Below are 223,259 nucleotides of genomic sequence, written 5' to 3'. Positions count from 1 at the left end.
ACTCGGCGGTCGACGACGTCGCCAGCGACCGGTCGGACGCCTCGCAGGCCACCGCCGCCTCGGACGACACGGACGACTCGGGAGACTCCGACGGATCGGGCGACGACGGTGCGGGGGAGCGGTCGGGATCGGCCGGAGCCGAGCCCGAGCACGCGGAGCCCGAGCAGCTCGCGGAGTCCGTACGCCGCTTCCGTGCCGCTCAGCGCCGGCTCGCCGCACGCGTCTCCCGGCAGGTCGAGGAGGTCGAGCGACGCACCCAGCCGTTCGAGTTCCAGGTCGCCTCCTACAACGTCCTCGGCGACTCGCACACGGGGCCGGGGGGCAACAAGAACGGCTACCCCGACGGCGGCCCACGCATGGACATGTCCATCGCCGCGCTGCGCAACAACGGCATCGACGTCGTGGGGTTCCAGGAGTTCGAGCAGAGCCAGTACGGCATGTTCACCTCGCGCGCGGGGGAGTACTCCCTCTATCCGGGGATGTCGCTGGGCAACAAGTCCGTGCGCTTCAACATCGCCTGGCGCTCCGACGTGTTCCAGCTGGTGGAGGCCCACACGCTCTCCATCCCCTACGCCGGCGGCAGCCGCATCGCGATGCCGGTCGTCCTGCTGGAGTCGATCAGCACCGGTCGCCGGGCGTGGTTCGCCAACTTCCACAACCCCGCCGACACGCCCAACCTCGGCAACAACGCTCGCTGGCGGGCCGAGGCGGCCGCCATCGAGGTCGCCCACCTCACCGAGCTGCACCAGGCCGACGGCACCCCGGTGATCGCGACCGGTGACTACAACGAGCGTGCCGAGATCTTCTGCCGCTTCACCGCCGGCGGCGTCTTCACGGCCGCAGCGGGAGGCAGCTCGGCCGGCGGCTGCTCGCCGCCACCGAGCATGCAGGTCGACTGGGTCTTCGGCTCCACCGGCGTCGCCTTCACCGGCTACTCCGTCACCGGCACGGGCCAGGCCTCCGACCACAGCATGGTGCACAGCACGGCGACGCTGACCGGGGACGACGGCGAGACCGAGGTCCAGCCCGACGCCGACAGCGACGGCGGCGACGAGTAGGCGCTGAAGTCCGGCGGCGGCCGCTCGGTATAGTCCGCCGCGTGAGGTCCCTGAGCCAGCTGAGGCGTCCCGCCGCGCTCGAGGTCCTCCGGATCGACGCCGCGGGGCTGCTGGTCGTCGGCACCCGCGAACAGCTCGTCGACGTCGCCTTCGACGGCCGCCGCATCTGGTCCTTCTGGCTGCTGCGCGACGGTGAGCGGGGCGACGACGGCGTCACCCTCACCTGGCCGAAGCCGCTGCGCCCGTTCCTCGACGGCGTCACCGAGGTGACGCTGAGCGACCCCGGCACCGACACCGTGCTGTTCTCGCGCACGGTGCAGTTCGGGGAGCGTCCGGACCGCATCGAGGTCGTCAACCCCGCGGGCCGTCCGCTGAGCCTCGACAAGTCCCTCAAGCTCGTCGAGACCTTCGACACGCGCGACGCCGCACAGGTCGAGCCGCTGCTCGACGCGATCGAGGAGGTGCTCGGCGCGCTGCGGCAGGTCGGGCTCGACGCCTTCCTCGCCTACGGCACGGCCCTCGGCGCGATCCGCGACGGCGGCCTCATCGGCCACGACAGCGACGCCGACCTGGGCTACGTCAGCACCCACGACCACCCGGTCGACGTGATCCGGGAATCGTTCCGGATCCAGCGCGCGCTCACCGACATGGGCTACCGCGTCACGCGCTACAGCGCCATCGCGCTGAAGGTCCACGTCCTCGAGAGCGACGGTCTCGACCGCGGCCTCGACGTCTTCGGCGGGTTCATGCGCGACGGCATCCTCTACCTCATGGGCGAGATCGCCGTCCCCTTCGAGCGCGAGTGGGTCTACCCGCTCGGGACGGCGTCGCTGGAGGGTCGGGAGCTCCCGGTCCCCGCCGACACCGACAAGTTCCTCACCGCCACCTACGGCCCCCACTGGCGCGTGCCCGACCCGGCCTACAAGTTCACCACCCCCGCGAGCACCATCGAGCTCTTCAACGGCTGGTTCCGCGGGATGCGCACCGGCCGCGCCGGGTGGCACGCCTACCACAAGCGCACCGCGCACCACTCCGCGTCGGTCTCGGCCGTCGCCGAGGCGGTCGCCGAGCGCCACCCGGACCTCGTGACGTACGTCGACATCGGCTGCGGGCGCGGCACCGACGTCGCGTGGTTCGCCGACCGCGGCGTCACCGCGATCGGCCTCGACTTCCAGCCCTACGCCTACGACGCGGAGGCGGAGCGCCGCGCCGACGACCCGCGCGTGACGTTCCAGCTCTTCAACCTCCTCGAGCTGCGTCATGTCCTCGCCGTCCCCGCGTGGATCGCCCGGATGCCCGGCCCGCGCGCCGTCGGCTGCGTGCACGTCGTCGAGCGCCTCGGGCGCCGTGGCCGGCTCAACATGCTGCGCTCGGCCCGCATGGTCCTGGCCGGGACGACCGGCACCCTGCACCTGCAGTTCCTCAGCGAGAAGGGCCGCGACGGCTACGCTCGCCGCACCGGTGCCCGCAAGCCCCTCGACCCGGCGATCGTCGCGGCCGAGGTCGAGGAGTCGGGAGGCCGGATCCTCGAGCAGGTCCGCGAGCACGTCTCGGACGCCCCGGGCAGCTCGCAGGTGTGCCGCATGATCATCGACTGGAACGCGTGAGGTGGGAGCAGACATGTTCGGACTGGGCAATCGGAAGGGGCACCGCTCCGGCCCCGAGGTCGACGGCAACCTCGAGAAGCGCGTCGCCGCGCTCGAGGAGGCCGTCCAGGAGAACCGCGCCCTCAACGTGCGGCTGGCCGAGCTCACCGACGTCGTGACCGAGCTGCTGCTGCCGGTGGCCGCGCGCGACGAGGAGAAGCTGGAGGAGCTGCTCGGGAAGTACCGCGGGGACTTCTCTTGAGCCCTGGCTCACGCGACCGCGGCGGCCCACGCCGGGTCTTCCTGCACGTGGGGCTGCCCAAGACCGGTACGACGTACCTCCAGCAGGTCGTGTGGGCCAACCGCGACCGCCTGCGGTCGGCGGGGGTGTTCCTGCCCGGTTTCGGCCACCGCGAGCACCTCTGGGCGGCCCTCGACCTGCAGGAGCGGCCCAGGCTCGCGCGGCGCCACGCGGACGCCCCCGGGGCGTGGCGGCGGCTCGTCGACGAGGCGTCAGCGCAGACCGGTGACGTGCTGATCACCCACGAGTTCCTCTGCGGCGCGAGCGCCGAGCAGGCATCCAGGGCGATCGCCGACTTCCCGGACGCCGAGGTGCACCTCGTCGTCACGGCCCGCGACGCCGCCAGCGTCGTCTCGGCCGGGTGGCAGGAGTCGGTGAAGAACGGCAGCACCGTCGACCTCGACGCCGTCATGGCCGGCAAGGCCGCGGGCGGGCCCGAGTTCAGCATGCTCACCTGGGACCTGGCCGGTGTCCTCGAGCGGTGGACCCCCGATCTGCCGGCCGAACGCGTGCACGTCCTGGTGATGCCCGGGGCCGGCGAGCCGCGCGACCTGCACTGGCGGCACTTCGCCGAGGTACTCGGCATCGACCCCGACGCCTACGAGGCCCCCACCGACGCGGTCAACCCCGCCCTCGGGATCGTCCAGATCGAGACCCTCCGGCTGGTCAACACGCACCTGCCGCCCTACTCCGCGCAGGAGCGCGGCGTGTGGATCCGCGGCTACCTCGCCGAGGACCTGCTGGCCCGGCAGCCGCGCGAGCGTGGTGGTCTGCCGGAGCGGCACCGCGCGCGGTTCGCCGAGCTCGACCGGGCTGCCACCACGCTGATCGCCGACCGGGGCTTCCACGTGCTGGGGGACCTGTCGGCGCTCACGGCGGACGCCGGCGGCCCCCCGGGCCGCGAGCCCGACACCGTCACCACCGACGAACTTCTCGAATCGGCGTCCCGACTCGTCGCTGATATCGTGGCCGACGTCCGCGCGAGCACAGGTGATGTGCCGCCACGTCGGGGGAATCTCTGATCCGGGCGCCTCTGGTGCCACGTAGGAGTCTTTGTGCGTTCCAAGTTCGTTGCTCTGTTTGCTGCCTGCGGCCTGATGGCCTCGCTGGTCGCGCCCATCTCCAGTGCCGCCTCCGCCGCGTCGGCGCCCACGTCGAGCCCGGCCGCCGCGGCCCCTGTGACGTCGGCTGCACCGGCCGCGCGCAAGCCCGGCAAGCCGAACAAGAAGTGGAAGGTCCCCACCGGGGCGAAGTTCAACAACCCGATGATCCCGAGCAAGCGGTTCGTCATCGAGCGCCACGTGCTGCGGGCGATCCGCAACACGCCCAAGGGCGAGAAGATCACCATCTCTGCCTACTCGCTGGACCGCCAGGTCTTCGCCGACGAGCTGATCCGCGCGAAGAAGCGTGGAGTGAAGGTGCGGGTGCTGCTCAACGACCACCTCGTGCCCGGCGCGCAGGTCCGCATCCAGCGCGTGCTCGGTCACAACACCAAGAAGAAGAACTTCCTCAAGCGGTGCACGTCCGGCTGCCGGGCCGACGAGAACGAGTACAACAACCTGCACAGCAAGTTCTACCTGTTCAGCCGCACCGGCAAGAACCGCGACGTCGTCATGCTCGGCTCCTACAACATGACGCTCAACGCCGTGCGCTGGCAGTGGAACGACCTGTGGACGACGGTCGGCAAGTCGACCCTCTACGACCAGTACATCGCCCTGTTCAACGACATGCGGCCCGACTGGGACAAGCGTCGGGCGACCTACGCGTTCTGCGAGGCGGGCCTCAACTGCCCCTCGGGCGACCAGCACAAGTACTACAACATCGTCTTCCCCCGCTACACGACGCCGTCCAACGACGCCGTCCTCGACATCCTGAACAACATCCAGTGCGTCTACACCGACGCGGCAGGTGCGCAGCGTCGCACCCAGCTCGCGCTGTCGATGCACTCGATGCGCGGCGGGCGCGGCAACTACATCGCCGACAAGCTGCGTGACCTCTACGCGCAGGGCTGCAACCTGCGCGTCAACTACGGCCTGATGGGCTTCCACACCAAGCAGCACATCGGTGCCCCGACCGCGCGTGGGCGCGTGCCGCTGCGGTCCACCGGGTTCAACCTCAAGGAGGACGTGCCGACCGGTGACTCCGAGATCGACAACATGCCGGAGAACATCGAGCGCTACACGCACCACAAGTACTTCGTGCTGAAGGGCTCCTACAAGGGAAACGTCGACAGCCACATGGTGTGGACCGGCTCGACCAACTGGTCCAGCCTCGGCACCCCGCAGGACGAGATCCTGTTCAGCATGCACGGACGCGGCAACGTGCGCGACTACATGGCCAACTTCAACCTCATGTGGCAGAAGCCCTTCAGCCGCGACGCCTACACCACGACGTACTCGTCGTGGAAGACCGTCAACGGCCGCCGCGTCGGCGTGGGCCCGATGGTCACCGTCGAGCCCGACCGCCTCAAGGCCGGCGGCCCGACCTGGGAGAACGACTGACCTGAGGTCAGCCCTCCTGCTCGCCGGCCTCGTCGGCGGGCAGGAGCGACTCGGCGAGGCCGCGGACGGTCTCGAGGTCGGGGCCCTGCAGCACCACCGTGCTGCCCTTCAGGTCGTGGGCCAGCACGATGGCACCGTCGTGGTCCCATGCCGACCACGCGCCGGTGCCCCATGCCGAGAGGTCGACGTCGTCGGTGGCGGTGAGGCCCGGCTGGTCGGCCAGCACGTCGTCGCTGGTGCCGGGCATCTGGTCGAGGACCACGTCACCCGTCGGTGCCGTGAACTCCATCCGCCACCACTGCGGGTCGGGCTGGTAGCCGCCGCCCACCGTCGTCCACCCCTCGGGCAGCGTCGAGGGGATCATGGTGATGAGGTCGTCGCTCGTCGCGCGCAGGGCCGCCTTCTTGTACTTCGGGGCCACGGCGGGCTCGGTGCCGAAGTCGACGGGCTCCACCGGCGTGGCGCTGGGGGTCTCGCTGGGCGTCTCGGTCGACGTCTCCGAGGGCGAGCTCTCCGACGACGGGTCGACGCCGGTGTCGGGTGTGTCCTCCCCGCACGCTGCGAGGAGCAGGACGAGGGAGGCTCCGAGGGCTGGTCCGATCGCACGGGTGGCTCGCATGCACTGAAGTCTCTCACGTGGGCCCCGCCGCTCTGCGGTGTGACGACTGTCTCGGCGCGGGACCCTGCCCAGGGTGAATGATCGATAACTAGACTCCGAGCGATCCAGCCGCGAGCGCCCAGGAGCCACCACATGCCCCGCCTCTGCCAGACCGATGGCCTCTCCGAGGACCAGTCCGAGATCGTGAAGGCCGTCCGGCAGTTCGTGGACGAGCAGATCATCCCGGTGGCCCAGGAGCTCGAGCACGCCGACGAGTACCCGACGGAGATCGTCGAGGGGTTGAAGGAGCTCGGGGTGTTCGGGCTGACGATCCCCGAGGAGTTCGGCGGGCTGGGCGAGTCGCTGTTGACGTACGCGCTGGTGGTCGAGGAGATCGCGCGGGGGTGGATGAGCGTGTCGGGGGTGATCAACACCCACTTCATCGTCGCCTACATGCTGATCCAGCACGGCACCGACGAGCAGAAGGCCACGTACCTGCCGCGGATGGCGACCGGTGAGGTGCGGGGCGCGTTCAGCATGTCCGAGCCCGGGCTGGGCTCCGACGTGTCCGCGGTCTCGACCAAGGCCACCAAGAATGAGGACGGGTCGTACTCGATCACGGGGCAGAAGATGTGGCTGACCAACGGCGCCACCTCCACCCTCGTCGCGGTGCTGACGAAGACCGACGAGGGCAACGAGTCGGTGTACAAGAACATGACGACGTTCCTGGTGGAGAAGGAGGCCGGGTTCGGCCAGACCGCGCAGGGGATCACGGTGCCGGGCAAGATCGACAAGATGGGCTACAAGGGCGTCGAGACCACCGAGCTGATCCTCGAAGGACATGTGATCGCCGCCGAGCAGGTCCTCGGCGGGGAGACCGGCAAGGGGTTCTTCCAGATGATGGACGGCGTCGAGGTCGGCCGCGTGAACGTCGCCGCCCGGGCGTGCGGTCTGGCGTGGCGCGGGTTCGAGCTCGCCATCGCCTATGCCCAGCAGCGCAAGACCTTCGGGAAGGCGATCGCGGAGCACCAGGCGGTGCTGTTCCGGCTCGCGGAGATGGCCACCAAGATCGAGGTCGCGCACACGATGATGGTCAAGGCCGCGCGGTTGAAGGACACCGGTCAGCGGATGGACGTCGAGGCCGGGATGGCGAAGATGGTCGCGTCCGAGTACGCCAACGAGGTCGTCGAGGACGCGTTCCGCATCCACGGCGGCTACGGCTACTCCAAGGAGTACGAGATCGAACGCCTCATGCGCGAGGTCAAGTTCATGCTCATCGGAGAAGGCACCTCCGACATCCAGAAGATGATCATCGGCCGCAGCCTGCTCAAGGACTACCAGCTGCGCTGATCCAATCAGGGCCGGTCAGCGACCGCCGGCCGCCTCGGCCGCGGCGTCGGCGGCTGCCAGCGCCTCGCTGGCCGCCTCGACGGCGTCGGGGGAGAGGACGTGCTCGATCGCGAGCGCCGAGGCCCCCAGCACCGCCGCCTCACCGCCGGCGCGCGACGTGACGATGCGCAGGTGCTCGGTCGCCAATGGCAGCGACCGGTGGTAGACCGACTCGCGGATCCCGGCCAACAGGTGCTCTCCGGCGCCGGCGACCTGGCCGCCAATGACGACCACCGACGGGTTGATCAGGTTGACCATGGTGGCGACGACCTCGCCGATGTCGCGCCCGGCCTGGCGCACGACGCCCATCGCGACCCGGCTGCCCGACCGCACGAGCTCGACCACGTCGCCGCCGGTCTCGGCCTGCTCGCCCTGGGCACGCACGGCGGCCGCGAGGGCGGGACCGGCTGCGACGGCCTCGAGGCAACCTGAGTTGCCGCAGCGGCACGGCACGTCGTCCGCGCCGGGCACCCGGACGTGCCCGAGGTCGCCGGCCGTGCCCTGGGCGCCACGCTGCAGGATGCCGCCCGACACGATGCCGGCGCCGATGCCGGTCGCGACCTTGATGAGGACGAGGTCGTCCACGTCGCGCAGGTGCCGGCGGCGCTCGCCCAGCGCCATGATGTTGACGTCGTTGTCGACGAGCACCGGCACGGGGTACTTCTCCTGCAGGTAGGCCGGCACGTCGAAGCGGTCCCAGCCGGGCATGATCGGCGGGTTGATGGGGCGTCCGGTGGAGTGCTCCACCGGGCCGGGGAGGCCGATGCCGATGGCGGCGAGGTCCTCGACGGGGCGCTCGCTGGCCTCCAGGAGGTCGCGCACGGACTCCACGACCCAGGACAGGACCGCCTCGGGACCGTCGGCGACCGCGATCTGCGCATCGACCTCGCCGAGGATCGAGCCGTTCAGGTCGGTGAGGGCCGCGCTGGCGTGGGTCGCGCCCACGTCCACACCGACCACGAGCTTGGCGGTGGGGTTGAGGGCGAAGAGGGCCGGGGGACGACCGCCGGTGGACCGGGCCCCGCCGAAGGGAGCAACGAGGCCGAGGCGCATGAGGGTGTCGATGCGGGCGGTGATCGTCGATCGGGCCAGGCCGGTCGCCTCGGCCAGCTGGGCTCGTGTCCAGGGCCTTCCGTCACGGAGGAGATCGAAAAGCTCACCGGTTCGCACGGGCGGAGTCAAGCACATGCATGACTTTGCACGCTAGAGGTAACACTTTTGACAGGTACTCGACAGAAGCCCGTGACGCGTGCCACAGTGTCGCCCGTGCCCCCGATCACACCCGAGAACAACCCCGTCGAGAACGCCCTCGTCGCGACCGGGATGACGAAGAGCTTCTTCGGCAACACCGTGCTGGACGGTCTAGACCTGACCCTGCGTGCCGGTGAGGTCCACGGCCTCGTCGGCGAGAACGGCGCCGGCAAGTCGACGCTCATGAAGATGCTCGCCGGCGTCTACACCCCCGACAGCGGCACGATCGTCGTCGGCGGCGACGAGGTGTCGTTCAGCCACCCGGTCCAGGCGCAGCGCGCCGGCGTGTCCACCGTGTTCCAGGAGTTCAACCTGCTCCTCGAGCGGACGATCGCCGAGAACATCTGGCTCGGTCGCGAGCCACGGCGCTTCGGCCGCTTCGGCCCGGTCGACACCGGCCGCATGCGCCGCGACACCGAGGAGCTGCTCACCGGCCTGGGTGTCTCCGGCCTGAAGGCCGGGACCCTCGTCCGCAGCCTCTCGGTCGCCGAGCAGCAGATCGTCGAGATCGCCAAGGCCGTCAGCTTCGACGCCAAGGTGATCCAGATGGACGAGCCGACGGCCGCGCTCGCCGACCACGAGGTCGAGCTCCTCTACTCCATCATCCGCCGCCTCACCGACCGCGGCGTGGCGATCGTCTACGTCTCGCACCGGCTGAAGGAGATCTTCGAGCTCTGCTCGACGATCACCATCCTCAAGGACGGCCAGCACGTGGCCACCCGGCCGGCCACCGAGCTGTCCGAGGGCGAGCTCGTGCGCCTGATGGTCGGCCGACCCCTGACGACGTACTTCCCGGACAAGCCCGTCGACGTCACCGTCGGTGACGTGCGGCTGGCGCTCGCCGGTGTCGGCAACGGCTACGTCGACGGCGTGACCCTCGAGGTCAGGGCCGGCGAGATCGTCGGCATCGCCGGGCTGCAGGGCTCGGGACGCACCGAGCTCCTCGAGACCGTCTTCGGCGTCCACCCCGTGTCGCGCGGCTCGATCACCCTCGACGGTTCGCCGCTCAAGGTCAGCAGCCCCCGCCAGGGCGTGCGCGCCCGCCTCGCCTTCATCACCGAGGACCGCAAGGCCAAGGGCCTCGCCCTCAACCAGTCGATCCTCGACAACGCGCTCGGGGTGGTGCGCTCGGTCTTCCCGCGACGCACCGCTGCCGCCCGGCGCGAGATGCCGGGGGTGCTGTCCAACCTCGACGTCGCGGCCCACAGCCTGGCCCAGGAGGTCCAGTTCCTGTCCGGCGGCAACCAGCAGAAGGTGGTGCTCGCCCGCTGGCTGAGCATCGACCCGCTGGTGGTGCTCATGGACGAGCCCACCCGCGGCATCGACGTCGGTGCCAAGCACCGCGTCTACGAGCTGATGCGCGAGCTGACCCGCAAGGGCGTCGCCGTGCTGATGGTCTCCAGCGAGCTCCCCGAGGTGATCGGCATGTCCGACCGGATCCTCGTGATGCGCGACGGGACCCTCGCCGGTGAGCTCCCGGCGGGTGCGAGCGAGGAAGCCGTGCTGGCGATGGCCACCGGTGCAGCGAGCGAGGAAGCAGCATGAGCGCCACCACAGACAGGACGCCGGATCCGGCGAACACCCCCGACCCGGCCGCCAACGTGGAGAGCCGCGAGTCCGTACGCCGTCGGCGCGCCGCGCGACCGCGCGGGGCCAAGCAGCTCGACTCGACCGCACTGATCTACCTCGTGCTGGTCGGCGTGGTCGTGGTCTCGGCCGTGCTCACCGCCGCCGAGGGCCGCAACTTCTTCAGCCAGGGCAACATCTGGGCCGTCCTCACCGCGATGAGCGTGCTCGGTCTGATCTCGATCGGCCAGACCCTCGTCATCCTCGTCGGCAGCCTGGACCTCTCGGTTCCCTACGTGGTGAGCCTCGCGACGGTGATCGCGGCCGGCGGCATGAAGGGCCTCGACTCCAACCTGTACGCCGCGGTGTTCAACACGTTGATCCTGTGCGCGATCGTCGGGCTGTCGATGGGCGTGCTCGTCAGCGTGTTCGACGTGCACGGATTCATCGCCAGCCTCGGCGTGGGCCTGATCGTCAGCGGCTACCTCGCCACCAACTACCAGGGCAGCCACGGCGACGCGTCGCCGGCACTGGAGCTGTTCGGGCGCAGCGGCATCGCCGCGGTGATCCCGACCGCCTTCATCCTCCTGCTCGTGGCGGCGCTGCTGGTCACGCTGATGCTGCGCTACACACGGCTCGGCCACCACATCTACGCCATCGGCGGCAACCGCGACGTGGCCCGCATGTCGGGCGTCCGCACGTCCGTCCCGGTCATCGCCGCGCACGTCCTGTGCTCGGTGCTCGCCGGCATCGCCGGGCTGCTGCTGCTCTCCCGCACGGGTGTCGGCCTGCCGACCATCGGCTCGCAGGGACGCTACGACCTGTTGTCGATCGCAGCGGTCGTCCTCGGCGGCACCCTGCTGGCCGGCGGCAAGGGAAGCGTGGTCGGCACGATCGGCGGCGTCGCGATCTTCGCGGTCATCGACAACGTCATGGGCGTCATGCAGGTCAACCCGTTCCTCAAGGACTTCGTCCGCGGCCTCGTCATCGTGCTCGCCGTCGCCGTCTACGCCCGCCGCAGCGTCGTACGCCGTCCGCCCCGCTTCGCGGGCAACAGGCCCTCGCTGCCCACCCCCGGCTCGAACACGAAGGAGGAGACCGCATGAGCACCGCGACCTCCAGCCCCGAGGCCTCCGCGGCCGGCCGTACGCTCCCGCTCACCGAGGGCTCGGTCCTGCAGCGGCTCGTCCGCGGCGCGCTGACCCCGGGTGGAGCGGTCTTCATCCTGCTTGCGGTGCTCTTCATCGCCGTCGTCTGGGTCAACCCCTCCTTCGGCGAGCCGCCGCAGCTGATTCGCTTCATCGGCCGCACCGCGCCGATCGCGATCGCGGCGATGGGCCAGTACTACGTCATCGTCTCCGGCGAGTTCGACCTCTCGATGGGCGCCGTCATCGCGACCCAGGTCGTGATCGCCGGCAACTACATCGGTGACGACGAGGGACGCGTGCTCCCGGCCATCGCGCTGATGCTGGTCATCGGTGTGCTCGTCGGCGTGGTCAACGGGCTCGGCACCACGATCCTGCGAGTGCCGAGCTTCATCGTCACGCTCGGCACCATGCTCGCCCTCGGCGGCCTGGTGAAGTACCTGACCGGCGGCGCGGCGACCGGCAACCCGGTCGACACGTTCCGCGAGATCGGGCGCGGCGGCGTCCAGGACGTGCCCGTCCTCGACGTGCTGCCCTACTCGGTCATCATCCTCGTCGTCGTCACCGTCGGCAGCGTCTGGCTGATGCGCTCGCCGTTCGGCCGCACGCTGATCGCGACCGGTGACAACCCGGACGCCGCCGGCCTCGCCGGCGCGAAGGTCTGGTGGGTCAAGACCCGGGCGTTCATCCTGTCCTCGCTCTCGGCCACCATCGCCGGCATCCTCCTCGTCGGCTACGCAGGAGTGCACCCCTCGGTCGGCGCCGGCTACGAGTTCCAGGCCATCACGGCCGTGGTCCTCGGCGGCGTCGTGCTGGGCGGCGGACGCGGCTGGGTGCTCTCGGCCGCCGCCGGCGCCTTCGCGCTGGAGCTGCTCTTCTCGTTCCTCAACTTCCAGGAGGTCGAGTCCACCTGGAGGAACTCGGTCCAGGGCGTGATCATCATCCTCGCCGTCGCCGCCTCGGCGCGGGCGTGGTCCCTGGGTCGTCGTCCCCCCTCTCGGTCAGCTGCACCTGCACCATCACCCACCACTGCCCGCCCGGGCACTGAAACAGGAGAAAACTGATGCGCCACAAGATCCACCGCGCGCCGATGGCAGTGGCCTCGGCCCTGCTGCTCGGGGTGTTCGCCACCTCGTGCAGCACCGAGGACCCGACGGACTCCACGTCGGGCACCGACGAGAGCTCGGAGACGTCCGAGTCCCCGGAGGCCTCGGAGGAGAGCCCCGAAGGGGAGCAGGAATGGTTCGACCAGGCCGTCTACGACGAGCAGTACGAGCAGCGGTCGGCGACCTTCGAGGGAGACCCCGAGACGCCGTACCTGCAGTACATCGACGGCGAGATGACCGACACGGCCGACTTCAAGGCCAACGGTGCCCAGAAGGCGTGCTTCGCCAACGCCTCGATCTCCAACCCGTGGCGCCAGACCGGCTGGATCACCATGAACCAGCAGCTCAAGGACCTGCAGGACAAGGGTGTCATCTCCGAGATGGAGACCCGCGACGCCGGTGACGACGACAACACCCAGATCGCCGACATCGACTACTTCATCTCCGAGGGCGACTGCGACGCCTTCATCATCTCGCCCAACTCCACCGCGGCCATGACCGACGCGGTCGAGCGTGCGTGCGAGACCGGCAAGCCCGTCGTGGTGTTCGACCGCGGCGTGCAGACCGACTGCGCCACCAGCTTCATCCACCCGATCGGTGGCTTCGCGTGGGGCATCGACACCGCCGAGTTCCTCATCGACAACCTCGAGGAGGGCGACAAGGTCGTCGCGCTGCGCATCCTGCCCGGCGTCGACGTGCTCGAGCAGCGCTGGGCGGCTGCCGAGAAGCTCTTCGAGGAGAACGGGATCGAGGCGGTCGACTACTTCACCGGTGCCGACCCGACCGAGATCAAGAAGATCATCACGGACGAGCTCGGCAAGGGCGACGTCCAGGGCATCTGGATGGACGCTGGTGACGGCGCCGTCGCCGCCATCGAGTCCTTCGAGGACTTCGGTGCCGACTACCCGGTCATGACCGGTGAGGACGAGATGAGCTTCCTGCGCAAGTGGGAGGACACCGGGCTGACCGGCCTGGCGCCCGTCTACTCCAACTTCCAGTGGCGCACCCCGCTCCTCGCGCTCGAGAAGATCTTCGCTGGCGAGGAGGTCCCGAAGGAGTGGGTGCTCCCGCAGACCCCGATCACCGAGGACGAGCGCGCCGACTACCTCGAGGCCAACGACGGCATGCCCGACGGCCACTACGCCAAGTTCGGTGGCGAGGACCTCGTCGGTTACCCCGAGGTCTGGCAGGACCGCCAGATCCCCTGATCCGGCCCTGAACCGGATCTCGTCGTGATCTGATCCACCCGTCGGTGGGCCGGGCTCGCCCCGGCCCACCGACACCTGTCCCCGCACCACCCCCAGCACGCACCCCACGCACACACACCGCCCCAGGAAGGACCGCCCCATGCGAGAGATCGGCGTCAACACGTGGGTCTGGACCTCGCCGCTCACCGACGCGGGCGCGCCCGACCTGCTGCGACGGATCGCCGGCATGGGCTTCGACGCCGTCGAGCTCCCGCTGGAGAACGCCGGCGACCTCACCGTCCCCGTCGTGTCCGACGTGCTCGCCGAGACCGGCCTGACGCCGTGCGTCGTGGGAGCGATGGCTCCGGGACGCGACCTCGTCGACGCGTCGTGCGTCGCCGACACCCAGGACTACCTCCGCGCCTGCATCGACTTCGCCGCCGGCATCGGCGCGCGGTCGGTGTGCGGCCCGTTCTACGCCTCGACCGGCCGTGTCTGGCGGATGGACGCCGACCAGCGGCAGGCGGCGTACGACGTCCTCCGCACGCACCTCGCCCCTGTGGTCGACCACGCAGTCGCGCAGGGCGTCCGGCTCGGGATCGAGCCGCTCAACCGCTACGAGACCTCCCTGGTCAACACCGTCGACCAGGCCCTGACCGCGCTCGAGCCGCTGCTCGGCGAGGGACTCGGCCTGGCCCTGGACAGCTACCACCTCAACATCGAGGAGCGGTCCAGCGCGGACGCGATCCGAGCCGCCGGTCAGCACCTGGCGCACGTCCAGGTCTGCGGCAGCGACCGTGGCGCGCCCGGCGGCGACCAGACAGACTGGAAGGCCTTGGTGTCCGCGCTCGACGACGTCGGCTACGACGGCCCCCTCGTCATCGAGAGCTTCACCGCCGACAACGCCTCCATCGCCACGGCTGCCTCCATCTGGCGTCCGCTGGCACCCACCCAGGACGAGCTCGCCCGAGACGGCTTGTCCTTCCTCCGGTCCCTCGCCTGAGCGACCGTCCCCCGCAAGTCAGGAGAAGCACGTGACCAGCACACCCAGCGCATCGGGCGCCGCCGGGTCCCCGGGAGTCGCCGTCATCGGATACGCCTTCATGGGCAAGGCGCACTCCCACGCGTGGCGCAACGTCGCGGCCCTGCGCCCCGGCGCTCCCGGTGTACGCCAGCAGGTGCTGGTCGGTCGTGACGCGGACGCCGTGGCGGCCGCGGCCGGGCAGTACGGCTGGGCCGAGTCGGCCACGGACTGGCGTGAGGTCCTGGAGCGCGACGACATCGACATCGTCGACGTGTGCGTCCCCGGGCACCTGCACGCCGAGGTGGCGATCGCCGCCCTCGAGGCGGGCAAGCACGTCATCGCCGAGAAGCCGCTGGCCAACACCATGGCCGAGGCGGAGAAGATGGTCGCGACCGCGAAGGCCGCCCGCGAGCGCGGCGTGCACTCGATGGTCGGCTTCAACTACCGGCGCGTGCCGGCGCTCGCCCTGGCCCAGCGCCACATCGCCGAGGGCCGTCTCGGCGACGTGCGACAGGTGCGCGTCTCCTACCTGCAGGACTGGCTCGCCGACGACGCCGCCCCGATGACCTGGCGGCTGCGCCGCGAGCTCGCCGGCTCCGGCGCGCTGGGCGACCTGGCCTCCCACGCCGTCGACCAGGTGCGCTTCCTGCTCGGCCAGGAGGTGACCGCGGTCAACGCGATCACCCACACCTTCGTCCCGGAGCGCACCGGTGCCGACGGCACCGAGGAGGTCACCGTCGACGACGCCGCGTGGGGCACCCTGCGCACCGACGGCGGTGCCGTGGTCAGCCTCGAGGTGACCCGCATGGCGACCGCCCGCAAGAACGCCCTCGGCATCGAGGTCTACGGCAGCAACGGCGCGCTGCGTTTCGACCTCGAGTCGCTCAACCACCTCGACGTCTGCCTCGACGGCGCCGACAGCTTCAGCCGGGAGCTCGTCACCGAGCAGGACGACCCCTACATCGACGGCTGGTGGCCGCCCGGGCACGTCCTCGGCTGGGACGCCACCTTCACCAACCAGGCCTCCGACTTCCTCTCCGCGCTCGCCGCGGGCCGGGAGCCCACGCCGTCGTTCGAGGACGGGATCGCCGTCCAGCGCGTCCTGGCCGCGATCGAGGCCAGTTCCGCCCGCGGTGGGAGCTGCGTCGAGGTCGACGGGGGTCTCTGATGGGTCGCCCGTTCACCCTCTTCACCGGCCAGTGGGTCGACCTGCCGCTCGAGGAGGTGGCCCGGCTCGCCGCCGAGTGGGGCTACGACGGCCTCGAGGTGGCCGTCTCCGGTGAGCACCTCGACGCCTGGCGCTGGGACGACGACGACTACGTCGCCGAGCGGCTCGGCATCCTGGAGAAGCACGGCCTCCAGCTGCACGCCATCTCCAACCACCTCACCGGCCAGGCGATCTGCGACGACCCGATCGACTTCCGGCACCAGGCCATCGTCCGCGACCACGTGTGGGGCGACGGCGACCCGGAGGGTGTGCGCCAGCGCGCCGCCGAGGAGATGAAGCTGACCGCCCGGCTCGCGCAGAAGCTCGGCGTGAAGACCGTCGTCGGCTTCACCGGGTCCTCCATCTGGCAGTACGTCGCGATGTTCCCTCCTGTGCCCGCGGAGCGGATCGAGGCCGGCTACCAGGACTTCGCCGACCGGTGGAACCCGATCCTCGACGTCTTCGACGAGTGCGGCGTGCGCTTCGCCCACGAGGTGCACCCCTCGGAGATCGCCTACGACTACTGGACCACCCGGCGCGCGCTCGACGCGATCGACAACCGGCCGGCGTTCGGCATCAACTGGGACCCCAGCCACATGATGTGGCAGGGCATCGACCCGGTCGCGTTCATCTCCGACTTCGCCGACCGGATCTACCACGTCGACTGCAAGGACACCCGGATGCGGATGGGTGGGGGCCGCAACGGCATCCTCTCCTCGCACCTGCCGTGGGACGACCAGCGGCGCGGCTGGACCTTCGTGTCCACCGGCCACGGCGACATCCCGTGGGAGGACTGCTTCCGCGCCCTCACCGCGATCGGCTACGACGGCCCCATCTCGGTCGAGTGGGAGGACGCCGGGATGGACCGCCTGCGCGGAGCCCCCGAGGCTCTCGAGCGCCTGCGGGCGCTCGACTTCGAGCCGCCGGCGCAGTCCTTCGACGCCGCCTTCAGCAAGCAGTCGGAGTCCTAGACTCCTCGCCGCCGGTCAGGTCGTCCGGGCCCACCCCTTCATGGTGCCTGCGTGACGCATCGCACCCGCCCAGCTCCGCCGGGAGCCCGGCGCCTGCGGCACGATGTGCGACATGAGTTCTGCGGCCAAGACCAACGCCGGCAACTTCTTCGAGGACTTCTCCGTCGGGCAGGTCATCGAGCACGCCACCCCACGCACGGTCACCGAGGGCGACCGGGCGCTCTACGGCGCGATCTACCCGACGCGCTTCGCGGTCCCGTCGTCGGCGGAGTTCGCGGCGTCCGTCGGGCTGTCTGCCCACCCGGTCGAGGAGCTGATCGGCTTCCACGTCGCCTTCGGCAAGACGGTGCCCGACGTCTCGATCAACGCCGTGGCCAACCTCGGCTACGCGGAGTGCCGCTTCCACGTGCCGGTCGTGCCCGGTGACACCCTCCGCACCAGCTCGGAGGTGATCGGCCTCAAGCAGAACTCCAACGGCCGCACCGGGGTGGTCTGGGTGCGGTCGACCGCCACCAACCAGCGAGGCGAGGTCGCGATCGACTGGGCCCGCTGGGTGATGGTGCACAAGCGGTCGGCGGACTCGCCGGCCCCCGAGACCGTCGTCCCGTCGCTCGCGGACGTCGTCGCGCCCGAGGACCTGGTGGTGCCCGCCGGCCTCGACTTCTCGTCGTACGACGACGTGGCCGCCGGGGAGCCGCACCGGCTCGGCGACTACGAGGTGGGGGAGCGGATCGACCACGTCGACGGCGTGACGCTGACCGACGCCGAGCACATGATGGCCACCCGGCTGTGGCAGAACACCGCCAAGGTGCACTTCAACACCGACGCGCGCCCCGACGGCCGGCGGCTCGTCTACGGCGGCCACGTCATCTCGCTCGCGCGGGCACTGTCCTTCAACGGCCTGGCCAACGCCCAGCTCGTCGCCGCGATCAACGCCGGCGCCCACGTCGCGCCGGCGTTCGCCGGCGACACCGTCCACGCCTGGTCCGAGGTGCTCGACACCGTGACCCTCGACGCGCCCGGCGTCGGGGCACTGCGGCTGCGTCTGGTCGCCACCCGGGGCCGGGACGAGTCGATGACGCTGCGCGGCGACGACGGGACGTACGCCGACGGGGTCCTGCTCGACCTCGACCTCTGGGCGCTCGTCCCGCGCTGAGCCGCGCGCCGGGCGGTGTGTGAGCCACCTTCGCGAGGCTCGCGACGTGGCTGGCTCACCGCTGTTCGGTGAGCCGTCGCAGAACACGCCCGAGGGCGGTGCCTGAGCCACCTTCGGGAGCCTCGGAAGGTGGCTGGGACTCCGCTCGGTCGGGCGCCACCGGCGACACGCGGCCGAGCAGGTCGTCGGCGATCAGGCCGACGGCCTCCTCGAGCGACGCCGGCTCGGAGTCGGAGCCGAGGCGGAGCAGGACCGTGCGGGCTGCTGCGAGCAGCTCCTCGTCGGTCGCGTCGTCGGGGGTGCGGCCGTCGCGGAGCGGCGCCGGCAGCAGGTCGTCGAGGTCGCCCACGACGTCGTAGGAGCTGGCGCGGAGGTCGGCGACGATGGCCGCCGAGCGCTCGTGCACCCAGCCGTGGTGCCGGGCGGGCAGGACGAAGGACTCACGCGCCGCCGAGCCGACGAGCGCCTCGGGGACGAACGTCCCCTTCACGTGGCGGGTCAGCTCGGGGGACCGCTCCGACCGTGGCAGCCGCTCGTTGATCCGTCGCAGGAGCTCCGCCTCGACCAGGCCGAGCGAGGCGTTGGGGCGATCGGCCTCGGTGTCGAGACCGGACACGTCGACGCCGAGGACCGAGGCGGTCCGCAGCCACAGCTCCTCGCGCGGCGCGCCGGGAGGAGGTACGACGACGAGGTGGGCGCGCTCGTCGGGGAGGCCGGAGGACCAGAGCTCGAGGATCGCGGGCACGTCCTGGTAGCGCCAGAACTTCTGGTCGTCCTCGTCGCGGCGCACCGTGGCGAGGAAGCGGCGGTAGGCCTGCCGGGCGCCCATCTTGACCCGCTGCTGCCACGCCGAGGGCAGCACCCGTCCGAGGTCGCGGGCCGTGACGACCACGTGGACCTCGTCCGCGGCGCCCGCGAGGTCGTCGAGGGCGGCTCTCGCCGCCTCGGCGGGGGAGTCGGCGAAGTGCTCGTTGGTGAGCAGCACGTCGCCCGGCCAGTGCCGCGCCTCCTCCACGAGGCGCCGCCAGGCGTCGCGCTCGCGGTCGACGAGCGTCTCGACGACTCCGCTCATGCCCTTGACGACGGCGGCTGCGGCGAAGTGGTCGCGGCGCACGCCGGGCAGCAGCAGCCCGCGGCCGCGCAGCTCGTCGCGGTGTCGCCACCAGAGGTCCTGAAGGAAGGAGGTCCCCGACTTCGCCGTGCCGACGTGGAGGAACACGCGGCGTGCCATGCGGGTGACCCTACTTGGTGGCGTCAGACTCGGACCGTGGCCTGGGATCGCACGTTCTTCTACGACACCTACCCGCGGCTGGAGGCGGCCTTCTCGGCACGCCTCGACGAGAGCCTCGCGCCGCGGGACCCGTCGGTGCTGCTGCAGGTGGTGCGCGAGCTCGACCTGCGCCCCGACAGCCGCGTGGTCGACGTCGGGTGCGGCGAGGGCGCCCACGCCGTCCGGCTCGCGACCCACTTCGGCTTCCGCGTCCTGGGCATCGACCCGGTGCAGCGCCACCTCGACCTCGCCCGAGCCGCCCGTCGCGACCTCGTGCCCGACATCTCCTCCCGGCTCGCGTTCGAGCGCGGCACGGCCACGCACCTTCCGGTGGCCGATGCCACGCTCGACCTGGTGTGGTGTCGCGACGTGATGGTCCACGTCGAGCATCCCGACGACGCCTTCGCGGAGTTCGCCCGCGTGCTGCGGCCGGGCGGCCACGTCGTGGCGTTCCAGGCCGTCGCGACCGACCTGCTCGGTGACGAGGAGGCCGACTGGCTCTTCGACGTCATGGGCGTGGTGCCCGCCTCCGCCGACCCGCGGGTCGTCGACGACGCGATCGCCCGGTCGGGGCTGCACGTGGTCGACACCATCGACGCGTCCACCGAGTGGGGCGAGTGGTCGCAGGAGCAGGACGGCAGCGGGGGCCGCGCCCTCCTGCACCTGGCGCGGTTGCTGCGCGAGCCCGAGCGCTACCGGGCCGAGTTCGGGGACGCGGCGTACGACGCGATGCTGGGCGACTGCCGCTGGCAGGTCTACCGGACGATGGGCAAGCTCGGCGCGCGGATCGACGTGCTGCGCAAGGGTTAACCGCTCGACCCGGCTTGCCGGGTTTGACAGGGTGGGGGTTCCGACCGTTCATCGATCCAGGAGGACCTCATGGCCGATCAGGACCCGAACGCCGACATCAAGGCGAAGATGCGGGAGGCCCTCGATCGCAAGAAGGGCCACGACCACCCGGACGACAGTGCGGGCTCACGGGAGAAGGCGCACGGCTCCGAGGTCAACGACAAGAACGTCGCCAAGCCGATGCACCGACGCAAGGCCGGTGGCGGCGGCGTCTGAGCCGCCGGGCTGAGCCCTAGCGCGCGCCGGCGGGCACCTCGTCCGCCGGCGCGAACGCCTTCGCCAGCCAGAACAGGGCAACCACCAGCACGAGCGGCACGGCGAAGCCGATCCTCAGCGAGCTCGAGCCCACGGCCCCCGTCATGACGGCGCCGAGCAGCGCACCGGCGTAGTTGAACTGGTTGAAGCGCGCCACCACGGCGTCGACCCGGGCCCGTCGGGTCGCCGGGTCGGCGTCCCGGCCGGCCAGCGCCGCGGCGGCGGAGAAGCTCAGCGGCGCCACGACCGCCACCCCGCAGCCGAGCAGCGTGAACCCGACCACCGCGACCGGCCACGACGGTGCCGCGACCACCACGGTGAGCGCGACGAGGGCGATCGCAGCCCCGACCCGCACCAGGCGGACCGCGCCCATCTGCTCGGTCAGGCGGTCCCCGGCGAGACGCACCACGCCGCTCGCCACGAGGTAGGGGAGCGTGGCCAGGGCGACCAGGTCCTCGGGGGCGTCGAAGACGTCGTCGAGGTAGACCGGTCCCCAGGTCGCCGCGGCGGTGTCGACGGTGTAGAAGACGACGAGCGCCAGCCCGACCATCACGATCGCCCGCCACGGCACGTCCGTCTCCGTGGTGGTGGCGGGACCGCCGTGGTCGCGACGGAGGTACGGCGCCATCGTGGCCGCGAGCGGGAGCGCGGCGACCAGCGCGACCGCCGACCACGGGACGTCCCCGGTGGCCAGGGTGACGACGGCGCCGACGATGCCCCCCATCGTCCACGCCCCGTGGCACGACGGCAGCACGACCCGGCCCCACCGGTGCTCGAGGGCCACCGCCTGCATGTTGCCCGTGGCGTCGACGAGCCCGAGCCCCACGCCGTACGCCGCGAGGCCGACGACGAAGACCGGTCGGGTGGGGGCGAGGACGGTCACCGCGACCGACACCGCGACGACCAGCAGACCGGCGCGGAGGACCACAGCACTGTCCAGGCGCGGGGCCAGCCGCTCGGCGACCAGCGACCCCGCCCCGGCGAGGAGCACCATCATCAGCAGGACGCCCGAGAGCGCGAGCTCACCGAGGTCCCAGCGATCCTGGAACCGGGGCAGCCGCGTGGTCAGGCTGATGAACACCAGGCCCTGCACGGCGAACGCCGCGGCGATCGCCCGTCGCGCCCGGCGGAGGTCGGCGGTCGTCATGCCGAGCATCGTGGCAGCCCCGCCCGGCGCCCGTGGCAGACTCGCGGACATGACCTCCGGTGGCGCGAACTCCGATGGCCCCGAGCTCTGGGTGGTCCGGCACGGTGAGACGGAGTGGAGCCGCGACGGTCGGCACACCTCGGTGACCGACCTGCCGCTCACCGAGAACGGTGAGGAGGGCGCGACGGCGCTGGCGTCCCGGCTGGCCGGGGTCGAGTTCGACCTCGTCCTGACGAGCCCGCGGCAACGCGCGCGTCGTACGGCCGAGCTGGCCGGCTTCCCCGACGCCGCGGTCGACGACGACCTCGTCGAGTGGGCCTACGGCGACTACGAGGGCGTGACCACCGCGGAGATCCGCGAGGACGTGCCCGGCTGGACGATCTGGACGCACCCCACGCCGGGCGGTGAGACGGCCGACGAGGTCTCCGCCCGCCTGGACCGCGTCGTGGCGCGCGCGCGGGAGCACGACCGCACCCTCGTCTTCGCCCACGGCCACTCGCTGCGCGTGCTGACCGCGCGCTGGGTCGAGCAGCCGGCCGACGAGGGCCGGTTCTTCAAGCTCGACACGTCGACGGTGTCGGTGCTGGGCTTCGAGCGCGAGCACCCGGCGCTGCTGAAGTGGAACAGCTGACGTGCGGATCGACCTCCACACGCACTCCTCGGCAAGCGACGGCACCGACACCCCCGGAGACCTGGTGCGCGAGGCCGCAGCCGCCGGTCTCGACGTCGTCGCACTGACCGACCACGACGCCATGTCCGGCTGGGCGGAGGCGGGCGAGGTGGCCGACGAGGTCGGCATCACGCTCGTGCCGGGCCTCGAGATCAGCACGCGCTTCGGCCACCGGGGCGTGCACCTCCTGGGCTACCTGCCCGACCCGACGGACCCGGCGCTGGTGCTCGAGCTGGACCGGATCCTCGAGGGGCGCACCACGCGGACGCCGGCCATCGTCGCGGCCCTCCGCGCGCACGGCGTCGACATCACCGAGGACGACGTACGCCGTGAGTCCGGGGGTTCGGTCGCGGCGGGACGCCCGCACGTGGCCGACGCGCTCGCCCGGCTCGGCGTGGTCCGGGACCGCACCGAGGCGTTCGCGACGCTGCTGAGCCCGGGGCAGCCCGGCTACGTCAACCGCTACGCGTCCGCGCTCGAGGAGATGATCCCGATCATCACCGGCGCCGGCGGCGTACCCGTGATCGCGCACCCGTGGGGGAGGCGCGGCGGCACCGTGCTCGACGAGTCCGCGCTCGCCATGCTGAAGGACCTCGGCCTCGCCGGGATCGAGGTCGACCACCAGGACCACTCCCCGGAGCTGCGCGAGCGGCTGCGCGGCATCGCCGCCGACCTCGACCTCGTCGCCACCGGGAGCAGCGACCACCACGGCCTCGGCAAGGTCGACCACGACCTGGGCGTCAACACGACCGACCCCGAGCAGTACGAGCGGCTGCTCTCGCTGGCCGGCAACCCGCTCGGCGGCTGACCTGCCTGGGCAGTTCTTCGCAGGACCGAGGCGATCGCGGAGGTTCCGAGTCACCGGGTGACTCAGAACCTCCACGATCGTCCTGCCGCCGCGTCGCGGTGTCAGCCCGGGAGCGGTCAGACCGGGGTCGAGCTGCGCACCATCCGCCGCTCGAGCCCGACGTCCTCGGGCTTGGTCGCGCCGTCGAACGCGAAGCCGTGGCGCTCGTAGAAGCCGATCGCCCGGACGTTGCCGTCGAGGACCCAGAGGTAGGTGGGGGAGTCGCCGATCGCCGCCTCGAGGAGGGCGTGCCCCACCCCGGTGCCGTACGACGACGCCCGCACGTAGAGCCCCATCAGCTCGAGCGATGGGAGGCCCTCGTCGGGGTCGCGGCCACCGCCGGTGCTGGAGAAGCCGAGCAGCCGGCCGTCGGGCGACCGGGCGAGCAGGTTGTCGCTCGACCCGGCCGCGATGATGCCGCTCCAGCTCGCGACCCGCTCGTCGCGGCGCGAGCGCCGCTCGGTGAACACCGACGCGGGCATGAGGTCGGCATACGCCTCCTCCCAGACGTCGAGGTGGAGGTCGGCCAGCTGCTCCGCGTCGCCGACGAGAGCGGGTGCGATGCGCACCGTCACCGGCGGCCCATGCTCTGGGTGAGCCGGAGGACGCGGTTCGGGATGGCGGTCGTCAGCACCCGGATCGTCTTGTACTGCGCGCCGGGGATCGAGTAGGCGCGGCCCTTCTCGAAGTCCTCGAGCGACTTGCGGACCAGGAAGTCGGCCTCGAGCCACATGAAGCCCTCGCCGCGCTTGACCTCCATCCGCTGGTGGAACTCGGTCTTGGTGAAGCCCGGGCACAGGGCCATCACCTTCACGCCGCGCGACTTGTACTCCAGGTGCGCCCACTCGCTGAAGCTGTTGACCCACGCCTTCGACGCGGAGTAGGTGCCGCGGGGGAGGAAGGCCGCGACGCTGGAGACGTTGATGATGCCGCCGTGGCCACGCTCGGCCATCGCCCCGAGAGCGGCGTGGCTCAGCCGCAGCACCGCGGTGACGAGGACCTCCAGCATCGCGGTCTCGTCGTCGGCGGTGTTGTCGAGGAAGCGCTTCTTCAGCCCGAAGCCGGCGTTGTTGACCAGCAGGTCCACCGGTCGGTCGTGGTCGGCGAGCCGGGCCTCGACCGTGGCGAGCTGCTCCCGGTCGGTGAGGTCGGCGACCAGCACCTCGACCCGGACCTGGTGGGCGCGCCGCAGCTCCTCGGCCACCTCCTCGAGACGGGCGGAGTCGCGCGCCACGAGGACGAGGTCGTCGCCGCGGGCGGCGAGCTGGACGGCGTACTCGTGGCCGATGCCGGCGGTCGCGCCGGTGATCAGTGAAACACTCATGGACGTACTCGCTTCGCTCCGTGCGCCCATGAGGCACGTGCGGGATGGTGCTGGATGATTCGCTCGCTTCGCTTGCTCATACGGCCAGCATTTCAGGACCGCCCCACCGTCCGCGAACCCGTCCGGCACAATTGCGCGCAATGAGCACCAAGAGCCGGGGAGCGGCCCCCGTCACGCTGGCCGTCGCCAACCAGAAGGGCGGCGTCGCCAAGACCACGTCCGTCGCCTCGATCGGCGCCGCGCTGGCCGAGCTCGGGCACCGTGTGCTGCTGGTCGACCTCGACCCGCAGGCCTGCCTGACGTTCTCCCTCGGCATCGACCCCGAGGACCTCGAAACGTCGGTCCACCACGTCCTGACCCAGGGTGTCGACCCGATCGAGGTCATCATCGAGACCGAGGAGGGCGTCGACGTCCTTCCGGCCACCATCGAGCTCGCCCGCGCCGAGGCCGACCTCCTCACCCGCACCGGGCGCGAGCACGTCATCAAGGGCGCGCTCGAGCAGCTGGCCGAGGACCTCGAGGACTCGGAGGTGGGGGCGTACGACTGGGTGCTGCTCGACTGCCCGCCCTCCCTCGGCGTGCTGACGGTCGCCGCGCTGACCGCGGCGGACGGCGTGCTCATCCCCCTGCAGTGCGAGACGCTGTCGCACCGCGGGGTGGGGCAGCTGCTCGACACCGTCCACGACGTACGCCGCTTCACCAACCGCGGCCTCGAGGTGTGGGGCGTGCTGCCGACGCTCTACGACGGCCGCACCAACCACGCCCGCACGGTGCTGGAGACGATCAGCGAGACCTACGACCTCGAGGTCGTCGAGCCGCCGATCCCCAAGACGATCAAGTTCGCCGAGGCCCCGGCCGCCGGCCGGTCCATCCTCGCCACGAGTCGCAGCAGCAAGGGCGCCAACGCCTACCGCGAGGTCGCCCAGAACCTCGTCGAGCGGGCCTCCCGCCCCAAGAAGAAGGTGGCGAAGAAGCCCGCTCGCGCGAAGCAGTGACCCGAGGGGCCGGAGGTCAGGCCTTGGGGGCCTCGACCGACTCGCCACCGCGGGTGCGACGGCGGTTGCGGTTGCGGCGGCGGGGTGCGTCGCCGGACTTCTCCGAGGACGGGGCGTCCGAGCCGCTGCGGCCCGAGCCCGAACCGGAGCCGGAACGACGCTCGCGCGGCGCGCGCTCCTTCTTCTCGACCGGGGCGGGGTCAACGATGCGGCCCTTGGTGCCGGCCGGGATGCCCTGGTCGTGGAAGAGGTGCTCGGAGGTCGAGTAGGTCTCCTGCGGCTGGTCGAACGGCAGGTCGAGCGTCTTGTTGATCATCTTCCAGCGGTGCAGGTCGGCCCAGTCGACGAAGGTGATCGCGGTGCCGGTCGCGCCGGCGCGACCGGTGCGACCGATGCGGTGCACGTAGGTCTTGTCGTCCTCGGGGCAGGTGTAGTTGATGACGTGCGAGACGCCGCGGACGTCGATGCCGCGGGCCGCGACGTCGGTCGCGACCAGGACGCGGATCTTGTCCTCGCGGAACTTGGCGAGCGCCTTCTCGCGCGCGACCTGGGCCATGTCCCCGTGGAGCGGGGAGGCCAGGAACCCGCGCTCGGCGAGGTCGTCCGCAACGCGCTGCGCCTGACGCTTGGTGCGGGTGAAGACGATGATCTTCTCGGCGTCATCGGCCTGCAGCACGCGGCCGATGATCTCCGGCTTGTCGAGGTCGTGGGCCTGGTAGATGAACTGCGCGGTGGCCGGGACCATCGTGGTGTCGTACGACGACTCGGCGCGGATGTTCATCGGGTGCCGCATGTGGATGCGGGCCAGCGAGACGATGGCGGCGGGCATGGTCGCCGAGAACAGCATCGTCTGCCGGGTCTCGGGCGTCTTCGAGATCAGCGTGATGACGTCGGGCAGGAAGCCCAGGTCGAGCATCTCGTCGGCCTCGTCGAGCACCAGCGCGTGCACGTGCGAGAGGTCGAGCGAGCGACGGTTGGCCAGGTCGATGAGCCGGCCCGGGGTGCCGACGACGATGTCGACACCGGACTCGAGCGCCTCGAGCTGGGCGTCGTAGCCGACGCCGCCGTAGACGGTGAGGACGCGGAGGCCGAGGTCCTTGCTGGCCAGGTGCAGGTCGTTGGAGACCTGCAGGGCCAGCTCGCGGGTCGGCGCGACGATCAGGGCCTGCGGCTTGCCCTGCGGCATGTCGGCGTAGGCCGGGTCCTTGGGGGCGACGCTGCGCTGCAGGACCGGGATGCCGAAGGCGAGGGTCTTGCCGGTGCCCGTGCGGGCCTGGCCGATGAGGTCGGTGCCCATCAGGGCGACCGAGAGGGTCATCTCCTGGATGGCGAAGGGGGTGGTGATGCCGGCGCGGTCGAGCGCGTCGCAGATGTCGGGCAGCACGCCCAGTTCACGGAAGGTGGTCACGAGATGGTGTCTCTCTGCTGAGTCGGATGTCCCACGTATGCGGTCAGCCCACTCGAGAGGCCCTTGATGGGCGAGTGCCGACCGCGCACATACAGGCGGCCACCGGCAGATACGTCGGCGGCTCGGTCACCATGATGCTATCGCTAGGCTGCGAACATGACGGAATCGCCCGATGAGGACTACCGACGCGCCGCAGTCGACCTCCTCGGAGCCATCGCCTACGGCGAGCTGTCGGCCTTCGAGCGCCTCGTCGAGGACGGCAAGATGGCGCCCGGGATCGGCGACAAGATCGCCATCGGAGCCATGGCCACCGCCGAGTTCGGGCACCTGCAGAAGCTCGTCGAGCGGCTCGAGCAGCTCGGTGCCGACCCGGCCGAGGCGATGCAGGCCTTCCGGCCGAGCTTCGACAGCTTCCACGCGCACACCGCGCCCTCCGACTACTACGAGGGACTGATCAAGGCCTACGTCGGCGACGGGCTCGCCGCCGACTTCTACCGCGAGATCGCGGCCTACCTCGACGCGGAGACCCGCGAGGTCATCATCAGCTCGTTGCAGGACACGGGACAGACGGCGTTCATCGTCGAGCGGGTCCGCGCCGGCATCGCCGAGGACCACCGGCTCGGCGGCCGGCTGGCCCTGTGGGGGCGACGACTGATGGGCGAGGCCCTCACCCAGGCGCAGCGCGTCGCCGGCGACCGTGACTCCCTCACCGCGCTGCTGGCCGGGGGGGTGGACCGCCCGGGTCTCGACCTGGCCGCGCTGGGCCGGATGTTCACCCGGCTGACCGAGCTGCACACCGACCGGATGGCCCAGCTCGGCCTGGAGGCCTGAGCCCACCGCAGACGCGACGAGGCCCCGCATCCGACGGATGCGGGGCCTCGTGCGGTGGTGCGTGCGGGTCAGACGCGCGTGCGGGACCCGGTGTTGCGGCCGGTGACCGTCGAGGCGATCACGACCAGGACGGCCGCGGTCAGGATGGCGACGATCCAGCGGACCCAGTCGATGCCGCGGGAGCCGTCGCCACCGAACAGGGAGTAGATCCAGTAACCGAGCAGCACACCGCCGATGCCGCACAGGATCGTGAGCCAGATCGGGATGTTGTCCTTGTCGCCCGGGGCGACGAGCTTGCCGAGCAGTCCGATGATCGCGCCGATGATGATGAGGACGATGAGATCTACGACCATGGTGGGCCACCTTTCTTTGTCACGAGCTCGTGACGGGAGTGCCGACAGTGTGTGCCGGCTTCCTCATCATGTTCCCCGAAGGGGTCCGGATCAATCACCACGCCGCCCGGAAGGATGGGGTGTCTCACCCCCTCCGGTGAGGCGTCAGCGGAAGCCGACGGTGCTCGCGCTCGGTGACCCGAGCTCGATGTAGGCGATCTTGTCGGCCGGCACGACGACCGAGCGGCCCTTGGTGTCGGCCAGCCGCAGCACGCCGTTGGCGGAAAGCGCCTCCGTCAGCCGCGCCTCGATGTCCTCGGGCGTGCTGTCGGTGTCGAGCACCAGCTCGCGCTGCGCGTGCTGCACGCCGATCTTGACCTCCACGATGTTGCTCCTCAGCTCAGGGGTGTTGGGTGACGTCTCGATGATGCCGGGTCGGTGGTCGGGTCAGTGGTCGTCGGTCATCGGGTAGCCCCGGATGCCGCGCCAGGCCAGCCCGGCGATCAGGGCAGCCGCGTCGTCCTGGGTGATCTGGCCACCGCCCGCGAGCCAGAACCGCGCGGACACCTGCGCCATTCCCACCAGCGACACCGCGAGGAGCTCCGAGGCCTCGTCGGGCAGGCCCGTGTCGGTGCGGATCACGTCGGCGATCATCGACGCGCACTCGGTCGTGACCCGGTCCACGCGCTCGCGCACGTCGGGCTCGCTCGTCAGGTCGGACTCGAAGACCAGCCGGAACGCGCCCTCCTCGGACGCGACGTAGCTGTAGAACACCTTCATCGTCGCCGCGACGCGGTCCCTGTTGTCGTTGGTGGAGGCCAGCGCCTCACGGCAGTTGTCGATGATCAGGTCGCACGAGGTGTCGAGCAGCGCGAGGTAGAGGTCGAGCTTGCCGGGGAAGTGCTGGTAGAGCACCGGCTTGGACACCCCGGCCCGGTCGGCGATGTCGTCCATCGCGGCAGCGTGGTAGCCCTGCGCCACGAAGACCTCGAGCGCGGACTCGAGCAGCTGCACGCGACGCTCGCGCCGCGGCATCCGGCCGCCGCGCGGTCGGGGGTTGACGCCGTCGGACGTGGTGTCGGTGCTGCCTGCGGTCACGTCGTACTCCTGCTTGCCGGGGGTGTCGCCGAGTGGTGATGGGCCGTACAGCAGGAAGGTACTGCCGGGTAGGCCATGGCGAGCCTATCGGCAGCCGGACGTGCGAGGAGGGACCCCGGGTGTGCCGGAGTCCCTCCCCGCGTGTCGGGGTGTCGCCTCAGTAGGTGACGTCCACGAGCATGTTGCGGGTGGTGCCGTCGACGCTCTTGACGGTGGCCTTGACGCCCTCCCCGGCGACCTTCACCGAGTTCTGCGGGTTGGCGGCCGCGTCGTAGTAGGTCGAGACCAGCGTGTCGTCGAAGGTCGCCTGCTGCGGGACGCCGCCCGAGCAGGTCTCCAGCGTGCTGTCGGCCGCCACCTGCTTGTGCAGGCACGTCCGGTCGATGACGTCGAGCCCGAAGGTGGCGTCGAACGGCTCACGCCGGTTGGTCGGGCTCGTGCCGTCGCTGTAGGTGAACGAGTTCGGCGTCGCGTCGACCGGCAGGGCGTACCCGGAACCCGGGTGCACCGAGGTGTTGTTGTCGGCCGCGGTCGGGTCGACGAGCCAGACGAGCATGCCGTCCTGGAACTTGAAGAACTCCACCCAGTTGGGTCGGCTGACCGCCTCGGAGAAGTTGTACGGGCCCTGCGCCAGCGTGGCGTCGTAGCCGACGTACTGCCGGTTCTCGATGAGGTAGTAACGGTTGTCCGACACCGTCTCGGCGCCCGTCGAGCGCTTCCAGCCCTTGACCGCCCATCCGGCGGCCTCGGTCTCGACGTCGTCGGTGAAGGTGGTCCGGTCGGCCTTGATCGCGATGTTGTCGAGGAACGCGCCGGTCTGGTTCACGCCGCCGTCCGTGGCGTAGCGGAACCGGAACTTCGTGGCCTTGCCGGCCGCCTTGTAGCTGAAGCGGAGGCCGCCCCACCGGGTCTTGGTGCCGGTCAGGCCGCGGCCGATCGTGGTCCAGGTGCTGCCGCCGTCGGCGGAGTACTGGGCGTAGAGGAAGTCGTAGCCCTGCTCGATGTCGTACCACGCGTCGGCCGTGACGGTGACGGTGTCGGCCGCCGGAACGTCACGGGTCAGCGTGTTGCGCAGGTCGTCGCCGCGACCGGACCACCACGCGTAGTCGCCGCCGGGGATGTCGACCTGGGCCTGCGTCGTGGTCGCCTCGGGCAGGTTGACCTTGACGGCCTGGTAGGCGCCGTCGACCTGCTTCTCCGACGGGCTGAGGGTGACGCTGCGGGTGCCGGCGCCCTTGTCGACCTCGGTGTACTTGAGCCAGCCGAGGAAGAGCTTCTCCTCCGGGCCGAAGCTGCCGGGGTGGGTGCCGATGCCCTCGTCGGCGCCGCCGTGGCCGAGCCACGAGCCGGACGACATGGTGGTCCAGAACGACGTGCCGTTGTCGCCGCCGTTGGTGTCGTAGAAGTCGGGCAGGCCGAGGTCGTGGCCGTACTCGTGCGCGAAGACGCCGAGGCCGCCGTTCTCGGGCTCGACGGTGTAGTCGCCGATGAAGTAGTTCGTGTCACCGATCCGGACGCCGCCGTTGAGGTTCGGCGTGCCACCGACGGACGGGCCCTCGGAGCCGGCGGTCGTCGGGTAGGCGTACCAGCGGTGCGACCAGATGGCGTCGGGGTCGGCGCCGGCCTCCTCGCCCTCGCCGGCGTGGACGGCCTGGAAGTGGTCGATGTAGCCGTCGGCCTCGTCGAAGTTGCCGTCCTCGTCGAAGTCGTAGCGGTCCCACACGTCGAACTGGGCGAGGTAGGCGTTGAGCTCGGCGGTCGACCTGCCCGACGAGGTCGCCCACGCGTCGGCCGTGTCGTTGATGAAGGACCACGAGCCGCCGTCGTCCTCGACGGCGTTGTCGCCGTACGTCGACGCGTTGCCGGGCACGGTGACCCAGTCCTCGGTGGTCACGTCGACGCTGTAGGCGCCGTTGGACTGGGCGGTGTAGAAGTTCGCCATCGACTCGCCGGGGCCGTTGAACAGGTCGTCGAAGTAGGCCTTGTCGTAGGACGGCTCCCAGGTCGTGGAGTTGTCCTTCGTGCGGTCGGGCCTCGGGATCGTGTCGTGCAGCGGGCCGGGGGTGAGGCCGAGCTTCTTCGAGCCCTGGGTGCCGAACTCCGACAGGATCGTCCAGATCTTGTCGGTGCCGGTCTCGCCGAGCTCGACGAACTCGCCGTCGGCGACCTCGACGACCTGGCTGCCGTCAGCCAGGGAGCGGGCCTTCGCGGAGCCGTTCTCGACCATCGCGCGGGCCTTGGCCTTGAGCCGCGCCTGCTTCCTGATCTGCGGGGACGTGCGGTTGTCGGGCTTGGCGCGGACCTGCTCCGACGACGCCGGGGCGCCGTCGGAGGGGACTGCTGCTGCGGGGAGGGCGGCGAGGCCGAGGGCCAGGCACGCCGTTCCGGCCATCAGGCCGGAGAGGGACTTCTTCTTCACAGGGAGTTCTCCGTGTTCCGAGAGGTGGGGGGATGGTGGTGCATGACCCGTTCGGGCCACCCGAAGGTGGTCACCACGAGTCACCAGCGGGTCACTCCACCCCAAGGGTGGGCCCGGTGGCAAGGAAAATCTTCGGAATACACCCCGGAGGCCGAAGATGCTGCGGCGTCGGCATCCAGCGGCCCGCGTCCGCATCGCGGGACCGGTGAAGGGCCTGTGGGGGCCGCGGGGAACATGGGAGTCGTCGGTGCTGTTGCACCCACACCCGAGTCGAGGAGAAGACGTGTCGTTCCCTGCACTTGTCGAGCCCGCAGCCGAGCTCAGCACCGACGAGGTGCGCCGCTACAGCCGCCACCTGATCATCCCCGACGTGGGGATGGCCGGGCAGAAGAGGTTGAAGAACGCCAAGGTGCTCGTCATCGGCGCCGGCGGGCTGGGCTCGCCCGCCCTTCTCTACCTGGCCGCGGCCGGCGTCGGCACGCTCGGCATCGCGGAGTTCGACGAGGTCGACGAGTCCAACCTCCAGCGCCAGATCATCCACGGCATGTCCGACATCGGCCGCCCCAAGGCCGAGTCCGCCAAGGAGTCGATCGCCGAGGTCAACCCCTACGTCGAGGTCATCGTGCACAACGAGCGCCTCGACAACGACAACGTGCTGCAGGTCTTCGAGGGCTACGACCTCATCGTCGACGGCACCGACAACTTCGCGACCCGCTACATGGTCAACGACGCCGCTTACTTCCTGAAGATCCCCTACGTCTGGGGCTCGATCTACCGCTTCGACGGCCAGGCGTCCGTCTTCGCGCCGACCCTGGCCGACGACGCCCCCTGCTACCGCTGCCTCTACCCCGAGCCGCCGCCGCCGGGCATGGTCCCCAGCTGCGCCGAGGGCGGCGTGCTCGGCGTCCTGTGCGCCAGCATCGGCTCGATCCAGGTCAACGAGGCGATCAAGCTGATCACCGGCATCGGTGACCCGGCCATCGGCAAGCTCGTCATCTACGACGCCCTCGAGCTCGAGTGGCGCAAGCTCAAGGTCCGCAAGGACCCGAGCTGCGCGCTCTGCGGCGAGAACGCGACGGTCACCGGTCTCATCGACTACGACGCCTTCTGCGGCGCCGTCTCCGACGAGGCCGCCGAGGCCGCCGCCGGCTCGACCATCTCGGTCACCCAGCTCGAGACGATGCTCAAGGAGCGCGAGGAGGGCACCCGCGACTTCGAGCTCATCGACGTCCGCGAGCCCAACGAGTTCGAGATCAACCGCATCCCGGGCGCCAAGCTGATCCCGAAGGGCGAGTTCCTCAACGGCAACGCCCTCGGTGACCTGCCCAGCGACAAGCCGATCGTCCTGCACTGCAAGTCGGGCGTCCGGTCCGCCGAGGTGCTCGCGATCGTCAAGGGCGCCGGCTACGCCGACGCCGTGCACGTGGGCGGCGGCGTCGTGGCGTGGGTCAGCCAGGTCGACCCGAGCCAGCCGGCCTACTGACGCGTAACCCCTCCCGGCGGACCTCGTTGGGAGGGGCATGCGTACTCCCACGAAGCTCCTGACCCTCACCGCGGTAGGTCTCGTGGCCGCGGCCGCGACGAGCGCCCCCGCGACCGCTGCCCCGAAGAAGCAGGCCCGCGCCGACTGGGCGCCTGCCGCCTCGGCCGCCATCCACCCGGGCGTGCAGATGTACACCGAGGGCGCCCAGTGCACCGCCAACTTCGTCTACACCGACACCGCCGGCACGACGTACGTCGGCTACGCGGCGCACTGCGCCGGCACCGGCGAGGCCACCGACACCAACGGTTGCGACGCGGGCTCGCTCCCGCTCGGCACGAAGGTCGACTTCGTCGAGGGCGGCTCGCTGGTCTCCGAGGGCACCCGCGTCGGGGGCGGCACGCTCGTCTACTCCTCGTGGCTGGCGATGCAGCGCAACGGCGAGACCGACGAGAACGCCTGCGCCTACAACGACCTCGCCCTGGTGAAGGTGGACGCCGCGGACGCGGGCACGGTCAACCCGTCCGTGCCGTTCTGGGGCGGGCCCGTGGCGGTCAACACCACCGGCACCGCGGCCGGTGACACCGTCCACTCCTACGGCAACTCCAGCCTCCGCGCCGGCATCGAGCTGCTCTCGCCCAAGCAGGGCACGAGCCTCGGCACCGAGGGTGAGGGGTGGTCGCACCCCGTCTACACGGTGACGCCCGGCGTCCCCGGCGACTCGGGCTCGGCGTTCCTCGACGCCGAGGGCAACGCGCTCGGCACGCTGTCGACCCTGGCGCTGGCGCCGCTGGCCGGGTCCAACGGGGTCGGCGACCTCGCCCACGAGCTGGCCTACGCCCAGGCCTCGAGCGGGATCGCCGGCCTCCGGCTGGTGCCCGGGACGGAGCCCTTCAGCCCGATCCTCTGACCTCACCCGAGGCGCCTGCCCCCACCGGGCGCCCTCGCATGGCGCGACCCCGTCACCTAGGGTCGCGCCATGCGTGCGTTCGGGGAGTGGCCGCCGGGCCTGCGCGCCGTCGTGGCCGTCGCCGCCACGACCCTGTTCATGGTGCTGGTCGCCTGGGCCACACTGCTCGGCCCGGACGAGGTGTTCACCGGTCCGGGGCCGGCGCCGGCCACGACCACCACGGCGGAGACGTGCATCCCGCTGCCCGTGACCACGGCCGAGGACGGCTCGACCACCGTCGAGCTCCCGGACGACTTCACCGAGCGCAACTACTGCGAGGGCCCGGCCGGCTTCGGCGGCGACGGGCCGGGCGGGGCCGTCGAGCAGGCGCCGCCGCTGTGGGTGGGGGTGCTCACCGGCCTCCTTCTCGCCGCGGCAGCAGCGGGTGGCCTCGCGGTCCTGGCGTGGCTCGCTGCCCTCGTCCTGCGGGAGGTCCGGGCGCGCCGCCTGCGCGAGGAGGAGCGGACCGCGGTCGGGTTCACCGTGCCGGACGAGCCGGCCCGGGTGGCGCAGCAGGTGGCCGCCGACGCCGGGGAGCAGGAGACATTGCTGCGCGAGGGAGACCCGCGCAACGCCATCGTCGCCGCGTGGCACCACTTCGAGGTCCAGGGCGAGCGAGCGGGGGTGGCCCGGCGGGCCTCGGAGACGTCGTCGGAGTACGGCCTGCGCATCCTCGACCTCGCCGCGGCCGACAACGGCTCGGTCAACCGACTCGCCGAGCTCTACCGGGAGGCCCGGTTCTCCGACCACCCGGTCACCGAGGAGCACCGCGAGCGCGCGCTCGTGGCCCTCGCCGACGTCCGGCGCAGCCTGGGGGTGGGGGCATGATCCGCGTCCCCGACCGCTGGCGCGGGCGTGCGGGGGGCGGCGTCGTCCTCGCCGGTGCCGGTTTCGCCGTCGCGACGTGGTTGGACATGGAGCCCCAGCCCCTGCCGTACGTCGTGTGGTCGGTGGTCGTGCTGACGACGGCGTACCTCCTCATCGACATCGCCGACGCCCCCCCAGCGGAGTGGCGACAGGGGCCGCCGCCGACGGACCGGGTCGACGAGGCCTCCTCCGACCTCCGGGTGCTCTCCAGCCACGTGCAGTCCGACCAGCCGTCCGACGCCGTGGCCCACCGGCTCGTGGCGCTCGCCCGCGCTCGCGATCCCGACCTCGGCGAGACCATCCGGCGCGAGCTCGCCGACACCCGCCGGCTCGCGCCGGCCGACATCGACCGCATCCTGACCCGAATCGAGGACGTCCCGTGAGCGACGCCGACCACCGCAGCACCGAGCACCAAGACCCCGCAGCGTCCGCAGAGTCCTTGGAGCCCGCGCAGGTCGCCGGGTTCGCCGAGCGCGTCCTCGACGAGGTGGGCCGCGCCGTCGTGGGGAAGCGCGAGGTGCTGTCGCTGGTGCTGGCCGGCATCCTGGCGAAGGGGCACGTGCTGCTCGAGGACTTCCCGGGCCTGGGCAAGACGCTGGCGGCGCGCTCCTTCGCGGGTGCCCTGGGCCTGGAGTTCTCCCGCGCGCAGTTCACCCCGGACCTGCTGCCGGCCGACCTCACGGGTTCCTACGTTTACGACCAGCGCCGGGCGGAGTTCGACTTCCGTCCGGGGCCGGTGTTCGCCGGGCTGCTGCTCGCCGACGAGGTCAACCGGACCCCGCCGAAGACGCAGGCAGCGCTCCTCGAGGCGATGCAGGAGGGCCAGGTCACGGTCGAGGGGAAGACCCACCCGCTGCCGAGCCCGTTCCACGTCCTGGCCACGGCCAACCCCGTCGAGTACGAGGGCACCTACCCGCTGCCCGAGGCGCAGCTGGACCGCTTCCTGCTGCGCGTCGCCTTCGGGTACCCCTCCGCCGGCGAGGAGCACGACGTCCTCCGGCGCCGCCTCGACCGGCAGCGCGAGGAGGTCGACATCGCCCAGGTCACCGATGCCGCCGGGCTGGCCGCCGCGCAGGCCGCGGTCGAGCGGGTGGTCGTGGACGAGTCCGTGGCGCGCTACTGCGTGGACCTCGTCGCTGCGACGCGTTCCCACCCCGACGTCCTCACCGGCGCCTCGCCGCGCGGCAGCCTCGGCCTGGTGCTGACCGCACGGGCGTGGGCGGCGATCCGCGGCCGTGACTTCGTCGTCCCCGAGGACGTCAAGGTCGTCTCCCGCGCAGTGCTGGCGCACCGGATCACGGTCAAGCCGGACCTCTGGATGACAGAGGCGTCCGGCTCGCGGGTCGTCGACTCCGTCCTGGCCTCGGTCGAGACGCCGCGCACGCTGGAAGCGCACAGGGGCGGCCGCCTGTGACCTCCTGGCGGCCGACTACAGCGCTCGTGCGCGCCTGCCTGCTCGGGCTCGGCGGCGTGAGCCTCGGGATCGTGCTCGGCCAGGAGGTGCTGGCGGTGCTGTGCGCGCCGTTCGTGGTCCTCGCCGCGACCGGGCTCGTCGGCCGCCCGCGCCGGAACCCGCAGGTCGCCACCCGGCTCGACCACCGCCGCCTGCACGAGGGGCAGGGCGCGACGTCCCGCCTCGACGTCGACGACCTCGCCGGGGTCGAGCACGTCACCCGGGTCGCCGCCCGCGCGGCCCATGTCGCCACCTCGCCGACGTACGGCACGGTCGGCTCCCTCGTCGACGAGGGACTGCCGACCATCGGCTTCAGCCCGCGTCGTTGGGGTCGCCGCGCCGTGGGCGCCGAGCGAGTCGCGCTCACCAGCACGTGGGCCGGCTGGCGGTGGGGTCCGGTGCACCTCCCCGAGAGCGGCCTTGTCGTGCTGCCCAGGAGGGCGCCGTACGACACCCGGGCCGAGGTGCCGCAGCCCGACGGCCTCGTCGGCCGGCACCGCTCGCGGCGGGTGGGCAGCGGCACGGAGTTCGAGGGCATCCGGCCCTTCGCCACCGGCGACCGCCTGAAGCGGATCAACTGGCCGGTCTCGTTGCGGACCGGGGAGCTGCACGTCGTCACCACGCGCGCCGAGCAGGACGCCGGGGTCTGGCTCCTCGTCGACGCCTTGCGCGACATCGGCGTCTCGGGCGGGATCGACGGCCGCGCCAGCACGCTCGACCTCACCGTGCGCGCGGCCGCGGCCCTGGCCGAGCACCACGTCCGCACCGGTGACCGGGTCGGGCTGCTCGTGGTCGCCGCCAACGGCGCGCGGGTGCCGCTCGGATCGGGGCCGCGCCACCTGCAGCGGCTGCTCGGCACGCTCGCCCGGATCCGCACCGATGCGCGCAGCACCCCACCGGAGCGCCTCGACCTCGGCACGCAGTCCGGGAGCGTGGTTCACGTCCTGTCGCCGATGCTGTTCACGCCGCTGGTCACCGCGACGGCCAGCCTCCAGCGCGGCGGGACGTCGGTCGTCGTCGTCGACACCCTCGGGGACGCCCTGACCGAGCCTGAGGGCGCGGACCGGCTCGCCCTGCCGAGCCTCGCCATGCGGATGCAGAAGATCGAGCGCGACGACCGGCTACGACGCCTGGCCGCCCTCGGTGCCCCCGTGGTGCCGTGGCGCGGACCGGGCACCCTCGACACCGTCCTCCACCAGCTGTCGCGTCGCGCGCAGGTGCCGCGGGTGCGTGCGTGATGCCCCTCCTGCGTCCCGGTGTGACCCCACCGGTCGTCGTGCTGCGCGCGATGCTCCTCGTGCTGCCGTGCGCCGCACTGGCGCTCGCGCTGCCACAGGTGCCGCACGGCCTGGTGGTCGCCGGGGTCGTGCTCTCGGCGGCGTCCTGGGCGTGGCTGCCCGACCACGCCGTCGGCGTGGTGCCGCTCGCCCTCGTCGCCGGCTGGTGGGCGGTCCACGACGTCGTCGACTGGCGGCTGCTCGTCGTCGGCGTGCTGCTCGCCGCTGCGCACGTCGCCGCCACCCTGGCGTCGTACGGCCCCGCGACGCTCCCGATCGACCCGCGCCTGGCGCGGCTGTGGCTCGCTCGTGGCGGGCTGGCGCTGGTCCCGCTCCCGGTCACCTGGCTGGCCGTCCGTGGCCTCGACCCGCGACTCGCCCCGTCGTGGCTGTGGCTCCTCGCCGGGGTGACAGCAGTCGGCCTGCTGGTCGTCACCGCTCGCCTGATCCGGCCGGAGGAGCGATGACGACCGAGGAGGAGCGCGAGCTCTACGCCGAGCTGGTGCTGCAGTGCGCCGAGTCGGTCCCGCGCGGTCGCGCGACGACGTACGGCGCCATCGCCGACGTCGTCGGTGAGCGGCTCGGGCGGGGCGGTCCGCGGCTGGTCGGGTCGGTGCTGGCCGCCCACGGAGGCGGCGTGCCGTGGTGGCGGGTGGTCCGCGCGGACGGCTCCCTGCCGCCCTCGCACGGCGAGGAGGCGCGGCAGGCCTACCTCGAGGAGGCCACCCCGTTGCGGCCGAGCGGGGCCGTGGATCTGACACGGGCGTTCTGGTCGCCGCGGCTCGGGGCAGAATGACTGCCATGCTCTACACGGTCGCGCACGGAGTCATCCCCCCGCTCGCCCGTGCCGTGTGGCGCCCCGTGGTCGAGGGGCTGCACCACGTGCCCGCCACCGGACCCGTCATCGTGGCGAGCAACCACCTGTCCTTCTTCGACAGCGTCGTCATCCCGGTCGTGGTCCCGCGCAAGGTCGTCTTCCTCGCCAAGTCCGACTACTTCACCGGCACCGGGGTGAAGGGCACGCTGGTCCGCGCGTGGTTCGAGGGACTCGGCATGCTGCCGGTCGACCGGGACGACACCAAGGCGGCGATCGCCAGCCTCGACACCGCGCTCGAGGTGCTGCGGCGCGGGGAGGCGTTCGGCATCTACCCCGAGGGCACCCGCTCGCGCGACGGTCGGCTCTACCGCGGTCGTACGGGCGTGGCGCACCTCGCCCTCACCGCCGGCTGCCCCGTCCTGCCGGTCGGGCTGGTGGGGACCGAGGAGATCCAGCCGGTCGGCGCCAACCGCCCGCGGCTGGGCAAGGTCGACGTCACCGTGCGGGTCGGCGAGCCGATCACCGTCGCGGACGAGTACGACGGCGTGCCGAGCGGCCGGGCGCGTCGCGACCTGACAGACCGGATCATGGGCGCCATCGGCGGCCTCACCGGGCAGGAGCCGGCCGGCGTCTACAACGAGCGGCCCGCGTCCCCGGCCTGATCCACCGGGTCGCCCTCGTGGGCGGTGTGCCAGCCACATTCGTGTGCCGTGGAAGGTGGCTCAGGCACCGCTCCAGGGCGTGTCGTCCGTCGGCACGCCGGTGGGCGGTGTGCCAGCCACGTTCCTGTGCCGCGGAAGGTGGCTCAGGCACCGCTCAGGCGGAGGGGACCCGCGCAGCGAGCGCGGCGAGCGCCTTCGGGAAGATCTCCGCGGGCGGGGTGACGAGCCCGGCGCCCACCTGGCCCACGCCGGCGACCTTGCCGGCCATGCCGGTGTTGATCTGCGGCAGGATCGCGGTGCGGCACACCTTGGAGACGTCGATGCCGGTGGGCGTGCCCATGAACTCCAGGACGGGCACCGACCAGCGGGGGTTCTCCGCGAGCGTGATCTCGTGCATCCGTCGGGTGGTGGCCAGCGCGTCGGGCACGGTGCCGCCGACCAGGCGGACGATCGCCGGGGCGGTCGCCATCGCGAAGCCCCCGATGCCGGCGGTCTCGGTGATCGCGGAGTCGCCGATGTCGGCGTTGGCGTCGTCGGGGCCGTAGTCGCCGAGGAAGAGGCCTTCGGCCACCTGGGCCGGACCGGTGAACCACTCGTCGCCGGTGCCGGAGACCTGGACGCCGAAGTCGGTGCCGTTGCGCGCCATGGCCACGACCATGGTCGAGCCCGGCACGTCGCGGCCGGCGTCGAGCGCGAGCTTGCACGCGGGCATCGCGAGGTTGAGGAAGAAGTGGTCGTTGCCGCCGACGAAGCGCAGCACGTCCGCGACGTCCTTGCTGTCGAACCCGGCGTCGGACCCGCTGCTGACCATTGCGGGGGAGAGGTCGCGCAGCAGCATCAGCGTGCCGGCGCGGTTGCGGTTGTGCGCCTCGTCGCCCATCTGCAGCATCTGGGTGAGGATGCCGGTGACGTCGGTCGCCTCCTCGGTGCCGCGGACGGCGGCCTGCAGCAGGGGGCCGAGCACGTCGCCCATCCAGCGCAGCCGGGTGAGCACCTCGGACGAGTAGGCGCCGTAGCGCAGCACCTTGCCGAGCCCCTCGTTGAGGGAGCAGTACGTCCGGCGCCCGGTCGCGCGGTCCTCGAGGACCCACATCCACATGGACGGCGTCACGACGCCGGCCATCGGGCCGACGGCGCTGCGGTGGTGGCACGGCTCGAGACTGACCGAGCTGCCGGACTCGAAGAGCGCGACGGCGTCCTCGGGGTCGTCGACGAGGCCCTCGAGGGCGGCGCCGCCCATCAGCGCGCCGCGCAGGGGGCCGGACGTCCGTGCCCACTCGATCGGCGGGCCCGCGTGGAGGAACTGGCCCTTCTCGAGGCCGAGCACCTCGGAGGCGGGCGCGACGTCGACGAGGTGGGCCGTCACGCCGAGCATCGCCTCGACGGCACGACGGTTGGCGTCGGGGCGGCGGGGATCAGTGGCGACCGCGGCGAGGTCGGCCTCGGTGCCCGGCATCGGCGGACGCCAGTCGACGCGCTCGACGTCGACGGCCTGACCCGCCACGGAGTCGGCGAACATGTCCGCCCCGACGGTGACGACGGTGGGCTGGCTCATCGGGCCGCTCCTTCGATCAGCTGGATGGCGCGGCGGGTGGCGCTCGCGTTGGAGAGGTGGACCTCGGCGCCGGCGGCGACGAGGGCGTCGCGCTGGGCGTCGAGGCCCTGCGGGTCCAGGTCGGTGCCGACCAGGCTGACGACCACCGGGACCTGACGGTCCCGGCGGGCCGCCGCGATCGCCGGGGCGAGGAGGGCGGCCGGGTCGGGCTCGGCGCCGTGGCCGAGGACGAGGTCGAGCAGGATGACGCCGGTCGCGGGGTCGGCGGCGGCCCTGGCCAGCTGCTCGTTGCGCAGGGTGGGGTCGATCATGGGGTGCGCGCGTCCCTGGGTGAGCTCGTCGTCACCGAAGTCGACCATCGTGTGGTCGTCGACGAGCAGGTCGTCCCCCAGCGCGAGGTCGTCGGAGAGCGGGATGTTGCTGCGGACCGGGCCGAGGGCCGCGGACGCCATCAGCATCGACTCGTCGCAGAGCGTGCCGCCGACGAACAGTCCGCGCAGCAGCGGCCCGGTCGCGGGCCCGGTGTTGTCGGCGCCGTGGACCGGCCACTCCGGCGGGGTGTGGCCGAGCCGCTCCAGCACGGCCTCGGCGACCGCGGTGAGGTCGCGCTGGCCGCGGCCGAGCAGGCCCAGCTCCACGGGCGTGCCCAGCGCGCCGGTCTCCTTCGTGAGTGCCTCCGCGACCTCCGGCGCCGGGGGCTTGGACACCACCACGACGAGGTCGACGTCCGGGTCGGCGTCGAGCCGGCGCAGGGCCTCCCGGGTGGCGAGCCCGCCGACGGCCGACGACAGGTCGCGACCGCCGACGCCGAGCGCGTGGCGCACCCCGACCCCCTCGGCGGTCTCGCCGGCGTGGTGGAGGAGGGCGAGCAGCTGCTGGCAGCCGGTGCCGGAGGCGGCGACGATGCCGATCCGTCCGGGACGGACCGCGTTGGCGAAGCCGAGCCCGACGCCGTCGACGACGGCGGTGCCGCAGTCCGGTCCCATGACCAGCCTGCCGCGCGAGGCGGCGTACCGCTTGAGGGCGACCTCCTCGGACACCGGCACGTTGTCGCTGAAGACCATCACGTCGCGGCCCGCCTCGAGCGCGTCCATCGCCTCGACGGTGGCGCTGGCGCCGGGCACCGAGACGAGTGTGATCGCGTCGGGAGCCGAGCGCCGCAGCGCGCTCCCGGTGGTGCGCGGCGGGGCGATCGTGGTGTCGCCGCCCGTCGGGCGGGTGGGCGTGAGCGCCGCGTCGACCGCGGCGAGGGCCGCGGGCACGTCGGCGTCGGCGTCGAGGCGGAGGGCGACGACCATGTCGTTGGGGGAGGAGCCGGGGATGTCGAAGCCCATCCCCTCGAGCACCTCGAGGTTGAGGCCGGTCGCCATCGCGACCTGCGCGGCCACGACGCCGGGGGTGGCCTGCACGGCCCGGCTCACCTGCAGCAGCGTCACCGAGTCGGCGTACGCACCGCTGCGGAGCTCGACGTGGTCCTTGGTCGGCGTGGTCATGCAACCCTCCGGGATGTGGTGTGGTCCTCGATCGATGCCAGGGCGAGCCCGGCGCCGGCGAGGAGGCCGGCGCCCGAGGTGGCGCCGACGGCCAGCAGCGCGTCGGCCGTCGGGTCAGTGGGGTCGGCGAGCCAGTCGGCGAACTGGGGCAGCGCCTCGCCGCGGATCGCGCAGTCGAGCAGCGTGGCGGACAGCAGCGTCGTGGTGTGGAGGCGATCTCGTACGGCCGCGGCCAGCACGTCGTCGGGCCGGCCCAGGGCGGCGCGGGCGGTGAACCACCCGGCCAGCACGTCGTCGCCGAGCGGCGTCAGGCCCGGCCCGCGGCCGACGAGGCGGTCGAGGTGGGTCGAGGTGAGGTGGCCGTCGGCGGGGAGGTCGAGGCCGTCGAGCGCGGACGTCATGGCGTCCGGTCGTCGAGGCGACCACTCCTCATGACGTCCCACGCGGGGGGCGCGCGGGTCGACGAGGCGGGTGATCCGGACCGGCCGGTCACCGACCACCAGCAGGCCGTCGCGCACCTGGGCGACCGGGTGGAGGACGGCGAGGTCGGGCAGCGTCGACCAGAGCGCGCACGGCACACGGGTCGCCCTCGCCGACACGAGGCCGAGGCACCAGCCGTCGAGGTCGACGTACAGGGCGGTGCTGCTCGCGTGGACGACCCGGCGAGGGCCGTCGGAGGCTCCTCGGAGCCGATCGTGCACCCGCAGCGGTGCCGCGACGGGGATCGGTCCGGACATCACTCCCCAGACGCTAACGGCTCGTGCGACACTCGCGAATGTGAGAACTTGTCGGACCAAGGGGTGAATGTGCACCAAGACTTGATAAGCGACCCGGAGGCCGTCGCCGCGCTGGAGCGTGCCGACGCACTCCACACCGCCCTCACCCACATCGTGCTGGAGGGCGGCGACCTGGCCGCGATCGCGGAGGCGGTCGGCAACGCGTTGGGCTGCGGCGTCGTCTTCACCTCCACCGACGGCCGCGAGCGCGCCGCGCACCTCGACGATGTGCAGCGGGCCGCGCTGGCGGACGCCGAGCTGCTCGACCCGACCGGTCGCGTACGCGTCGAGCGGATCGATCCCGAGGGCACGGCCGCGGGCAAGGGGGAGGCGTTGGTACGCCGCGTGGTCGCGGCCGGCGTCGACCTCGCGCGGCTGGTGGCGCTCCGCCCCGACGGCAAGATCCACTCCTCCGACGTGCAGGCGCTCGAGCGGGCCGCGATCGTGGCGGCGCTGCTGGTGACGCGCGTGGAGGCGATCACGGCGGTGGAGAACAAGTACCGCGGCGACTTCCTGCGCGACGTGTTCCTCGACCGGGCCGGCGAGGACGAGTACGTCGCCGAGCACGCGCAGGCGTTCGGCTGGCACCTCGACCGCCCGGTGATGGTCGTGGTCGCGGTGCTCGACCCCGACGCGATCGCCTCCCTCGCTCCCGACCCGGAGGACCGGCGGGCCTGGCAGGACCGCTTCGCCCACGCGTGGCGGCAGGTCTCGGCGACGGTCGACCCCACGATCGCGTCGGTCGCGTTCAGCCGCGAGGTGGTGACCCTGGTGCCCGTCGACCCGGCCGACCCCACCGACGCGCACGTCGTCGTGGACCGGATCATCGCCGCCGTGCGTGGTGACCGCGGCGGCGGCCGGATCGCCTTCTCGGCCGGCGTCAGCCGCGTCTCCCACGGGCTCGGCGAGCTGCCCGAGGCGTTCCGCCAGGCGCAGCGCGCCGTCGAGATCGGTCGCCGGGTGCACGGCGGGGGATCGGTGACCCGCTTCGACCAGCTCGGCCTCCACCGGCTGCTCGCCCTCGTCCCCGACAGCGCCGAGCTGACGTCGTTCGCCGCCGACGTCCTCGGCCCGCTCGCCGAGCGCACGCCCGAGGCCGCGGACCTCCGCGAGACGCTCCAGGTGCTGCTCGACACCAACTTCAACGTGGCCGAGGCGGCCCGCGCCCAGTTCTTCCACTACAACACGATGCGCTACCGCGTCGGCAAGCTGCAGCGGATCCTCGGTCCCGTCGCCACCGACCCCCACCTGCGTCTCGACGTCGCCGTGGCGCTCCGGGCGCTGGAGATCGTGGGCTAGGCGGGTTCAGAGCACCTTCTCGTAGAACACCCGGACGAAGCCCTCGTCGCCCCCCCGGTGCGTCTCGACGTATCCGATGCGCTCGTAGAGTGCCTGGTTCTCGACCATCGTCACGTGGGTGAAGAGCCGGATCCGGGAGTGGCCCGACTCGACGGCACGCGACTCGGCGAGCTCGAGCAGGGCGCGCCCGACGCCTCGCCCGTGGTGCGAGGGGAGGACGCCGACGTTCTCGAGCAGCATGGCGTCGGCCTCGTCGACCAGCACCAGGAAGCCGACGACGGACGAGTCGTCGAGGGCCACCCACGACTCCGCCTCAGCGACGGCAGCGTCGTAGTCCATGTCCATCGGGTAGGGGCGACGGCCCATCCGCGGCACGTAGCCGGCGTACGCCGCCTGCGCGATGGCATGCATCGTCGTGGCGTCTGACCGCGTGGCGCGGCGCAGCGACGTCATCGGCGTACGCCGAACCACTGCTCGGCGCAGAACTCCTCGAACCGCGCGAGCTCGGTGAACCCGAGCCGGTCCGCCAGCACCCGCGACCTCGTGTTGCCGACCTGGGTGCACAGCACGACGGGCTCGCCGAGACGCTCGTCGGACGTCTGGAGGAGCGCCGCGCACGCCTCGGTGGCGTACCCGTGCCCCCACGCGTGCACCGGGAGGACGTAGCTGAGCTCCAGGACGCCTTCGGGACCAAGACCGTCGACGGACGACCCGCCCGGGCGGTCCGACTCGCGCCGGCTGAGCCCGATCCAGCCGAGGAACCGGCCGTCGCGCTCCATCACGTACTGCGCGGGCCGGGCCGCCGGCACCGCGGGGAGGGTGGCCTCGAGCGTCGCGCGGTCCTGGCCACCGCCGAGGTGGAGGTTGACGACGGGGTCCGAGCCGAGGTCGAGGAACTCCTGGCGGTCGCGGACCTCGGGCGCGCGCAGGAGCAGCCGCTCGGTGCGGACCGATCCGGCCGGCCAGGCGTCGACGGTGAGAGGCAGGCCCATGCACGAAGGGTAGACAGCCGGCCGACCCGCCCGAGAACTTGTCAGCGACTCCGGCGTTCCTTCGGCAGATGTCGCCAGTGAGGGTGTGAGATGGACCGCACTAGTTTGTGGCTTCTCGGGTAACCACCCCGTCGAATCTGGAGGCCTGCACATGTCGATGTTCAAGTGGGAAGTAGTCGATCCCGCACCGGGGCAAGCCGTGCTGCCGATGCAGCGCCTGCCGTGGGGCAAGACGATCGGTCTCGGTGCCCAGCACGTGGTCGCCATGTTCGGCGCCACCTTCGTCTTCCCCCTGGTCATGGGGCTCGACGCCAACCTCGCCATCATGTTCTCGGGCATCTGCACCATCCTGTTCCTGCTGATCGTGCAGAACCGGGTGCCCAGCTACCTCGGCACCAGCGCGTCGTTCGTGGCCTCGGTCGCGGCGATCCGCGCGCTCGACGAGGGCAACGACTCGTCGTACGTCACCGGCGCGATCCTGGTCGGCGGCCTCGTCCTCGCCGCCGTCGGTGTGCTCGTGCACTTCGCCGGCGCCCAGCTGATCCACCGGATCCTGCCGCCGGCGGTCACCGGTGCGGTCGTCATGCTGATCGGCTTCAACCTCGCTCCCGTCGTCGCCGGGATCTACTGGCCCCAGGACCAGTGGATCGCCCTGCTGACGGCGGCCTTCATGGTCTTCGCGGCCGTGGTGCTCCCCGGCTTCTGGTCGCGCATCGCGGTCCTCCTCGCCCTGATCTTCGGCTACCTGCTGTCCTGGCTCGCCGACCTCGTCCTCGGTCCCATCACCTCCGTCCTCGGCGGCGCCACCGAGGCGACCGAGCACGACCGCGTCTCGTGGGCGGCGGTCGAGGCCGCCAACTGGATCGGCCTGCCGAGCGGCACCCTCGCCGACGGCGTCTCGGTCGTCCACGGTCCGTCGTTCTCGCTCACCGCGATCCTGCTCGTCCTGCCCGGCGTCATCGCGCTCGTCGCGGAGAACACCGGCCATGTCAAGGCCGTCGCCGAGATGACCGGCGAGGACCTCGACCCCTACATGGGCCGTGCGATCGGTGCCGACGGCATCGCGACCGCCCTCTCCAGCGCGTTCGGTGGCTCCCCGACCACGACGTACGCCGAGAACATCGGCGTCATGGGCGCGACCCGGGTCTACTCCTCGGCCGCCTACTACGTCGCCGCGCTCGTCGCCATCCTGCTCGGCCTGTGCCCGAAGTTCGGCGCGGTCGTCAACGCGACGCCCGGCGGCGTCCTGGGCGGCATCACGGTTGTCCTGTACGGGATGATCGGACTGGTGGGGGCGAAGATCTGGGTCGAGAACAGGATCGACTTCGGCAACCCCGTCAACATGGTCGGCCTCGCCGCGGGCATCATCGCCGGCATCGGCGGCGTGACGCTCACCTTCGGCGACGACTTCGAGCTCGGCGGCATCGCCCTCGGCACGATCCTGGTCATCGTCTTCTTCCACATGGTCAAGGGCCGCGGCAGCGACAGCTCCGGCGCCGTCACCCGCAACCTCAGCCACCCCGACTACGACGAGGGCGTCGACGACGCGGCCTCCGGAGGCACGCACAAGCGATGAAGCCCGCACCCTTCGCCTACCTGCGACCCGCCACCCTCGAGGAAGCCCTCGCGGCGCTCGCGGGGGAGCAGGGGGCGAAGGTGCTGGCCGGCGGTCAGTCGCTCGTCCCGCTGCTCAACATGCGGCTGGCCGCTCCGTCGATGCTCATCGACATCAACGCCCTGCCCGACCTCGGCCACGTCCGCGTGGCCGAGGACGGGGTCAGGGTGGGGGCCCTGGCCCGGCACGCCGAGGTGCTCGGCTCGGCCGAGGCCGAGCAGGCCCAGCCGCTGCTGGCCATGGCGCTGCGCCACGTCGCCCACCCGACGATCCGCAACCGCGGCACCACCGTCGGCTCGATCGTGCACGCCGACGCCGCGGCCGAGGTGCCCATGGTGCTGCGGCTGCTGGAGGGATCGGTGGACGTCGCGTCGGTGCGCGGTCGTCGTACGATCCCGGCAGCGGAGCTGTTCGCCGGCCCGCTCGAGTCGACCCTCGCCCACGACGAGATCGCGGTCGAGGCGTTCTTCCCGGCCCTCGCGCCCGGTGCCGGCGTCGCCTTCCAGGAGATCGCCCGGCGCCACGGCGACTACGCCCTCGTCGGCGTCGCCGCGCACGTCGAGACGGACGGCGAGGCCGTCACCCGCGCCCGGGTGGGCTTCGTGTCGGTGAGCGACGTCCCCGTCGTCGTCGACGTCACCGACGCGGTCCAGGACCCGGCGGGCGACCCCGCCGCCACGGCCCTGGCCGAGCTCGACCCCGCCGAGGACATCCATGCCACCGCCGCCTACCGGACCCACCTCGTGAAGGTGCTGGCGCCGCGCGTCCTGGCGGCCGCGACCGACCACGCCCGCTCGCGGGCAGGAGAGGCGATCCACCCGTGACCACCGAACAGCTCCACGACGTACGCCTGCACGTCAACGGATCAGTCCACGAGGTGCAGGTGCCGGCCCGGCGGCTGCTGTCCGACGCGCTGCGCCACGACTGCGGGCTGACCGGCACGCACGTCGGATGCGAGCACGGCGTGTGCGGCGCCTGCACGGTGCTGGTCGACGGCACTCCGATGCGCTCGTGCCTGATGCTCGCCGTCTCCGCCGTCGACGCCGAGATCACCACGGTCGAGGGACTGACCGAGGACGACGGGACCGCCCAGGGTCGGTTGAGCCCGGTGCAGCAGGCGTTCTCCGACTGCCACGGCCTGCAGTGCGGCTTCTGCACGCCGGGCTTCCTCACCACCATCACGGCCGGCCTGCGCGAGACGCCCGACCCGACCGAGGACGAGGCCCGGGAGATGATCGCCGGCAACCTCTGCCGCTGCACCGGCTACCAGAACATCGTGAAGTCGGTGCTCCGCGCCAGCGAGATCGTGGCCGAGCGCGAGCGGGGTGAGGCATGACCACCAAGATGTTCGGCGCCAAGGTGGCGCGCGTCGAGGACCAGCGCTTCCTGCGCGGGCAGGGCCGCTACGTCGACGACCTGCTCACCGACGACCCGCGCCTGCTGCACTCCGCGGTGCTGCGCTCGCCGCACGCCCACGCGCGGATCGTCGACATCGACGTCTCCGACGTGCTCGACCTCGAGGGCGTCATCGCCGTCTGGACGTGGGACGACCTCACCGGTCCGATGGCCGAACCGCTGCCGCTGCTCATCCCGCACCCGACCCTGACCCACGGCCGCACCCAGTACGCGCTGGCCAGGGACGAGGTCAACTACGTCGGCGAGGCGATCGCCTTCGTCGTCGCCGTCGACCGCTACGTCGCCGAGGACGCCGTGTCCCGGATCCGCGTCGACTACGAGTTCCTCAAGCCCGTCGTCGGCATCGCGGCTGCCCGCGCGGCGGCGAACGCCGTGCACGACGACGTGCCCGACAACGTCGGCGCCCGGATGGAGCAGGAGAACGGCGACGCCCGTGCGGCCATCGCCACGGCGCCCCACACGCTGACCCTCGACCTCGACGTCGAGCGCTCCGCCTGTACGCCGATGGAGGGGCGCGGCACGGTGGCCCGGTGGGACCCCGACACGTCCCGCCTGACGGTGTGGTCCTCGACCCAGACGTCGACCGGCGTGCGCGGCTGCGTGGCCGCCAAGCTCGGCCTCGACCTCGCCAAGGTCGACGTGGTCACCCCCGACGTCGGCGGCGGCTTCGGCGTGAAGATCAACCACCCGTGGCCCGAGGAGCTCCTCGTCCCGCTGGCGGCCATGACGCTCGGGCGGCCCGTGAAGTTCACCGAGGACCGGCGCGAGCACTTCATCTCCTCGGCGCACGAGCGCGCCCAGCAGCACCACGTCGAGGTCGGCTTCGACGACGACGGCCGGGTGCTGGGGCTCAACGTCGAGTTCTGGCACGACCACGGCGCCTACACGCCCTACGGCCTCATCGTCCCGATCATCACCTCGACCCAGCTGCTCGGCCCCTACAAGCCGGCCAACTACCGCGTGGTCTTCGAGTCGCTCTACACCAACACCGTCATCGTCACGCCCTACCGCGGTGCCGGCCGGCCACAGGGCTGCTTCGTCATGGAGCGCACGATGGACGCGATCTCGGCCTACCTCGGCAAGGACCGCACCGAGGTGCGGGCGACCAACTTCATCCAGCCCGACGAGTTCCCCTACGAGCACGGCCTGGTCTTCCAGGACGGTCGCGAGCTGACCTACGACTCGGGCGACTACCCGGCCTCGCTGGTCAAGCTCAAGGAGCTCGTGGGCTGGGACGAGTTCGAGGACTTCCGCGCCGAGATGGCCGCCCAGGGACGCAAGGTCGGCATCGGCCTCGCCTGCTACGTCGAGGGCACCGGCGTCGGCCCCTACGAGGGCGCCCACGTGCACATCGAGACTTCCGGCAAGGTCAAGGTCGCGACCGGCCTCACCACGCAGGGCCAGGGCCACCAGACGGCGTTCGCCCAGATCGTCGCCGACACCCTCGGGGTGCGGTTCGAGGATGTCGAGATCACGACCGGCGACACCCGCAAGATGCCCTACGCGGTGGGCACGTTCGCCTCTCGGGCGGCCGTGATGAGCGGCTCGGCCATCCACCTCGCCGCGCTGCGCGCGAAGGAGAAGGCGCTGCGGATCGCAGCGGAGGCGCTGGAGGCGTCCGAGGACGACCTCGAGATCGCCGACGGGGTCGTGTCGGTGCGCGGCACCGACGCGTCTGCTGGGACTCGGATCGACCTCGGCACCGTCGCGGTCCTGTCCAACCCGCTGCGCTACGCCTTCGACGAGGCGTCCAAGGCCGCCACCCAGTTCTCCGTCGGCGACCCCGGCAAGCCGCCGGTGGCCGAGGACGACGAACCGGGCCTGGAGGGCAAGGACTTCTACTCCCCGCCGCGCTCGACCTTCGCCAACGGCATGCACGCCGTGATCGTGGAGACCGACCCCGACACCGCGGAGATCAAGATCCTCAAGTACGCCGTCGTGCACGACTGCGGCAACCTCATCAACCCGATGATCGTGGAGGGCCAGATCCACGGCGGGGTCGCGCAGGGCGTCGGCGGCGCGCTCTACGAGCGGATGGCGTACGACGAGTCGGGCCAGCTGCTCAACGCCTCGTTCATGGACTTCCTGATGCCCTACGCCACCGAGGTCCCGACGAGCATCGACATCGACCACCTCGAGACGCCGTCGCCGCTCAACCCGCTCGGCATCAAGGGCGCGGGCGAGGCGGGCGTCATCCCGTCGGCCGCCGTCTTCGCCGCCGCCATCGAGGACGCCGAGGGGTTCCCGATCATGTCGATGCCCATCTCGCCGTCCGAGCTCTTCGAGCTGCGCCTCGCGCACGCCGACGAACCCCACCCCCTGACTGAGGAGTCCGCATGAAGATCGCCGGAGAGGCCACCCTGGTCGCCCCCGTGGAGCAGGTGTGGGACGCGCTGCTCGACCCCACCGTGCTGGTCCGCACCATCCCCGGCTGCGAGCGGCTCGAGGAGACCGCGGACAACACCTACGACATGACCGTCACCGCCGGGGTCGCGAGCATCCGCGGCACCTACGCCGGCACGTGCAAGCTCAGCGACCTGACACCGCACAAGTCGCTGAAGATGAACCTGCAGGGTGCCGGCGCCCCCGGCACCGTCGGAGCCGACGTGGCCGTCCGCTTCGAGGGCAACCCCGACGGCACCACCACGCTCTTCTACGACGCCGACGCGGTCGTCGGCGGCATGGTCGGCGGCGTCGGCCAGCGGATGCTGACCTCGGTCTCGCGACGGATGGCCGCGGAGTTCTTCGGCAACGTCGAGAAGGCGATCGCGGGCGGACCGGCCGAGGCGGGTCTCGTGACAGGCGCGAGCGTGCCTTCCTCGACCAGCGGTGCTGACGCACCGGCCGGTGGTGGGCAGGTCTTCACCGCTCCTGCCAAGCCGTCGTCCCTCGCAGGTGCCGGCTCCCAGCAGGACTTCCTCCTCGGTGTGGCCGTCGGCGCGGGCCTCGTCGCGCTCGGCGTGCTCCTGGGACGTCGCCGGTGACCGGTCTGACGGTCGACTCCACCGCACGCGCCCAGGCCGCCGCCGTACGGTCCGGGGAGATCTCGGCGACCGAGCTCCTCGAGCTGCACCTCGACCGGATCGAGGAGCGCAACCCCGAGCTCAACGCGATCGTCTCCCTCGACGCCGAGCGCGCCCGTGCCTGGGCGGCCGTCGCCGACCAGGCGCAGGCCTCGGGCGAGGAGGTGGGTCCGCTGCACGGGCTGCCCTTCGCGGTGAAGGACACCCACGCGCTGAAGGGGTGGCGCACGACCTACGGCTCGCCGATCTTCGCCGACGCCGTCGCCGACCACGACGACCTTCTCGTCGAGCGGGTCCGCAGCGCGGGCGCGGTGTTCGTCGGCAAGACCAACGTGCCGGAGTTCGCGGCCGGGTCCCACACGTTCAACACCGTCTTCGGCGTCACCCGCAACCCGGTCGACCCGTCGCGATCCGCGGGCGGGTCGAGCGGGGGAGCGGCGTGCGCGCTCGCGTCCGGGATGGTGCCGCTGGCCGACGGCTCCGACATGGGCGGCTCCCTGCGCAACCCGGCGTCGTTCTGCGGCGTCGTGGGCATGCGGCCCTCGCTCGGCCGGGTGCCGGAGTGGCCGCTCTACAACCAGTGGGAGAGCACGTCCGTCGGCGGTCCGATGGCCCGCAACGTCGGCGACCTCGCCCTGCTGCTGTCGGTGCTCGCCGGTCCCGACCCACGGGCGCCGCTCGCGCTGGGTGATCCCGGTGCGTCGTTCGCCCCGCCGCTCGCGTCCGCACGCCTTGCCGGGCTGCGGGTGGCGTGCTCGGTGGACCTCGGCGGCTCTCTGGTGGTGGACCACGAGGTCGCGGACGTCGTACGTGCGACCGCGGCGCGGCTCTCCGACGCGGGAGCGTCGGTGGCCGAGGCCCACCCCGACCTGTCCCTGGCCGACGACACCTTCCGCACGCTGCGCGCCTGGCACTTCCAGGCCAAGCTCGGGCGGCTGCTCGCCGAGCACCCCACCTCGTTCAAGGCGTCGCTGGAGGCCAACATCCGCGCCGGGGAGCCGCTGACCGGCGCCGACGTGGCCCGCGCCTACACGCAGCGCACCTCGCTGTCGGAGACCATGCGGATCTTCTTCGGCGGGCACGACGTGCTGCTGCTGCCGACCTCGCAGGTGCCGCCGTTCCCGGTCGAGCAGGAGTTCCCCGAGACGATCAACGGGCAGCAGATGCCCGACTACCTCGCTTGGATGCGCTCGGCCTACTTCATCACCGTCACCGGCTGCCCGGCGATCTCCGTGCCCGCCGGGCGCACCGCCGACGGCCTTCCCGTCGGCGTCCAGCTGGTCGCCCGGCACGGAGCCGACCGTCAGCTGCTCGAGGTCGCCGCTGCGGTCGAGGAGCTGCTCGCCGACTGACCCGCGAGGGCCAGCACGGCGCGCTGGTTGACCAGCGACCGTGACGGGGCCGGACGGAGCTCGCCGCGGCCCTCGAGCAGGCCGTCGGACAGGAAGAGCTCGATGCCGACGCGAGCCAGCACGGCCTCCGACGCGAGGTTGCCGGACTCGACGCTCGCCTCGATCCACGTGATGCCGCGGGACCGGGCGACCGTCGTGACGGCGTCGACCAGCGCGGAGGCGATGCCCCGGCCCTGCTGGGCGTCGACCACCTCGAAGGCCAGCTCCGCGGCGTCGGGGGCCGTCGTCACGTAGCGGCAGATGCCCACAGGCACCCCGTCGACGAGCGCCACCCAGGCGACGTGCCGCTGGCCGTCGACGTCGGCGAGGGCGCGGCGGTGACCGCTCGGGAGCCGCGGCATCGGGACGAGGAACCGCTGTCTGCGCGACCGCGTGGACAACCCCTCGAACACCGTCTCCAGGACGGCGACCTCACCGCCGACGAGCGGGCGGAGCAGGACGGACCCGCCGTCACGGAGCCGGACGTGGACGTGGACGTGGACCGGGTGGACCGCCCGCCCGCCCGCTGCGCCGGTGGTGGGCGCCGCGGTGGGCGTGGCGGTGCGGGGGGCGGCCATGGTGGTGCTGCAGGTCATGAGGTGTCTCCTTCAGGAACGGGTGGTGTGGAGCGAGCGGAGCGTGCGACGGCTCGTCGGCGGGTGCGCCTGGAGCTCGAGCACGCGTGCCATCAGGCGGTCGGGGCGGCGTACGACGGTGCGCAGCTCCTGTTCGCGTGAGGTGGCGAGGACGGTGGTGAGCGAGTGGTGCATGAGCGGCTCCTTGGTCGGTGTGGACTGAGTGGTCCGAGGTTGGTCCGACGTCCTTCCGGCGCCCTTCCGCAGCCCGTTCCGGCCCGGGGAAGGAATCCGGAAGGCCGGGGGAAGGTCCACCGACCAACCTCGGCGCCATGACCAGCAACCAGGTCGGCGCCTCAGCCCGACGCACCAGGGCCGTCACCCGTCGTGACATCGAGCTCTTCACCGCGATCAGCGGTGACCGCAACCCCGTCCACTACGACGAGGACCTCGCCGCGCGCTCCCGCTTCGGCGGCATCGTCGTGCAGGGCGGGGTGACCTCCGGGCTGCTCAACGCGCTCGTCGCCGAGCAGCTGCCCGGCCCGGGGAGCGTGTTCCTCGAGGTCTCGTGGCGCTTCCTCGCGCCCGTCCGGCCCGGCGACGTCCTCACGGCGACGGCGGTCGTCACCGCGGTCCGCGACGACAAGCCGGTCACCACGCTCGCGACGAGCATCACGAACCAGGACGACGTGCTCGTCCTCGACGGCACCGCCGTCGTCTGGCGCGACCCCGTGGTCGGCGCCGCCACCTCACCCATCACCCACCCACACGCCGGGTCCCCGGCACCGACACAGGAGAAGATCGCATGAGCACCACCACCGAGAAGGCGCCCCTCAACGGGGTCGACGTCCCGACGCTCTTCGGCACGCGTGACGCCGTGAAGCAGACGAACGAGATCGCGGAGTTCCAGTTCCGGGCCACCAACACCTGGGTGTCCGGGACCCACAGCCGCTCGACGTTCGCCGGCTTCTACGGCGCCATGCAGGAGATGCGGCACGCGCAGGACACCGTGGTCGAGTCCGACCACCCGGCCGTGCTCGTCGGCACGGACGTCGGTCCGACGCCGATCGAGTACCTGCTGCACGCCATCGCGGCCTGCCTGACCTCCGGCATCGCCAACATCGCGGCGGCCCGCGGGGTCCGGCTCACGCACGTCTCGTCGTCCGTCACGGGCGACATCGACCTGCTCGGGATCCTCGGGCTCTCGGGCGGCGCCGTCCGCAACGGCTACGAGCAGATCAAGGTCACGTTCCGCATCGAGGGCGACGCCGACGAGGCCACCCTGCGCGACATCGTCGACCAGTCCCGCCGTCGCTCGGCCGTCTACGACGCCCTGACCAACCCGACGCCCGTCCACATCGACGTGGTGACGGGCTGAGCCCGTCAGGCGTGCGAGCGGTCGGCCGGACCACCGGCCGGCCGCTCGCACGCAGAACACCTGAAAGGAACCTTGGATGACCACCATCGACACCGTCGTCATCGGGGCCGGACATGCCGGCCTCGCAGTGAGCAAGCTGCTCACGGACGCCGGACGCGAGCACGTCGTGCTCGACCGCGGCCGGATCGGCCACCGCTGGCGCACCGAGCGCTGGGACTCCCTCCACCTGCTCACGCCGAGCTGGATGACCCGGCTCCCCGGCTGGAGCTACCGCGGGCCACGCCCCGACGGCTACCTCAGCGTCGGCTCCTTCATCGGCTACCTCGAGGCGTACGCCGCCTCGTTCGGCGCGCCCGTCGTCGACGGAACCACCGTGCACGAGGTCGCCGCCACACCCGGCGGCCGCCCGGCACGTCGCTACCGCGTCGTCACCAGTCGCGGCACCTGGCACGCCCGTCACGTCGTCATCGCGACCGGGCCGCACGGGACTCCCCACGTGCCGGCCGGCCTCGCCGGGCTCGACACCTCCGGGATCGACCTGGTGACCTCGAACAACTACCGCAACCCCGGCCGGCTCGGGACGGGCGGCGTGCTCGTCGTGGGCGCGTCGGCGTCCGGCATGCAGATCGCCGACGAGCTCAACCGGGCCGGTCGCGAGGTCACCCTCGCGGTCGGGCGGCACACCCGGATGCCCAGGCGGCACCGCGGCCTCGACATCTTCTGGTGGCTCGAGAACACCGGCCGCCTGGCCCGGACCATCGACGAGGTGGCCGACCCGGTGGCCGCGCGCGGTGAGACCTCGCTGCAGCTCGTGGGCCGCGACGACCCCGAGCGGTCCACCGAGGACCTCGACCTCGGCCGCCTCCAGGAGCACGGTGTCCGCCTCGTCGGACGGCTCGACACGGTCGACGGCCGTACGGCTCACTTCCGCGACGACCTCGCCGCGACCGTCGGTGCCGCCGACGCGAACCTGGACCGGCTCATCGACAGCCTCGACCACTTCGTCGAGCGGATCGGCCTGGGCGGCCAGCTGTGGGACAGCCCGCGGCCCCGTCCCGTGGCGATCGGGTCCCCGCGGCGCCGGGTCGACCTGCGCGCCGAGGGCATCGGCACGGTGCTGGTGGCATCGGGCTACCGCCCCCACCACCCCTGGCTGCGGCTGCCGATCACCGACCCCGACGGGGCCGTCCGCCAGCACCGGGGCGTGACCCCCGCCGAGGGTGTGTACGTCGTCGGGCAGCGCTTCCAGCACCGGCGCGACTCCGGCCAGATCGACGGGGCGCGGCACGACGCCGGGTCGGTGGTGGCCCACCTGCTCGCCGCGAGCGGGGCACGGGTGCCGGCCACCGACGGCTCCGGCACCGGCCGACAGGAGCCGGCAGCATGAGAGACAGTGTCGACGTCGTCGTGGTGGGCGGCCGGGTCGCCGGCGCCTCCACGGCGCTGCTCCTGGCCCGGGCCGGCCTGTCGGTCGCCCTGGTCGACCGGGGGCGGCGCGGCAGCGACACCCTCTCCACGCACGCACTCATGCGTGGCGGAGTCCTGCAGCTGTCCCGCTGGGGCGTGCTGGCCGACGTCGTGGCCGCCGGGACACCGGCCGTCCAACGCACCGTCTTCGGCTACGCGGACGGGGAGGTCGCCGACGTCGCCATCCGACCCCGGTCCGGGGTGGACGCGCTCTACGCACCCCGCAGGCACCTGCTGGACCGGCTCCTCGTCGACGCCGCCGAGCAGGCCGGAGCGCGGGTGCTGCACGAGACGGCCGTGACGTCCCTGCGCCGCGACGGCTCGGGCCGCGTGGCCGGCGTCGTCGGCCGTACCCGCAGCGGCGTCCGCGTCGAGCTCGCGGCCGGGCTCACCATCGGTGCCGACGGGATCCGTTCCCGCGTCGCAGAAGAGGTCGGCGCGCGGACCACGTGGCAGGGGTGGACGTCGAGCGCGGTGCTCTACCGCTACGTCGAGGACCCGCTGGGCGACGGCTTCGAGTGGACGTACGGCGACGGCGCGGGGTCGGGCGTCATCCCGACCAACGACGGGGCCTCGTGCGTGTTCGTGGGCACCACCCCCGCGCGGATGCGCGGCCTGCGCCGCCTCGGCGTCGAGCAGGCCTTCGCCGGACTGCTCGACGCCGCGGGTCCTGCCGCTGCGGAGCGGGCGCGCGGGCTCCGGCCGGTCACCCCGCTCCGCGGCTGGGCCGGCCTGCCCGGCTTCGCGCGCGAGTCCTCCGGACCCGGGTGGGCGCTCGTGGGGGACGCGGGCTACTTCAAGGACCCGATCACCTCCCACGGCATCACCGACGCGCTGCGGGACGCCGAGCTGCTGGCCGGACAGGTGCTCGCCTCCCACGCCGGCGCCGTCCCGGAGCACGTGGCGCTGGGGCGCTACCAGGAGACCCGCGACCGGCTCTCGCGTGACGTCTTCGAGGTGACCGAGCGCGTGGCGGCGTACGACTGGGACGCTCCCGGCATCCGGTCGCTGCTCCGCCGGTTCAGCGCGGCGATGGGTGACGAGGTCGAGCACCTCGAGCAGCTCGACCGGGCTGACGTCGCGGGCTGAGCGCCGTACGTCCGGACGGCCCCGGGAAATGGCGTCGATCCGGGCGCCCTGACGGGCGTAGAGTCGCATCGCTCGCGGCTGGGAGGGTGCGATGCACGTCGACATCAGTCTCCTCGGAGGGTTCGCGGTCGTCGTCGACGGCCGCGCCGTCGCCGCGCACGCCTGGACCCGCCGCAGTGCCGCCACGCTGGTGAAGGTGCTCGCGCTCAGGCCCGGCCGGCAGCTGCCCCGTGAGCAGCTGGTGGACCTCCTCTGGCCCGACCTGCTCCTGGAGCAGGCGGCGCCCCGGCTGCACAAGGCCGCGCACTACGCACGTGCGGCCGTCGGGGTCCCGTCCGCGGTCGTCCTGGCCGGCGACGTGGTCTCGCTGTGGCCCGACGCGGAGGTGGCGGTCGACGTCGAGCGCTTCGACCGTGCGGCAGGCGACCCGTCGTCGGTGGGGGAGGCGATCGACCTCTACCGCGGCGACCTGCTGCCCGAGGACCTCTACGAGCCATGGGCCGACGCCGAGCGCGAGCGCCTCCGCGTCTCCTACCTGGAGCTGCTCCGCTCAGCCGGGCGGTGGGCCGACCTGGTGGCCGCGGAGCCGCTCGACGAGGAGGCACACCTCCGGCTGGTCCAGCAGCACGTGGAGAGCGGTAGCCGGAGCCAGGCGCTGCGCCAGCTCGAGGCGATGGCCCGGACGTGGCGCGACGAGCTCGGCGCCGAGCCCGGCCCCGCTGCCCGTGCCCTGCACGCACGGGCCCAGGCGATGCCGCCGGTCGAGCCGGCGTCGGCCGCACCGGGTGCGAGCACGACCCGGGTGCCGCGACCCGCGACCCGGACGGTGGGACGTGAAGCCGACGTCGACGCGGTCCTCTCCCTGCTCGAGGAGCACCGGCTGGTGACCCTGCTCGGCATCGGTGGGGTCGGCAAGACCCGACTCGCGGCGGAGGTCGCGCACGTCTGGGGCGAGGCCACCCGCCAGCGCACGTGCTACGTCGACCTGACCAAGGTCGCCGAACCCGGTCTGGTCGCCGAGCTGACCGTGAGCGAGCTCGGCATCCGGTCGGGGGACAACTCCAACGTGGTCCAGATGCTCGAGGAGGCGCTCCAGCGCCAGAGCCTGCTGCTGGTCCTCGACAACTTCGAGCACGTCGTGGAGGCCGCCGACCTCGTGGGGGACATGCTGCAGTGGTCCACCGACCTCCGGGTGCTGGTGACCAGCCGGGCGCGGCTGCGCGTCGCGGGTGAGCACGTCCACGAGGTGCACCCCCTGACCCTCGAGGGCGGGCACGGGACCGACGGCCTCGCCGACGCCATCGTCCTGTTCGACCAGGTCGCGACCGCGGTCGACCCCCACTTCGAGCTGGTCGACCACGTCGACGACGTCGCCGCGATCTGCCGTGCGGTGGACGGGCTGCCCCTGGCGATCGAGATCGCCGGCGGCCATCTGCGCACGCTGTCCCCTGCCCTGCTTCGAGAGCGCCTGACGGGCCGCCTCCTGTCGACCGCGGCGGCCGGACGAGACCTCCCGGACCGCCATCAGACGATCCCGTCGACGATCGACTGGAGCCTCCAGCTGCTGGGCCCCGCGGAGCAGCGCCTGTTCGGGCTGTTCTCGGTCTTCCACGGCGACGTGCCGCTGGAGGCCGTCGAGGCGGTGTGGGCCGACGGCGACGTGGTCGACCCGCTCACCGTCCTGGTGGACCACAGCTTGGTGCGACGGACGACCGGCTACCGCAACGAGCCGCGCTTCGGGATGCTCGCACTCGTGCGGGAGCACGCCGCCCGGCTGGCCGACGCGGACCGCGAGGCCGCCCGGGCCGGCCACGCGGCGTACTTCTCGTCCTGGCTCGACGACCTCTACGAGCGCCGGTGGACCGACGCGACCTACCGCTGGCTCGACGACATCAGCGAGATGCTGCAGGAGGTGCGGGCGGCACACGCATGGGCGGCCCGCACCGGCGACCTGCCCCTGACCGCGCGCATCACCGCGGCGCTGGGCGCCTACTGGTTCCTCGAGGGCAACCACGCCGAGGGACTGCGCTGGATCGACGAGATGCTCGCCGTCGAGGACCGGCTCGACCCCTACATCTCGGCGCGGATCCACCTGGCGGCCGGGTTCATGGCGTTCCCCTCCAACCGGCCCGAGGCACGCACCCACTGGGAGCGCGCGACCGTCCTGTTCCGCGAGCTGGGGGAGACCCGGCTCGTGGCGTACGGGCTCGCCGTCACCTCGGCGACGTACATCGCGGACGTCGAGCAGACCGGGCTTGCCATGCGGACCAACGACGAGGCGCTCGCGCTCGGGCGCGGGGTCGGCAGTCCCGCGCTCGTCGCCCAGGTGCTCAACATCCGCGGCGAGCTGACGCGGGTCGCCGGGCGCGACGAGGAGGCCCGCGAGGCCTACGAGGAGGGCCTGCAGATCTCCGGCGACCTGGGTGACGAGATGTACGTCAGCGTGTTCCTCTCCAACCTCAGCTACCTGGCCGACCACCGCGGCGACCACGAGGAGGCCCGGCGGCTCACCCACCAGGCGCTGCGCATCTGCTGGTCCCAGGGCCGGAGGCTGATGGCGGCGTGGACCGTCTCCCAGCTGGCCGGGCCCGAGCACGCGCTGGGTCGCCCGGAGCTGGGGGCGGTGCTCGTCGGTGCGGGCGACGAGGCACTGCGCGTCCTCGGCGCCCGGCGCCACCCCGGAGACGTGCCCGAGCACGACCGAGTCGTGGCCGCGCTCCGCAGCGCCCTGGGGGACGAACGGTTCGAGGAGCTGCGCGTCGAGGGCGCGCAGCTGACCCTCGACCAGGTGCTCGCCCGCGTCCTCGACGGCGACGTCGGTGTGGAGGAAGCTGTGCACGAACGTGTGGAGAAGTGCTGACACCTGGGGACGGTGAGGGCCTTGCTGTGCACGACGCGCCGGAACCCGGAGTATGTGGAAAAAGCTTCGCCGAAGGCCTTGCGGACGGTGTGACGCAGGGCATAGAACTCTCCCTACGCAGCCCCGCAAGGGGAGGCGGGATGGCTCTGGACGACGAGTCCGCACGACGGGAACCGGTACGCCGGGGAACGTCGCAGGCACCGGGTGATGAGGTGGCTGGGACGAGACGGAGAGAGCGATCGACCGGGAACATCACCACGACCGGTCAACCCGAGGAGCTGGACGCCACGGCGACCTGAGCCTCACCAGAAGGGCCCTTGGCGCTCATACCGCCGAGGGCCCTTCGCCTTTGTCCCCTGACGTCCTCGCGTCACGCGTCACCCGGCAGGTCTTGCCGAGGAAGTGGCGATCCGTCGGCAAACTCTGCCGTGGTCACCAGGGCGGCCGGATCTGTTGAATCGTCCCCATGAGCGCGCGGCGGATCAGGATCGGCATCGACACCGGGGGCACGTTCACCGACGTGGTCGCCTTCGACGAGGACTCGGGTGAGCTGGTCACCACGAAGACCCCCAGCACGCCGGGCAACCCGGCCGACGGCTTCATCGCCGGCATCGAGAAGATCCTCGGCATCGTCGGTGCCGGGGGCAGCGACATCACGGCCGTGTCGCACGGCACGACGGTGGCGACCAACAAGCTGCTCGAGGGCAAGGTCGAGGCGCTCGGCTTCATCACCACCGAGGGCTACGAGTTCATGCTCGAGATCGCCCGCCAGTCGGTGCCCGACGGCTACGGCAACTCCTACTTCTGGGTCAAGCCGGACCGCATCGTCCCGGCGGACCGCGTGCGCACGGTGGGGGGTCGCCTCGACTTCACCGGCGCCGAGATCCGCCCCTTCGACGAGGAGGCGGCCGTCGCGGCGGCCCGCTGGTTCAAGGACCAGGGCATCACCACCATCGGCGTCTGCCTGATCCACGCCTACGCCAACGACGCCCACGAGCTGCGGATGCGCGACATCCTGCGCCGCGAGCACCCCGACGCGATCGTCTCGATCTCGAGCGAGGTGCTCCGCGAGTACCGCGAGTACGAGCGCTCGATGACCACGCTCGTCGACGCGGCAGTGAAGCCCAACGTCAGCCGCTACGTCACCAACATCTCCGACCGGCTGCTCGGGTTCACCGGCAACGAGATCCCGTTCTACGTGATGAAGTCCAACGGCGGCGTGCTGTCGGCCGACGAGGTCGTCCACCAGCCGATCACCACCGTGCTGTCGGGCCCCGCGGCCGGCGCGCTGGGTGCGGCACTGATCGCCAAGGTCGCCGGCTTCCCCAAGATCCTCACCTGCGACGGCGGCGGCACGTCGACCGACGTCTCCGTCGTCCTCGACGGCGAGCCGACCCTCACCACCGAGGGCACGGTCGGTGCCTACCCGAGCAAGATCCCGATGATCGACGTCGTCACCGTCGGCGCCGGCGGCGGCTCGATCGCCTGGCTGTCGCCCGAGGGCACCCTCAAGGTCGGTCCGCACTCGGCCGGCGCCGACCCGGGCCCGCTCTGCTACGCCAAGGGCGGCACCCAGCCGACCATCACCGACGCCCACGTCACCCTCGGCCGGATCCCTCCCCACCTGCTCGGCGGCGAGATCCCGCTCGACGTGGAGGCCGCCCGGACGGGCATCGCCGACCTCGCCGGCCAGCTCGGCCTCGACTTCGAGCGCTGCGCCACCGGCATCCTGGAGATCTCGGCATGGAACCAGGCCAACGCCCTGCGGCAGGTCAGCGTCAAGCGCGGTCTCGACGTCCGCGACTTCATGCTGACGACCTTCGGCGGCTCCGGATCGCTGCTGGCCTGTCGGCTCGTGGACATCCTCGACCTCGCCGGCGTCGTCGTCCCCCCCAACCCGGGCAACGTGAGCGCCTTCGGCCTGCTGACCGTCGACGTGAAGAACGACTACGTCCAGACCCACGTCGCCAAGGAGTCCGCGCTCGACCACGCGGCCGTCCAGTCGATCCTCGACGACCTCACCGACCGGGCCCGGGCGGCGCTCGCCAAGGAGGGCTTCACCGCCGACCAGCACCGCTTCCAGCGCACCATCGACGTGCGCTACGTCGGGCAGGCCTACGAGGTCCGCGTCGCCGCCCCCGAGGGCGTCGTCGACGCGGCGTACGTCGAGCAGGTCGCGGACGCCTTCCACGCCGACCACCGCCAGCTCTACGGCTACGACTTCCGCGGTGACCGCGACCAGCAGGTGGAGTGGGTCAACCTCCGCGTCACCGGCATCGGCCCGATCACCCGGCCCGAGATCCCCACCCTCGACAAGGCCGAGGGCGACGTCCTCGAGCGCGCCGTCCGCAGCCGGCGCGAGGTCTGCTTCGACGCCGAGCAGGGCTACATCGACACCCCGGTCGTCTGGCGCGCCGACCTGGGCGCCGGCGACACCTTCAGCGGGCCGGCCATCGTCGAGGAGTTCGGCTCGACCATCCCCGTCCACCCCGGCTTCGAGGTCGTGGTCGACGACTGGGCCAACCTCGTGATCCGGAAGGAGTCGGCCCGATGACCGACGTCAGCACCCGCGCAGTGGACCCGTCGTACGTCACCGCCAAGCCGGTGAACCCGGCCGGCCTGCCGACCGCCTACGAGCACGGCGGCCGCCTGACGGCCGAGGGGTCGAGCGTCGACCCGATCCTGGTCGAGATCGTCCAGGGCACGCTCGCCAGCGTCGAGATGGAGGTCGAGACCGCGATCGGTCGCACCAGCCGCTCGCCGATGATCCGCGACGCCCACGACTTCCGCGCGGGCATCCACGACCGACAGCTGCGCAAGCTGACCGGCCGCTCCTACAGCGCGCTCGTGCACCCGATCGTGCGCGACTACCCGATCGACGAGATGCGCGAGGGCGACGTCTTCTTCCACAACGACGTCTACGAGTCCGAAGGCGGCATCGGCCACCTGCCCGACCTGTGCGTCACCGTGCCGGTCTTCCACGAGGGTGAGGTCGTCGCCTTCGTGCAAGCGTTCGGCCACCACGACGACATCGGCGGCGCCGTCCCGGGCTCGATGCCCAGCAACGCGACCACCGTCTACGAGGAGGGGCTGGCCGTCCCGCCGATCAAGCTGTGGGACGCCGGCGTGCCCAACAAGTCGGCGCTGCGGATCATGACCCGCAACTCGCGGATGCCCGACAGCCTCGCCGCCGACCTCGACGCCGAGTGCTCCGCCTGCCTGATGGGGGCGCGCAGGCTCGGCGAGCTGTTCGAGCGCTACGGCCGCGAGGCGATCGAGACGGCGTTCGACGCGATCCTCGACACCACGACCGAGACCTACCGGCGCGAGATCCTCTCCAAGATCCCCGACGGCACCTACGTCTGGGAGGACTACGCCGAGCACGACGGCGTCGACGAGCCGCAGCTGCACACGCAGCGGATCACGTTGACCAAGGTGAGCGACGCCCCGGCCGACCCCGAGATGGGGCGTCCCGCCGGGCCGCGGCTGATCATCGACTTCACCGGCACCAGCGCGCAGGCGAAGGGGCCGATCAACCACTGTGGTGACTACGTCGGCGGCAACTTCCTGAAGAAGTGGCTCGCGCCGATCCTGCGCAACCTCGCCGACACCCCCGAGCGGATGGCCGAGCTCGACGTCAACGAGGGCATCGTGCCGCTGATCGAGATGCGCTTCCCCGAGAAGGGCACCCTGCTCACGCCGATCCACCCGGGCCCGACCAACGCCCGCACGTTCGTGATCCTGCGGCTGCTCGGCGTGCTGGCCGGCGTCGTCGCCAAGGCCGTCGACGGCAAGATGCCCGCCGACCAGGAGACGATCCGCTACACCGGCGTCTACGGCAAGGACCTCGACGACAACGACTACCTCATGCGCGAGGTGCTCGGCGGCGGCTCCGGCGGTCGCTACTACGCCGACGGCGAGGACACCATCCACGTCGTGCCCGACTCCCGCAACCTGCCGACGGAGTTCACCGAGTCGCGCTTCCCGTTCATCGTCGAGCGCCTCGGCCTGGCCCAGGACTCCGGCGGCGCGGGGGAGTTCCGCGGCGGCCTCGGCTACGAGAAGCACATCCGGATGCTCAAGGACGCGCACTTCATGTCGATCGCCGACCGCTCGATCCTGGCCTGCTGGGGCGTGCGCGGCGGCAAGGCCGGCATGCCGTTCCAGGTCGTCATCGACCCCGGCGGCCCCGACGAGCGCGAGGTCGACGCCCTCGCCGACGCCGAGGAGATCAAGGCCGGCCAGCTCGTCCGGATCCGTACGACGGGTGGCGGCGGCTGGGGCGACCCGCTCGCTCGCGACCCGGAGTCCGTGGTCCGCGACGTGGTCTGGCGCAAGGTGTCGGCCGAGGCTGCGCTGCGCGACTACGGCGTGGTGCTGACCGGCTCCGCGGACGACGGGACCCTGGGCTTCGACGACGCGGCCACCTCTGCCGAGCGCGCGGGTCGTGCCGCCTGGAGCAAGGACGACGACGCGTTCTTCGACCGCGGCCCTGGCTACGCCTCGCTGGCCGACGGCGCGGCGTTCGCCGAGGTCGACCGGGTCTGATGATCGCCGTCCTCGGCGGGCACGGGAAGACCGGTCGCGCGGTCTGCTCGGCGCTGGCCGACCGGGGCGTCGACGCCCGGCCGCTGGGGCGGGCCGACTGGCCGGACCTCGCGTCGGAGGTGGCCGGCTGCGAGGCGGCGTACGTCATCGCGCCCAACCTGCACCCCGACGAGCCGGCGTACGTCGCCTCCGCACTGGCCGCGCTCGGCAGTGCCGGGGTCGAGCGGGTCGTCTACCACTCCGTCGCCTCGCCCTACGCGCCCGCGATGCCGCACCACCTCGGCAAGGCGGTCAGCGAGGACCTGGTCCGGCGCAGCGGGCTCGGGTGGACGATCCTGCAGCCCGGCGCCTACCTCCAGAACCTCGACCTCACCGGTCCGCTCGACCTGCCCTACTCGCCGGACGTCCGGTTCGGCTTCCTCGACCTCGCCGACCTCGGTCGCGCCGCGGCCGTCGTCCTGACCGAGCCCGGCCACGGGGGAGCGACGTACGAGCTCGCGACGCGCGTCGCGACCGTGCGTGAGCTGGCCGACGAGGCGGGCGTCCCGGTGCGTCGGGTCGCCGACCCCGGCACCCATCCCTGGCTGTCGGCGATGTTCGCCTACTACGACGACCACGGGCTGCCCGTGGGCACGCGCGTGCTGGACGCGATGGTGCAGCGGCGCTGACCTGCCGCGCGGAAATTGCAGGTGCGGCCGTGCGTCCCGTGCGGTGGAATGCCTGCATGGGTGGAGTGGACGAGCCGGGGCTGCCGACGCTGTACGAGTGGGCGGGCGGCCTCGACCCGCTGCGGCGGATGATCGACTCCTTCTACGACCGCGTCCAGGCCGACGACATCCTGGCCGGCTTCTTCCCCGGTGGGGTGTCGCAAGGGCACCGGGAGCACGTCACCGACTGGTGGGCCGAGGTGCTCGGCGGGCCGACGACCTACACCGATCGGCACGGCGGCTACGAGTCGATGCTCCGCCACCACGTGGGGCTCGACATCACCCCTGAGCAGCGGCACCGCTTCGCCGCCACGATGAGTCTCGCCGCCGACGACGCGGACCTCCCGGCCGACCCGGAGTTCCGCGCTGCGATCATCGGCTACCTCGAGTGGGGCACCCGGCTGGCGATGGAGAACTCCCGGCCGGGAGCGCAGGTCGTCGAGCACGCGCCCACCCCGCGGTGGGGCTGGGGCGTCGCGCCGCCCTACCAGGGATGAACGGGAGGAACGCCGGATGACCTCGCACGACACGTACGCCGACCTCGGTGAGGCGGCCTGGCGCTGGGTGCTCGACCAGGTGCGGTGGGACGACGGGCCGTGGATCCCGGTGTCCGTCCCGCACGACGGCATGCCGCCGGAGGACGAGCGCGACGGCTTGCACAGCGGCATCGGCGGCCTGGCGCACGTGCTGGCCGAGGTCCGCGGGACGCGGGGGTGGACCGACGAGGAGCAGCGGCTCGCCGACGGCATCGTCGACCGGGTCCGGGGCAAGCTGGCCACCACCACGACGTACTCCTACTTCGACGGCCTGGTCAGCGACCTCGGGGTCCTGTCGGCACTGCAGGCTGACGGGTCCGTGGAGGCGGTCGCCCGGCTGGCCGAGCTCGCGACCGACGACGGCTGGGAGCAACCGTGGATGGAGTCCCCGCCGTACGCACCGCACACCCGGATCAACGACGCCACCCTCGGCACGGCCGGCAACCTGCTCGGCGCGGTCTGGGCGCACCGGCACGGAGTCCCCGGCGCGGAGGCGCTGGCCACGAGGACGGCGGGCATCCTCCTGGCCGAGGGCGAGCCGACGGATGCGGGCACCAACTGGGTCTTCGTCCCGCGACGCTTCGCCGTCGACCTGCCCCCCGAGCGCCGCGACCGCCAGATGCCCAACTGGTCGCACGGGCTGTCCGGGATCGCCGCTGCGCTCGCCGTGGCCGGTTCCGAGCTCGACCGGGCCGACCTCGTCGAGGCCGCTCGAAGCGGCGCCGAGCACCTCGTGACGCTGGGTGACACGAGTGACGGTGGTCTGGTCGTGCCGCACGTGATCCCGAACCAGCCCGACATGGACGAGGTCACCTACAGCTGGTGCCACGGTCCGACCGGCACCTCCCTGCTCTTCACCGCCCTCGAGCACGCGGGCGTCGCTGCGGTCGCGGGGGAGACGCCGGCGCAGTGGCACCGCCGTTGCCTGCACAGCATCCGCACGTCCGGGATCCCCGAGCGCCTGCGACCCGGCTTCTGGGACAACGACGGCCGCTGCTGCGGCACCGCCGGGGTGGGCGAGGTCTTCCTCGATGCCTGGCAGCGGCTCGGGGTGGACGACGACCTCGTCTTCGCGCAGGTCCTCGGCGACGCGCTCGTCGAGCGGGCCCTGGTCGATCGAGGAGCAGGCGAAGGTGACCGCGCACATTGGCGCTTCACCGAGCACCGCAACGACGACCCGCTGCTCCCGCCCGGCGTCGGCTGGATGCAGGGTGCGGCCGGCATCGCGGCGTACCTCATGCGCCTCGCGCGCGTCCTGCGCGAGGGACGTACGACGCCCGCGCTCGCGCGCCTCGACACCTGGTGGAACCTGCCGTGACCTCGCGTGCGCTGTCCTTCGGATCCGTGGCGGCGGCCTACGAGCGCTTCCGACCCGGCTACCCGGGAGCGCTGGTCGACGCCGTGCTGGCCTACGCCGGTGGGCCCGTCGCGACGGCCCTCGAGATCGGCGCGGGCACGGGCAAGGCGACGCGGGTGTTTGCGGCGCGCGGGCTTGCGGTCACCGCGACCGAGCCGGACGCCGCGATGCTCGCCGAGCTCGAACGGCACGTCCCCGACTCGGTGCGCACGGTGCGGGCCACGTTCGAGGAGCTGCCGCTGACCTCGACCTACGACCTCGTGTACGCCGCGGCGGCCCTGCACTGGACCAGGGCCGAGGGTCGGTGGGAGCGCGCCGCCAAGCTGCTCGAGCCCGGGGGCGTCCTGGCGTCGTTCGGCGGTCCGCTGGACCTCGCCGACCCCGGGCTGGAGGACGCGGTGCGCTGCGCGCGCGCCCCCTGGCTCGCCGACGACGACGTACCGTCGCCGGACGGCACGCCCGACAGCGCCGCCATGCAGTGGCCAGGCACCGAGCTGTCCAGGTCCGAGCTGTTCACCGACGTCAGGCAGGTCGAGCTGGACCGTCGTACGACGGTGTCGGCGCTCGACTACGTCGGGCTCCTGTCGACCGTCTCCGCCTACCTCGAGCTCCCGCCCATCGACAGGGAGGCCGCGTTCGGCAGGATCCTGGCCGTGCTGCCGCCGCAGGTGGACGTGGTCGGCGACATCACCCTGCACCTCGCTCGGCTCGCCAGCGACGGGTGAGATCGACGCACGTGCGGCGGTTCTGGCCCTCGAACGGCCGTTCCAGGGGCCACAACCGCCGCACGTGCGGCCGGGCAGGCCCCTACGGCTCGATCAGGCCGGCCCGGATCGCGTAGCGGGTCAGCTCGACGCGGTCGCGCATCCCGAGCTTGCCGAGGATGTTGGCGCGGTGCCCCTCGACGGTCTTGAGCGCGATGTGCAGGTCCTTGGCGATCTCGCGCGAGGAGCGACCCTCGGCGATCAGCTTGATCACCTGGTCCTCGCGCGCGGTGAGCACCGACGTCGGCACCCGCTCACCCCGACGCATCCGGTCGAGCCAGTCGCGCACGAGCGTGCTCTCGGCGCCGGGGTAGAGGAACGTCTCGCCGCGCATCGCCGCCCGGCAGGCGCTGACGAGGTCCTCGTCGGCGACGGACTTGAGGACGTACCCGCTCGCACCGGCCTTGAGGGCGCCGAAGAAGTACTGCTCGTTGTCGTGCATCGACAGCATCAGGATCTTGGGCGGGTTGCGGCGCTGGGCGATCTCGGCGGCCGCCTGCAGCCCGGTCATCCGAGGCATCGCGATGTCGAGCACGACGAGGTCGACCTCGGTGTCGCGCACTCGCTCGACGGCCTCGGCGCCGTCGGCGGCCTCGGCGACGACGGACAGGTCGGGCTCCTGCTCGAGGATGAGGCGTACGCCGCGGCGCACCAGCGTGTGGTCGTCGGCCAGCAGGATCCGGATCACGCGCTCGCCTCCGCAGTCGTGTCGACGGGCACCTTGAGCCGCACCGTGGTGCCGTGGCGCGGCTGGCTGATCACCGACAGCTCGGCGCGGACCAGCGCGGCGCGCTCACGCATCCCCATCAGCCCCGACCCCTCGGTGAGGCCGGTGAAGCCGCGGCCGTCGTCGCGCACCTCCAGCACGACGTGGGCGCCGAGCCGTTGCAGCGAGAGCTCGACCGAGCGGGCGTCGGCATGCCGGGCGGCGTTGGTGAGCGCCTCCTGGGCCACCCGGTAGACCACCACCTCGGCCTCCGGGCTCAGTGCCGGCAGGCCGGGCGCGAACGAGCGGCGCACCGACGCGGAGCTGTGGTCGGCGAACTCGGTCGCCAGCGCGGCCAGCGCGCTCGCCAGGCCGAGGTCCTCCAGGACTCCCGGACGCAGCCGCCGCGCCACCCGGCGTACGTCGTCGAGGCCGGCACGGGCGCTCTCGCGGACCGCCGCCAGCTCGGGCACCAGTGCGGGCGGCGACTGCGACTCCAGCTGCTTGAGGCCCAGCAGGACGACCGTCAGGCTCTGCCCGACCTCGTCGTGCAGCTCCTGGGCGATGCGGTGCCGCTCAGCCTCCTGCGCGGCAAGCGCTCGCGCGTCCCCGGTGCGGCGCTCCTCGGCGAGGCGGGCGAGGAGCCCGTTGACGCTCCGCGCAATGCCGAGGACCGGGCCGGACCCCTCCTCGGGAAGCTCGGTCGGCTCGAGGTGCTCGATGTCCTCGAGTCGCGCGATGAGGCGGTGCAGCGGCGCGAGCGCCCAGCGGATGAGGAGCGCGTTGGTCAGGATCATCACCACCAGCCCGACGCCGATCACGACGATCTCCGACGGCACGGCGTCGGCCGAGACGCGGGCGGGGGAGAAGAGCAGCAGCAGCGCCGCGACCACGAGCACGACGCCGTTGATCAGGCAGATCGTCCAGAACAGCGGGAGGTGGCCGGGCAGACGCATGTCGCCAACCCTCCCATCCCCGGCCCAGTCCCAGCCCAATGCAGATGGGGTCAGGCACCCATGGTCGCGACCACCCGGTCCGCGAAGACTTCGTGGCATGCCGCCACCGGACGAGAACACCGCCGTCGACCCGACCGGGGCGGCGTGGGTGGTGTGGCTGGTGATCGTCGGGCCGGGCCTGCTGTTCGCCACTCTGATGTGCGTACGTCGCGTGGGCCCCGGCGAGCTCGTCCTCGTGGTCCGGAGGGGCGAGGTCGTGCGCGTCCGGCGCAACGGCTTCGTCGCCCGCTGGCCGGGTCTCGAGCGGTTCGAGCCCGTGACGACAGACCCGCGCGTGGTGCCGCTGGTGATTCGCTCGCGGACCAGCGACGGCGTCGACGTCGTCGCCCTCGCCGACCTGACGGTGCAGGTGCGCGACGTCGAGCCGGGCGCGGCGTACGTCCCGCCGGCGCAGGCCGCGCGGCTCGCCGAGGACACCGTGGCCCGGGCCGTCGAGCAGCTCGAGGTGGAGTCGCTCGTCGACGACCTCGAGGCCCTCGAGACGCAGTGGCCCCGCCAGCTCACCCGACAGCTGCCGGTCGGCACCGCGGCCACCGCGCTGGCGGTCACCGAGGTCGAGGCCCGCCTGACAGGGAACCCCGGATGAGCGACACGCCCTACCTGCTCGAGGTGGCGGTCTCCGTCGCCCTCATCGCCTCCGCGATCGGCTTCGCCGTCGGGCTCGCGATCGGGCGTGGACGCCAGCCCCGCTGGCAGGAGAAGGGCAGCTTCGTGCACAAGGTGTCGATCGGGTTCGCCACCCTCGACCGGCTCGACGCGGTCCTGCTGCGCTTCGAGGTCGAGCCCGCCTCGCGGCTGTCCGGCGTCGAGGTCGGCGAGCTGCGGCTGCCGAACGGGTCGGGGGTCGCCATCCTCGCGCGCGGGAAGGAGGTGCTCGTCCCCGACGCCCGCACCGGCCTGCGCGCCGGCGACCAGGTCCTCGTCGTCGCCGCCCTGGGCCAGGTCGCGCAGGTGGAGGAGCGGCTGCGGTCGGTCAGCCGCTACGGCCGGCTCGCCACCTGGGCCGAGGACACGGACGACCCGGCGCGTTCAGCCCGCGCCTTCGGCGTGCCCAGGCGGGTCGCGTGATCCTCACCTCCGCCGCCCTGGCGGTCTTCATCGTCGCCTATGCCCTCATCGCGACCGAGCGCGTCCACCGCGTCGCCGCGGCCCTCGGCGGCGTGGCCGGCATGGTCGTCATCGGCCTCGTCGACGCCGAGACCGCCTTCTTCGAGGAGCACACGGGCGTCGACTGGAACGTCATCTTCCTGCTCTTCGGGATGATGATCATCGTCGGCGTGCTCAAGCAGACCGGGCTCTTCGAGTTCCTGGCGCTGTGGGCGGCGCAGCGCTCCGGCGGAGAGCCCTACAAGCTGCTCGTGCTGCTCGTGCTGATCACGGCTGCCGTCTCGCCGATCCTCGACAACGTGACGTGCGTGCTGCTGGTCGCTCCGGTCACGCTGTCGGTCTGCCGGAGGCTCGGTCTGCCGCCCGCGCCGTACCTCATCTCGCTGATCCTGGCCTCCAACATCGGCGGCATGTCCACCCTGATCGGCGACCCGCCCAACATCATCATCGGCAGCCGGGCCGGGCTGAGCTTCGTCGACTTCCTCGTGCACTCGCTGCCTCTGACGATCATCCTGCTGGCGCTCTTCGTCGTGATGGCGCGCTGGCTCTTCCGCAAGGACCTCGACCACGAGGTCGACGTGCACGGGCTCGACGACCTCCGCCCGGCCGAGGCGATCACCAACCTCCGGATGCTGCGCCGGTGCCTGGTGGTGCTGTTCCTGGTGATGATCGCGTTCGGCCTGCACACCGTGCTCCACCTCGACCCGTCGGTCGTGGCGATGATGGGCGCCGGCGCGATGGTGCTGGTCTCGCGGACCGAGCCCGAGGAGTTCCTCGAGGAGGTCGAGTGGGACACCCTCGCCTTCTTCATGGCGCTGTTCGTGCTGGTCGGCGCGCTGGTGCAGGTCGGCGTCATCGGCGCGGTCGGCGAGTGGGCCGCGGAGGCGATGGGCGACCGGGAGCTGCTCGGCGCGACGGCCCTGCTCTTCGGCTCCGGCGTGATCGGCGCCTTCGTCGACAACATCCCCTACACGACCGCCACGGTGCCGATCGTCGAGGACATGGTCGCCACGACGACGACGTCCGGTGCGGACAGCCCGCTGTGGTGGGCCTTCGTCTTCGGAGCGGACCTCGGCGGCAACGCCACCGCGGTCGCGGCCGGCGCCAACGTCGTCGTGCTCGGCATCGCCGCCAAGGCGGGGGAGCCGATCAGCTTCTGGGGCTTCACCAAGTACGGCGTCGTGGTGACCGTCGCGACGCTGCTGGTCGCCTGGGTCTACGTCTACCTCCGCTACTTCGCCTGGGCGTAGTGGCTCAGGCGGGCGGGAGGCCGGCCCTGCGGAGGATCTCGTCGACGACCTCAGTGACCGTCCGGGTCGCGTCGACGGGGGTGCCGGCCGGGACGTCCTCCTGGGTCCGGTGGAGTCGCAGGACCAGCTCGCGCTCCTCCGGGAGTGCGCCGTACTCGTCCGGGGGACGCTCGTCGAGGCGGGCGGTGAGCGTCGCACGGTCCACCTCGAGCACGAACACCTCGTCGAAGAGGTCCACGAACACGCCGATGTTGCGCGAGCCGCCGCAGAAGAACGTCGCGGGCGCCGCGCGATCGGCGACGATGTCGCGAACGCGGTCGACGTCCCAGACGTGGTGCTCGTGCTGTGCACCCGGCAGGGGCTCGCCGGTGACCGGGTCGCCCTGGTAGGCCAGCTCGCGGTCGCCGTGCACCACGTGGTGGCCGCGGCGTTCGAGCTCGGTCGCCACGCTGGTCTTGCCGGTGCACGAGACACCTTCGACGAGGTAGTTCCGGACGCCCACCGGGCCAGTATCGACGACCGTCTCCGCCACACGTGTCCGAGATGGCGCCCCCGACGATCCGATCGATGGGCAACATCGCGGACACGTGTGGCCCGGGCGCCACCCGCGGCCACGCCTCAGTCCGGCCGATGGGCAACACCTGACCGTCTCCCGGCGTCACGCTGACAACAGTTGCCGATGGGGAGGCGTGGTCCGGATCACTACGGTTGCCGCATGAGGGTCCTGCTCGCACTCGGTGGCAACGCCATGACGAACGCCGACGGCCGGGCGCGCCCCGAGGACCAGATCGAGGCGGCGCAGGTCGCGATGGCCGCGGTCGCCGGTCTGCTCGAGCACGACCACGACGTCGTGATCACCCACGGCAACGGCCCCCAGGTCGGCAACCTGCTCGTCAAGAACGAGCTCGCAGCGAGCGTCGTACCCCCGGTCCCGCTGGACTGGTGCGGTGCGCAGACGCAGGCCACGCTCGGCTTCGTCCTGATGGATGCGCTGGACCACGAGCTCGCCGCCCGGGGGATCGACCGGCGCAGCGCCGCCCTCGTCACCCGCACGCTGGTGGACGCCGACGACGAGGGCTTCACGCGTCCGACCAAGCCGATCGGGCGCCACCTGCCCGAGGCCGAGGCCAGGGTGCTCGTCGACCACGGCGAGACCTGGGAGGACCGCGGCGAGAAGGGGTGGCGCCGCGTCGTCGCGTCGCCCGAGCCGCAGGAGATCCTCGACGCCCCGGCCGCGGTCGCCCTCATCGAGGCCGGCTACGTCGTCGTCGCCAACGGCGGTGGCGGCATCCCGCACGTACGCCGTCCCGACGGCTCGCTCGTCGGCGTCGAGGCCGTCATCGACAAGGACCTCGGCGCCGCCCTGCTCGCCCGCACCACCGGCGCCGACGTGCTCGTCATCGCCACCGACGTGCCCAACGCCGTGATCCGCTGGGGCGAACCCGACGCCGAGCCCCTGGGCCGGATCACCGTCGAGCAGCTGCGCGCCCACGCCGCCGACGGCCACTTCGCGTCCGGCTCGATGGGGCCCAAGGTCGATGCGGTCTGCCGCTTCGTCGAGACCACCGGCGGCACCGGCGTCATCACCAGCCTCGACCAGATCACCGCGGCCGTCGGCGGCGACGCCGGCACCGTCGTCGTACCCGCCTGAACCATCCTGCACTCCGCTCGAAAGGAACCCCATGCCCAGCGCCATCGAAGTCCGCAAGGTCCCCATCCACTCCGTGGCCGACGCCTCCGAGCTGACGAAGCTCGTCGACGACGGCGTCATCGCCGCCGACCGGGTCTTCGCGATCATCGGCAAGACCGAGGGCAACGGCGGCGTCAACGACTACACCCGGATCATCGCCGACCGCGCGTTCCGTGAGGCGCTGGTCGCCAAGGGCGCCGACCCGGAGCAGGTCAAGGGCATCCCGATCGTCTGGTCCGGCGGCACCGACGGTGTCATCAGCCCGCACGCCACGATCTTCGCCACGACCGACGTCCCCGAGGACGACCCGTCGCGCGAGGAGATGCGGCTGACCGCGGGCTTCGCGATGAGCGAGGCGATCCTGCCCGAGGAGATCGGCTACACCGCGATGATCGAGAAGGTCGCGGCGGGCGTGAAGGTCGCCATGGAGCGCGCCGGGATCACCGACCCCGCCGACGTGCACTACGTGCAGACCAAGACCCCGCTGCTGACCATCCACACCATCCGCGACGCCAAGGCGCGCGGCAAGAAGGTCTGGACCGAGCACACCCACGAGTCGATGGACCTCTCCAACGGCGTCACCGGCCTCGGCATCGCCGTCGCACTCGGCGAGATCGAGATGCCCACCGACGCCGACGTCATGCACAGCCGTGAGCTCTACTCCTCGGTCGCCTCCTGCTCCTCGGGCGTCGAGCTCGACCAGGCGCAGATCGTCGTCGTCGGCAACGCGAAGGGGGTCGGCGGCCGCTACCGCATCGGCCACTCGGTGATGGAGGACGCCCTCGACGCGGACGGCATCTGGGAGGCGATCCGGTCCGCCGGCCTCGACCTGCCCGAGCGTCCGCGCACCAGCGACCTCGACGGCAAGCTGGTCAACGTCTTCCTCAAGTGCGAGGCCAGCCAGGACGGCATGGTCCGCGGGCGCCGCAACGCGATGCTCGACGACTCCGACGTGCACTGGCACCGCCAGATCAAGTCGTGCGTCGGCGGCGTCACCGCCGCCGTCACCGGCGACCCGGCGGTCTTCGTGTCGGTCTCCGCCGCCCACCAGGGCCCCGAGGGTGGCGGCCCGGTCGCCGCGATCGTCGACCTGGGCTGAGGTTTCGTCCACACCCTCCGCGGGGTCGGCAGGACACTGTCGGTCCCGCGTGATGGGGTGTCCTTGTGAACACCCCGACCACCCGCTACCGGCTCGTCCGGCCCGACCGCGAGGTCGTGGTGCCCGAGCTCGACGAGCACCAGCAGCGCGTGGTCGACCACGAGGGTGGCCCGCTCCTGGTCCTCGCCGGTCCCGGCACCGGCAAGACCACGACGCTCGTCGAGGCGATCGTCGACCGGATCGAGCACCGAGGTGCCACACCCGACTCCGTCCTCGCCCTGACCTTCTCCCGCAAGGCCGCCGAGCAGCTGCGGGACCGGGTCACCGCTCGCGTGGCACGGACGACGTCGGCCGCCGCGTGCTCGACGTTCCACTCCTTCGCCTACGCCCTGGTCCGTAAGTACGCTCCGGCCGAGCTCTACGAGGGTGCCATCCGGCTGCTGTCGGCTCCCGAGGCCGACGTGGTCCTGCGCGAACTGCTCCGCGACAACCCCGAGTCGGTGGTCTGGCCCGAGCAGCTGCGCCGGGCGGCCGGCACCCGCGGCTTCGTGCGCGAGGTCCAGGCCGTGCTCGCCCGGGCGCGGGAGAAGGGGCTCGACCCCGCCGGCCTGCGCGCGCTCGGCATCGAGCACGACCTGCCCGAGCTGATCGCGGCCGGGCTGTTCCTCGAGCAGTACCTGACGGTGCTCGACAACCTCGGTGCCACCGACTACGCCGACCTCATCCGGCGCGCGGTCATCGAGGCGGAGGCACACCGCGACGAGCTGCGGGCGCGCTACGCGCACGTCTTCGTGGATGAGTACCAGGACACCGACCCCGGCCAGGTCGCGCTGCTGCGCGCGATCGCCGGTGACGGTCGCAACCTCACCGTGGTGGGGGACCCGCACCAGTCGATCTACGGCTTCCGCGGCGCCGACGTGCGCGGCATCCTCGACTTCCCGGGCAGCTTCCCGACCGCAGGCGGCTCGCCCGCCCCGGTCGTCGTGCTCCGGCGCACCCGCCGGTTCGGGCCGCGCATCATGCTCGGCGCCGGCCGGGTGGCCGGCCGGTTGACCCTGACCGGCAGCATCTCCGCCGAGGCGCGCGAGGCGTTCCTGTCGCCCGAGGCCGTGCCGGGGCCGCAGGGCGACGGCCGGGTCGAGGTCGTCACCTACGACACCGAGCGGGCCGAGGCCGAGCGGCTGGCCGACCTCCTGCGCCGGGCGCACCTCGAGGACGGCATCGCGTGGGACCGGATGGCGGTGCTGGTCCGCTCCGGCCGCACCAGCATCCCGCCGCTGCGGCGTGCGCTGGCCGGTGCCGGCGTGCCCGTCGAGGTGGCCTCCGACGACCTGCCGCTCGTCCACGACCCGGCCGTCGTGCCGCTCCTCGGCGCGCTGCGCGCGGTGGTCAACCTCGACAACGACGACCCCGACTCGCCCGACTTCCTCGACCCGGGGCGCATCGAGTCGCTCCTCCTGTCGCCGCTCGGCGGGCTCGACGCCTCCGACCTCCGCGCGCTCGTCCGCCGGCTCCGCACCCGCGAGAAGGAGCTGCCCGACGCCACGGCCCGTCGCACGAGCCGCGAGCTCCTGCGGCTCGCCGTCGTCGAGGAGGGCTTCCTCGAGGGCCTCGAGGGTCCCGACGTCGAGCGCGCCGCCTCCCTGGCCGCGCTGCTGCACGCGGGGGCCCGGATGCTCGCCGACAGGTCGAGCGTCGAGGACGTGCTGTGGCACTTCTGGTCGGAGACGTCCTGGCCGCAGCGGTTGCGTCGCCAGGTCGACCTCGGAGGTGCGGGTGCCCGCCGGGCGCACCGCGACCTCGACGCGATCGTCGCGCTCTTCGAGCTCGCCTCGCGCGTGGTCGACCAGCGGGAGCACATCGGCGTCAAGGCGTTCTTCGCCAACCTGGTCGAGCAGCAGCTGCCCGCCGACACGCTCGCCGAGCAGGGCGCCCGAGGCAAGGCGGTCCGGCTGCTCACCGCCCACCGCTCCAAGGGCCTCGAGTGGGACCTGGTCGTCGTCGCCCACGTCCAGCAGGAGGGCTGGCCCGACCTGCGCCGCCGCACCACGCTGCTCGGCGCCGACCGGATCGGCGTCGACGCGTCCGGCCACCCCGACCTCGTCCCCCCGGTCACCGCACGCGCGCTCCTGATGGAGGAGCGCCGCCTGTTCTACGTCGCGTGCACCCGAGCCCGCCGACGACTGGTGGTGAGCGCGGTGAAGTCGCCCGACGACGACGGCGAGCAGCCCTCGCGCTTCCTGGAGGAGCTCGGCGTGACCATCGAGCACCACGACGGGCGGCCGGCGCGTCCGTTGTCGCTCGGCGGGCTCGTGGCCGAGCTGCGTCGCCACGCCGCCGACCCCTCCGTGTCGCCCGCGCTCCGCGAGGCCGCCGCCCGCCGGCTGGCGGCGCTCGCGGCCGAGGAGGTCGACGGTCGCCAGCTCGTGCCGACCGCCGACCCGTCGACCTGGTGGGGCACCCGCAGCGCGACCCGCTCGATCGAGCCGATCCGCGACCCCGAGCGACCGGTCCCGGTCTCCGCCAGCATGCTCGACTCGATCCTGCTCTGCCCTGCGCAGTGGTTCTTCGAGCGCGAGGCCGGCGGCGTCTCGGCCGTGCACCAATCGGCCAACCTCGGCCAGATCCTGCACGCCCTCGCCGAGCGCGTGGCCGTCGGCGAGCTGCCGGCCGAGGTCGACCCGATGATGGCCGAGGTCGAGGCCGTCTGGGACCGGCTCGCCTTCCGCACGCCGTGGTCGCGCCAGCGCGAGCTCGCCCGGATCCGCAAGGCCGTGGGCCGCTTCGTCCAGTGGCACCTCGACAACCCCCGCGAGGTCCTCGGCGCCGAGCAGCGCTTCCAGAGCGTCGTCGACGTCGACGGCCGCCCCGTCATGCTCACGGGGTTCGCCGACCGGCTCGAGATCGACGACTCCGGCCGCGTGGTCGTCGTCGACTTCAAGAGCGCCCGGGCCGCGCCGTCCGGGCCGTCCGTCGCAGGCAACCTCCAGCTCGCGCTCTACCAGTACGCCGTCGACGCGGGCGCCCTCGACGAGGCGGCCGGTCGCGCCATGGCGTCCGGGGGCGCCGAGCTCGTGCAGCTCGGCATCGACGACGACTCCCCGAGCGCCAAGGTCCAGGGCCAGCCGGCCCACGACCCGGACGGTGCCGAGCGCACGACCCTCCGCGAGGGGCTCGCCCGCGCGGCCGCCCTGGTGCGTGCGGAGAACTTCCCCGCGACGGCCGGCCCGCACTGCCGCGACTGCCCCTTCGTCGCCATCTGCCCGGCCAAGGGCGCAGGGAGCGTGACCGTCCAGTGAGCGAGCAGACGCAGAGCGAGCCGGCGTTCACGCCGATCCGACTCGACACCGCCGAGGACCTCCGGGTCCTGATGAAGGCCGAGCACGCTGCGAGCGACGAGCAGTGGGCCGCGATCACCGCCCCGCTGCGACCGACCGTCGTCGTCGCGGGTGCCGGCAGCGGCAAGACCACCCTCATGGCGCAGCGCGTGGTGTGGCTGGTCGCGACCGGCAAGGTCCGTCCCGAGGAGGTGCTCGGCCTGACCTTCACCACCAAGGCCGCCGCCGAGCTGCGCCAGCGGGTCACCGCTGCCCTCGGCGCCGCGGGGCTCCTCGACCGGTCGGTCGTCGCCGAGGGGGAGGACGTCCTCGAGCCGACCGTCGCGACCTACCACGCCTACGCCGCCAACCTCCTCACCGACCACGGCCTCCGCATCGGTCACGAGCCCGACACCCGGGTCGTCTCCGACGCCTCGCGCTACCAGCTCGGCGCCCGCGTCATCGAGCGGTTCACGGGCCACATCGAGCTGCTGACCGACCATCCCGCGACCGCCATCCAGAACCTCCTCGCCCTCGACGGCGCGATGAGCGAGCACCTCGTCGACGAGGACGACGTACGCCGCACGGACGAGGAGGCCCGCCGCGGCTTCGAGCGGGCGATCGCGGAGGAGCAGGCGGGCAAGGCCCGCAAGACCTACCTCGAGCCGCCCGCCAAGGCGGTCAACGCCATCGACCGGCGAGCCGAGCTGCTCCAGCTCGTCCGCGGCTACCGCACGCTCAAGGCCGACCTCGGCCTGATGGACTTCGGTGACCAGATCGCCCTCGCCGCACGACTGGTCGACGACCAGCCCGAGGTGGGCGAGCTCGAGCGTGCGCGGTTCAAGGTGGTGCTGCTCGATGAATACCAGGACACCTCCGTCGCGCAGGCCACGATGCTGGCCCGACTGTTCTCGGGCCCCGACGACGACCACGGGCTCGGCCACCCGGTCATGGCCGTCGGCGACCCCAACCAGGCGATCTACGGCTGGCGCGGCGCCTCGGTGTCCAACATCCTCAACTTCGCCGAGACCTTCCCCGCCACCGACGGCGAGCCCGGCCGGCTCCCACTGACCGTCAACCGTCGCTCCGACCGGAGGATCCTCGAGGTCGCCAACCGGCTCGCCGCGCCGCTGCTCGAGGCCTACGGCGACAAGGTCGCCCGGCTGCGCGCGTCCGCGATCGCGGGGGAGGGACTCGTCGAGACCCACGTCCACGAGCGGGCGCTCGACGAGCTCGACTGGCTGGCCGGCGCCGTCAAGGATGCCCACGGCACCGGGAAGGCCTGGTCCGACATCGGAGTGCTCAGCCGCGACAACGCCCAGGCCGAGGAGGTCTACGACACCCTCACCTCCGCGGGCATCCCGGTCGAGATCGTCGGCCTCTCGGGCCTGGTCCGGCTGCCGGAGGTCGCCGAGGTCGTCGCCACGCTGACCCTGCTGCACGACGTCACCGCCAACACGTCGATGCTCACCCTGCTCACCGGTCCGCGCTGGGCGATCGGCCCGCGCGACCTGCGTCTGCTCGCCCTGCGGGCCGCGGAGATCGCCGGCGTCCGCGGTCGCAAGGAGGCGGCCACGGTCGCCGACCAGCTGCTCCAGATCGCCGACGGCATCGACGCCTCCGAGCTGCCCGCGCTCAGCGACGCCGTCGAGGCGCCCGGCGAGGCGTCGTACTCGTCCGAGGCGCTCGACCGGTTCGCGCTGCTCGCCACCGAGCTGCGCCGGCTGCGCGCCCACGTCGGCGACCCGCTGCTCGACGTGGTGCGGCGCATCATCGACACGACCGGCGTCGACGTCGAGCTCGCCTCGGCCACCTCGCCCGCGGCCGCCGCGCGCCGCGACAACCTCGACCTCTTCGTGAAGGCCGTGGCCGAGTTCCAGTCCGTCGACGGCGACGTGACCCTGCCGGCCCTGCTGGCCTACCTCACCGCGGAGGACGACCAGGGCAACGGCCTCGACGTCGCCACGCCCACAGCGGCCGACTCGGTCAAGCTGCTGACGGTCCACCGCGCCAAGGGCCTCGAGTGGTCGTCGGTCTTCTGCGTCGGGGTGGGGGAGACCCGCTTCCCGAGCAACCGTTCGCGCACCCTCTGGACGTCCTCTCCTGCCGTGCTCCCCGCGCCGCTGCGGGGCGACCGCGCCGACCAGCCGCAGCTCGTCGGGCACGACAAGGCAGCGCTCGACGCCTACCGCGCGGCGACCAAGGCCCACGACGCCGAGGAGGAGCTGCGCCTGGGCTACGTCGCCTACACCCGCGCGGCCCACCACCTCGCCGTCACGTCCTACGTCTGGGGCCAGCGCGCGACGCCCTTCGGGCCCTCGGACTACCAGCGCGTGGTCCGCGACCAGCTCGAGGAGTGGGGCGAGCCCGTCGAGCACTGGATCGAGAAGCCCGCCCCCAAGTCGCCCAACCCCAACGACGACGTCGACCCGTCCAGGCCCTGGCCGGTGCCGGGCCCGGGGGAGGAGGCAGCCCGCCGGATCGCGGCCGCCGAGCTGGTCCGCACGATCGATCGCACCGCGCCCGACGAGGGCCTCGACATGGTCGAGGCCGCGCGGGTCGCCGAGTGGGACGACGACCTCGTCCAGCTGATCAGGGAGGCCCGCGCGGAGCGGTCGACGTCGATCGACCTGCCGCTGCCGAGCAGCCTGTCCGCCACCTCGATGGTGCGGCTGCGCGACGACCCCGAGACGTTCGCCCGGGAGCTCGCCCGACCGATGCCGCGACCGCCGGCGCCCGCTGCGCGCTTCGGCACCGCCTTCCACGCCTGGGTCGAGGACCGGTTCGGCCAGCAGGCCCTCATCGAGCCCGACGAGCTGCCCGGCCGTGCCGACGCGGGCATCGACGACGAGGCCGACCTCGGCGAGGTGGTCATGCGCTTCGAGGACGGTCCCTTCGGCGACCGCGCCCCGCACGCCGTCGAGGCGCCGTTCGCCCTCGTCCTCGCAGGGCAGGTGGTTCGCGGCCGTATCGACGCGGTCTACGCCGAGCCCTCAGGCTCAGCCGCCGACTTCCTCGTCGTGGACTGGAAGACCAACCGCAACGAGACCGCCGACCCGCTCCAGCTCGCCCTCTACCGCCTCGCCTGGTCCGAGCTCACCGGCGTCCCGCTCGAACGGGTGCGCGCGGTCTTCCACTACGTCCGCTCCGGCCGCACCGTCGAGCCGACCGACCTCCCCGACCGGGCCGCTCTCGAGAAGCTGCTCGCCGAGGTCTGACCCGCCCGAGCGGTGAGTGAGGCAGGTTCTGGCGCCCCAGAACCTGCCTCACTCACCGCCGCCCGGCGCGTCGTACACCGACACGCGAACCAGCGGTGGCCAGGGAGGGTTTCCCGCGCCGAGAACCCCCCTCCTGCACCGCCAGCGGTGGCCCACCCACATTCCAGGGCGCCGGAAGGTGGTTCACGCACCGCCGCCCGGCGCGTCGTACGCCGACACGCGGACCAGCGGTGGCCAGGGAGGGTTTCCCGCGCCGAGAACCCCCATCCTGCACCGCCGGCGGTGGCCCACCCACGTTCCAAGCCGCCGGAAGGTGGCTCACGCACCGCCGCCCGGCGCGTCGTACGCCGACACGCGGACCAGCGGTGGCCAGGGAGGGTTTCCCGCGCCGAGAACCCCCTCCTGCACCGCCGGCGGTGGGCCACCCACGTTCCAGGCCGCCGGAAGGTGGCTCACGCACCGCCCAGCAGGTCAGCCGAGCGCGGCGGTCAGCGCGATCTCGACCATCTCGCCGAAGGTCTGCTCGCGCTCCTGGGAGGTGGTCTCCTCGCCGGTGACGATGTGGTCGGAGACGGTGCAGATCGCAAGCGCACGCCGGCCGTGCTTCGCCGCGAGGGTGTAGAGCGCGCTCGCCTCCATCTCGACCCCGAGCACGCCGTACTTCACCATCTCGCCGAGCAGCTCCGGCCGTGCCGGGTAGAAGGAGTCGCTCGAGAAGATCAGGCCCACGTGGAAGGGCGAGCCGCCCTCGCGCGCCTCAGCGGCCTCGACAGCACCGCGCAGCAGCCCGAAGTCGGCCACCGGGGCGTAGTCGATGCCGTGGAAGGCGATCCGGTTCATCGAGGAGTCGGTGCAGGCGCCGGACGCGATGATCACGTCCCGCACGCCCACGTCGTCGGTAACCGCACCGCACGAGCCCACCCGGATGATCGAGGCGACGTCGTACTCCTTGAAGAGCTCGTTGACGTAGATGGCCATCGACGGCTGGCCCATGCCGGACCCCTGCACGGAGACGGGGTGGCCGTTCCAGCTGCCGGTGAAGCCGTACATCCCGCGCACCTCGCTGTAGCAGCGCGCGTCGTCGAGGAACGTCTCGGCGATCCACTTGGCCCGCAGGGGGTCGCCGGGCAGGAGGACGGTGGGGGCGATGTCGCCGGGCTGGGCGCCGATGTGGGTGCTCACGGCGCCCAGCCTAGGGAGTCCCGAGGACAAGGGCTGTGCGACTCAGCCGGCGTTGGCGACGATCTCGTTGGGCGTGTGCGGCAGGTCGAGGCTCGACGTGACCCGGCCGCGGTCGAGGTCGACGACGTGCACGCGGTCGTGGACCGGGTCGGTGACGTACGCCGTCGCGTCGACGACGTGCAGCGACGGACGGGGCTGCTGCCAGTCGAGCGGCTCACGCCAGCGTCCGACCACGTCGATCGCGTCCACCCGGTCGCCGGTCTCGGGGTCGATGACGTGGATAGCACCGTCGGTCCCGAGGACGAGCGCCTCACCGTCCGGGCCGCGACCGAGCGAGCGGAAGCTGTAGCTCGTGCCGAGGTCCACCAGGCGCAGCGAGGCGTCGCGGGTGTCGACGAGCGCGACCCGCGTAGGGCGCTCCAGCTCGGCGTCGGGGTCGGTCTTGTAGTCGCCGAGCAGCACGGGGGACACCTCCGAGCCCGCCTGGTTGCCGATGCGCCCGTACGCGTCCGGGCTGGGCACCTTGGTCATCTGGCGACCGTCCACCACGACCGCGCCGTCCTCGCACCCGAAGACGGCGACGTCCTCGGCGAAGGCCTCTCCGTGCACGCCGGGGCACTCGTCGGTCTCGGTGAGCACCGCGCCGGACGGGCTCACCAGCCGTACGCCCGACCGTGACTCCTCGTCGCCGACGGTCAGCAGGAGGTTGCGGTCCACGAGGCGTACGGCGACGCCGTGGTGGGCCTCGTCCGCGGCGGCCGTCGACACCTGTGGCGCCTCGTCGGCCAGGTCGTCGGGATCGAGCACGGTGATCGTGCCGGTGCCGTCGTCGAAGAGCGTGGTGATGCCGTCGTGGGCGACGACGTGCCCGGCCTCCGCGGCCTCGAGCAGCACGCCGGTCAGGCCCGGGTCGCTGGTGTAGTGGTGCGCGTGGTCGCCGTGCTCGTGCCCCCACGACCCGAGGTCGAGGACGTGCCAGCCCAGGTTGCCGCTCACGAGCGCGTGGCGGCCGTCGCCGGCCGGCGACACGCGGACGAAGCCCTCCATCGCCTCGTCGGCGACGACCTCACCGCTGGCGACGTCGACGACCATCACACCGCGGTCGTGGGTGAGGGCCAGGCGCGGCGTCGCGGCGGCGACCTCGGTGCCCGTCGGCTCCCGCGCGGAGTCGGTGGCGGGTTCGGTGTCGGTGGACGCGCCGGGCTCGCTCGCGGTGCCGCAGGCCGTGGCTCCCGTCACGACGAGGGTGGCGAGCAGGACATGGAGACGGGTCGGCTTCATGAGAATGATTCTCAACACAAATGAGAACCATTGTCAAAGAGGTACGGCGCTAGCCTGACGCAGTGAGCCCCGAACGCCTTCTCCCGCACGTCGCCCTCTCCGCCCACGCGCACAACCGGATGGGGCTCCGGCGGACCGACGACGCCTGGCTCGCCGAGCAGATGGCCGACCCCGCCACCCGCGTCCTCGTCGTGGCGGGCAACCGGCTCCGCCCGGTCGACGGTGCCGTCGGGTGGGTCGGTCCGGACGAGGCCCCCGAGGGCACCCTCGTGCTGCTCGGCGACAGCGACGGCGTGGTGCACCTGGCCGTCATCGTGCCGCCGGACGAGGCGCCCGGCGGGGCCGAGGAGTGGGTGCCGCTCCGCTCGGTGCTGACCCTGCTTGCAGAGGGCAGCCCGCAGCATGCGCCGCTCGTCATGCACGCCATCGGCCTGGCCGAGTGGCACCACGCCACCCGGTTCTGCCCGCGCTGCGGCGGCACCCTGGCCAGTCGTTCGGCCGGTCACGAGCTGCGGTGCACGCAGTGCGACCGTGCCCAGTTCCCGCGCACCGACCCGGCCGTGATCATGGCCATCACGCACGGCGACGGGGAGGACGAGGCGATCCTGCTGGGTCGCAACACCGCCTGGCCGGCCGGTCGCTGGTCCACCCTCGCGGGCTTCTGCGAGCCGGGGGAGACCCTCGAGGACGCCGTGCGCCGCGAGGTGATGGAGGAGGTCGGCGTGCAGGTCGGCAGGGTCGCCTACTTCGGCAGCCAGCCCTGGCCGCTGCCCGCGAGCCTGATGCTCGGCTTCACCGGACGCGCCGTGACCACCGACATCGACGTCGACGGCGCGGAGATCGAGGAGGCGCGCTGGTGGACACGCGCCGACTTCGAGGCCGCCGGCCGGTCGGGCGAGCTCGTGGTGCCCCGCGGCATCTCGATATCGTCCTCGCTCATCGAGAGCTGGTTCGGTCGCCCGCTCGACGGCCCCGGCTGGGACTGAGGTCGACGCCGGTCAGGCGCAGTTGTCACAGATGCCCGTGGCGGGCAGCGCGAGGAAGCAGGTCGGGCACAACTTGTCGACCCGGTCGCTGGCGGCGACACGCGGGCGCGAGGTCGTCGCACGCGTGGTGGTCGCCCGCGGCGCACGGGGCGTGGACGAGCGTGTGCCCGGCACCCGCTGGGGAGCCGGCGGCGAGTCGTCGCGGATGTCGAAGCCGAGCCGCACGAGGTGCTTGCTCGCCCCGGCCCCGCCACCCGGGATGTCGGCGGGGGTGAGGGTGCGCCCGGTCGCGAGGCCGTGCGCGATGCCGGCGATCGCCGCGGCGTCGTACTCCCTGCCGTGGTGCATCAGCACGTGCGTCGAGACGCCGCCGCGCACCAGCATGTAGTTGGCCCCACCTGCGGCATCCCAGGTCTCCATCGCGGTGAGGACGTGGTCGCGGTCGATCGAGTTCAGCAGTGACACGACGTCAGGCTAACCCCGGCGCGGTGCGGGCTCCACGCCGCCGTCACGAGATCGCGGCCAGCTTCTCCTTGACCTGCGCCACGGACGGGTTCGTCAGCGTGCTGCCGTCGGAGAAGAGCAGGGTCGGCACCGTCTGGTTGCCACCGTTGGCCTGCTCGACGGTGAACGCGCCCTCGGGCTGCTGCTCGATGTCGACCATCGAGAACTCGATGCCCTCGCGGTCGAGCTGGCTCTTGAGGCGATGGCAGTAGCCGCACCACGGGGTGCTGAACATCGTGAAGGTCATGGATCGAGTGTCCCCTCCGGCGTCTAGGGTTGAGGAGGAGGGTGGTCGACACCCTCCATGAGCCCCAACCACGACGTCGCAGGAGTTGTTCCGTTGCTCGAAGCGCTCGACCCCGAGCAGCGACAGGTCGCCGAGGCGCTGCGCGGGCCCGTGCGGGTCCTGGCCGGCGCCGGCACCGGCAAGACCCGCGCGGTCACCCACCGCATCGCGCACGGCGTCGCCCAGGGGGTCTACGCGCCCACCGAGGTGCTGGCGCTGTCGTTCACGACCCGCGCGGCGGGTGAGATGCGTGAGCGGCTGCGTGCCCTCGGGGCGCCGGGGGTGCAGGCGCGGACCTTCCACTCCGCCGCGCTGCGCCAGCTGCGGTTCTTCTGGCCGCGGGTCCACCAGCGCGAGCTGCCCGAGCTCGTCCAGTCCAAGCTGGCGATGCTCGCGCTCGCCGCGCGACGACAGCGGCTCGGCGTCGACCAGGCCACGCTGCGCGACCTCGCCAGCGAGATCGAGTGGGCCAAGGTCTCCAACGTCGGCCCCGACCGCTACGCCGCGATCGCCCGCACCCGCGGCCGAGCGGTGTCCAACCTGGACCCCGAGGTCGTGGCCCGCGCCTTCGACGCCTACGAGGAGGTCAAGCGCGGCCAGGGCCGGATGGACATGGAGGACGTGCTGCTGTTCGGCGCCGGGCTCCTCGCCGACAACGAGGCCGTGGCCGCGCAGGTCCGCCGCCAGTACAAGTGGTTCGTCGTCGACGAGTTCCAGGACGTCTCGCCCCTCCAGCACGCCCTGCTCGACCTGTGGCTCGGCGGGCGCGACGAGCTGTGCGTCGTGGGCGACCCCGCCCAGACGATCTACTCCTTCGCCGGCGCCGACGCCCGCTACCTGCGTGAGTTCACCCAGCGCTTCCCCTCCGCCACGAGCGTCGACCTGGTCCGCAACTACCGCTCGACCCCCGAGGTGGTCGCCGCGGCCAACCGGCTGCTCGCCGGCACGCCCAGCAAGGGTGTCGACCTCGTCGCCCAGCGTCCCGCCGGCGCCCGCATCACCTGGCGCGAGGCCACCGACGAGGTCGCCGAGGCCGAGGCCGTCGCCGACCGGGTGACCGCCCTGCGAGCCTCCGGCACCCCGGCCAGCCGGATGGCCGTGCTGCTGCGCATCAACGCCCAGTCCGAGCGCTTCGAGGAGGCCCTGGCGGCTCGCGGGATCCCCTACGTCGTACGCGGCGCTGCGCGGTTCTTCGACCGTCCCGAGGTGCGGCAGGCGATCACCCTCGTCCGGGGTGCGGCCCGCTCGGGCGAGGCGTCCGGCCCGGTGTCCGAGGCGGTCGTGGCCGTGCTCTCGCAGATGGGCCACTCCACCGAGCCGCCCGAGGGCAGGGGAGAGGTCCGCAACCGGTGGGAGTCCCTGCAGGCGCTCGTCGACCTGTCGGCCGACTTCGGACGCGAGCGTCCCGAGGCGAGCGTGGGCGACTTCGTCGACGACCTCGACCGTCGCGCCAGCGAGCAGCACGCGCCGGTGGCGGACGCCGTCACCCTCGCGACGATCCACTCGGCCAAGGGCCTGGAGTGGGACGCCGTCTTCGTGGCCGGCATGCACGAGAAGATGATGCCGATCTCGCAGGCGCAGACGCCCGCGGAGGTCGAGGAGGAACGTCGACTCCTCTACGTCGCGATGACCCGCGCCCGCGACGAGCTCACCGTGTCGTGGGCGACGGCCCGGGAGCCGGGCGGCCGCTCGACGCGCGGCAGCTCGCCGTTCCTCGCGCCCCTGCTCGACGGCGTGCCCGGCGTGTCCGCGCAGCGGCGGGAGCGCACCAAGCGCAACCGCGCCGCGATGCACTGCCGCGAGTGCGGCAAGGCACTGTCGACGTCGGTGGAGAAGAAGATCGGCCGCTGCGCCGACTGCCCCGCGTCCTACGACGAGGCGCTCTTCGAGCGGCTCCGCGAGTGGCGCCTGGCACGGTCCGCGGAGGACAGCGTGCCGGCGTTCGTGGTGTTCACCGACGCGACCCTGCAGCTGATCGCCGAGCACGTCCCCACCGACGAGGCGGGCCTGCGCAAGATCAGCGGCGTCGGCCCGGGCAAGATCGCCAAGTACGGCGACGAGGTGCTCGCGCTGGTCGCCGGAGCCGGCAGCTGAGTGGCCTGCGGACGGGCGTCGGAGGGCGATCCGGAAAGAATTCTCGGTAATACCCATTAAATGGTTTGCCCCTGACGATGTGAGGGGTCTAACGTTCCCTTCACAACAACCCGCGCATGGGATCGCTGACGACGATCCGCGCCTGATGCCCCGAAGGAGGTGGCCCCCATGGAGAACTACACGATGACGATGACGGCTTGGACGCCGTCCTTCGGCATGCCCACTGCAGGCCACCGCTGCGCCACTGATGTGCGCGTCCTCGGTGTCGATCTTGCAGCTGCGCTCCAGGGGACCGCTGTGTCCATCGAGCGCGTCAAGGGCGTCTTCCCGGGTACTCCAGCCTGGAGTCCGTCGACTTAGGTCACACACCTACATCGGCAGCCTCCAGGCCGCGGAACCCGAAACCCGGGATCCGCGGCCTTTCTGTTTGTCCCAAGTGAGTCACAAACCGCGATCAGGTCAACGAGGAGGAGGTGAAAACATGACCATCAGCGTTCTCGACCGCAATCGAGCTGCCGACAAGACCGAGGTGGAGCCCCAGGCCCCGCTCGGAGCCCTGCACGACGCAGCTGCCGGAGTGAATGAGGAGCTGCTGCCCTGCCGCGTCAACGACGCAGAGCTGTGGTTTGCCGAGTCCCCCGCGGACGTGGAGCACGCCAAGGCCCTCTGCATCGACTGCCCGGTGCGTGCACTGTGCCTCGACGGAGCCCTCGAGCGGCGTGAGCCGTGGGGCGTCTGGGGAGGCGAGCTCTTCCTCCAGGGCGTGGTGATCCCGCGCAAGCGGCCGCGAGGCCGGCCCCGCAAGTCCGAGCAGGTCGTCGCTCAGACCGGCCAGAACCAGAAGGACGGGGCCGCCGCGTAGGCGCCACGCTCCACCACCTCCGAAGAAGTGCAAGGAACACATCTCTCATGAAGACCTACCGAAATGGACGAAACGACATGAATCTCATGCATGAAGAACTCGCACGCGCGCAAATGACCGCGCGCCTGGGAGAGGCGCACGAACTGCGGCGCGGCCACCAGCTGGCCCTGGCCCGTCGTATGAGCCGCAAGGCCGAGCAGGCCGCGCAGCAGGCGCGTCTCGCCCTCGCTCGCGCGATCTGACGTGTTCCGAGGCCGACCTGGCCTCGGGACGGCTCTCGCCCTGATCGCGGGTGAGCACACACAGCGAGCCGGTACGTCGTCACCGTGACGACGTACCGGCTCGCTGCCATTTCCAGGATCATCGACCCCGCCGCGCCGGGGTAGCCTCGAGGCGTGAGCGACCTCGTGACGTGCGACTTCTGCGGCACCCGGGCCCCCGAGGGGGAGACCCTCACGTGGACGACCTCGGTCGAGAACGGCCGGCGCCGCGCCTACTGCGACACCTGCTCGCGCACCCACCTGAGGGCGATGGAGAGCAAGCTCGACAGCGAGTGGTGGTGACACACCCCGATCAGCCGGCCGATCAGCCGGCGTCGAACCCCTCGTCGAACCAGGCGCAGCCGCAGTAGGGGTGGCGCTGCCAGCGTCGTGCGGCGGGCACCGGCTCGTGGTCGACGCGCCACGACGTGAGCCACGTGTGCGGCAGCTCGCTCCGCGACCACGCGGCGAGGTCGCGGGCGACCGCTCCGGCGGCGAGCGCGAGCAACGGCCTCGGGACCGCTCCCGGTGCGGCGCGATCGCCCTCGTCGAGCACCGCGGCGGCCACGCACCGCGCGCACGGTCCGACGCCGGGGGCGACCCACGGGCCGACGTCGATTGCGTAGGGCTGCACGCCCACCAGCACGTGCGGCAGTGAGTCGACGCTCCACGCGTCGACCGTGGCCGAGACCAGGCGTGCGGGGGTCACCGCGATCCCGACGGGCGCGCTGGGGTCGAGGACGACCCCGGCCGCGGAGAGCGCGGCGACGACGGCCCCGGTCCAGGCGTCAGGGCAGTCGAGCTGCGCGCGCGTGCCGCCGACGTACGACGAGGGGGCGGGTCGGGCGGGCACCCTCCGACGGTGCCACGACGGCGACGGGTCCAGGCCGTCGTCCACAGGTGACCCGGAGCGCATCAGCACCAGATGCAGCAGCGGCGCCACCCGAGGGGTGACGCCGCCGCAATGAGCTCAAGAGCTGAGGCTCACGCCTTGCCGAGGATGCGGTTCAAGTTGGTGCCGCAGACCGGGCAGACGCCCTTGGCCATCTTGGTGCCCTTGTCGTTGACCTTGATCTCGCCCTCCGCCTCGCGCTTCTCCTTGCACTTGACGCAGTAGAACTCACCGCTCCAGGTCTCCGCCATGACGGCCTCCTTGCTTGTTTTTCTTGGTCGTCGCGACGGGGAGTCTCTCGGGGAAGCCCGCCGGGGAGGGCCGACGGTTGCCAGCGCTCCGCCGACGACCCTACGCCACGCGTGGGCCACGCTCACGCACCACACGCGCTGAGCGTGAAACCGAGTCATTTCACGCTCAGCCGGGTCAGTACCCTCGGGCCATGCCAGAGACCTCTCCCGACCTCGCCCACCTCCGCCTCGAGCGCCCCTCCGAGGGGGTCGTCCTGCTGACCCTCGACAACCCCGGGATGCGCAACGCGATGAGCGACGAGATGACCTCGTCCTGGGTCGCGGCCATCGAGCAGATCGCCGCCGACACGTCCGTGCGCGCGGTCGTGGTGACGGGGGAGGGGAGCGCCTTCTGCTCCGGTGGCAACACCTCGTGGATCGCCAGCGAGCCCGACGCGAGCGTGGACCGGCTGCGGTCGCGGATGCTGCCGTTCTACCGGGCGTGGCTGTCGATCCGGCGTCTCGAGGTGCCCACCATCGCTGCCGTCAACGGCGCCGCCATCGGGGCTGGCCTGTGCCTCGCCCTCGCCTGCGACATCCGCTACGCCGCGGACGGCGCCAAGCTCGGCGTGCCCTTCAACAAGCTCGGCATGCACGCGGGCATGGCCGGCACCTGGCTGCTGCCGAACGTGGTCGGCCCCGCCCACGCGCGGGACCTGCTCCTCACCGGCCGCGTCGTGGAGGCCGAGGAGGCGCTGCGGCTCGGGCTGGTCTCGCGCGTCATCGACTCCGGATCCTTCCTCGACGAGGTGCTCGAGACCGCGGCCGGCATCGCGGCGACCGCACCGATCGCGGCGCGCCTGACCAAGGTCGCGCTCGCCGACGGTGGTCACGCCGACTTCGAGTCCGCGCTCCAGTGGGAGGCGCTCGCCCAGCCGATGACGCTCGCGACCGCCGACCTGCAGGAGGGCATCGCGGCGGCGAAGGAGAAGCGGTCGCCGGAGTTCCGCGGACGCTGACCCGCGCGAGGCCACGGCAGGGCCGAACGAAGAAGGGGCCCCGCAGCCTCCGACGCCTGCCTTCCCCAGCTGGCGTCGAGGAGCCGTGGGGCCCTTCTGGGCGCAAACCTAGGGGCGGACGCCCGCGCGGTCAACGAGCTGGTGTCCACCCCTGTGGACAGGCCTGTGGAGAGTGTGTGCACGGACGCCCCTCGGGGGTGGACGAAGCCGCCGGGCGTGGGGAGGACCCTGTGCGCGACACGCCCGGCGCGCGCGCCGTACTGTGCGGGTGACCAGCGGTTTCACCCGCGACGGGGCTGTGGAGGAGAAGAAGTTGGGCGAGGAGTCGACGGCGGGCACCGCCCGCGGTCCCGTGGCGACCCTGCGACGCATCGCGTTCCTGATGGAGCGCCAGCGCGAGGAGACCCGCCGGATCGAGGCCTTCCGCAAGGCCGCGCGCACGATCCTGCCGCTGCCCGAGGAGGAGGTACGTCGACGCGCGGCCGACGGCACGCTCACCGAGCTGACGGGCATCGGTCCCAGCACCGCGGCCGCCATCACCGACGCGTGCAACGGGGTCGTCCCCGAGCGCCTCGTGAAGCTCGAGGCGACCGCCGGGCCGTTGGCGCGTGGCGGGGAGGAGCTGCGTGCCAGGCTGCGGGGCGACCTGCACTCCCACTCCGACTGGTCCGACGGCGGCTCGCCGCTGGAGGAGATGGCGATGACCGCCATGGAGCTGGGTCACGACTACCTCGTGCTCACCGACCACAGCCCACGGCTGCGGGTGGCCAACGGGCTGAGTGCCGAGCGGCTGGCGCGCCAGCTCGGGGTCGTGGACGCCGTCAACGAGCACCTCGGCGGGTCGTTCACGCTGCTGAAGGGGATCGAGGTGGACATCCTCGACGACGGGTCGCTCGACCAGACCGCGGAGATGCTGGGCCGGCTCGACGTCCGCGTCGCCTCGGTGCACTCCAAGCTCAAGATGGACGCCGCCCCGATGACGAGGCGGATGGTCGCCGCTGTCCGCAACCCGCACACCAACGTCCTCGGCCACTGCACCGGTCGTCTGGTGACCGGCAACCGGGGTGTGCGACCGCAGAGCCAGTTCGACGCGAAGGCGGTGTTCACCGCGTGCGCGGAGGAGGGCGTGGCCGTGGAGATCAACTCGCGGCCCGAGCGCCGCGACCCGCCCACGAGGCTGCTCGAGCTCGCTCGAGACCTCGGGTGCCTGTTCTCGATCGACTCCGACGCCCACGCGCCCGGCCAGCTCGACATGCTCGACTACGGCGCCGCCCGCGCCACCGAGGCCGGGATCGACCCCGACCGGATCGTCACCACCTGGGAGCGCGACCGGCTCCTCGACTGGGCCGCGGCCCGGCTCTGAGCGTGGCCCCGCTCCAGCGAGTCCACCCTCGAGTGTGGGTGGCGGGGGTTAGGTTCGGCACATGAGCACCCCGGCCGGCCCGCCCGACGTGGAGGTGCGCCGCTCGCGCCGCCGCCGCCGGACGGTCTCGGCCTACCGCGACGGCGACCGCATCGTCGTGCTCATCCCCGCCGCCATGAGCAAGCGCGACGAGGCGACGTGGGTCGCCGACATGGTCGCGCGCATCGAGCGGCAGGAGAAGCGCCGCCTGCGCTCCGACGACGACCTCGTCGCCCGCGCCGCCAAGCTCAACGACCTCTACCTCGGGGGCCTCGCAGTCCCCGCCTCGGTGCGGTGGGTGACCAACCAGAACGCCCGCTGGGGCTCGTGCACCCCGGGCGACCGCACCATCCGGCTCAGCGACCGGCTGCAGAAGGTGCCCGGCTGGGTCGTGGACTACGTGCTCGTCCACGAGCTGGCCCACCTGCTCGAGTCGGGCCACACGCCGGCGTTCTGGGCGTGGGTCGACCGCTACCCCCCGCGCGGACAAGGCGAAGGGCTACCTCGAGGGCTACTCCGCGGCCGCCCGGCTCGAGCCGCCCCCGGGCGTCGACGAGGACTGAGCCGACGACGGCCCCGCCCGCACCCGCGCGACCGCGGCCTCGATGAGGACGTACATGTCGTCGAACGTCGCCGGCAACGCGTCGACCGGCCACCAGCGCACGTCGAGCGACTCCTCGCTCGTGGCGTGGGCGGCGTCCGGCTCGGCGGTGGCCAGGAAGCGTACGTCGAGGTGGTGGACGGTGCCGCGGTCGGAGCAGAACTCCACCGCGTGCTCGTCGAGCGACAGCGGCTCCTCGTCGAAGTCGAACGACGTCAGCCCGGACTCCTCGACCAGCTCGCGTCGGGCGCCGCCGGCCAACGACGCGTCGCCGGGCTCGAGGTGGCCGCCGAAGGCCAGCCACGCGTCGGCCTTGCGGTGGTGGTTGAGGAGAACCGCGCCGGCGTCGGGGGAGACGACGATCGCGCCGGCCGTGAGGTGGTCGGGGAAGCACGCCTTGGCCAGGCCGTCGGGATGCGCGGCCAGGTGGGCGAGGTAGCGGTCGCGGAGTGCGCCCTGCGCGGGCGTCGGCGCGACCCACGCCGCCAGCGTGGCGACGGCGCTCGCGTGGAGGGTCACTCGGCGGGGCGGGTGCCGCTGTCGCCGCCGTCGAGCAGGTCGCGCAGGCCGGCGTCGAACTCCTCCTCCGACAGCTCGCCGGGCGTCACCGAGTCCTCCCGGAAGCCCAGCGGGTCGTCGAGGTCGGCGGCGGTGGGCAGCAGGTGCGGCGACATCCAGACGCCGTCGCGGGCCTCGGCGCCCTGGCGGGTGCGCAGCGAGCCCCAGAGGACCGACGCGTCCCGGAGCCTGCGGGGCCGCAGCTCGAGGCCGACGAGGGTGGCGAAGGTCTGCTCGGCCGGTCCGCCCGCGGCGCGCCGACGGCGTACGGTCTCCTGCAGCTTGGCCGCGGCAGGCATCCGCTCGGCCGTGGCCTGGCTGACGACCTCGTCGACCCAGCCCTCCACGAGTGCGAGGGTCACCTCGAGCTTCTCCAGCGCGGCCTTCTGGGCGGCCGACGGCTCGGGGTCGAAGAGCCCACCCGCGAGGGCGTCCTGCATGGCCTCGGGGTTGGTCATGTCGACCTCGCGCAGCTTGGTCTCCATCCCGGAGGTGTCGAAGTCCATGCCGGCGCCGTACTCCGAGACCGCCCCGATGAGGTGGTCGCGCAGCCACGGCACGCCGGCGAACAGCCGCTGGTGGGCCGCCTCGCGCAGCGCGAGGTAGAGCAGCACGTCGTCGGCGGAGACGTCGGGCAGCTCCTCGGCGAACGCCGCGACGTTGGTGGGCAGCAGCGCGGCCTTGCCGATCGGGCCGAGGGGCAGGCCGATGTCGGAGGCGCTGAGCACGTCAGCGGCGAGCGCACCCAGGCCGCTGCCGACCTGGGAGGCGACCATCGCGCCGCTCGCCTTGCCGAGCATCGCCATGAGGGGGCCGGCGAGCTGCTTCATCTCCTCGGGCATCGCCTGGCCCAGCGCCTGGGTGGCGGAGCCGGCGATCGGCTCCACGAGCACCTTCCAGACCGGGATCGTCTCGACGATCCACTCGGCCCGCGACCACGCGGCGGTGGTGGTCACGCCCGAGGGGAACTCGGTCGTGGTGTCGAGCCAGTGGTCGGCGAGGCGCACAGCGTCGGCGACCGCGCCCGACTGGGCGGGGCTGACGGTCGGGTCGGGCTCCTGGGCCGCCGCCCGGCGGGCCAGGTCGGTGACCGTCTCCCAGTTGACCGGGCCGTCGTGCGGCGCGAAGAAGGACTGCATCTGCGCCATCAGCGAGTTGAGGTCGGGCAGGCCGCCTCCCGGGCCGAACCCGCCCATCTGGGAGAAGATCTGCTCGAAGGGCGTGCCCTTGAAGGGGTTGTTGTCGTCGGGATCCTGACCGGACGATCCGGGACCACCGGGGGTGTCACTCATGGCGTCCACGGTACCCACCGCGCCCAGCAGCGGCACCCCTAGACTCGGCGGCGTGAGCCACCCCTCCTCCGATGCCGTGCGCCTCGTCGCCATCCGCGACACCCCGCTCGACGTGACCGAGGTCCTCGACGCGCTCGGCGACGACGGTGCCGGGGGCCTCACCCTCTTCGTGGGCCAGGTCCGCGACCACGACGGCGGGAAGGGCGTCACGGCGCTCGACTACTCCGCGCACCCGACCGCGCTGGCCCGGCTCGAGGACGTCTGCCGGCGGGTGGCCGCCGACCACGACGTCCGGGGCGTGGCGGCCGTGCACCGGGTGGGCCAGCTGCGGATCGGTGACCTCGCGGTCGTCGTCGCCACGACCGCGGCCCACCGCGGCGACGCCTTCGCGGCCTCGCGCGCCCTCATCGACACCTTGAAGGCCGAGGTGCCGATCTGGAAGCACCAGGTCTTCGACGACCGGACAGAGGAGTGGGTCGGCACGCCGTAGGGCCTCCCGGCCCGGACCCCTCGCGGCCCCTACCCTCGTCGCGTGGAGATCCTGCTGTGGCTCGTGCCGTCGGCCGTCGTGGCCCTCGCGGCGATGGCGTGGGTGTCGTGGGCCGGGCGGGACGGCCGCGGCGAGGTCGACCGCGACGTCGCCGTCGAACGCCTCGGCCGGGCCCTCACCAAGGAGCCGCCGGCGGGCACGCGTCGTACGTCGGCACGGGTGCGCGACCGCAGCACCGGCATCGCCGTCCGGCCCAGCCACGGCGCCGGCCCGGGCGACGGCGCCACCCGGCGCGCCTCCTGAGCGACGCGCGTTGCCGCGGAGTTGCCGCCGTTTGAGAGAGTTGCGCCCATGACTCAGCGGACCAGGGCGGGATTGCTCGCGCTGTGCCTGCTGGCAGTGCTGTGGGCGACGGCTGCGTTCGTGCCCCTGCCGTACGTCACCTACTACCCAGGACCGACCGTCGACATACTCGCCGAGGACTCCGGTGACGAGATCGTCGAGGTCACCGGGCACCAGGCCTACCACGACGACGGCGAGCTGCGGATGACGACCGTCTACGTCAGCACACCGCAGGAGGACGTGAGCCTCCCCGAGCTCCTGCGTGCCTACTTCGACCCCGACGCCGCGGTCTGGCCGCGCTCCTCGATCTACGGCCCCGAGGAGACCGACGAGTCGAGCGACCGCCAGTCCGAGGCCGCGATGGTGTCCTCGCAGGACACCGCGATCGCGGCCGCGCTCACCCAGCTCGGCGAGAAGGTCGACCCGCTCGTGGAGGTGCTCGACGTGACCCCGGGCCTGCCGGCCGACGGCAAGCTCGAGGTGCGCGACGTGCTGCTGCGGGTGGGCGGCACCAAGGTCACCGGCGCCCAGGACGCCGTCGACGCCGTCGACGCCGCGTCGCCAGGGGAGCCGGTCGAGTTCGTCGTACGACGTGGGAAGAAGGAGGTGGCCGTCGACGTGACCCCCGAGGAGGTCGACGGGGACCTCCGGATCGGCATCACGCCGGGCGTCGGCTTCGACTTCCCCTTCCAGGTCAGCGTCGACATCGCCGACAACATCGGCGGTCCGAGCGCCGGGCTGATGATGTCGCTGGCCATCTACGACACCCTCACCCCGGGCTCGCTGACCGGCGGCGCCGACATCGCAGGCACCGGCACCATCACCCCGGCCGGCAAGGTCGGACCGATCGGCGGCATCCAGCAGAAGATCGCCGCCGCCCGCGACGCCGGCGCTGAGCTGTTCCTCGTCCCGGCCGACAACTGCAACGCCATCGGGGGAGTGGACCCCGGCGACATGCGCCTGGCCAAGGCCACCACGCTGGACGGCGCCGTGAAGACCTTGGACGACTGGGTCGCCGACCCCGACACCGACCTCCCGAGCTGCGAGGAGACCGCCTCATGACCAGCCCCACCGACCCGACCGCCGGCGCCGTCCCCGAGCCCGGCGCTCCCGACGCGCTCCCCGAGGACCCGGCCCTGGCCGCCGCGGTCCTCGAGATCGAGGCCCACGTCGCCCAGGACGGGTGGGACCAGCCGGCCCGGCTGTACGCCCTCGTCGACACCGCGACGCTCGTGGCCCAGGAGCCCGCGCTCGCCGCCGTGATGGCGATCGACGGCCCCGGCGACGACGGCTCGTTCACGCCCATCGAGCAGGACGGGCTGCCGCCCGGTCAGGTGCTCGAGGACGCGCTGCACACCATTGCCTGGCCCGAGAGCGTCGCCGGGTGCGCCGCCGTCATCGAGCGGCTCGTGCTCCCGCCCGAGATCGACGACGAGATCCCCGACGAACCCACCGCGGCGGAGCTGTTCGCACGCGAGCACCCCGATCGCCAGGAGGTGCGGATGGTCGCCGGCGTGACCCGCGCCGGGGCGTCGTACTGCGCCCTGCGCCTGCGCGCGCACGACGACGAGCAGTCGGTGGTCAACGGCACCGAGCTGGTCCCCGGCCTCCTCGACCTCCTCCACGCGACGTTGCACGACCCGTCCCACGACCTCACGCACGACACCCAGCCCCGCCCCGACGAGAACCCCTGAGGCCATGAGCAATCCCTTCGACCGACCCAGCGGACCCACCGGACCCGACGGCCCCCAGCGGCCCAACGGCAACGGAGGCTCGGGCGGCGCGCGTCCGGCGGCCGCGTCACGCCGACCGGGCGCGCTGGTCATCACCGCCATCGTCCTCGTCCTCGCCTTCATGTTGCTCAGCGCCTTCGCGTCCTTCTGGACCGAGCGGCTGTGGTTCGGCTCCGTCGGCTACCAGGACGTCTTCACGACGCTCCTGCTCACCCGCATCGGGCTGTTCTTCGTCTTCGCCGGGCTGATGGCCGCCGTCGTCGCGGTGGCGATGGCGATGGCCTACCGCTACCGGCCCGTCCTGTGGCCCGGCATGCCGGGGATGCCCGACGACGGGATGGACCGCTACCGCCAGCTCATCGCGCCGCGCATGGGCTGGGTCATCGGTGGCGCGGCCGCCGTGATGGGCCTCTTCGCCGGTGCGTCGGCGTCGGGCCAGTGGCGCAGCTACTCCCTGTGGCGGCACAGCAAGGAGTTCGGCACCACCGACCCCTACTTCAACAAGGACGTCGGCTTCTACGTCTTCGACCTGCCGTTCTGGCACTACATCGTCGACTTCGTGATGGCTCTGGCCGTCGTCGGCCTCATCGCCTCCCTGCTGATGAACTACCTGTTCGGCGGCATCCGGCTCTCCGCCCGTCCCGGGGAGCGGCTCACGAGCGCCGCGCAGATCCAGGTCTCCGCGCTGCTGGCGCTCTTCGTGCTGGCCAAGGCCGTGGACTACTGGCTCGACCGCTTCGACCTGGTCACCAACTCCGGCTCGATCTTCACCGGTATGGGCTACACCGACGACAAGGCCGTGCTGCCCGCCAAGGAGATCCTCGCCGGCATCGCGATCGTCTGCGCGCTGCTGTTCCTCGCCAACATCTGGCGGCGCACCTGGCTGTTGCCGTCGGTCGGCGTCGCCCTGTTCGCGCTCTCCGCGATCATCCTCGGCCTGATCGTCCCGACGCTCGTCCAGGCGATCCGGGTCAATCCCAACGTGCCGGACCGCGAGGGTCCCTACATCAAGGCCAACATCGACGCCACGCGCGCGGCCTACCAGCTCGACCAGATCGACGTGCGCGACGTCGGCGGCACGGCCATCGCCGACGACGGCGACGAGCTGGCTTCGGTCAACAGCCGGACCGACGGGATCCCGCTCGTCGACCCGCAGATCGTCAGCGAGATCTTCGAGCAGCAGCAGCAGGTCCGCGCCTACTACTCGGTGCCCAACGTGCTCGACGTCGACCGCTACGAGATCGACGGCAAGGACCGCGCCGTGGTGCTGGGCGTCCGGGAGCTCGACCAGAGCGGTCTCGCCGAGGGTGACCAGAACTGGTCGAACCTCCACACCGCCTACACCCACGGCAACGGTGTGATCGCCGCCTACGCCAACCAGCGACCCGAGGACGACTCGGTCCAGCAGACCGGCATCCAGTGGGCCGAGGGCCAGGAGTCCGACGAGGACGCGCTCACCCGACTCGCGGGCGAGGACGGCTACGAGACGCGCGTCTACTTCGGCGAGCAGAGCCCGACCTACAGCATCGTCGGCCAGCAGCCCGGCGGGGCACCGGTCGAGTTCGACCTGCCGCGCGGCGACCGCAGTGACGACGAGGTCGCGACGACGTACGACGGCGCTGCCGGCGTCCCGATCGGCAACATCTTCAGCCAGCTGCTCTACGCGGTGCGCTTCAGCGAGCCCAACCTGCTGCTGTCGAGCCGGGTGCACGAGAACTCGAAGATCCTCTACGACCGCAACCCGCGCCAGATGGTCGAGAAGGTCGCCCCGTGGCTGACCGTCGACTCCGACCCCTACCCGGCCGTGGTGGACGGGCAGATCCAGTGGGTCCTCGACGGCTACACGGTCACCGACAAGTACCCGCTCTCCCAGCGGGAGTCGCTCGAGGAGATGACCGACGACTCGCTGCAGGAGAACACCGGCTTCCAGACGCTCCCGACCGACGAGATCAACTACCTCCGCAACTCGGTGAAGGCCACGGTCGACGCGTACGACGGCACGGTGACCCTCTACGAGTGGGACGAGGAGGACCCGATCCTCCAGGCGTGGAAGGAGGTGTTCCCCGACGTCGTCCAGCCCAAGGAAGAAATCCCCGACGCGCTGATGGAGCACCTGCGCTACCCCGAGGACCTCTTCAAGGCCCAGCGCTTCCAGTTCCAGCGCTACCACGAGACCTCGGCGTCGGCGTGGTTCGAGGGATCGAGCCGCTGGGAGGTCCCGAGCGACCCGCAGCGCACCACCCGCCTGCAGCCGCCGTACCGCCTCTTCACCGACACCGGTGACGGCGAGAAGTGGTCGCTGACCTCCGTCTACGTGCCGCGGCGCAAGGAGAACAACCTCGCGGCCTACATGGCGGTCAACAGCGACGCGACCAGCTCGGACTACGGCAAGGTCTCGGTGCTGCAGCTGCCCAACGAGCCCTCGGGCGGCCCGCTGCAGATCGCCAACACGTTCGCCACCAACGAGGACGTCAGCCAGGCGCTGCTGCCCTACACGACCGGCGACGCCGACCGGGTGCCCGGCAACCTGCTGACGCTGCCGATCGGCGACACGTTCATGTACGTCCAGCCGGTCTACACGCGTCGTGCCGGTGAGTCGAACTTCCCGATCCTGCGCTTCGTGCTCGTCTCCTACGAGAACCGCGTCGGCATCGGCACGACGCTCGTGGGGGCCATCGAGGACTCGCTGACCGCCGATCCGTCGACGGAGACCGGCTCGTCGGAGGAGCCGACCGAGGAGCCCACGCCGACGGAGGAGCCGACCACCGAGCCGTCGCAGTCGCCCGGCTCGCAGCCGACCCAGGAGCCCGGGGGACAGGCCAACGTCTCCGAGCTGCTGCAGCAGGCGGAGGACAAGTTCGCCCAGGCCGACGAGGCCCAGCGTCAGGGCGACACCGTGCGGTGGGCCCGGCTGATGGAGGAGGGACGCCAGCTCGTCGAGCAGGCGGTGCGCCAGCTCGGCTGACCCCCGATTTGGGCCCCGCCCCCCACCCCTGTAATGTTCTGTTCACCGACGCGGGGTGGAGCAGCTCGGTAGCTCGCTGGGCTCATAACCCAGAGGTCGCAGGTTCAAATCCTGCCCCCGCTACAAAGAACAGGGCCTGATCCGCGGAGACGCAGATCAGGCCCTGTTGCTGTTCCGGGGGTGCCGCCTCGAGCGCGGCGCAGCGTCGCAGGTCAGGTCGTCACCCGCCGTTGCCGGCGATGCGGAGGGCAGCCAACGCCCGGTGCGGGTCGGGAACCGTGACGGTGACCGTGCGGCCGTTGACCAGGTGGAGGCGCAGGGCCGGGCCTGTCCGCACGGTGCAGACGGTCCGTCCGGGGGTCCACCAGAAGCCGTAGCTCACGGCCCACCACGGAACATCGACGACCGAGGCGTTCGCGATGTCGACGAGGGAGTACTTCGCCCGTGGCCAGCCGAGGAACCCCCAGTGGATGTTGACGCCGTGGGGGCCGCAGGAGGCGCGGACGTCGGACGCGGTCACCACCTCGGCCAGGAGCCCCACGAGCGCGAGCACCGTGAAGGCGACAACGGTCTCTGGGACTGAGCCGCTGCTGGCGGCCAGGCCGATCAGGGGGACCAGCAGGAGTCCGCTGATGATCACGCTCGGCCAGTTGGTCGCGCGCCCGGTGTAGGCAGTCGTGTTCATGACAGCTCCTTGACGAGGGTGATGACGTCGGACGAGTCCAGTCCGTAGCGTCGGGCGAGGTCGATGGCTGCCTGGACGGCATGGCGGACCGGGGCGAGGTCGCCTGTCTCGGCGGTCGCCGCGATACGCGCACCGCGACCGCGGCGGAACTCGAGGATCCCGGCCTCGCGGAGCTGTCGGTAGGCAGCCAGCACGGTGTTGCGATCCACCGATATTGCTTCAGCCAGCTCGGCCGCGGGGGGCAGCTGCTCGCCGACCGACAGCTCCCCGGTGTGCAGGCCGCGGACGACGCAGGCAGCCACCTGGTCCTGCAGTCGCTGTGTCGACGAGTGGTCCAACGTCCAGTGCATGGTGCTAATCGTACTAGCACTATTCAGGACTGGCCACCCCTGTCGGGCGCTGGGACCTGCGCGGTCCCTCCTGCCTCCGCACGGGGAGCCGGAAGCATGGTGGTCACCAGGAACGCGGCGACCACCGCCACCACGACCTGCGGGGTCACGGAGACGCCGTCGACGCCGAGCAGCAGCGTCGCCAGGAGCGTCGAGGTGAGCGGCAGTCGCAGCATGGCGGCGCACATCGCGCCGATCCCCATGCCGATCGCCGGAGCCAGGGCCATTCCGGGCAGCTCGGAGACAGCGATGCCGATGACGGCACCGATGAACATCGCCGGGAAGACCGGCCCGCCGCGGAAGGCGCTCAACGACAGTCCGTAGGCCAGGGTCTTGCAGGCAGCCAGGAGGACCAGGACACCGGTCGAGTAGGTGGTGGCGTGCTCGACCAGCTCGGGCAGGGCGTCCTGGCCGGAGAACAGGACCTGCGTGAAGCTGTTGTCGGAGACGAGCTGGTAGACCATCGCGGTCGAACCGACGACCACGCCGAGCACCGATGTCACCAGCACCCGGTTGACGTGCACCAGAGGCCGCAGCGACAGGCCGATCCAGCGGATCAGCCAGCCGAGCAGCGCACAGGCAACGCCGATCGGCAGCGCCCACAACATGGTGGCGACGGTCGGGTCCGTGGCCGGCGGCACGGAGGTCAGTGCCAGTGAGAAGCTGCCGAGCCCGGTCCAGCTGTTCATGCCGACGAAGACCAGTGCCCCGACGCCGGACGCCAGCAGCCCCGGAAGTGCCACCAGGGTCAGCGTCGCGCCGCCGATGCCGGCCGCTTCCATGATCAGGAACGCGGCGAGCAGCGGTGACCCGAGCAGCGTGCTGATCGCGGCGAAGCTGCCGGCCGACGCCATGACCGTGAGCGCCATCGGTGGTGCGTCCTTCTTCGTGAGCTGCACGGTCAGCGCTGCGAGCCCGCCACCGATGGCGATCAGCGGTGCCTCCGGTCCGAGGACGGCTCCCAGGCTCAAGGTGGTGAAGGCGGCCAGGATGACGCCGGGGAGCTCCTTGGGTGCGGGCGGCCCTCCACCCGCGTGGAAGCCGAAGGCGGGGGAGTGCCCGCCTGTGCCGGGCAGGTACCGGATGGTCAGCCCGGTCAGCAACCCACACACGGCCAACCACGGCACCGGCCACCACGCGGGCGCACCGCCGTCGAACGCGGCGTCGGGCAGGTCAACGAACACGAGCTCCTGGATCTCGGCGACGAGCGCCAGGAAGCCGTAGGCGACGGCTGAGATGGGCACGCCCAGCGCCGCCGAGATCAGCAAGGCAGACAGGTACGGTCGCGAGCGAATGACCGCCGCCGGGTCGATGGCTGGTGCCTCACCCTCGGTGGCCATCGCATCACTCCGCACGTACGTGGTGTGCCAGTAGGTCACGAACAGGGGCACCGCGGCCTCATCCGCAGCGGGTGACTCGCCGCGCCCCCGTCCGCCCTAGGGTCCGAAAATCCAATCCCCCCCGCGCGTAGGAGCTCCCCATGCCCAGACGGTTCCACCTGGCCGTGTCCGCGGCCGCGACAGCGGCCCTGATCGGTGCCATGACCAGCCCGCCGGCGTACGCCGACCCGAACAACAACACGGTCCGCAAGCTCACCAAGGCCGTGACGGTGGACGGGGTGATGGACCACCTGGAGGCGCTCCAGGACATCGCCGACGAGAACGGCGACCGGGCCGCGGGCCGCCCCGGCTACCGGGCGTCGGTCGACTACGTCGTCGACCAGCTCGAGGCCGCCGGCTACGACCCCACCGTCCAGGAGTTCGAGTTCGACTACTTCGAGGAGAACTCCAAGCTGATCAGGGTCTCGCCGAACCCGCGCACGTTCGTCAACGAGGCCGACTTCCTTCGGAACACCTTCGATTCCGGGAGTCCTGAGGGGACCGCGACGGGTTCGCTCGTCCCGGTCGGGCTCGTCATCAACCCGAGCCTGCCGGCCAACAGCAACACGAGCGGCTGCGAGGCCTCCGACTTCGCGGGCTTCCCTGCCGGGGCCGTTGCCCTCATGCAGCGGGGCAGCTGCGGCTTCGCGGTCAAGGCGCTCAACGCGCAGGCCGCGGGGGCGTCCGCTGTCGTGATCATGAACGAGGGCCAGCCCGGCCGCACCGGCCTGCTCAACATGATCGGTGACGCCACGGGCCTGACGATCCCCGCAGTGTTCGCGACCTTCGAGGCGGGCGCCGACCTGGCGAGCACCCCGGGTGCCACCGTCACGGTGACGGTCGACTACACCGCCGACACGCGCACGGCGTACAACGTGCTGGCCGAGACCGGCACGGGCAACGACGACAACACCGTCATGGCCGGCGCCCACCTCGACAGCGTCCAGGACGGTGCCGGCATCAACGACAACGGCTCCGGCAGCGCCGCGCTCCTCGAGACCGCCATCCAGATGGCCAAGGTCAAGCCCACCAACACCGTGCGGTTCGCCTGGTGGGGTGCCGAGGAGTCGGGCCTCCTCGGGTCGGAGCACTACGTCGCGGAGCTGAGCGCGGAGCAGGCCGAGGACATCGCGCTCTACCTCAACTTCGACATGGTCGCCTCGCCCAACTACATGTTCGGCATCTACGACGGCGACAACTCCGGCGGGACCGCGGCACCCGGCTTCATCCCCGAGGGCAGCGCCCAGATCGAGGACGTCTTCGAGAAGTTCTACGCCGACCGCGGGGAGCCGTCCCAGGACAGCGAGTTCTCCGGTCGCTCCGACTACGGGCCGTTCATCGCGGTGGGCATCCCTGCCGGCGGCCTGTTCACCGGCGCGGAGGTGCCCAAGACGGCGGCCGAGGCGGCGCTGTACGGCGGCGTGGCGGGCGCGGCGTACGACCCGTGCTACCACCAGCCGTGCGACAACCTGACCGGAGCCGGGCAGAACGTCGCCCTCTACGACCAGCTGCGCGCTGACTACACCCTCGTCGGGAACATCAACGTGCACGCGCTGGACGTCAACTCCGACGCCATCGCCACCGCGGTGCTGACGTTCGCCTACGACACGTCGACCGTCAACGACGTGCCGGGACACCCGGGTCGGGGCCAGGTCAAGACCGGTGCGTCCGAGCGGACCCTCGCCACGATCAGGGGCGAGCGCACCCGCTGAGCGACGACGACGGACGGTGAGGGCGGGTCGCTCCGTGCGGCCCGCCCTCACCATGCCCGGACAGCGCTACCCGGGTGGTCACGCCGAGACCAGGCCGGCGCCCTCCACAGGGGCGGGCGCATCCGCCCGGGCCCCGGTGCGCTCGGCGCCGATGCCCGCCGCCACGACGAGCAGGATGCCGACCACGGCGATGCCGTTGGGCACCTGGCTCAGCACGAGGAAGCCGATCACCAGGGCGAAGGCGGGCTCGAGGGCCATCAGGGTCCCGAAGGCGCCGGTGGTGAGCCGGCGCAGGGCGAGCAGCTCCAGGGCGAAGGGCACGACGGGCAGCAGGATCGCCAGGCCAAGGCCGTACAGCAGCAGCTGGGGTGTGAGCTGTCCGACGACACCCGGACCCGCGACCAGGGTCGCGACGAGGGCGGCGACGGGCATCGAGATCGCCAGTCCGCCCAGTCCGCTGACAGCGTCGCCGACGCGCTGGGTCAGCAGGATGTACGCCGCCCAGCACACGGCGGCGCCCAGGGCGCAGGCGACGCCGACCGGGTCGGCCGCGCCGGTCCACGGCTGGGTCAGGAGGAGCACGCCGACGGCAGCCACCGCCGCCCAGGACCGGCCCACACCGCGGCTGCGCCACACCGCGATCGTCAGCGGACCGAGGAACTCGAGCGCGCTGGCGGTGCCGAGGGGGAGGCGCGCCACCGCCGCCATGAAGAGCAGGGTCACCCCGGCGGTGACCACGCCGAGCGCGGCACCCGACCACAGCGCCTCGCGGGAGTAGAGCGAGAGCCGGGGGCGGACGAGGACCAGGAGGAGGATCCCCGCCCAGAAGAGCCGGATCCAGGCCGCCCCGGACGCGCCGAGGTCGTCGATGAGCCCGACGGAGACGGCCAGGCCGAGCTGCACGCAGAGCATGGACGCGACGGCCATGGAGGCGCCTGCGCGGGCCCCGGAGTGGAGGGTGGTGGAAGGCATGACCCCAGTAGACGATGGTCTGATCGTTCGTGTCCACGTGACTTTGCTGGACAGTTCGTTCGCGTCATCGACACAATGGAGGGATGGACGTCCGACGCCTCCGCATGCTGCTCGAGCTCTCCCGCCTCGGGTCGATGCACGAGGTCGCGGGGGCGCTCGGGACGACGACGTCGAGCGTGTCGCAGGGGATCGCCTCGCTGGCTCGCGAGGTGGGCAGCCCGCTGCTCGAGCCCGACGGCAGGCGGGTGCGGCTGACGCCGGCCGGACGACGGCTGGCCGACCACGCCGTCACGATCCTCGCGGCCGTGGAGGCCGCGCGCCTCGACCTCGACCCGACCGCGGAGCCGGCCGGCGTGGTGCGCGTCGCCGGCTTCGCCTCCGCGATCCGGAGGTCGCTGCTGCCGGCGATCGACGACCTGCGCTCCACCCACCCCCGCATCGAGGTCCGCATCCACGAGTACGAGCCGCTCGAGTCGCTCGACCTGCTGGCCCGCGACGACGTCGACCTCGCTCTCGTCTACGACTACGACCTCGCGCCGGCGGAGTGGCGCGACGACCACGTCGTCTCACCGCTGTGGGACCTGGAGTGGGGGATCGGCGTCCCGACGCACGACCGGCACCTGGCGCTCGCCGACCTCGCCGACCGCGACTGGATCGTGAACTCGCGCCACACCGCGGACGAGGACGCGCTGCGCACGCTGGCCTCGCGGGCCGGCTTCGTGCCGCACGTCGTGCACCGGATCGACTCGCTCGAGCTCGTCGACGACCTCGTGGTGGCCGGGCGCGGGGTCGCCCTCCTGCCGCGGGGCCGCGCGTCGCGTCGCGGCGTGAGCGTCGTACGCCTGCGGGACCCGGAGGTGCGGCTGCGCGCCTACGCGGTGACCCGGCGCGGGCGGGGAGGCTGGCCGCCGCTGCGGGCGGTGACCGAACGGCTGGTCACCGGCTGAGGGTGCGCCCGCTCAGGCCCGTAGCACCTTGTCCATGGGTCGGCCCTTGGCGAGCTCGTCGACCAGCTTGTCGAGGTAGCGGATCTGTCGCATGAGCGGGTCCTCCACCTCCTGCACCTTGACGCCGCACACCGAACCGGTGATCTGGTCGGAGCGCGGGTTGAGGTCGGCCGCGGCGAAGAACTCCTCGAACGTGGTGCCCTCGTCGAGGTGGGCCTGGAGCTGCGTGGCGTCGAAACCGGTCAGCCACTCGATGACCTCGTCGACCTCCTCGCGGGTGCGCCCCTTGCGCTCCGCCTTGGTGACGTAGTGGGGATAGACCGAGGCCACGCTCGTGGTGAAGATCCGGTGCACGGTCCGAGGATAGGACGGACCGTCGACGTCCGTCCCGGCGTGCGCCGGGCTCAGCCCTTGTCGGTGTCGGCCGCCCGGCGCAGCACCTCGGACTCGCTGGCCACGGCCTTGACCGTGGCCGGGTCCATCAGCGGCTCGGTGCCCGGCTGGTGCAGGTCGGATTCGGTGGTGTCGGGGTTGACCCCCGCCCCGGCAGCGGGGATGCCCGACGGCGTGGTGATCTCGTCGGTGCTCGCCGCGTCGAGCTGCTCCACCTCGGCCTCGCTCAGCCCGAGTGCCGGCGCGAGCACGGCAGCCTGCTTGGACGGCGCCTTCTTCGCAGCGGCCTTCTTCGCAGGCGCCTTCCTGGCCGCAGCCTTCTTGGACGGCGCCTTCTTCGCCGGCGCCTTCGCGGCCGGTTCCTTCGTCACGGTCGGCTTCGTCACGGCCGGGGCAGTGGACGGAGCGTCGGTCGTGGACCGCCGCGCACCCTGAGCCGGGCCCACCTCGGTGGACGAGGCCCGGTCGGCAGGCCGATCCGTGGGCCGATCGGTGGACCGGTCGGTGGGCCGGTCGGTGGGCCGGTCGGTGGGCCACGGCGCGGACGGGGCCGGACCCGAGCCCGACACCTGCTCGATGACCCGGGCGAGGACACGGGCTGTCGTACGCACACCGGTCGTCGCGATGCCGACGGACGTCCCGATGACGGCTGCGGCGGCGTGGGCGGGGAGCGTGACGGCTCCGGAGACCAGACGGATGGGGTTCACCAGCGATCCTCTCGTGAAGGTTCCAGCTCGGGACAGGTCAGTACCCCGATCGGGGCCGCGCCAGACCGTGACCTGCGCCACGACGAAGGATCCGCGTCCTGGTCGTGGTGGGATTGCCCGGTCATGCGCGGTCGGTACCCAGGGGATCGCGTCGCAGTCCACCCGTACGGAGGCAGTCCCCAGATGCATGCGAGCACCGGCGTCGGGGCACTGGGAGCGATGGCCGCCTTCCTCCAGCACTCCCCGCGCCAGCGGTCCTACGCCGACCTGACGGACGCCGAGGTCGAGGAGATCGGGCGCACCCTGGACGCCCTGCGCGAGGAGGTCCTCGCCGACCGCGGCGCCCGCGACGCGGCGTACATCCGACGCGTGATCGCCGTCCAGCGCTGCCTGGAGGTGGGGGGTCGGGTGGTCCTCCTCGGTAGCCGCAGCCGCACCGCGTGGTGGCTGGGGACGGCCTCGCTGACCCTGTCGAAGGTGCTCGACAACATGGAGATCGGGCACAACGTGCTCCACGGGCAGTGGGACTGGATGCGCGACCCGCGGATCCACTCCTCGACCTGGGACTGGGACTACGCCTCGGCGCCCGACCAGTGGAAGCGCGCGCACAACGACCGCCACCACGTCAACACCAACGTGCTCGGCAAGGACAACGACCTCGGCTACGGCATCCTGCGCGTCGACGAGGCGCAGGAGTGGCAGCCACGGCATCGCCTGCAGCCGTTGCTGAACCTGCTCAACGCGGTCTTCTTCGAGTACGGCATCGCGACCTACGACCTCGATCTGGGCGAGTCCCTCCGCTCCGGCGACGGCCTCTCGGCGGAGCAGAAGGTGGAGATGCGTGCGACGGCGCGCCGGGCTGCGCGCAGCGCGCTGCGCGACTACGTCCTGCACCCGCTGCTCTCGGCGCCCACCGGGTCGGCCCGCACCACCCTGACCGCCAACCTCGTCGCCAACCTGGCCCGCAACGTGTGGAGCCACTCGGTGATCATGTGCGGCCACTTCCCCGAGGGCGTGGCCACGTTCGAGGTGGCCGAGATCGACGAGCACGAGACGCGCGGTCGGTGGTACGTCCGCCAGATGCTCGGCTCCGCCGACGTCTCGGGCCCGCCGCTGCTCCACGTGCTGTGCGGCAACCTCTCGCACCAGATCGAGCACCACCTGTTCCCGGACCTGCCCAGCAACCGCTACCGCGAGATCGCAGGACCCGTTCGCGAGCTCTTCGAGCGTCACGGCCTGCCCTACAACACCGCGCCGCTGTGGCGGCAGGTCGCCAGCGCCTGGCACAAGGTCGTCCGGCTGTCGGTGCCTCCCCGCCGCTGACCAGCGCATGACGCGGTGCCCGGAGGGGCACCTGTGCCCCATGACCAGGGGGATGTCGGCGGTGCCGTCGCACGTGCCGGGCGGCGAGTTCTCCGTCGGTGTGGAGGAGGAGCTCATGCTCGTCGACGACCGCGACGAGCTGATGGGCGCCGCGGCCGCCCCGCTCGTCGAGGCGATGTCGCAGACCGTGCCCGACGCCGGCGTCGTGACCGGCGAGATCTACGTCGACCAGGTCGAGCTCAACACCCCGGTGTGCAGGAGCGCCGAGGACGTGTGGCGCTCGCTGCGCGACCTCCGGGCCCTCGTCGACAAGCAGGGCGGACGGATCCTCGCCGCGGGGGTGCACCCGACCGCGTCCGTGGGGGCCCCGCACATCGCCACCTCGCCGCGCTACGACCGCATCATCGACGAGTACGCCGGCCTGCTGCGCACGCCGACCGCGGCCCTGCAGGTGCACGTCGGGCTTCCCGACGAGCGCACGGCGATGCTGGCCTACCGCGGGCTGCGCAACCGGCTGCCGCTCCTGCGCGCCCTCGCCGCGGGGTCGCCGTACTGGCACGGACTGGACTCGGGGCAGGCCACGGCCCGGGCAGCCATCATCCGCTCCTACCCCCGCACCACGATGCCGCCGCGGCTGCGGTCCTGGGACGACTACGTCGAGCGCACGGAGGCGCTGATGGTGGCGGCCGAGGCGTCCGACCACACCTACGTGTGGTGGGAGATGCGGCCGCGACCGCTGCTCGGGACCCTCGAGGTGCGGGTGATGGACGCCGTCCCGTCCCTGTCGACGGTTGCTGCGCTGACCGCCCTCGTGCAGGGCATCGCCCGCCGCGCCGTCGAGTCGCCCGACGAGGTCGACCTCGACGACGACGTGCTGGCCGTCAACGACCACCGCGCGGCCCGCTACGGCCTCGACACGCGGATCGTGGACGTGGACCGGTCGCTGCGCCCCCTGCGCGAGATCGCCGGCCGGGTGGTCGCAGAGGCGCGCACCGTGCTGGCCGCCGACCGCTTGGAGGCGCCGCTCGACCCGCTCGATGCCGCGCTCGCCCGGGAGACCGAGCCGGACCGCCAGCGACGGGTGGTCGCGGCCGGCGGCATGCCGGCCCTCCTGGCCGACCTCGTCGCTCGCACCACCGACCTGGGCGGCTGAGTCGTGCACGCCGACCACGTGGTGCCGACCGTTGGTGGCGTCGGCGGCCCTACTCCTCGGCGGCGGGCTCGCGGAGCAACCACCAGCCGGCGGTCCAGGCGGCCGCTCCGGCGACGAGCTCGACGTGCAGGTCGACGATCGCGAGGCTGATCATCGTGGTCACCGCGACCCCACTGAACCCGTCGAGCGCCATCAGCTGCTGACCGACTCACTCGCCGACGACACCGCGGCGCGACGCCGCGCGTCGAGCGCGGAGGAGCGCCGGGAGAGGCGCTGGTCGAGCAGGTGCGCGGCCTCGGTGGTGCGCCCGGCCATCGCCAGGGCGTGCACGAGGGTGTCCTCGACGACCTCGCGCTGGGCCCGGCTGCCGCCCAGCGGCGCCATCGTGCCGACGACGGCGGTCAGCGACGCGGCGGCGGCGTTCCAGCGCTCCTCGACGACCTGGACGAGACCCGTGCACAGGAGAGCCACGACGTCGCGGAAGACGCGGTCGTCGCTCCGCTCGGCGTGGGCCGTCAGCTCGGTCAGCGCGGCCGCGTCGCCGTCGGCGGCGAGCAGGACGGCGCTGTGCATCGCGGCGAACGGCGTCGGGGGTGCGGTCAGCCACTCGGCCGGTGCCTGCGCCCGCACCTGGGCGACGGGCAGGTCGTCGGTCCACGCGCCGGTCACCCGGCCGCGCCAGAGCAGCGACCCGCTGTCGACCACGACCCTGCTGCCGCTGACGACCGACGGAGCGAGCTCGCGGGCGTAGCGGCGGCGTACGGCCTCGACGTCGTCCTGCATCAGCTCGTGGAGCGCGGCGTGCCAGGAGAAGTGGGAGCGGTGGTTGGCCTCGGGTCCGCGGGAGCGGATCCACTCGTCGAGCCACGCCAGCCCGGTCGTGTGGTCGCCGGTCTCGTAGTAGACGTGGGCCCGGGCGTGGACGGCGTGGCCGGAGGCGGGCTCGACGGAGAGCGCGTAGGAGGAGAGGTCCTCGGCCTCGGCCCAGCGCTCCTGGTCCTGGCGGACGAACGCCAGCTGGCCGGCGTACCACCAGTCGTCGCCGTAGGAGCGGCCCAGCGACTCGACGAGCTCGGCGGTCTGGGAGCCGCTGGTGAGCCCGCCGAAGGCGACGGTCGGCACCGCGACGCTGACGGCGAGGGCGTCGCGCGGGAAGAGGCGTACGTGGCGGAGCAGGGCCGCGGCGCCCGTGGCCTCGTCGGTGCGCAGCCGGGTGGTGACGGCGTCGAGGAAGGAGGACTCGCGGTCGTCGAGGTGACGGTCGGCCGCGGCCCGGTGGGCGGCGCGCAGCGACGCGCGCCAGTGGGTGTTGGCGCCCCACTCGTGCCCGAGCAGCGCGAGGGCGGCGTGGGCCTGGACGAAGCCCTCGTCGGCGGCGACCGCGTCGGCGAGGCCCTCCTCGACGCCGTCCTGGAGGCGCAGCAGCCGGCCGAGCGCGGCGTTGTAGCGCTCGGCGGCGTCCTGGCTGGTGGAGAGCGTGAGGCCGTAGGGGTCGACCGGGCGGCGGCGGGCCTCGCCGTGCAGCGACCGGCTCACGATTCGCGCCACGTCGTAGGCCTGCTCGCGGATCTCCGGCATCGCCGTGGACTCCCACAGGTTGCCGCGGCGCAGCGAGCCGACGGCGAGGAAGGGGAGCGTGTCGGGCAGGGTGCCGAGGATGCGACCGTCGTCGGCGGTGTCGATGCCCAGCCCGGCCGGGCCGGGACGGACCAGGCCCGACTGGGCCAGGCGGGTGAGCAGCGGGTCGGCGGCGATGGAGCCGACCGGACCGGTGCAGTTGACCACCGCCGCGACGCGCAGGGTCGTCCCGTCGTCGAGGGTGACGTGGAGGGCGGACCGGTCGGCGCGCACGGCGGCGAGGGTGCCCCTGTGGCGTACGAGCCTGCCCTCCGCCGCGACCGCGTCGAGGCGTCGCGAGGTGGCCGGCGCCATCCGGTGCCGGTGCACGTCCCACGAGCGGGCGTCCTCGGCGATGAAGCGTCGCTTGTCGGCCTCCGACAGTCCTCGCCACAGCTGGGAGGTGACGGGACGGAGCCCGTCGATCGCGGCCCGCCAGTCGCCGGTGCTCGCGACGGTCTCCTCCACGTGCGCGGTCAGGGTCGAGCGGAGCGTGTCGAGGTCCTGGGTCCGGGTGATGCCGGGCGGCGGCGGCACCGGGGGAGTCGTGGGCAGCACGTGGGGCTGCGGCATCGCGTCGGTGCGCGAGACCACGTGGATGGTGCGGTCCGGTCGGTCGGCGCTGATCGCGAGGTCGACCATGGTCAGGCCCGAGCCCAGCATCAGCACGTCGCCGACCTCGGGGATCGCCTGCGTCCACGGGTCGGCGACGAGGCGGGCGTCGGCCGCCAGCTCGGGCGGTGCCCACCCGGTGCCCGGGCGGCTGCTGGTCGCGAGGACGACGGCGCGGGCCTCGAGCCGCTCGCCGTCGGAGAGCTCGACGACGAACCCGTCGCCGGACCGGCTGACGTCGGCGACCTCGGCGTGGCGGCGTACGAGCCGGGCGTTGCCGGGGAACTCGGTCGCGGTGGTCAGCAGGCTCTCGATGTAGCGGCCGAACGCCGCGCGCGGCGCGAAGTCGTGGGGCTGGAACTTCGGGTCGTGGTGGTTGCGCAGCCAGCGGAGGAAGTGCTCGGGGTCGCGGGGGAACGCGCTCATGCCGGAGGCCGGGACGTTGAGGAGGTGGCGCTCGTCCGTCGTGGAGTAGGCCTGGCCGCGGCCGGTGCTCGGTGCGGGGTCGACCAGCTCGACGCGGAAGCGCGAGGAGAGCGCCGTCACCAGGTGGGTGGCCACCAGCGTGCCGCCGGCACCGGCTCCCACCACGACGACCCGACAGTCACCCTCGTTCGTCTCCACGACGTACTCCTCCTTTAGTGCACTGAGTTACTGGACAAACGGTAGCAGCGATGCGCTCCCGGACCGAGTCGGGGGAGCGGCGGCGAGTCGTGGCGCACGGCGGTCAGACCCCCCGGCGCATGACCACGCGCGGGAACCCCGCCGACGTGGCCTCGGTGGTCGCGGCCATCTCGAAGCCGGCGTCCTCGAACAGCTTGCGGGTGCCGACGTAGGCCATCGTCAGGTCGACCTTCCGACCCTCGTTGTGCACCGGATAGCCCTCGACCACCGGTGCGCCACGCTGCGCGGCGTAGGCCACCGCGCCGTCGAGGAGCACGTGGGAGATGCCGCGGCCCCGGTGCCCGGGGCGGACCCGGATGCACCACACCGACCAGGCGGGCTGGTCGTCGACGTGCGGGATCTTCGTGGATCGGGCGAAGGGCAGCTCCGCGCGCGGCGCGACGGCCGCCCAGCCGACGACCTCGTCGCCGTCGTAGGCGAGCACGCCCGGCTTGGTGCGCTTGCGCGTCAGCGCCTCGACGTACGCCCCGCGGTCGGGGCCGGCCAGCTCGCGGTTGTCCTTCGCCGGGATGCGGTGGCTCAGGCACCAGCACACGTTGGACGTCGGGTTCTTCGGGCCGACCATGGTGCGCACGTCGTCGAAGCGGGCGTGCGTCGCCGGGTGGACGACGAGCCCGCCGGAGCTCACCAGGGGCGTGCTGACCATGCCGTCACGGTAGACCCAGCGGGTTGAATGGGGGCATGGACGCTGCTGCACCGACGATGCGCAAGATCGGCCTGCTCGGGGGGATGAGCTGGGAGAGCTCCGCGCTCTACTACGAGATCCTCAACGAGGCGGTGCGCGAGCGTCTGGGCGGCTACCACTCGGCGCGGGTGCTGATGTCCTCCGTCGACTTCGCCGAGGTCGAGGCCATGCAGGCCGCGGGTGAGTGGGACGCCGCCGGCCGCCTGCTCGCCGCCGAGGCCGCCGCGCTGGAGGTGGCGGGCGCGGAGTGCGTGGTGCTCTGCACCAACACGATGCACAAGGTCGCTGACGCGATCGAGGCCGCGACGGGCGTGCCGCTGATCCACATCGCCGATGTCACCGCCGCGGCCATCCGCGGCGCCGGACTCTCGCGGGTCGCGCTGCTCGGCACGAGGTTCACGATGGAGCAGGCCTTCCTGCGTGACCGGCTCGCCACCCACGGCCTCGAGGCGCTCGTCCCGCCCGGCGAGGACCGCGAGCTCGTGCACGAGGTGATCTACGGCGAGCTCGTCCACGGCGTCGTGCGCGACGAGTCGCGGGCGGCGTACGTCGACGTGGTTGAGCGGCTGGTCGCCGACGGCGCCGAGGGGGTCGTGCTCGGCTGCACCGAGATCGAGCTGCTGCTGAGTCCCGACGACGTCGACGTGCCCGTCTTCGCCACCACCCGCCTGCACGCGCTGGCGGCGGTGGACTTCGCCCTCAGCTGAGGAGCGGGTCGCGCACGACCAGGTCGAGCCAGTCGTCGAGCCGGCCGAGGAGGTCGGCGCGGCCGAAGAGCGGGCGCTTCCCGGGCGGCGGCAGGTAGCCCACGGCGTCCATGACGAGCCAGTGGACATCGGCGTCGGTGCCGCTCGCTGCGGCGTAGCGGCGCAGGAAGTCCTGCGCCGGGCCGGTGCCGTGTGCCAGGGCGAGGTTGGACGCCGCATGGGCCGCGTCGAGCCACGCCGGCCCGGTCGAGGTCTCCACCCAGTCGACCACCCCGGTGATCGCGTCGCCCGACCACAGCAGGTTGCGGTGGCCGAAGTCGCGGTGCAGGAACGTCGGCTCGTACGCCGGTGCCGGGCGTGCCAGCACCTCGAAGGCGCGCCGCCACGAGCCCGGGTGCTGCGACCAGGCCGGCACCACCCACTTCTCCTCCCACGCCCAGGACTGGAAGGGGCGGAACGGCTCGGCCGGACGCTGGTCGTGGATCGTCACCAGCAGGTCGGCCATCGCCTGCAGCCGGTGCTCGCCCAGCGTCTCGTCCTCCTCGAGCGGAGCGCCGGGGAGCCGGGACATCAGGTGCGCCGCGGCGCCCGCGACGTTCCCGTCCGCGTCGAGCGCGATGCTGGTCGGGGCCGGGACCGGCGTCCCCGCCATCGCCAGCTGCGCCTCCCGCTCGCGGGTCGCCAGCTCGGCGCCGTGCGTGCGCCACGGCTCGACCGTCATCAGCCTCAGCACGGACTCGGCGCCGTCGTCATGACGGAGGGCGAGCATCGTCGACGTCAGGCCGCCGGCGAGGGCGTCGTACGACGTGACAGGCGACCCGAGCGCGGAGCCCGCCCAGGCGAGGGCGGCGGCGATGTCGACGTCGGGATCCGGCACCCGGTGACGGTAGCGGGCGCGAGACGGCGCACGTGCGGCGGATGTGGCCCCTGAACGGGTCCTTCAAGGGCCAGGTCCGCCGCACGTGTCCGGGGCGTCCCCCGGAACGCCCATCAAGGGGCAGCTTCCCGGACACGTGTCCGGGGGTCGTCAGCCCTGCGCGGGCCAGAGCGAGTGGTAGGCGTTGATCGCCGGCTGCCCGCCGAGGTGCGCGTAGAGCACGTGCGAGTCGCGCGGGATCTCGCCCTCGGCGACGAGGTCGATGAGGCCGGCGAGCGACTTCCCCTCGTAGACCGGGTCGGTGATCATCGCCTCGAGCTGCGCGCCGAGCGCCATCGCCTCCATGGTCGAGTCGACCGGCAGGCCGTAGAGCTCGCCGGCCCAGCCGTCGAGCACCGTGATCTCGTCGTCGCGCAGGTCGCGACCGAGCTCGATCAGCTCCGCGGTGTGCCGGGCGATGCGCGCCACCTGGTCGCGGGTCTTCTCGAGCGTCGCGCTGGCGTCGATGCCGAGCACGCGGCGGCGTACGCCGGTGAGGTCCTCGAGCGCCGCGAAGCCGGCGATCATCCCGGCGTGGGTCGAGCCGGTGACCGTGCAGACCACGATCGTGTCGAAGGTGATGCCGAGCGCCTTCTCCTGCTCGGCCACCTCGAAGGCCCAGCTGGCGAACCCGAGGCCACCGAGCCGGTGCTCGCTGGCGCCCGCCGGGATGGCGTACGGCGTGCCGCCGGCCTCCTCGACCTCGCGGATCGCCTCCTTCCACGAGTCCCGGATGCCGATGTCGAAGCCGTGCGGGTCGAGGCGGGAGTCGGCGCCCATCATCCGGCTGAGCAGGATGTTGCCGACCTGGGTGTTGGTCGGGTCGTCCCACGGCACCCACTTCTCCTGCACGAGCCGGCACTTCAGGCCGAGGTGGGCGGCGACAGCGGCGACCTGACGGGTGTGGTTGGACTGGAAGCCGCCGATGGAGACGAGCGTGTCGGCGCCGCTGGCCAGCACGTCGGGGACGATGTACTCCAGCTTGCGGACCTTGTTGCCGCCGAAGGCGAGACCGCTGTTGACGTCCTCGCGCTTGGCCCAGACCGTCGCACCTCCCAGGTGCTGGGTCAGCCGCTTCAGCTCGTGCACGGGCGAGGGGCCGAAGGTCAGCGGGTGGCGGGGGAACTGGTCGAGGATCACGGGGTCTCCTGGAGGTCGGGCTGGGGGTCGGGCTGGTCGGGGATGAGGTCGGCGAGGTTCTGCCAGGTGCGGAAGGCGACGTCGGCGGCGGCCTGCGCGTCGCGGCCGGCGCACGCCTCGACGAGGCGTTCGTGCAGCGCCACCGACTGCTCCCCGGCGTGGGAGGCGAAGCGGCGGCGCTCGAGGCGGCGTACGACGGGGCCGAGCTGGTCGAGCACCGTGGCGAGGGCCCGGTTGCCCGAGACCTCGACCGCGACCCGGTGGAAGTCGTCGTCGGCTGCCAGCGCCGCGTCGGTGTCGTGGGCCTCGATCGCCGCGGCGAAGCGGTGGTTGGCGGCCCGCATCCGCTCCACGTCGTCGTCGGTGAGTCGGTCGACCGCCTCCGTCACGGCGAGTCGGTGCATGGCGACGACGACCGCATGGGCCTCACGCACCTCGGCCAGGTCGATCTCGGCGACGACGGTCGATCGGCCGGGCGCGGACCGCACGAGTCCGGTCTCGCCGAGCCGCAGCAGCGCCTCGCGCACCGGCGTACGACTCACCCCGAGCCAGGTGGCGAGCTCGGTGTCGCGCACCACCTCGCCCGGCGCGAGGGTGCCGTCGACGATCGCGTCGCGCAGCCGGTCGTGCACCGAGTCGCGGAGCAGGGTCGGGCGTAGCGGAGCGGGGGAGACGGGGACCGGCATGCAATATATTGGATATCAATGGTGCGTCGACGTCAAGGCGCCCGGATCGGGCAGTCTGATCCCATGCTCACCGTCATCGTGGCGCTGACCGCCAACACGATCCTGGCGATCCTCAAGAGCATCGTCGCCGCCGTCACCGGCTCGGCGTCGATGGTCGCCGAGGCGGCTCACTCCTGGGCCGACGCGGGTAACGAGGTGTTCCTCGTGGTCGCGGAGCGGAGGTCCGAGAAGCCGGCCGACGAGGCCCATCCGCTCGGCTACGGCCGCGAGGCCTACGTGTGGTCGATGATCGCGGCCTTCGGCCTGTTCGCCGTCGGCGCGGCGGTGTCGGTCATCCACGGCGTCCAGTCCCTGGGCGCAGCGGAGGAGGAGGCCGACTACTTCTGGGCGTACGTCGTCATGGGCGCCGCGTTCGTGCTCGAGGGCATCTCCTTCCTGCAGGCGCGACGCGAGGTGCGACGCGGGGCCCTGTCGGCCGACGTCAGCCGGGCGCGCTTCCTGGACCAGACGTCCGACCCGACGCTGCGCGCGGTCTTCTTCGAGGACGCCGCTGCGCTCCTCGGCATCGTCATCGCCGTCACCGGCCTCGCGCTGCACCAGGCCACCGGCGACCCCGTGTGGGACGCGATCGGGTCGATCCTCGTCGGCCTGCTGCTCGGCTGGGTGGCGGTCTACCTCCTGCGTCGCAACATGGCCTTCCTTGTCGGCCAGGTCGCCGACCCGCGCATCTACGACACCGTGCTGGGCTGGCTGCGCGAGCGACCGGAGGTGCAGACGGTCAACACGCTGCACCTGGAGTACGTCGGCCCGGAGCGGCTCTTCCTCGTCGGGTCGGTCGACCTCGTCGGCGACGACGTGGAGAGCGCGGCCGCCGAGGAGCTGCAACGCCTCGAGGACCACCTCGAGGAGCGGCCCGAGATCGTGCGGGCCGTCCTCTCCCTGGCCGCGCCGGGGCGCCCGCCGAGCGTCGGCCACGTCTACGGGAACAACGACGATGGTTGAGCGTTGAACCAGTCATGAAGAAGATCGGGTTCCTGAACTTCGGCCACTGGACCGACTCGCCGCAGTCCGCGGTCCGGACGGCGTCCGACACGCTCCTGCAGTCCATCGACCTCGCGGTCGCTGCCGAGGAGCTCGGTGCCGACGGTGCGTACTTCCGGGTGCACCACTTCGCCCGGCAGCTCGCCTCGCCGTTCCCGCTGCTCGCAGCCGTCGGCGCGCGCACCAGCCGGATCGAGATCGGCACCGGCGTGATCGACATGCGCTACGAGAACCCGCTCTACATGGCCGAGGACGCGGGGTCGGCCGACCTCATCGCCGGCGGCCGGCTGCAGCTCGGCATCAGCCGGGGATCACCGGAGCAGGTGATCGAGGGCTGGCGTTACTTCGGCTACGCACCGGCCGAGGGCGAGGACCAGGCCGACATGGCCCGGCGCCACACCGAGGTGCTCCTGCAGGTGCTGGAGGGCGAGGGCTTCGCCCAGCCCAACCCGCGCCCGATGTTCCCCAACCCGCCGGGCCTGCTGCGCATCGAGCCGCACTCTGAGGGCCTGCGCGACCGCATCTGGTGGGGTGCCGCCTCCGACGCCACCGCCCGCTGGGCAGCCGAGAAGGGCATGCACCTGATGAGCTCGACGCTCAAGGCCGACGAGACGGGCGAGCCGTTCCACGTCCAGCAGCGCAAGCAGATCGAGGTCTTCCGCGAGGCGTGGCGCGAGGCCGGCCACGAGGCCGAGCCCCGCGTGTCGGTGAGCCGCTCGATCATGCCGATCACCACCGACCTCGACCGGATGTACTTCGGGCACGAGGGCACGAGCTCCGACCAGTTCGGCCAGATCGAGGCCAACCTGCGCGCGGTCTTCGGCAAGACGTACGCCGCCGAGCCCGACGTGCTGGTCAAGGAGCTCGCGGAGGACGAGGCCGTCGCCACGGCCGACACCCTGCTCCTCACCGTGCCCAACCAGCTCGGCGTGGACTACAACGCCCACATCCTCGAGACCGTGCTCACCGACGTGGCGCCCGCCCTCGGCTGGCGCTGACCCCCCACCCATCACACGAAGGAACTGAGCTCATGGCACGCATCACCGTCCTCGGCGGCAACGGATATGTAGGCGCGGCGGTCGTCGCGGAGGCGCGCAAGCGCGGGCACGACGTGACGGCAGTGAGTCGTACGGCACCGTCCTCGCCGGTCGCCGGAGCGGACTACGTCGAAGGCTCCGTGCTCGACGCCGACGTCCTCGAGGGCACCACCGCCGGCAGCGACGTCGTGCTCGTCGCGCTGTCACCCCGCGGCGACATGGCCGGCAAGGTCGAGGGCGTCGTCGAGGAGCTCATCGCACGCCTGGCCGGCACCCCGACGCGCCTCGGCTACGTCGGCGGCGCGTCCTCCCTGCTCGCCGAGGAGGGCGGACCGCGCCTGTGGGACGTCACCAAGGACCATATTCCCGACGAGGTGAAGCCCGAGGTGCAGACCGGTCTCGACACGTTCGCGCTCTGCCAGGACAGCCCGGAGTCGCTCGACTGGTTCTACGTCAGCCCGCCTGCCGACTTCGGCTCGTGGCTCGGCACGGAGTCGAAGGGTGCGTACGTCCTCGGCGGCGACGTGCTGCTGCGCGACGCCGACGGCGCGTCGACGATCTCGGCCGACGACCTCGCGCTGGCGATCCTCGACGAGATCGAGACGCCGGCGCACCGCCGGAGCCGGTTCACCGCGATCAGCTGACTCTGACGGGCCATCGGCCTGAGCCCCCGACCTCATGCGGTCGGGGGATCCCAGGGTGTCCCCTCGGGGCATGAGGACACGACGACCGACGGTTCGGGTCTGGTACGCGCGGGCGGTGCTGCTCGTCCTGCTCGTGCTCTGCCTGCAGACGATCGACCACTGGTCCACCGTCGGTGACGGCAGCAGGGACTGCCTCGTCCAGGTGCGGCCCGCCTCACCCGAGGTCGCGCACCGCATCGACGCCCCGTTCGCCGGGCTCGTGCAGCGCGGGGGGACGGTCAACGACGCGAGCTGCGTGAATGCCGTCCCGGTGCACGGCGTCGTACGGCCCACGTCGGTCACCGAGGTGCAGGAGGCTCTGTCGTACGCCCGCGACCACGGCCTCAAGGTCGCCGTCGGCGGCACCCGGCACAGCATGGGCGGACAGGCGTCCTACCCCGGCGGCCTCGTCCTGGACATGACCGGCATGTCGTCGACGGCGGTCGACGCCGACCGCGGCACGGTCCGCGTGGGCGCCGGCGCTCCGTGGAAGCACGTGCTCGAGGCACTCCACGACGAAGGTCTGTCGGTCGCCGCGATGCCGGGGATCGACATCCTCAGCGTGGGCGGCACAGTGTCGGTCAACGCGCACGGCGCCGACTTCCGCACCGGCAGCCTCGCCCCGACAGTCAGGTCGTTGCTCATCGTCACCGCGGACGGCATCGCGCACCGGGTCAGCCGCGACGCGGACCCGCAGCTGTTCCGAGCCGCCATCGGTGGCTACGGGCTCTTCGGCGTGATCGTCGAGGTCGAGCTGGAGACCGTGCCGGACGAGGTCTACCGCTTCGAGCAACGGCTGGTCCCCACCGCCGACGTCGCCCGTGTCTTCGAGGAGGAGCTGGTTCCGGACGACGACGTCCGGATGATGTACGGCCACCTGTCCACGTCACCCGGAAGCTTCCTCGACGAGGTGATCCTGTACAGCTACCGCCGCGTCGACGGCCCCGCCGTGACCGTTCCGCCACTGCACGCAGACCAAGACTCGCGGGTGGCTCGTCTCGTGCTCAACGTCGCGCGGACCGGGAGGATCGGCCAGCGGGTCAAGTGGTCCGCGCAGCGGCACCTGCTGCCGCACCTGCGTCGGTGCGAGACCTCGCGCAACGCTGCCCTCCGCGCGGCCGAGGCCTGCCTGGTCTCGCGCAACCAGAGCCTCTACAACGGCCTGATGCTGCTGGACAACGACCTCGCCCAGTACACCGACGTGCTTCATGAGTACTTCCTCCCGCCTGAGGAGCTGGCCGGGTTCCTCGCCGATGCCCGCGTCGAGCTGCGCGCCCACGACGCCCAGCTGCTGAGTGCCTCGATCCGGTCGGTCGAGAGGTCCGAGACATTGCTGAGCTACGCACCCGACCACCGGCTCTCGGTCGTGCTCTACCTGAGCCAGGAGGTCTCCTCGGCCGGTCACGCCGACATGGCCGACCTGACTCGGCGGCTCGTCGCGCCCGCGCTCGCGCACGGTGGCACGTTCTACCTGCCCTACCAGCAGCACTACTCGCGGGCCGACCTCGAACGCGGGTACCCGCAGATCGACTCGTTCTTCGCGTTGAAGTCCGAGCGCGACCCCGAGCTGTTGTTCATGAACAGCCTTGCCCAGCAGTACGGCGACGAGCTCAGCTGAACCTCACGGGGCGGCCGCCCGCAGCTTCTCGAGCAGCGGGCCGGCCGCCTCGCTGATGAACCGGTCCTGGCCCTCGTCGCCGACCTGCACGAGGGCGACGTCGGTGAACCCGGCCTCCCAGTAGGCCGAGACCGCCTCGACGACCTTGTCGAGATCGGGTCCGCACGGGATGGACTCCGCGACGTCCTCGGGTCGGACGTACGTCGTCGCGCCGGAGAAGCCGGCCGGGGTGGGCAGGTCGGCGTTGACCGACCAGCCGCCGCCGAACCAGCGGAACTGCTCGTGGGCCCGCGCGACCGCGGCGTCCTCGTCGGGGTCCCAGCAGATCGGGATCTGGCCCACCGCACGAGCGTCACCGCCGATGCGCGGGGCGCCGTCGACGCCGTTCCAGGTCTCGACGATGTCGGCCCTGGGCTCGACGGCGACGAGGTGGTCGGCCAACGGCGCGAACCGCTCGATCGCCCGGGCGCCGGCGACGGCGACGCCGATGTCGACGCCCTCCTCGGGAAGGTCCCAGATGCGGGCGGAGTCGACCTGGAAGAAGTCGCCGCGGTGGTCAACGAGCTCACCGGTGTGCAGGGATCGGATGACCTCGATCGCCTCGGCGAGCATGTCCTGCCGCTCGGCGATCGCCGGCCAACCCTCGCCCACGACGTGCTCGTTGAGGTTCTCGCCGCTGCCGAGGCCGAGGGTGAACCGTCCCTCGGCGAGGATCTGCAGCGTCGCGGCCTTCTGGGCGACGACTGCGGGGTGGTAGCGCAGTGTCGGGCACGTCACGTACGTCATCAGGCCCACGCGCTCGGTGGCCTGCGCGACCGCACCGAGGGTCGTCCAGGCGTACGGCGCGTGCCCCTGCTCGGTGAGCCACGGCGAGAAGTGGTCGCTCATCACCTCGAAGTCGAAGCCGGCCCGCTCGGCGGCGACGGCGTACGACACCAGCTCGCGCGGGCCGCTCTGCTCGGTCATCAGGGTGTATCCGAAGCGGGTCATCGCTCGACGGTAGCCAGCGCCCTGACCCCGGCCACCACCCGCTCAGGTGAGCCGCGAGCGAGCGTACGGTGATTGCGTGGAGGCTTTCCCGACTCCACCAGGAGGTCCGCATGACGCACGACCACGACGCGCCGGAGGAGCAGGACGGCCAGGTCTCGGAGCTGGCTCCCGAGGGCGACGAGCCCACGCCCATCAGTCCCGGAGACTCCGTCGCCGCCCAGCCGGACGGAGAGTCCGGAACGACCCAGGAGGGCACACAGGGCCCCAACGCCGCACCGCGGCACAACCCTCCGGAGCAGGACAACCGATCTTCTCGTTGAGGGGAATCGACATGACCTACCAGATCGGCTACTTCGTCGGCAGCCTGTCGTCGACCTCGATCAACCGCACGCTGAGCAAGGCGCTCGTCGCGCTCGCACCGCGCGACATGAAGTTCACCGAGATCCCGATCCGGGATCTCCCGCTCTACAGCCCCGACCACGACGCCGCCTACCCGCCCGAGGCCCAGGCGCTCAAGGACGCGCTTGCGGCGTGCGACGGCGTGCTCTTCGTGACGCCGGAGTACAACCGCTCGATCCCCGGTGCTCTCAAGAACGCCATCGACTGGGCGTCGCGGCCGTGGGGCCAGAACTCGTTCGACCACATGCCCGCGGCCGTGATCGGCGCGTCGATCGGTTCGATCGGCACGGCCGTGGCGCAGCAGAGCCTCCGCGGAGTGCTGAGCTTCTGCAATGCCCGGCAGATGACGGCACCCGAGGCCTACATCCACCTGAAGCCCGGTGCCATCGCCGACGACGGCGAGGTGTCGGACGACGGGCTCGCCCAGATCCTCACCGACTTCATGCAGGAGTTCCGCCTGCACACCGAGCGGGTCCTGACGGTGATCCCGCGCCCGTCCTCCTGAGGTCTCCCGGGGCATCCGAAGGTGCGGTAGACACGACCCATGAGCAGACCAGTAGTGGTGGTGGTGGGTGCCGGGCCGGGCGTGAGCGCGTCGGTCGCGCGCCGCTTCGCTGACGAGGGCTACGACGTGGCGCTCCTCGGCCAGGACCAGCAGGTGCTCGACCAGCTCGCCGCGGACCTCGGCGCTCGCGGCGCCACCGTCGGCCATGCGTGTGTCGACGTCACCGACGAGCAGGCGGCGCGTGATGCCGTACGCCGCTTCGGTGAGCACACCGGGCGCATCGACGTCCTGCACTTCAACCCCAGCGCCTTCCGCGAGAAGGACCCCCTGTCCCTCACGGTCGCCGAGCTCGTCGAGGACGTCGCGCTCGGGGTGGGCGCCCTCCTGACCACCGTCCAGGCGGCGCGCCCCTTCATGTCCGCCGGCGGGCGGATCAGCGTCACCGGCAGCATGGCGGCGGACGATCCGTCGGAGCGCGCGGCGTCGCTGGGGGTGCAGAAAGCCGGGGTGCGCAACCTCGTCCACAGCATCGACAAGACCCTGTCCGACGACGGGATCCGCGCCGTCTCGGTCACCGTGCGCGGGGCGCTCGCGCGCGAGGGCGCGTTCACCCCCGACCGGGTCGCCGATGCGATCTGGGACGCGGTCGCGACGGATGACGCCGACTGGCGCAGCGAGGTCCCCTACAGCGGGTGACCGGCGGGCTCAGTCCGTCGTCGGCTTCTGGATGTTGAGCACCACGACCGCCACCGCGATCAGCGGGACCACCAGGGTCCACCCCGTCGCGAGGACGCCCATCATGCTGCCCACGCAGATGAGGGTGCGCCCGACGTTGGGGTGACGGGAGGACGCGACCATGCCGGAGAGCACCAGCGCACCCCCGCCGACCAGGGTGCCGAACCAGAACCACAGCCCTCCGTCGCCGGACGTCACGGCACGGACGGACTCCGCGATGCCCGCCGCGACGTACAGCAGGCCCAGTCCCAGCGTCAGCCAGAACCTCAGGCGAGGTCGGTCCATGGATCAGCGTAGGGTCCCGCGACGGCCCCCTGCCTCGTGATCCAGACCAGTGCCGGTCAGCGCATCGAGCGGACGCCGAACCAGTCGCGCAACCAGGCGCGCATCCGGAGGATCTCGGCGTGCTGGTCGTTGCGGATGTCCACGGCCAGGACGGCGACCTCGTCGTGGTCGAACAGCGGTGACGCCAGCCCGTGCTGCGACATCATCACCGCCGCCATGTGGTGCCCGACCATGTCCTCCAGGAACGTCCGGTCGAGGCGATCACCGGTGAGCCCGGTGAGGTCGCGCATCATCGGCTCGTAGTCCACGTCCGTGGAGTCGCCGGGATACCACTCCGCCAGCCAGGACTCCATCTGCGCGACCTGGGCCGACTGCGCCTCGACGATCCTCTCGCCAAAGCGGCGCATGGTCGCGCGGTCGGACCGACGCAGCTCGCGCGCCGCGTCGATCGCCTCCTGGTGGTGGGCCACCATCTCGGCGAGGTACTCCTGCTCGCTCGCAGCGGACAGGTGGTGCCCGGTCGCGAAGCCGGCCATGTGGCCACCGAGCCCGCCTTGCTGGCCGCCCAGGTGCCCGACGAGGCGGCCCTCGGACATCATCGGCTGCGGCCAGCCGTCGTCGTCGTGCGCCGTCACCGCGGCGCCCGCTCCCGCGCCCACCAGGGCAGCCGCGACCACAGCCGCGACGATCGTGCGCCTCATGTCGCTCGCCTCCTCGACACCAGCCTGCGACGCGCGACCGGCGTACGTCAGGGCACGAGGTCCCGGAGGTGGGGGCCGAGGGTCACCGATGCGTCAGCGCTTGCGGCCCACCAGTAGGTAGGCGAGTGGGCCGACCGGCTGCACCGAGAGGGCCGGCACCCACAGCAGCTTGGGTCCGCGCACGAGCTCGGCGGGGCGCTGCTTGAGGTCCCTGGCGCACCACGCGGTGACGGCGACCTCGACGATCCCGGCCACCGCGACGATCTTCTTCTGCGTGGGCGTCATGTCGCCCCAGGACTTCTTCTGTGCCATGACCGCAACCTACCGGGAGGGCGCCGGGCCCTCACGCACCACCGAAGCCGCTGAGCAGCAGCCAGAAGACGACCACCCCCACGGCCGCGGCCAGCAGGCCCCACCAGGCACCGGTCATCGCCCGGCGCCCGGTGGTCGCGCCCTCGCGGGCCAGCCCGGGGAGCGCGATGGTGACCGCGGCGCCGATCGCCGCCATCGCGACGAGCTGCACCGGGACGATCCAGTTCTCCGTGCCCTGGCCGTCGAGGACGGACGCCGCCGCGGGCAGGCTGAGGATGCCGAGGACGAGGAGGACGACGATCCCGATGACGCGCTGGGTGGCTCTGGTCATGGCGGCACGCTAGCGAGCGCCCGAGCGGTGGCCCAGCGACATTCCGGCCCGCCGGAAGGTGGTCTGGACACCGCTGGCCGCGTGTCGCGCGGCGCCGCGCCCGCGGGCGGTGGCCCACCCACATCCCGCGGCTGCGGAATGTGGGTGGCGCACCGCCCGGTGCGGCGCAGTGAGAGCGGTCAGGCCTCCTTGGCGACCAGTGTCAGCACGTCGTACGTCGCGACGGGCTCGTCGTCCTGGTTGGTGACCAACGCGTCCCAGCGGACCTCGCCGTAGTCGGCCGAGGAGCGCGGGGTGATCTGCTTGACGGTCAGCGTCACCCGGATCGAGTCGCCGGCCTTCACCGGGGTCAGGAAGCGGAGGTTGTCGACGCCGAAGTTGGCGAGCACCGGGCCCGGGGCGGGGTCGACGAACAGACCGGCTGCCATCGACACGATGAGGTAGCCGTGGGCGACGATCCCGCCGAAGAGCGGGTTCTGCGCCGCCGCCTCGGGGTCGGTGTGGGCGTAGAACGTGTCGCCGGTGAAGTCGGAGAAGTGGTCGATGTCCTCGCGCGAGATCACCCGCGACGCGGAGGCGATCGTGTCGCCGACCTCCAGCGTGGCGAGCGAGTGGCGGAAGGGGTGCTCGGGCGTCTCGTTGCGCTGCGAGCCGCGCGTCCACCGGCCGGTGATCGCGGTGAGCATGTCGGGGGAGGCCTGGATCGCGGAGCGCTGCATGTGGTGGAGCACGCCGCGGACGCCGCCGAGCTCCTCGCCGCCGCCGGCGCGACCGGGGCCGCCGTGCACGAGCATCGGCAGGGGAGAGCCGTGGCCCGTCGACTCGGGTGCGTCGTCGCGGTCGAGCACGAGGATCCGGCCGTGCCACGGCGCGAGGCCGAGCACCAGGGTGCGGGCGACGTCCGGGTCGTGGGTGACGACCGAGCCGACCAGCGAGCCCTTGCCGCGCGCGGCGAGCGTGACCGCCTCGTCGAGGCTGTCGTACGCCATCACGGTCGACACCGGACCGAAGGGCTCGACGTCGTGCGGCTCGACCGCACCGGCGCGGGCCCGGAGCAGCACCGGTGACATGAAGGCGCCGCGCTCGCCGTCGCCGGCGAACCCGGTGGTCGCGGCCGGGTCGCCGAGGACGACGTCGGCCGAGGATCGAAGGGCCTCGACGGCCTTGCGGACCTCCTCGCGCTGCCCGAGCGAGGCGAGCGGGCCCATCCGCACGGACTCGTCGCCGGGGTCGCCGACCGTGATCGTCGCGAGCTTCGCTGCGACCGCGTCGGTCATCTCGTCGGCCACGGCCGACGGCACGATGACCCGACGGATGGCCGTGCACTTCTGTCCCGCCTTGGCGGTCATCTCGGTGACGACGCCCTTGACGAACAGGTCCCACTCCGGGTCGCTCGACGTGACGTCGGGCCCGAGCACCGAGCAGTTGAGCGAGTCGGCCTCGACCTGGAGCTGGACGCCGCCGTGGAGCACCGAGGGGTGCTGGCGCAGGATCCCGGCGGTGTGCGCGGAGCCGGTGAAGGCCACCGAGTCCTGGACGCCGAGGTGGTCGAGCAGGTCGCCGGCCGATCCGGAGAGCAGCTGGAGCGAGCCCTCGGGCAGGATCCCCGCCTCGACGATGCGGCGCACCACGAGCTCGGTCAGGTAGGCCGTCTGGCTGGCGGGCTTCACGATCGTCGGGAGGCCGGCGATGAAGGCCGGCGCGAGCTTCTCGAGCATCCCCCAGACGGGGAAGTTGAAGGCGTTGATCTGCACGGCGACGCCGGGGCGCGAGGTGTAGACGTGCTGGCCGAGGAAGACGCCGGTGCGGCCGAGCTGCTCGAGGTCGCCGTCGCACACCACGTGGGCGTTGGGCAGCTCGCGGCGCCCCTTGGAGGAGTAGCTGAACACGGTGCCGAAGCCGCCGTCGATGTCGATCATCGAGTCGCGTCGGGTCGCGCCGGTGGCCAGCGAGAGCTCGTAGAACTCGTCCTTGAGCCCGGTCAGGTGCGTGGCCAGCTCCTTGAGGAGCAGCGCGCGCTCGTGGAAGGTCAGCTCGCCGATCGCCGGCCCACCCACCGTGCGCGCGTGGTGGGCCATCGCGCCGAGGTCGAGGCCGGCGCTGGAGATCCGCGCGACCTCCTCGCCGGTGGCAGCGTCCAGGAGCGGGTGGCCCTCCGTGGAGGCGGCGTACCACCGTCCGGCGGCATAGCTCTCGAGCAGTCGGGTCACGGGGGTCTCCCTCGGGATCGGGGTGCGGTTCGTCAGGGCAGCCGGTGTTTGCGCGCCGGAGTGACTGGTGACACACTAATAGCAGACCGATCGGTCAGTAAATGCGGTCGGAAACCCCACGTCGCCCCTGTGCCGGAGGACGGATGACACTCACCGAGACCCCCACCGAGCGTGACCTCGAGGCCGGGTTCGAGGCCACGGTCGCGCGCAACGAGCGGATCGAGCCGCGCGACTGGATGCCGGAGGGCTATCGCAAGACCCTCGTGCGCCAGATCGCCCAGCACGCCCACAGCGAGATCATCGGGATGCAGCCCGAGGGCAACTGGATCGGCCGCGCGCCCAGCCTGCGGCGCAAGGCCATCCTGCTCGCCAAGGTTCAGGACGAGGCCGGTCACGGGCTCTACCTCTACTCGGCGGCCGAGACCCTCGGCGTCTCCCGCCTCGAGCTCACCGAGCTGCTGATCGCGGGCAAGCAGAAGTACTCCTCGATCTTCAACTACCCGACGCTGTCGTACGCCGACGTCGGCACGATCGGCTGGCTCGTCGACGGCGCCGCCATCTGCAACCAGGTGCCGCTCTGCCGCACCTCCTACGGGCCCTACGGCCGCGCGATGATCCGCGTCTGCAAGGAGGAGTCCTTCCACCAGCGTCAGGGTTACGAGCTGCTCGCCACGATGATGCGCGGCACCGAGGAGCAGCGCGCGATGGTGCAGGAGTCGGTCGACCGGTTCTGGTGGCCGGCGCTGATGATGTTCGGCCCGCCCGACGACGCGTCGCCCAACACCGCCCAGTCGATGGCGTGGGGCATCAAGCGCCACACCAACGACGAGCTGCGGCAGAAGTTCGTCGACATGTCCGTGCCGCAGGCCGATGCGCTCGGCGTCACCCTCCCCGACCCGGAGCTGCGCTGGAACGAGGAGCGCGGCCACCACGACTTCGGCCAGCCCGACTGGGACGAGTTCATGGAGGGCGTGAAGGGCAACGGTCCCTGCAACGCCCAGCGGATGGCCCACCGCCGCCGCGCCCACGAGGAGGGCGCATGGGTGCGCGAGGCCGCGACCGCGTACGCCGCCCGCCAGCGGGAGGTGACCGCATGAGCGAGCTCTCCGCCGAGGGCGGCCACGGCGCCGTACCCCTGAAGGACGTGCCGACGGGGCAGGGCGTCACGCCGCCCGAGCCGGAGTGGCCGCTCTACGAGGTCTTCGTCCGCGGCAAGCGCGGGCTCAACCACGTCCACGTCGGGTCGCTCCACGCCGCCGACGACCGGATGGCCCTGCTCCACGCACGCGACGTCTACACGCGTCGCAACGAGGGTGTGAGCATCTGGGTGGTGCGGGCCGACGCGATCACCGCCTCGAGCCCCGACGAGAAGGACCCGATGTTCGCCCCGAGCGGCGACAAGGTCTACCGCCACCCGACCTTCTACGACATCCCCGACAACGTCCCTCATATGTGAACACCCCACGACGTTCTTCTTCCCCCGCTGCGCTCCTCCAGAACAACGCCGCGGGGACCCCGTTCCCACCGAAGATCGGCGGACACAGCTGATGGCTGACCACGTACACACCTCTGCAGAGGACGAGCACGACAGCGCCTACTCCGGCCTGCTCGTCAACGACGCCCACTGGGCCTTCGGCACCGACTTCGAGGACCCGCTCGCGGGCGTCGACACGACGATCCCGGAGGGCGTCGACGCGCCGACCCTGGCGGCGTACGCCCTGATGCTGGGCGACGACGCGCTCGTGATGTCGCACCGGATCTCGGAGTGGACGAGCAACGCGCCCGACCTCGAGGACGACATCGCGCTGTCCAACATCGCGCTCGACCTGCTCGGCCAGGCACGCCTGCTGCTCGCCCGCGCCGCGAAGGCGGACGAGTCGGTCGTGCCGGTGCTGCCCGAGGGCTCGCCGGCGCCGCCGGAGGACGCGATCGCGTACTTCCGTGAGGCCCACCAGTTCCGCAACGTCCGCCTCACCGAGCTCGTCAACGGCGACTTCGCCGACGCGGTCGTGCGGGTGCTGCTGTTCTCGGTCTGGCGGCTCGCGACCTTCGAGCGCCTCCGCGCCAGCCGCGACCACGTGCTCGCCGCCGTCGCGACCAAGGGCGTCAAGGAGCTGGCCTACCACCGCGACTACTCGGCGCGGTGGTTCGTCACCCTCGCCCAGGGCACCGACGAGTCCCGCCGACGACTGCTCGCCGCGCTCGACGCGCTCTGGCCGCTGTGGCCCGAGCTGTTCGACACCCACCCCGTCGAGGCGGCCGCCGCAGGGGCGGGCGTCGGCATCGACCCCTCCGCTGTCCGCGAGGCCGCCGAGGGCGTGCTCGACCAGGTGCTCGAGGCGGCTGACGTGCCGCGGCCCGAGGCGCCCCGCCGTGCCGGGGTGCTGGGCCGCACCGGCCGCGACGGGATGCACGGCGAGGCGCTCGGGCGGCTGCTCGCCGAGATGCAGTCCGTGGCCCGCTCGCACCCGATGGGTCAGTGGTGAGTGGAGTGAATCTCGATACGCCCACTCGTTCCTCTCGCGCTACTCGATCACCGAGACGGCAGCTGCATCGAGCCCGGACGGTCGCTGAGCGGGTCACCGACCCCGAGCTGCCCATGCTCACCCTGGTCGACCTCGGGGTGCTGCGCGACGTCGACGTGGTCGGCGCCTCCCACGTGGTCGTCGACATCACGCCCACCTACTCCGGCTGCCCGGCGATGGCGACGATGCGCGACGACCTGGTGCGCGAGCTGCAGGGGGCGGGCTTCGACCGCGTCGAGGTGCGCGTGAGCCTCGACCCCGCCTGGACGACCGACTGGATCACCCCGCAGGGCCGCGCCGCGCTCGCCGCAGCCGGCATCTCTCCTCCCGGACCGGCGCCCTCGACGACCGGACCGATCCCGTTGACCCTCCTGCCGACCGCGCGCCAGGTCCGCTGCCCGCAGTGCGACTCGCCCGCCACCGAGCTGGTCTCGGAGTTCGGCTCGACGGCCTGCAAGGCGCAGTACCGCTGTGTCGACTGTCGCGAGCCCTTCGACCACGTGAAGGAGATCTGATCGCATGGCTCCCAGTCCCAGCCCGACCTTCCACCGGCTGACGGTGCGCGACGTCGAGCCCCTGACCGACGACTCCGCCGCCGTCACCTTCGACGTGCCCGACGACCTGCGTGAGCTGTACGCCTTCGAGCCGGGGGAGTCGCTGACGCTGCGCCGCGTCGTCGACGGCGTTGAGCACCGCCGCTCCTACTCCATCTGTGCGCCCGCCGGCGGGGCGCCGCGGATCGGCGTCCGCGAGATCCCCGGCGGGATGTTCTCGTCGTGGCTCATCCGCGAGGTCGGTCCGGGGGAGCCCGTCGAGGTCGCCCCACCCACCGGCAGCTTCCGCGCCGACCCGGCGAGCCCGGGCCGCCACCTCTGCATCGCCGCCGGCTCCGGCATCACGCCGATGGTCTCGATCGCGGCCTCCGTGCTCGCCAACCCGGCCAGCACCGTCACGCTGCTCTACGGCAACCGCGAGACGACCTCGGTGATGTTCGCCGAGGAGCTCAGCGACCTGAAGAACCTCCACGGGCCCCGTTTCGACCTCGTCCACGTGCTGTCCCGCGAGCCCCGCGACGTCGAGCTGTTCTCCGGCCGCCTCGACGCCGACCGGCTCCGGCGCCTGCTGCCGCTGAAGGTGCACCTCGCCTCGATCGACCACGTCTGGCTCTGCGGGCCGCACGGCCTCATCGAGGACGCCCGTACCGTCCTCGCCGAGCTCGGCGTGCCGAAGGAGAAGGTGCACTTCGAGCTGTTCTACGTCGACGAGCCGCCGCCGGAGCTTCGTCACGCCGACCGGGTGGTCGAGGGCGTGACCAGCGACGTGACGGTCGTGCTCGACGGGCGTACGACGACCACGCCGATGCCGCGCGACGCGACCGTGCTCGACTCGGCCCAGGCGGTGCGCAGCGACCTGCCGTTCGCCTGCAAGGGCGGCGTCTGCGGCACCTGCCGGGCCAAGGTCGTCGACGGCGAGGTGGAGATGGTGCGCAACTACGCCCTCGAGCCCGAGGAGGTCGAGCAGCAGTTCGTGCTGACCTGCCAGACCTTCCCGGTCAGTGACGCCGTCACCGTCGACTTCGATGCCTGACGCCGCACCGCCCGACGCGACGTTCGAGCAGGCCCGCGCGATGTGGGCCGCCGACGCCGCCAGCGCCGCGCTCGGGATGCGGCTCGTCGAGATCGGCCCGGGGGAGGCGCGGGTGTCGATGGTCGTGCGACCCGACATGGTCAACGGCCACGACCTGTGCCACGGCGGCCTGATCGCGAGCCTCGCCGACTCGGCGTTCGCGCTCGCCTGCAACTCCCGCGGCCCCGTGACCGTCGCGGCCGGCTTCGAGGTCGACTTCCTCGAGCCCGCGCGGCGCGGTCAGGTGCTCGACGCCCACGCGCGCGAGGTGGCCCTGCGCGGCCGCAGCGGCCTGTACGACGTCACCGTGCGGGTCGAGGGCACCGTGGTGGCCGAGTTCCGCGGCCGCAGCCGCTCGCTGGCTCCGCGCACCTGACCGGACCGTCCGGAGGGCACTTCCCGCGCTCGTCGATGAGCCCTACCGTGGGACGGGTCCGCGTGCCTGGAGGTCGGTCATGAAGGTCTGGTGGTTGCTGTCCTCGCTGGTGGCACTCGTGCTCGCCGTGCCGCTCGTCCTGGCGCCGGGGCCGGCGTCCTCCGGCGCCGGGCGAGCGTCGTCCGCGCCCACGACGCCGGTGCTCGTCGCCGTGCGGGCGGCCCACCGGGACGGGGTCGACCGCGTCGTCTTCGAGTTCAGGGGCGGCCTGCCCGCGAACCGTCAGGTCGGCTACGTCGACCGGCTGTTCGCCGACGGCTCCGGTCGCCGCGTCCGCGTCGCCGGTCAGGCCCTGCTCCGGGTGCGCTTCGAACGCGCCCAGGCGCACACAGACGACGGCTCGCCGACCGCGGCGCCGCGCCGCGTCGCGTACGCCCTGCCCAACGTGATGACCGCCGTGCGGGCGGGCGACTTCGAGGCCGTGACGACGTACGGCCTGGGCCTGGCGAAGCGCACGCCCGTCCGGGTCACGACGCTGCAGGCGCCGCCGCGGGTGGTCGTCGAGGTCGGCGCCGGATTCGCCACCGTGCAGCGCAAGGTGTGGTTCCTCGACCGGGACCGGTTCGTCGACAACCAGGAGCCGTTCTTCGTCGCCGTCCGCCGCCCGGTGGTTCCCGGCGCACCCGCCACCGGGCTGATGGACCGCCTCTTCGCCGGTCCGCTGGCGGGGGAGCGGGCGCGCGGCCTGCGCCTGTTGCGCTCCGGCGCCACCGGGTACGACGACCTCACGGTCGCGGGCGGCACGGCCGACCTGCGGCTCACGGGCCGCTGCCGCAGCGGCGGCGCCACCGTGAGCATCGCCGGCGAGGTGCTGCCGACCCTCAAGCAGCTGCCGACCGTCGACCGCGTCGTGCTGCGCGACGCGGCCGGGAGCACGCTCGACCCCGACGGGCCGGGCGACTCGACCCCCGCCTGCCTCGAGCCCTGAGCCGACGGGCCGTCAGGCTCGGTGTCGCACCAGGCCGTCGAAGGCGAGCGTGGTGATGGTGTCGGCCAGCGCGTCGACGTCGCTGCCGTCGCGGAGCCACTCCGTCATCGAGTTGACCATCCCGAACAGCAACCGGCTGGCGAGCAGCGGGTCGATGTCGGCGCGGATGGCGCCGGTGTCGGCGGCCTCCCGCACCATCTCGGCCAGCCGGTGGTCGATGTCGCGCCGACGGGCGAGCGCGTTCTGCTCCGCGGGGGTGTTGCCCCGCACCCGCAGCAGCAGGGTGACGGCGGGCAGGTGCTCGGCCAGCACGACGACGCTGCTGCGCACGGCGGCGCGCAGCCGCTCCTCGGGCGTGTGGGACAGGTCGGCGTGCACGGTGTCGAGAGCGGCCGTGAGCTCGTCGAGCGCCTCGTCCAGCGCCCGCTCGAGCAGGTGCTCCTTGCTCGGCACGTGGTGGTAGATCGCCGACTTCGTCAGCCCGAGCTCGCGAGCCAGGTCGCCCATGCTCGCGGCGTCGTAGCCTTGCCGGTTGAAGAGCTCGATCGCGACGCGCAGGACCGTCTGCTGGTCGTGGCCGGGCCGGCCCCGTCGTACGGGCTCTGACATGGATGAACGTTCTCACGACCCACCACGCGCGACCGGAGGACCACACCGTGATCGACCTGACTCCCCAGCCCGGCGACCTGGACCCGATCGAGACCGCCCCGGTCGAGGAGCTGCGCGCGCTGCAGCTCGAACGGCTCCAGCGGTCCGTGCGGCACGCCTACGACCACGTCGCGCACTACCGCCGCGCCTTCGACGAGGCCGGCGTGGCACCCGACGACGTACGGTCGCTGGAGGACCTGGCGAGGCTGCCGTTCACCAGCAAGGCGACGCTGCGCGACAACTACCCCTTCGGCATGTTCGCCGTCCCGCGCGAGGACGTCGTACGCCTGCACGCCTCCAGCGGGACGACCGGCAAGCCGACCGTCGTCGGCTACACGCGCGACGACCTCGACATGTGGGCCGACGTCGTGGCGAGGTCGATCCGGGCGGCGGGCGGGCGGCGCGGGATGGTGCTGCACAACGCCTACGGCTACGGGCTCTTCACCGGCGGTCTGGGCGCGCACGCCGGGGCCGAGCGGCTCGGGTGCACGGTCGTGCCCGTCTCGGGCGGCATGACGCAGCGCCAGGTGCAGCTGATCTTGGACTTCGAGCCCGAGATCATCATGGTGACGCCGTCCTACATGCTCTCGATCCTCGACGAGCTCGAGGCGCAAGGCGTCGACCCACGCTCGACGTCGCTGAAGGTCGGCATCTTCGGCGCCGAGCCGTGGACCAACGACATGCGCCGCGAGATGGAGGAGCGCACCGACATGCACGCGGTCGACATCTACGGCCTGTCCGAGGTGATCGGCCCCGGCGTGGCGAGCGAGTGTGTCGAGACCAAGGACGGCCTGCACGTGTGGGAGGACCACTTCTACCCCGAGGTCATCGACCCGGTGACCGGCGAGGTGCTGCCCGACGGCGAGGAGGGCGAGCTGGTCTTCACCACCCTCACCAAGCAGGCGATGCCGGTGATCCGCTACCGCACCCGCGACCTGACCCGGCTGCTGCCCGGCACCGCGCGCAGCATGCGCCGGATGGAGAAGATCACCGGTCGCACCGACGACATGATCATCCTGCGCGGGGTCAACCTCTTCCCGACGCAGATCGAGGAGATCGTGCTCGGCATCCCGACCCTGTCCCCGCACTTCCAGTGCCACCTCGACCGCAGCGGCAACCTCGACACGCTGACGGTCCGCGTCGAGCGACGCGACGCCACGACCGACGCGGAGGCCGCCGCCGCGCAGACCGAGCTGGCGCACCGGATCAAGGCGTCCATCGGCGTCAGTGTCGGGGTCGACGTCGTCGACGTGGCCTCGATCGAGCGCTCGGTCGGCAAGATGCGGCGGATCGTCGACCACCGCGCGGCGCGCTGACCGGGGATATTTACCGGCAACGGGCCGTCGGGGGCTACAGTGGAGGCAGCGTTCCAGACGCCGTGCCGCTGTGATCACCCCCGATCCGCCGGACACCGCGCACCTGGCGCCCGCTCCACACCTCCACGCCGTGCGTGCAGGCAGAGCCGACACGGGCTCGCCTGGTCCACGACGCGTACCCCAGTCCGGGAGGACCACCTTGGCCCAGCGCCAGCGTCAACGCGGCAGCCGCCGCACCCCTGCGCACGCCCGCCACAAGGACAACGAGGGCATCGTGCCCGTCCTGGCGCGCGCCGTCCGCGAGCTCGAGTCGGCCGTCCAGCGTGGCCCGCTCGCCCCCGGACAGCGGGTGCGCTTCCAGGTGGTCGCGCTGCTGGTGCGCGAGCACCGCACCGACGTCCGCGCCTCGGCAGAGCTCACCGACGCCCAGAAGGCCGACGAGCTCAAGCGCCTCGACGGCATCGCGACGATCCTCGCCAAGACCGCGACCCGCGACCCCTCGCTGTTCGGCCTGCTCTCCGAGGAGTCCGTCGTCACCGACTCCGCCCGCGACCTGCGCCTGGAGATGCTGCGCAAGGCGGGCGTCGAGGTCGCGCCCGAGGAGCCGAAGCCCGACGACGAGGCCGGCCCGGGGCTCGGTGAGCGCCGCGTCGTGCCGCAGTCGGTCCTCCAGCACCAGCTGGCCAACCCCTTCCTCGTGCCCGACTTCGGCATCGGCCGCGAGCGCCGCAGCGTCCACGGCCGGCTGTCGTCGTGGGAGCTGCTCGGCCCCCTGTTCCGCTCCTTCGAGCTCGGCGGCTCCTCCTCGTGCATGGACCTGCCGGAGGCCACCTCGCTCAACGCCCCCGGCAAGCTCGAGCTGATGCCGCACCAGGCGCGCATGATCGCCGCCGCGGCTGAGGGGCACCGCACCTTCCTCCTGGCCGACGAGCCCGGCCTCGGCAAGACCGCGCAGGCGCTGCTCGCCGCGCAGGCCGCCGACGCCTACCCGCTGCTCGTGGTGTGCCCCAACGTCGTCAAGACCAACTGGGCCCGCGAGACCGAGCGCTGGACGCCCCGCCGCCGCGCCACCGTGATCCACGGTGACGGCGGCCAGGTCGACGCCTTCGCCGACGTCATCATCGTCAACTACGAGATCCTGGACCGGCACGCCGGCTGGCTGGGCTCGTTCGGCTTCCGCAGCATGGTGGTCGACGAGGCCCACTTCATCAAGAACAAGACGTCACAGCGCTCGCGTCACGTGCTCGAGCTCTCCGAGCGGCTCCGCGCCCGGACCGCCCGCCCGCTGCTGATGGCGCTGACCGGCACCCCGCTGATCAACGACATCGAGGACTTCCGCGCGATCTGGCAGTTCCTCGGCTGGGTCGACGACACCAAGCCGCTGGCGCGGCTGATGGAGTCGCTGGAGGAGACCGACCTGACTCCCGCGGACCACGCGTTCTACCCCGCGGCGCGCAAGGCCGTCATCGACATGGGCATCGTGCGGCGTCGCAAGGTCGACGTCGCCGAGGACATCCCGGCCCGCCGCATCGCCGACATCCCGGTCGAGCTCGACGACGAGGACACCCGCTCGATCCGGGCGGCCGAGGAGGACCTCGCCCGGCGACTGGTCCAGCGCTACCGGGCCGCGCTGGAGACCCGTCGTACGGGCTCCGTCGTCGACGGGATCGACCACGAGCTCGTCCGCCGCGTCGCGACGTGGGAGCGCGAGGAGATGGACCAGGGCACGGGCGGCGAGAACGTCTTCTCGATGTTCCGCCGGATCGGGCGCGCCAAGGCCGGCCTCTCCGCCGACTACGCCGCCCAGCTCGCGCGCAACGTCGGCAAGGTGGTGTTCTTCGCCCGCCACGTCGACGTCATGGACATCGCGGAGGAGACCTTCACCCGCCGCGGCCTCAAGCACACCTCGATCCGCGGCGACCAGACCCCGCGCGCCCGCGAGCGGGCCATCGAGTCGTTCGTCAACGACCCCGAGGTCCAGGTCATCGTCTGCTCGCTGGCCGCCGCCGGCGTCGGCGTCAACCTGCAGGTCGCGTCCAACGTCGTGCTCTCGGAGCTGTCGTGGACCGACGCCGAGCAGACCCAGGCGATCGATCGCGTGCACCGCATCGGCCAGAGCGACCCGGTGACCGCGTGGCGCATCATCGCCGCGCAGACCATCGACACCCGCATCGCCGAGCTGATCGACTCCAAGGCCGGCCTGGCCGCCCGCGCGCTCGACGGCTCCGACGAGGCAGTCGGGTCCTCGGCCAACATCCAGACCGAGGCCCTGGTCGCCCTGCTCACCGACGCGCTGGAGCGCGAGCTCGGCTGACAGGACGCTCGGCCCTTGTCCGGGCCGGTCTGCTCCGGTAGGCCTGTAGGCATGAGCGAGGAACGCGAGACCTATCTCGACATGTCCATCGACGACGAGGACCAGCTCCAGCCGGGTGACACGCTGGACGACGGCGACCTCGAGGACGTGCTCGACCGGGGCTACTCGCCGCCCGACCGGGCGCCGAAGGGCTACGAGGACTACCCGACCGAGGCCGAGCGCCGGCAGGGGGAGTCCCTCGACGAGAAGCTCGCCGAGGAGGAGCCCGACGTCGACCCCTACGCCGAGGACGACCGCGACGACGACCGCGAGGACGAGAACGCCCTCGACGAGCAGCTCGGCCTCGACGAGGCCGACGAGCGGACCGGCCGACTGGTCGCGCCCGACTCCGGGATGGGGGAGGACGTCGACAAGCAGGAGCTCGCCCACGACGTCGGCATCGACGGCGCCGGCGCCTCCGCCGAGGAGGCGGCCATGCACATCACCCGCGAGCCCGAGCCGCCGGAGGACGACGACTACTGAGCGACGACACCGTCTCCTTCCGGCTCTGGCCGCCGGTCGCGATCGGCGTACCCCTCCTTGCCGGGCTCCTCGCCACGGCGACGTGGGGGGACCCCGTCGAGCTCGGCGGCTGGCGGGTGCCGCTGGGCTGGGCGCTGCTGGCGGCCTTCGCCGTCTGGAACGGCTGGTCGCTGTGGCTCTTCGCCCGCCACGAGACGGGGCTGCTGCCCGGCGGGGCGACGATGTCGCTCATCGAGGAGGGGCCCTACCGGCTCTCCCGCAACCCGCTGTACGTCGGCCTGCTGGCGCTGCACCTCGCCATCGCCCTCCTCGTGCCGAGCCTCTGGGCCGTCGTGGCGCTGCCGGTCTCCTGGCTCCTGGTCTGGTGGGGCGCCGTCCGCCCGGAGGAGCGGTTTCTCCGCGAGCGCTTCGGCGAGGAGTACGACGCCTACACCCGCCGGGTGCGCCGCTGGCTGTGAGTCGGGCCCGGGCCGCGCTCGCTGCCCCTCCTCGTCAGGTGGCGAGGGTGGGGAAGGTCCACGCTCCGCTGAGGATCTCGGGGCGCGGGCGGTACAGGCGCACCAGGTAGTTCCAGCCGTCGGTGATCGGCAGCGAGTTGCGTGCCGGGTCGCCGTCGCCGCCGAAGCGGACCGTGACGCTGCCGTCGTCGTTGCGAGCGGCGGTGATGCTGTTGACGCTGTAGGCGTCGCGCTCGTTGGGCTCGAAGTAGCCCTCGGCGTTGTAGACCGAGATCGACCAGAACCCGTCGACCGGCACGTCGGTACCGACGGTGAGCTCGTACTCGTCGACGGGCAGGCCGGGCGAGACCCCGACGTACGTGGCCTCGGCGTCGGGCAGACCGCCCCAGCCGGCGGCAGAGCCGATCACGTGGTGCACCGGGTCGACGTCCTGCGACCGCCCGAAGCTCGACTCGAAGGACGTCATGTCGGCGGCCAGGCCCAGGAGGGCCTGGCGGGTGCGGTCCAGGCTCGCGGTGTCGTAGTCCGGCGGGGTGAAGGCCCGGTCGGTTGCGACGTCGAGGAGGAGCCGGTCCTGCAGGGAGGCGACCGCTGCCAGGTCGTCCGGGTCCTGCGGGTCGACCAACGTACGGGCAGCGAGCACCACGTAGGTGCTGCCCAGGTCCTCGGCCGTGAGCTCGTACGTGCCGGGGTCGTGGAAGACCCGGTTGATGTGGTGGTCCTCGTTGACCGCCATCACCGACAGGTAGCGGTCCCCGGCGTCCGGCACGGTGAGCGTCGCCCCGGCGGCGACGTCGACCACCGCGAAGCTGTAGAGCGTGTCGCGGTTCATCCGGATGACGGTCTGCTTGTCGACCGCCGCGGGTGCACGGTTGTGCGCGAACCTGTTGACGCCGCCGGCATCGCGCTGCAGGTCGGCCATCATCCGGTGGGTCTCCGCCCGGGCGAAGTTGTCGACGTTCACGTGGGTCGCAGTCACGTCGCGATCCTCGGCGAACCGGTCCGGCGCAGGCTCACCCAGCACAGGTGAGGCCGGCCCTCTGTCGTCTACGCGGCGCCGTCGATGAGCAGCTCCGCCACGGAGTCGGGGCTGGGCATCTGGCTGATGACGTCCCCCAGGCGGCGTGCCGCGGCCCGCTCTGGCGCCTCGTCCTCCGCCAGGGCGGCGACGGCGACGCCGACAGAGCCCGGCGGTGCACCCGGTGGGATGGTGCGTCCGGCGCCTTCGGCGGTGATGTGGTCGGCGTTCCAGAACTGGTCGGCCCCTTGCGGGACGACGACCTGCGGCAGCCCCTGGCCGAGCGCTCCGATGATCGTGCCGGTCCCGCCGTGGTGGACGACTACGTCCACGTGCGGCAGGAGCTGAACCTGGGGGACCTCCTGCTCGACGTGCACCGTCGCCGGCACGTCGCCCAGGTCGCCGGGGCGTGTCCCCGGGCCCGTCGCCACGAGCGCCTCACAGCCGGTGGCGGCGACCTCGAGCGCCATCGTGCGGAGCAGCTCCAGGTTGCCGAAGACCGTCCCCATGGTGACGTACACCCGCGGGGCGCGCCGCGGCTCGAGCAGCCACGGCGGGAGGTGACCCTCCGGGGACCAGGGCGTCGGTCGCATCGCGACCGTGGGAAAGGGTGGGGTGGCCTCGAGGTCGGCGAGGAAGGGTGGGTGCGGGTCGATGAGGGCCTCGGCCAGGGCGTCGGGAGAGGGTGCCTCGACCAGCGCCGCCACGGCCTCGTAGTTCTCCGACCACTGCCGGCCCCATCCGACGATGGCCTGGCAGACGGCCCGGATACCGGTCCTGTGGGCGGCGATGGCTGCACCGACGTTGGTCTGCTCGAAGACGACGAGGTCCGGTCGCTCACGCTGGAGCACCGCGGTCATGACGTCCGTGACGTGCGGCGCGCAGAGCTCGACGAAGAGCGTCCGGCCGAGGCTTCGGTCCGACCTCACCCCAGTACCCTCCATGCGCCGGGCAAGCTCGGAGATGGCGTCGGCGAAGGCCCACGACTTCTCGGCTCCGACGACGGTCCGGAAGGGCAGCCGACGTCCGAGCTCCTCGCCGGTGGCGAAGACCACCGTCGCCCCCGCACGCTCGAGGGCGAGGGCGAGGGGCACCAGCGGATAGACGTGGCCGAACGCGGGCAGCGCGGCCACGACGACCTTCATGGCGTCACCGGGTGTGGGCCAAGGCAGCACGTCCGCCTCATCCTCCGACCATAGGACGGCAGCGGAGCCGGGTCATCACCAACGTGGGGCGCTCACCCGTGCCGGGGGAGGCCTCCCGCGGTCGCTGCGGCGTAGGTTCCGAGGCCGTCGGCTCGGGCGCGCCCTGTGGAAGGAAGCCATGACCCCTGATAGCCACGCACGCACGATGCTCCCGATCCCGGACCGTCCCGCCCACGGACTGACGACGTACGACGCCAAGGACCCGGACACCCGGTACCCGCCCATCGAGCCGCTGACGCCCCCCGCCGGTGCGCCCAACGTCCTGGTGGTCCTGCTCGACGACGTGGGCTTCGGCGCCAGCAGCACGTTCGGCGGCCCGTGCCTCACCCCCACGGCGGACCAGCTGGCCGAAGGTGGCTTGCGCTACAACCGGTTCCACACCACGGCACTGTGCGCACCGACTCGCCAGGCGTTGTTGACCGGTCGCAACCATCACTCGGTCGGCATGGGAAGCATCACCGAGACGGCCACCTCCGCACCGGGGAACAGCTCCGTACGCCCGAACACCAAGGCGCCGCTGGCGATGACCCTGAAGCTGAACGGGTACTCCACCGCCCAGTTCGGCAAGTGCCACGAGGTGCCGGTGTGGCAGACCTCCCCGATGGGACCCTTCGACGCGTGGCCGTCCGGCGGCGGCGGGTTCGAGGCGTTCTACGGGTTCATCGGCGGGGAGAACAACCAGTGGGAGCCCGCGCTCTACGACGGCACCACGCCGGTCGAGCCGCCGGCGACCGAGGAGGAGGGCTACCACCTGACCGAGGACCTGGCGGACCGGGCCGTGAGCTGGATGCGCCAGCAGAAGGCCTTGATGCCGGAGAAGCCGTTCTTCGTCTACTTCGCGCCGGGCGCGACCCATGCGCCCCACCACGTGCCCAGCGAGTGGATCGAGAAGTACGCCGGTCAGTTCGACGACGGATGGGACGTGCAACGCGAGCGGACCTTCGCCCGCCAGAAGGAGCTCGGCGTGATCCCCGCGGACGCGGAGCTGACCGCGCGGCACGACGAGATCCCCGCCTGGGACGACATGCCCGACGAGCTGAAACCGGTGCTGGCGCGCCAGATGGAGGTCTACGCCGGCTTCCTCGAGCACACCGACCACCACGTCGGACGGTTGATCGAGGCCCTGATCGACCTCGAGGTCATCGAGGACACGATCATCTACTACATCATCGGCGACAACGGGGCGTCCGCCGAGGGCACCGCCAACGGCGCGTTCAACGAGATGGCCAACTTCAACGGCATGGCCGCGCTCGAGACGCCGGAGTTCATGGTGAGCAAGATGGACGAGTTCGGCTCGCCCAGCTCCTACAACCACTACTCCGTGGGATGGGCGTGGGCGATGAACGCCCCGCTGCAGTGGACCAAGCAGGTGGCGTCGCACTGGGGCGGCACCCGCAACGGCACCATCGTCCACTGGCCGAACGGGATCGAGGACCCCGGAGGTCTTCGGTCGCAGTTCACCCACGTCATCGACCTGGCGCCCACCATCCTGGAGGCCGCCGGTCTGCCCGAGCCGACCATGGTCAACGGCGTCCAGCAGTCGCCCATGGAGGGCACGAGCATGCTCTACACCTTCAGCGACGCCGACGCCGTTGAACGGCACGACCTGCAGTACTTCGAGATGTTCGCCAACCGCGGCATCTACCACCAGGGCTGGAGCGCGGTCACCAAGCACCGCACCCCGTGGGTCATGGACGGCCGCCCGCTCCCAGCGTTCGACGATGACGTGTGGGAGCTCTACGACGGCAGCACCGACTTCAGCCAGGCGCGTGACCTGGCGGACGAGCACCCCGACAAGCTCCGACAGCTGCAGCGGTTGTGGCTCATCGAGGCCACCAAGTACAACGTGCTGCCCATGGACGACCGCACCGCGGAACGACTCGAACCGACGATGGCTGGGCGGCCGACCCTGATCCGGGGGCGCTCACAGCTGTTCTTCCCCGGCATGGGCCGGCTGTCCGAGAACAGCGTGGTCAGCATCAAGAACAAGTCGTTCTCGATCACCGCGGAGGTCGACGTCCCACCGAGCGGGGCGAACGGCGTGATCATCGCCCAAGGGGGTCGGTTCGGCGGCTGGGCGGTCTACGTCCACGACGCCCGACTGACGTTCGTGTACAACGTTCTCGGCATCCAGTCGTTCACCACGCGAGCCGACGTGCCCGTTCCGGAGGGCCGCCACCAGCTGCGCATGGAGTTCGACTACGACGGCGGCGGGCTGGCGAAGGGCGGTGACGTCACCCTCTTCTGTGACGGCGACGACGTGGGGACGGGCCGCGTCGACCGGACCCAGCCGATGATCTTCTCCGCAGACGAGACCACCGACATCGGCTACGAGTCCGGCACCACAGTCACTGCCGACTACAGCGCCCGCGACTCCCGGTTCACCGGCAAGCTGCACTGGGTCCAGCTCGACCTCGGCACGGACGACCACGACCACTTCATCGATCCCACGGAACGCCTGCGCGTGGCGCTGTCGCGTCAGTAGACGAGGTCCTGACCCGCTCGACCGGTCGGATCCGAGGTCAACAACGGCTCAGAGCCGCCGCGTGGTGACGCAGTTGGTCCCGTGGGGCGTCTCCTGCCGCTCGGCCTCTTCGAATCCGACCTTCGCCAGCACTCGACGAGAGGCGATGTTCCAGTCCCAGACGGTGGCCCAGAGCCGCTGGTACCCAGCGGTTGTCGCCCAGCGCAGGACCGCCCATGACGCCTCGGTGGCGTATCCCTGTCCCCAGGACCGGCGCAGGAACTCGAAGGCCAGCTCCGGCTCCTGCAACCCGCGTCCACTGTCCACGAGGCCGCAGTAGCCGACGGCGGCACCCACACCCTTCGGCTCGACGGCCAGCAGCCCGAGCGATGACCCCGTGGCGGATCGGATCGCCTCTTCGAAGTCCATGACAGCAGGGAGCCCCTCCGCGTCGATGCGCCGGTGCGGCGGCACTCGCGGATCTCGTTCGGCCCACATCTCACGCTGGATGGGGGCCTCGGACACCCGCCACGGCCTGAGCAACAGCCGGTCCGTCTCGAGCACGGGCTCGGGGCCTCGGTCCGATCCACCTGCCATGAGGGCACTCTTCCACGCGCGAACGCACGCACACGCCGCTGGTGGTTCGCGGATCTCCTGATGAGCGCCACTTGGTGGTTTCGAGTTCGCCGACCTCCAGCCCGACGACCTCGGACTCCGCGATCACGTCGGCGGTGGCCCGGCGGTCGGCGATGGTCCTGCCGTTGGGGACGATCTGCCGTACCTGGAGCGCCGACCGCAGACTCGTCGCGATGATTGGTTCTCTGCACGGCAGAACCGATCTGGTTCATGGTGCGTATGTACGGGCGAGACTGATCACACGTGTGGAACGGGGCGTTGATGGCCGGGCGAGAGCAGGAGTTCGATGAGTTCGCGTACGCAGCCTGGCCGAAGCTCCACCGCTCGGCGTACCTGCTCACGGGGGACCATCACCTCGCCGAGGACCTCGCGCAGACGGCGTTGGAGCGCACGTACGCCAAGTGGCGCACGGTCCGGAGCGGCGATGCCCTGGCTTACTGCCGACGGGTTCTGGTCAATCTCAATGTGGACCGCATCCGACGTCGCCGGTTCTTCGAGATTGGGGGCGGGGCCTTGGGTCATGCCGACCCCGGAGCGGCCGACCCCAGGCCTGACGACCGTGACCAGATCGTCCGGCTCCTGGCGCAGCTGACGGAGCGGGAACGCCGCGTGGTCGTGCTTCGGCACTACTACGACCTGTCGGAAGCGAACGTCGCGCGCGAGCTCGGCATCGCTCCCGGCACTGTGAAGAGCACCTTGGCGCGCGCCCTCGCCAAGTTGCGCGTCTGCGGGGACACGCCCGTCGAAGAGGAGATGTACCGATGAACCAGACCACGCTGGAGCTCTTCGCAGAAGAGCTGAAGGGCGATCCTGAGGCCCGCTTGGATCCTCGTCGTCTGGCTGAGGCGAAGAGTCGCGGAGTCCGACGCCGGCGCACGCGTGCGGCGCTCGTCGCGGTGGTGGCAACGATCGTGGTGGGCGGTTCCGCAACCTTGCTCGTGCCAGGACTCGATGGCGGCGGCAGCGACCGCGACACTGTTGCGCGCGACGTCGCCGCTCGTCCCACCGGCCTCAGCGAGCTCCAGGAGCGGGTGCTCCGTGACGTGCCGGGGGCCGAGCGGATATCCGCGTGGCAGGTCGCCATCCCCGAACCGCTCGGAGCAGTGGACGGGATGGAGATCCCGGGCGATGAGTTCGAGGTGCAGGGCGAGGCGTTCACCACCGGCGTCCCCAGCTACACAGGAGTGACGATGTACGACCGCCCGGCCTTTCCCGGCTGGCTGTACGACGGAGTCCTCGCGATCGAGACGGCCGCCGGTGACGAGGATGGACAGCCGGTCGGCTCCACGGACATGGGGATCGCGGTGGTCAATGGCACGCTCGAGGTTGCCTGCGTGTCCTTCCAGGGCGCCGACTGCGTGCCTGCGGTGATCCGCAACGAGGACGGTCAGCGGCATTACGAGTGGGGATTCGGCACCGACGACTTCCTCGATCCGGGCACGGGCCTGGAGGTGTTCGCCGGCGACGCCGGGTCCGAGGACGCGCCATCCCTGGCCGTGGCGGGTCTGCCCGACGACTCGGTCACCCGAGTCGAGTTCGTCAACACGGCCGGCACGATCGTCGAGGGGACGGTCGACCACACGATGGCACCGGGGTCGAGCATCGTGTGGGCGGGCATCCCCGGGGCCTTGGCACGAGTGGTCACCTACGACTCCCGGGGTGCAGTGATCGATGACCACTCCCTGCGCGACTGCGCGGGCGGCGTCGACTGCGAAGTTCGCTAGGAGCGGAGGCCCGGACACGTGCATCCGCGCAGCCGATGGGCGGCGTCAGACCGACGTGCTGCTCAGCGAGCGGGGTCGATCAGCGTCATGCCGGCCGCGGTCGTCCGGTCGAAGGAGGGCAGGAGCGCCGCGGCCTCGTCGAGCCCGATGGTGCGCCGGACCAGCTGATCGGGCCGGAGGAGGCCTTGCTCGACGAGGGCGAGCATGTCCGGGTAGTCGACCGCTGCCATCCCGTGGCTGCCCAGGAGGTCGAGCTCCCAGCCGATCACCCGATCCATCGGCACCCGCGGGTGACCGTCGACCGGCGGGAGCAGGCCCACCTGCACGTGGCGACCGCGGCGACGCAGGCTGAGGATCGCGTCGGCGCAGGTCTGCTCGCTGCCCACGGCGTCCACCGCGACGTGGCTCCCGCCTCCCGTGAGCTCGGCCACGGCGGCCGGGACGTCCGGGCCGTCGGCGAGCAGGACGTGGTCCGCGCCGAGGTCGGCGGCCAGGGCGAGCGCCTGCGGGTTGCGATCCACCGCGATCACCCGACATCCCAGGGCGCGCGCGATCATCACGGTGCTGAGTCCTACGCCGCCGGCGCCGAGCACGGTCACCGACTCGCCTTCGGTGACGCGTGCCCGTCCGACGAGGGCGCGGTACGCCGTGGCGAACCGGCAGCCGAGGCTGGCGGCGGTCGCGAAGTCGATCGACTCGGGAAGGCCGATCAGGTTGGTGTCAGCGGCGTGCAGGGCGACGTGCTCGGCGAAGGAGCCCCAGTGGGTGAAGCCCGGCTGCTGCTGGTCGGGGCACACCTGGGCGTTCCCGGCCAGGCACCACTCGCAGCGACCGCACCCGCACACGAACGGGACGGTCACGCGGTCGCCGACCGCCCACCGGCCGACGCCGGCGCCGACCTCCACGACCACGCCGGCCAGCTCGTGACCCGGCACGTGCGGGAACGCGATCTCGTCGTGTCCCGCCCACGCGTGCCAGTCACTCCGGCACAAGCCGGTGGCCATCACGCGGACCACCACGCCGCCGGCCGGACACGTCGGATCGGCGACCTCGCGGACCTCGGGTCGTCCCCGGACCGCATCGACGACCATGGCGCGCATCCGGGCATCCTGTCAGCCGACCGTCGAGTCGGGCACCTCACCTGCCGGGAGCCACAGCTCGCCGAGCGGACGGCCGCCGGCTCGCCCGATCGCCGCGACAAGAGGTTCGGCCCAGAGGTGCTCGAGGAGTGCCACGGCGGCAACACCACCCGGGGGGACCGCGTCTGCCAACGACCAGGCCTCGTCGAGCGAGATGTCCCCATCGGACTCCCCACCTCCGCCGAGGACCTCTGCCGCGATCCGCCCCAGGTCCGGATCGCTGCCAGCGGGCGGGTCGAGGACCTCGAAGGTCCCGTCGTCGCCACGCTCGACAAGCAGGACGTCGACCAACCGCACGACACCGCGCTCGCGGAGCCCGGCGAGCTCGGCCAGCACCTCGCCCGAGAACGACGGCGCCTCGAACCCGATCACCAGGACCTGGACCGGCCCGGTCACCGCTCGACCCGCTGCCGCAGCTCGTCGAACTCCTCCTGCGTCAGCACACCGGTGTCGAGCAGGTGCTGCAACGCCTCGACCGGGTCCCGGGTGGGCCGGGCCGGCGGCTGCACGGCTGGAGGCGGGACCGGCGGACGCGGCGGGTGCGCCGCGGCGTACGCCTGCGCCGGGGTGAAGCGGCCCCCGTAGTAGGGCACGCTTCCTGTCATCCCGGTCATCCGGATCTGTCGCGGCACGAGTACGACCACGGGCCGATCATGCCGCAGGGGAGGGTCCTTCCTCTACGGCTGACTCCGGGACGAAGCCGGCTACTGCTCGAGCGCCCGCAGGGCTCGGCCCTGCGAGCCGAAGAGCTGCCCCGTCGTCCGCGCCAGCTCGACGACGTCGGCGTCGCGCAGGCTCGTGAGCTGGTGGGGGTCGCGGTCCAGGTCGTAGAGCTCCCACTCCGCGGAGTCGTGGTGCTCGATGTAGGCGGTCGAGCCCTCGCGGAGCATCGACCAGTCGAGGTTCGTGTTCTCGACCAGCAACCGTCGTCGCCAGCCGGACCAGTCGCCGGACCTGAGCGGCTCGAGCATCGAGCGGCCGTCGAGGTCGCGGCCCGCGTCGGGGTCGAGGCCGGCCACGTCGAGGGTGGTGGGCATCAGGTCGACCTGTGAGACCAGTGCGTCCACGGTGCGCGGCTCCACGCCTGGACCGCGGACGGCGAACGGGATGCCCGCCGCCTCCTCGTAGGGCTGCGACTTGTGGAGCAGCCGGTGCTCGCCGAGCAGGTAGCCGTTGTCGGAGACGAAGAAGATCCAGGTCCGCCGCAGCTGGCCGCTGCGCTTCAGGACGTCCAGCACGCTCGCGATCTGGTCGTCGACGTCCTGCAGCTCCTCGAGCTTGCCCTCGTAGATCTTCCGCATGCGTTCACGGTCCTGCGGGGGGAGGTCCTGCAACCACGTCGGCTTGTCGCTCATGTCGGCCTCGTTGGACGCCGGTGGGGCCCAGGACACCCCGTCGAAGTCGTCGGCGTGCTCCTGGCTCGGTGTGTACGGGCCGTGCGGGGCCGTCGGCGCGAACACCGCGAACCACGGCCCGGTGTCCTGGTGGCGGCGGATGAAGCGCCGTAACCGCTTCGCGGCGAACCGGTCGAACGCTCGCTGGGAGGCGACCTTCCGGATGCTGCCGTCGACGTTGACCCGCGGGTCGTCGATCATGCCGTCGAGCAGCGCGACCCAACGGTCCCAGCCGGGGGCGACGTACGACGGTTGCTGGGCGAGCCCGTTCATGTACTTGCCGAAGTAGCCGGTGTCGTAGCCGGCTGCCTGGATCCGCGTCGCCACGGTGTCCCGGTCGTGTCCCTGGGCCACGAACGGCTGGTGGGTCATGTTGCTGCTGCACCCGTGGTTGTGGGGGTATCGACTGGTGAGGATCGAGGCGCGCGCCGGACCGCACAGCGGCATCGCGCTGTAGCCCCGGGGGAAGTGCACGCCCTTGCGGACGAGCCGTCGCCACGTCCGGTCCATCGACCTCAGCGTCGAGCGCATCTGGTCGTCCGTGATGATCCACAACACGTTGTCGGCCATGCTCTGCACCCTACGCACGGCCGGTGACGGGGCTGTGTCCCGACGGGGGGCTAGGCCATCCGGCGCAGCAGCCCGACCGGCACCCGCTTGACCACGAACCCGAGGGGCACCCAGGGCCAGGCGGGGACCACGGCCGACTTCTTCTGCTTCTCGATGGCCTCGACCATGGCGCGCACGCCCTTCTCGGTCGACGCCATGAGGGGCGTCCTCGCAGACGTCCCGGACATCTCCGAGACGATGTAGCCGGGGTAGAGCACGGTCACCTTGATCGGCGTGCCGTGGACGTCGGCGCGGAATCCCTCGGCGAGGTGGGCGACCGCGGCCTTGGTCGCGGCGTACGTCGTGATGTTCCTCGGCATGCCGCGGAGCGCGGAGAACGACGAGACCATCACCAGGTGCCCCGAGCCCTGCGCGCGGAAGATCGCGGCGGCCGCCTCGGTCTGGGCGAGCGCCCCGATGAAGTTGGTCTCGGCGGTCTGCTTGTTGGCGTCGAAGCGCCCGGTGCCGAGCGGCTGACCCTTGCCGAGCCCGGCGTTGACGACGACGCGGTCGAGGCCACCGAGCTCGTCGCGGAACTCGTCGAACACCCGGAAGACGGCGTCGTTGTCGGTGACGTCGAGCGCCTTGACGACGACGCGGCGGTCAGGGTGGGCGGTGGTGATCTCGGCGGCGAGCTCGGAGAGGCGGTCCGTGCGACGCGCGCAGAGGGCGAGGTCGTGGCCCCGCGCGGCGAGCTGGCGGGCCATCTCGGCCCCGAGCCCGCTGCTGGCGCCGGTGATGAGGGTCGTCGACATGGGGAGTCCTAGCGGTAGGTGATCAGGTCGGGGGAGAGGTGGTCGGCCGCGTTGAAAGTGACCAGCGTGGTGCCCCGGGAGCCGCGCACGATCGTCGAGGTGCCGGTGTTGATCGACACCGGGTTGAGCCGGAGCCACAGGTCGGTGCGGGCGCAGTCGGTGTCGGCGAGCAGCGACGCGGCGGCCCAGGCCACGGGCCCGCCGCTGGTGAGCACCACGGCCGTGCCGCTGCGGGGCAGCGCGTCCGCGAGCCGCGAGAGCGCAGCGCCGACGCGGGTGGTGAAGGCGGCGAAGGACTCGTCGTACGACTCGTCGTGCTCGCCTGACGTCCAGCGCTGCGTCGCCTCCTCGAACCACCGCTGGAAGGCGGCCTTCTCCGACTCGCCCTCCGCCGTCGTGGGCTGGTCGTGGACGGCGAGCACCTGCAGGTGGTCGAACTCGTTCCAGCCGGCGTCGACCTCGACGTCCCTCGCCCAGCCGGCGCCGGCGAGGACTCCGGCTGCGGTCTGGGCGTGCCGTCGCATCTCGCCGGCGACCAGCAGGTCGGGCACGACTCCGCGAGCCGCCAGCGCTGCGCCCAGCACCCGCGACTGCTCCTGGCCGGTGGGGGAGAGGTCGTCGTAGTCGGCGGCGCCGAACGAGGCCTGTCCGTGCCGCGCCAGCAGGATGCGACTCACGTGGCAAGCCCGTCGAGCCGACGGCCGATGATCTGCACGGCCGGCCCGAAGAGGGCGTACATCTCGTTGGTCGTCTGGCTGTGGAAGTACCGGTAGTAGATCTGCTGGGCGATCACGGCCATCCGGAACAGCCCGAACACCTCGTAGAACCGCCACTGCTCGGGCGTGACCGACCGGCCGGTGCGCTCGGCGTACGCCGCCACGAACTCGTCGCGGGTCAGCATGCCGGGCAGGTGCGTCGGCACCCGCCGCATCATCTGGAACTCCTCGGTGTCGTCGGCCTGCACCCAGTAGGCCATCGAGCCGGCGAGGTCCATCAGCGGGTCGCCGAGGGTCGCCATCTCCCAGTCGAGCACCCCCACGACCCGGGTCACGTCGTCCTCGGCGACGACGAGGTTGTCGAGCTTGAAGTCGTTGTGGATCACGCAGGTGGCCACGTCGTCGGGCTGGTGCGCGTCGAGCCATGCCATCACCGACTCGAGGGCGGGAACGTCCTCGGTCCGGGCGTTGCGGTAGCGGGTCGACCAGCCGTCGACCTGGCGCCGGACGTAGCCGTGCCCCTTGCCGAGGTCGGCGAGCCCGGCGGCCGCCGGATCGATGCCGTGCAGCTCGGCCAGCACGTCGACTGCATGCAGGCACAGCTCGCGCGCCTGCTCGGCCGACAGCGGCACGTCGGCGGGCCACTCGCTGCGGGGGATCACGCCGGGGATGCGGTCCATGGCGTAGAAGTCGCCGCCGATGACCTCGGCGTCGTCGCAGAAGGCGACCATTGACGCGACGTGGTCGAAGACGGGCGCGAGCGCCGACTGGATGACGTACTCGCGGTGCATGTCGTGCGCACCCCGCGCCTTCGTGCCGGCCGGCGCGCGCCGCACGATGAGGTCGCGACCGGAGGGGTAGCGCAGCAGGTAGGTGAGGTTGGAGGCGCCACCGGTGAACTGCCGGACCTCGGGCTCGCCGTCGAGCCCGTCGGGGGTGGAGGCGTGGGAGCGGAGCCACGCCGCAACCCGTGCGACGTCGAACGCGTCCTCCTCGCGCACCGCGCGCGCGCCCGGGACGGCGGTCACGCCTCGGCCCCCGCGTCGAGCTTCGCCGCCTGGTCGCGCATCACGGCGTCGTACGCCGGTCGGTCGGCCCACTTGAGGAAGTAGGCCTGGCGCGCCGCCTCGTCGGGGACGATGACGTCCTCACCGGCGTCCATGCCGGCCAGCACGGCCGCGGCGATGTCGTCGGCCGTGACCTGCGAGCGCTCGACGAGCCCGCTGACCACGCGGCCCACCGCCTCGTCGCTGCCCTGCATCGAGTCCATCAGGTTGGTGCGGAAGTAGGAGGGGCAGACCACGCTCGCCCGGATGCCGTACGACGCCAGCTCGTGGCCGCAGGTCTCGGTGAACGCCACGACCGCGGCCTTCACGGCGTTGTAGGAGCCCATCCCGCCCGGGTGGACGAGACCGGCGAGCGAGGCGACGTTGACCAGGTGACCGGCGCGCTGCTCCTTGAGCATCGGGACGAACGCCTTCGTGCCGCGGACCAGCCCGAACAGGTTGATGTCGGTGATCCACTGCCACTCCTCGAGCGTGCAGCGGTCGACGCGGCCGCCGCCGGCGACGCCGGCGTTGTTGACGAGCACGTCGAGACCGCCCCAGCGCTCGCGGACGGTGTCGACCGCCGTCGCCCAGTCGTCGTCGGAGGTGATGTCGAGGACGAGGTCGATGCCACCCTCGACGGACGACACGTCGACGCGGTCGGTGGCGAGCACCTCGTCGCCGCGCGAGCGGAACGCTGCGACCAGCGCGGCGCCCAGGCCGGACGCGGCGCCGGTGACCAGCACGCGGGCTCTTTCGGGGTCCCCGCGGCGTTGTTCGGAGGAGCGCAGCGGGGGAGAAGAAGGTCGTGGGGTGTTGTTCATGAGGCGTGCTTCCCGAGCTCGATCTTGGCGATGACGTTGCGGTGCACCTCGTCGGGGCCGTCGGCCAGGCGCAGCGACCGGGCGCCGACCCAGGCGGACGCCAGCGGGAAGTCGTCGCTGAGCCCGCCGCCGCCGTGCAGCTGGATCGCCATGTCGATGACGTCGAGGGCCATGTTGGGCACCTCCACCTTGATCTCGCTGACCGCGGAGTAGGCCTCGCGGCTCATCCCCTGGTCGAGGAGCCAGGCGGCGTGCATGACCAGCAACCGGGAGCGGTTGATCGCGATGCGGGCGTCGGCGATCCGCTCGCGGTTGCCGCCGAGGTTGGCGATCGGCTTGCCGAACGCGGTGCGCGACACCGCGCGGGCGCACGCCAGCTCGAGGGCGCGCTCGGCGAGACCGATGGCGCGCATGCAGTGGTGGACCCGGCCGGGGCCGAGCCGCCCCTGGGCGATCTCGAAGGCGCGGCCCGGGCCGAGCAGGACGTTGGACGCGGGCACCCGCACGTTGTCGAAGGAGACCTCGCCGTGGCCCAGCGGCTCGTCGTAGTAGCCCATCGTGGTGAGCATCCGCTCGACCTTCACGCCCGCCGCGTCGCGCGGCACGAGGACCATGGTGTGGCGCGAGTGCCGGTCGGCCTCGGGGTCGGAGAGACCCATGAAGACGAGCACCTTGCAGTCGGGGTTGCCGACCCCGGTGGACCACCACTTGCGGCCGTTGATGACGATCTCGTCGCCGTCGACCTCCGCGGTGGCGGCCATGTTGGTCGCGTCGGAGGACGCGACCGCAGGCTCGGTCATGCAGAAGGCGCTGCGGATCTCCCCGCGCAGCAGGGGCTCGAGCCACTGCGCGCGCTGCTCGTCGGAGCCGTACTTGAGCAGCACCTCCATGTTGCCGGTGTCGGGCGCGTTGGAGTTGAAGACCAGGGGAGCGAGGAACGAGCGCCCCATCGCCTCGGCGACCGGTGCGTAGTCGACGTTGGTGAGGCCCTCGCCGCCGTCGGTGCCGAAGTCGGCGGCGTACTGACCGGCGTGAGCGGCAGGGAGGAAGAGGTTCCACAGCCCCTGGGCGCGTGCCTTGGCCTGCAGCTCGCCGATGACCGGATCGGGGGTCCAGCTGTCGCCGCCGGACTCCCGCAGCCGGGTGATGCGTCGGTGCGCCTCGACCTCGATCGGCTCGATCTCGTCGGCGACGAACGCGCGCACCCGGTCGCGGAGGTCGGCGGCACGCGGGGAGAGGGAGAAGTCCATGACGTTGACCTTGGCACACTGTTGAGCAATGCTCAACAGCATGTCCGACGCCGACCAGACCGTCTCCGCGGGCGCCCCGGCCGTACGCCGCCGGCTGAGCGCGGACGAGCGACGGCGCCAGCTCGTCGCCATCGGACTGGCCAAGATCGTCGAGACGCCGATCCAGGACCTGGCGATGGACGACATCGCCACGGAGGCCGGCATCTCGCGCGGCCTGCTGTTCCACTACTTCCCCACGAAGACCGACTTCTACCTGGCCTGCATCGCGGCCGCCGGGCGCCGGATGCTGCGCACCACCGCTCCCGACGAGGGCGCGACGGGGGAGGAGCAGGTTGAGACCGTCACCCGGCTGATGATCGAGCAGATCGAGCGCCGGCGCGGGTTCTACCTCGCGCTCGTCCACGGCCACGGAGTCGCCGACCCGCGCGTCAGCGAGGTCATGGACTCGGTCCGCGACGGCAGCACGGAGCGCGTCATGAGCGCGATCGACGTGCCGGAGGCCCGCCGCGACGTCGTACGCGCGTGGTGGGCCTACACAGAGGACCGGGCGCTCACCTGGTCGGCAGTGCCGACCGGCGAACGCCCGGTCCCGTTGTCGCGGCTGGTCGAGGAGTGCGTCGCGGCGCTCCACGCCCTGCTGCGGATCAGCTCGTGATGAGCTCCTGATCAGCCCCTGGCTCGGAGTGGCCCGTCACTTGGTGACGCGCCCCTTGACAGCGAACCGCAGCTTGTCGTCGAGCGGCTTGCCCGCGCAGGCGAGCAGGGTCTTGCGGCCGCACTGGTAGCGGGTCGAGGCGTTGACCAGCGTCACCGTCACGGCGCCGACCTTGCGGTTGTCGAAGGGCACCTTGATCCGCCCGTCGCCTCCGCGGTTGAGCTTGACCGTCTTGACCTTGCGCTTGCCGTCGAGCTGGTGGACGACCACCACCGCGGCCGGCGTGGTGCGCTTGGCGGGTCCGGAGACCTGCAGGCTCAGCTTCCACTTCTTGCCGTCCAGACCCTTGCCGGGGCCGTAGACGTAGGACGCGGAGGCCAGGTGGTTGACCTTGGTGCCGAAGCGCTTGGCGCGCTTGCGCTTGCTCAGCAGCTTCGCGCCGCGGACCTTGGGGCCGGGGTACTCGGCACCCTCGGGGAAGTTGGCGGCCGGGGTCAGGTTGCCGGCGGCGAACCGGGCGTAGTTCTTGGTCAAGCCGCCCTTGCGCTTGAGCACCTTCTGCAGCGCCGGAAGGCTGTTCTTGCCGCCGTCCTTCTTGAGGGTGCCGGCCTGCTTCCAGGTCTTGAGCACAAGCCCGTTGCCGTAGCGCGCGGTGAGGTACTCCCAGAACACCCAGTTGCCGTACTGGAAGCCGTTGGTGCGGCTGAAGGCGTCGAGCGGGATGTTGGGCGCGTAGATCTGGCTGACGGGGAGGTACTGGCGGTTGTCGTTGACCGCGGTCGCGATCCGCTCCTCCATCCAGGTGGCCGTGGACTCCATCATCCACGGGTCCTCGGCGTAGTCGTAGGCGTACTGGACGGCGTGGAAGAACTCGTGCCCGGCGGTCACGACCAGGTTGTCGAGGGGCGTGCCGTTGGGGAACTGGGCGGCGGCGAAGTCGTTGTCGAGCACGCAGTAGCCCGAGGCGGTGCGCTTCTTGGCCCTCTTCTCACCGGCGCAGAAGCCGTAGAGGTCACCGCCGAGGTCCTTGAGGTAGACGTCGAAGAGGGGGCTGCCGCCCTGCGACCCGTCGCGCACCGGCGCGCGGTAGCCCATCTGGTCGACGACGGTGGTCCACACCGAGTCCATCACCGCCAGGTTCTGCGCGACCCAGTCGGGCGACGGCGGGGCGTCCGTGCCGGTCGGCACGTAGTGGACGCACAGGCGGGTGTTGCACACCGGCGGCGCCTCGGCGACGGTGTAGCCGAAGCCCTGCTCGTCGGTCACGCCGTCGGTGGGGCGGGCCAGCAGGGCGTCGGCCTGACGCCGCTCGGTGCCGGTGAGCTTGGAGCGCTTCATCCAGAGGTCGCGCAGCACCAGCGTCGCGGACTGGTCGCTCGGCCGGGCGTTGCCGGCGAGGACGCGGCGCGCGGTCGCGAGCGTCTCCGTGGCCGTCGGCTCGATCTGCTCCTCGAGGACCGGCACGGCCGGCTCGGGCGTGAGCTCGAGCAGGTCGGAGGGGTCGAGGACCCCGAAGGACCCGGGCGTGCCCGGACGGTCGGTGTCGGCAGCGACGGCCGGGGCGCCGAGCGCCCCGCCCACCAGTGCGATGGCCACAGCGGTGGTGACGATTCTGCGCATGGTTCCCCTCGTGTCGGTCATGTCCGGGACGACCCTAACCCGGCGACCCTGCCGGGCCCGGGTCACAGATCCGCGATGTGCTCGATGATCGCGGTGGTGGAGATCGCCGGGGTGCGGGCGAGGTAGACGACCTCGCAGACGTCCCCGAGCTCGTCGAACTTGCCGGCCCAGTCGTCGCCCATCACGAGGACGTCCGCGCCGTGCTCGACGACGTAGTCGCGCTTCTGCTCCAGGCTCTCCTCGACGAAGACGGCGTCGACGACCTTGAGTGCGCCGACGATCGCGAGCCGCTCGCGCTCGCTGAAGATGGGAGCGCGGCCCTTCTTGCGCTCGTTGAGGGCGTCCGCGGACACACCCACGACCAGCCGGTCACCCAGCGCGGCGGCGCGCTCGAGGACGCGCAGGTGCCCGACGTGGAAGACGTCGAACGTCCCGAAGGTGATCACGGTGCGAGGCATGCGCGGCATTCTGGCACGGTCGGGGAGGATGGCTGGCATGGCCGCCACCTCCGCCACCTCCTCCGCTCGCTCGTCGTCGAGCTCCCCGCCGAGCCCGCCTCCGATCTCCCTGATCACCCCCGATCCCGGGATGGACGAGGCCCGTCGCCGCGGGTTGCGTCGGATGCGGACCGTGGCCGTGGGACTGCTGCTGCTCGCTGCCTGCGTGTACGCCGCCACGCTGGGGCGCGACGGGTTCTGGGGGTTCGTCAACGCGGGCGCCGAGGCGTCGATGGTCGGCGCGATCGCCGACTGGTTCGCGGTGACGGCGCTGTTCAAGCACCCGCTGGGCCTGCCGATCCCGCACACCGCGCTCGTGCCCAAGCGCAAGGACGAGCTGGGCAAGGGGCTCGAGGAGTTCGTGGGGGAGAACTTCCTCCAGGAGGACATCATCCGCGAGCGGGTGGCCGCCGCGACGATCTCCGCCCGGGTCGGGGCCTGGCTGGCGGAGCCGGCCCACGCCCGGCGGGTGGTCGACGAGGTGGCCGAGGTGGCCGTGATCGCGCTCGGCAAGGTCCGCGACGACCATGTCGCCGACCTCGTCACGCACGCCCTCGTGCCACGGTTCCGCGAGGAGCCCATCTCGCCGCTCCTGGGGACGACGCTGATGGAGGTGCTGCGCGACGACCTCCACCACGGCCTGGTCGACCTCGCGGTCGACGAGCTGCACAGCTGGCTGGTCGACAACCCCGAGACGTTCACCCGGGTGCTGGAGGAGCGGGCGCCGTGGTGGGCGCCGCCCAAGCTCAACGACGCCGTCACCTCACGGCTGCACGTGCAGGCCCTGGCGTGGCTCGAGGACATCCGCGACGACCCGCACCACCGGGCCCGCGAGGCGCTGGACTCGATGCTGGGGCAGCTGGCCCACGACCTGCTCAACGACGAGGAGACGGTCCGCCGCACCGAGGCGCTCAAGGAGCGCCTGCTGGAGCACCCCCAGGTCGTGACCACCGCGATCTCGCTGTGGAAGGCGATGCGCTCGGCGCTGCTCGGCTCGATCCGCGACCCCGAGGGGGCCGTTCGCCAGCGGCTCCTGGCCGAGCTGAGCGCGTTCGCGGAGCAGCTGCGCGACGACGCCGCGCTGCGCGAGCGCCTCGACCGGATGGCCGCCGACCTCACGGTCTTCGCGGTCGAGCGCTACGGCGCCGAGGTGACGACCGTGATCACCTCCACGATCGAGCGCTGGGACGGCAAGGAGGCGGCGCGTCGCATCGAGCTGCACGTCGGTCGCGACCTGCAGTTCATCCGGATCAACGGCACGATCGTCGGCGGCCTGGTCGGCGTGCTGATCCACGCGATCAGCGTCCTGGTGAACTGACCCGCAGTTCCTGGACGAGTGGGCCCGGCTCGACGTTCACCCGTGCTTGGTACGAGCAACCTTCGAGTCAGCGGCGACAGGGCTTCATCACGGGCATGACCCGCGACCGGCTCTGGTGCGCGCGGGCGTACGCGTCGTCGAAGTGCGCGAGGTACTGGTCGTGCAGCCAGCGGTTGTCCACCACGCGGAGCATCACCTCGTCGTTGTAGAGGAGGCCGCCGCACGTGGTGTTGGAGGTGCCGGTCACCACGAGGTGCGTCGTCCTGCCGCGGAGCTTCGCGTGGGCCACGAGCATCTTGTCGTGGGTCAGCACGGTGCGGACCTGGCGGTCCGGGATGTCACCGCTGGGCAGCTCGCGCTGCACCCAGTTCTCCACCGTGTCGCGCGAGGTGACGATCCGCACTCGGCAGCCCCGGTCGGAGAGACGCGCCAGCTGGGCGCGTACATCGGCGCGCTGGATCACCGCGATCATCGCCGAGACGTCCCGGGCGCCGCGCGTGCAGGTGATGTCCTGCAGCGTCGAGAGCAGCAGGTCCTTGCGGTTGGGGTAGACGGCCGCGGTCACCGACCCGAACTTCTGCACCTTGCGATGGTCGTCCCACCGCTGGCCGCCGACCGTCAGGCTCTGTGCCTCCATCCGGGAGAAGTACTCCACGCCGAAGTTGTAGAGGGCCGGGTCGTCGATCTTGATGAACGAGTTGTACTGGCGGTACTGCCGGTCCTCGAGGTTGGCCGACGACGTCATGAACGACTGCACGCCGCCGATGTCGGTGACGTAGAACTTCAGGTGCTGCACGTCCTGGCTGTCGGGATAGGGGCCGGGGGCCCGCCACGGCAGGCAGGCGCCGTCGCAGATGGTGACGTTGCGTCGCGCCGGGTCCTGCTCCTCCAGCGTGGTGATCAGTCGTCGTCCCTGCTTGTTGAGGCGGAGGTCGTCGTCACCGACCAGGAGCACCGTGGCACCGCGGCGCTGGGCAGCGAGGATCGCGTCGGTGGGCGGCTTGATGTCCCAGCGGAACATCGCGATGCGGATCGTGTCGCCGGGGCCGGCCGTGTCGAAGAGCCGGCTCGGGCGGTCGAGGACGGTCGGGTCACTGGGGACCGTGGGCGGGGAGGTGAAGCACACCTCGACCCCGGCCTCCGCCTGGCACCCGGTCTTGCCCGGCACCTTGCCCGCCGGCTCGGCGGGTCGGGCGCTCGCCGGATCACCGGGCGTGGTGACGGCCATCAGGGGCGTCGCGAGGCAGAGCGACGCCGCGGCGAGGAGGAGGCTTCGGATGCGCACGGAGACCTACCCTAGAGACATGTCACCGACCAGCGAGCCCGTCGACGTCCCGATCCGTGACGAGTCGATCCGACTGGGCCAGTTCCTCAAGCTCGCCAACCTCGTCGAGAGCGGCGCCGAGGCCAAGCCGGTGATCGCGGACGGCGCGGTGCAGGTCAACGACGAGGTGGAGACGCGACGGGGCCGCCAGCTCGTCCCCGGTGACGTGGTCACGCTGGGCGGGCTGGCGGCCCGTGTCGCCACCGGGGAGGTCGAGATCGACGTCCCGTGGTGAGGCGACGGGGGTGAGGTGAAGGCCCCCCGGCTACTTCACCTCACGCGTGAGCACCCGCCAGGTGCCGACCGCCAGGGGCAGCAGCACCCACACGCCGACGCCGGTGCCGAGCTGGGCCCAGTCCTGGCCCGCCATCTCCCCGGCGAACAGCGGACGGGTGACCGAGTCCAGGTCGATCCAGCGGCCGACGTCGGCGAGCGAACTGAAGACCTGCGTGGCGATGGTCCAGGCCGTGGGCAGAACCAGGACCGTGACGATGGCGACCGGGGTGTTGAGGAACAGCAGCCCGAACGCGACGCCCTGCAGGACGTAGATGAGCAGCGCCAGCACCAGACCTGCTCCGGCCGCGGCGTCGAGGTCCCACGTCCCGGTGCCGGCCAGGTTGGCGAGCGCTGCGGCCGCGAAGGCGACCGCCGTGACGACCAGGCCCAGCGCGAGGGCGCCCAGCGCCTTGGCCAGCACGACGCGGCCGCGGCGCGGTTCGAGCGTGAAGGTGACCAACCCGGTGCGCTGGGTCCACTCCGCGGTCGCCGCCATGATGCCGATGACCGGCAGCAGCATCGCGAGCGGCAGCGTGGCGATCTGCAGCAGGTTGTCGAAGGTCGCGTCCTCGGCAGGTCCCCAGATGACGAACGCGGCCAGGATGAAGACGGTCAGCGCGGCCATGACGATGACCATCCAGCGACCGGCGCGGGTGTCGACCATCTTGCGCACCTCGGCCTGCAGGGTGCGCGAGAACGGCACTCCCGGACGCCCCGGCAGGGCGGAGGCGGTGCCGGCCGTGCCGCCGCCGACGGCGGGTGCGGTGCCGGGCTGGGTGTCGGTGCTCATGCTGCGTCTCCTTCACGAGAGGTGGCGGCCGTGAGGCCGAGGAACATCTCCTCCAGACCCTCCGAGCCGCCGGATCGCAGCTCGAGCAGGACGAGGGACTCGCGGGCGGCGATCTCGCCGACCACGCGGGGCTCGGCCTCGACGACCAGGCCCGAACCGGTGCGGGTGACGGGCACGTCGGCGGCCTGGAGCAGCTGGGCGAGCCGTGCGTCGTCGGTGGAGGACACCGTGGTGCCGCCGCGGCTGAGGAGCTCCTCCTTGGAGCCCATCGCCACGATCCGGCCGCGTCCGATCATCACGAGGTCGTCGGCGACGATCTGCACCTCGTGCAGCAGGTGGCTCGACAGGAGCACGGTCCCGCCACCGTCGGCGAAGCGGCGCAGCAGCCCGCGCATCCAGTGGATGCCCTGCGGGTCGAGCCCGTTGGCGGGCTCGTCGAGGACGAGGACCTGCGGCTCGCCGAGGAGGGCCGCGGCGATGCCGAGACGCTGGCGCATGCCGAGGGAGTAGTTGCGGACGCGGCGACCGGCCTCCTCGTCATTGAGGCCGACGAGCGCGAGCGCCTCCTCGACGCGGGTCCTGGAGACCCCGATCGAGATGGCGGCGACCCGGAGCACCTCGCGGCCGGTGCGGCCGGGGTGCTGCGCGGACGCGTCCAGCATGACGCCGACCTGTCGGCCGGGGTTGTGCAGGTCGCGGTAGGGCTGGCCCAGCAGGGTCGCGCGGCCCGAGGTGGGCGGCGTCAGCCCGGTCATCATCCGCATGGCGGTCGACTTGCCGGCCCCGTTGGGTCCGAGGAAGCCGACGACGCTCCCCGGGCGGACCTCGAAGGAGATGTCGTCGACGGCGGTGAACCCGCCGTAGCGCTTGGTGAGGTTCTCGACTGTGATCATGGCTCCAGCCTCGTGCCGCCGGTGGTGCCGGGACATCGGGCGCAGGGCTCGGCGGGGTCCGACCTGGGTATCGGACCGGGCTCCGGGACGACACCTTGGTCTGACGCGGGTGTCCCGGCCGTGCACCTAGGGTCGGTGCCATGGTGAGGACGGGTCGGCTCGCAGCGACCTGGCGCTACGCGCTCGCGGCCCTCATCAGCCTGGTCGCCTGGGGCGTCCCGCTGATCAGTGCCGCGGACCGCGCCTCCGAACCCATCGTCCTGTGGTGGCTGGTCGGCGACCCGCTGCTCGGGCTGCTGTCGTTCGTGCTCATCCGCTGGCGGCACCGCCAGCCGGCGCTCGTCGCCGGCCTGCTGGTGGCCTTCTCCTTCGTCTCCGCGTCCAGCGCCGGACCGGCGTCGTGGATCATCGGCTCGATCGCCTCCCACCGCCGCTGGCGGCTGCTCGCGGTCGTCGCGCCCCTCAACGTGCTCGCCGGGATCGTGCAGGAGCGGGTGGGTCTCACCGAGGACACCCTGCCCCTCTGGGCCTCCATCGCCTTCGGCTGCCTCGTCGTGGGCATCCTGACTGCCACCGGCTACGCGATGGGTGCCCAGCGTCAGCTCGTCGACTCCTACCGGGAGCGGGCGCTGACTGCCGAGCGTGAGCAGCAGGCGCGCGTGGCGCAGGCCCGGGCTGCCGAGCGCACCCGCATCGCTCGCGAGATGCACGACGTGCTCGCCCACCGCATCTCCCTCGTGGCCATGCACGCCGGTGCCCTCGGCTACCGCTCCGACCTGAGCGAGGAGGAGCGGGGGAGCGCCGCGAAGTCGATCGAGGACAACGCGCACCGGGCCCTCTCCGACCTCCGGGCCGTGCTCGGCGTGCTCCGCGACCCGACGCAGCCCGCGGACGTCGTCCCCGAGCGACCCCAGCCCGGCCTCGACGACATCGCGGCGCTGGTGGCCGAGGAGCGGGCCGGCGGGATGCGCGTACGCCTGTCCGACCGCGTCGACGACGACGTGCCGGCCGCCACGGGCCGCACGGCGTACCGGATCGTGCAGGAGGCGCTGACCAACGTGCGCAAGCACGCACCGGGCACGGCCGTCACGGTGGACGTGGCCGGATCGGCTGCCGACGGTCTCGTCATCGGTGTGCGCAACGCGGCGCCGGTCGGTCCGGCAGCAGCGCCGTCCCTCCCCGCGTCCGGGCTGGGTCTGCTGGGGCTGGCCGAGCGGGCGGCCCTGGCGGGCGGCCGGATCAGCCACGGCACCGACCCGGGCGGCGGCTACGCGGTGCGGGCGTGGATACCGTGGGACACGTGACGGGGGCGAGCAGCGGGGGCGTGGTGCGGCTCGTCGTCGTCGACGACGACCCCATGGTGCGGGCGGCCCTGCGCATGATGCTCGGCGGCGACTCGGGCCTGGCCGTCGTCGCGGAGGCGAGTGACGGCGAGGAGGCGCTGCGCGTCGTTCCGACCTCGGATGCCGACGTGGTGCTGATGGACATCCGGATGCCGGTGCGCGACGGGCTCAGCGCCACGGAGGAACTGCTGGCGGCCGACCCGGGCCTGAAGGTGATCGTGCTGACGACCTTCGACACCGACGACATGGTGCTGCGCGCCCTGCGCATCGGTGCGGCGGGCTTCCTGCTGAAGGACACCCCGCCGGCCCGGCTCGTCGAGGCGATCCGCACGGTGGCGTCGGGCCAGCCGATGCTGTCGCCCAGCGTCACCGCCCAGCTGATCGCCGCCGTCAACCGCACCGACCGGGCCGCCGAGGAGAAGGACCGGACGCGGTCGGCGCGCGATGCCCTCGACGCCCTCACCGAGCGTGAGCGCGACGTGGCCGACGCGGTCGCACGCGGCCTGAGCAACGCCGACATCGCGGCCGAGCTCTACATGGGTGTGCCGACCGTGAAGACCCACGTGGGGCGGCTGTTCACCAAGCTGGGCGTCGAGAACCGGGTGCAGGTCGCGATCCTGGTCCACGACGCCCAGGCGTAGGTGGTCCCTCAGCAGGCGGTCAGCGGACCTCGATCAGGTCGACCACGAAGATCAGGGTCTCGCCCGGCTTGATGACGCCGCCGGCGCCACGGTCGCCGTACCCGAGGTGCGGCGGGATGACCAGCCGGCGGCGGCCGCCGACCTTCATGCCCTGCACGCCGGTGTCCCAGCCGGAGATGACCTGGCCGATGCCGAGGCGGAACTGCAGCGGCGTGCCGCGGTTGTAGGACGCGTCGAACTCCTCGCCCGAGGAGTGGGCGACGCCGACGTAGTGCACCGAGACGGTGGAGCCGGAGGTGGCCTCGACACCCTCTCCCTCGACGAGGTCGGTGACCTCGAGGTCGGCGGGCACGTCGCCCATGTGCGGGTCGACGTCGGGCTTCTCGCTCACAAATCTCTCCAATCGTTGGTGTGTCAGGTCTGGTGCACGTAGTGGTCGAGCTGGTCGCGCTCGAACTCGAGCTCACCGATCCGGTTCTTCACCACGTCACCGATGCTGATGATGCCGGTCAGCCGTCCGTCGGCCACCACCGGGACGTGCCGGATGCGGTGCTCGGTCATGGTCTGCATCAGGTCGGTGAGGCCGTCGTCGGCCGCGCAGGTCCGCACGTCAGCGGTCATGATGGAGCTGACGGCGTGCTCGAGCACCGTGGCGTCCTGGTGCAGACGGCGTACGACGTCGCGCTCGCTCACGATCCCGGCGACCCGCTCGCCGTCCTCGCTCACCACCAGGGCGCCGACGTTGTGCTCGGCGAGCAGCGCGACCAGCTCGCGCACGGTGGCCTCCGGACCGATGGTCACGACCGCCTGGTTGCCCTTGTGCTGGATGACGTCCTTGATCTTCATGGTGCCGCCTCTCGTCCCGCAGAACTGGTGAGAAGTCACCGTAGCCAAGCCGGACAGTGAGGGACAGGGGCGAACGACCCGCCTCAGTCGAGCACCGGCGGCGCCTGCCGGGCCCGCAGGCTGCTGACCGAGCCCGGCCCACGGCGCGGCACGTCGGGGTCGGTGCCGTCGTCGTCCATCGCGCCGAGGAAGGACAGCGCGGCGTCGTGCAGGTGACCGTTGGACGCGAGCGCGTTGCCGCCCCACGGCCCGTCGGTGCCGTCGAGGGAGGTGAACCGCCCGCCGGCCTCGCGCACGATGACGTCCAGGGCGGCCATGTCGTAGACCGCGAGCTCGGGCTCGGCGGCGATGTCGACGGCGCCCTCGGCGAGCAGCATGTAGGACCAGAAGTCCCCGTAGGCGCGGGTGCGCCAGCAACGGCGCGACAGCGAGACGAAGTCGTCGAGCCGGTCGCGCTCGTCCCAGCCGGACAGGGACGAATAGCTCAGCGACGCGTCCTCGAGACGACGTACGTCGCTCACCTCGCACTTGGTGGCCTTGAGCAGCGAGCGGCCCGTCCAGGCGCCGTTGCCCACCGAGGCCCACCACCGGCGCTGCAGCTGCGGTGCGGAGACCACGCCCAGCACCACCTCGTCGTCGATGGCGAGCGCGATGAGGGTCGCCCAGACCGGCACCCCGCGCACGTAGTTCTTGGTGCCGTCGATGGGGTCGACGATCCACCGGCGCTGGCTGTGCCCGGTCGTGCCCTGCTCCTCGCCGATGACCGCGTCGCGGGACCGGACGCGTGACAGTGTGCGGCGGATGCCCTCCTCGACGGCCTTGTCGGCGTCGGTGACCGGCGTCAGGTCGGGCTTGCTCATGACGTGCAGGTCGAGCGCCTTGAAGCGGGCCTGGGTCAGCGAGTCCGCGTCGTCGGCCAGGACGTGGGCCAGCCGCAGGTCGTCGGTGTAGTCGGTGGAGCCGGTGATGGGCATGTCCACAGGCTATTCCCAGCCTCGCCCCCTAGCCTGCACGCATGGAGCTCAACGGTGTGCCGCTGCACCCCCTCGTCGTGCACGCAGTCGTCGTCCTCGGGCCGCTGGCAGCCCTGACCGGCCTGGTCTACGCGGCGGTGCCGAAGTGGCGCTGGTTGCTGCGGTGGCCGCTCGTCGTGCTCGCCGTCGTGGCAGCCGGCGCGTCGGTGCTGGCCACCCAGTCCGGGGAGGCGCTGCTCGAGTCGCGGCCCGAGCTCGCCCCGATCGTGGAGGATCACGAGGAGTCGGGTGAGCTGATGCGCAACGTGGCGCTCGGCTACGCGGTGCTGTCCGCGCTCGCGGCCTGGGCGCTGGGCGGCGTCTCCGCGCTGGCGTCCGGGAAGGGTGCTCGCGAGACGCGCTTCGGCGTCCCGGTCGCCGTGCTGCTGGCGGTCGGCGCGGTCGCGCTCCTCGTCACCGCCTACCTCGCGGGCGACTCGGGCGCGAGGGCCGTCTGGGGCTGACCCCGGCCCGGCCCGATCACCAGTCGGTGGCCGAGCGGGCCGCGAGCAGTCGGCGGAACGACTCGACCCGGTCGGGGTCGGCCTCGCCCGCCTCGATCGCCTCGTCGAGCCCGCACTCCGGCTCGTCGCTGCCGTGGGTGCAGCCGCGGGGGCACGTCTCGGTCATCTCGTCGAGGTCGGGGAACGCCTCGATGAGGTTCTCCGGCTGCACGTGGGCGAGCCCGAACGACCGGATCCCGGGGGTGTCGATGATCCATCCGGCTGCGTCGGGCAGCTCGAGGAGGTAGGCGCTGGTGGAGGTGTGGCGACCGCGTCCGGTGACGGCGTTGACGATCCCGACCTCGCGGTGGGCGTCGGGCACCAGTGCGTTGACGAGGGTGGACTTCCCGACGCCGCTGTGGCCGACGAACACGCTGGTGCGCCCGCGCAGCCGCTCGCGCAGCTCGGCCAGGTCGCCGGCGCCCTCGCCCTTGAGCTGGGTGACGACCCAGGGCACGCCGAGGGAGCGGTAGGTCGACAGCAGCACCTCGGGGTCGGCCAGGTCGGCCTTGGTGAGGCACAGCAGCGGCGCCATCCCGGCGTCGTACGCCGCCACGAGCGCGCGGTCGATCAGGCGCGGGCGCGGCTCGGGATCGGCCAGCGCGGTCACCACGACCAGTTGGTCGGCGTTGGAGACGATCACCCGCTCGACCGGGTCGTCGTCGTCGGCCGTGCGGCGGAGCGTGGTGGCGCGGGGGACCACCTCGACGATCCGGGCGAGCGACCCGTCGTCGCCGCTGGTGTCACCGACCACGCGGACGTGGTCGCCGACCACGACGCCCTTGCGGCCCAGGGGGCGCGACTTCATCGCCATCACCCGATGGCCGTCGACGAGCAGGGTGAAGCGGCCGCGGTCGACGGTGACGACGCGACCTGCGACGGCGTCGTCGTAGGTCGGACGGTCCTTGGTGCGGGGGCGGGTGCGGCGGCGAGGGCGCTCGTAGTGCTCGTGGTCGTGGTCCGAGTAGCGCCCGGTCGTCACGAGGTCGCCCCGGGCCCGTGCACGGCCCGGCTCCACGCGCTCGCGAAGTCGGGGAAGGTCTTCGCCGTGGTCGCGACGTCCTCGACCAGCACATCGTCGACCGCGAGGCCGAGGATGACGCCCGCGTGGGCCATGCGGTGGTCGGAGTAGGTGCGGAACGTGCCGCCGTGCAGGGTCGCCGGCCTGATCGTGAGCCCGTCCTCGCGCTCGGTGACGTCTGCCCCCAGCCGGCCGAGCTCGGCGGCCAGCGCGGTGATGCGATCGGTCTCGTGGCCGCGGATGTGCGCGACCCCCCGGAGGTGGGAGGGGGAGTCGGCCAGGGCGCAGAGGGCGGCGACCGCCGGGGTCAGCTCGCCCACGTCGTGCAGGTCGAGGTCGACCCCGGACAGCCGCGGGGGTCCGGTCACGGTGAGGTCACCGTCGACCAGGTTCACCTCGCAGCCCATGAGGGTGAGGATCTCGCGCAGCTCGTCGCCGGGCTGCGTGGTGGCGGCTGGCCAGTCGGTGACGGTGACCCGGCCGCCGGTGGCGGCCGCGAGGGCGAGGAACGGGGCCGCGTTGGACAGGTCGGGCTCGATGTCGTGGTCGACGGCGCGGACCGGCCCGGGGGCGACCGACCAGCGGTTGGCGTCGCCGTCGTCGACGTCGACCCCGTGCTGGCGGAGCATCTGCACCGTCATCTCGATGTGGGGGAGCGACGGCACCGGCTTGCCGACGTGGCGTACGTCGACGCCCTGGTCGTAGCGGGCGCCCGCGAGCAGCAGCGCCGAGACGAACTGCGACGAGGCGCTGGCGTCGATGGTGACCGTGCCTCCGGGCACGGAGCCCGTGCCGCGCACGGCGAAGGGGAGTGCCCCCCGACCGCCGTCGTCGACCCGGACACCGAGCGCGCCCAGCGCGGTCAGCATCTGGCCGACCGGGCGCAGCCGCATGTGGGGGTCTCCGTCGAAGCGGACCGTGGCGTCCGCCAGCCCGACGACCGGCGGGACGAAGCGCATCACCGTCCCGGCGAGGCCGCAGTCGACGTCGGCGTCGCGGTCCCAGGCGGCAGGCGCGACCGCCCAGTCCCCGGAGCCGATGTCGTCGATGCCCGTGCCGAGCGAGGTGAGGGCGGCGGCCATGAGCAGCGTGTCGCGCGAGCGCAGGGGACGTCGTACGACGCTCGGGCCGTCAGCGATCGCGGCGAGCACGAGGGCGCGGTTGGTGAGCGACTTGCTGCCGGGCAGCGAGACGACCCGGTCGACGGGGTCCGTGGGGCGCGGGGCCGGCCAGAGGTCACTCACCCGCGCACCCTATCGAGGTCAGGTCAGGTGGGCCTTGGCGAGCTTTGCCTCGCGGCGGGCGTCCTTGGCGACCTGCTTGGCCTCGCGGCGCACGTCGGCGGCGGCGCGACGGGCCCGCCAGGCCAGCCCGGGCTTGCCCTCGGTGTCGACCGCGGCGAGGAGCAGGCCGCCGAACACTGAGGTGTTCTTGTAGAACTGCAGGCGCTGGGCGTTCTTGGTCTGGGGGTCGTTCTCGTTCCAGAAGGCGTGGCCGGCGAGGGTCGTGGGCACGAGGGATGCCGCCAGCACGGTCGCGCTGAGACGCGGAGCGCGTCCGGTGGCCAGGGCGGCGGCGGCCAGGATCTGGGCGCCGGCGTTGATCCGGACGAGTGTGGCCGGGTCGGTGGGGATCGGGGCCTTGGGCACCGCCTGCCGGGCGACCGGCACCACCTTGTCGGTCACCTTCTTCGCCTTCGCCGCGTGAACCTCGGTGTTGCGGAGGGCGTTGATGCCGCCGGCGACGAAGATCGTGGCCAGCATGGGACGTGCGAGCAACCGGGTGATCGTCATGCGTCCCTGTCTACACGATGCGCGGGGGAGGGCGCTCCGTCCACAGGGGTGCGGCCCCGGGCCGAGCGCCGGGTGGTCAGCCGAGGGTCGCGCGCCAGGTGTTGTTGCCGCTGTCGGCGTCGCTCCCGGGTGGCGTCAGCGTCGCCACCACCGCGCCGCCCTGCGGGATGACCACCTCGACGGTGACGGACGTGTCGCCCGAGACCTGGCAGGTGGCGACCGTCTTGACGGCGGTGCACCGACCGTCGGCGGTGCGGACGACCTCTGCGTCGATGCCCTCGATCCGCAGCTGGGCGGTCGTCCCGCCGAGACCTGCCACCCGCACCACCACGGTGTACGTCGGACGTGCCCCGCCGACCGTCCCGGACACCGAGGCGTCGGCGGCCGGCGGCGTCGGGCTCGGGTCCTGGGTGGGGGTCGGGTTGGTCGTGGGGTTGGTCGTGGGGTTGGTCGTCGGGTTGGTCGTCGGGTTGGTCGTCGGGTTCGAGGTCGGGTTCGAGGTCGGGTTGGACGTCGGATTCGACGTCGGATTCGACGTCGGGTTCGAGGTCGGGTTCGAGGTCGGGTTCGAGGTCGGGTTCGAGGTCGGGTTCGAGGTCGGGTTGGACGTCGGGTTGGACGTCGGGTTGGACGTCGGGTTCGAGGTCGGGTTCGACGTCGGCGTCTGGCCCGGGACGGTGCCCTGCGTGTCGTCGCTGTCGAGCGTCGGGTCGGTGCCCTGCGTGGAGTCGGATCCCGGGGTGGTGTCGGTGGCGGGGACGGAGCCGGGGGTGACGTCGACGTCACCGGGCGGAAGGACGCGCGCCGGCGGACCGGATCGGAGCCGCAGGCTCCTCGGCGACCGGTCGCCGGTGATCGAGGAGGCATCCCCGCCGGCGCTCGTGGTCGAGCTGTCCGACGTCGCAGCACGTGTCGGTGCGGCGGTGGGTGTGGTGGGGCCGCGCAGCCCGAGGGCGATCCCGCCGGCGACGACGACGGTGCTCACCGCCACCCCCGCGACCGCGGCGACACCGGCGTTGCCCGTCAGCAGGTCGCGGACGCGGCCCAGCACCACTCCGATGCCGACCGGCGCCACGGCGGAGACGGCGGTGGAGCCGACGTAGGCGGTCGCGACGCCACCGAGGAGGAGCGGGGCGAGGAGGGCGCCGAGGTTGGAGTTGACCTCGGTGAGCTCGAGGTAGATCGCCATGCACGAGCGGCACTCGTCGAGGTGGTGCTCCACCTTGGTCGCGTCGCGGCGCGACGAGGCGCCACGGACGTAGGCCCCGAGCTGGCCGTGGGTCCACCGGCAGGTGTCCTCGTCGAGCTCCGCGGCGTGCTGGGTCAGGAAGGCCTGGCGGAGTCCCTCGCGGGCGCGGTAGGCGAGCGCGGAGACCGAGTTGGCGCTCATCCCGAGCATCGGTGCGATGTCGGCGGGCTTGTCGCCCTCCACCTCGGTGTGCCACAGCACGAGCTGCCAGCGCTCGGGGAGGCTGGCGAAGGCGGCTGCGGCTGCGGCGCTCTCGAAGCCCTCGACAACCGTGTCGCGGAACGGCACGCCCGGGTCGAAGGCCTCCATGTCGTCGGTCGTGTGCAGCCGGCTCCCGGCCCGGAAGCGGTCGACCTGGAGCCGGCGCACCGCGGTCAGCAGGTAGGCGCGGAAGGCGAGGTCGGGGCCGCCGCCGCGCTGGAGCACCGCCAGCACCTTGACGAACGCCTCGGAGACGAGGTCCTCGGCGTCCCCCGCGGGGACGAGCTGGCGCGCGAGCCGACGGGCCGCGTCGACGTGGCGCTCGAAGAGCGTGCCGTAGGCATCGAGGTCCCCGCCGCGCACCGCCGAGATCAGCTCGGCGTCGCTGGGCGCCTCGACGCTGGTGGTCACGCTCATGGTTCGACGCTCATGTTGGACGCTTCCGGGAACCTCACCCGACGGTCGTCGGGCCATCCGACTCTATCCCGCAGGGGCATCGACGGCCCCGGAAAGTGAAGAAACGGAAACGTCGGTCTGGTCCGCGTCATGGGTCGCCATGAGCACCGTCACATTCACAGAGCATGGGCTGGGCACGACCAGCTCATGACCGGAGGACCCGGAGGGGGGTATGCCGTGAAGATCTTCGCCACGCTGGGGCGACGACTCGCGGCTGCCGATCCTGGGGTGAGCGAGCCGGAGCCCACCGTCGAGCGGTCGGGGTTGCCGCACCGGTTCGAGGCTGTCGGAGAAGCGCTCACCTCAGGATCGGACGTCATCGACGTCTGTTCCGTCGCGGGCCAGGAGCTGGCCCGCGACGGGGCGTCCGTCGAGGAGACGCTCGCCGGGCTGCGCGCCACGTGGCAGGGGGTCACCGGCGACGATCCGTCGTACGACGTCGTGACGGCGCTGGTCACGGCGTGGAGCGAGACCACGCTGGGCTACCTCAACCAGCTCTCCTGCGAGGACCCGCTCACCGGGCTGTCCAGCCAGGCCCACCTGCGCAGCCGGCTCTCGGAGCTCTACCGCCTCGGCGGCGCCGGGACGGACGCCGGCATCGGGGGCTACGCCCTCGTCGTCTTCGAGATGCCGTCCGGCGGCGACCCGTCCGACGAGCCCGGCGACCACTTCACCCGGGCGATGCGCGTGGCGCGGTCGGGCGAGCTGGCGCGCACGGCGTTCGCCCGCGACGAGACCGTCGCACGCCTCGGCATGCACCGGGTGGGGATCCTGACCCGGCGCGACGACCACCTCGGACGGCGGGTCCGGGTGCTGCGCACCCTCCTCGACGGGACCGAGCCGCACGGCTTGGTGCGGGTGTGGATCGAGGGGCTCCCGACCACCGATGCCGTGGCCGGCATGCTGCTCGACGAGCTGGCCCGCGGCTGAGCGGACCACCGCGCCGGGCTCCCCTAGGGTGGGTCCCGTGTGCGGTCGCTATGCCTCGTCCCGGAGCCCGGACGACCTCGTCGAGGAGTTCGAGGTCGTCGACACCCGGATCGCTGCGCCGCTGGCGGCCGACTACAACGTCGCGCCGACCAAGGAGGTCTACGCCGTCGTCGAGCGCCCGCCGTCGCGGGAGTCCGGGGGGGACGCGTCCGAGCCCCCGCAGCGCCAGCTCCGCGTCCTGACGTGGGGGCTCGTGCCGTCCTGGGCCAAGGACCCCTCGATCGGCAACCGGATGATCAACGCCCGGATGGAGACCGTCGCGGAGAAGCCCGCCTACCGCAAGGCCTTCGCCACCCGGCGGGCGCTGCTGCCGGCCGACGGCTACTTCGAGTGGTACCCGACGTCGCGCACCAACGCCAAGGGCAAGCCGGTCAAGCAGCCCTTCTTCATCCGCCCCAAGGACGGTGGCGTGCTCGCGATGGCCGGGCTCTACGAGATCTGGCGCGACCCGACGAGGGCCGAGGACGACCCCGCCCGGTTCCGCTGGACCTGCACCGTGCTCACGACGGAGGCCGAGGACTCCCTCGGCCACATCCACGACCGGATGCCGCTGATGGTCGAGCGCGAGCGCTGGCACGAGTGGCTCGACCCGACCACGCCCGGTGACACCTCGCTCCTCGTGCCCGCGGCCCCGGGTCGCCTCGAGGCCTACGCCGTGCCGACGTTGGTCAGCAACGTGCGCAACAACGGACCCGAGCTCGTCGAGCCGCTGCCCCTGGAGGATGTCGAGTGAAGAAGGCTTCTGTCCGGACGGTCGCCACACCCCACGGTGAGGGTCGGCTGCACACGCGTCGTGCCACGAGCCCGATCGCGACGATGCTGCTGAGCCACGGCGCCGGCGGGGGCGTGGACGCGCGGGACCTGTGGGCACTGGCCGACGCCCTGCCCGCCCAGGGCGTCTCGGTCGTCCTGTTCGAGCAGCCGTGGCGGGTCGCGGGCCGCAAGATCGCGACCGCCCCGCCGACCCTCGACGCCGCCCTCCGGTGCGCCGCCGACGTGATGCGCGTGCGGACGCCCCTCGTCGTGGGCGGCCGGTCCGCAGGCGCCCGCTCCGCGGCCCGTACGGCGCGCACGCTGGGCGCATCGGGATGTCTGGCCCTGTCCTTCCCGCTGCACGCGCCGGGCAGGACCGAGCCGACCAGGATGCCGGAGCTGCAGGCCGTCGGTCTGCCGACGCTCGTGGTGCAGGGGGAGCGCGACCCGATGGGGCGGCCCGAGGAGTTCCCCGGCGACCTCGACGGGCTCGACGTGGTGGTGATCCCGGGCGGCGACCACGGCCTCAAGGTGCCCGCGCGGGGCGAGGTGAGCCAGGACGAGGCGATGGGGATCGTCGTCGAGTCGACGCTCGAGTGGATGGTGCGCGAGGTCGTCGGGAATCCCCGGCGGGGGTGAGGTGTTCAGGTCGGTGTGACTGCACTGACCCTCGATCGACCCACGGCGGTACTGTGGGAGGCGATGACTGAATCGCTCCGGGACGAGATGTCCCCACCTGCAGAGGTCGCCGTCGAGGACGAGACCTCCGACCAGCGCTCCGCACGCTTCGAGCGCGACGCGCTTCCCTACCTGGACCAGCTCTACGGCGCGGCGATGCGGATGACCCGCAATCCCGCCGACGCCGAGGATCTCGTGCAGGAGACGTTCGCGAAGGCCTACAGCGCCTTCCACCAGTTCAAGCCCGGCACCAACCTCAAGGCCTGGCTCTACCGGATCCTGACGAACACCTACATCAACTCCTACCGCAAGAAGCAGCGCCAGCCGCAGCAGTCGATGTCCGAGGACGTGGAGGACTGGCAGCTCGCCCGCGCGGAGTCGCACTCCTCGACCGGCCTCCGGTCCGCGGAGATGGAGGCGCTCGAGCACCTGCCCGACTCCGAGGTCAAGGACGCGCTGCAGCGACTGCCCGAGGAGTTCCGCCTCGCGGTCTACCTCGCCGACGTCGAGGGGTTCCCCTACAAGGAGATCGCCGAGATCATGGACACCCCGATCGGCACCGTCATGTCGCGCCTGCACCGCGGACGCCGCCAGCTCCGCGACATGCTCGCCGACTACGTGCGGGCCAACGACCTGCTGCCGGCGTCCACCGTGCCCGGCCTGGGAGAGGGGAACGAGTCGTGAGCAGCCACGAGCACGACATGGAGCACGGCAAGGACGACTGTGTCGACTACATCGAGCGCATCGTCTACTTCATCGACAACGAGCTCGACCAGGCCGACTGCGCCGTCGTCGAGATGCACCTGCGCGAGTGCGGTCCGTGCCTCGAGCGCCACGACCTCCAGAAGGCCGTCAAGCAGCTCGTCGCCCGCTCCTGCTCCGAGTCCGCGCCCGAGTCCCTCCGCGACCGCGTACGCCTGCAGCTCCGCGAGGTGCGGGTGCAGATCACCGAGGGCAACGCCTGAGCCTCGGCTCGACCCGGCCGTGCCCGACCCGATTGGCCGCCTCCGGGCGGATTTGAGACACTGCTCCGAGCACCGACTCCAGGAGGACCACCATGGGCAAGACCGGACGCAAGCGCCGCGCTCGCAAGAAGAAGGGCGCGAACCACGGCAAGCGCCCCAACGCCTGACGCGCACCCGCGCCGTCATCTCGTAGAAGTCCCCGCCACGGCGGGGACTTTTGCATGTCCGGACCTGCCTCAGGAGAGGGCGGCCACCTCGCCGCGCAGGTGGTGGTGTGCCTCGGCGCGCCCCGCCGCAGCGAGCAGCAGCCACTGCGCCGGCCCCTCCACCCGTCGTCCCGCCCCGGCTTCCCACGCCACGTCGGTGGCCACGAGGCGGACGTCGCTCAGGCGCGGACCGATGGGCATGCGCCGCGACCACCACAGCACGCGCTCGAGGGCCACGACGGCGGCGTCGGTCGGCATCGGATGGTCGACCTGCAGCGGGACGCAGATGTCCTGCGTGTGCACCAGGACGTCGAGCAGCGGTTCGCGCTCGGACACCAGCGGGACGGTCCGCCTCGAGCCCACGAACCCGCGCAGCCGCTCGACGATCTCCTCGTGGCCGAGCGGGCTGCGGATCGCGGAGTCGCGGACCATCGCGTGGTAGCGGAAGCCGGACCGGACGGCCGCGGCGAGGAGCTCGCGTGCGCCGGCGTGGGAGAGGGCGAGGTGGGCGGCCACGTCACGGACCGTCCACGCGGCGCACAGCGACGGCGTCCTCCACGCGTCGTCGGGGAGGCCGGCGAGCACGTCGGCCAGCGCGCTGCGCTCGGTGTCGATGTGGCTCCAGATCGTGTCGCTGTCCATGGTGTCACCTAGTAGTCAGATTATCTGACTATCATGGACCCGTGCAGACCACGACGTCAACGGACGACCAGCCCAACGTCGGCGTGCTGATGTACGTCGCCGCCCGGTCGCTGGAGGCCCGGGCGTACGACGCTGTGGTGGCCGCGGGCGCCACCGACGTGACCCCCACCCAGGCCCGCCTGATGGCCCAGGTCGACCCGGACGGCACCCGGACCGTGACGCTGGCGGCGCGTGCCCGGATCACGAAGCAGTCGGCAGGGTTCCTCGTGGACCAGCTCGAGGGCTCGGGCTACGTCGAACGCGTCCCGGACCCGGCCGACGGGAGGGCGAAGCGCGTCCGGCTCACGGCGCGTGGCCGCGCCGTGGGGGACGCCGCGGACGCGGTCGTCGCCGAGGCCCTGGGGGAGTGGGAGCAGCACCTCGGGGCGTCCCGCATGCGGGAGCTGGAGGCGACGATGAGGATGCTGCGCCAGGTCACCGACCCGTGGGCCTGACCGAGCCTGCCTTGTACGTTGGCGCGATGAGCGAGAAGAGCATGCGGGAGCGGATGCTGGCGGGGGAGCCCTACATCTCCGATGACCCCGTCCTGGCCGAGGAGTCGCAACGCGCCCAGGGGCTCGCGCACCGGATCAACACCATGGACCCCAACGACGCGAACGGTCGGCGCGTGCTGCTCGAGGAGCTGCTGGGCGGCCTCGGTGAGCACAGCGAGGTCCGGCCGCCGCTCCAGTGCGACTACGGCTACCAGACCACGATCGGCGCCCGCACCTTCGTCAACTGGGGCGTGACCTTCCTCGACGTCGCCGCGATCACGATCGGCGACGACGTCCAGATCGGCCCGAACGTCCAGCTGCTGACCGCCACCCACCCGCTCGAGCCCCAGCCCAGGCGTGACAAGTGGGAGGCCGCCGAGCCCATCACGATCGGCGACAACGTGTGGCTCGGTGGCGGCGTCATCGTCTGCCCCGGCGTCACCATCGGTGCCGACACCGTCGTGGGTGCGGGGTCGGTCGTCACCCGCGACCTGCCCGCCGGGGTCGTCGCCGTCGGGTCCCCGGCCCGGGTGCTCCGCGAGCTCTGAGTGCTGGTGCGGCCGGTCAGAGCCGCGACATGAACCGCTCCGCGTCGACGACGACCCGGGTGATCTCCCCGGCGGCGAGGACCTTCCCGCTGGCTGCGTCGCGGGCGCTCACGGTGAACCGGTGGAGGCGGCCGTCCTCGTAGGCGCTGGACGCGCTGACCTCGACCTCGGCGCCGACCGGGCTCGCCGCGAGGTGCTCGACCTGCACCCGCGTGCCGACGCTGGTCGACCCGTCCGGGAGCACAGGCGCGACGCACGCGCAGGTCGCGGCCTCCAGCCACGCCAGCAGTCGCGGCGTACCGAGGACGGGCAGCGACCCGCTGCCGACAGCCGCGGCGGTGTCGTCGTCGGTGACCACGTACGTCAGCGTGGCGGGCTCGAGCTGCGGCATGGGCAGGCCTTCCGGGAATCATGGGGTCGGTGGGGCAACCTGAGGGACTGACACACGTCTACCAGACATGAGCGCGAGGGCAGCAGGGGTGGGGATCGGGATGGAGCCGTCGGTGGACATCACCGAGCTCTACGCCGCCCACCGGCTCTCGCTGGTGAGGATGGCCGTGCTGCTGGTCGACGACTTCGCCTCGGCCGAGGACGTCGTCCAGGACGCGTTCGCTGCGCTCGCCCGCCGCCCGGACGCGGTGAAGGATCCGTCGAAGGCGCTGGCCTACCTCCGGGTGTCGGTGGTCAACACGGCTCGCTCGGCGCTGCGCAGGCGGCGTACGGCCCGCGCGTACTCGCCCCCTCACGACCTGTCACCACCCTCGCCCGAGGACAGCGCGGTGCTGGCGGAGGAGCACCGGGAGGTCATCGAGGCGTTGCAGCAGCTCGCCCCCCGGCAGCGGGAGGTCCTGGTGCTGCGCTACTGGTCGAACCTGTCCGAGGCCGAGATCGCGCAGACGCTCGCGATCAGCCAGGGCACGGTCAAGTCGACCGCCAGCCGCGCGCTCGTCGCGTTGGAGAAGGCCATGAAGTCCACGACGAGCTCGGGGAAGGGGGAGCGATGAGCACGCCGGACACGATGTCGGAGATGGAGGACCGGCTGCGCGCCGCGCTCGCCGCGCGCGCCGAGCAGGTGCGGCCCGAACACCTCGCCCCGCTGAGCCCCGTCGTGCAGCTGCGACCGCGCTGGCAGTCACCGTGGGTGCTGCTCGCCACCGCGGCGGTGGTGCTGCTGGTGCTCGGCGTGGTCCTGCAGGGGCTGTCCCGCAACCCGCGCTCCGACGACGTCGCGCCGAAGCCCGACGCACCGAAGGTCGAGGTGCCGTCCGACGTCGGTCGGAACTGGGAGCGCAACGACTCCGATCGACAGCCGCGGCTCGATCTCGACGGCGACGGCAGCTACGAGACGGTCGTCTTCCGGGGCGAGCCGACCAAGGACTTCGACGGCCGCTACCGGCTGGAGACGACGCTCAGCAGCACGGGCGAGGTGGCCTACGGCATCGCGGAGCTCGGGACGACGATCGCCACCAACGTGCTCGACCCGATCGACGCCGACGGCGACGGCGACCAGGAGCTGGTGCTCTACCACGACGACTTCGTCAACGGTGGCTATCCGCTCGTCTTCGACCTGCGGGACGGCCTCCTCGTCCAGGCGGTCGCGGCAGACCCCGAGCTGCTCCTGCGGGGTGAGGTCCCGGTGCCGGGCACCCGGACCGCGCACTACGAGATGGTGCGGATCCAGGACTACTGGTTGGAGGGCGGCAGGCTCTGGTCGAGCAGGTCGGTCAACAGCTATGCGGCCGGCAACATGACCCTCGCGCGTCCGAGGTCCATCGTGCTCGACACCTGGAGCTGGCAGCTCACCGACGCCGGCGTGCTCGTTGCGGTCGAGGAGGGCTGCGTGCGTGACAGCGCCGAGGGGGGCCGCACGCCCTGCGAGGAGGGCGCGATCGACGACCTCCCGACGGACGGCGACGTGGCGCGGCAGACGTTCGGGCCGGGAGAGGGCGCGCGGTTCGAGCAGGGCTACCGCTACACCGCACGGATCGAGGACGGGGCGCCGCCGGTCCTAGTGGTGGAGAGTGACGACGGTCCCGCGATCCGGCACGAGCTGGAGGTCGACGACCCGCGGGTCTCCACGGTGCAGCCGATCTCCGTCATGTCCGACGGCGCGTCGTTCCTCGTGACCTCCGCGTCGGACCCGTCGTACGTCCGGGTGCTCGCGCAGGACGGCGACCGACTGCAAGTCCTCGAGCCGGTGGGCGAGGTCGAGCTCGCCGACGACGATTCGTCGCGCACGTGGCTGACGAGCCGCGGAGGCCTGGTCACGGCCGTCGCCGACGACGACGGGACGTGGCGGACCTGGGGGTGGCAGCTGCTCCGTGGCGGACGGATGACCGGCATCCCGACCGGCACGGTCTGCTTCGACGACCCCACCGACCCGTCGACGGTCCGCCGCTGCTGACGCCTCAGAAGGTCTTGCTGAACGCCAGCAGGTCGACCCCGGGCACCGGCGACCAGTCGCGGCCGGGGTCACGGGTGTAGCCGAGGCGCCCGTAGACCTTGTGCGCGGCGGCCATCGTCGCGAGCGACGACAACGCCATGCCGGATGCCCCGTGCTCGCGGGCCCGTTCCTCGCACAGCCGGGCGAGGGCGGTGCCCGCACCCGATCCTTGGGCAGCCGGATCGACCGCGAGCATCCGGAACTCGCCCTCGTCGTCGCGCCCGATCTCGCGCCACGGGGAGCCGGGCGGGCAGTAGGTGACGACGCCGACGACCCGGTCCTCGATCGCGGCCACCCACACCTCGGCCTGCGCGTCACGGGTCGCGACGTCGTGCAGCCGCTCGCGGTAGTCGTCCTCGGCGCCGGTCAGGAGCGGGTCGTACGCCGCCACGCACACGTCGCCGGCGGCGGCGTGCTCCCCGGGCCGGATCCGGCGGATCTCCACGACGGGGACCTCAGATGCCGAAGGTGTTGCGCGGGTAGGCCGCCTCGACGTCGGTGATCACGTTGACGAGGTAGGGCACGCCCGAGGCGTACGCCCGGTCGAGGGCGGGCCCGATCTGCTTCGGGTCGGTCACGGTCTCGCCCGCGCCGCCGAGTGCCTTGACCACGTCGTCGTACGGCGTGCGCTGGGCGAGGTCGGCGACGACGTCGTAGCCGTAGAGCATCTGCATCGGGCCCTTCTCCAGGCCCCAGGCGGAGTTGTTGCCCATCACCATGACGACCGGCAGGTCGTGGCGCACCAGCGTGTCGACGTCCATCAGCGAGAAGCCGGCGGCGCCGTCGCCGAGGAGGAGCGTGACCTGGGCGCTCGGCCGCGCGACGCGGGCCGCGATCGCCGCGCCGAGACCGGCGCCGAGGCAGCCGTAGGGGCCGGGGTCGAGCCAGCCGCCGGGCCGCTTCGGCTCGACGTACTTCCCGGCGAAGGAGACGAAGTCGCCGCCGTCGCCGATCACGACCGAGTCGTCCTCGAGGCGGGGGACCAGCTCGCCGTAGATGCGGGCGGGGTGGATCGGGTCGGCCTCGGCGGTGAGGAGCTGCGCATCCCTCTCCGCGGCGGCCTTCACCTGGTCGCGCAGCGTGTCGGCCCACGCGTGCCAGTCGGGCTTGTCGCCGCCCTCGATCGCCCTCTGCAGACCGTCGAGGACCGTGGTCAGGTCGCCCGCGACGGACGCGGCGAGCTCGGCGTGACCGGAGACCTGGCCGGGGGAGTCGGCGATGTGGACGACGCGGGCGAACTCGCCCGTCGGGTTCTTGTCCGGGCCGCCGAAGGCGCCGTAGCCGAGGCGGAAGTCGAGGGGGGTGCCCACGACGACCACCAGGTCCGCCCCGGACAGCGCCGCACCGCGGGCCTTGGTGACCAGCGAGCGGTGCCCGCCGGGGATGACGCCGCGGCCCATGCCGTTGGTGAGCGTCGGGATGCCGAGGTCCTCGACGAAGCGCAGCGCGGCCGCCTCCGCGTGGTCGGCCCACACGTCGGTGCCGAGGATGAGGACGGGACGCTGCGCCCGCGCGAGCAGGCCGGCGATGGTGGCGATGGCGTCGCCGTCGGGCTCGATGCGGGTGCCCTCGCCCGACCCGACGGTGCCGGACGCCGAGTTGAAGAACTCGTCCATCGGCACGTCGACGAACACCGGGCCGCGGTGGCTCGAGCGGGCCAGGGTGAAGGCCTCGTCGACGCCGGCCGCGACGTCACCCGCGGTCATGATGGTGCTCGCCGCCTTCGCGACCGGAGCGATGATCGGCGGCTGGTCGAGCTCCTGCAGCGAGCCGGTGCCCCATCGGTTCTGCGGGGCGCGGCCGCCGACCACGACCATCGGGGAGCCGGCGAACTGGGCCTGCGCGATCGCGCTGATGCCGTTGGTGACGCCGGGACCGGCGGTGAGGACGGCGAGCCCGGGGACGCGGGTGAGCTTGCCGGTCGCCTCGGCGGCGAAGGCGGCGGTCTGCTCGTGGCGCACGTCGAGCAGCCGCATCTGCGGCTCCTGGCCATCCTGGTTGATCCGCACTGCGCCGTCGTACATCGGGAAGACGTGGGCGCCGGAGAGGGTGAACATCGTCTCCACGCCGTGCGCGCGGGCGACGTGCACGGCCAGCTCGCCGCTGTGACCGGAAATATCGCTCATGCCCCGCAGGTTAGCGGGTGTCTACTCGCAGGTAGGGAGCGTTGGTCATCCGCAGCGCGTCGATCACGACGAGGAGCAGGTCGGGCCGCACAGCGGGCGGCTCGTGACCCAGCGAGAGGTGCAGGAAGAGCGCGCGGAGGAACGCCTGCGGCGCGGCCGTCAGGGCGTAGGGGTCGTGGTCGACCACCCCTCGGTAGGGGTTGGCCGCGGCCCCGAGGCGGTGCACCCACGGCTCGAGGGTGTCGACGCCGAGCGTGTTGCGCCGCAGGACCTGCATCACCGCGGCGGCGAGGCGGTCCGGCTCACCGGAGGCCAGGGGAGCGTCGGCCGGCTGGTCGAGCAGGCGCTCGGCCACGATGTCGAGGAGCACCGTGTGCTCCGGCCCCGCGAGGTGGGGGGACTCGGCGAGCGCGCCCAACGTGTCGGCGCCGTGGGCGACCGTGTGCGCCCACCCCTTCTCCAGGACGTAGCCGCGGGTGTCGCGCTCGGCGAGGAACCAGGTCATCGCCCGGTCGCCCCACTCGAGGATCTTCGCGCCCGGCAGCAGGTGCCGCTCGTTGTCACGCTCGATGCACGCGCCCAGGATCAGGGCGCTGAAGCTGCGTCGGAAGACGCTGTCGGTCCCGTCCTCGCCGAGCCCGACCGAGAGCCCGGCGACCATGCCGTCGCCGAGCCCGGCGAGCAGGTCGTCGTAGACGCCGTTGGCGATCCACGTGGCGAGGGCGGGGAAGGCGGTGCCGTCGCGGACCTCGGGCCGGGTGGATCCGAGCATCGCGGTGAGCTCGGCCGTCAGCTCGTCGAGCGGGCGGTCCGAGGGGACCTCGAACCCGGCCTTCTGCACCTGGTCCCAGTAGCCGATCGACATGCGCCCCATCCTGCCAGCCCCCTCGGACGTTGCCCCATCCCGGCCTCGGACGCTGCCCCAGCCCGGCCTCGGGCTGGCCCTAGGCTGGCGGGGTGCCCTCCCTCCACGAGCTCGTGCGAGCCCACACCGACCTCGTCGAGGACGACGTCGCGTGGCTCCAGCTGCTCATGGCGGACTGGCAGATCCTCGCCGACCTCTCCTTCGCGGACCTCGTGCTGTGGCTCGCGGACCGCGAGGGCAAGGGCTACTGGGCGGGCGGCCAGATGCGCCCCACGACCGGCCCGACGGCGCTGGTGGACGACGTCCTGGGGACCTTCATCCCGACCGGTCGCCGCCGGATGCTCGACGAGGCCTTCACGACCGGGCGCCTGGTGCGCGAGGGCGACCCGGAGTGGCGCGACGACGTGCCGGTGAGGGTGGAGGTCATCCCCGTGCGCCGGGCCGGCCGGGTGATCGCGACGATCGGTCGCAACACCAACCTGCTCGGCGTACGCACGCCCAGCCGGCTCGAGCTCAGCTATCTCCAGACGGCGGCCGACCTGACGCAGATGATCGCCGCGGGGCACTTCCCGCTCAGCGACCAGCGCAGCGACCACGCCGACTCACCGCGGGTGGGCGACGGGTTCGTCCGTCTCGACCCGGCCGGCCGCGTCGTCTACGCCAGTCCCAACGGGCTGTCGGCCTACCGCCGGCTCGGCCTGCAGGGCGACCTCGCCGGCCTGGTCCTCACCGACCTGACGCGCGAGCTGGTGCCGGCCCGCAGGCGGCCGGACGAGGAGACGCTGAGCGCCGTGCTGGGCGGCCGCGACGGGCGCGCGACCGAGGTCGGCACCGACGAGGTCACACTCATCGTGCGCAGCATCCCGCTGCGTCCGCAGGGGGAGCGCAGCGGGGCGTTGCTGCTGGTGCGTGACGTCACCGAGCTGCGCAGCCGCGACCGCGAGCTGGTCACCAAGGACGTCACTATCCGCGAGATCCACCACCGGGTGAAGAACAACCTGCAGACGGTCGCCGCGCTGCTGCGCCTGCAGGCGCGTCGTACGGGCGCCGAGGACGCCAAGGCGGCCCTCGAGGAGGCCGTGCGCCGCGTGGGCTCGATCGCGATCGTGCACGAGACGCTGAGCCACGCGGTGGAGGAGACCGTGGACTTCGACGAGATCGCCGACCGGCTCGGCTCGATGGTCGTCGACGTCAGCGGGGTGGAGATGCCGGTGCGCGTCGTGCGGGAGGGTTCCTTCGGCAAGCTGCCCTCGGAGGCGGCCACCCCGCTCGCGATGGTGCTGACCGAGCTGCTGCAGAACGCCGTCGAGCACGGCTACTCCGACCAGGAGGTCGCGACGGTGGAGCACTCGGGCCGCGTGGTGGTCACCGCGCGCCGCATCGTGGGTCGGCTGCACGTCGTGGTCGAGGACGACGGTCGGGGCCTGCCCGACGACTTCGACCTCGACTCGTCGACCCAGCTGGGCCTGTCGATCGTGCGCACGCTGGTGGAGTCCGAGCTGGGCGGCGTGCTCGAGATCGGCCCCGGGAGCCGTGGCACACGGGTGCAGGCAGACCTGCCGGTCGACTGACGTCAGGCGGTGCGGATGCGCGCGCGGGCGTTGCGGCGCTTCAGCGCGCGACGCTCGTCCTCGCTGAGGCCGCCCCAGACTCCGTGGTCCTGGCCGGCCTCGAGGGCCCAGGCAAGACACTGCTCCCGTACCTCACAACGACGGCAGACCTGCTTGGCCTCCTCGATCTGGAGGATCGCGGGACCGGTGTTGCCGATCGGGAAGAACAGCTCAGGGTCCTCGTCGAGGCATGCGGAGCGGCTGCGCCAATCCATGGGTGGGGGATTCCCTCTTTCACATCACGTCGGGTTGCTGTTTACGGACGTTCAGCTGGGCCCGGGCGCCAGAAAGCGCAGCGACCAGACTTGCAACCTTTGAACGTTCACACAACCCCCAACGCTGGTCGTGTCCGTCACAACTACTGTTGTGCAGTGCCCGTTACGCCGAAGGCTGATCCCCCTGGTCCCGCCCCTGTCGCCCCACCCCCGCTGCAGGTGGCCGCCGCTCTCGTGGCGCTCGAGGCGTTGGTGCTCGTCGTTCTCGCCGTCCTCGAGCTGGCCAACCTCCGCTCGATCCGGCTCACCATGGGCGTCACGACGACGGCGTTCTTCCTCGCCGCCGCGGCCGGGCTGGCGTGGTGCGCCTGGTCGCTGTGGAAGACCCGTCGCTGGGCCCGCGGGCCGGTCGTGATGGCCCAGCTGATCCAGCTGGGACTCGCCTGGAACTTCCGCGACGCCCCGACCACGCTGATGGCGATCGGGCTGGCGGTCGCGGGCGTGGTGGTCATCGCCGGTCTGCTCCACCCGGCGACCACGCAGGTGCTGGAGGAGGACGCGGCCCAGCCCCGGACCTAGTCGACCTCGAGCGACGTACGCAGCTGGGCGAGCGTGCGCGTGAGCAGGCGCGAGACGTGCATCTGCGAGACGCCGATCTCCTCGGCGATCTGCGACTGCGTCATGTTCTTGAAGAAGCGCAGCAGCAGGATCCGCTTCTCGCGGTCGCCGAGCCCCTCGAGGAGCGGCTTGATCGACTCGCGGACCTCGACGTGCTCGATGTTGGCGTCCTCGACGCCGAGCGTGGCGAGCATGGCCGGCGGGCCGTCGTCGTTGTCGTCGGTGGCGTCGAGCGAGAGCGTCGCGTAGGCGTGGGAGGACTCGATGCCCTCCATGATCTCCTCCACCGTGCAGCCGATGACCTCGGCCAGCTCGCGAGGCGTGGGGGAGCGGCCGAGCTTCTGGGTGAGCTCGCCGGTGGCGCTCCCGATCTGCATCCGCAGCTCCTGCAGGCGGCGCGGCACCCGGATCGCCCAGCCCTTGTCGCGGAAGTGGCGCTTGATCTCGCCGATCACCGTCGGCGTCGCGTAGGTGGAGAACTCCACGCCGCGATCGGTCTCGAAGCGGTCGACCGCCTTGATCAACCCGATCGTGCCGACCTGCACGAGGTCCTCGAACGGCTCGCCGCGGTTGCGGAAGCGTCGGGCGCAGTGCTCCACCAACGACAGGTGGAGGTGCACCAGGTCGTCACGCGCCGTCGACCGCACGGCGCTGCTCGCCTCGTCGTCGCGCAGCACGCTGAACAGCTCGGCACTGCGCGCGCGTACGTGCTCGAGACCGCTGGGCACGACGTCGTCGTCGATCCCGCGGTCGTGGGCAGCCTCGGCTGCCGTGTCCCCCGTGTCCCCCGTGGCTGTGCTCATGTCAGAGCTCGGCACCTGTCATTCCCGCAGCGACCGCCGACGTCACCGTGAACCGGACGCGGAAGCGCCCGTCCTCGGATCCGGCCGACGCGTCCTGCGCCATCGTGTCGAGCACCTGCCAGGCGAAGCTCTCGGTGTCGAGCGGGGGGTCGTCGATCGCCTCGGCCTGCAGCTCGACGGTCATCGAGCCGCGGCCGAACCAGAAGCTCGCCACGAGGTCGACGCCCGGGTCGGCCTCGGGGATCACGAGCGCGCTCGCCTCGCCGATGGCGATGCGCAGGTCCTCGATGTCGTCGATCGTGAAGTCGAGCCGGGCCGCGAGCCCGGCGGCCGTGGTGCGGACGATCGTCGCGTAGGCCCCTTCAGCGGGGAGCCGGAGCTCGACGTCGGCGCGAGATGCCCCCGTGTTGTCTGCCATCTGCGTCAATGTCCCGTCCTCGAGCCCGATGCTCCGCACACAGTAACGGTCTCGATCAGCTGAACCACGGACACAGCTGGTCGCGGGTGTGCAGGTCGTGGCGGTGGCGCGGGTCGTGCAGCAGGGGAGCCGGTCTGCCCTCGCCCCGTCCTGCGGGCACCGGCGACGGCGTCACGACCGGCGTCACGACCGGCTCGAGCTCGACCACGACGCCGTACACCCCGTTGCCCTCGTCCTCCAGCGACACCGCGCCCAGGCGGCGGAGCATCCCCAGCGACGCGGGATTGTCCTGCAGCACCTCGGTGACGATGCGGTCCACGCCCGCCGGTCGCCGGCGCATCAGCACCTCGAGCAGCACGGTGGCCACCCCGCGGCCCTGCCACTCGTCCTTGACGGTGACGGCGAGGTCGGCGGCATCGGTGACGTCGGCGTAGCGCACCATCCGAGCCAGCGCGACGGGGTCGTAGACGTCGGGGCTCGTCTCGGCGCACAGCACGAGGGCGATGTGGTCGACGCCGTCGACGTCGTCGACGAGGTGGTCCAGCATCGCGTCGCTGAGGTGCCTGACCGGCGCGAGGAACCGCCGGCGCTGGGACTCGGGGGAGAGCGTCTCGAACTCCGCCATGAGCGCTGCCCGGTCGGTGCGCTCCAGGGGCACGACGAAGGCGTCCGTGCCGTCACGCAGCGCGACCTGCTCGATCATCGGCCCTCCGTCCGCTGGCCCGGAGCCTAGCCAGCGCGAGGGACCGGAACGCACGAACGCCGCACCGACCGGTGGGTCGGTGCGGCGCGTGGTTGGCGTGCGAAGCGGCAAGCCGCTCAGAAGAAGGCCCGAGCGATCCCTGCTGCGCGGTGCCCGCTAGGCCTTCTTCTCGGTCGCGATCTCGCAGGCTCGGTCGCGCTTCATGACTCGAAGGCCTTCACTTCGTTCAGGCCTTCTTCGTCTCCCAGAAGATCTCCGCGATCTCGTCGATCTTGGCGAGCAGCTCGTCGGCCTTGCCGGCGTCGAGCTCACCCTTCGTGCCGGAGGCACCGGCCAGCTTGGTGGCCTCGTTGACCAGCGTGTGCAGCTGGGGGTACTTCTCGAAGTGCGGGGGCTTGAAGTAGTCGGTCCACAGCACCCACAGGTGGTGCTTGACGAGCTCCGAGCGCTGCTCCTTGATGAGGATGGCGCGCGTGCGGAAGTCGGGGTCGTCGTTGTCCGCGACCTTGGCGATGATCGCCTTGATCGACTCGGCCTCGATGCGGGCCTGGGCGGGGTCGTAGACGCCGCACGGCAGGTCGCAGTGGGCGGAGACCTCGACGGTGGGGGCGAGCAGCTGGCGGAGCATCGGGTTCCTCTCGATCGGGAAGATGTGCGTCTGCTGCGACACTACTCCGCGTGAAGCGGCGTCTGCAGCGGGGTCCCGCCCCCCGGGGTGGGCGCTCCGGACCGCCGTTCGGGACGGCTCTGGTCCGGGGTCGGTCGATGGTTCCGACGCTGCGCGAGGGCGACCTGCTGCTCGTCCGGTACGGCGCCCCGCCCCGGCCGGGCGACCTCGTCGTCGCCCGCTTCGTCGACGGCACGGTGGCCGTCAAGCGCGCGGTCGAGGAACGTCGTACGCGCTCCGGCGCAGCCGGCTGGTGGTTGCTGAGCGACAACCCCGACGAGGGGGTCGACTCGCGACACCGCGGACCGGTCCCCGAGGTCGACGTGCTGGCCGTCGTCCGGCTGCGGGTGTGGCCTTCCCCACGCGTGGGACGCAGGCTCCGGGACCGCTGAGCTGTGCGAGTATCGCCGGCATGGTTTCGCACCCGCACGCCGGCGACCCGGTGTTCGACCTGCACGTCGGCGGCAAGATGGAGATCCTCTCGACGGTCGCGCTGGCCGGCCCCGACGAGCTGTCCCTCGCCTACACCCCCGGTGTCGCGCGGGTGTGCGAGGCCATCGCGGCCGACCCGTCGCTGACCCAGCACTACACGTGGGTGCCCAACACGGTCGCCGTCGTCACCGACGGCACCGCCGTCCTCGGCCTCGGTGACATCGGCCCGGCCGCCGCGATGCCGGTGATGGAGGGCAAGGCGGTGCTGTTCAAGCAGTTCGGGGGCGTCGACGCCGTACCGATCTGCCTCGACACCACCGACGTCGAGGAGATCATCGAGACCGTCGTCCGGCTCGCGCCGAGCTTCGGCGGGATCAACCTCGAGGACATCTCCGCGCCACGCTGCTTCGAGATCGAGGCGCGGCTCAAGGAGCGTCTCGACATCCCCGTCTTCCACGACGACCAGCACGGCACCGCCGTCGTCGCGCTCGCCGCCCTGACCAATGCGCTCCGGCTCACCGGTCGTGACGCCGCGACCGTCCGCGTGGTGGTGCAGGGCGCCGGTGCCGCAGGCGTCGCCGTGGCGCGCATCCTGCTCGAGGCGGGCGTCAAGGACATCGCGGTCCTCGACCGGCAGGGCGTACTAAGCTCCTCGCGGTCGGACCTGACCGAGGTCAAGGCGGCGCTGGCCCGCGACACCGCCGACCACTTCGGCCGCCGCGGCACGCTGGCCGACGTGATGGCCGGCGCCGACGTCTACATCGGCGTCTCCGGCGGTCAGGTGCCCGAGGAGATCGTGGCCTCGATGGCCGACGACGCGATCATCTTCGGCCTGGCCAACCCGACGCCCGAGGTGCACCCGGACCTGGCGCACAAGTACGCCCGGGTCGTCGCCACCGGCCGCTCGGACTTCCCCAACCAGATCAACAACGTCCTCGCGTTCCCCGGCATCTTCCGCGGGGCCTTCGACGTGCACGCCACCGCGATCACGGAGGGGATGAAGGTCGCTGCGGCCACCGCCCTCGCCGAGCTCGTCGGTGACGACCTGCGCGAGGACCTGGTCATCCCCTCGCCCTTCGACCCGCGGGTCCCGGGGGCGGTGCGGGAGGCCGTCGCCGACGCTGCCCGGCGCGACGGGGTCGCCCGGCGCTGATAGGCGCCCGCCCGCCCGTCCGCCCGCCCGTGCCGCTCGGTCCTTCGAGGACTTCCTCCGATTCCCGACCCGTTCGGGACGGGCGCCCCTGTTCCTGACGCTCGATCCGGCGGAAGGTGACCGGACGGGCGCCGGCCATTCGGGTCGGCGCCGACGCGGCCACGGGCCGTGCGAGAGAATGGAGGGAGCTCATGGGACGACTGCTCAGCTCGAGCCACTACTCGGCCATCACCTCGACGGTGGCCCTGGCCATCGCCCTGGGCGGCGGCACGGCGTACGCGGCACAACTCATCACGAGCAAGGACATCAAGGACGGGGAAGTGAGGCGGGCCGACATCGCCACGAGCGCTGTCGACTCCCGCAAGGTTGTTGACGGCAGCCTCAAGGCTCGTGACTTCGACTCCGGACAGCTTCCCAGAGGCCCCCAGGGGCCCCCAGGGGTCCCCGGGGCCTCAGGGACCGACCGGGCCGCAAGGCCCTGCCGGACTCCAGGGGCCCGCGGGTCCAGCAGGTGCAAGTGGCGACCTCGACCTCGTCTACGTCCGGACCGGACCCTTGGGCGCTGATCCCGGGGTGACGACGCTCTACCTCTTCTGCCCCGACGGCCTGTCCCCGACTGGGGGCGGGCTGGCAGCGACGGGGTCGGAGACGGTCTTGAGCATGCACGGCTCGTTCCCCTTCGACGACAACATGCTCGGGGGCGGTGCCGACAGCGACACGATCCCAGACAACGGGTGGGGCGTGCAGGTCAACAACGACGGGACGTCCGGCCTGATCTTCGCCGGCTACGCCGTCTGCGGTTCTGCGACGAGGGTCGACCAGGAGTACGTCGTGGTGAGCCCGGCAAGGACGACGAGCGAGAGAACCGCCGAAGGCGTCCGGATCATCGCTCGACCCGGCTGACCACCGCGTGCCCGCGCCAGACCAGCTGACACACGGCATGTCTGGCAGCATCGGGACATGGAGGTCGAGGTGTCGGTGACGGAGCGGCTCCGGTTCGACGACGGGTCACCGGTCAGAGCGGCCTCCGCGGTCGTCCGTCTCGGCGAGGGCCGCCTCGTGGTGTCGGACGACGCGACACACGCGGCGTGGTTCCGCCCAGGCGCCGAGTCGATGCGCGTACGCCTGCTCCCGCCTGTCGAGGGACACGAGGTGTTCGAGGAGGAGTCCGGCACGAAGCACCTCAAGCCCGACCTCGAGACGGCCTGCCGCGTCGAGGTCGACGGCGAGGAGGCGGTGCTCCTGATGGGCTCGGGCTCCTCGCCGAGGAGGATGCGGTGGTGCCTGCTCAGGATGAGGGACGGCGTGCCCGAGGTCATGAGCACAGACATGGACGGGCTGTACGCCGACGTGGCGAGGGCGCTCGACGTCGACCCGGACGACCTCAACCTCGAGGGCGCCTGCATCGTCGGCCGCAGCCTGCGGTGGTTCCACCGAGGCCTGCCCTCGGCCGGCCTGCTCAGCGGGAGCGTCGACCTCGACCTCGATGCAGCTCTGGCCGCCGCTGCCGGACAGCACGGAGCGGACCTGCCGGTCGAGTCGGCGCGAAGCTACGACCTCGGCTCCGTCGACGGCGTCGGCCTGGCGATCACCGACGTCGTCGCGCTCGCGGACGGTGACCTGCTCGCCTGCGCCGCGGCGGAGGACAGCCCCAACCCGCGCGACGACGGGGAGGTGACGGCGACGGCGCTCGCGCGGATCCGCGACGGCGAGGTCGTCGACGTCGTGCCCCTGCCTGACCACGACGGTCGGGTGCTCAAGGTCGAAGGCCTGATGGTGCTCGACGCCGACGAGACGGGGGCGACGTTGTACGCCGTCTCCGACGTCGACGATCCCGACGCGGCGTCCTGGGCGGCCACCCTCCACGTACGTCTCTGACCAGAGCGGCCCGGCGGTCGCCGTGCCGCGGCGTGTCGAACGACCACAACCACGAGTCGTACGCCGAACGGCAGGCGTGGCAGGTCGTGCTGGACGGAGATCTGGTCGTCCGACGCGCCTGCTACTCGAACAGCGGCCGCAGGTGGTCGTTGAGGAACATGCCCTGCGGGTCCAGCTCGCGGCGGAGCGCGACGAAGTCGTCGGCCCGCGGGTAGAGCTCGCGGAGCCGCTCGGGAGTCATGAAGTGCAGCTTGCCCCAGTGGACGCGGGCGTCGAACCCGGCGAGCAGTGCGTCGACCGAGCGCAGGTAGGCCCAGTAGTCGGTGCCCGGCGTGCCGGAGACGGAGATGACGACCGTGGGTGTCCGGAACTGCGGGGAGAGGAAGGCCTCGTCCGGCCCGACCGTGCGCACCTCGAGCGGGTAGACGGAGTCGGGGAGGCTGCGCTGCATCAGCTCGCGCATCGCGTGGAGCGCCTCGGCAGCGCGGTCGAGGGCGACGAAGTACTCCAGCTCGTGGAAGTTGGGGTCGTAGACCATCGGGAAGATCCGGTAGCACCGGTCGACGCGGCGGCCCACGGTGTCGTCGTCCGGCACGTCCGGGCCGACCTCGTCGTAGACCTTGACGTAGCACTGGTCGGCCAGGCGCTCGCCGTGGCCGTCGAGGTTGTAGAGGGCGCCCGACTCCTCGGTCGGCAGCCAGAACATCCCGAAGTGGCGGTGCTCGTCGACCAGCTGGTCCCAGTGCTCCATCACGTCGTCCCAGGTCCGGAGGCTGACGTGCTCACGCAACCGGTAGGCGTCGGTGACCTCGAGCTCGAGCTGCGTCACGACCCCGAGCATCCCCACGGAGACCTGGGCCGCGTGAAGCAGGTCGAGGTCCGCCTCGCCGATCTCGCGCACGTCACCGGTCGCCGTCACGAGGCGTACGCCGCGCACGACGCCGGACAGGCTCGTGTAGCGCGTGCCGGAGCCGTGCGTCCCGGTCGCCACGGCGCCGGCGATCTGCTGGGTGTCGATGTCGCCCTGGTTGCGCAGCGCCAGCCCGACCTCCCACAGAGGTTCGTAGAAGTCACGGATCAGCGTGCCGGGGAGCGCGGTCGCGCGCTTCGCCGCGACGTCGGTGCCGACGACGCCTCGCAGTGCCGAGAGGTCGAGCAGCAGGCCATCGGTCCGGACCACCGGGGTGAACGAGTGCCCGGCGCCCGCGACGCGGACACGCTGGCCGCGCTCGGCGGCCCGGCGTACGAGCGCGGCGACCTCCTCCTCGTCGCGGGGAGCGGCGGTCGACGCGGGCGCGAAGGACTGGTTGCCCACCCAGTTGGTCCAGGTCATGCGGGTCAGCCTGACCAGCGGCGGACCTGCCGTCAACGGGTGGGTTCACCGGCCACCGGGGACGGCCCGGCGGAGGTCAGAACCCGATCGACGGCTCCGGAGCGACCGTGGTGCGCATCGCCCGCGCCAGGTCGGCGTACGCGCCGGGGCGGTGCTCCTGCACGAGACCCGCGCGGAGCAGCCCGCCGATGCCGTGGCCGAGGTAGCCGGCGCCCAGGACGGCCACGTCGAGGGTGACGTCGGCGGGGGAGTCGGTGCGCGATGCCGCCCCCGCGCCCGAGGTGGTGGTGAGGCGCCAGCGCCCGGCGTTCCAGGGTGCGTGGCGGTCGTGCACCTCGACGACCACGTCGCAGTCGGACTCGTAGGTCCGGAGCGGCCAGGCCGCCCCGACGTCGACGAGCCGGATCCACGTGCTGTCCCAGGTCTTGATGTCGCCGGTTCCGCGGGGGCCGCCGACCCAGCCGAGGATCGGGTCGTCGACGCCGATGTTCTCCAGCTTGGTCGTGCCCATCAGGTCGAGGTCGACGACCCGGCGGGCCAGGGCGAGCCGTGCCGCGGGTCCGCCGGTGAAGGTGCCCACGACCACGGTGCCGGACGGACGGGCGTTCTCCCACTTGTGCTCGCGCCGCAGGCCGGTGAACCCGATGTCCTCGCCGTCATGGCGCGCGAAGATGATCCGGCGGCGCTCCTTGTCGCGCAGCTGCTCCGGCGGCTCGAGCGACAGGAGCGAGAAGAAGTCGGGCGAGCCGACGATCGTGCCGGGGAAGTCGCCCGCGTGGGCGAGCTGGCACGCGCGCATCCGCTCGGCGACGCCTGAGTCGGACATGGTCAGGAGGTGGGTGGTGATGCCGGCGACCTCGTCCTCGAGGTGCGGGGCGGTGAACGTCGTCCCGCGGCCGAGGTCGACCTGGTGGGTCAGCACCGCGTTGCCGTAGCCGTAGCGCCCGTAGATGGCGGCCTCGCTCGCGTGCAGCGCGGAGATCGCCGTACCGGCGTCGCGGGTGCGGGTGAGGTGGTCGGTCATCATCGCGGCCAGCACGCCGCGGCGGCGTGAGTCGGGGTGCACGCCGACCCACGTCAGGCCGGCGATCGGGACGAGCGCCCCGCCGGGCAGCGACATCTCCATCGGGCGTACGCCGTAGATGCCGGCGTGGTGGTCCTCCGGCCCGTCGGGCAGGTCGACCACGAACCGCTGGTCCTCCGGCAGGCCGAGCCGCAGGTGGTCGCGGTCGGCGTCGGTGACCTCGCCGAACCAGACGAGCTGGTCGGTGGCCAGGTACTTCGCGGAGTCCTCCGAGGGACGTACGTCGATGCTCACCGCCTCAACCCAACCGGTCGGTGCGAGGACCTGCAACCGGATAACGGGCGCCACTCGCTAGGTGGTCTCGGTACGCGCCGTCGCGGCCTCGCAAGCTCGGCCGCGGGCGCTACTCGACCTCCTCCCCACGCGGGGAGCGACTGCGTCGCGCCCCGCTAGGCTCGTGATCATGTTCGCCGTCTACGCCGAGTCCTTCTCCTCCGACGACCCGCTGAACGGCCTGGTGGTCGGCGAGCGACCGGCTCCCGAGGCCCCCGACGGGTGGGCGACGGTGACGGTGAAGGCCGCCAGCCTCAACCACCACGACCTGTGGTCGCTGCGGGGTGTGGGCCTGCGCGAGGAGTCGCTGCCGATGATCCTCGGCTGCGACGCCGCGGGTGTCGACGAGGACGGCAACGAGGTCGTCGTCCACGGCGTCATCGGTGACCCGCGGTGGACGGGTGACGAGGCCGACGACCCGGGTCGGTCCTTGCTGTCCGAGCGCCACCAGGGCACCTTCGCCGACCAGGTCGTCGTGCCGCGCCGCAACCTCGTCCCCAAGCCCGACTCGCTCTCCTTCGAGGAGGCGGCCTGCCTGCCCACCGCGTGGCTGACGGCCTACCGGATGCTCTTCGTCCAGGGCGGCTGCAAGCCCGGCGAGACGGTGCTCGTCCAGGGCGCCGGCGGTGGCGTCGCCACCGCGCTCATCACCCTGGGGCGCGCGGCGGGCCTGACGGTCCTCGCCACCAGCCGCGACGAGGCCAAGCGTGCGCGGGCCCGCGAGCTCGGCGCGCACGAGGTGTTCGAGTCCGGCGCGCGCCTGCCCGTGAGGGTCGACGCGGTCATGGAGACGGTCGGCAAGGCGACCTGGACCCATTCGATCCGCTCGCTTCGCCCGGGCGGCAGGATCGTCATCAGCGGCACCACGTCCGGCCCCGACGTCGGTGACGCCGGCCTCACGCACGTGTTCTTCAAGCAGCTCTCGATCATCGGCTCGACGATGGGCACCCGCGGCGAGCTCGACCTGCTGGTGAAGTTCCTGCACGCCACGGGCGCCCGGCCGCTCGTCGACCGGGCGATCCCGATGGAGGAGGCCCGCGACGGCTTCGCCGCGATGGCGGAGGGCGACGTCTTCGGCAAGATCGTCTTCACCCGATGACCCGCACGCACGTCCTCACCGGTGCCGGCTCGGGCATCGGGCTCGCGCTGGCCCGCCGCCTGGTCGAGCGGGGTGACCGCCTCGTCCTGCTCGCCCGCAGCGACGCCCGCGCGGCGGAGCTCGCCCGGACCTTCCCGGACGCCCAGCTCCTGGTCGCCGACCTGGCCGACCCGGGCACCCTCAACGGGGTGGGGCGGCAGGTCGACGGGCCCGTCGACTCCGTCCTCCACGTCGCCGGCGTGGTCGACCTGGCGCCGGTCGAGCGGCTGCGGCTCGCCGAGTGGGAGGAGCAGGTGACGGTCAACCTCACGGCGCCGGCGGTCCTGACCCGCGAACTGCTGCCGCACGTGCGCGCCGCCCGCGGCACGTTCGTCTTCGTCAACTCCTCCGCCGGGCTGGCCGCCAGCGCCGAGTGGTCGGCGTACGCCGCCTCGAAGTTCGGCCTGCGTGCGTTCGCCGACGCGCTGCGGGCCGAGGAGGTCGAGCACGGGGTGCGCGTCAGCACCGTCTACCCGAGCCGCACCGCCACCCCGATGCAGGAGAAGGTGCACGAGCAGGAAGGGCGCACCTACGACGCCTCGCGCTGGATCAGCCCCGAGACGGTCGTCGACACGATCCTGCACGTCGTCGACCTGCCGGCCGACGCCACCATCCCCGACGTGACGGTCCGCCCCGTCGTGCCGCGGTCCGGCACCTGACCCGCGCCCGGTTCGCGCCTGGTCCGACCCGGGTCAGGCCGGCTGCAGGACGAAGACCCGGATCCGTCGGCGCTCGCCGACGCGCTGCCGGTAGCGGGCGTAGCCCGGGTAGAAGCCTGCGGCCAGCGCGAAGACCTCCTCGGTCTCGGCGGGCGTCGCGGGCCGGGCGAGCACCTCGCGCGAGACGCCGCGGTAGGTGAGCGTCGCTCGCGGGTCGGCCTCGAGGTTGAGCGCCCACGCCGGTGTCGCGGCCTGGCCGAAGTTGGTGCCGAGCAGCGCCAGCGTGCCGTCGTACGGCGCCGCGATGAGGTGGCTGGTCCGGCGCTGTCCCGACCTGCGCCCGGTCGTCGTCACGTCGAGGACCTCCAGACCGGCGAGCAGCCCCGGCGCGCTGCGTCGTCCCCGGGTGACCCGACCGACGGCGTCGTCGAGGTGGCGGAGGACGTGGGAGAACACCCAGCCGCCGGCACGGGTGCTGGCGCCCCAGCGCACCGCCCGGTGCAGCGGGTTGCCCGTGGCGTGCGAGTAGCCGAGCTCGGCGGCCAGGTCGTGCCCCACCTCAGGTGCCTTCGCGCGAGCGCCAGTTGAGCGCGCCCACGAGCAGCATCCGCAGCTGGGTGCGGGCCTGGGCGAGGGTGCGCTCCTCGGAGTCGGGGTCGTCGACCAGCCGCTCGGCCATCGTGACCACGAAGGACACGATCAGGTCGGCCAGCAGCCCGATGTCGTCGCTGGAGTAGTGCTCGGCGGCACCGCTGCGGGCGATGTCGGAGGCGAGCTCCCGGGTGGTCTGCTCGATCTCGTGGCCGATCGCCTCCCGCACCCGCGGCGGGCCGGCGACCCGCTCCCGGGCGATGAAGGCGTAGTGCGCCCGGTTGTCCCGCACGTGCTCGGCGACGATCGGCAGCGACCCGTCGATGAAGTCGCGGTACTCCGGGGCGTGGCGCCACACGTCCGTCAGCATCGACCGGAGCGAGCGGAAGCTCTCGTCCACGAGGGCGAGTCCGAGCAGCTCCAGCGAGTCGAAGTGACGGTAGAACGCCGTGGGGACCACCCCGACCTGCTTGGCCACCTGCCGGAGCGAGACGGCGGACAGGTTGGAGTCGGCCGCGAGGGTGAGGCCCGCGTCGAGGATGGCTCGGCGGGTGCGTTCCTTGCGCTCGGCCCGGGTCTCTCCCGCGCCCTCGCCGGACGGCTGCTCGCCGGACAGCAGCTCGGGCTCGGAGGTCATGACGCGAGCCTAGGACACGCGGCTGCTAGTCCTCGGGGTCGTCGAGCCGGGCCAGCCAGGTGGCCAGCCGCTCGACCGGCACCTCGAAGTCGGGGTGCGCGTCGACGAACGCCTGCAGCTGCTCGGCGAGCCACGCCAGGGTGACCTCCTCGTCACCCCGGCGCCTCTCGAGCTCCTCGATCCCGCGATCGGTGAAGTACACCGCTGCTCTCCAGGCTCAGGCTCAGTAGTCGTGGCCGGCCGCGTGCGGCGACTCGAAGGCCGCGTCGAGCAGCGTCTTCTGCTCCTCGACGTGGCGCTTCACCGTGCCGACCGACGGCGACGCGGACGACGGGCGGGTGACGGGCTCGACGGTCATGTCGAGCTGCGGCCACACGTTGAGCTGGTAGTGCGGCCACGGGCCCATGTTGCGCGGCTCGTCCTGCACCCACCGGATGGCCTTGAGGTTGGGGTACTTCGCCACCTCGGCCTTGATCTCCTCGACGGGGTTCGGGTAGAGCCGCTCCACGCGACCGATGGCGAACGCGTCGCCGTTGTCGCGCTTGGAGCGATCGACCATGAGGTCCCACGTCACCCGGCCCGAGCACAGGATCAGCGTCTCGACCTTGTCGCGGTCGGCGTTGTCGTCGCCGATGAACGCGCGGAAGGTGGTGTCGCCGATGAAGTCGGCGGGCTGCGAGGCCGCCTCCTTGCGCTTGAGCATCGACTTCGGGGTGAAGACGATGAGGGGGCGGTGCTCCTCGCCGAGCGAGTGCCGGCGGAGCAGGTGGAAGTACGACGCCGGCGTCGAGGGCTGGGCGACGACCATCGCGTCCTCGGCCGACATCGTCAGGAAGCGCTCGATGCGCGCCGACGAGTGGTCGGGACCCTGGCCTTCGTAGCCGTGGGGGAGCAGCAGGACCACGCCCGACTGCTGGCGCCACTTGGTCTCACCGGCGGAGATGAACTCGTCGATGACGGTCTGCGCGCCGTTGACGAAGTCGCCGAACTGCGCCTCCCACAGGACCAGCGCCTCGGGCCGCGCCACGGAGTAGCCGTACTCGAAGCCGAGGGCGGCGTACTCCGACAGCAGCGAGTCGTAGACGTGGAACTTCGCCTGGTCCTCGGTGAGGTTGGTCAGCGGCGTCCACTCGTCGGCGTTGACCCGGTCGATGATCGTGGCGAACCGCGAGACGAACGTGCCGCGGCGCGAGTCCTGACCGGCCAGCCGCACCGGGCGACCGTCCATCAGCAGGGAGCCGAAGGCGAGGATCTCGCCGGTGCCCCAGTCGATGGGACCGTCGGTGATCGCGGCCGAGCGGCGCTGCAGCTGGGGCATCACCTTGGGGTGCACGGTGAAGTTCTCCGGCGGCGTGACGTAGCTGTCGGCGATCCGCTTGAGCACCTCGGGCGTGACGGCCGTGGAGAAGTCACCGGCCGGCTTGTCCGGGTAGTCCGGGACGGTCGTCCACTCGGTGGGCGCCTCGGAGCTCGCCTCGCGGACCTCGGTGAAGACCCGCTCGAGCTGCTGCTGGTAGTCCTTGAGGACCTGCTCGGCCTCCTCGATCGTGATGTCGCCACGACCGATGAGCGATTCGGTGTAGAGCTTGCGCACCGAACGCTTCTGCTCGATGAGGTCGTACATCAACGGCTGGGTGTAGGACGGGTCGTCGCCCTCGTTGTGGCCGCGACGGCGGTAGCAGACGAGGTCGATGACGACGTCCTTGTTGAACGCCTGGCGGTAGTCGAAGGCAAGCCGGGCGACGCGGATGCACGCCTCCGGGTCGTCGCCGTTGACGTGGAAGATCGGCGCCTGGACCATCCGCGCCACGTCGGTGGCGTAGAGGGAGGAGCGCGAGGAGCCCGGCGCGGTGGTGAAACCGACCTGGTTGTTGATCACCACGTGCACGGTGCCGCCGGTGCGGTAGCCGCGCAGCTGCGACAGGTTGAGCGTCTCGGCCACGACGCCCTGGCCGGCGAACGCCGCGTCGCCGTGGACCAGCAGCGGGAGGACCGGGAACTTCTCGCCCTGGTCGAGGAGGTCCTGCTTGGCGCGGGCGATGCCCTCGAGGACCGGGTTGACCGCCTCGAGGTGCGAGGGGTTCGCGGCCACGGAGACCTTGATCTTGTCGCCCGAGCCGGCGAGGAACTCGCCCTCGGCGCCGAGGTGGTACTTCACGTCGCCGGAGCCCTGGACCGTGCGCGGGTCGATGTTGCCCTCGAACTCACGGAAGATCTGGCTGTACTTCTTGCCCACGATGTTGGCCAGCATGTTGAGCCGGCCGCGGTGGGCCATGCCGATGGTGACCTCGTCGAGACCCTGCTCGGCGGCGGCCTCGCAGATCTCGTCGACGAGCGGGATGGTGGTCTCGCCGCCCTCGAGGCTGAAGCGCTTCTGCCCGACGAACTTGGTCTGCAGGAAGGTCTCGAACGCCTCGGCCTGGTTGAGCTTGAGCAGGATGCGGAGCTGCTCCTCGCGGGGCGGCTTCACGTGCGGCTGCTCGACGCGCTCCTGGATCCACTTGCGCTGGTCGGGATCCATGATGTGCATGTACTCGATGCCGGTGGTGCGGCAGTAGGAGTCGCGCAGGATGCCGAGGATGTTGCGCAGCTTCATGAAGCGCCGGCCCTCGCCGCCGAAGGACCCGGTCGCGAACTCGCGGTCGAGGTCCCACAGGGTGAGGCCGTGCGACTCCACCTCGAGGTCGGGGTGGCTGCGCTGGCGGTACTCCAGCGGGTCGGTGTCGGCCATGAGGTGGCCGCGGACCCGGTAGGCGTGGATCAGCTCGAGGATCCGGGCCTGCTTGACGATGTCGTCGTCATGGGTGGCGACCACGTCGCGGGCCCAGCGGATCGGCTCGTAGGGGATCCGCAGCGAGCGGAAGATCTCGTCGAAGAAGTCGTTCTCGCCGAGCAGCAGGCCGTGCACGCGCTTGAGGAACTCACCCGACTGCGCGCCCTGGATCACGCGGTGGTCGTAGGTCGAGGTCAGCGTCATCGCCTTGCTGATGGCGTTGCGGTTGATCGCCTCGTCGGAGGCGCCCTGCCACTCCGGCGGGTACTCCATCGCGCCGACGCCGATGATCGCGCCCTGCCCGGCCATCAGCCGCGGCACCGAGTGGACGGTGCCGATGCCGCCGGGGTTGGTCAGGGACATCGTGGTGCCCTGGAAGTCGGCGACGGTCAGCTTGCCGTCGCGGGCCTTGCGCACCATCTCCTCGTAGGCCGTCCAGAAGGCCGCGAAGTCCATCGCCTCGGCGCCCTTGATGTTGGGAACGAGGAGCTGGCGGGTGCCGTCGGGCTTCTGCATGTCGATCGCGAGGCCGAGGTTGATGTGGGCCGGCGTGATCAGGTTGGGCTTGCCGTCACGGACCTCGAAGCCGACGTTCATCTCCGGCATCGAGCGCAGCGCCTTCACGAGGGCGTAGCCGATGATGTGGGTGAACGACACCTTGCCGCCGCGAGCGCGGGCGAGGTGGTTGTTGATGACCGTGCGGTTGTCCCACAGCAGCTTGACCGGGACCGAGCGCACCGACGTGGCGGTCGGGACCGACAGCGACGCATCCATGTTGGCGACGGTGCGCGCCGGGGCGCCGCGGAGCACGGTGTACGTCGGCTCGTCGTCGGCGGGGGAGGGCGCGGCGGGCTTGGGGTCCTTGGCGACCGGGGCGCTGGTGCCCTTCGCCGGCTCGTCGGCCGCGGCCTTCGGGCGCGGGGTCGAGGTGGGCGTGGACGAGGCGGCCTTGGCCGGGGCCTTCTCGGTGGCCTTCTCGGGGGCCTTCTCAGCCTTGGCGGGGGCCTTCGCGGGGGCCTTGGCAGGAGCCTGGGACGTCGCCGGCGCCTTGGTCTGGGTGGTGGTCTGGGTCGCGGTCCGGTTCTGGCTGCTCTGCGCGGAGGGGGCGGACGGGGCCGCCTGGGCGGGGGCGGCGCTGCCGTTGCCGAAGTAGGACGCCCACTCCGGACCCACGCTCCCGGGATCCTTGTCGTACTGCTCCTTCATCTCCTCCACGAGCCACTCGTTGGCTCCCAGGTCAGATGACGGTGCAACCGAGGACTGGTTGCCGGACTGCCCGTTCGGGGACTGCGCCACGCTTGTTTCGCCTCTTCCAGATGTGATCGCGCGAGGTATGGACCAAGTCGACGACAAGGCTAGTCGCACACGCACGCAAATGCAGGGCCGGGTTCGTCTGGTGAGGCATGGTGTCGACCACACCCGTAGTCATTCAGTAGCCATTCTCGGGTTTCACCCTCGTTGTCCGCTCGAAACCTGCCTGGAGCTCCCCATGCCCCGCCCCTCACCAGGCCGCGCCCACCGGGCCCGCCGCCTCGTGGGACTCGCGCTCGTGCTGCTCGTCCCGCTCACCTCCGCCTGCCAGTCCTCCGCCGAGCCGTCGGCCGCTCCGGACCGGCTCAGCCGGTCCGACGCGCAGGCGACGCTGGCCTCGAACCCCGCGCCCACGAAGGTCGGGATCCACCGGGTCCACGGCCGGCTCCCGGTCGCCCGGCGCAAGGCCGTTCGCCGGCAGGTCGGCGCTGTCGTCGACCGGTGGTGGGAGGCGGCCTACCTGGGCGGCACCTACCCCCGCAGCAGCTTCCCCGCCGCGTTCCCCGGCTTCACCGCAGCCGCCGAGCAGCGCGCCCGGGCCGACAAGGCCCTGCTGACCAACCAGACCGCCGGCCCGCGCCTCGACTCGGTGACCGCTCGGCAGCGCAAGGTCACCCTCGACATCCTTGCCACCGACCGGCAGGCGAGGGCCGTGACCGCGCAGTTCGTCCTCAAGTTCGACACCACCGGTCAGAAGACCGGCACCACCACCGTGCGGGGGCGGCTCTTCCTCACCCGCAAGCGGGGCGCCTGGCGCGTCTTCGGGTACGACGTCGCGAAGGGAGCCCGGTGATGGGGCGGACCATGAAGCTCGTGCGCACGGTCGCCCTCGTGGCGGTGCTGGCCGTCACCGCGTTCGTCGTACCCACGTCGGCGGTGCAGCCGACCGACGTCAGCCTGGTGAGGATCCGCCACGCCGAGGGCGTCGCCGTCGGCGGCGAGGACGTCATCTGGATCCTGGCGGTCGGCTCCGACGCCCGGCCGGGTCAGGCGATGACGCGGTCGAGGGGCGACGCCCTGCAGATGGTCGGCATCAACACCCGCACGGGGTCCGCCACCGCCATCGGGGTGCCGCGGGACTCGTGGGTCGCGATCCCCGGCCACGGCCGGGAGAAGATCAACTCCGCGCTCTACTTCGCCGGTCCGCGGGGGATGGCCGGCGCGATGCGCAACCTGGTCGGCATCGAGCCCGACTACGTCCTGGTCACCCGGTTCCCGTTCTTCGAGGACATGGTCGACGACATCGGGGGCATCACCGTCACCAACCCGCGCCGCTTCCAGGATCCCTACCTGAAGAAGGAGGGGTTCAAGCAGGGCCGCATCCACCTCGACGGCTACAACGCCATGGCCTTCTCCCGGATCCGCAAGGGCCTGGTCGGAGGGGACTTCGACCGCTCGGCCAACCAGCAGCGGACGCTTCGCGGCATCCACGCCCGGATCCGCTCGCAGGCCGCCCGGCCCGGGTTCATCGAGCGTGGCGTGATGACGGTGATGGCCCACACCGACACCAACGCCTCGCCCGCCGAGCTCTTCGAGATCGCCCAGGCCGTCGCCCAGGTGGACCCGCGCAAGATCACGACGTGCGTGGTGCGCGGTCGGATCGGCTTCGTCGGTGCCGCCAGCGTGGTCTTCCCCGACGTGGCGCAGGCGCGGCGCCTGGGGCGCGAGGCCCGACCGGATGCCGCCCTGCGCGGCTGCTGAGGGTCAGGAGCCGTAGATCCGTCCCGCGGTGCGGGCCAGGTCGATGACGACGGCGTCGGAGTAGAGCTTGATCCGCAGGCCGATCACCTGCGACCCGCGGTAGCCGGTGTCGACGAGCTGGCGCTGGATCTCACCGACGCCGCCCGGCAGCTCGACGACCTCGCCGGGTGCGGGGACCGGCACCGGCTGTCCGGCGACGGTGATGGACCCGACGCCGGTCGAGACCTTCGAGCCCACCCGCTTGCCGGCCTTCTGGCGCATCGCCGCGCGCGAGCTGACGTCGGTGATGACCAGCTGGGCGGTGGGGATGGAGACCGACTCGATCGCGGTGCGGGACCAGCCCTTGGCGACCTTGCCGCGCTTCTTGCCGGTCCTGGCGCGGAACTGGTCGCCGTTGACCTGGTACGTCACGCCCTCGAGCAGCACCGGCACCGGGACGAGCTGGGTGGCGTGGGGGACCTGGTAGGTCTGCGTCCGTCCGCGGGTGCCCTGGCAGGGGAGCGCCTTGTGCTCGACGTTGCCGAACTTCAGCGCACCCTCGAGCGCCTGGTAGTCCATCGCCGTGCCGCCGGAGCGGAAGACGCCGACGGGCGCCGGGCCGCCCATCCGGACGCGGGCGGTGCCGAGCTCGACGAGCTGGCGGCGGTCGCCGGCGGTGACCTCGATCCGCAGTGCCGAGGCCTGCGACTGGGCGTTGCGGCTGTTGGCGCGGCCGTTCTCGTAGCCGAGCGCGATCGTGCCGAGGCCGGGGATGACGATGGGCTTGGTGACGTCGCTCAGGACCTGGAAGACCTGCTGGGCGACCTGCTGGGTCCCGGTGAAGACGGTGTCGCTGACCTGGTCGAGCGGGGCGAGCAGCTGCTGGAGCTCCGGCGGCAGCTGCTGCACCACGGTGTCGTCGAGAAGGTCGAGGGTGATGCTGGCGAAGGTGAAGCCCTCGTCGTGGCCGTAGCCCCGCGGGGTGTGGAAGGCGTGCGCGGTCGTCTGCAGGCCCTTGATGACCAGGCGGGGCGTGGTCAGCGGACCGACGGTGCCGCCGACACTGATGTCGCCGATCGTGTTGGTGCCGCGGACGCCGTGCGTCTCGCCGTCGGCGTACGTCTCGGTGCGGCTCGTGCTGGCCGAGACACGGATCAGCGGGTTGTCCGGGACCGACACGATGCTCTGCTGCTCGACGACCTTGCCGGCCGAGCGGGTGCACAGCTGCTGCGCGTGGGCGTCCTTGAGGTTGAGCGCCTCGACGCTGTCGGTCACCAGCTTCACGCCGTAGACGTCGCCGCGGTAGCCGAAGCCGGTGAGCTGGTCCGTGCTCGCCGCCCTCGCCGCCACCTCGGAGGTGCCCTCCGCCACGGCGACCGGCGCGGTCACCCCCGCAGCCACGAGACCGATGCTCAGACCCACGCCGATGGTCGCTGCCCAGCGACGTCGCCTGCCGTGTCCCACGTGGTGCTCCATGAGTCCTCCCAAGGAAACGGGGAGCCGATGCATCGACCGGTGTCCCAGTGACCGGCCGGTAGCTCCCTCGTCCGCTCAACGACGTCCCGGGGGATTGGTCACGCCGACACCCGGCAATCGTCGTACGACGCCCACGCGGCGCGCGGATCCCGGGACAAGGCCCGGGCCGGACCCGCCCGGGATGGGTCCAAGGACCCTGTGAAGGACCCGGGACGCCTCTCGATACTGAGAAGCGTCACGCAGCGCGCGGTTGCACGACGCACCGCACGCCCGGTGTGCAGGAACGGGGGATCCGATGGTCCAGGAAGTCTCTGCATCCCGCGGCACGGAGCCCGGACCACCTGCGTCGGAGGTCGAGGAGGAGGGCGCCGCCGCGTTACCGGGCTCGGCCGTCGAGGCCGGGCTGGTCCCGCTCGACCGGTTGCTGGCCGTGGTCACGCTCAGCCCTGCCGAGGCCGTCTTCGTGGCCGGTCGTCTGGTGGAGTCCACCGACGTGCCGCCCCAGGCCGACGGTGCACTGCCCCAGGCCGACCGCTGGGTGGTGAGCCTCACTGCCTCCGGGGGTGTCGCGGCGACGCGCGCCGGGCCACGGGGAGGTACCGCCGTCGCCGACCTGCTCGGAGCGCTCGTCCACAACGCTCGTCGACTGCCGGCCCACCCCACTCCTGGGCAGCTCGTGCTGCTGCGCCAGCTGGAGGAGGCGGCCGCCGAGGCCGTTCCCGAACCGGGCGCGCGGGCCGGCAGGCTCCGGAGGGCGCTGGTCGAGACCCTCGGTGGGGAGGCGTCCGAGCGCCTGGGCTCGCAGCTGGCTGACCTCGTCGGCGCGTACGCCCACATGGCGGGAAGCACCCCGGCGGCGACGGGTGTGGCGCGGCCCGCTCCGGACCCGCCGGGTCCTCAGCCGTCCACGCCGACGCGGTTCTCACCGGGCCGGCCACGGTCACGCGGCCCGGCCGCGGGCCGTCGTCGCGCACCGGGCCGCCGGGTGGCGCTCGCCGCCCTGCTCCTGGTGGTGGCAGTGGCGGGCAGCGGCTACGTGCTGACCCGTCGCACCGACGATGCGAGCGCCGGTGCGGACGGACGTGACCCCGCGACCGCCGCACCGACAGGGAAGGCGTCCGCCGGCACCTCGCCGAAGCCCTCGGACCGAGCATCGTCCGGGCCTCGTCCGCGCATCGAGACGCTCGCGCCGCGGCGTGCCGGTGCACTCACCGGTGTCGAGCTGCGACGGGCCGGTGCGTGCAGTCCGGGTGCGCTCTGTGCCGTCACGGTGACCGCTCGCTTCCGCCCGGCCCAGTCCGCGCAGACCCTGACCTGGCGGGTGGGCACGGCGACGTCGTGCGAGGGCAGCGTGAGCTGGTCACCTCCGGTCAGCGTGACTGCGCAACCCGGCTGGACCACGGTCTACGCCAGCTCGTCGGTGCCGATCCCGCGGCGACCCGCGGTGGCGCTCGTCGCCACGACGACCGCACCCGCACGCGCCCAGTCGGCGCCGGTGCCGGTCACCGGGTCGACGCTGCGCTGCTGACCGGCCATGCTGAGCGTCGAGCGGGGGTTGCTGGGTGGGCGCCGGTCCCGCCCGGGGCCCGGCCGGCCGGTACAGCTTCCAGACGCCGCTCTCGTCGACCCCCTCGCCGTCGGTGCGGTCGCCGTCCTGGTCGGACTCGGACTGGCCAACCTCGTCGCGCTCGGCGACCTGTCGGCCGTCCGGCACCAGCTCGTCGTCGTCGTCGGGGGCGTGGTGCTGTTCCTTGTCCTGCGGCGGTGGCGCACGGAGGGGCTGCGGTGGCTCGGCTGGGGCTGCTACCTCCTGAGCGTGCTGCTCCTGGTGGCGGTCGACGTGGGCGGCCTGACGGTCCGGGGAGCCCAGCGGTGGATCGCCATCGGCCCCCTCTCGATGCAGCCGTCCGAGCTCGCCAAGCTCGGCCTGCTCCTGGTGCTGGCCCAGGTGCTCGGCAGCGACCGGTCGTGGCCGCGCCGGTTGGCCACCGCCGTGCCCGTCGCCGCCCTGCCCGTCGCCCTCATCCTGCTCCAGCCGGACCTCTCCACCGCCCTGGTCCTGTGCGCGGTGGTCTTCACGATGCTCATGCTCGGCCGGATCCCCCTCACGGTGCTCGTGTCGGTGCTCGTCGCGACGGTTCTCACGCTCCCGTTCGTCGTGCACCTGCTCCACCCCTACCAGCAGGACCGGCTCAACGCCTTCCTGAGCGGATCGACGGGCGTCGACGGGCCCGGTTGGGCGATCCAGCAGATGCACATCGCCCTGGCCTGGGGCGGGTTGACCGGGGGCGCGGACCATCCGCTGCACGACCTGGTGGGGCTCTACCTCCCCGACCGGCACACCGACCTCGCCTTCGCCAGCGTCGTCGAGCAGTTCGGGATCGTCGCCGGCGCGCTGGCGGTCCTCGCCGCGGCGGTCCTCGTCTGGCGGGCCGTCGCCGCGAGCCGCCGCGCCCGCACTCGGCCCGCGGCCCTGGCCGCGGCCGGCTTCGCCGCACTGGTCAGCGTCGAGGTCGCGATCTCGGTGGCCTGCAACCTCGGCCTGGCGCCCACCGCCGGCGTGCCGTTCCCGCTCGTCAGCCAGGGCGGGACGGCAGCCGCCGTGCACATCGCTGCGCTCGGGCTCGTGCTGGCCCTCGGCGCCGACGGGGAGACCCACCGCCTGTGGAACGGGCGGCCGGACGCCGCCCGGCCCCGGCTCCTGCGCACGACCGCGGTCACGGTGACCGCCCTCCTCGTCGGCATGGTCGGCTTCGTCTGGCAGCTGCAGAGCGCGCAGGGCTCCCAGCTGCGCGAGGCCGCGCTCGACCAGATGCTGCGCTGCACGCGGGTCCCCGCGGCGCGCGGGGAGATCACCGACCGGCACGGGACGCCTCTCGCCCTCGACGTCCGGCGGCACCGGGTGGCGGTCGTGCCCGCCTTGGTGCGACCCACCGACGTCAGCAGCCTCGCCGCCCTCACGGCCCGCCCGGAGAGCGGCCTGCGGCGGCTGCTCCGCCGGGACCGGGCGAGCCGCGACGTCACCGTGGCCTCCCTGCCACCAGCGGCTGGTCGACGGGTCAGGGAGGCCGCGCTGCCCGGTGTCTTCGTGGTCCCGGACACCCGTCGGCGCTACCCCGCCGGTGACGTGCTCGGCCCGGTGCTGGGCTGGACGGGTGTCGCCACCCCCGTCGAGATGGAGCGCTGGCCCGACCTGGCCCTGGGCGCGATCGCCGGCCGCGCCGGGCTCGAGCAGGTCTACGACCCGATCCTGCGCGGCACCGACGGCCGCCAGTGCGTGTACGTGACGCCGGCCGGCACGCCCATGGCGATGGGGCCCTACACCCCGCCCCGCCGGGGGAACACGCTGCGCCTCACGCTCGACCTCGGCCTGCAGCGCGAGCTCACCCGGTCGCTCGACGCCGTGCTGCGCAGCAGGCCCGGCCAGCCGCTCGGGGACCTCGGGGGAGCGGTGCTCCTCGATCCTCGGAACGGGCAGGTCCTCGCCACGGCCAGCCGACCGTCGTACGACAACCGGGTCTTCGGCCCACCCGTCGACAACCGGGCGCTGGCCAGCGTGTCGCGCAGGGCAGGGAGCCCGATGCTCGACCACGTGACCCAGGTGGCGGCACCGCCGGGGTCGACGTTCAAGCTCGTGGTCGCGGCCGCCAGCATGCGGGACGGCACGGTGCCGCCGGACCGGGTCCTGCCGGGCGGCGGCTCCTGGACGCTGGGCGACCACAGCTTCGGCAACTGGATGTCCCTGCCGGCGCAGGACCTGCCGAACGCGATCTCGTGGTCCAACAACGTGTACTTCTACCAGCTCGCGTGGGCGATGGGCCCCGGGCCGATGATCAGCACGGCGCGGAGCCTGGGCGTCGGCCGGCCGACCGGCGTCGACCTGCCCGGGGAGAGCGCCGGCTACCTGGGCACTCCGGACTCGATCTCCCGCGACGGCGGGACGTGGTACCCCGGCTCCACCGTGATCCTCGGCATAGGGCAGGGCTACATCACGGTGACGCCACTGCAGGACGCCCTGTGGACCGCGGGCATCGCCACCGGGGCCGTGGTCACGCCCCACCTCGGCCTGGCGTACGGCGAGGGGCCGGGCCGGTCCGCGCTCCGGTGGCCGCGGCCGCGGCGGCTGCCGTACGCCGACAGGCTGGGACCGGTCCGCGAGGGCATGGCGCTGGCCGCGACGTCCGGCACCGCCAGCATCCTGACGGCCCTGCCGGTCCGGGCCGGCGCCAAGACCGGCTCGGCCCAGGACCCGTCCGCGCCCAACGGCGCGCCGGACTCGTGGTTCACCGCAGCCGCCCCGCTCGACCGCCCGCGCGTGGTGGCGACCTCGTTCGTGCGCGGCGGCGGTCACGGGGTCAGCACGTCTGGAGCCGTCGTGCTGCCTGTGCTGGAGTACTTCTTCGCGCACGAGGAGGAGATCCTGCGGACCGGGCCTCCCGCCCGACGGCGTCGCTGACCGGTCGGGTTCGTGGTCAGCCCGCCTCGATGAACGTGTCCTCGTAGGCACGGACCACGTCGGGGTCGCCCAGGCAGTGGGCCGCGCCCTCCGCCACGCAGGTGAGCGGCCGGTCAGCCATCCGGACGGGGAAGCCCAGCGCGGACTCGACCAGCTTGTCGAAGCCGCGCAGCAGGCTGGAGCCGCCGAAGACCACGACCCCCTCGGTGAGGACGTCGTCGGCCGCCTGCGGCGGCAGGTCGTCCAGCACTCCCGCGAGCGCGGCGATGATGGCGTCGGCCGTGGGTTGCAGCGCCTCGAGGACCTCGGCGGACTCCAGGGTCTTCAGGCGTGGCCGGCCGGTGGCCAGGTCGATGCCCTGCACCACCGTGGAGAGGCCCTCCTCAGCGTCCACGGCGCACTTCAGGGCCTCCGCCGTGAGCTCGCCCACGAGCAGCTGGTGCTCGGCCCGCAGGTAGCGGTACAGCGTGAGCGTCATCTCGTCGCCCGCGATCCGCGACGACCGGTGGGACAGGACGCCGCCGTAGCAGAACGCGGTGATCTCCGAGGTGCCCCCGCCGATGTCGAGGACCATGTGTGCCCGGGGCTCCAGGGGGTCGAGGCCGCAGCCGACGGCCCCCGCGATCGGCTCCGGGATCAGTGCCGCCTTCCGCATCCCGGCCTCGTCGGCCACCTCCAGCAGCGCGCGCCGTTCGAGGGCGGTCGCGCCGGCCGGCACCCCGATGACGGCGCGGGCGCCGATCCGCTGCCACGCCGGCAGGGCCGCCTTGTCCAGCAGCGCGGCCATGAAAGCCCGCGCCGCCTCGAGGTCGACGATCACCCCGTCGTGGAGCGGACGTACGGCAGTGAGCCCGACGGGGCAGCGGCCCATCAGGTCGCGTGCCTCCCGTCCGACCAGCAGTGGTCGCACCCGCCGCGTCCTCGCCTCGGAGGTGCGGACCACCATCACCGACGGCTCGTCCAGCACCACCCCGCGGGTCCGGTGGCACACCACCGTGTTCGCGGTCCCGACGTCGATACCGAAGCCACCGCTCATTGCGCCCCCTGTGTGGGATCCCAGGACCTGGTCCACGCTACGGCTCCGCCGTCGCCGTGACAGGGGTCTTTGGTCCCGGGAACAGGGACCCGGGCCCGAGGGCGCTCCGGGGGACCCCGCCCGGAAATGACGAACGGACCCACGAATTCGCAGGTCCGTCGTCGCGGATGTCGTGCGACATCACAGGGCGCCTCCGGCAGGATTCGAACCTGCGGCACCTGGTACCGGAAACCAGTGCTCTATCCCCTGAGCTACGGAGGCCCGCACCGCCCGGATCGCTCCGGGGCTGGTGCGCGGTGAAGACTACCGGTCGCCCGGCGCCGTGGTGAAACCGCCTCAGCGCAGGGCGAGCGACCCGGACGTGTCGGCCGGGAAGGGCAGGCTGTCGTGCTCGGCGACGCGGGCGTCCAGCTTGGCGGCGACGTCCGCGGGCCAGGGCGCGGTCCGCCGGGTCTCGAGGTCGATGTGCAGGAAGATCTCCTCGACCACGCACGCCACCTGCCGGTGCGTCTCGTCGAGCACGTAGACGAGCACGTGGGCGGCCCGCTCGGACCGCCCGAGCAGGCGCACCCGCGCCGACATCGTGTCGCCGGTGCGCAGCTCGTTGAGGTAGGTGACGTGGTGCTCGGCGGTGAAGCACGCGTGCCCGTGGCTCAGTGGCCACATCTGCGGGATGCCCACCTCGACGAGCGACTCGTCGAGCCCCTCGCTGGCGATACCGATGTAGTGGCGGACGTTGAGGTGGCCGTTGATGTCCTCGAACGGCATCGGCACGGGCTGCTCGACGTAGGCCGGGAGGTCGATCAGCTGGTCGTAGGTGGGGTGCGTCGTCACGCCCCGAACCATATGGCAGGACCATCGGGCGTCGGCGGGCCACGGCGTGAAACCGGTTCGGCCCGCACAGTGACCCGCCGATAGGCTTGCCCGGTGAATCCCGATCAGCTCTCCGAGACCATCGTCGACGTGCTGGAGGCCCTCGTGGCCGACGGCGCGATCACGCTGCCCGACGGCGTGCCGGCCCAGGTCACGGTGGAGCGACCCCGGCAGCAGGGCCACGGCGACTACGCCACCAACGTGGCGCTCCAGCTGGCCAAGAAGGCCGGGACCAACCCCCGCGCCTTCGCCGACCTCGTCGCCGAGCGGCTCCGCGCCGCCGACGGCGTCGCCGAGGTCGAGGTCGCCGGTCCGGGCTTCCTCAACGTGACGGTCGAGGCCGGGGCGCAGGGCCAGGTCGCCGCCGACGTCGTCGCGGCAGGGACGGCGTACGGCTCCTCCGACGCCTTCGCGGGGGAGAAGATCGACCTCGAGTTCGTCTCCGCCAACCCGACCGGGCCGCTGCACCTCGGTGGCGTGCGGTGGGCGGCGGTCGGCGATGCGCTGGGCCGGATCTTCGAGAAGACCGGCGCGGACGTCACCCGTGAGTACTACTTCAACGACCACGGCGCCCAGATCGACCGCTTCAGCTCCTCGCTCCTGGCCAGCGCGAAGGGCGAGCCCGCTCCCGAGGACGGCTACGGCGGTCAGTACATCCACGACATCGCCGCGGCCGTCGTCGACAGGCGCCCCGACGTCAAGGACCTCGACGACGCCACGGCCCAGGAGGTCTTCCGCGAGGTCGGCGTGGACATGATGTTCGAGGAGATCAAGAAGTCGCTGCACGACTTCGGCGTCGACTTCGACGTCTACTTCCACGAGAAGTCGCTGCACGACTCCGGTGCGGTCGAGCGAGCCATCGAGCGGCTCACCGAGATGGGCAACACCTACGAGTCCGCCGGCGCGTTGTGGCTTCGCACGGAGCAGTACGGCGACGACAAGGACCGCGTGATCATCCGGTCCAACGGCACCCCGGCCTACATCTCCGGCGACCTCGGCTACTACCTCGACAAGCGCGAGCGCGGCTTCGACCGCTGCTTCATCATGCTCGGCGCCGACCACCACGGCTACGTCGGCCGGATGAACGCCATGTGCAGCGCCTTCGGTGACGAGCCGGGCAAGAACCTCGAGATCCTCATCGGCCAGATGGTCAACCTGCTCCGCGACGGCGAGCCGATGCGGATGTCGAAGCGCGCCGGCACGGTCGTCACCATCGACGACCTCGTCGACGCGATCGGCGTCGACGCCAGTCGCTACGCACTGGCGCGCTACCACAGCAACAGCCCGATCGACATCGACCTCGACCTGTGGTCGCGCGCCACCAACGACAACCCGGTCTTCACGGTCCAGTACGCCCACGCCCGCGTGTCCAGCCTGATGCGCAACGCGGCCGACCTCGGTGTGACGGCAGTGTCGCACCCCGAGCTGCTCGCGCACGAGAAGGAGGGCGAGCTGCTGCGTGCGCTCGCCGAGTTCCCGCGCGTGGTCAAGGCAGCCGCCGAGCTGCGCGAGCCGCACCGGGTGGCGCGCTACCTCGAGGAGCTGGCCGGCACCTACCACCGGTTCTACGACAGCTGCCGCGTGCTGCCGCGGGGCGACGAGGACACCACCGACCTGCACCGGGCGCGCCTGATGCTGGTCGACGCGACCCGGGTGGTGCTCGCCAACGGCCTCGACCTGCTCGGCGTCTCGGCCCCCGAGAGGATGTGATCGGGCGTGCCCACCGCACACCCGTCTGGTTGGGCCCACGCGGACGGCGCGCTGCGCGGGCCGCACTGGCTGCGTGAGCCGAGCGACCCCGACGCGCTCGTCCCGCTCCTCTGGTCGCGGACGGCGACGAAGTCCGACGGCGTCCTGAGCGTCGGCGGCGTGCCGCTGCCCGAGCTGGTGCGCGAGCACGGCTCACCGGCGTACGTCCTCGACGAGGCCGACTTCCGCAGCCGCGCCGGCGCCTTCCGCGACGCCTTCGCCGACTACGACGTCTACTACGCGGGCAAGGCGTTCCTCTGCACCACCGTCGCCCGGTGGCTCGCGGAGGAGGGACTCTCGCTCGACGTCTGCTCCGGCGGCGAGCTGGCCGTCGCGGAGCGGGCCGGGTTCCCGATGGGGCGGGTCGGCTTCCACGGCAACAACAAGACCCTCGGCGAGCTCGAGCGCGCCGTCGAGCTGGGCGTGGGCCGGGTCATCGTGGACTCCTTCCACGAGATCGGGCGGCTCGCCGACGTCGCGACCGAGCTCGGCCGGACGGTGGGGGTGATGGTGCGGGTCACCGCCGGCGTCGAGGCCCACACGCACGAGTACATCGCCACGGCCCACGAAGACCAGAAGTTCGGCTTCTCGATCGCCAGCGGCGACGCGCTCGAGGCCGTACGACGCGTGCACGAGGCCCAGGGCCTGCGGCTGCTCGGCCTGCACTCCCACATCGGCAGCCAGATCTTCGACACCTCGGGCTTCGAGGTGGCGGCCCGTCGCGTGCTCGCGCTGCACGCCCGGGTGATCGAGGAGGTCGGCGTCGAGATGCCCGAGATGGACCTCGGCGGCGGCTTCGGCATCGCCTACACGACCCAGGACGACCCGTCCGACCCCGCGCAGCTGGCCACCGAGATCACGAAGATCGTCGAACACGAGTGCCGGGCCCTCGACATCGCGCTCCCACGCTTGTCGATCGAGCCCGGGCGCGCGATCGCCGGCCCGTCGATGTGCACCGTCTACGAGGTCGGCACGGTCAAGGAGGTCGCCCTCGACGGCGGGCTTGTGCGCACCTACGTCTCCGTCGACGGCGGGATGAGCGACAACATCCGCACCGCCCTCTACGACGCCGACTACTCCGCCACGATCGCCTCCCGCCCCTCCGGCGGCCCGCCCACGCTGTCGCGCGTCGTGGGCAAGCACTGCGAGGCCGGCGACATCGTGGTCAAGGACGAGTTCCTGCCCGCCGACGTGCGTCCCGGTGACCTCGTCGCCGTGCCCGGGACGGGCGCCTACTGCAGATCCATGGCGTCCAACTACAACCACGCGCTGCGTCCTCCGGTGATCGGAGTTCGGGACGGGAAGACTTTCACCGTGCTGCGACGAGAGACTGTGGCGGACCTGTTGGCGACCGATGTGGGTGTTCTCTGATGAGTTTCGGTGACAAGCGCACCTTGAAGGTGGCGGTGCTCGGCTGCGGTGCGGTCGGGTCCCAGGTGGTGCGGCTGCTCAGCGAGCAGCACGACGACCTGGCCGCGCGCGTGGGTGCGCCCGTCGAGCTGGTGGGAGTCGCCGTACGACGCCTTGACGCCGCCCGCGACGTCGACGTGCCCGACGGCCTGCTGACGACCGACGCGCAGGGCCTGGTCGCCCGCGACGACGTCGACCTCGTCGTCGAGGTGATCGGCGGCATCGAGCCCGCCCGGTCGCTCATCCTCTCCGCGCTCGACAACGGCGCGAGCGTGGTGACGGCCAACAAGGCCCTGCTCGCCGAGGACGGCCCGACCCTCTTCGAGGCGGCCGCCAAGGCCGAGCGCGACCTCTACTACGAGGCCGCCGTCGCGGGAGCGATCCCGATCCTGCGACCGCTGCGCGAGTCGCTTGCCGGCGACCGCGTCACCCGCGTGCTGGGCATCGTCAATGGCACCACCAACTTCATCCTCGACAAGATGGACACCTCCGGCGCCGGCTTCTCCGAGGCGCTCGAGGAGGCCCAGCAGCTCGGCTACGCCGAGGCCGACCCGACGGCCGACGTCGAGGGCTTCGACGCCGCAGCCAAGGCGGCGATCCTCGCCAGCCTCGCCTTCCACTCGCGCGTGACCGCCGCCGACGTCTACCGCGAGGGCATCTCCGAGGTCACCGCCGCCGACGTCGCCAGCGCCCGCGACATGGACTCCGTGGTCAAGCTGCTCGCCATCTGCGAGCTCCGCCCGGGCCCCGACGGCCAGGAGCAGGTCGCCGCGCGGGTCCACCCGGCGATGATCCCGCGCTCGCACCCGCTGGCGAGCGTCCGCGAGGCCTACAACGCGGTCTTCGTCGAGTCGGAGGCCGCCGGGCAGCTCATGTTCTACGGACCAGGCGCCGGCGGCGCACCCACGGCGAGCGCCGTGCTGGGCGACCTCGTCACGGTCGCGCGCAACCGCCTCGCCGAGACGCGGGGCGCCGGTGAGTCGGCCTACGCCGACCGCGCGGTCCTGCCGATGGGGGAGACCCGGACCCGCTACCACGTGGCGATCGACGTCGACGACCGCGCCGGCGTGCTCGCGGCGGTGGCCAACGCCTTCGCCGACCACGACGTGTCGATCCAGACCGTGCGCCAGGAGGGTCGCGGCGCCGACGCCCAGCTCGTGGTCGTCTCGCACGCCGCCCCCGACGCCGCGCTCAGCGCGACGGTCGACCAGCTCCGCAGCATGGACATCGTCCGTGAGGTCACGTCAGTGATGCGCGTCGAGGGAGGCGAGGAGTGACCGGCGGCGGCATGGGCGCCGGGACCGGCACCCACCAGTGGCGCGGCGTGATCGAGGAGTACCGCGACCTCCTCGACCTCCCCGAGGGGATCCCCGCCGTGACGCTCCGCGAGGGCGGGACGCCCCTCGTCCACTCCGAGTGGCTCTCCGGGCTCACCGGGGGAGAGGTGTGGCTCAAGGTCGAGGGCGACAACCCGACCGGCTCGTTCAAGGACCGCGGCATGACGGCCGCGATCTCCCACGCCCGGCACCTCGGCGCCGAGGCCGTCGTGTGCGCCTCGACGGGCAACACGTCGGCCTCGATGGCGGCGTACGCCGCGAAGGCGGGTCTCAAGCCGCTGGTGCTCATCCCCGAGGGCAAGATCGCCGCCGGCAAGCTCGCCCAGGCGGTCGTGCACGGCGCCCAGGTGATCATGGTCCGGGGCAACTTCGACGACTGCCTGTCGATGGCCATCGGCCTCTCGAAGAGCTATTCGGTCGAGCTCGTGAACTCGGTCAACCCGGTCCGCCTGCAGGGGCAGAAGACCGCGTCGTTCGAGATCGTCGACTTCCTCGGCGACGCCCCCGACGTCCACCTGCTGCCCGTCGGCAACGCCGGCAACATCTCCGCCTACTGGCTCGGCTACCAGCAGTACGCCGACCTCGGCCGGGCCACGAAGCGCCCGAGGATGCTCGGCTTCCAGGCCGAGGGTGCGGCGCCGCTGGTGACCGGTGAGCCGTTCCCCGACCCGGAGACCAAGGCGACCGCGATCCGGGTCGGCAACCCGGCGTCGTGGCACCTCGCCGAGCAGGCGGCCAAGGAGTCCGAGGGCGGCTTCGCGGCCCTCTCCGATGCCCAGATCCTCGCCGCGCAGATCGAGCTCGCCCGCAACGACGGCGTCTTCGTCGAGCCCGCCTCGGCCGCGGGCGTCGCCGGCCTGCTCGCCGCTCTGGAGTCCGGGCAGGTGTTCTCCGGCGCCACGGTGGCGATCACCGTCACCGGCCACGGCCTCAAGGACACAGCGACCGCGCTGGAGTCCTGCGGCGACCTGGTCGACACGGTCGTCGACGCCGACGTCGACGCGGCAGCCGCCGCAGCCGGCCTCTCCTGATGGCGCAGTTCGTCGACGGGCCGGTGCGGGTCTCGGTCCCGGCCACCTCGGCCAACCTCGGCCCGGGCTTCGACAGCCTCGGCCTGGCGCTGTCGCTGCGCGACGAGCTCGAGGCGGAGGTGCTGCCCGAGGGCCTGGTGGTCGAGGTCGAAGGGGCGGGTGCCGAGGGCGTGCCGCGCGACGAGTCGCACCTGGTGGTCCGCTCCATGCGCGCGGCCTTCGAGCTGATGGGGGAGCAGCCGCCCGGCCTGCGCCTGGCGTGCCGCAACGTCGTCCCGCACGCCCGCGGCCTCGGGTCGTCGTCCGCCGCGATCGTCGCGGGCGTCGTCCTGGCGCGGGCGCTGGTCGCGGGCGGCCAGCTGCTCGCCTCCGACGAGGCGCTCTTCGACCTCGCCGCCGACCTCGAGGGCCACCCCGACAACGTCGCCCCGGCGTTCTACGGCGGGTTCGTGATCTCCGGCCGCGAGGACGGGCACTGGTACGCCGTCCGGGCCGGGGTCGACCCCCGGGTCACCGCCGTGGTGTTCGTCCCGCCCACCGGGGTCGAGACGAAGGTCGCCCGCGGCCTGCTGCCCGACGTCGTGCCCCACGCCGACGCCGCCGCCAACTCCGGCCGCGCCGCCCTGCTGGTCGCCGCCCTCAACGGGCAGCCCGAGCACCTGCTCGCCGCGACCCGCGACTGGCTCCACCAGGACCAGCGCGAACCCGCGATGCCCGAGACGCTGGCGCTCGTACGACGCCTGCGCGCCGAGGGCGTGCCCGCCGTCGTCTCCGGCGCCGGCCCGACCGTGCTGGCCTTCGGCTCCTCCGACACCTCCGACCTGCTGTCACGGTGCCCGAGCGGGTGGACCCCGCACCAGCTGTCGATCGACGTCGACGGCGCACGGCTCACCTGAACGCTCTGGCACAGGTGGCGGCAGATCGCGTCTGGTGTGGGGTGCCGGGTGCGAGGTGCCGCCACCTTTTCGGGCAGCTCGTGGGGGGTGGCGGCGGATTGCGTCTGGGGTGGTCGGACACCTGCGATGTGCCGCCACCTCAGGTGCCGGGCGGTCGAGGCCGCTCTTCCGCACCGTCCGGCTCTCGGTCAGCCGAGCGCCTGCTAACCTGACCGCGCGCCGATCGGCGTACCTGCCCGTCCCCGTCCTCGCGATGTCTCGAGGTCCGCGTGGACGGGACCCACCATCCGCCTCGCCGGCCGTTCGACCGGTCCGGGAGGCGACGCAACGTGCGAAGGACCCACGTGACCGAGACCCCCTCTGCTCCTGCGGAGAACGCTGCCACCAAGCCTGCCAAGAAGTCGGGTGGGCTCAGTTCCATGCTCCTGGCTGACCTGAAGTCGATGGCCGCGGGCCTCGGCATCGCCGGAGCGGGCTCGATGAAGAAGGCGCAGCTCGTGGACGCCATCCGCGCGAGTCAGTCCGGTGGCGCCCCGGCCCAGTCGGCGCAGCCGACCCGGTCCGAGCAGCCGGTCAAGAAGCAGGAGCAGCCGGCCGAGCAGCAGGAGAAGCCGGCCCAGCAGCAGGCGCAGTCCGCGGAGACCGCCGCGGCCGCCGAGCCGGCGCCGCAGACGACGGTGCGCACTCGCACCCGCAAGCAGCGCCAGGCAGAGCAGCAGGCCGAGCGGTCGGAGCAGCAGCCCGAGGACCGGCCCGAACAGCGCGCCGAGCAGAAGCCCGAGCAGAAGCCCGAGCGGTCCGAGAAGCAGGACCAGAAGAAGTCGGACAAGCAGCAGGGCCAGAAGCAGGACCAGGGCCAGAAGCAGGACCAGGGCCAGAAGCAGGACCAGGGCCAGAAGCAGGGCAAGCAGAACCAGCAGCAGAACCCGCAGGGCAAGCAGGACCGTGACCAGAACCGGCAGGACCAGAGCCGGCAGGACCAGGCCCGCCAGGACCAGAACCGCCAGGACCAGCAGGCCCAGCACCAGTCCGACGACGACGAGGACGGCGAGGGCGGCAGCCGTCGCAACCGCCGCCGCCGCGGACGCGACCGGACGTTGCCCCGCCAGAGCGGCAGCCGCAACGAGCCCGACACCACGATCCTGGAGGACGACGTCCTGGTGCCGGCCGCCGGCATCCTCGACGTGCTCGACAACTGCGCGTTCGTGCGCACGTCGGGCTACCTCCCCGGCCCGGAGGACGTCTACCTGTCGCTGTCGATGGTCCGCAAGTACCACCTCCGCCGCGGTGACGCCGTGGTCGGTCAGGTGCGCCAGCCGCGCGAGGGCGAGCGTCGGGAGAAGTTCAACCCGATGGTCCGCATCGACAGCGTCAACGGCACCGAGGCCGAGGGCGCCAAGGAGCGCCCGGACTTCGCCGACGCGGTCCCGGTCCACCCGCACCAGCGGCTGCGCCTGGCCTCGGACGCCGACCTGATCGGTCGGGTCGTCGACGTCGCCGCCCCGGTGGGCAAGGGCCAGCGAGGACTGGTCCTCGCTCCGCCGCGCACCGGCGCCACCACGCTCTTCCAGTCGATCGCCCAGTCGGTGACGGCCAACAACCCGGAGTGCCACGTCATGGTGGTGCTGGTCGACACCCGCCCGGAGGAGGTCACCGACTACCAGCGGGCCGTCAAGGGCGAGGTCGTCGCCTCGACCTTCGACCGGCAGCCAGCCGACCACACCCTGGTCGCCGAGCTGGCCATCGAGCGCGCCAAGCGGCTCGTCGAGCTCGGCCACGACGTGGTCGTCCTGCTGGACTCGCTCACGCGCCTCGGGCGGGCCTACAACCTCGCCGCGCCGGCCAACGGCCGCGTCCTGGCCGGCCTCGTCGACGCATCCGCCGTCCACCCGGCTAAGGAGTTCTTCGGCGCTGCCCGCGCGGTCGAGGACGGCGGCTCGCTGACCATCCTGGCGACCGTGGCCGTCGGCACCGGCTCGGCCACTGACGAGTTCTTCCTGGAGGAGCTCGCAGGCGCCGCCAACCTCGAGCTGGTGCTCAGCGCCGAGCGCGCTGCGAAGGGCATCGTCCCCGCGGTCGACATCGCGGCCTCGGGCACCCGGCACGAGGAGAAGCTGCTCGCCCCGGCCGAGGGCGCGGTCGTCGGCGACCTGCGCAAGCAGCTCGCCGCAGCCGACTCCCCGCAGGCCGTGACCAAGGTCGTCGGCGCCCGCTGATCCGCGTTTCCCGAGCGGGAATCCACGGATTGGCGCCGTTGTTCATACCGGTGGCACACTTGTGCGCCGGCTCCGGTTCACGTCACTACGCATCCACGCGGGCGACCCGGAGCAATTCGAGAGGACACCATGAAGAAGGACACCCACCCCGAGTACGTCGAGACCCAGGTGACCTGCACCTGCGGCGCGTCGTTCACGACCCGCAGCACCGCGACCTCCGGCTCGATCCACGCTGACGTCTGCTCGCAGTGCCACCCGTTCTACACCGGCAAGCAGAAGATCCTCGACACCGGCGGCCGCGTCGCCCGGTTCGAGGCCCGCTACGCCAAGAAGGCCCCGGCCGAGACCAAGTAGTCCACGTCAGGCGCCGGTCGCCCGCTCACCGCGGGTGGCCGGCGCCTTGTCGTCTGCAGGTCGTCTGCAGGTCGTCCGCACGTATCCCCACCGACTCGAGGAGCACCGTTGTTCGAAGCCGTCGAGGGCATGCGCGAGGAGCACGCCGACCTCGAGCGACGTCTCTCGCTCCCCGAGACCCACGCCGACCAGCGCCTCGCCAAGCAGCTCAACCAGCGCTACGCAGAGCTGACGGCCGTGGTGACGACCTGGCAGGAGTGGCTCCGCCTGGGCGATGACATCGAGGCGGCACGCGAGCTGGCCTCCGACGACCCCGCCTTCGCGCAGGAGGCCGACGACCTCGCCAAGAGGCGCGACGCCGCGGGGGAGCGGCTGCGCCGGCTGCTGGTGCCCCGCGACCCCTCCGACGGCAAGGACGCGCTGCTCGAGATCAAGTCGGGGGAGGGTGGTGAGGAGTCCGCGCTCTTCGCCGGCGACCTCCTGCGGATGTACTCCCGCTACGCCGAGACCCGCGGCTGGAGCGTCGAGGTGCTCGACGCCACCGAGTCCGACCTCGGCGGCTACAAGTCCGTCACCGCGGCCGTCAAGGCCCGGGGGACCGTCGAGCCCGGCCAGGCGCCGTACGCCCTGCTGAAGTTCGAGGGCGGCGTGCACCGCGTCCAGCGGGTGCCCGTCACCGAGTCGCAGGGACGTGTCCACACCTCCGCCGCGGGGGTGCTGGTGATGCCCGAGGCCGAGCAGGTCGACGTCGAGATCAACGACAACGACCTGCGCATCGACGTCTTCCGCTCCAGCGGCCCCGGCGGGCAGAGCGTCAACACCACCGACTCCGCCGTCCGGATCACCCACGTGCCCACCGGCATCGTCGCGAGCTGCCAGAACGAGAAGAGCCAGCTGCAGAACAAGGAGCAGGCGATGCGCATCCTGCGTGCCCGGCTGCTCCAGGTCGCGCAGGACGCCGCCGACGCCGAGGCCAGCGAGGCCCGCAAGTCGCAGGTCCGCACGGTCGACCGCTCCGAGCGGATCCGGACCTACAACTTCCCCGAGAACCGGATCTCCGACCACCGCACCGGCTACAAGTCCTACAACCTCGACCAGGTGCTCGACGGCGACCTCAAGCCGGTCCTCGACTCGTGCGTGGAGACCGACATGGCCGCCCGGCTCGCGGCCCTGGAGGGCTGAGGTGCGGCCCAGCCAGGCTCGTCGCGAGGCGGCCGCCCGGCTCCGTGACGCCGGCGTTGCGTCGCCCGAGCGTGACGCCGACCTCCTCCTCGCCCACGTGCTCGACGTGCCGCTCGGCCGGCTGCCGCTGGTCGACGACCTCGGGGCGGGGGAGCAGGAGCGGTACGACGCCCTGCTGACGCGCCGCGCGGCCCGCGAGCCGCTTCAGCACCTCACCGGCACCGCGGCGTTCCGCCACGTCGAGCTGGCGGTCGGGCCCGGGGTCTTCGTGCCGCGCCCCGAGACCGAGCTGCTCGCCGGCTGGGCGATCGAGCAGGCGCAGTCCCTCGAGGGGGCGCCGGTGGTGGTCGACCTGTGCACCGGGTCGGGCGCGATCGCCGCCGCCGTCAAGGACGAGCTTCCGCACGCCGACGTGCACGCCGTCGAGATGAGCCCCGACGCGTTCCGCTACGCCGAGACCAACCTTGCCTCGTTCCCCGGCGTCGACCTGCGGCTCGGCGACGCCTTCGAGGCGTTCGACGACCTCGCCGGCACCGTCGACGTCGTGGTGTGCAACCCGCCCTACGTCCCGCTGGAGGCCTGGGAGTCCGTCGCCGTCGAGGCACGCGACCACGACCCCCACCTCGCGCTCTTCTCGGGGCAGGACGGGCTCGACGCCATGCGGCTCCTCGAGCGCCGGGCGGCCGCCCTCCTCCGGCCCGGGGGAGTGGTGGGGGCCGAGCACGCCGACGTCCAGGGTGCCTCGGCGCCGGCCGTCTTCGCGGCGACCGGGCGCTGGCTCGACGTGCGCGACCACCTCGACCTCGCGGGTCGACCGCGCTACGTGACCGCGCGACTGGCACGATGAGCGGCGTGGACAGGCTTGCGACCTCGACCGAGGAGGAGCGGGAGGCGGCGGTGACCGCCGCCGCCGGTGCCGTACGACGCGGAGACCTGGTGGTCATCCCCACCGACACCGTCTACGGCATCGCCGCCGACGCGTTCTCCCACGAGGCCGTACGACGCCTCCTGCAGGCCAAGGGTCGGGGCCGCGAGATGCCGCCGCCGGTGCTCGTGTCCGCCGCGACCACCCTCGACGCGCTCGCCGAGACCGTGCCGCCGTGGGCGCGCACGCTGGTCGAGGAGTTCTGGCCCGGCCCGCTCACGCTCGTCTGCCGGCAGCAGGGCTCACTCGTGTGGGACCTCGGGGAGACCCGCGGCACGGTCGCGGTGCGGATGCCCGACGACGAGGTCGCCCTCGCCGTCCTCGAGCGCACCGGTCCGCTGGCCGTGAGCTCGGCCAACCTCACCGGCCGCCCCGCCGCCACCGACGCCGACCAGGCCGAGGAGATGCTCGGCGACGTCGTCGCGGTGATCGTGGACGCCGGCGCGTCCCCGGGCGGCGAGGCCTCCACGATCATCGACGTCACCGTGCCCGAGGGCCGGGTGCTGCGTCTCGGCGCGTTGTCGCTGGAGCGGCTCAACGCGGCGATCGAGGAGCACGGGGTCGTGCTCGAAGACCAGGGCTAGGCCGGATGCGGGAGTACCTCCTCGTCTTCCTGGTCGCCCTGTCGGTGACCTACCTGCTCACGGTCGTCGCGCGGGAGATCGCGCTGCGCACGGGGGCCGTCGCCGCGGTCCGCGACCGCGACGTCCACGCCGAGCCGATCCCCTACCTGGGCGGGCTGGCCATGCTCGGGGGGCTCTACGCGGCCTACCTCGTCGCCCGCCACCTGCCGTTCCTGTCCACCAGCGAGGAGTTCGTCTTCCCCGACGCCGGGGCGGTGCTCCTGGCAGGAGCCCTCGTCTGCGCCGTCGGGGTCATCGACGACATCTTCGAGCTCGACGCGCTGACCAAGCTCGGCGGCCAGGTGCTCGCCGCCGGCCTGCTGGTCACGCAGGGCGTGCGGTTCTACTACTTCCCGGGCGCCGACGGCACGCAGTTCTCCCTCGACGACGTGCAGGGCGCCGTGCTCACCCTCCTCGTGGTCATCGGCACCATGAACGCCGTCAACTTCGTCGACGGCCTCGACGGGCTGGCCGCCGGCGTGGTGGGCATCGGTGCCGCGGCGTTCTTCCTCTACTGCTACTTCGCCTCCGCGCAGGCCAACCTCACCCTGGCCACGACCGGCGCCCTGCTGAGCGCCGCCCTCGCGGGGGCGTGCGCGGGCTTCCTGCCGCACAACTTCCATCCCGCCCGACTCTTCATGGGCGACTCGGGGTCGATGCTGATCGGGCTCGTGCTGTCGGCGAGCGCGCTGACCCTGACCGGGCAGTTCGTCGGCATGCCGGAGACGACCGGCAACAGCCTGTTCGTGACCGTGCTGCCGGTGCTGCTGCCGATCTCGCTGCTGATGGTGCCGATCGTGGACCTGGTCCTGGCCGTCGTACGACGCACGCGTGCCGGTCGCTCGCCGATGAGCGCCGACAAGCAGCACCTGCACCACCGCCTCCTCGAGATCGGCCACTCGCAGCGGCGCGCGGTGCTGATCATGTGGATGTGGGCCTTCACGATCGCCACCGGCGCGGTGCTGGTGAGCCTGTTCGACGACCCGCTGGTCTGGTGGAGCCTCGGCTCGATGATCGTCCTGACGGTGGCCCTGACCTTCGTGCTGCCGAAGCTGCACCGCCCGCGCAAGACCGGCCTCGGCGACACCGGGCTGCCCGAGAACGCCAGTGTCGAGGGGCGTGTCGAGGGGCATGCCGAGGAGCGCACGGACGACGCCGTCCCCGGCCCCTGATTTCAGCGCCCCAGTGACTTTGTGATAGTTTTCACGAGCAGGGAAGCACCGACCGTAGAGACCAGACAGGCCGCCGACATGACGACCGAGAGCCGCGCGAGCACCCGCCGCAGCAGCCTCGTGCCGGGCGTCCGGGTCGTCGCTCGAGCAGCCGCCCTGACGGCGCTCGCGGGGGTTGTCCTGGTGGTTGTCGCCGCCGTGGTGCACGGGGGAGAGGCGGCCGCTGCCGCCGCCGTCGGCGCCGGCCTGGTGCTCCTGGTGGTGTCCTTCGGCACGCTGTCCCTCCACGTCGTCGCGAGCGCGATGCCGACGGCGTCCCTCCTCGTCGCGATGGTCACCTACGCGACCCAGCTCGCGATCGTGCTGCTGGTCTTCCTCGCCATCACCCGGGGCGACGTCTTCTCGAGCGACCAGGCGCGCGGCTGGCTTGCCGCTGCGATGGTCCTCTCCACGCTCGTGTGGACGGCTGCGCACCTCGTCCTCACCGCGCGGGAGCGGGCGCCCTACTTCGACCTCCCGCCCGGGGGTGAGTCATGACCACCGCGACTGATAATGTCCGCAGCGCAATGGCCGAGTCCGGTGCCACTTCCTCCCAACCGTCACGCAGCAGTGCTCCCAGCTACCTCGTGGCCGGGGTGCTGTTCTACGGAGCGGTCGGTTGGCTCCTGGACCAGTGGCTGGGCACCCGCTTCCTGGTGGCGGCGGGGGTCCTGCTCGGCGGCGCACTTGGCACGTACATGATGATCGTGCAGCTCAAGCGGCAGACCGCCGCGGAGGAGACGCACGCCAGCACCAAGACGAGCGACAAGACGAGCAGCGAGGAGTCGGAGTGAGCATCACCCAGCCTGTGGCGGCAGAGGGCGGTTCGGGCTTCCACCCCCCGGGTCCCGGAAGCTTCGAGCTGCCGCCGATCTTCGGTGACGTCACCAAGCCGATGGTGCTGCTCGTCCTGTCGGCGGTGCTGATCTTCGGCTTCTTCTACTTCGCCTCGCGCAGCGCCTCCCTGGTGCCGAACCGGCTCCAGTTCGCCGGCGAGATGGTCTACGGCTTCGTGCGCAACAACGTGGCCCGCGACAACATCGGGTCCGAGCACTACATGAAGTTCGTGCCCTACCTGTTCACGCTGTTCACCTTCATCCTGGTGAACAACTACTACGGCCTGGTCCCGTTCCTGCAGTTCCCGAGCTTCTCGCGCATCGGCTTCATCGTGCCGCTGGCGCTCCTCACGTGGCTGGTCTACGTCGGCGCCGGGATCTGGAAGCACGGTCCGCTCGGCTACCTCAAGCACGCGACGATGCCCAGCGGCGTCAAGGGCCCGATCCTGCTGCTGCTGGTGCCGCTGGAGTTCTTCTCCAACATCATCATCCGACCCGTCACGCTGACGCTCCGTCTCTTCGGCAACATGTTCGCCGGCCACCTGCTGCTGATCCTGTTCGCCACGGGTGGATGGGCGCTGCTCTCCAGCGGCAACCTCCTCTACGGCGCCGTCGGCGTGCTGTCCTTCGGCCTCGGCATCGGCGTCAGCTTCCTCGAGATGCTGGTGATGTTCCTCCAGGCCTACGTCTTCACCCTCCTGACCTCCATGTACATCGGTGAAGCGCTCGCCGACGAGCACTGATCCGCACCACCCCACAAGTTTCGCCAAACAGCGGCGCGAGAGACGCGTCGCCGACGAAAGGAAAAGCCGTGGAAGGCTCCATCAACCTGGTCGGTCTCGGCCTGTCCGCCATCGGTCCCGGCGTAGGCATCGGCCTGATCTTCGCCGCGTTCATCTCCGGTGTCGCCCGCCAGCCCGAGGCCCAGAGCCGTCTGCAGTCGATCGCCATCCTTGGCTTCGTTCTCGCCGAGGCGCTCTTCATCATCACCGTCGCGCTCGCGTTCGTCCTGCCTCTCTGACGTCCGCCGCACCCAGCTCTAGACCGTAGGAGTTCGACTCATGGACCACATCGTCCTGGCGGCGGCGGAGGGAGAGACCCACAGCCCGGTGCTGCCGGTCTGGTCAGAGGTCATCCTCGCCTTCATCGTCTTCGCGA

225 protein-coding genes, 2 tRNA genes and 3 pseudogenes (2 of these 230 only partly in view) are annotated in these 223,259 nt (G+C 72.1%); 138 read left to right on the top strand and 92 right to left on the bottom strand.

Annotated features, from left to right (window positions below; genetic code table 11):
• The 5 genes in view from JOD65_RS19570 to JOD65_RS19550 are tightly spaced (at most 41 nt apart) and all read left to right on the top strand, a layout consistent with a single transcriptional unit that may run on beyond the window.
• Positions 1-1,058, top strand: the 3' portion of a protein-coding gene (locus tag JOD65_RS19570) for an endonuclease/exonuclease/phosphatase family protein (RefSeq protein WP_191194941.1). It extends 127 nt beyond the left edge of the window; 1,058 of the gene's 1,185 nt are visible here — the last part of the coding sequence; its start codon lies off the left edge, out of view; the stop codon is at positions 1,056-1,058.
• A gap of 41 nt (positions 1,059-1,099) precedes the next feature.
• Positions 1,100-2,665 (top strand): class I SAM-dependent methyltransferase, encoded by a 1,566-nt coding sequence (locus JOD65_RS19565; protein WP_191194942.1) that lies wholly within the window; start codon positions 1,100-1,102, stop codon positions 2,663-2,665.
• Between the two features lie 13 nt (positions 2,666-2,678).
• Positions 2,679-2,906 (top strand): DUF6752 domain-containing protein, encoded by a 228-nt coding sequence (locus JOD65_RS19560; RefSeq protein ID WP_191194943.1) that lies wholly within the window; start codon positions 2,679-2,681, stop codon positions 2,904-2,906.
• Positions 2,903-3,967 (top strand): hypothetical protein, encoded by a 1,065-nt coding sequence (locus JOD65_RS19555; protein ID WP_191194944.1) that lies wholly within the window; start codon positions 2,903-2,905, stop codon positions 3,965-3,967. Before JOD65_RS19560 ends, JOD65_RS19555 begins: the two co-directional genes overlap by 4 nt.
• Positions 3,968-4,000: 33 nt before the next feature.
• Positions 4,001-5,446 (top strand): phospholipase D-like domain-containing protein, encoded by a 1,446-nt coding sequence (locus JOD65_RS19550; RefSeq protein WP_191194945.1) that lies wholly within the window; start codon positions 4,001-4,003, stop codon positions 5,444-5,446.
• A gap of 7 nt (positions 5,447-5,453) precedes the next feature.
• On the opposite strand, the gene JOD65_RS19545 is transcribed toward JOD65_RS19550, so the two are convergent.
• Positions 5,454-6,065 (bottom strand): hypothetical protein, encoded by a 612-nt coding sequence (locus JOD65_RS19545; protein WP_191194946.1) that lies wholly within the window; start codon positions 6,063-6,065, stop codon positions 5,454-5,456.
• 132 nt (positions 6,066-6,197) lie between these two features.
• Here JOD65_RS19545 and JOD65_RS19540 point away from each other — a divergent pair, with 132 nt between their 5' ends.
• The gene (locus tag JOD65_RS19540; RefSeq protein WP_191194947.1) at positions 6,198-7,394 is read left to right on the top strand and encodes an acyl-CoA dehydrogenase family protein; all 1,197 of its coding nucleotides are present in this window, start codon (positions 6,198-6,200) and stop codon (positions 7,392-7,394) included.
• A 15-nt stretch (positions 7,395-7,409) separates the two neighbouring features.
• On the opposite strand, the gene JOD65_RS19535 is transcribed toward JOD65_RS19540, so the two are convergent.
• Positions 7,410-8,603, bottom strand: coding sequence for an ROK family transcriptional regulator (locus JOD65_RS19535; protein WP_307821279.1), 1,194 nt, complete (start codon positions 8,601-8,603; stop codon positions 7,410-7,412).
• 96 nt (positions 8,604-8,699) lie between these two features.
• Between JOD65_RS19535 and JOD65_RS19530 the strand changes: the two genes are divergently transcribed.
• From JOD65_RS19530 to JOD65_RS19495, 8 genes are all read left to right on the top strand, one after another.
• The gene (locus JOD65_RS19530) at positions 8,700-10,229 is read left to right on the top strand and encodes a sugar ABC transporter ATP-binding protein (RefSeq protein ID WP_204811301.1); all 1,530 of its coding nucleotides are present in this window, start codon (positions 8,700-8,702) and stop codon (positions 10,227-10,229) included.
• Complete coding sequence (locus JOD65_RS19525) at positions 10,226-11,356, top strand: ABC transporter permease (RefSeq protein ID WP_191194949.1); 1,131 nt, start codon at positions 10,226-10,228, stop codon at positions 11,354-11,356. The genes JOD65_RS19530 and JOD65_RS19525 overlap by 4 nt, the downstream gene beginning before the upstream one ends.
• Positions 11,353-12,459: an ABC transporter permease gene (locus JOD65_RS19520; protein WP_191194950.1), complete on the top strand. Its 1,107-nt coding sequence runs from the start codon at positions 11,353-11,355 to the stop codon at positions 12,457-12,459. Before JOD65_RS19525 ends, JOD65_RS19520 begins: the two co-directional genes overlap by 4 nt.
• Positions 12,459-13,709, top strand: coding sequence for a substrate-binding domain-containing protein (locus tag JOD65_RS19515; protein WP_191194951.1), 1,251 nt, complete (start codon positions 12,459-12,461; stop codon positions 13,707-13,709). The genes JOD65_RS19520 and JOD65_RS19515 overlap by 1 nt, the downstream gene beginning before the upstream one ends.
• 139 nt (positions 13,710-13,848) lie before the next feature.
• Positions 13,849-14,691, top strand: coding sequence for a sugar phosphate isomerase/epimerase family protein (locus JOD65_RS19510; RefSeq protein WP_191194952.1), 843 nt, complete (start codon positions 13,849-13,851; stop codon positions 14,689-14,691).
• 31 nt (positions 14,692-14,722) lie between these two features.
• Positions 14,723-15,880, top strand: coding sequence for a Gfo/Idh/MocA family protein (locus tag JOD65_RS19505; RefSeq protein WP_191194953.1), 1,158 nt, complete (start codon positions 14,723-14,725; stop codon positions 15,878-15,880).
• Positions 15,880-16,890 carry a sugar phosphate isomerase/epimerase family protein gene (locus JOD65_RS19500; protein WP_191194954.1) on the top strand — a complete coding sequence of 337 codons (1,011 nt, stop codon included), beginning with the start codon at positions 15,880-15,882 and terminating at the stop codon, positions 16,888-16,890. Before JOD65_RS19505 ends, JOD65_RS19500 begins: the two co-directional genes overlap by 1 nt.
• 112 nt (positions 16,891-17,002) lie before the next feature.
• Positions 17,003-18,046: a MaoC family dehydratase gene (locus JOD65_RS19495; RefSeq protein ID WP_191194955.1), complete on the top strand. Its 1,044-nt coding sequence runs from the start codon at positions 17,003-17,005 to the stop codon at positions 18,044-18,046.
• Positions 18,047-18,101: 55 nt separating this feature from the next.
• On the opposite strand, the gene JOD65_RS19490 is transcribed toward JOD65_RS19495, so the two are convergent.
• On the bottom strand, positions 18,102-19,277 hold the full coding sequence (locus tag JOD65_RS19490; RefSeq protein WP_191194956.1) for a hypothetical protein: 1,176 nt from the start codon (positions 19,275-19,277) through the stop codon (positions 18,102-18,104).
• Between the two features lie 36 nt (positions 19,278-19,313).
• Between JOD65_RS19490 and JOD65_RS19485 the strand changes: the two genes are divergently transcribed.
• A complete protein-coding gene (locus tag JOD65_RS19485) occupies positions 19,314-20,126 on the top strand; it encodes a class I SAM-dependent methyltransferase (RefSeq protein ID WP_191194957.1) in 813 nt (270 codons plus the stop codon).
• A 69-nt stretch (positions 20,127-20,195) separates the two neighbouring features.
• Entirely contained in the window at positions 20,196-20,381 is a 186-nt protein-coding gene (locus tag JOD65_RS19480; RefSeq protein WP_191194958.1) for a DUF5302 domain-containing protein, read from the top strand.
• A gap of 16 nt (positions 20,382-20,397) precedes the next feature.
• On the opposite strand, the gene JOD65_RS19475 is transcribed toward JOD65_RS19480, so the two are convergent.
• Entirely contained in the window at positions 20,398-21,567 is a 1,170-nt protein-coding gene (locus JOD65_RS19475; RefSeq protein ID WP_191194959.1) for an MFS transporter, read from the bottom strand.
• 49 nt (positions 21,568-21,616) lie between these two features.
• On the opposite strand from JOD65_RS19475, the gene JOD65_RS19470 reads away from it, so the two are divergent.
• Together JOD65_RS19470 and JOD65_RS19465 are read left to right on the top strand one after the other, a co-directional pair.
• Positions 21,617-22,198, top strand: coding sequence for a histidine phosphatase family protein (locus JOD65_RS19470; RefSeq protein WP_191194960.1), 582 nt, complete (start codon positions 21,617-21,619; stop codon positions 22,196-22,198).
• 1 nt (position 22,199) lies between these two features.
• The gene (locus JOD65_RS19465; protein WP_191194961.1) at positions 22,200-23,045 is read left to right on the top strand and encodes a PHP domain-containing protein; all 846 of its coding nucleotides are present in this window, start codon (positions 22,200-22,202) and stop codon (positions 23,043-23,045) included.
• Between the two features lie 116 nt (positions 23,046-23,161).
• Here the strand turns inward: JOD65_RS19465 and JOD65_RS19460 are convergent, their stop codons facing one another.
• Together JOD65_RS19460 and JOD65_RS19455 are read right to left on the bottom strand one after the other, a co-directional pair.
• Positions 23,162-23,659 carry a GNAT family N-acetyltransferase gene (locus JOD65_RS19460; protein WP_191194962.1) on the bottom strand — a complete coding sequence of 166 codons (498 nt, stop codon included), beginning with the start codon at positions 23,657-23,659 and terminating at the stop codon, positions 23,162-23,164.
• Positions 23,656-24,408, bottom strand: coding sequence for an SDR family NAD(P)-dependent oxidoreductase (locus tag JOD65_RS19455; protein ID WP_191194963.1), 753 nt, complete (start codon positions 24,406-24,408; stop codon positions 23,656-23,658). Before JOD65_RS19455 ends, JOD65_RS19460 begins: the two co-directional genes overlap by 4 nt.
• A gap of 140 nt (positions 24,409-24,548) precedes the next feature.
• Between JOD65_RS19455 and JOD65_RS19450 the strand changes: the two genes are divergently transcribed.
• Positions 24,549-25,403: a ParA family protein gene (locus JOD65_RS19450; protein ID WP_191194964.1), complete on the top strand. Its 855-nt coding sequence runs from the start codon at positions 24,549-24,551 to the stop codon at positions 25,401-25,403.
• A gap of 46 nt (positions 25,404-25,449) precedes the next feature.
• Here JOD65_RS19450 and JOD65_RS19445 read toward each other — a convergent pair.
• Positions 25,450-26,721: pseudogene (locus JOD65_RS19445) on the bottom strand (DEAD/DEAH box helicase); the annotation flags it as partial.
• A 246-nt stretch (positions 26,722-26,967) separates the two neighbouring features.
• On the opposite strand from JOD65_RS19445, the gene JOD65_RS19440 reads away from it, so the two are divergent.
• Positions 26,968-27,642, top strand: coding sequence for a ferritin-like fold-containing protein (locus tag JOD65_RS19440; RefSeq protein WP_191194965.1), 675 nt, complete (start codon positions 26,968-26,970; stop codon positions 27,640-27,642).
• Positions 27,643-27,710: 68 nt separating this feature from the next.
• On the opposite strand, the gene JOD65_RS19435 is transcribed toward JOD65_RS19440, so the two are convergent.
• From JOD65_RS19435 to JOD65_RS19420, 4 genes are all read right to left on the bottom strand, one after another.
• Entirely contained in the window at positions 27,711-27,995 is a 285-nt protein-coding gene (locus JOD65_RS19435; protein WP_191194966.1) for a GlsB/YeaQ/YmgE family stress response membrane protein, read from the bottom strand.
• A gap of 144 nt (positions 27,996-28,139) precedes the next feature.
• Positions 28,140-28,358, bottom strand: a complete 219-nt coding sequence (locus JOD65_RS19430) for a DUF3107 domain-containing protein (protein WP_191194967.1) — start codon at positions 28,356-28,358, stop codon at positions 28,140-28,142.
• A 63-nt stretch (positions 28,359-28,421) separates the two neighbouring features.
• Positions 28,422-29,009, bottom strand: coding sequence for a TetR/AcrR family transcriptional regulator (locus JOD65_RS19425; RefSeq protein WP_191195496.1), 588 nt, complete (start codon positions 29,007-29,009; stop codon positions 28,422-28,424).
• A 220-nt stretch (positions 29,010-29,229) separates the two neighbouring features.
• Positions 29,230-31,491 carry an immune inhibitor A domain-containing protein gene (locus tag JOD65_RS19420; RefSeq protein ID WP_204811295.1) on the bottom strand — a complete coding sequence of 754 codons (2,262 nt, stop codon included), beginning with the start codon at positions 31,489-31,491 and terminating at the stop codon, positions 29,230-29,232.
• Positions 31,492-31,774: 283 nt separating this feature from the next.
• Between JOD65_RS19420 and moeZ the strand changes: the two genes are divergently transcribed.
• The 9 genes from moeZ to JOD65_RS19375 all read left to right on the top strand — a co-directional run bounded on the left by moeZ (position 31,775) and on the right by JOD65_RS19375 (position 38,996).
• Positions 31,775-32,974: an adenylyltransferase/sulfurtransferase MoeZ gene (moeZ, locus tag JOD65_RS19415; RefSeq protein WP_191194968.1), complete on the top strand. Its 1,200-nt coding sequence runs from the start codon at positions 31,775-31,777 to the stop codon at positions 32,972-32,974.
• A 37-nt stretch (positions 32,975-33,011) separates the two neighbouring features.
• A complete protein-coding gene (locus tag JOD65_RS19410) occupies positions 33,012-33,881 on the top strand; it encodes a hypothetical protein (RefSeq protein WP_191194969.1) in 870 nt (289 codons plus the stop codon).
• Between the two features lie 69 nt (positions 33,882-33,950).
• Entirely contained in the window at positions 33,951-34,748 is a 798-nt protein-coding gene (locus tag JOD65_RS19405) for a DUF4129 domain-containing protein (RefSeq protein ID WP_191194970.1), read from the top strand.
• Complete coding sequence (locus JOD65_RS19400; RefSeq protein ID WP_191194971.1) at positions 34,745-35,170, top strand: hypothetical protein; 426 nt, start codon at positions 34,745-34,747, stop codon at positions 35,168-35,170. The genes JOD65_RS19405 and JOD65_RS19400 overlap by 4 nt, the downstream gene beginning before the upstream one ends.
• Positions 35,167-36,201 carry an AAA family ATPase gene (locus JOD65_RS19395; RefSeq protein WP_204811293.1) on the top strand — a complete coding sequence of 345 codons (1,035 nt, stop codon included), beginning with the start codon at positions 35,167-35,169 and terminating at the stop codon, positions 36,199-36,201. The genes JOD65_RS19400 and JOD65_RS19395 overlap by 4 nt, the downstream gene beginning before the upstream one ends.
• On the top strand, positions 36,198-37,478 hold the full coding sequence (locus JOD65_RS24120; RefSeq protein WP_191194972.1) for a DUF58 domain-containing protein: 1,281 nt from the start codon (positions 36,198-36,200) through the stop codon (positions 37,476-37,478). Before JOD65_RS19395 ends, JOD65_RS24120 begins: the two co-directional genes overlap by 4 nt.
• Entirely contained in the window at positions 37,475-37,984 is a 510-nt protein-coding gene (locus JOD65_RS19385; protein ID WP_191194973.1) for a hypothetical protein, read from the top strand. The genes JOD65_RS24120 and JOD65_RS19385 overlap by 4 nt, the downstream gene beginning before the upstream one ends.
• Positions 37,981-38,313, top strand: coding sequence for an MGMT family protein (locus tag JOD65_RS19380; protein WP_191194974.1), 333 nt, complete (start codon positions 37,981-37,983; stop codon positions 38,311-38,313). The genes JOD65_RS19385 and JOD65_RS19380 overlap by 4 nt, the downstream gene beginning before the upstream one ends.
• A gap of 5 nt (positions 38,314-38,318) precedes the next feature.
• Entirely contained in the window at positions 38,319-38,996 is a 678-nt protein-coding gene (locus JOD65_RS19375; protein ID WP_191194975.1) for a lysophospholipid acyltransferase family protein, read from the top strand.
• Positions 38,997-39,150: 154 nt separating this feature from the next.
• On the opposite strand, the gene JOD65_RS19370 is transcribed toward JOD65_RS19375, so the two are convergent.
• From JOD65_RS19370 to JOD65_RS19360, 3 genes are read right to left on the bottom strand one after another with little or no spacing between them, the layout of a single operon-like run.
• Positions 39,151-40,551 carry a YlbE family protein gene (locus JOD65_RS19370; RefSeq protein WP_191194976.1) on the bottom strand — a complete coding sequence of 467 codons (1,401 nt, stop codon included), beginning with the start codon at positions 40,549-40,551 and terminating at the stop codon, positions 39,151-39,153.
• Positions 40,548-42,044 carry an AllF/FdrA family protein gene (locus tag JOD65_RS19365; protein ID WP_191194977.1) on the bottom strand — a complete coding sequence of 499 codons (1,497 nt, stop codon included), beginning with the start codon at positions 42,042-42,044 and terminating at the stop codon, positions 40,548-40,550. The genes JOD65_RS19370 and JOD65_RS19365 overlap by 4 nt, the downstream gene beginning before the upstream one ends.
• On the bottom strand, positions 42,041-42,781 hold the full coding sequence (locus tag JOD65_RS19360) for an oxamate carbamoyltransferase subunit AllH family protein (RefSeq protein WP_191194978.1): 741 nt from the start codon (positions 42,779-42,781) through the stop codon (positions 42,041-42,043). Before JOD65_RS19360 ends, JOD65_RS19365 begins: the two co-directional genes overlap by 4 nt.
• 69 nt (positions 42,782-42,850) lie before the next feature.
• Here JOD65_RS19360 and JOD65_RS23835 point away from each other — a divergent pair, with 69 nt between their 5' ends.
• A complete protein-coding gene (locus tag JOD65_RS23835; RefSeq protein WP_191194979.1) occupies positions 42,851-44,119 on the top strand; it encodes a PucR family transcriptional regulator in 1,269 nt (422 codons plus the stop codon).
• Positions 44,120-44,125: 6 nt separating this feature from the next.
• Here the strand turns inward: JOD65_RS23835 and JOD65_RS19350 are convergent, their stop codons facing one another.
• Positions 44,126-44,572 (bottom strand): GNAT family N-acetyltransferase, encoded by a 447-nt coding sequence (locus tag JOD65_RS19350; RefSeq protein WP_191194980.1) that lies wholly within the window; start codon positions 44,570-44,572, stop codon positions 44,126-44,128.
• Entirely contained in the window at positions 44,569-45,111 is a 543-nt protein-coding gene (locus JOD65_RS19345; protein ID WP_191194981.1) for a GNAT family N-acetyltransferase, read from the bottom strand. Before JOD65_RS19345 ends, JOD65_RS19350 begins: the two co-directional genes overlap by 4 nt.
• Before the next feature lie 151 nt (positions 45,112-45,262).
• Between JOD65_RS19345 and JOD65_RS19340 the strand changes: the two genes are divergently transcribed.
• The 6 genes from JOD65_RS19340 to JOD65_RS19315 are packed head-to-tail and all read left to right on the top strand — an operon-like array spanning position 45,263 to position 52,517.
• A complete protein-coding gene (locus JOD65_RS19340; RefSeq protein WP_204811291.1) occupies positions 45,263-46,687 on the top strand; it encodes a uracil-xanthine permease family protein in 1,425 nt (474 codons plus the stop codon).
• Positions 46,684-47,550, top strand: coding sequence for an FAD binding domain-containing protein (locus tag JOD65_RS19335; protein WP_191194982.1), 867 nt, complete (start codon positions 46,684-46,686; stop codon positions 47,548-47,550). The genes JOD65_RS19340 and JOD65_RS19335 overlap by 4 nt, the downstream gene beginning before the upstream one ends.
• Positions 47,547-48,062 carry a (2Fe-2S)-binding protein gene (locus JOD65_RS19330; protein WP_191194983.1) on the top strand — a complete coding sequence of 172 codons (516 nt, stop codon included), beginning with the start codon at positions 47,547-47,549 and terminating at the stop codon, positions 48,060-48,062. The genes JOD65_RS19335 and JOD65_RS19330 overlap by 4 nt, the downstream gene beginning before the upstream one ends.
• The gene (gene cutA, locus JOD65_RS19325; RefSeq protein WP_191194984.1) at positions 48,059-50,482 is read left to right on the top strand and encodes an aerobic carbon-monoxide dehydrogenase large subunit; all 2,424 of its coding nucleotides are present in this window, start codon (positions 48,059-48,061) and stop codon (positions 50,480-50,482) included. Before JOD65_RS19330 ends, cutA begins: the two co-directional genes overlap by 4 nt.
• A complete protein-coding gene (locus JOD65_RS19320) occupies positions 50,479-51,126 on the top strand; it encodes an SRPBCC family protein (protein WP_191194985.1) in 648 nt (215 codons plus the stop codon). The genes cutA and JOD65_RS19320 overlap by 4 nt, the downstream gene beginning before the upstream one ends.
• A complete protein-coding gene (locus tag JOD65_RS19315) occupies positions 51,123-52,517 on the top strand; it encodes an amidase (protein ID WP_191194986.1) in 1,395 nt (464 codons plus the stop codon). The genes JOD65_RS19320 and JOD65_RS19315 overlap by 4 nt, the downstream gene beginning before the upstream one ends.
• Here the strand turns inward: JOD65_RS19315 and JOD65_RS19310 are convergent.
• Positions 52,469-53,152, bottom strand: a complete 684-nt coding sequence (locus tag JOD65_RS19310) for a GNAT family N-acetyltransferase (protein WP_191194987.1) — start codon at positions 53,150-53,152, stop codon at positions 52,469-52,471. The two genes, JOD65_RS19315 and JOD65_RS19310, sit on opposite strands and share 49 nt — an antisense overlap.
• 12 nt (positions 53,153-53,164) lie before the next feature.
• Positions 53,165-53,326 (bottom strand): hypothetical protein, encoded by a 162-nt coding sequence (locus tag JOD65_RS19305; RefSeq protein WP_191194988.1) that lies wholly within the window; start codon positions 53,324-53,326, stop codon positions 53,165-53,167.
• 137 nt (positions 53,327-53,463) lie between these two features.
• Here JOD65_RS19305 and JOD65_RS19300 point away from each other — a divergent pair, with 137 nt between their 5' ends.
• From JOD65_RS19300 to JOD65_RS19250, 11 genes are all read left to right on the top strand, one after another.
• Entirely contained in the window at positions 53,464-53,940 is a 477-nt protein-coding gene (locus tag JOD65_RS19300) for a MaoC family dehydratase (protein WP_191194989.1), read from the top strand.
• Complete coding sequence (locus tag JOD65_RS19295; RefSeq protein WP_191194990.1) at positions 53,937-54,509, top strand: OsmC family protein; 573 nt, start codon at positions 53,937-53,939, stop codon at positions 54,507-54,509. The genes JOD65_RS19300 and JOD65_RS19295 overlap by 4 nt, the downstream gene beginning before the upstream one ends.
• 76 nt (positions 54,510-54,585) lie before the next feature.
• Entirely contained in the window at positions 54,586-55,896 is a 1,311-nt protein-coding gene (locus JOD65_RS19290) for a flavin-containing monooxygenase (RefSeq protein ID WP_191194991.1), read from the top strand.
• The gene (locus tag JOD65_RS19285; protein WP_191194992.1) at positions 55,893-57,065 is read left to right on the top strand and encodes an NAD(P)/FAD-dependent oxidoreductase; all 1,173 of its coding nucleotides are present in this window, start codon (positions 55,893-55,895) and stop codon (positions 57,063-57,065) included. The genes JOD65_RS19290 and JOD65_RS19285 overlap by 4 nt, the downstream gene beginning before the upstream one ends.
• A 91-nt stretch (positions 57,066-57,156) precedes the next feature.
• Positions 57,157-59,925 (top strand): ATP-binding protein, encoded by a 2,769-nt coding sequence (locus tag JOD65_RS19280; protein ID WP_191194993.1) that lies wholly within the window; start codon positions 57,157-57,159, stop codon positions 59,923-59,925.
• Between the two features lie 466 nt (positions 59,926-60,391).
• Positions 60,392-62,479, top strand: coding sequence for a hydantoinase/oxoprolinase family protein (locus tag JOD65_RS19275; protein ID WP_191194994.1), 2,088 nt, complete (start codon positions 60,392-60,394; stop codon positions 62,477-62,479).
• Positions 62,476-64,473, top strand: coding sequence for a hydantoinase B/oxoprolinase family protein (locus tag JOD65_RS19270; protein ID WP_191194995.1), 1,998 nt, complete (start codon positions 62,476-62,478; stop codon positions 64,471-64,473). The genes JOD65_RS19275 and JOD65_RS19270 overlap by 4 nt, the downstream gene beginning before the upstream one ends.
• Entirely contained in the window at positions 64,473-65,141 is a 669-nt protein-coding gene (locus tag JOD65_RS19265) for an SDR family oxidoreductase (RefSeq protein ID WP_191194996.1), read from the top strand. The genes JOD65_RS19270 and JOD65_RS19265 overlap by 1 nt, the downstream gene beginning before the upstream one ends.
• Before the next feature lie 56 nt (positions 65,142-65,197).
• A complete protein-coding gene (locus JOD65_RS19260) occupies positions 65,198-65,677 on the top strand; it encodes a group II truncated hemoglobin (RefSeq protein ID WP_191194997.1) in 480 nt (159 codons plus the stop codon).
• A gap of 16 nt (positions 65,678-65,693) precedes the next feature.
• The gene (locus JOD65_RS19255) at positions 65,694-67,034 is read left to right on the top strand and encodes a lanthionine synthetase LanC family protein (RefSeq protein ID WP_204811289.1); all 1,341 of its coding nucleotides are present in this window, start codon (positions 65,694-65,696) and stop codon (positions 67,032-67,034) included.
• Positions 67,031-67,798, top strand: coding sequence for a class I SAM-dependent methyltransferase (locus JOD65_RS19250; protein WP_191194998.1), 768 nt, complete (start codon positions 67,031-67,033; stop codon positions 67,796-67,798). The genes JOD65_RS19255 and JOD65_RS19250 overlap by 4 nt, the downstream gene beginning before the upstream one ends.
• Positions 67,799-67,880: 82 nt before the next feature.
• On the opposite strand, the gene JOD65_RS19245 is transcribed toward JOD65_RS19250, so the two are convergent.
• Both JOD65_RS19245 and JOD65_RS19240 read right to left on the bottom strand, forming a co-directional pair.
• Positions 67,881-68,525 (bottom strand): response regulator, encoded by a 645-nt coding sequence (locus JOD65_RS19245; protein ID WP_204811287.1) that lies wholly within the window; start codon positions 68,523-68,525, stop codon positions 67,881-67,883.
• Complete coding sequence (locus JOD65_RS19240; RefSeq protein ID WP_191194999.1) at positions 68,522-69,499, bottom strand: sensor histidine kinase; 978 nt, start codon at positions 69,497-69,499, stop codon at positions 68,522-68,524. The genes JOD65_RS19245 and JOD65_RS19240 overlap by 4 nt, the downstream gene beginning before the upstream one ends.
• Before the next feature lie 97 nt (positions 69,500-69,596).
• Between JOD65_RS19240 and JOD65_RS19235 the strand changes: the two genes are divergently transcribed.
• Genes JOD65_RS19235 through JOD65_RS19225 form a run of 3 tightly spaced genes read left to right on the top strand, consistent with a single transcriptional unit; the run spans position 69,597 to position 71,916 of the window.
• Positions 69,597-70,145 (top strand): SPFH domain-containing protein, encoded by a 549-nt coding sequence (locus tag JOD65_RS19235; protein ID WP_191195000.1) that lies wholly within the window; start codon positions 69,597-69,599, stop codon positions 70,143-70,145.
• Positions 70,142-70,627, top strand: coding sequence for a TrkA C-terminal domain-containing protein (locus tag JOD65_RS19230; protein ID WP_191195001.1), 486 nt, complete (start codon positions 70,142-70,144; stop codon positions 70,625-70,627). The genes JOD65_RS19235 and JOD65_RS19230 overlap by 4 nt, the downstream gene beginning before the upstream one ends.
• A complete protein-coding gene (locus JOD65_RS19225) occupies positions 70,624-71,916 on the top strand; it encodes an ArsB/NhaD family transporter (protein WP_307821274.1) in 1,293 nt (430 codons plus the stop codon). The genes JOD65_RS19230 and JOD65_RS19225 overlap by 4 nt, the downstream gene beginning before the upstream one ends.
• 4 nt (positions 71,917-71,920) lie before the next feature.
• Here JOD65_RS19225 and JOD65_RS19220 read toward each other — a convergent pair whose 3' ends face one another.
• Positions 71,921-72,418, bottom strand: a complete 498-nt coding sequence (locus tag JOD65_RS19220) for an AAA family ATPase (protein ID WP_191195002.1) — start codon at positions 72,416-72,418, stop codon at positions 71,921-71,923.
• A 213-nt stretch (positions 72,419-72,631) separates the two neighbouring features.
• Between JOD65_RS19220 and JOD65_RS19215 the strand changes: the two genes are divergently transcribed.
• The 4 genes from JOD65_RS19215 to JOD65_RS19200 all read left to right on the top strand — a co-directional run bounded on the left by JOD65_RS19215 (position 72,632) and on the right by JOD65_RS19200 (position 81,240).
• Positions 72,632-73,567, top strand: coding sequence for a carbamate kinase (locus tag JOD65_RS19215; protein WP_191195003.1), 936 nt, complete (start codon positions 72,632-72,634; stop codon positions 73,565-73,567).
• 31 nt (positions 73,568-73,598) lie between these two features.
• Entirely contained in the window at positions 73,599-74,705 is a 1,107-nt protein-coding gene (gene bar, locus JOD65_RS19210; RefSeq protein ID WP_191195004.1) for a barbiturase, read from the top strand.
• A gap of 65 nt (positions 74,706-74,770) precedes the next feature.
• A complete protein-coding gene (locus JOD65_RS19205) occupies positions 74,771-78,004 on the top strand; it encodes an ATP-dependent helicase (RefSeq protein ID WP_191195005.1) in 3,234 nt (1,077 codons plus the stop codon).
• Positions 78,001-81,240 carry an ATP-dependent helicase gene (locus JOD65_RS19200; protein ID WP_307821273.1) on the top strand — a complete coding sequence of 1,080 codons (3,240 nt, stop codon included), beginning with the start codon at positions 78,001-78,003 and terminating at the stop codon, positions 81,238-81,240. Before JOD65_RS19205 ends, JOD65_RS19200 begins: the two co-directional genes overlap by 4 nt.
• A 471-nt stretch (positions 81,241-81,711) precedes the next feature.
• Here the strand turns inward: JOD65_RS19200 and deoD are convergent, their stop codons facing one another.
• Positions 81,712-82,422, bottom strand: coding sequence for a purine-nucleoside phosphorylase (gene deoD / locus JOD65_RS19195; RefSeq protein ID WP_191195006.1), 711 nt, complete (start codon positions 82,420-82,422; stop codon positions 81,712-81,714).
• Positions 82,423-82,464: 42 nt separating this feature from the next.
• Positions 82,465-83,703, bottom strand: a complete 1,239-nt coding sequence (gene aztD, locus JOD65_RS19190) for a zinc metallochaperone AztD (RefSeq protein WP_191195007.1) — start codon at positions 83,701-83,703, stop codon at positions 82,465-82,467.
• Between the two features lie 62 nt (positions 83,704-83,765).
• Here aztD and nudC point away from each other — a divergent pair, with 62 nt between their 5' ends.
• Positions 83,766-84,689 (top strand): NAD(+) diphosphatase, encoded by a 924-nt coding sequence (gene nudC, locus JOD65_RS19185; protein ID WP_307821272.1) that lies wholly within the window; start codon positions 83,766-83,768, stop codon positions 84,687-84,689.
• Positions 84,690-84,701: 12 nt separating this feature from the next.
• Here the strand turns inward: nudC and JOD65_RS19180 are convergent, their stop codons facing one another.
• Together JOD65_RS19180 and JOD65_RS19175 are read right to left on the bottom strand one after the other, a co-directional pair.
• Complete coding sequence (locus JOD65_RS19180) at positions 84,702-85,154, bottom strand: ScoMcrA-related endonuclease (RefSeq protein ID WP_191195008.1); 453 nt, start codon at positions 85,152-85,154, stop codon at positions 84,702-84,704.
• A gap of 43 nt (positions 85,155-85,197) precedes the next feature.
• Positions 85,198-85,440: a mycoredoxin gene (locus JOD65_RS19175; protein WP_191195009.1), complete on the bottom strand. Its 243-nt coding sequence runs from the start codon at positions 85,438-85,440 to the stop codon at positions 85,198-85,200.
• A gap of 57 nt (positions 85,441-85,497) precedes the next feature.
• Between JOD65_RS19175 and JOD65_RS19170 the strand changes: the two genes are divergently transcribed.
• The 4 genes and pseudogenes from JOD65_RS19170 (at position 85,498) to JOD65_RS19155 (ending at position 88,998) form a co-directional block, all read left to right on the top strand.
• Positions 85,498-87,573 (top strand): ATP-dependent DNA helicase UvrD2, encoded by a 2,076-nt coding sequence (locus tag JOD65_RS19170; RefSeq protein WP_191195010.1) that lies wholly within the window; start codon positions 85,498-85,500, stop codon positions 87,571-87,573.
• A 481-nt stretch (positions 87,574-88,054) separates the two neighbouring features.
• Positions 88,055-88,435 (top strand): WhiB family transcriptional regulator, encoded by a 381-nt coding sequence (locus tag JOD65_RS19165; RefSeq protein ID WP_191195011.1) that lies wholly within the window; start codon positions 88,055-88,057, stop codon positions 88,433-88,435.
• A gap of 41 nt (positions 88,436-88,476) precedes the next feature.
• A pseudogene (locus JOD65_RS19160) lies at positions 88,477-88,677 on the top strand (putative WhiB-interacting protein); the annotation flags it as partial.
• A gap of 153 nt (positions 88,678-88,830) precedes the next feature.
• A complete protein-coding gene (locus tag JOD65_RS19155) occupies positions 88,831-88,998 on the top strand; it encodes a hypothetical protein (protein ID WP_191195532.1) in 168 nt (55 codons plus the stop codon).
• A 22-nt stretch (positions 88,999-89,020) separates the two neighbouring features.
• Here JOD65_RS19155 and JOD65_RS19150 read toward each other — a convergent pair whose 3' ends face one another.
• Together JOD65_RS19150 and JOD65_RS19145 are read right to left on the bottom strand one after the other, a co-directional pair.
• Positions 89,021-89,548 carry a hypothetical protein gene (locus JOD65_RS19150; protein WP_191195013.1) on the bottom strand — a complete coding sequence of 176 codons (528 nt, stop codon included), beginning with the start codon at positions 89,546-89,548 and terminating at the stop codon, positions 89,021-89,023.
• Between the two features lie 131 nt (positions 89,549-89,679).
• Positions 89,680-89,838, bottom strand: a complete 159-nt coding sequence (locus tag JOD65_RS19145; RefSeq protein WP_090969683.1) for a DUF5679 domain-containing protein — start codon at positions 89,836-89,838, stop codon at positions 89,680-89,682.
• A 191-nt stretch (positions 89,839-90,029) separates the two neighbouring features.
• Here JOD65_RS19145 and JOD65_RS19140 point away from each other — a divergent pair, with 191 nt between their 5' ends.
• From JOD65_RS19140 to JOD65_RS19130, 3 genes and pseudogenes are all read left to right on the top strand, one after another.
• On the top strand, positions 90,030-90,836 hold the full coding sequence (locus JOD65_RS19140; protein ID WP_191195014.1) for an enoyl-CoA hydratase/isomerase family protein: 807 nt from the start codon (positions 90,030-90,032) through the stop codon (positions 90,834-90,836).
• 268 nt (positions 90,837-91,104) lie between these two features.
• Positions 91,105-92,199: a PHP domain-containing protein gene (locus JOD65_RS19135; protein WP_307821271.1), complete on the top strand. Its 1,095-nt coding sequence runs from the start codon at positions 91,105-91,107 to the stop codon at positions 92,197-92,199.
• A gap of 61 nt (positions 92,200-92,260) precedes the next feature.
• A pseudogene (locus JOD65_RS19130) lies at positions 92,261-92,662 on the top strand (M48 metallopeptidase family protein); the annotation flags it as partial.
• A gap of 87 nt (positions 92,663-92,749) precedes the next feature.
• Here JOD65_RS19130 and JOD65_RS19125 read toward each other — a convergent pair.
• Together JOD65_RS19125 and JOD65_RS19120 are read right to left on the bottom strand one after the other, a co-directional pair.
• The gene (locus JOD65_RS19125; RefSeq protein ID WP_191195016.1) at positions 92,750-93,358 is read right to left on the bottom strand and encodes an NUDIX hydrolase; all 609 of its coding nucleotides are present in this window, start codon (positions 93,356-93,358) and stop codon (positions 92,750-92,752) included.
• Positions 93,355-94,689, bottom strand: a complete 1,335-nt coding sequence (locus JOD65_RS19120) for a zinc-dependent metalloprotease (protein WP_191195017.1) — start codon at positions 94,687-94,689, stop codon at positions 93,355-93,357. The genes JOD65_RS19125 and JOD65_RS19120 overlap by 4 nt, the downstream gene beginning before the upstream one ends.
• Before the next feature lie 52 nt (positions 94,690-94,741).
• Between JOD65_RS19120 and JOD65_RS19115 the strand changes: the two genes are divergently transcribed.
• The 6 genes from JOD65_RS19115 (at position 94,742) to JOD65_RS19090 (ending at position 100,342) form a co-directional block, all read left to right on the top strand.
• Positions 94,742-95,179, top strand: coding sequence for a molybdenum cofactor biosynthesis protein MoaE (locus tag JOD65_RS19115; protein ID WP_307821269.1), 438 nt, complete (start codon positions 94,742-94,744; stop codon positions 95,177-95,179).
• 42 nt (positions 95,180-95,221) lie between these two features.
• Positions 95,222-95,482 carry a hypothetical protein gene (locus JOD65_RS19110; RefSeq protein WP_191195019.1) on the top strand — a complete coding sequence of 87 codons (261 nt, stop codon included), beginning with the start codon at positions 95,222-95,224 and terminating at the stop codon, positions 95,480-95,482.
• Positions 95,483-95,530: 48 nt separating this feature from the next.
• Positions 95,531-96,583 (top strand): YlbL family protein, encoded by a 1,053-nt coding sequence (locus JOD65_RS19105; protein ID WP_191195020.1) that lies wholly within the window; start codon positions 95,531-95,533, stop codon positions 96,581-96,583.
• On the top strand, positions 96,580-97,215 hold the full coding sequence (locus JOD65_RS19100) for a PPA1309 family protein (protein WP_191195021.1): 636 nt from the start codon (positions 96,580-96,582) through the stop codon (positions 97,213-97,215). Before JOD65_RS19105 ends, JOD65_RS19100 begins: the two co-directional genes overlap by 4 nt.
• Before the next feature lie 4 nt (positions 97,216-97,219).
• Positions 97,220-100,219: a UPF0182 family membrane protein gene (locus tag JOD65_RS19095; protein ID WP_191195022.1), complete on the top strand. Its 3,000-nt coding sequence runs from the start codon at positions 97,220-97,222 to the stop codon at positions 100,217-100,219.
• Positions 100,220-100,268: 49 nt separating this feature from the next.
• Positions 100,269-100,342, top strand: a tRNA-Met gene (locus tag JOD65_RS19090).
• 97 nt (positions 100,343-100,439) lie between these two features.
• Here the strand turns inward: JOD65_RS19090 and JOD65_RS19085 are convergent.
• The 3 genes from JOD65_RS19085 to JOD65_RS19075 are packed head-to-tail and all read right to left on the bottom strand — an operon-like array spanning position 100,440 to position 102,684.
• Entirely contained in the window at positions 100,440-100,904 is a 465-nt protein-coding gene (locus JOD65_RS19085) for a hypothetical protein (protein ID WP_191195023.1), read from the bottom strand.
• Positions 100,901-101,254, bottom strand: coding sequence for a GntR family transcriptional regulator (locus tag JOD65_RS19080; RefSeq protein WP_191195024.1), 354 nt, complete (start codon positions 101,252-101,254; stop codon positions 100,901-100,903). Before JOD65_RS19080 ends, JOD65_RS19085 begins: the two co-directional genes overlap by 4 nt.
• Positions 101,255-101,277: 23 nt before the next feature.
• Complete coding sequence (locus JOD65_RS19075) at positions 101,278-102,684, bottom strand: chloride channel protein (protein ID WP_204811283.1); 1,407 nt, start codon at positions 102,682-102,684, stop codon at positions 101,278-101,280.
• A gap of 89 nt (positions 102,685-102,773) precedes the next feature.
• Between JOD65_RS19075 and JOD65_RS19070 the strand changes: the two genes are divergently transcribed.
• Positions 102,774-104,384 (top strand): M28 family peptidase, encoded by a 1,611-nt coding sequence (locus JOD65_RS19070; RefSeq protein WP_191195025.1) that lies wholly within the window; start codon positions 102,774-102,776, stop codon positions 104,382-104,384.
• A 78-nt stretch (positions 104,385-104,462) separates the two neighbouring features.
• Here the strand turns inward: JOD65_RS19070 and JOD65_RS19065 are convergent, their stop codons facing one another.
• Positions 104,463-105,356 (bottom strand): EamA family transporter, encoded by an 894-nt coding sequence (locus JOD65_RS19065; protein WP_204811281.1) that lies wholly within the window; start codon positions 105,354-105,356, stop codon positions 104,463-104,465.
• A gap of 83 nt (positions 105,357-105,439) precedes the next feature.
• Between JOD65_RS19065 and JOD65_RS19060 the strand changes: the two genes are divergently transcribed.
• Positions 105,440-106,303: a LysR family transcriptional regulator gene (locus JOD65_RS19060; protein ID WP_191195026.1), complete on the top strand. Its 864-nt coding sequence runs from the start codon at positions 105,440-105,442 to the stop codon at positions 106,301-106,303.
• A 12-nt stretch (positions 106,304-106,315) separates the two neighbouring features.
• Here the strand turns inward: JOD65_RS19060 and JOD65_RS19055 are convergent, their stop codons facing one another.
• On the bottom strand, positions 106,316-106,657 hold the full coding sequence (locus JOD65_RS19055; protein WP_191195027.1) for a DUF2200 domain-containing protein: 342 nt from the start codon (positions 106,655-106,657) through the stop codon (positions 106,316-106,318).
• A gap of 50 nt (positions 106,658-106,707) precedes the next feature.
• The gene (locus JOD65_RS19050; RefSeq protein ID WP_191195028.1) at positions 106,708-107,403 is read right to left on the bottom strand and encodes a hypothetical protein; all 696 of its coding nucleotides are present in this window, start codon (positions 107,401-107,403) and stop codon (positions 106,708-106,710) included.
• Between the two features lie 183 nt (positions 107,404-107,586).
• Here JOD65_RS19050 and JOD65_RS19045 point away from each other — a divergent pair, with 183 nt between their 5' ends.
• Complete coding sequence (locus tag JOD65_RS19045) at positions 107,587-108,726, top strand: fatty acid desaturase family protein (protein ID WP_224747172.1); 1,140 nt, start codon at positions 107,587-107,589, stop codon at positions 108,724-108,726.
• A gap of 40 nt (positions 108,727-108,766) precedes the next feature.
• Positions 108,767-109,879: a carboxylate-amine ligase gene (locus tag JOD65_RS19040; protein ID WP_191195029.1), complete on the top strand. Its 1,113-nt coding sequence runs from the start codon at positions 108,767-108,769 to the stop codon at positions 109,877-109,879.
• Positions 109,880-109,928: 49 nt separating this feature from the next.
• Here the strand turns inward: JOD65_RS19040 and JOD65_RS19035 are convergent, their stop codons facing one another.
• The 3 genes from JOD65_RS19035 to JOD65_RS19025 all read right to left on the bottom strand — a co-directional run bounded on the left by JOD65_RS19035 (position 109,929) and on the right by JOD65_RS19025 (position 113,438).
• Positions 109,929-110,072 (bottom strand): hypothetical protein, encoded by a 144-nt coding sequence (locus JOD65_RS19035; RefSeq protein ID WP_191195030.1) that lies wholly within the window; start codon positions 110,070-110,072, stop codon positions 109,929-109,931.
• On the bottom strand, positions 110,072-112,732 hold the full coding sequence (locus JOD65_RS19030; protein ID WP_191195031.1) for an FAD/NAD(P)-binding protein: 2,661 nt from the start codon (positions 112,730-112,732) through the stop codon (positions 110,072-110,074). Before JOD65_RS19030 ends, JOD65_RS19035 begins: the two co-directional genes overlap by 1 nt.
• A gap of 103 nt (positions 112,733-112,835) precedes the next feature.
• Positions 112,836-113,438: a GNAT family N-acetyltransferase gene (locus JOD65_RS19025; RefSeq protein WP_191195032.1), complete on the bottom strand. Its 603-nt coding sequence runs from the start codon at positions 113,436-113,438 to the stop codon at positions 112,836-112,838.
• A 35-nt stretch (positions 113,439-113,473) separates the two neighbouring features.
• Here JOD65_RS19025 and JOD65_RS19020 point away from each other — a divergent pair, with 35 nt between their 5' ends.
• Positions 113,474-114,184, top strand: a complete 711-nt coding sequence (locus tag JOD65_RS19020; RefSeq protein WP_275579267.1) for an aspartate/glutamate racemase family protein — start codon at positions 113,474-113,476, stop codon at positions 114,182-114,184.
• Here the strand turns inward: JOD65_RS19020 and JOD65_RS19015 are convergent.
• From JOD65_RS19015 to JOD65_RS19005, 3 genes are all read right to left on the bottom strand, one after another.
• Entirely contained in the window at positions 114,177-115,061 is an 885-nt protein-coding gene (locus JOD65_RS19015; protein WP_191195033.1) for a phosphotransferase family protein, read from the bottom strand. The genes JOD65_RS19020 and JOD65_RS19015 overlap by 8 nt on opposite strands.
• Before the next feature lie 150 nt (positions 115,062-115,211).
• Positions 115,212-116,240 (bottom strand): 1-aminocyclopropane-1-carboxylate deaminase, encoded by a 1,029-nt coding sequence (locus JOD65_RS19010; RefSeq protein ID WP_191195034.1) that lies wholly within the window; start codon positions 116,238-116,240, stop codon positions 115,212-115,214.
• Positions 116,237-116,926, bottom strand: a complete 690-nt coding sequence (locus JOD65_RS19005; protein WP_191195035.1) for a GntR family transcriptional regulator — start codon at positions 116,924-116,926, stop codon at positions 116,237-116,239. Before JOD65_RS19005 ends, JOD65_RS19010 begins: the two co-directional genes overlap by 4 nt.
• 63 nt (positions 116,927-116,989) lie before the next feature.
• Here JOD65_RS19005 and JOD65_RS19000 point away from each other — a divergent pair, with 63 nt between their 5' ends.
• The 4 genes from JOD65_RS19000 to JOD65_RS18985 all read left to right on the top strand — a co-directional run bounded on the left by JOD65_RS19000 (position 116,990) and on the right by JOD65_RS18985 (position 121,305).
• A complete protein-coding gene (locus JOD65_RS19000; RefSeq protein ID WP_224747173.1) occupies positions 116,990-117,928 on the top strand; it encodes a cation diffusion facilitator family transporter in 939 nt (312 codons plus the stop codon).
• Positions 117,929-117,942: 14 nt separating this feature from the next.
• On the top strand, positions 117,943-118,965 hold the full coding sequence (locus JOD65_RS18995) for an LLM class flavin-dependent oxidoreductase (protein ID WP_191195037.1): 1,023 nt from the start codon (positions 117,943-117,945) through the stop codon (positions 118,963-118,965).
• Positions 118,966-118,997: 32 nt separating this feature from the next.
• Positions 118,998-119,648, top strand: a complete 651-nt coding sequence (locus JOD65_RS18990; RefSeq protein ID WP_191195038.1) for an NAD(P)-dependent oxidoreductase — start codon at positions 118,998-119,000, stop codon at positions 119,646-119,648.
• 70 nt (positions 119,649-119,718) lie between these two features.
• The gene (locus JOD65_RS18985) at positions 119,719-121,305 is read left to right on the top strand and encodes an FAD-binding oxidoreductase (RefSeq protein ID WP_191195039.1); all 1,587 of its coding nucleotides are present in this window, start codon (positions 119,719-119,721) and stop codon (positions 121,303-121,305) included.
• A 3-nt stretch (positions 121,306-121,308) separates the two neighbouring features.
• On the opposite strand, the gene JOD65_RS18980 is transcribed toward JOD65_RS18985, so the two are convergent.
• On the bottom strand, positions 121,309-122,295 hold the full coding sequence (locus tag JOD65_RS18980; RefSeq protein WP_191195040.1) for an LLM class F420-dependent oxidoreductase: 987 nt from the start codon (positions 122,293-122,295) through the stop codon (positions 121,309-121,311).
• A 110-nt stretch (positions 122,296-122,405) separates the two neighbouring features.
• Between JOD65_RS18980 and JOD65_RS18975 the strand changes: the two genes are divergently transcribed.
• Genes JOD65_RS18975 through JOD65_RS18965 form a run of 3 tightly spaced genes read left to right on the top strand, consistent with a single transcriptional unit; the run spans position 122,406 to position 123,895 of the window.
• Positions 122,406-122,615, top strand: a complete 210-nt coding sequence (locus JOD65_RS18975; protein WP_191195041.1) for a hypothetical protein — start codon at positions 122,406-122,408, stop codon at positions 122,613-122,615.
• Between the two features lie 11 nt (positions 122,616-122,626).
• Positions 122,627-123,199, top strand: coding sequence for an NADPH-dependent FMN reductase (locus tag JOD65_RS18970; RefSeq protein ID WP_191195042.1), 573 nt, complete (start codon positions 122,627-122,629; stop codon positions 123,197-123,199).
• Positions 123,200-123,238: 39 nt separating this feature from the next.
• Positions 123,239-123,895 (top strand): SDR family oxidoreductase, encoded by a 657-nt coding sequence (locus JOD65_RS18965; RefSeq protein ID WP_191195043.1) that lies wholly within the window; start codon positions 123,239-123,241, stop codon positions 123,893-123,895.
• 9 nt (positions 123,896-123,904) lie between these two features.
• Here JOD65_RS18965 and JOD65_RS18960 read toward each other — a convergent pair whose 3' ends face one another.
• The 5 genes from JOD65_RS18960 to paaZ form a co-directional block, all read right to left on the bottom strand.
• Entirely contained in the window at positions 123,905-124,219 is a 315-nt protein-coding gene (locus JOD65_RS18960; RefSeq protein ID WP_191195044.1) for a hypothetical protein, read from the bottom strand.
• A 56-nt stretch (positions 124,220-124,275) separates the two neighbouring features.
• Positions 124,276-124,920, bottom strand: coding sequence for a DUF305 domain-containing protein (locus tag JOD65_RS18955; protein WP_191195045.1), 645 nt, complete (start codon positions 124,918-124,920; stop codon positions 124,276-124,278).
• A gap of 93 nt (positions 124,921-125,013) precedes the next feature.
• Positions 125,014-125,232: a PLDc N-terminal domain-containing protein gene (locus JOD65_RS18950; RefSeq protein WP_191195046.1), complete on the bottom strand. Its 219-nt coding sequence runs from the start codon at positions 125,230-125,232 to the stop codon at positions 125,014-125,016.
• Between the two features lie 31 nt (positions 125,233-125,263).
• Positions 125,264-125,563, bottom strand: a complete 300-nt coding sequence (locus JOD65_RS18945; RefSeq protein WP_191195047.1) for a hypothetical protein — start codon at positions 125,561-125,563, stop codon at positions 125,264-125,266.
• 179 nt (positions 125,564-125,742) lie between these two features.
• Positions 125,743-127,773 carry a phenylacetic acid degradation bifunctional protein PaaZ gene (paaZ, locus tag JOD65_RS18940; protein WP_191195048.1) on the bottom strand — a complete coding sequence of 677 codons (2,031 nt, stop codon included), beginning with the start codon at positions 127,771-127,773 and terminating at the stop codon, positions 125,743-125,745.
• A 143-nt stretch (positions 127,774-127,916) separates the two neighbouring features.
• On the opposite strand from paaZ, the gene paaA reads away from it, so the two are divergent.
• The 7 genes from paaA to JOD65_RS18905 all read left to right on the top strand — a co-directional run bounded on the left by paaA (position 127,917) and on the right by JOD65_RS18905 (position 133,288).
• Positions 127,917-128,870 (top strand): 1,2-phenylacetyl-CoA epoxidase subunit PaaA, encoded by a 954-nt coding sequence (gene paaA / locus JOD65_RS18935; RefSeq protein WP_191195049.1) that lies wholly within the window; start codon positions 127,917-127,919, stop codon positions 128,868-128,870.
• A complete protein-coding gene (paaB, locus tag JOD65_RS18930) occupies positions 128,867-129,229 on the top strand; it encodes a 1,2-phenylacetyl-CoA epoxidase subunit PaaB (RefSeq protein ID WP_191195050.1) in 363 nt (120 codons plus the stop codon). Before paaA ends, paaB begins: the two co-directional genes overlap by 4 nt.
• A 91-nt stretch (positions 129,230-129,320) precedes the next feature.
• Positions 129,321-130,259, top strand: a complete 939-nt coding sequence (paaC, locus tag JOD65_RS18925; protein WP_191195051.1) for a 1,2-phenylacetyl-CoA epoxidase subunit PaaC — start codon at positions 129,321-129,323, stop codon at positions 130,257-130,259.
• Between the two features lie 5 nt (positions 130,260-130,264).
• On the top strand, positions 130,265-130,813 hold the full coding sequence (paaD, locus tag JOD65_RS18920; protein ID WP_372440157.1) for a 1,2-phenylacetyl-CoA epoxidase subunit PaaD: 549 nt from the start codon (positions 130,265-130,267) through the stop codon (positions 130,811-130,813).
• A 4-nt stretch (positions 130,814-130,817) separates the two neighbouring features.
• Positions 130,818-131,885 carry a 1,2-phenylacetyl-CoA epoxidase subunit PaaE gene (gene paaE, locus JOD65_RS18915; protein ID WP_191195052.1) on the top strand — a complete coding sequence of 356 codons (1,068 nt, stop codon included), beginning with the start codon at positions 130,818-130,820 and terminating at the stop codon, positions 131,883-131,885.
• Positions 131,878-132,300 (top strand): hydroxyphenylacetyl-CoA thioesterase PaaI, encoded by a 423-nt coding sequence (gene paaI / locus JOD65_RS18910; RefSeq protein WP_191195053.1) that lies wholly within the window; start codon positions 131,878-131,880, stop codon positions 132,298-132,300. Before paaE ends, paaI begins: the two co-directional genes overlap by 8 nt.
• A 79-nt stretch (positions 132,301-132,379) precedes the next feature.
• Positions 132,380-133,288, top strand: coding sequence for an AMIN-like domain-containing (lipo)protein (locus JOD65_RS18905; RefSeq protein ID WP_191195054.1), 909 nt, complete (start codon positions 132,380-132,382; stop codon positions 133,286-133,288).
• 12 nt (positions 133,289-133,300) lie between these two features.
• On the opposite strand, the gene JOD65_RS18900 is transcribed toward JOD65_RS18905, so the two are convergent.
• Positions 133,301-133,897, bottom strand: coding sequence for a TetR/AcrR family transcriptional regulator (locus tag JOD65_RS18900; RefSeq protein ID WP_191195055.1), 597 nt, complete (start codon positions 133,895-133,897; stop codon positions 133,301-133,303).
• Positions 133,898-133,944: 47 nt separating this feature from the next.
• On the opposite strand from JOD65_RS18900, the gene paaK reads away from it, so the two are divergent.
• The 4 genes from paaK (at position 133,945) to JOD65_RS18880 (ending at position 138,546) form a co-directional block, all read left to right on the top strand.
• Positions 133,945-135,252, top strand: a complete 1,308-nt coding sequence (gene paaK, locus JOD65_RS18895; protein ID WP_307821266.1) for a phenylacetate--CoA ligase PaaK — start codon at positions 133,945-133,947, stop codon at positions 135,250-135,252.
• A 199-nt stretch (positions 135,253-135,451) separates the two neighbouring features.
• Positions 135,452-137,566 carry a DEAD/DEAH box helicase gene (locus JOD65_RS18890; protein WP_191195057.1) on the top strand — a complete coding sequence of 705 codons (2,115 nt, stop codon included), beginning with the start codon at positions 135,452-135,454 and terminating at the stop codon, positions 137,564-137,566.
• Between the two features lie 51 nt (positions 137,567-137,617).
• Entirely contained in the window at positions 137,618-138,088 is a 471-nt protein-coding gene (locus JOD65_RS18885; protein ID WP_191195058.1) for a DUF5709 domain-containing protein, read from the top strand.
• A gap of 116 nt (positions 138,089-138,204) precedes the next feature.
• The gene (locus tag JOD65_RS18880; RefSeq protein WP_191195059.1) at positions 138,205-138,546 is read left to right on the top strand and encodes a methyltransferase family protein; all 342 of its coding nucleotides are present in this window, start codon (positions 138,205-138,207) and stop codon (positions 138,544-138,546) included.
• A gap of 34 nt (positions 138,547-138,580) precedes the next feature.
• On the opposite strand, the gene JOD65_RS18875 is transcribed toward JOD65_RS18880, so the two are convergent.
• Complete coding sequence (locus JOD65_RS18875) at positions 138,581-139,525, bottom strand: DUF1214 domain-containing protein (protein WP_307821265.1); 945 nt, start codon at positions 139,523-139,525, stop codon at positions 138,581-138,583.
• A 68-nt stretch (positions 139,526-139,593) separates the two neighbouring features.
• Entirely contained in the window at positions 139,594-140,709 is a 1,116-nt protein-coding gene (locus JOD65_RS18870) for a glycosyltransferase (protein WP_191195060.1), read from the bottom strand.
• Between the two features lie 178 nt (positions 140,710-140,887).
• Between JOD65_RS18870 and JOD65_RS18865 the strand changes: the two genes are divergently transcribed.
• Positions 140,888-143,254: an arylsulfatase gene (locus JOD65_RS18865; RefSeq protein WP_191195061.1), complete on the top strand. Its 2,367-nt coding sequence runs from the start codon at positions 140,888-140,890 to the stop codon at positions 143,252-143,254.
• Positions 143,255-143,302: 48 nt separating this feature from the next.
• Here the strand turns inward: JOD65_RS18865 and JOD65_RS18860 are convergent, their stop codons facing one another.
• Positions 143,303-143,830, bottom strand: coding sequence for a GNAT family N-acetyltransferase (locus tag JOD65_RS18860; protein WP_191195062.1), 528 nt, complete (start codon positions 143,828-143,830; stop codon positions 143,303-143,305).
• A gap of 300 nt (positions 143,831-144,130) precedes the next feature.
• Here JOD65_RS18860 and JOD65_RS18855 point away from each other — a divergent pair, with 300 nt between their 5' ends.
• The gene (locus JOD65_RS18855; protein ID WP_191195063.1) at positions 144,131-144,634 is read left to right on the top strand and encodes a SigE family RNA polymerase sigma factor; all 504 of its coding nucleotides are present in this window, start codon (positions 144,131-144,133) and stop codon (positions 144,632-144,634) included.
• On the top strand, positions 144,631-145,593 hold the full coding sequence (locus tag JOD65_RS18850) for a hypothetical protein (protein ID WP_191195064.1): 963 nt from the start codon (positions 144,631-144,633) through the stop codon (positions 145,591-145,593). Before JOD65_RS18855 ends, JOD65_RS18850 begins: the two co-directional genes overlap by 4 nt.
• 62 nt (positions 145,594-145,655) lie before the next feature.
• Here JOD65_RS18850 and JOD65_RS18845 read toward each other — a convergent pair whose 3' ends face one another.
• The 9 genes from JOD65_RS18845 to JOD65_RS18805 all read right to left on the bottom strand — a co-directional run bounded on the left by JOD65_RS18845 (position 145,656) and on the right by JOD65_RS18805 (position 153,326).
• Positions 145,656-146,693, bottom strand: a complete 1,038-nt coding sequence (locus JOD65_RS18845) for a zinc-binding dehydrogenase (RefSeq protein WP_191195065.1) — start codon at positions 146,691-146,693, stop codon at positions 145,656-145,658.
• Positions 146,694-146,705: 12 nt separating this feature from the next.
• Positions 146,706-147,128 carry a DUF6325 family protein gene (locus tag JOD65_RS18840; RefSeq protein WP_191195066.1) on the bottom strand — a complete coding sequence of 141 codons (423 nt, stop codon included), beginning with the start codon at positions 147,126-147,128 and terminating at the stop codon, positions 146,706-146,708.
• Positions 147,125-147,376: an SHOCT domain-containing protein gene (locus JOD65_RS18835; RefSeq protein WP_191195067.1), complete on the bottom strand. Its 252-nt coding sequence runs from the start codon at positions 147,374-147,376 to the stop codon at positions 147,125-147,127. The genes JOD65_RS18840 and JOD65_RS18835 overlap by 4 nt, the downstream gene beginning before the upstream one ends.
• Before the next feature lie 60 nt (positions 147,377-147,436).
• A complete protein-coding gene (locus JOD65_RS18830) occupies positions 147,437-148,696 on the bottom strand; it encodes a sulfatase family protein (RefSeq protein WP_191195068.1) in 1,260 nt (419 codons plus the stop codon).
• Positions 148,697-148,746: 50 nt separating this feature from the next.
• Positions 148,747-149,490: an SDR family oxidoreductase gene (locus tag JOD65_RS18825; protein ID WP_191195069.1), complete on the bottom strand. Its 744-nt coding sequence runs from the start codon at positions 149,488-149,490 to the stop codon at positions 148,747-148,749.
• Positions 149,491-149,498: 8 nt separating this feature from the next.
• The gene (locus tag JOD65_RS18820) at positions 149,499-150,167 is read right to left on the bottom strand and encodes a histidine phosphatase family protein (protein WP_191195070.1); all 669 of its coding nucleotides are present in this window, start codon (positions 150,165-150,167) and stop codon (positions 149,499-149,501) included.
• Positions 150,164-151,234 (bottom strand): phosphotransferase family protein, encoded by a 1,071-nt coding sequence (locus JOD65_RS18815; RefSeq protein WP_191195071.1) that lies wholly within the window; start codon positions 151,232-151,234, stop codon positions 150,164-150,166. Before JOD65_RS18815 ends, JOD65_RS18820 begins: the two co-directional genes overlap by 4 nt.
• Positions 151,231-151,998, bottom strand: coding sequence for an SDR family NAD(P)-dependent oxidoreductase (locus JOD65_RS18810; protein ID WP_204811278.1), 768 nt, complete (start codon positions 151,996-151,998; stop codon positions 151,231-151,233). Before JOD65_RS18810 ends, JOD65_RS18815 begins: the two co-directional genes overlap by 4 nt.
• A gap of 74 nt (positions 151,999-152,072) precedes the next feature.
• Positions 152,073-153,326, bottom strand: coding sequence for an acyl-CoA dehydrogenase family protein (locus JOD65_RS18805; protein ID WP_191195073.1), 1,254 nt, complete (start codon positions 153,324-153,326; stop codon positions 152,073-152,075).
• Between the two features lie 40 nt (positions 153,327-153,366).
• On the opposite strand from JOD65_RS18805, the gene JOD65_RS18800 reads away from it, so the two are divergent.
• The gene (locus JOD65_RS18800) at positions 153,367-153,981 is read left to right on the top strand and encodes a TetR/AcrR family transcriptional regulator (protein ID WP_204811276.1); all 615 of its coding nucleotides are present in this window, start codon (positions 153,367-153,369) and stop codon (positions 153,979-153,981) included.
• Between the two features lie 36 nt (positions 153,982-154,017).
• Here JOD65_RS18800 and JOD65_RS18795 read toward each other — a convergent pair whose 3' ends face one another.
• Together JOD65_RS18795 and JOD65_RS18790 are read right to left on the bottom strand one after the other, a co-directional pair.
• A complete protein-coding gene (locus JOD65_RS18795) occupies positions 154,018-155,601 on the bottom strand; it encodes an MXAN_6640 family putative metalloprotease (protein WP_191195074.1) in 1,584 nt (527 codons plus the stop codon).
• Positions 155,602-155,663: 62 nt separating this feature from the next.
• Complete coding sequence (locus JOD65_RS18790; protein ID WP_191195075.1) at positions 155,664-156,059, bottom strand: FAD synthase family protein; 396 nt, start codon at positions 156,057-156,059, stop codon at positions 155,664-155,666.
• Between the two features lie 37 nt (positions 156,060-156,096).
• Here JOD65_RS18790 and JOD65_RS18785 point away from each other — a divergent pair, with 37 nt between their 5' ends.
• Positions 156,097-157,416, top strand: a complete 1,320-nt coding sequence (locus tag JOD65_RS18785) for a DUF445 domain-containing protein (RefSeq protein WP_191195076.1) — start codon at positions 156,097-156,099, stop codon at positions 157,414-157,416.
• Positions 157,417-157,483: 67 nt separating this feature from the next.
• Here JOD65_RS18785 and JOD65_RS24115 read toward each other — a convergent pair whose 3' ends face one another.
• Positions 157,484-158,701, bottom strand: a complete 1,218-nt coding sequence (locus JOD65_RS24115) for a phospholipase D-like domain-containing protein (protein ID WP_191195077.1) — start codon at positions 158,699-158,701, stop codon at positions 157,484-157,486.
• Positions 158,702-158,720: 19 nt separating this feature from the next.
• On the opposite strand from JOD65_RS24115, the gene JOD65_RS18775 reads away from it, so the two are divergent.
• Positions 158,721-158,975 (top strand): RNA-binding S4 domain-containing protein, encoded by a 255-nt coding sequence (locus JOD65_RS18775; protein ID WP_191195078.1) that lies wholly within the window; start codon positions 158,721-158,723, stop codon positions 158,973-158,975.
• A gap of 30 nt (positions 158,976-159,005) precedes the next feature.
• On the opposite strand, the gene JOD65_RS18770 is transcribed toward JOD65_RS18775, so the two are convergent.
• Positions 159,006-159,806: an ABC transporter permease gene (locus JOD65_RS18770; protein ID WP_191195079.1), complete on the bottom strand. Its 801-nt coding sequence runs from the start codon at positions 159,804-159,806 to the stop codon at positions 159,006-159,008.
• Positions 159,803-160,699, bottom strand: coding sequence for an ABC transporter ATP-binding protein (locus tag JOD65_RS18765; RefSeq protein ID WP_191195080.1), 897 nt, complete (start codon positions 160,697-160,699; stop codon positions 159,803-159,805). The genes JOD65_RS18770 and JOD65_RS18765 overlap by 4 nt, the downstream gene beginning before the upstream one ends.
• A 140-nt stretch (positions 160,700-160,839) precedes the next feature.
• On the opposite strand from JOD65_RS18765, the gene JOD65_RS18760 reads away from it, so the two are divergent.
• The gene (locus tag JOD65_RS18760) at positions 160,840-162,003 is read left to right on the top strand and encodes a sensor histidine kinase (protein WP_191195081.1); all 1,164 of its coding nucleotides are present in this window, start codon (positions 160,840-160,842) and stop codon (positions 162,001-162,003) included.
• Complete coding sequence (locus tag JOD65_RS18755; protein ID WP_307821262.1) at positions 162,000-162,683, top strand: response regulator transcription factor; 684 nt, start codon at positions 162,000-162,002, stop codon at positions 162,681-162,683. The genes JOD65_RS18760 and JOD65_RS18755 overlap by 4 nt, the downstream gene beginning before the upstream one ends.
• A 19-nt stretch (positions 162,684-162,702) precedes the next feature.
• Here JOD65_RS18755 and JOD65_RS18750 read toward each other — a convergent pair whose 3' ends face one another.
• From JOD65_RS18750 to JOD65_RS18740, 3 genes are all read right to left on the bottom strand, one after another.
• On the bottom strand, positions 162,703-163,044 hold the full coding sequence (locus JOD65_RS18750; RefSeq protein WP_191195514.1) for an FKBP-type peptidyl-prolyl cis-trans isomerase: 342 nt from the start codon (positions 163,042-163,044) through the stop codon (positions 162,703-162,705).
• 53 nt (positions 163,045-163,097) lie between these two features.
• Positions 163,098-163,529, bottom strand: a complete 432-nt coding sequence (locus JOD65_RS18745; protein WP_191195082.1) for a CBS domain-containing protein — start codon at positions 163,527-163,529, stop codon at positions 163,098-163,100.
• A gap of 83 nt (positions 163,530-163,612) precedes the next feature.
• Positions 163,613-164,503, bottom strand: coding sequence for an inositol monophosphatase family protein (locus JOD65_RS18740; protein WP_191195083.1), 891 nt, complete (start codon positions 164,501-164,503; stop codon positions 163,613-163,615).
• Positions 164,504-164,544: 41 nt separating this feature from the next.
• Between JOD65_RS18740 and JOD65_RS18735 the strand changes: the two genes are divergently transcribed.
• Positions 164,545-165,006 carry a DUF2231 domain-containing protein gene (locus JOD65_RS18735; RefSeq protein WP_191195084.1) on the top strand — a complete coding sequence of 154 codons (462 nt, stop codon included), beginning with the start codon at positions 164,545-164,547 and terminating at the stop codon, positions 165,004-165,006.
• A 16-nt stretch (positions 165,007-165,022) separates the two neighbouring features.
• Here the strand turns inward: JOD65_RS18735 and rsgA are convergent, their stop codons facing one another.
• The 4 genes from rsgA to JOD65_RS23830 all read right to left on the bottom strand — a co-directional run bounded on the left by rsgA (position 165,023) and on the right by JOD65_RS23830 (position 169,726).
• Complete coding sequence (gene rsgA, locus JOD65_RS18730; RefSeq protein ID WP_191195085.1) at positions 165,023-166,027, bottom strand: ribosome small subunit-dependent GTPase A; 1,005 nt, start codon at positions 166,025-166,027, stop codon at positions 165,023-165,025.
• Complete coding sequence (aroA, locus tag JOD65_RS18725) at positions 166,024-167,310, bottom strand: 3-phosphoshikimate 1-carboxyvinyltransferase (protein WP_191195086.1); 1,287 nt, start codon at positions 167,308-167,310, stop codon at positions 166,024-166,026. Before aroA ends, rsgA begins: the two co-directional genes overlap by 4 nt.
• A gap of 18 nt (positions 167,311-167,328) precedes the next feature.
• Complete coding sequence (locus JOD65_RS18720) at positions 167,329-167,859, bottom strand: DoxX family membrane protein (RefSeq protein ID WP_191195087.1); 531 nt, start codon at positions 167,857-167,859, stop codon at positions 167,329-167,331.
• Between the two features lie 76 nt (positions 167,860-167,935).
• Positions 167,936-169,726 carry a sigma-70 family RNA polymerase sigma factor gene (locus JOD65_RS23830; protein ID WP_191195088.1) on the bottom strand — a complete coding sequence of 597 codons (1,791 nt, stop codon included), beginning with the start codon at positions 169,724-169,726 and terminating at the stop codon, positions 167,936-167,938.
• 216 nt (positions 169,727-169,942) lie between these two features.
• Between JOD65_RS23830 and JOD65_RS18710 the strand changes: the two genes are divergently transcribed.
• From JOD65_RS18710 to JOD65_RS24215, 6 genes are all read left to right on the top strand, one after another.
• Complete coding sequence (locus tag JOD65_RS18710) at positions 169,943-170,695, top strand: hypothetical protein (RefSeq protein ID WP_191195089.1); 753 nt, start codon at positions 169,943-169,945, stop codon at positions 170,693-170,695.
• 37 nt (positions 170,696-170,732) lie between these two features.
• Positions 170,733-171,488, top strand: coding sequence for an SOS response-associated peptidase (locus JOD65_RS18705; RefSeq protein ID WP_191195090.1), 756 nt, complete (start codon positions 170,733-170,735; stop codon positions 171,486-171,488).
• Positions 171,485-172,147 (top strand): alpha/beta hydrolase family protein, encoded by a 663-nt coding sequence (locus JOD65_RS18700; RefSeq protein ID WP_191195091.1) that lies wholly within the window; start codon positions 171,485-171,487, stop codon positions 172,145-172,147. Before JOD65_RS18705 ends, JOD65_RS18700 begins: the two co-directional genes overlap by 4 nt.
• A 63-nt stretch (positions 172,148-172,210) precedes the next feature.
• Positions 172,211-172,870 (top strand): sigma-70 family RNA polymerase sigma factor, encoded by a 660-nt coding sequence (locus JOD65_RS18695; RefSeq protein WP_191195092.1) that lies wholly within the window; start codon positions 172,211-172,213, stop codon positions 172,868-172,870.
• Positions 172,867-173,151: a mycothiol system anti-sigma-R factor gene (gene rsrA / locus JOD65_RS18690; protein WP_307821260.1), complete on the top strand. Its 285-nt coding sequence runs from the start codon at positions 172,867-172,869 to the stop codon at positions 173,149-173,151. The genes JOD65_RS18695 and rsrA overlap by 4 nt, the downstream gene beginning before the upstream one ends.
• 92 nt (positions 173,152-173,243) lie before the next feature.
• On the top strand, positions 173,244-173,318 hold the full coding sequence (locus tag JOD65_RS24215; protein ID WP_369759046.1) for a 50S ribosomal protein bL37: 75 nt from the start codon (positions 173,244-173,246) through the stop codon (positions 173,316-173,318).
• Positions 173,319-173,387: 69 nt separating this feature from the next.
• Here the strand turns inward: JOD65_RS24215 and JOD65_RS18685 are convergent, their stop codons facing one another.
• Positions 173,388-173,999 (bottom strand): maleylpyruvate isomerase family mycothiol-dependent enzyme, encoded by a 612-nt coding sequence (locus tag JOD65_RS18685; protein WP_191195093.1) that lies wholly within the window; start codon positions 173,997-173,999, stop codon positions 173,388-173,390.
• A 41-nt stretch (positions 174,000-174,040) separates the two neighbouring features.
• Here JOD65_RS18685 and JOD65_RS18680 point away from each other — a divergent pair, with 41 nt between their 5' ends.
• Positions 174,041-174,493 carry a MarR family winged helix-turn-helix transcriptional regulator gene (locus tag JOD65_RS18680; protein ID WP_204811273.1) on the top strand — a complete coding sequence of 151 codons (453 nt, stop codon included), beginning with the start codon at positions 174,041-174,043 and terminating at the stop codon, positions 174,491-174,493.
• Positions 174,494-174,519: 26 nt separating this feature from the next.
• A complete protein-coding gene (locus JOD65_RS18675) occupies positions 174,520-175,080 on the top strand; it encodes a sugar O-acetyltransferase (RefSeq protein WP_191195094.1) in 561 nt (186 codons plus the stop codon).
• 16 nt (positions 175,081-175,096) lie between these two features.
• Here JOD65_RS18675 and JOD65_RS18670 read toward each other — a convergent pair whose 3' ends face one another.
• Positions 175,097-175,471, bottom strand: a complete 375-nt coding sequence (locus JOD65_RS18670; protein WP_191195095.1) for a thioesterase family protein — start codon at positions 175,469-175,471, stop codon at positions 175,097-175,099.
• A gap of 112 nt (positions 175,472-175,583) precedes the next feature.
• On the opposite strand from JOD65_RS18670, the gene JOD65_RS18665 reads away from it, so the two are divergent.
• Positions 175,584-176,084 (top strand): SigE family RNA polymerase sigma factor, encoded by a 501-nt coding sequence (locus JOD65_RS18665; protein WP_307821258.1) that lies wholly within the window; start codon positions 175,584-175,586, stop codon positions 176,082-176,084.
• The gene (locus tag JOD65_RS18660; protein ID WP_191195097.1) at positions 176,081-177,484 is read left to right on the top strand and encodes a hypothetical protein; all 1,404 of its coding nucleotides are present in this window, start codon (positions 176,081-176,083) and stop codon (positions 177,482-177,484) included. Before JOD65_RS18665 ends, JOD65_RS18660 begins: the two co-directional genes overlap by 4 nt.
• A gap of 4 nt (positions 177,485-177,488) precedes the next feature.
• Here the strand turns inward: JOD65_RS18660 and JOD65_RS18655 are convergent, their stop codons facing one another.
• The 3 genes from JOD65_RS18655 to JOD65_RS18645 are packed head-to-tail and all read right to left on the bottom strand — an operon-like array spanning position 177,489 to position 180,514.
• A complete protein-coding gene (locus JOD65_RS18655) occupies positions 177,489-177,968 on the bottom strand; it encodes a GNAT family N-acetyltransferase (protein WP_191195098.1) in 480 nt (159 codons plus the stop codon).
• A 10-nt stretch (positions 177,969-177,978) separates the two neighbouring features.
• On the bottom strand, positions 177,979-179,649 hold the full coding sequence (locus JOD65_RS18650) for an acetolactate synthase (protein WP_191195099.1): 1,671 nt from the start codon (positions 179,647-179,649) through the stop codon (positions 177,979-177,981).
• A 10-nt stretch (positions 179,650-179,659) separates the two neighbouring features.
• Positions 179,660-180,514: a DUF2785 domain-containing protein gene (locus JOD65_RS18645; protein ID WP_191195100.1), complete on the bottom strand. Its 855-nt coding sequence runs from the start codon at positions 180,512-180,514 to the stop codon at positions 179,660-179,662.
• Positions 180,515-180,606: 92 nt separating this feature from the next.
• On the opposite strand from JOD65_RS18645, the gene JOD65_RS18640 reads away from it, so the two are divergent.
• Positions 180,607-182,085: a sensor histidine kinase gene (locus JOD65_RS18640; RefSeq protein WP_191195101.1), complete on the top strand. Its 1,479-nt coding sequence runs from the start codon at positions 180,607-180,609 to the stop codon at positions 182,083-182,085.
• 2 nt (positions 182,086-182,087) lie between these two features.
• Here the strand turns inward: JOD65_RS18640 and JOD65_RS18635 are convergent, their stop codons facing one another.
• Positions 182,088-182,339, bottom strand: a complete 252-nt coding sequence (locus JOD65_RS18635) for a WhiB family transcriptional regulator (protein ID WP_056601527.1) — start codon at positions 182,337-182,339, stop codon at positions 182,088-182,090.
• A 219-nt stretch (positions 182,340-182,558) separates the two neighbouring features.
• Between JOD65_RS18635 and JOD65_RS18630 the strand changes: the two genes are divergently transcribed.
• Positions 182,559-182,918: a hypothetical protein gene (locus tag JOD65_RS18630; protein WP_191195102.1), complete on the top strand. Its 360-nt coding sequence runs from the start codon at positions 182,559-182,561 to the stop codon at positions 182,916-182,918.
• Here JOD65_RS18630 and JOD65_RS18625 read toward each other — a convergent pair.
• The 4 genes from JOD65_RS18625 to sodN form a co-directional block, all read right to left on the bottom strand.
• Positions 182,915-183,760 (bottom strand): RNA polymerase sigma factor SigF, encoded by an 846-nt coding sequence (locus JOD65_RS18625; RefSeq protein ID WP_191195103.1) that lies wholly within the window; start codon positions 183,758-183,760, stop codon positions 182,915-182,917. The genes JOD65_RS18630 and JOD65_RS18625 overlap by 4 nt on opposite strands.
• A gap of 1 nt (position 183,761) precedes the next feature.
• The gene (locus JOD65_RS18620; protein ID WP_191195104.1) at positions 183,762-184,178 is read right to left on the bottom strand and encodes an ATP-binding protein; all 417 of its coding nucleotides are present in this window, start codon (positions 184,176-184,178) and stop codon (positions 183,762-183,764) included.
• A 55-nt stretch (positions 184,179-184,233) separates the two neighbouring features.
• The gene (locus JOD65_RS18615; RefSeq protein ID WP_191195105.1) at positions 184,234-184,881 is read right to left on the bottom strand and encodes a GNAT family N-acetyltransferase; all 648 of its coding nucleotides are present in this window, start codon (positions 184,879-184,881) and stop codon (positions 184,234-184,236) included.
• 226 nt (positions 184,882-185,107) lie between these two features.
• Positions 185,108-185,509, bottom strand: a complete 402-nt coding sequence (gene sodN, locus JOD65_RS18610) for a superoxide dismutase, Ni (RefSeq protein WP_191195106.1) — start codon at positions 185,507-185,509, stop codon at positions 185,108-185,110.
• 50 nt (positions 185,510-185,559) lie between these two features.
• Between sodN and JOD65_RS18605 the strand changes: the two genes are divergently transcribed.
• The 4 genes from JOD65_RS18605 to JOD65_RS18590 all read left to right on the top strand — a co-directional run bounded on the left by JOD65_RS18605 (position 185,560) and on the right by JOD65_RS18590 (position 189,011).
• Positions 185,560-185,940, top strand: coding sequence for a S24/S26 family peptidase (locus tag JOD65_RS18605; RefSeq protein WP_307821257.1), 381 nt, complete (start codon positions 185,560-185,562; stop codon positions 185,938-185,940).
• A gap of 20 nt (positions 185,941-185,960) precedes the next feature.
• A complete protein-coding gene (locus tag JOD65_RS18600) occupies positions 185,961-187,133 on the top strand; it encodes an NAD(P)-dependent malic enzyme (RefSeq protein ID WP_191195108.1) in 1,173 nt (390 codons plus the stop codon).
• A gap of 573 nt (positions 187,134-187,706) precedes the next feature.
• Complete coding sequence (locus JOD65_RS18595) at positions 187,707-188,036, top strand: hypothetical protein (RefSeq protein ID WP_191195109.1); 330 nt, start codon at positions 187,707-187,709, stop codon at positions 188,034-188,036.
• A gap of 57 nt (positions 188,037-188,093) precedes the next feature.
• Positions 188,094-189,011, top strand: coding sequence for a DUF6910 family protein (locus JOD65_RS18590; RefSeq protein ID WP_191195110.1), 918 nt, complete (start codon positions 188,094-188,096; stop codon positions 189,009-189,011).
• Positions 189,012-189,132: 121 nt separating this feature from the next.
• On the opposite strand, the gene JOD65_RS18585 is transcribed toward JOD65_RS18590, so the two are convergent.
• Both JOD65_RS18585 and JOD65_RS18580 read right to left on the bottom strand, forming a co-directional pair.
• Complete coding sequence (locus tag JOD65_RS18585; RefSeq protein WP_191195111.1) at positions 189,133-190,344, bottom strand: D-arabinono-1,4-lactone oxidase; 1,212 nt, start codon at positions 190,342-190,344, stop codon at positions 189,133-189,135.
• A 76-nt stretch (positions 190,345-190,420) separates the two neighbouring features.
• A complete protein-coding gene (locus JOD65_RS18580; RefSeq protein ID WP_191195112.1) occupies positions 190,421-191,662 on the bottom strand; it encodes a GNAT family N-acetyltransferase in 1,242 nt (413 codons plus the stop codon).
• Positions 191,663-191,831: 169 nt separating this feature from the next.
• Between JOD65_RS18580 and JOD65_RS18575 the strand changes: the two genes are divergently transcribed.
• A complete protein-coding gene (locus tag JOD65_RS18575) occupies positions 191,832-192,800 on the top strand; it encodes a zinc-binding dehydrogenase (RefSeq protein WP_191195113.1) in 969 nt (322 codons plus the stop codon).
• Positions 192,797-193,498, top strand: a complete 702-nt coding sequence (locus JOD65_RS18570) for an SDR family oxidoreductase (RefSeq protein WP_191195114.1) — start codon at positions 192,797-192,799, stop codon at positions 193,496-193,498. Before JOD65_RS18575 ends, JOD65_RS18570 begins: the two co-directional genes overlap by 4 nt.
• A 33-nt stretch (positions 193,499-193,531) precedes the next feature.
• Here JOD65_RS18570 and JOD65_RS18565 read toward each other — a convergent pair whose 3' ends face one another.
• The 4 genes from JOD65_RS18565 to JOD65_RS18550 are packed head-to-tail and all read right to left on the bottom strand — an operon-like array spanning position 193,532 to position 198,795.
• Positions 193,532-194,056 carry a nitroreductase family deazaflavin-dependent oxidoreductase gene (locus JOD65_RS18565; RefSeq protein ID WP_307821256.1) on the bottom strand — a complete coding sequence of 175 codons (525 nt, stop codon included), beginning with the start codon at positions 194,054-194,056 and terminating at the stop codon, positions 193,532-193,534.
• 1 nt (position 194,057) lies between these two features.
• Entirely contained in the window at positions 194,058-194,726 is a 669-nt protein-coding gene (locus JOD65_RS18560; protein ID WP_191195115.1) for a TetR family transcriptional regulator, read from the bottom strand.
• A gap of 25 nt (positions 194,727-194,751) precedes the next feature.
• A complete protein-coding gene (locus JOD65_RS18555; protein WP_191195116.1) occupies positions 194,752-194,928 on the bottom strand; it encodes a DUF6104 family protein in 177 nt (58 codons plus the stop codon).
• 21 nt (positions 194,929-194,949) lie between these two features.
• Positions 194,950-198,795, bottom strand: a complete 3,846-nt coding sequence (locus JOD65_RS18550; RefSeq protein ID WP_191195117.1) for a multifunctional oxoglutarate decarboxylase/oxoglutarate dehydrogenase thiamine pyrophosphate-binding subunit/dihydrolipoyllysine-residue succinyltransferase subunit — start codon at positions 198,793-198,795, stop codon at positions 194,950-194,952.
• Between the two features lie 193 nt (positions 198,796-198,988).
• Between JOD65_RS18550 and JOD65_RS18545 the strand changes: the two genes are divergently transcribed.
• Positions 198,989-199,603, top strand: a complete 615-nt coding sequence (locus tag JOD65_RS18545; RefSeq protein WP_191195118.1) for a hypothetical protein — start codon at positions 198,989-198,991, stop codon at positions 199,601-199,603.
• A gap of 11 nt (positions 199,604-199,614) precedes the next feature.
• A complete protein-coding gene (locus JOD65_RS18540) occupies positions 199,615-200,511 on the top strand; it encodes an LCP family protein (RefSeq protein WP_224747175.1) in 897 nt (298 codons plus the stop codon).
• A gap of 3 nt (positions 200,512-200,514) precedes the next feature.
• On the opposite strand, the gene JOD65_RS18535 is transcribed toward JOD65_RS18540, so the two are convergent.
• Positions 200,515-201,966 carry a choice-of-anchor P family protein gene (locus JOD65_RS18535; RefSeq protein WP_191195120.1) on the bottom strand — a complete coding sequence of 484 codons (1,452 nt, stop codon included), beginning with the start codon at positions 201,964-201,966 and terminating at the stop codon, positions 200,515-200,517.
• Between the two features lie 295 nt (positions 201,967-202,261).
• Between JOD65_RS18535 and JOD65_RS18530 the strand changes: the two genes are divergently transcribed.
• Together JOD65_RS18530 and JOD65_RS18525 are read left to right on the top strand one after the other, a co-directional pair.
• Entirely contained in the window at positions 202,262-203,494 is a 1,233-nt protein-coding gene (locus JOD65_RS18530) for a hypothetical protein (protein WP_191195121.1), read from the top strand.
• 6 nt (positions 203,495-203,500) lie between these two features.
• Complete coding sequence (locus tag JOD65_RS18525; RefSeq protein ID WP_191195122.1) at positions 203,501-206,422, top strand: FtsW/RodA/SpoVE family cell cycle protein; 2,922 nt, start codon at positions 203,501-203,503, stop codon at positions 206,420-206,422.
• Positions 206,423-206,438: 16 nt separating this feature from the next.
• Here the strand turns inward: JOD65_RS18525 and JOD65_RS18520 are convergent, their stop codons facing one another.
• The 3 genes from JOD65_RS18520 to JOD65_RS18510 form a co-directional block, all read right to left on the bottom strand.
• On the bottom strand, positions 206,439-207,458 hold the full coding sequence (locus JOD65_RS18520; protein WP_191195123.1) for a rod shape-determining protein: 1,020 nt from the start codon (positions 207,456-207,458) through the stop codon (positions 206,439-206,441).
• Positions 207,459-207,646: 188 nt separating this feature from the next.
• Positions 207,647-207,719: transfer RNA gene (locus JOD65_RS18515), tRNA-Arg, on the bottom strand.
• Between the two features lie 75 nt (positions 207,720-207,794).
• Positions 207,795-208,292 carry a thioesterase family protein gene (locus JOD65_RS18510; RefSeq protein ID WP_191195124.1) on the bottom strand — a complete coding sequence of 166 codons (498 nt, stop codon included), beginning with the start codon at positions 208,290-208,292 and terminating at the stop codon, positions 207,795-207,797.
• A 93-nt stretch (positions 208,293-208,385) separates the two neighbouring features.
• Here JOD65_RS18510 and argS point away from each other — a divergent pair, with 93 nt between their 5' ends.
• The 16 genes from argS to JOD65_RS18430 form a co-directional block, all read left to right on the top strand.
• Positions 208,386-210,041, top strand: coding sequence for an arginine--tRNA ligase (gene argS, locus JOD65_RS18505; RefSeq protein WP_191195125.1), 1,656 nt, complete (start codon positions 208,386-208,388; stop codon positions 210,039-210,041).
• A 6-nt stretch (positions 210,042-210,047) separates the two neighbouring features.
• Entirely contained in the window at positions 210,048-211,451 is a 1,404-nt protein-coding gene (gene lysA, locus JOD65_RS18500) for a diaminopimelate decarboxylase (protein WP_191195126.1), read from the top strand.
• Entirely contained in the window at positions 211,451-212,767 is a 1,317-nt protein-coding gene (locus JOD65_RS18495) for a homoserine dehydrogenase (protein WP_191195127.1), read from the top strand. Before lysA ends, JOD65_RS18495 begins: the two co-directional genes overlap by 1 nt.
• Before the next feature lie 11 nt (positions 212,768-212,778).
• On the top strand, positions 212,779-213,858 hold the full coding sequence (thrC, locus tag JOD65_RS18490) for a threonine synthase (RefSeq protein WP_191195128.1): 1,080 nt from the start codon (positions 212,779-212,781) through the stop codon (positions 213,856-213,858).
• On the top strand, positions 213,858-214,754 hold the full coding sequence (thrB, locus tag JOD65_RS18485; RefSeq protein ID WP_191195129.1) for a homoserine kinase: 897 nt from the start codon (positions 213,858-213,860) through the stop codon (positions 214,752-214,754). Before thrC ends, thrB begins: the two co-directional genes overlap by 1 nt.
• A 344-nt stretch (positions 214,755-215,098) precedes the next feature.
• On the top strand, positions 215,099-216,970 hold the full coding sequence (gene rho, locus JOD65_RS18480; RefSeq protein ID WP_191195130.1) for a transcription termination factor Rho: 1,872 nt from the start codon (positions 215,099-215,101) through the stop codon (positions 216,968-216,970).
• A gap of 129 nt (positions 216,971-217,099) precedes the next feature.
• Positions 217,100-217,324 (top strand): 50S ribosomal protein L31, encoded by a 225-nt coding sequence (gene rpmE / locus JOD65_RS18475; protein ID WP_191195131.1) that lies wholly within the window; start codon positions 217,100-217,102, stop codon positions 217,322-217,324.
• Between the two features lie 108 nt (positions 217,325-217,432).
• A complete protein-coding gene (gene prfA / locus JOD65_RS18470) occupies positions 217,433-218,506 on the top strand; it encodes a peptide chain release factor 1 (RefSeq protein ID WP_191195132.1) in 1,074 nt (357 codons plus the stop codon).
• Between the two features lies 1 nt (position 218,507).
• The gene (prmC, locus tag JOD65_RS18465) at positions 218,508-219,353 is read left to right on the top strand and encodes a peptide chain release factor N(5)-glutamine methyltransferase (RefSeq protein WP_191195133.1); all 846 of its coding nucleotides are present in this window, start codon (positions 218,508-218,510) and stop codon (positions 219,351-219,353) included.
• 5 nt (positions 219,354-219,358) lie between these two features.
• Positions 219,359-220,015 carry an L-threonylcarbamoyladenylate synthase gene (locus tag JOD65_RS18460; protein WP_372440130.1) on the top strand — a complete coding sequence of 219 codons (657 nt, stop codon included), beginning with the start codon at positions 219,359-219,361 and terminating at the stop codon, positions 220,013-220,015.
• A gap of 5 nt (positions 220,016-220,020) precedes the next feature.
• The gene (locus JOD65_RS18455) at positions 220,021-221,226 is read left to right on the top strand and encodes an MraY family glycosyltransferase (protein WP_191195135.1); all 1,206 of its coding nucleotides are present in this window, start codon (positions 220,021-220,023) and stop codon (positions 221,224-221,226) included.
• A 78-nt stretch (positions 221,227-221,304) separates the two neighbouring features.
• Positions 221,305-221,763 carry a hypothetical protein gene (locus tag JOD65_RS18450; protein ID WP_191195136.1) on the top strand — a complete coding sequence of 153 codons (459 nt, stop codon included), beginning with the start codon at positions 221,305-221,307 and terminating at the stop codon, positions 221,761-221,763.
• On the top strand, positions 221,760-222,059 hold the full coding sequence (locus JOD65_RS18445) for an AtpZ/AtpI family protein (protein ID WP_224747176.1): 300 nt from the start codon (positions 221,760-221,762) through the stop codon (positions 222,057-222,059). The genes JOD65_RS18450 and JOD65_RS18445 overlap by 4 nt, the downstream gene beginning before the upstream one ends.
• Complete coding sequence (atpB, locus tag JOD65_RS18440) at positions 222,056-222,844, top strand: F0F1 ATP synthase subunit A (protein ID WP_307821253.1); 789 nt, start codon at positions 222,056-222,058, stop codon at positions 222,842-222,844. The genes JOD65_RS18445 and atpB overlap by 4 nt, the downstream gene beginning before the upstream one ends.
• A gap of 68 nt (positions 222,845-222,912) precedes the next feature.
• A complete protein-coding gene (atpE, locus tag JOD65_RS18435; RefSeq protein ID WP_030482691.1) occupies positions 222,913-223,122 on the top strand; it encodes an ATP synthase F0 subunit C in 210 nt (69 codons plus the stop codon).
• Positions 223,123-223,162: 40 nt separating this feature from the next.
• On the top strand, positions 223,163-223,259 hold the 5' end (the start) of the coding sequence (locus tag JOD65_RS18430; protein ID WP_191195137.1) for a F0F1 ATP synthase subunit B. The gene runs 464 nt beyond the window's last position; the window shows 97 of its 561 coding nt (coding positions 1-97); the start codon lies at positions 223,163-223,165; its stop codon lies off the right edge, out of view.

This window comes from Nocardioides cavernae, from assembly GCF_016907475.1.
In the GTDB taxonomy this organism is placed as follows: Bacteria; Actinomycetota; Actinomycetes; order Propionibacteriales; family Nocardioidaceae; genus Nocardioides; species Nocardioides cavernae.
Note: the sequence above shows the minus strand (reverse complement) of the source record. Positions and strands in the feature narration are given on the sequence as shown.

Excerpts from the sequence above, each read along its gene's own strand:
- JOD65_RS18830 (WP_191195068.1), bottom strand. The coding sequence starts at position 148,696 with ATGGCCGACAACGTGTTGTGGATCATCACGGACGACCAGATGCGCTCG.
- paaA (WP_191195049.1), top strand. The coding sequence starts at position 127,917 with ATGACACTCACCGAGACCCCCACCGAGCGTGACCTCGAGGCCGGGTTC.
- JOD65_RS18520 (WP_191195123.1), bottom strand. The coding sequence starts at position 207,458 with ATGAGCGGTGGCTTCGGTATCGACGTCGGGACCGCGAACACGGTGGTG.
- JOD65_RS18575 (WP_191195113.1), top strand. The coding sequence starts at position 191,832 with ATGTTCGCCGTCTACGCCGAGTCCTTCTCCTCCGACGACCCGCTGAAC.
- JOD65_RS23830 (WP_191195088.1), bottom strand. The coding sequence starts at position 169,726 with ATGAGCGTGACCACCAGCGTCGAGGCGCCCAGCGACGCCGAGCTGATC.
- JOD65_RS19440 (WP_191194965.1), top strand. The coding sequence starts at position 26,968 with ATGACGGAATCGCCCGATGAGGACTACCGACGCGCCGCAGTCGACCTC.
- JOD65_RS19140 (WP_191195014.1), top strand. The coding sequence starts at position 90,030 with ATGCCAGAGACCTCTCCCGACCTCGCCCACCTCCGCCTCGAGCGCCCC.
- JOD65_RS18455 (WP_191195135.1), top strand. The coding sequence starts at position 220,021 with ATGCGGGAGTACCTCCTCGTCTTCCTGGTCGCCCTGTCGGTGACCTAC.
- JOD65_RS19290 (WP_191194991.1), top strand. The coding sequence starts at position 54,586 with ATGACCACCATCGACACCGTCGTCATCGGGGCCGGACATGCCGGCCTC.
- JOD65_RS19280 (WP_191194993.1), top strand. The coding sequence starts at position 57,157 with ATGCACGTCGACATCAGTCTCCTCGGAGGGTTCGCGGTCGTCGTCGAC.
- JOD65_RS19240 (WP_191194999.1), bottom strand. The coding sequence starts at position 69,499 with ATGCGTCTGCCCGGCCACCTCCCGCTGTTCTGGACGATCTGCCTGATC.
- JOD65_RS19100 (WP_191195021.1), top strand. The coding sequence starts at position 96,580 with ATGACCAGCCCCACCGACCCGACCGCCGGCGCCGTCCCCGAGCCCGGC.
- sodN (WP_191195106.1), bottom strand. The coding sequence starts at position 185,509 with ATGCTCCGCCAGCTGCTCGCCCCCACCGTCGAGGTCTCCGCCCACTGC.
- JOD65_RS18770 (WP_191195079.1), bottom strand. The coding sequence starts at position 159,806 with ATGAGCACCGACACCCAGCCCGGCACCGCACCCGCCGTCGGCGGCGGC.
- JOD65_RS19080 (WP_191195024.1), bottom strand. The coding sequence starts at position 101,254 with ATGCACTGGACGTTGGACCACTCGTCGACACAGCGACTGCAGGACCAG.
- JOD65_RS19270 (WP_191194995.1), top strand. The coding sequence starts at position 62,476 with ATGACCGACGTCAGCACCCGCGCAGTGGACCCGTCGTACGTCACCGCC.
- JOD65_RS18865 (WP_191195061.1), top strand. The coding sequence starts at position 140,888 with ATGACCCCTGATAGCCACGCACGCACGATGCTCCCGATCCCGGACCGT.
- JOD65_RS18970 (WP_191195042.1), top strand. The coding sequence starts at position 122,627 with ATGACCTACCAGATCGGCTACTTCGTCGGCAGCCTGTCGTCGACCTCG.
- JOD65_RS19260 (WP_191194997.1), top strand. The coding sequence starts at position 65,198 with ATGGGTGGAGTGGACGAGCCGGGGCTGCCGACGCTGTACGAGTGGGCG.
- JOD65_RS18850 (WP_191195064.1), top strand. The coding sequence starts at position 144,631 with ATGAACCAGACCACGCTGGAGCTCTTCGCAGAAGAGCTGAAGGGCGAT.
- JOD65_RS19400 (WP_191194971.1), top strand. The coding sequence starts at position 34,745 with ATGATCCGCGTCCCCGACCGCTGGCGCGGGCGTGCGGGGGGCGGCGTC.
- JOD65_RS19525 (WP_191194949.1), top strand. The coding sequence starts at position 10,226 with ATGAGCGCCACCACAGACAGGACGCCGGATCCGGCGAACACCCCCGAC.
- JOD65_RS18785 (WP_191195076.1), top strand. The coding sequence starts at position 156,097 with ATGGCCGCCACCTCCGCCACCTCCTCCGCTCGCTCGTCGTCGAGCTCC.
- JOD65_RS19490 (WP_191194956.1), bottom strand. The coding sequence starts at position 19,277 with ATGGCACGCCGCGTGTTCCTCCACGTCGGCACGGCGAAGTCGGGGACC.
- JOD65_RS18980 (WP_191195040.1), bottom strand. The coding sequence starts at position 122,295 with ATGACCCGCTTCGGATACACCCTGATGACCGAGCAGAGCGGCCCGCGC.
- JOD65_RS18570 (WP_191195114.1), top strand. The coding sequence starts at position 192,797 with ATGACCCGCACGCACGTCCTCACCGGTGCCGGCTCGGGCATCGGGCTC.
- JOD65_RS18995 (WP_191195037.1), top strand. The coding sequence starts at position 117,943 with ATGAAGAAGATCGGGTTCCTGAACTTCGGCCACTGGACCGACTCGCCG.
- JOD65_RS19435 (WP_191194966.1), bottom strand. The coding sequence starts at position 27,995 with ATGGTCGTAGATCTCATCGTCCTCATCATCATCGGCGCGATCATCGGA.
- JOD65_RS18955 (WP_191195045.1), bottom strand. The coding sequence starts at position 124,920 with ATGAGGCGCACGATCGTCGCGGCTGTGGTCGCGGCTGCCCTGGTGGGC.
- JOD65_RS19025 (WP_191195032.1), bottom strand. The coding sequence starts at position 113,438 with ATGGTCAGCACGCCCCTGGTGAGCTCCGGCGGGCTCGTCGTCCACCCG.
- JOD65_RS19170 (WP_191195010.1), top strand. The coding sequence starts at position 85,498 with ATGAGCCCCAACCACGACGTCGCAGGAGTTGTTCCGTTGCTCGAAGCG.
- JOD65_RS19300 (WP_191194989.1), top strand. The coding sequence starts at position 53,464 with ATGACCAGCAACCAGGTCGGCGCCTCAGCCCGACGCACCAGGGCCGTC.
- JOD65_RS18645 (WP_191195100.1), bottom strand. The coding sequence starts at position 180,514 with ATGTCGATCGGCTACTGGGACCAGGTGCAGAAGGCCGGGTTCGAGGTC.
- JOD65_RS18675 (WP_191195094.1), top strand. The coding sequence starts at position 174,520 with ATGAGCGAGAAGAGCATGCGGGAGCGGATGCTGGCGGGGGAGCCCTAC.
- JOD65_RS18525 (WP_191195122.1), top strand. The coding sequence starts at position 203,501 with ATGCTGAGCGTCGAGCGGGGGTTGCTGGGTGGGCGCCGGTCCCGCCCG.
- aztD (WP_191195007.1), bottom strand. The coding sequence starts at position 83,703 with ATGAAGCCGACCCGTCTCCATGTCCTGCTCGCCACCCTCGTCGTGACG.
- JOD65_RS18860 (WP_191195062.1), bottom strand. The coding sequence starts at position 143,830 with ATGGCAGGTGGATCGGACCGAGGCCCCGAGCCCGTGCTCGAGACGGAC.
- JOD65_RS19265 (WP_191194996.1), top strand. The coding sequence starts at position 64,473 with ATGATCGCCGTCCTCGGCGGGCACGGGAAGACCGGTCGCGCGGTCTGC.
- JOD65_RS19235 (WP_191195000.1), top strand. The coding sequence starts at position 69,597 with ATGCCGCCACCGGACGAGAACACCGCCGTCGACCCGACCGGGGCGGCG.
- JOD65_RS18530 (WP_191195121.1), top strand. The coding sequence starts at position 202,262 with ATGGTCCAGGAAGTCTCTGCATCCCGCGGCACGGAGCCCGGACCACCT.
- JOD65_RS18685 (WP_191195093.1), bottom strand. The coding sequence starts at position 173,999 with ATGGACAGCGACACGATCTGGAGCCACATCGACACCGAGCGCAGCGCG.
- JOD65_RS19475 (WP_191194959.1), bottom strand. The coding sequence starts at position 21,567 with ATGACGACCGCCGACCTCCGCCGGGCGCGACGGGCGATCGCCGCGGCG.
- JOD65_RS19320 (WP_191194985.1), top strand. The coding sequence starts at position 50,479 with ATGAAGATCGCCGGAGAGGCCACCCTGGTCGCCCCCGTGGAGCAGGTG.
- JOD65_RS19365 (WP_191194977.1), bottom strand. The coding sequence starts at position 42,044 with ATGACCACGCCGACCAAGGACCACGTCGAGCTCCGCAGCGGTGCGTAC.
- JOD65_RS19455 (WP_191194963.1), bottom strand. The coding sequence starts at position 24,408 with ATGAGTGTTTCACTGATCACCGGCGCGACCGCCGGCATCGGCCACGAG.
- JOD65_RS19000 (WP_224747173.1), top strand. The coding sequence starts at position 116,990 with ATGCTCACCGTCATCGTGGCGCTGACCGCCAACACGATCCTGGCGATC.
- JOD65_RS19495 (WP_191194955.1), top strand. The coding sequence starts at position 17,003 with ATGAGTTCTGCGGCCAAGACCAACGCCGGCAACTTCTTCGAGGACTTC.
- JOD65_RS18945 (WP_191195047.1), bottom strand. The coding sequence starts at position 125,563 with ATGACCAGAGCCACCCAGCGCGTCATCGGGATCGTCGTCCTCCTCGTC.
- JOD65_RS18590 (WP_191195110.1), top strand. The coding sequence starts at position 188,094 with ATGGAGGTCGAGGTGTCGGTGACGGAGCGGCTCCGGTTCGACGACGGG.
- JOD65_RS18495 (WP_191195127.1), top strand. The coding sequence starts at position 211,451 with ATGAGTTTCGGTGACAAGCGCACCTTGAAGGTGGCGGTGCTCGGCTGC.
- JOD65_RS18825 (WP_191195069.1), bottom strand. The coding sequence starts at position 149,490 with ATGTCGACGACCCTCATCACCGGCGCCAGCAGCGGGCTCGGGGCCGAG.
- JOD65_RS18625 (WP_191195103.1), bottom strand. The coding sequence starts at position 183,760 with ATGAGCACAGCCACGGGGGACACGGGGGACACGGCAGCCGAGGCTGCC.
- JOD65_RS19105 (WP_191195020.1), top strand. The coding sequence starts at position 95,531 with ATGACTCAGCGGACCAGGGCGGGATTGCTCGCGCTGTGCCTGCTGGCA.
- thrB (WP_191195129.1), top strand. The coding sequence starts at position 213,858 with ATGGCGCAGTTCGTCGACGGGCCGGTGCGGGTCTCGGTCCCGGCCACC.
- JOD65_RS18620 (WP_191195104.1), bottom strand. The coding sequence starts at position 184,178 with ATGGCAGACAACACGGGGGCATCTCGCGCCGACGTCGAGCTCCGGCTC.
- JOD65_RS18905 (WP_191195054.1), top strand. The coding sequence starts at position 132,380 with ATGAAGGTCTGGTGGTTGCTGTCCTCGCTGGTGGCACTCGTGCTCGCC.
- JOD65_RS19085 (WP_191195023.1), bottom strand. The coding sequence starts at position 100,904 with ATGAACACGACTGCCTACACCGGGCGCGCGACCAACTGGCCGAGCGTG.
- JOD65_RS19370 (WP_191194976.1), bottom strand. The coding sequence starts at position 40,551 with ATGAGCCAGCCCACCGTCGTCACCGTCGGGGCGGACATGTTCGCCGAC.
- JOD65_RS18445 (WP_224747176.1), top strand. The coding sequence starts at position 221,760 with ATGACCACCGCGACTGATAATGTCCGCAGCGCAATGGCCGAGTCCGGT.
- JOD65_RS19095 (WP_191195022.1), top strand. The coding sequence starts at position 97,220 with ATGAGCAATCCCTTCGACCGACCCAGCGGACCCACCGGACCCGACGGC.
- paaE (WP_191195052.1), top strand. The coding sequence starts at position 130,818 with ATGGCTCCCAGTCCCAGCCCGACCTTCCACCGGCTGACGGTGCGCGAC.
- JOD65_RS18795 (WP_191195074.1), bottom strand. The coding sequence starts at position 155,601 with ATGCGCAGAATCGTCACCACCGCTGTGGCCATCGCACTGGTGGGCGGG.
- JOD65_RS19340 (WP_204811291.1), top strand. The coding sequence starts at position 45,263 with ATGTCGATGTTCAAGTGGGAAGTAGTCGATCCCGCACCGGGGCAAGCC.
- JOD65_RS18535 (WP_191195120.1), bottom strand. The coding sequence starts at position 201,966 with ATGGAGCACCACGTGGGACACGGCAGGCGACGTCGCTGGGCAGCGACC.
- JOD65_RS19515 (WP_191194951.1), top strand. The coding sequence starts at position 12,459 with ATGCGCCACAAGATCCACCGCGCGCCGATGGCAGTGGCCTCGGCCCTG.
- JOD65_RS18740 (WP_191195083.1), bottom strand. The coding sequence starts at position 164,503 with ATGCCCATCACCGGCTCCACCGACTACACCGACGACCTGCGGCTGGCC.
- JOD65_RS19540 (WP_191194947.1), top strand. The coding sequence starts at position 6,198 with ATGCCCCGCCTCTGCCAGACCGATGGCCTCTCCGAGGACCAGTCCGAG.
- JOD65_RS19165 (WP_191195011.1), top strand. The coding sequence starts at position 88,055 with ATGACCATCAGCGTTCTCGACCGCAATCGAGCTGCCGACAAGACCGAG.
- JOD65_RS19560 (WP_191194943.1), top strand. The coding sequence starts at position 2,679 with ATGTTCGGACTGGGCAATCGGAAGGGGCACCGCTCCGGCCCCGAGGTC.
- JOD65_RS18560 (WP_191195115.1), bottom strand. The coding sequence starts at position 194,726 with ATGACCTCCGAGCCCGAGCTGCTGTCCGGCGAGCAGCCGTCCGGCGAG.
- JOD65_RS19375 (WP_191194975.1), top strand. The coding sequence starts at position 38,319 with ATGCTCTACACGGTCGCGCACGGAGTCATCCCCCCGCTCGCCCGTGCC.
- JOD65_RS18985 (WP_191195039.1), top strand. The coding sequence starts at position 119,719 with ATGAGGACACGACGACCGACGGTTCGGGTCTGGTACGCGCGGGCGGTG.
- JOD65_RS18885 (WP_191195058.1), top strand. The coding sequence starts at position 137,618 with ATGAGCGAGGAACGCGAGACCTATCTCGACATGTCCATCGACGACGAG.
- JOD65_RS18805 (WP_191195073.1), bottom strand. The coding sequence starts at position 153,326 with ATGGACTTCTCCCTCTCCCCGCGTGCCGCCGACCTCCGCGACCGGGTG.
- JOD65_RS19175 (WP_191195009.1), bottom strand. The coding sequence starts at position 85,440 with ATGACCTTCACGATGTTCAGCACCCCGTGGTGCGGCTACTGCCATCGC.
- JOD65_RS19500 (WP_191194954.1), top strand. The coding sequence starts at position 15,880 with ATGGGTCGCCCGTTCACCCTCTTCACCGGCCAGTGGGTCGACCTGCCG.
- JOD65_RS19120 (WP_191195017.1), bottom strand. The coding sequence starts at position 94,689 with ATGAGTGACACCCCCGGTGGTCCCGGATCGTCCGGTCAGGATCCCGAC.
- JOD65_RS18720 (WP_191195087.1), bottom strand. The coding sequence starts at position 167,859 with ATGACGATCACCCGGTTGCTCGCACGTCCCATGCTGGCCACGATCTTC.
- JOD65_RS18845 (WP_191195065.1), bottom strand. The coding sequence starts at position 146,693 with ATGCGCGCCATGGTCGTCGATGCGGTCCGGGGACGACCCGAGGTCCGC.
- JOD65_RS19380 (WP_191194974.1), top strand. The coding sequence starts at position 37,981 with ATGACGACCGAGGAGGAGCGCGAGCTCTACGCCGAGCTGGTGCTGCAG.
- JOD65_RS18670 (WP_191195095.1), bottom strand. The coding sequence starts at position 175,471 with ATGCCGCAGCTCGAGCCCGCCACGCTGACGTACGTGGTCACCGACGAC.
- JOD65_RS18635 (WP_056601527.1), bottom strand. The coding sequence starts at position 182,339 with ATGGATTGGCGCAGCCGCTCCGCATGCCTCGACGAGGACCCTGAGCTG.
- JOD65_RS19255 (WP_204811289.1), top strand. The coding sequence starts at position 65,694 with ATGACCTCGCACGACACGTACGCCGACCTCGGTGAGGCGGCCTGGCGC.
- JOD65_RS18545 (WP_191195118.1), top strand. The coding sequence starts at position 198,989 with ATGCCCCGCCCCTCACCAGGCCGCGCCCACCGGGCCCGCCGCCTCGTG.
- JOD65_RS19345 (WP_191194981.1), bottom strand. The coding sequence starts at position 45,111 with ATGGGCCTGCCTCTCACCGTCGACGCCTGGCCGGCCGGATCGGTCCGC.
- JOD65_RS18960 (WP_191195044.1), bottom strand. The coding sequence starts at position 124,219 with ATGGACCGACCTCGCCTGAGGTTCTGGCTGACGCTGGGACTGGGCCTG.
- JOD65_RS19510 (WP_191194952.1), top strand. The coding sequence starts at position 13,849 with ATGCGAGAGATCGGCGTCAACACGTGGGTCTGGACCTCGCCGCTCACC.
- JOD65_RS19410 (WP_191194969.1), top strand. The coding sequence starts at position 33,012 with ATGCGTACTCCCACGAAGCTCCTGACCCTCACCGCGGTAGGTCTCGTG.
- JOD65_RS18750 (WP_191195514.1), bottom strand. The coding sequence starts at position 163,044 with ATGGGCGACGTGCCCGCCGACCTCGAGGTCACCGACCTCGTCGAGGGA.
- JOD65_RS19145 (WP_090969683.1), bottom strand. The coding sequence starts at position 89,838 with ATGGCGGAGACCTGGAGCGGTGAGTTCTACTGCGTCAAGTGCAAGGAG.
- bar (WP_191195004.1), top strand. The coding sequence starts at position 73,599 with ATGCCCAGCGCCATCGAAGTCCGCAAGGTCCCCATCCACTCCGTGGCC.
- JOD65_RS18745 (WP_191195082.1), bottom strand. The coding sequence starts at position 163,529 with ATGAAGATCAAGGACGTCATCCAGCACAAGGGCAACCAGGCGGTCGTG.
- JOD65_RS19335 (WP_191194982.1), top strand. The coding sequence starts at position 46,684 with ATGAAGCCCGCACCCTTCGCCTACCTGCGACCCGCCACCCTCGAGGAA.
- JOD65_RS18660 (WP_191195097.1), top strand. The coding sequence starts at position 176,081 with ATGAGCACGCCGGACACGATGTCGGAGATGGAGGACCGGCTGCGCGCC.
- JOD65_RS18600 (WP_191195108.1), top strand. The coding sequence starts at position 185,961 with ATGGTTTCGCACCCGCACGCCGGCGACCCGGTGTTCGACCTGCACGTC.
- JOD65_RS19005 (WP_191195035.1), bottom strand. The coding sequence starts at position 116,926 with ATGCCGGTCCCCGTCTCCCCCGCTCCGCTACGCCCGACCCTGCTCCGC.
- JOD65_RS19020 (WP_275579267.1), top strand. The coding sequence starts at position 113,474 with ATGGACGCTGCTGCACCGACGATGCGCAAGATCGGCCTGCTCGGGGGG.
- JOD65_RS19070 (WP_191195025.1), top strand. The coding sequence starts at position 102,774 with ATGCCCAGACGGTTCCACCTGGCCGTGTCCGCGGCCGCGACAGCGGCC.
- JOD65_RS19310 (WP_191194987.1), bottom strand. The coding sequence starts at position 53,152 with ATGACCTGCAGCACCACCATGGCCGCCCCCCGCACCGCCACGCCCACC.
- JOD65_RS18695 (WP_191195092.1), top strand. The coding sequence starts at position 172,211 with ATGACTGAATCGCTCCGGGACGAGATGTCCCCACCTGCAGAGGTCGCC.
- JOD65_RS19295 (WP_191194990.1), top strand. The coding sequence starts at position 53,937 with ATGAGCACCACCACCGAGAAGGCGCCCCTCAACGGGGTCGACGTCCCG.
- JOD65_RS18800 (WP_204811276.1), top strand. The coding sequence starts at position 153,367 with ATGTCCGACGCCGACCAGACCGTCTCCGCGGGCGCCCCGGCCGTACGC.
- JOD65_RS19470 (WP_191194960.1), top strand. The coding sequence starts at position 21,617 with ATGACCTCCGGTGGCGCGAACTCCGATGGCCCCGAGCTCTGGGTGGTC.
- JOD65_RS18975 (WP_191195041.1), top strand. The coding sequence starts at position 122,406 with ATGACGCACGACCACGACGCGCCGGAGGAGCAGGACGGCCAGGTCTCG.
- JOD65_RS19405 (WP_191194970.1), top strand. The coding sequence starts at position 33,951 with ATGCGTGCGTTCGGGGAGTGGCCGCCGGGCCTGCGCGCCGTCGTGGCC.
- JOD65_RS18990 (WP_191195038.1), top strand. The coding sequence starts at position 118,998 with ATGGCACGCATCACCGTCCTCGGCGGCAACGGATATGTAGGCGCGGCG.
- JOD65_RS19230 (WP_191195001.1), top strand. The coding sequence starts at position 70,142 with ATGAGCGACACGCCCTACCTGCTCGAGGTGGCGGTCTCCGTCGCCCTC.
- JOD65_RS19305 (WP_191194988.1), bottom strand. The coding sequence starts at position 53,326 with ATGCACCACTCGCTCACCACCGTCCTCGCCACCTCACGCGAACAGGAG.
- JOD65_RS18540 (WP_224747175.1), top strand. The coding sequence starts at position 199,615 with ATGAAGCTCGTGCGCACGGTCGCCCTCGTGGCGGTGCTGGCCGTCACC.
- JOD65_RS18650 (WP_191195099.1), bottom strand. The coding sequence starts at position 179,649 with ATGAGCGATATTTCCGGTCACAGCGGCGAGCTGGCCGTGCACGTCGCC.
- JOD65_RS18950 (WP_191195046.1), bottom strand. The coding sequence starts at position 125,232 with ATGGCACAGAAGAAGTCCTGGGGCGACATGACGCCCACGCAGAAGAAG.
- JOD65_RS18585 (WP_191195111.1), bottom strand. The coding sequence starts at position 190,344 with ATGACCTGGACCAACTGGGTGGGCAACCAGTCCTTCGCGCCCGCGTCG.
- JOD65_RS18790 (WP_191195075.1), bottom strand. The coding sequence starts at position 156,059 with ATGCCTCGCACCGTGATCACCTTCGGGACGTTCGACGTCTTCCACGTC.
- JOD65_RS19545 (WP_191194946.1), bottom strand. The coding sequence starts at position 6,065 with ATGCGAGCCACCCGTGCGATCGGACCAGCCCTCGGAGCCTCCCTCGTC.
- JOD65_RS18870 (WP_191195060.1), bottom strand. The coding sequence starts at position 140,709 with ATGAAGGTCGTCGTGGCCGCGCTGCCCGCGTTCGGCCACGTCTATCCG.
- JOD65_RS18855 (WP_191195063.1), top strand. The coding sequence starts at position 144,131 with ATGGCCGGGCGAGAGCAGGAGTTCGATGAGTTCGCGTACGCAGCCTGG.
- JOD65_RS19035 (WP_191195030.1), bottom strand. The coding sequence starts at position 110,072 with ATGGCGCTCGACGGGTTCAGTGGGGTCGCGGTGACCACGATGATCAGC.
- paaB (WP_191195050.1), top strand. The coding sequence starts at position 128,867 with ATGAGCGAGCTCTCCGCCGAGGGCGGCCACGGCGCCGTACCCCTGAAG.
- JOD65_RS19045 (WP_224747172.1), top strand. The coding sequence starts at position 107,587 with ATGCATGCGAGCACCGGCGTCGGGGCACTGGGAGCGATGGCCGCCTTC.
- JOD65_RS19425 (WP_191195496.1), bottom strand. The coding sequence starts at position 29,009 with ATGCCGCGGCGCGAGCGTCGCGTGCAGCTGCTCGAGTCCGCGCTCGAG.
- JOD65_RS18735 (WP_191195084.1), top strand. The coding sequence starts at position 164,545 with ATGGAGCTCAACGGTGTGCCGCTGCACCCCCTCGTCGTGCACGCAGTC.
- JOD65_RS19480 (WP_191194958.1), top strand. The coding sequence starts at position 20,196 with ATGGCCGATCAGGACCCGAACGCCGACATCAAGGCGAAGATGCGGGAG.
- JOD65_RS19450 (WP_191194964.1), top strand. The coding sequence starts at position 24,549 with ATGAGCACCAAGAGCCGGGGAGCGGCCCCCGTCACGCTGGCCGTCGCC.
- JOD65_RS18765 (WP_191195080.1), bottom strand. The coding sequence starts at position 160,699 with ATGATCACAGTCGAGAACCTCACCAAGCGCTACGGCGGGTTCACCGCC.
- rpmE (WP_191195131.1), top strand. The coding sequence starts at position 217,100 with ATGAAGAAGGACACCCACCCCGAGTACGTCGAGACCCAGGTGACCTGC.
- paaC (WP_191195051.1), top strand. The coding sequence starts at position 129,321 with ATGGCTGACCACGTACACACCTCTGCAGAGGACGAGCACGACAGCGCC.
- JOD65_RS19040 (WP_191195029.1), top strand. The coding sequence starts at position 108,767 with ATGACCAGGGGGATGTCGGCGGTGCCGTCGCACGTGCCGGGCGGCGAG.
- JOD65_RS18775 (WP_191195078.1), top strand. The coding sequence starts at position 158,721 with ATGTCACCGACCAGCGAGCCCGTCGACGTCCCGATCCGTGACGAGTCG.
- JOD65_RS18615 (WP_191195105.1), bottom strand. The coding sequence starts at position 184,881 with ATGATCGAGCAGGTCGCGCTGCGTGACGGCACGGACGCCTTCGTCGTG.
- JOD65_RS19285 (WP_191194992.1), top strand. The coding sequence starts at position 55,893 with ATGAGAGACAGTGTCGACGTCGTCGTGGTGGGCGGCCGGGTCGCCGGC.
- JOD65_RS18450 (WP_191195136.1), top strand. The coding sequence starts at position 221,305 with ATGACGACCGAGAGCCGCGCGAGCACCCGCCGCAGCAGCCTCGTGCCG.
- cutA (WP_191194984.1), top strand. The coding sequence starts at position 48,059 with ATGACCACCAAGATGTTCGGCGCCAAGGTGGCGCGCGTCGAGGACCAG.
- JOD65_RS19215 (WP_191195003.1), top strand. The coding sequence starts at position 72,632 with ATGAGGGTCCTGCTCGCACTCGGTGGCAACGCCATGACGAACGCCGAC.
- JOD65_RS19065 (WP_204811281.1), bottom strand. The coding sequence starts at position 105,356 with ATGCCTTCCACCACCCTCCACTCCGGGGCCCGCGCAGGCGCCTCCATG.
- paaI (WP_191195053.1), top strand. The coding sequence starts at position 131,878 with ATGCCTGACGCCGCACCGCCCGACGCGACGTTCGAGCAGGCCCGCGCG.
- JOD65_RS19350 (WP_191194980.1), bottom strand. The coding sequence starts at position 44,572 with ATGACGTCGCTGCGCCGCGCCACGCGGTCAGACGCCACGACGATGCAT.
- JOD65_RS19360 (WP_191194978.1), bottom strand. The coding sequence starts at position 42,781 with ATGTCCGGACCGATCCCCGTCGCGGCACCGCTGCGGGTGCACGATCGG.
- JOD65_RS18900 (WP_191195055.1), bottom strand. The coding sequence starts at position 133,897 with ATGTCAGAGCCCGTACGACGGGGCCGGCCCGGCCACGACCAGCAGACG.
- JOD65_RS19520 (WP_191194950.1), top strand. The coding sequence starts at position 11,353 with ATGAGCACCGCGACCTCCAGCCCCGAGGCCTCCGCGGCCGGCCGTACG.
- JOD65_RS19275 (WP_191194994.1), top strand. The coding sequence starts at position 60,392 with ATGAGCGCGCGGCGGATCAGGATCGGCATCGACACCGGGGGCACGTTC.
- JOD65_RS19060 (WP_191195026.1), top strand. The coding sequence starts at position 105,440 with ATGGACGTCCGACGCCTCCGCATGCTGCTCGAGCTCTCCCGCCTCGGG.
- thrC (WP_191195128.1), top strand. The coding sequence starts at position 212,779 with ATGGGCGCCGGGACCGGCACCCACCAGTGGCGCGGCGTGATCGAGGAG.
- JOD65_RS18760 (WP_191195081.1), top strand. The coding sequence starts at position 160,840 with ATGGTGAGGACGGGTCGGCTCGCAGCGACCTGGCGCTACGCGCTCGCG.
- JOD65_RS18965 (WP_191195043.1), top strand. The coding sequence starts at position 123,239 with ATGAGCAGACCAGTAGTGGTGGTGGTGGGTGCCGGGCCGGGCGTGAGC.